The sequence below is a fragment of the Haemophilus sp. SZY H53 genome, assembly GCF_054332375.1.
On sequence record NZ_JBTGNV010000001.1, the window covers coordinates 169,325 to 400,010 of the forward strand.

Genomic DNA, 230,686 nt, shown 5'->3' on the forward strand with positions numbered 1-230,686 from the left:
GTCTTGCTGCTTGTTTTATGGACTCACTGGCAACGTTAGCGATTCCAGCAATGGGGTACGGTATTCGCTATGAATACGGTATGTTCCGTCAAAAAATTGAAAATGGCCAACAAGTTGAGCGCCCTGATGATTGGTTAGAAAAAGGCGCACCTTGGGAATTTATGCGTCCATCAAAACGTTTCAGTATTGATTTTGGTGGTCATATTTATTTTGAAGGCAAAAAATGTATTTGGAATCCGGCTGAAAAAGTGACCGCACTTGCATACGACCAAATGATTCCTGGCTATAAAAATGATTCAGCATCAACGTTGCGTTTATGGTCTGCTCATGGTGGTGAGGTGTTTGATTTAGCCGAGTTTAACCGTGGTGATCACTTAGCAGCAGTTGCAACGCGTTCAGCTAACCAAAACCTTTCTCGTGTCCTTTATCCGGATGATTCTACTTGGAATGGCCGTGAGTTGCGTTTACGTCAAGAGTACTTCTTAGTATCAGCGTCTTTACAAGATATTCTCCGTCGTCATTTAAGAACCCATGGTACATTGGATAATCTTGCTGATAAAGTGGCGATTCACTTGAATGATACCCATCCTGCATTAGCCATTCCTGAGTTAATGCGTATTTTAATCGATTTACACGGTTACTCATGGCAACATGCTTGGGATAAGACTCGTCGCATTTTCTCTTACACTTGCCATACTTTAATGTCAGAAGCATTAGAAACCTGGCCGGTAGAAATGATGGCGAAAATCTTGCCTCGTCACTTACAAATGATTTTTGAAATCAATGATCATTTCCTTGAGTATGTAAAAACTTATGTTACCACCGATATGGACTTTATCCGTCGTGTTTCACTTATCGAAGAAGGATATCAACGTAAAGTACGCATGGGATGGTTGTCTGTTGTAGGTTCTCATAAAGTGAACGGTGTTGCGGCAATTCACTCAGATCTTATGGTGACATCAACCTTTGCTGATTTTGCGCGTATCTATCCAGAACGTTTCACCAATGTGACAAACGGTATTACACCACGTCGTTGGCTTGCGGTAGCAAATCCGAAATTAGCGGCTTTATTTGATCAATATATTGGTTCTGAATGGCGTTGCGATTTAAGCCAAATTGAAAAACTTAAAGCGTTTGCAGATAAAGGTGAATTTAAGCGTGCTGTCGCAGATATCAAATACGATAACAAAGTGAAATTAGCAGAATATGTGAAGAAAACACTTAACATCGATTTAGATCCGCATGCATTATTTGACGTTCAAGTAAAACGTATTCACGAATACAAACGTCAAATGCTTAATGTGTTACACATTATTGCTCGTTATAACGAAATGTTGGCACACACAGAAAAAGATTGGCAGCCACGCGTATTTATTTTAGCGGGTAAAGCGGCTTCGGCTTACTATGCGGCAAAGCAAACCATTCGTTTAATTAACGATGTCGCGAATGTCATCAATAACGATGAGCGCTTAAAAGGTCGTTTAAAAGTTGTATTTATCCCGAACTACAGCGTGAGTCTTGCACAATTAATCATTCCAGCATCAGATATTTCTGAGCAAATCTCTCTTGCAGGAACAGAAGCATCAGGTACCAGTAACATGAAATTTGCCTTAAATGGTGCGTTAACATTGGGTACACTTGATGGTGCGAACGTTGAGATTTTAGATAACGTTGGTAAGGATCATATCTTTATCTTTGGTAATACGGTTGAACAAGTTGAAGCATTACGTCGCGAAGGTTATCGTCCGTTTGATTATTATCAAAATGACGAGCAGTTACGTGAAGTCATTGATCAAATCATTCGTGGTTATTTCTCACCAGAAGAACCGAACCGTTATCACTCTCTCATTCAAGGTTTACAATACCACGATTATTATCAATCCTTTGCTGATTTTCGCAGTTATATGGAAGCGCAAAAAGCGGTAGATAAAAAATATCAAGATCGTGATGTATGGATTGCAAGTACCATTCAAAATATGGTGAATATGGGCTTCTTCTCATCAGACCGTACGATTCTTGAATATGCGAAAAATATTTGGAAAATTGAGCCGTTAAAACTCGAGAAGTAAGTTCTTTTCCACTCATAGAAAACCCTGTCGGATTATTTCCACAGGGTTTCTTTTTATGCTAAAATCCACCGTCAAATTTATTGTTCATTCAGATTAGGAAAAAGTATGAAAGTTTTAGAAGGTGCGGTAGCTGCGCCAAATGCTAAAATCGCAGTGGTGATTGCTCGTTTTAACAGTTTTATTAATGAAAGTTTATTAGAAGGTGCGGTAGATGCATTAAAACGTATCGGCCAAGTGAAAGATGAGAATATTACAATCGTTCGAGCACCAGGTGCGTATGAACTTCCATTAGTAGCACGTCGTTTAGCTGAAAGCAAAAAATTTGATGCGATTGTAGCATTGGGTACAGTAATCCGTGGTGGTACAGCTCACTTTGAATATGTGGCTGGCGAAGCAAGCAGCGGTTTAGGTCAAGTAGCAATGCAAGCTGAAATCCCAGTAGCATTCGGTGTTTTAACCACTGAAAATATTGAACAAGCTATCGAGCGTGCAGGTACTAAAGCAGGTAACAAAGGTGCAGAAGCAGCATTAACTGCACTTGAAATGGTGAACCTTTTACAACAAATTGATGCGGCATAATTCAAATGACAGAGAAAAAAGAACCTGTAAAAAAAGTATCACCACGTCGTAGAGCGAGAGAATGTGCGGTTCAAGCATTATATTCTTGGGCGCTGTCTGGTAACGCACCAGAACAAGTGGAACTCACTTTCGTTATAGATCAAGATTTAAAAGGTGTGGATAAACCTTATTTTAGCCGCCTTTTCCGTCAAACTGTTGCGAATGTAGAAGCTGTTGATTTTTCAATGAGCCATTATTTAGATCGCGCATTGGATGAATTAGATCCTATTGAAAAAGCGATTTTACGTTTAGCGGTTTACGAACTTCAATTTGAGCCAGATGTACCGTATAAAGTGGCGATTAATGAGGCAATTGAAGTGGCGAAAGTGTTTGGTGCAGATGAAAGCCATAAGTACATTAACGGTGTATTGGATAAAGTCGCTCCTGCATTAGGTCGCAAATAATTATTCAAATGTAGGGTAGACAAATGTCTGCCCTTTGTTTTTTGGTGTGCAGATAAAATGAGTACAGGTGAATTTGATCTTATAGGACTATATTTCTCAATACAAAAAGGCAATCAACACTTTGTTGATTTCAGTATTGGGGATGATTGTGCGATCACTCATATTCCAGAAGGCTATCAGCTTGCGATCACCACCGATACAATGGTCGAGGGTACGCATTTTTTATCTTCTATTTTCCCCCAAGATTTAGCCTATAAAGCTATCGCGACAAATCTAAGTGATTTAGCTGCTATGGGCGCTAAACCTGCTTGGATTTCTCTTGCACTGACATTATCTGAAGTTGATGAAAACTGGCTAAGCCAATTTAGTCAAAGTCTGTTTGATACATTAAATCAATATGATGTGACGTTAATTGGTGGCGATACAACAAAAGGCCCACTTTCTGTCACCATTACGGCACAAGGGGTTGTACCAAAAGGAAAGGCATTATTCCGACATAATGCGAAGGTTGGCGATTTAATTTATGTATCGGGCACGTTAGGTGATAGCGCGGCGGGTTTAAATTGGATCTTACAAGGTAAAAGTGCGGTCGATTTTGATAGTGAATTTTTAGTAAAACGTCATTTTCATCCAACGCCACGCGTTGAATTAGGTCAAGCCTTAGTGGATGTAGCGCATTCATGCATTGATATTTCAGATGGTCTTGTCGCTGATTTAGGACATATTTTAACGAGAAGCCAATGTTCTGCGGAGATTGATTTATCCTTCTTACCTTTATCTACATCACTCAAAAAAACATATCGCTTAGAAAAAGCAGAAGCGTTTGCATTAAGTGGTGGGGAAGATTATGAGCTTTGCTTTACGATTCCCGCAAATAAAAAATCTGAGATTGAGAAGTTATCTCAAGCGTTGAATGTACCTTGTACCTGTATCGGAAAAATTGTTCCGCAAAATAACAATCAGATTACTTTTTTAAAAGATGGACGTGTCATCAATTATCAAGCGTCGTCTGGTTTCGATCATTTTAAGGATAAATAATGAATAGTTCACCACTTGATAGAGTTAGCTTAAAAAATCCAGTTCATTTACTTGCATTAGGTTTTGGTTCTGGATTAATTCGTCCAGCACCGGGTACATGGGGAAGTTTAGTTGGAACGATTTTAGGCTCCGCATTATTAGCTTGTGTAGGACTAAAAATCTTCTTAATTTTGACCGCACTTTGCTTTGCGCTTGGCTGTTATCTATGTCAAAAAACCGCAGATGATATGGGCGTTCATGATCACGGTTCCATTGTTTGGGATGAATTTGTTGGGGTATTTATTGTGCTAGCTGCAATTCCAACTTTATCCTTGCCTTGGATTGTTATTGCCTTTGTACTGTTCCGTTTCTTCGATATCTTAAAACCTTATCCCATCCGTTATTTTGACCAAAAACTGGAAAGTGGTTTTGGGATTATGGTGGATGATGTTTTAGCAGCAATCTATGCTGTTATCGTGATTGTGATATTACGTATTGTAGGCTTGCCATGCTAAATTTAATGATTATTCATCTTGTTGGTTTACTTTCGCCTGGTCCAGATTTTTTCTATGTCAGCCGAATTTCTGCCATGAGATCTCGTCGAGAAGCTATTAGTGGCGTGATTGGAATTACCATAGGCGTATTAATTTGGGCAACGGCTGCCGTTTTAGGACTCGCGATTATTTTTACCACGATGCCAATTATTCAAGGCATTGTGATGATGCTTGGCGGATCGTATTTAGTTTATCTCGGCATTAAAATGGCAAAAGTGAAAACCAATGCGGTTTTTGATGAAAAACAGAATGCAAATGTGCCAAATCAATCGATTTTAAAAAGCATTATGAAAGGCTTATTGGTCAATTTGTCTAATGCTAAAGTGGTGATTTATTTCAGCAGTGTGATGTCATTGGTTTTAGTAAATATTACCGAAACATCACAAATTTTGACCGCACTTGCCGTGATTACCGTCGAAACCTTTTTATATTTCTACATCATTTCAGTGCTTTTCTCGCGTTCTGTTGCAAAACAGTTTTATAGCCAATATAGTCGCTATATTGATAATGCAGCAGGGCTGATTTTTATTTTCTTCGGAATCTATTTAATTTATAGTAGCGTTCAACACGCTTTAATTTGATAAAAAAAGGACAAAATATGACATTAAAAATTGCGATCGCTGGCGCAGGCGGAAGAATGGGACGTCAATTAATTCAAGCCGTACATAATGCAGAAGGGGCAGAATTAGGTGCTGCTTTTGAGCGTAAAGGTTCTTCTTTAGTTGGCGCAGATGCGGGTGAACTAGCGGGTATTGGTGCATTAGGTATCAAAGTATCAGATGATTTAAATGCAGAAAAAGATAACTTTGATTTACTAATTGATTTCACGCGTCTGGAAGGCACGCTTGAGCATATCGCATTTTGTGTCGCTCATAACAAAAAAATGGTGATTGGTACCACGGGGTTTGATGATGCAGGCAAAGCCGCAATTCAAGCCGCATCGGAAAAAATTGCCATTGTATTTGCATCCAACTTCAGCGTAGGCGTGAATTTGGTGTTTAAACTATTAGAAAAAGCCGCCAAAGTGATGGGCGATTATTGCGATATCGAAATCATTGAAGCGCACCACCGCCACAAAGTGGATGCCCCATCAGGTACCGCGCTTTCCATGGGCGAACACATTGCGAAAACTCTTGGACGTGATTTGAAAACGCATGGCGTATTTTGTCGCGAAGGCATTACAGGCGAACGTAAACGTGATGAAATTGGTTTCTCTACCATTCGTGCCTCTGATGTCGTGGGTGAACATAGTGTCTGGTTTGCGGATATTGGTGAGCGCGTTGAAATTGCTCACAAAGCATCAAGCCGTATGACCTTTGCTAATGGCGCAGTGCGTGCAGGTAAATGGCTAGAAAAACAATCTCACGGATTGTTTGATATGACTGATGTGTTGGATTTGAATAATTTATAATTCTATTTCTAAATCACTTTCCACCCGACAACAACACAGTAGAATCTCATCCGGTTGAATAAATGCAAGGGGCGCATCGGCGTAAGATACCTTACCTTTTTTGATCTTCACGCGGCAAGAACCACAATAACCTGAACGACATTGATATTCATGGTAAATTTGATGTTGTTCTAAAAAGTTAAGCAGAGAAGTTTGGTTATCGAAATTTAAGGTGATTTGGCGCTGAATAAGATAGATTTTCATGAAACAAAATAAAACAAAATTTTGCTCATTATAGAAGAAAGAGAAGTAAAACTCACGGCTCTTTTGTTGTAATATAGCGAGCTAATAGTCATCATAAGGGAAGAACATGCGAACCTTTCTAAAATTAACGTGGATTTCAACCGCACTTTTATTAACGGCTTGTAGCTCCATTTCAAAAGAGCCGGTTAAGCATATTGATATGTATGTAAAGCCTTATTACGATGCCAGAGATGGACGACTTGAACAGATTAATGTTAACAAAGATATTGATGTGTTATTGCTGAAAAATACACAAAAAGATTTTGAAAGTGCGGTCAATATTATTGAGAAAAAAGTGGATTTTGTTTCTCCGATGACAATGTTTGCACTTTCTGCTCGTGCTTATGATTTTGGCTTACGTGATGAAGCGGTAAAATGGTTTTATCGTGGGCAAAACCGTTTAATCACCGCGTTATATGTGTTGGATTTAGATAAATTAACAGTATCGAATAACACAGCATTTGGGCAATTAGTGGGACAGCATGTTAATCCGTATGCGTTCTGTGATTTGAACAAACAACACAAGGCGGCGCAAGATGCCATTGACTGGGCGAAAAATCACCCGTATCAGACTGTATTTTTACCTCAATTACCGAGCAAGCATCCAGATAGAAAACAAGCATTAAAAGAAGCTGAAGCAAAACTTGATGCGCGTTTAGTTGAGCAAGAACGCTATTTTGCTAATCCTGAAAATAAAGCAAAATGGGAAAAAGAACGCCAAGATAACTGGGTGAATGAGCGATTTTGTTGGTGATTTTAAAAAAATTTAAAAATCTTAAGGTTGCTTAAGATTTTATTAAGATTTGTTGTGTTTAATAAGCATCAACAAGGCGGCAATGAGGATAATCCTTCGCTTTGAAACATGATTAATTTATGCTTAATTCTATTTAGGAGAACATGATGAAAAAATTTGCTTTAGCAACCCTTTTAGCTTTATCTACTTCAGCTGCATTTGCTGGTTTTAATGGCAACACTGCACAAGGTGGCTTCCAAGGTGGTAACCAAGGTCAACAACTGACTGTTAAACAAGCATTATCTGCGAAAGATGACTCAATGATTAGCTTAGTTGGTAAAATCACTCAACAAGTTGATGGTGATGAATATCTTTTCACTGATGGTACTGGCCAAATCAAATTAGAAATTAAAAACCGTGTTTGGAATGGCTTAAATGTAGGCCCTCAGGATAAAATTCGCGTTTACGGTAAATTAGATAATGAAGCTTTTGATAAAGCAGAGCTTGAAGTCATTAGCGTTGAAAAAGCGCAATAACTCAATATAATTTAAAGTGGTGGGCAAAAGCCCGCCATTTTTTCGTTTTGAGAAAGATAAAAGTGCGGTCAATATTATGCGAGTTTTATTAGTAGAAGACGATCCGTTAATCGGTAATGGGTTACAAATTGGTTTGTCAAAATCTGGTTTTGTCGTGGACTGGTTTACCGATGGTCAAACTGGATTAAATGCCTTAATCGGTGCACCTTATGATGCGGTAGTGTTGGATTTGACTCTGCCTAAGTTAGATGGGTTGGATGTATTAAAACAATGGCGTTCAAATAATCAAGATGTGCCTGTATTGATCTTAACTGCACGTGATACGTTGGATGAACGCATTAAAGGCATTCAACAAGGTGCGGATGATTATCTTTGCAAACCCTTTGCCTTGGCTGAGGTGGTGGTGCGATTACAGGCATTGATTCGTCGTCGTTATGGGCAAGTTAAACCACAAATTGAGCATGGTAATGTCAAACTCGATCCTGCTCAACATAAGGCTTGGTTGAATGAGGATGAAATTACATTAACCGGGCGTGAATATAAATTGCTTGAGCTTTTCATGCTAAATAAGGAGAGGGTACTTTCACGAACAACCATTGAAGAAAAATTGTCAAATTGGGATGAAGAATTAAGTAGTGGTGCATTGGATGTGCATATTTATAATTTGCGTCAAAAACTGGGTAAACAATTTATTCGTACTGTACATGGCGTAGGCTATGCTTTAGGACAAGTTAATGAAAAATAAACGACTGAGTTTTCGTCTCTTAATCGGTTTAAGTTTGACCGCACTTTGCGTGTGGTGCATTGCCACAGCTGTTGCATGGACGATCGTCAAAAAAGAAGCTAAAGATGTGTTTAATGCACAACAAGTGCTTTTTGCTGAGCGTTTGGCAACATCTGATTTAAAAAATGTATTGTTGGACGAAAATGCGAATTTTCCACGTGGTGGATTTAAACCGCAGAAACGTCATTACGATAATGACGCTCTAGCTTTTGCTATATTTTCTAACAAAGGCGAAAGACTATTAACCGATGGCGATAATGGCGACAAATTTATTTTTCAAAATAAAACGGGTTTTAGCAAAGAACATATTTTAGATGACGACGATGAATGGCTGATTTATTGGCAACCTGTCGGTAAAGGCGAACTTGTCATTGCGGTGGGACAAGAATTAGAATACCGCGAAGAGTTGGTCAATAAAATGGTCTTCAGCCAAACAGGGATTTGGTTTGCAGGATTACCAGTATTATTATTGGTTGCGTTTATTGTGATTTATCGTGCATTAAAACCAATTAATCGATTGAGTCGAAACATACAAGCTCGCCGACCAGGTGATGTGTCGTTATTAGAAACTGATGATGTGCCAACAGAGATTCTACCGTTAGTCCAAAACTTAAATCAATTTTTCACACGTACCAGTGAGCAGTTGGAACGAGAGCGACGTTTTGTTTCCGATGCGGCTCATGAATTGCGTAGTCCATTGGCTGCATTGCGTATTCAAACAGAAGTTGCCCAATTAGCTGGTGATGATACAAAAACTCGTGAAATAGCATTAATACATTTAACTCAAGGCATCGATCGTGCTAATCAATTAATTGAACAGCTCCTTACACTTTCTCGCTTGGATAATCTTAATGAATTAGATGAGCAAGCTCTAATTGATTGGTCAGAAATTATTACTTCATTGGTTAGCGAATTATATTTTAATGCCTTGAATCATCAAATTGATTTGAGCTTTGATTATCAGCATTCGCCTCCGATTAAACAGGGGCAACCACTCTTATTGTCACAAATGTTACGCAATTTACTTGATAATGCTATTAAATATTGCCCCAAAGGAACAGAAGTTCGAGTCATTTTGCAACGAACCAAAATATTAATCGAAGATAATGGTGGAGGCGTTGAACCTGAAGAGTTAGCGAAATTAGGCCAACGTTTTTATCGACCAGCAGGACAAAATGAAAAAGGAAGTGGATTAGGACTATCGATTGTTGCAAGAATTGCAGAATTGCATCACTATCGTTTTTATTTAGAAAATATTGAATACCAAGGTAAAATCCAAGGTTTACGGGCTGTGATTGAGTTATAGTTAAGGGCGTTTTTGAACGCCCTTATTACGATTGTTAAAATATCCCACCAATTAAGTCAATATGCCCTTTTTCTACCTTAATATCTCGAGCAAATTTTTTTATAATCATTTGTTTCATATCTGTTTCATCTAAGGTGTAAACAGGTATCTCGCCGAGTAAGGTGGCGATCCCTCTGCTTAATAATGGCATCACACTTTGTAGTTGCTCCATCACATTATTAGGTTCACCTGACCAGCGCAAAATCCGTAGTTGTTTTAAATACAGAGCGCCTTCTTGTGGGTTATATTCTGGAATGGCATCAAAAGTTAGATGCAATTTTGCTACATAAGTTTTATCAGATAAGCGAATAAACATATCAGCTAAACCACTCATTTCTACACGACTATCATTATTTTGGCCGATACGTGTTATTAAATCTTTCAGAGAATAATCAACAGAAAATAAGCCTGGAATACGAAGACTATCATTAATAGTTACTGTTTTATTCAAATAATGATTCATTTCTTGTTCATTAATACTAAAAGGGGTGGCTTGAACGGTTGGCGTAAATAGACTAAAAATCAGCATGCCCAATATGATTTTAAAAGTTTTCATTATGTTTCCTTTATTGAAAAAAAGTGAAAGTTTCGTACAATACATCCCTGATTTTTCACTATACACTAAAAAAAATGGGTAATAAAGTATGGTCTTATCCTTTAAAGCTTATGTGCAAACATTGCTAAAAAAACATAATGAAGAAAGGGTTTTTCGTTTTGAATATTTGGGCAAATATTATTGGCTGAAACAACCTGAGCGTTTAAAAGGTATCTGGCGAATCTTAAAACCTTACCCTAAGAAACATTTTAAAGAAGAATGCTACATTCTACAAAAATTAAATAGTATTGGCGCACCAGTACCTAAATTATGTGACTTTAGTGATGACCATTTGGTTCTTGAAGATGTTGGTCCAACATTAAATTGTTGGTTAGATAATAATGAAATAAATTGGGCACAGAAAGAAAATATTTTGCAGACAGCGATACGAGCGTTAATTCAATTACATCAAAAAGGTATTATTCATGGGCGTCCCGCTATTCGTGATATAGCTTGGCAATCAGGAAAGGTGAGGTTTATGGATTTTGAATCTCATTCTAAAAGTTATAATAAACAGTGGCTGATCGCTCGTGATATGTTGGCATTTTTAAATAGTTTGTGCCGAGTAAAAAATTTAAATGATAAAAAACTAAGAGCACTATTTGATTATTATAAATTGCATTGTCCTTCAGATTATTGGATTGCTATGGTTAGATATGTAAAAAAAATGCGTTGGCTTTACTATGTTTTACTTCCATTTAAGCCTATTGCACGGACAGATTTATTGGCTATTTATCGCTTATTCGAACATTTAAAATAGGAAATTAATGAAAAAATTATTTTTAGTTATGTTATTAAGTCTTGTTGTGAGCGCATGTTCTGTCGGAGTGGGGGCTAAAGGTGGGAGTAACGGCGTAGGTATTGGACTTGGTACTGGTTTTGGATTCTAAATTGTACTTTTCATGAAAATGAGCAGAAATCACTTGATCTTTCCGTGTTGAAATACTATAATACACCGCATATTTCGGACGCGGGGTGGAGCAGTTTGGTAGCTCGTCGGGCTCATAACCCGAAGGCCGTCGGTTCAAATCCGGCCCCCGCAACCAATAACAAGTTCAGTAAAAAGAACCCCAAGTTTGGGGTTTTTTTGTACGAGAAATTTAGAAACTGGGCTTAGGTTCATTGACGAACCTAACCCTTTTTTTATGTCTGAATTTTAAGATTAGGAGCAAAAATTGGCAACATTAGAACAAAACTTGCAAGCGATGCTTCAAGGTGCCGTAGAAGATCTAGGCTGCGAACTTTGGGGGATTGAATGCCAACGTGCAGGTCGTTTTATGACCGTACGTTTATTCATTGATAAACAAGGTGGCGTAGGCGTTGATGATTGTGCTGATGTAAGTCGTCAAGTGAGCGCAATTTTAGACGTGGAAGATCCGATTGCGGATAAGTATAACCTAGAAGTATCATCACCAGGTCTCGATCGTCCATTATTTACGCTTGAACAATTCCAACGTTATGTGGGCGAGGATATTGCTGTGCATTTACGTATTCCTGTTTTAGATCGTCGTAAATGGCAAGGTAAATTAGAAAAAATTGAAAATGACATGTTGACACTTATTGTTGATGGTCAGGAACACGTTCTTATTTTTGGCAACATTCAAAAAGCCAATGTAATCGCAAAGTTTTAAAGGAGAAAAAGGAAAATGAGTAAAGAGATTTTGTTAGCTGCTGAAGCAGTATCTAACGAGAAGTTATTACCACGTGAAAAGATTTTTGAAGCGTTAGAGAGTGCGATCGCACTTTCAACGAAGAAAAAATATGACTATGAAACCGATATTCGTGTATCTATCAATCCTAAAACGGGTGAATTTGATACATTCCGTCGCTGGTTGGTGGTTGATGAAGTCAAAGTGCCAACCAAAGAAATGACATTAGAAGCAGCACAATTTGAAGATGCGAATATTCAACTTGGTGATTATGTCGAAGATCAAATTGAGTCTATCGCATTTGACCGTATTGCAATGCAAACTGCTCGCCAAGTTATCAGTACAAAGATTCGTGAAGCAGAGCGTGCAAAAGTAGTTGAGCAATTCCGTTCTGAAGAAGGCAAGATTGTTACGGGTACGGTGAAAAAAGTAAATCGTGAAAGCATCATTTTAGATTTAGGCAATAAAGCTGAAGCCGTGATTATGCGTGAAGATATGCTTCCACGTGAAAATTTCCGTCCAGGTGATCGTGTTCGTGGTGTGCTTTATAAAGTGAATCCAGAAAGCAAAACGGCACAATTATTTGTGACTCGCGCAAAACCTGAAATGTTAATCGAGTTATTCCGTATTGAAGTACCAGAAATTGGCGAAGAAATGCTTGAAATTCGTGGTGCTGCACGTGATCCAGGTTCTCGTGCGAAAATTGCGGTGAAATCCAATGATAAACGTATTGACCCTGTTGGTGCATGTGTGGGTATGCGGGGTGCCCGCGTTCAAGCGATTACCAATGAGTTAGGTGGTGAACGTGTGGATATCGTACTTTGGGATGATAATCCGGCACAATACGTAATTAATGCGATGGCGCCGGCTGATGTGACTTCAATTATCGTGGATGAAGATAATCACTCAATGGATATTGCCGTTAATGCAGATAACTTAGCACAAGCAATCGGCCGTAACGGTCAAAATGTTCGTTTAGCCACCCAATTAACAGGATGGACATTAAATGTGATGACTACTGAACAGCTAAATGAAAGACATCAAGCTGAAGATACTAAAGTATTAAACTTATTTATGGATAAATTAGGGCTTGATGAAGAGTTTGCTCAAATCTTAGTGGATGAAGGTTTCATTTCATTAGAAGAAGTGGCTTATGTCCCCGTGAGTGAACTGACTGCAATTGATGGTTTAGAAGATGAAGACTTGATTGAAGAATTACAAGGTCGAGCAAAAGAGGCGATTACCGCTGAAGCTGTCGCTGAAGAAGAAGCGTTGAAAAAAGCGAATATTGAAGATCGTTTATTAAATCTTGAAGGTATGAATCGTCACATTGCCTTTAAATTAGCTGAAAAACAAATTACTACACTTGAAGAACTTGCAGAGCAGGGAGTAGATGATTTAGCTGATATCGAAGAATTAACCGCAGAGCAAGCCGCTGATTTTATTATGGCTGCTCGAAATATTTGCTGGTTCAGCGAAGAGTAAGGAGTTTATAATTATGACTGAAGATGTAAAAAATATAGATGCAAATGCACCCAAAAAACTAAGTATTCAACGCAGAACGAAGACAACTGTAAGTGGTACGACCGCAGGTGGTAAAGCAAAGGCCGTACAAGTTGAAGTTCGTAAAAAACGGACGGTACCAACTAATGCTGCACAGAAAGCAGCAGAAGCTGCAAAATTAAAAGCACAGCAAGAGGCGGAGGCAGCAGAAAAGAAAGCGGCAGAAGAAAAAGCGCGTTTAGCCGCTGAAAAAGCTGCAGCTGAAAAAACAAAAGCTGAACAAGTCAAATCTGAAGCAGAAAAATCAGTGAAACCAGCACAAAGTGTGGTGGAAAATAAACCTAAATCGACTGATCCTGAAAAAGAAAAGCTAAAAGCAGAAGAAGCCGAACTTCGTCGTAAAGCGGACGAATTGGCTCGTCAGAAAGCTGAGAAACAAGCGCGTAAAGCTGCTGAAGAAGCAAGACGTTACGCTGAAGCTGATAACTCGGCAACGGAGTCTTCATCTGAAGATTATGCGGATTACAACTTAAGTTCTCGTTATGCACTAGAAGCAGAAAATGAAGAAGAACGTCGTAACGAAAATCGAGGTCGTGGCAAAAATAAAGTGGCCAAAGCGAAAAAAGAACGTGATGACGTGAAAGGCAGCAAAAATGAGCGCGAATCCAACCGTAAAAATCAAAAAGACGGAAAATTCGGTAAAGGTAAACATGGTAAGAAAGGTGCAGCATTACAACAAGCCTTCACAAAACCTGTTCAGGTTGTAAAACAGGATGTTGTTATTGGTGAAACCATTACTGTTGCAGAATTAGCAAATAAAATGGCAACCAAAGCGACTGAAATCATCAAAGCAATGATGAAGATGGGCGAAATGGTAACCATTAACCAAGTGCTTGACCAAGAAACAGCGCAATTAGTGGCTGAAGAATTAGGTCACAAAGTGATTCTTCGCAATGAAAATGAACTTGAAGAAGAAGTATTAGGCGACCGTGATGTTAACGCAGAAAAAGTGACTCGAGCACCAGTTGTAACGATTATGGGTCACGTTGACCATGGTAAAACCTCATTACTTGATTACATTCGTAAAGCGAAAGTTGCAGCAGGCGAGGCGGGTGGTATTACTCAGCACATCGGTGCATACCACGTAGAAATGGATGACGGAAAAATGATCACCTTCTTAGATACGCCGGGACACGCTGCATTTACCTCAATGCGTGCACGTGGTGCGAAAGCAACGGATATCGTCGTTCTTGTGGTGGCGGCAGATGATGGTGTGATGCCTCAAACTATTGAAGCGATTCAACACGCGAAAGCAGCGGGTGCGCCTTTAGTGGTTGCGGTGAATAAAATTGATAAACCAGAAGCCAACCCAGATCGCGTAGAACAAGAATTACTTCAACACGAAGTGATTTCTGAGAAATTCGGTGGTGATGTACAATTCGTGCCTGTTTCTGCGAAGAAAGGTACTGGTGTTGATGACTTATTAGATGCCATCTTGCTTCAATCAGAAGTACTTGAATTAACGGCTGTAAAAGACGGTATGGCAAGTGGTGTGGTGATTGAATCTTACCTTGATAAAGGTCGTGGTCCGGTTGCGACGATTCTTGTTCAATCAGGTACTTTACGTAAAGGTGATATCGTACTTTGTGGTTTTGAATACGGTCGTGTTCGTGCAATGCGCGATGAAAATGGTCAAGAAATCGATGAAGCCGGTCCATCTATTCCTGTTGAGGTGTTAGGTCTTTCTGGCGTACCTGCAGCGGGTGATGAAGCAACCGTAGTGCGTGATGAGAAAAAAGCACGTGAAGTAGCATTACACCGTCAAGGTAAGTTCCGTGAAGTGAAACTTGCTCGTCAGCAAAAAGCGAAACTTGAAAATATGTTTAGCAATATGACGGAAGGTGATGTGGCTGAACTGAATATTATTGTGAAAGCAGACGTGCAGGGTTCTGTGGAAGCGATTATTCAATCATTACAAGATCTTTCTACTGATGAAGTGAAAGTGAAAGTAGTGGGTTCTGGTGTAGGTGGTATTTCTGAAACTGATGCAACCTTAGCGGCGGCTTCTAATGCGATTATGGTTGGCTTTAACGTACGTGCGGATGCTTCTGCTCGTCGTATTATCGAAGCAGAAAATATTGATCTTCGTTATTACTCTATCATTTATGAACTATTAAATGATGTGAAAGCCGCGATGAGTGGTATGCTACAACCTGAATTCAAACAAGAAATCATCGGCTTGGCTGAAGTGCGTGAGGTGTTTAAACATCCTAAATTCGGCGCCATCGCGGGTTGTATGGTGACTGAAGGTGTAGTAAAACGTAATAATCCAATCCGCGTATTACGTGACAACGTGGTAATCTTTGAAGGTGAATTGGAATCTCTCCGTCGCTTTAAAGATGACGTTTCTGAAGTCCGTAATGGTATGGAATGTGGTATCGGCGTTAAAAACTACAATGACGTAAAAGTTGGCGACCAAATTGAGGTGTTTGAAGTGGTTGAGATTAAACGTTCAATCTAACTTTTAACAACATAAAGGGCGGTTAAAAATCATGGTGTTTTTAATCGCCCTTTTGTTATTAAATAAACCGCATCAAAATTATAAACCAGTTAAATCCTCAGCAATTTCTTCAGCTTGTTTAATCACATAAGTTACCGCTTCTTCCTGTTTATCAGGTGGATATTTGTAGCGTTGTAGGGCGCGTTTAACGAGAATGCGCATTTTGGCGCGAACGCCTTCTTTGTATTGCCAGTCGATGGTAACTGAGCGTCTTAAAGTATCGGTAATTTCTTTGGCTAGTTTGGAAAGCACTTCATCGCCCATCAGTTCACGGGCGCTTTGGTTTTGGGCGAGGGCTTCGTAGAAGGCGAGTTCTTCTTTTTTCAGCCCCAGCTTTTCACCTAAAGCTAAGCGTTCTTGGAAGTCTTGGCTCATTTTGAAGAGCTCATCCAAAATTTCTACCACGCTTAAATTGTGGTTGTGGTATTGATTTAGGGCTTCTTTCAAACGTTGCTCGAAGTCTTTTTGCAAGGTGAGGTTCGCGCCTGATTTGGCTTTGATTTCGCTTGCCAAATAACGCTCCATCGCGCTAACCCATAAATTTTTAGTTGGGCTATTTTTAACTGTTTGTAAAAATTCCTCGGAAAGCAAACTGATTTGTGGTTGTGGTTTTTCTAGCAGATCAAATAAATCAATCACGCCTTCAGAATACACAGTTTGATTAACCAGTTTTTTTAATAAAATCTGTCTTTCATTTGTGCCTGTGCCTTTTTGTTCACGTTTAGTTAAAATTGCCCGTACGGCATCATAAAAGGCGATTTCTTGGTTATATGGCTCAACTTCAGCCAATGCGCCGCACAGCATATAGCCTTTTTTCACCAAACCCGCCGCTTTCAAAAAGGCTTTTTTGCGTGGCTCGGTTTCTTTTTTATCAAACCAATGTTGCTCGTGCGCTTTGCCATCAAACGGTAATTGATCGAGGCTTAAAATATGGTTGGCGGCAAACCGAATAGCCATCAAAAGATCATGTGGATTATCTTTTTTTAGGGCCGTCTGAACATCAAAGGTTTTCCCTTCAACCGGCGTTGCAAACAGGCTGCGGACGAACTCTAAATGCTCTTTCATTTTAAAGAACACATCAATCACGCTATCCGTCAGCTTGCCCTTGCCTTGCGAATTGGTGTATTGCTGGGTTGCTTCTTTGAGTTTTTCGGCAATGCCAACATAATCCACAATCAAACCGCCATTTTCTCGACTTTTATTGCGGAATACACGGTTAACCCGCGCAATCGCCTGCATCAGGTTGTGCCCTTGCATCGGCTTGTCGATATACATCGTATTACAGCAAGGCGCATCAAATCCCGTCAGCCACATATCGCGCACAATCACAACCTTCAGCGGATCGTTCGGGTCTTTAAAGCGGCGTTCCAGCGTTTGTTTTTCCTGTTTACTGTAAACGTGTTTCTGCATTTCCGGCGCATCGGAAGCCGAACCCGTCATCACAATTTTAATCGCCCCTTCGTTAATATTATCCGAATGCCATTCAGGACGCAGTTTGATGATTTCATTGTATAAGTCCACGCAAATCTGACGGCTGGAAACCACCATTATCGCTTTGCTGTCCACCACTTCATTGCGTTTGGCAAAATGCTGCACAAAATCTGCGGCTAAATCGGCCAGACGGGCTTGCGAACCCAGCAATTTTTCCTGTAAACGCAGGGCAGGGGATTGCTCCTCTTCCAGCAAATCATCAATTTCTTTGAATAGCTCATCGTGTTCTTTTTCGTTTAAGCGGATTTGGCGTGCTTCATACACAATCGGCACGGTTGCGCCATCTTCCACCGCATCTTGTAAATCATAAATCGACACATAACGCCCGAACACATCTTGCGTGTCCTTATCTTCTAGGCTAATCGGCGTACCAGTAAAACCGATAAACGAAGCATTAGGCAGCGCATCGCGCAAATGGCGGGCGTAGCCTGCCTGAAACTTGCCGTTATGCAGCTTTTGCGTAAAACCATATTGACTGCGGTGTGCTTCATCGCTGATTACAATAATATTGCTGCGCTCATTTAAAACAGGGAAGCGGCTTTCTTCCTCATTTAAGGCGAATTTCTGAATCGTAGTAAAAAACACACCGCCCACTTCATTTTGTGCGAGCAGTTGGCGTAGTTGATCGCGGTCTTCCACTTGTTGCGGTGTTTGCTTGATTAAATCTTTGCCTGAAGAAAAGGTTTGGAAAAGTTGGCCGTCCAAATCGTTGCGGTCGGTCACCACCACAATCGTCGGATTTTTCAATTCAGGCTGTGCAAGCAGTTTGCCGGCATAAAACAACATAGAAATCGACTTACCCGAACCCTGCGTATGCCACATCACGCCAATGCGGCGGTCGCCTTTTTCTGAAGTCGCCCAAATGGTGGAATCTACCGCTTCATTTACGCCGTAATATTGATGGTACGCCGCGATTTTTTTAATGGTTTTACCACTGGAATCCCGCTCAAATAAGATGAAATAGCGGATATAGTCCAATAAATCCTCAGGCTGCATTAAGCCATTGAGCAGGCTTTGCAATTCATCGTCAAAATATAAGCGCGCGCTTTTATTTTTTTCATCAACGACTTTCCACGGCGTAAAGCGTTGGAAATCTGCCGAAAGCGAGCCTAAACGGGCAGCAATACCGTCTGAAATAATCAAGGCTTGGTTGTAAACAAACAGCTCGGCAATTTCATCTTTATAGGTTTCAAATTGATTAAACGCCTGCAATAAATCCGCCGATTCACGCAGCGGATTTTTCAGCTCAAATACCACTAAGGGCAGACCATTTACAAAGCCGATAATATCAGGAATCCGCTTGCCCCCTTTACGGCTGCGGATTTCTAGCTGATTGACGGCAACAAAGCGATTGTTTCCCCAATGGTCGAAATCTACCAAGCGCGCCATCTCGATTTTTTGTTCACCATTTAACGTATATTCTACCCGCACGCCATCACGCAACAGTTTATAAAACGCCTGATTACGCACCACCAAGTCGCCAATATCACTTTTCGTCGCCGATTTCACCACAGAATCAACCGCACTTTCAGGCAGCTGCGGATTAAGCTTGCGCACCGCCGCACGCAATTGCTCAACAAAGATTACGCCGCTCAAATCGCCACGGGCAAACTCGCCTTCATGAACAGGCAAGTCTTTACCATAGCGATATTCCCAACTGAGGGATTGCAGGCGTTGAAGAGTGAGTTGTTCGATGTCGTTTTCGTTGAGCATGATTGGTTCCTTAGAGTGTGGTTTAAATCTCCCCTAACCCCTCTTTACGAAAGAGGGGAATGGTATCGAGCGTAGTGTTAGTTTAAGTGTTTTTCATGAATAATTTTTCTGTTAATCCGACCGCTTGCAGCTAACAAACCTTCCAAATCTCCCCTAACCCCTCTTTACGAAAGAGGGGAATGGTATTGAGCGTAATTTTAGTTTAGGTGTTTTTCATGAGTAATTTTTCTGCTAATCCGACCGCTTGCAGTCAACAAACCTCCCAAATAGTCCCCCTCTTTAGCAAAGAGGGGATAGGGGAGATTTGGCTGAAGTGAAATTATCGTTATAAATGATTAGTCATTTTTAGACATAAGGTATTCGATATAAGCTTCTCGCTCATAATCTCGATCCGCTTCTAGTTCATATCCACAAGAAAAACATACGCCATTAATAACATTCATGTCGTAACATTCAGGACACGAATATCTATAATCACCACCATCTAGAATATCTCTATGAGTTAATTCCAACACATCATATACATCTAAGTTATCATTGAGACAGTATTTGCAGATAAGCTCGATATGTTCATCATCTTGACCTTTGCATTCAATTAAATTACTTTTACAACTAGGACACTTTTGATTGTCTAGAAGTACCTCTTTTACTTCATCACTAGGAAAAATAATATTATCGAAACTGTTTCTACAATGTTCTAATTTATCAGTATAAATTTGCTTGTTATTAAGGATTTTCTGATATACAGGAATAGTGATAAATTCTTCAAATCGCCCATGCAGCTCTACCAAATATTTATCATAAAAGCTTTCTATTAAATAATAAATTTTGACTAATAATTGTAATATATCTACCTCATTAACTTGATAAAAGTGTTCAATTTGATTTCTAGTATCAATTATTTCATCTAAAAAGGAAATGTTAGGTAAATTCAAATCAAGAGAATTGAAGTTATCTTTTATCTCTTTTACAGTTGCAGTTTGTCTAGGAAGTTCTTGTATATTTCCATTATAATTTTTCTTTCTAATGTACTTGAACTTATCTTCTTCAAATTGACTTTCTAGTAGTAATTTATATTTATAAAGTAGTAATAATCCTGCGACAGAATTACGAATAGATGAGATTTTTCTATTTTTATCATTTTCTGCTAGATCAAAGTCCTCGATGCCAAGTTGAATTGATGATTTAGCATTATTTAATAAGTTTTCTTTTACCTCTTTCATTTTTGGCATCTTAAATTTCTCCATTTAATAATTTAGGTAATAACAAATCTCTAGTATCTTTCAATACATCAATTTCAGAAAGAAGCTGTTTTCTTTTTTCAAATAAAGAAGAAGCATATTTCTGATGTAATTCAAGTAATTTGAAATCAGGCACTAATAGAGATATTTGTTTCAAATGTGTAGGTCCAAAGTTACGCTGGGCAGAACCTGAAGCTCGGATTTCCAATTCATGTTGTAATTGATTCTCAACAAAACCAGCAATGAAGCCTAATGTGCTTTTATTTTTAATAGGACGGAAACGGATAACACTTGTATTGAGTGATAAAGGCAGATGTTCCTTCCTAACAAAAGCAAATCGTCCTAATGTTCCAGATGTTGAAACAACAATATCGTCTTCTTCAAGTTGGAAGTGTTTATATTTTCCAAAAGCTTCTTCCTTCGTGATTTTATTTGCGGTTGTTAATGTCAAGTCCCCATTCTGGATGCAGCGGATATTGATAAACTTGATACCATCTTCTTCATCTGTATATTGCCAATTACGAATGCCTGGTCCTTCAAGGAAGTCAATGATTTCAGGTAGTGGTTTAACCTCCCACCCCTTCGGCACTTCAAACCCATCAACTTCCACCATCTCACACGGAAACGCTTTGGCGGTTTCAGCTAATTCGGCGTAGCGTTCAGGCTGTGTTTGTGAAAGTGCGGTCAGTTCTTCGGGTGTTTTTCCGCTGATTGCCTGCATGGCTGCCAGTTCCGCTTGTTCAAGGCTAAGGCCGTTTGAAAGGGCTTGGACTTTGGCACGCACGGGATCAAAATCGACAAACCAGCTTTTAAACAGGGCTTGGGCGATTTGTTCCAAGGTTTGGTTGATTTGGGTGTTGAGTTGGATTTTATTATTTATATGTTGAAAAAAATCTGCAATTTTATTTTGTGTTTGTAGATCTGGTATAGGTATTTCAAATGTTCCTAAAATCTTTGCATTAGCTCCAGCTTGAGCAGAACCACTTTTGGCTCCTGATACAAATCCCCACCAATTAGAAGATCTTAAATTTAACCAAATATAATATGGGTTTGCTATTTCTTTATTTACTCTATATCTAATTAGGTATGAGGCAAAAACAGCATTATTTTTACCTTGAAAAATAAAATTTTCACCTGTGCTATTGCCAGTTCTAGCTATTACAATGTCTCCTTCTATTAACTGATATTTTGTTATATCTTTACTTTCAATTTCACAAAAAGGAACTTTGTCCCAATCAACGTATCCACCTTGAATGTCTGTTATTCTCAAAAATTTGCAACCTGTATTATTTTCTGTTGCACTTGCTGTGTATCCATATGAAATTTCTACACATAGATCACTTAATTTCATATTAGTAAAGATCATACCCCAATCCCTCTAAATTCTTCTTAATCTCCGCTTCCAACTCCGCACTTTTCGCAAACTGTTCTTTCAAAAGAGCGGTCAGATTTTGCATTTTTTCTGTAAATGGTACGCCATCATCTTCTTGTTCTGCGGTGCCGACATAGCGTCCCGGTGTGAGGACGAAATTGTAGCCCGCAATGTTTTCTAAAGTCGCGGATTTGCAGAAAGCGGCTTGGTCTTCGTAGCCGTATGATTGTTGCCAGGCGTGGAGGGTGTTGGCAATTTTGGCGATGTCGTCAGCAGTGAAATCGCGCAATACGCGGTCTTTCATGTAGCCGACTTGGCGAGCGTCGATAAACAATACTTCGCCTTTGCGCTTTTTGTTGCGGTTTAAGAACCAAATACAGGCGGGGATTTGGGTGTTGGTGAAGAGCTGGCCGGGTAGGGCGACCATACATTCCACCAAGTCGGCATTGATGATGGCTTTGCGGATTTCGCCTTCGTTGTTGGTTTGGCTGCTCATGGAGCCGTTGGCCAGCAATAATGCCATTTTGCCGTTGGGCGAGAGGTGGTAAATCATGTGTTGCAGCCAAGCGAAGTTGGCGTTGCCTTTGGGCGGCGTGCCGTATGCCCAACGTGGGTCGTCGGCCAGGGATTCGCTCCACCAATCACTGATGTTGAAGGGTGGATTTGCCATAATGAAATCCATCTTTTTGTCGATGTGTTGCGGCTGTGTGAAGCTGTCGGCGTTGTGTTTGCCGAAGTCGTAATCAATGCCGCGGATGGCCATGTTCATGGCGGCGAGTTTCCAGGTGGTCGGGTTGAATTCTTGCCCGTAGATGGAAACGTTGTTGATGTTGCCTTGATGGGCGGTGATAAAGCGTTCGGTTTGCACGAAAAAGCCGCCGCTGCCCATAGCCGGGTCATAGACGCGGCCGGAGTATGGCTCGAGCATTTCGACAATCAGGGAAACAATGGATTTCGGCGTGAAATATTGCCCGCCGCGTTTGCCTTCGGCTTGGGCAAAGCGACCGAGGAAGTATTCGTAAACGTGGCCGAGAATGTCTTTTGCGCCTAAATGCACGGGCTCGCCGTTGTAAGTCGGACGGGTAAAGTGAGTATCGGAGAAGAGGATAATCAGCCCGCGCAGGGTGTCTTCGTTTACGGCATAGCCGCTGATGCGTTGGAGGACGCCTTTGAGTTTTTCGTTGTCTTTTTCAATGGCGTCGAAGGCATCGTCAATCAGTTTGGCCACACCGGAAAATTTCCCTCCCCAGGGCAGCTCTGCGCCGATGTTTAAGATGGAAACGGCTTTAATCTCGTCCCAACGGGCTTGCTGCGGCACCCAGAACACATTGTCGGCGGTGTAGTAGTCGCGGTTTTCCAGTTCGACGGTTAAGGCTTCTTGATATTCTTCGTCCGTATCGTAGAAAGTGCGGTCAAGATAGAGTGGATTTTCGGAGTCGCTAAGCTCTGCCTGAATTTTTTCCTGCTGATGAGTGAAGCTGTCGGAGATGTATTTAAGGAAAATTAAGCCGAGTACGATGTGTTTGTAATTGGCGGCATCAAGCTGCTGGCGCAGTTTATCGGCAGATGACCAAAGTTTTTCGTCTAATTCATTTAAAAATGCTTGTTGTAATGTGTGATTTTCATCGACAATCTTGGTCGTCTCGTCTCGTCTCGTCTCGTCTCGTCTCGTCTCGTCTCGTCTCGTCTCGTCTCGTCTCGTCTCGTCTCGCTTGCATAAATTATGCCCTCTGTAGAGTGATTTTTATCGGAAGTTTGAATATTCAAACAAATTATCAGGCGTCATTTTATCGAAAACAGTATCGGGTTAAAAGGGATTTTTGCGTGCTAAATCCAATGATTTCCAGTAGAATGAGGGCTTTTATAAATAAGGAATGACTATGACAAGAGAATTTAAACGCAGCGATCGTGTTGCACAAGAATTACAAAAAGAAATCGCTATCATTTTACAACGGGAAGTAAAAGATCCCCGTATTGGCATGGTAACCGTGTCAGATGTGGAAGTATCAAGCGACTTAGCTTATGCAAAAGTGTTTGTCACATTTTTATTCGATCACGATGAAACGGCAATTGAGCAAGGCATGAAAGGGTTAGAAAAAGCGGCACCTTATATTCGTTCATTAGTGGGTAAAGCAATGCGCTTACGCATTGTGCCAGAAATTCGTTTCTTCTACGATCAATCCTTAGTTGAAGGGATGCGTATGTCTAATTTAGTGACAAACGTGGTACGTGAAGACGAGAAAAAACACGTTGAGGAAAATGACTAATGTCGAGACCTCGTAAGCGTGGGCGTGATATTGATGGTGTATTTTTATTAGATAAGCCACAAGGCATGTCATCTAATGACATTATGCAAAAAGTTAAACGTGTATTCCAAGCGAATAAAGCAGGGCATACTGGTGCGCTCGATCCATTAGCAACCGGTATGCTGCCCATTTGTTTAGGTGAAGCCACAAAGTTTTCACAATTTTTGTTAGATGCGGATAAACGCTATGTGGTCACAGCAAAATTAGGTGAACGTACGGATACCTCTGATGCTGAAGGACAAGTGGTAGAAACGCGCCCTGTCAATGTGGAAACATCACAAATTTTGACTGCACTTGAACAATTTCGTGGTGATATTTTACAAATACCGACCATGTTTTCTGCATTAAAGCACAATGGAAAACCGTTGTATGAGTATGCTCGCGCAGGCATTACCGTAGAACGTGAAGCCCGTCCTATCAGGATTTTTGAGCTAAATTTTATCGAGTATCAAGCACCTTTTCTAACTTTAGAAGTGCATTGTTCGAAAGGAACTTATATCCGTACATTAGTGGATGATTTAGGTGAAGTGTTAGGTTGTGGCGCTCATGTGACAGTGTTACGTCGAACTGCGGTTGCAGATTATCCAACAGAAAAGATGATGACATGGGATGCTTTGCAGGCGCTTGCAGAGCAAGGAGATCTTGCACCACTTGATCAACATCTTTTACCGACAGATACAGCGGTCAGTAAATTACCCGCATTACAGCTAAATGCCGAGCAAAGTAAAGGTATCGGCTTTGGACAACGCGTTAAATTTGCTAATGAAGCAAAATTACATGGTCAAGTGCGGTTATTTTCTGACGAGAATATCTTTTTAGGTGTAGCACTTGTCGATGATAACAATGTGATTCGTCCACAACGCTTGATTACGCAATCTCTCTAACTATTTGTCTTTCTTTTTTAATTCCAGTAATCTCACCTGTAACCTTTTAATTGCAATCATGTAAATAAGATATTACAGGTGAATTATGGATGCCCTTAACCATTTACGTCAGGAAATTAATGCGCTCGATCGTGAACTGATTCAACTTTTTGCTAAACGTCTCGAATTAGTAAGCCAAGTAGGCGAAGTAAAGCACGAAAAAGGTTTACCGATTTATTCACCAGATCGTGAATTAGCCATGTTACAAGCACGCCGAGAAGAAGCGGCTAAAGTAGGAATCTCTCCACAGCTTATTGAAGATGTGCTACGTCGCTTTATGCGTGAATCTTATTCCAATGAAAATCAATTTGGTTTTAAAACCCTGAATCCAGCCATTAATAAAATTGTTATTGTCGGTGGTTACGGAAAAATGGGGCAGTTATTTGCCCGTTATTTGCGTGCTTCCGGTTATCCTATTTCTATTTTAGACCGAGATGATTGGGATGTAGCAGAACGCATTTTAACGAATGCGGATGTTGTTATTGTCTCAGTGCCGATTGATCACACATTAGAAACAATAGAACGTTTAAAACCCTATTTAACGGAAAATATGCTACTGGCAGATCTCACCTCTGTGAAACGTGTTCCATTAGCTAAAATGTTAGACGTGCATAAAGGGGCAGTGGTTGGGCTGCATCCAATGTTTGGTCCCGATATTGCTAGCATGGCAAAACAAGTGGTTGTGCGTTGTGATGGGCGCTTTAGTGAGCGTTATGAATGGTTGTTAGAGCAAATTCAAATATGGGGTGCAAAAATTTATCAAATTGATGCTGCAGAGCATGACCACAATATGACATACATTCAAGCATTACGTCACTTTTCTACCTTCGCGAATGGTCTGCATCTTTCCAAACAACCAGTCAATTTAAGCAATTTATTGGCATTATCTTCCCCGATTTATTGTTTGGAATTAGCCATGATTGGTCGTCTATTTGCCCAGGATGCGGCACTTTATGCCGATATTATTATGGATAAGCCAGAAAATTTAGACGTGATTGAAAGCTTGAAGCAAACGTATGAAGAAGCGTTACAATTTTTTGAAAAAAGCGATCGCCAAGGGTTTATTGATGCTTTCCATCAGGTGAGGGAATGGTTTGGCGAGTATTCCGATCAATTCTTGCAGGAAAGTCGTCAGTTATTACAACAAGCTCACGATTTGCGTCACGTATAAAGCCCAAAGTGCGGTTGATTTTCACCGCACTTTTGTTTTGTGATTTATTGTCTTGCCAAGCGTAAATTTTGCGGAATTTCCTCAAAGTTAGAACGGAATGGATTAATATCCAATCCACCACGACGCGTATAACGCGCATAGACGGTGAGTTTTTCTGGTTTAGCGTAATGCATCAAGTCACAGAAAATACGCTCGACACATTGCTCGTGAAACTCATTATGTTGACGGAAAGACACAATGTAGCGGAGAAGTTTTTCGCGATCGATTTGTTTACCTACATAATGAATTTGCACGGTTCCCCAATCGGGCTGACTGGTGATCAGACAGTTAGATTTCAATAAATGGCTTACTAAGATTTCTTCCGCCACATTATCGGACGTACAATTTTGCAAAATGTTTGCATTAAATTCGTAGCTGTGGATTTCGATATCCTGATCATCAATGCAATCGCCCGTGAAAGTATCAATACTTTGTCCTTGATAGTGGGATAATGGATGTAAACGTACTTTGACTTCGCCTTGAGCGCAAGCACTGAGATCTTCTCGCATCGTGCGCTCTACGCTAGCAAAATCAGCAAATTGACTTTGGTTAAAGCTGTTTAAATAGAGTTTAAAGCTTTTTGATTCAATTAAATTTTCACTGCGATAATCAATTTCCACATCAGCAATGGCGACTTGCGGCAAACCTTTTGGATTTAACCAAGAAATTTCATAGGCTGTCCAAATATCAGCGCCTTGAGTAAAAGGCTGTTGTTCGGTAATGCCTAAGCCATCACGATTGAGTTTACGAGGCACGGGTTGTAACAAAGTGCGGTCATAATTCGCCGCATATTCTGTTGCTTGACCGAGTTTTAAAGATTGAAGACTTTTATCTTGATAATTCATTTGTTTTCCTAAATGACGAAAGCGTTATAAAAAGTTCCACGACACATTCGAGACTAATCGACATTGGTCGCATTTAAAGTAAATCACATCAAATAGCGGCGCGTTTAATGCCCAATCTCCACCACATTGCGGGCAACAGCGTTGCTGTTCCGATTTTAAAGAATGGCCTCCGACACGGTATAAATAATAATAGGTCGGTATGCCGCTTTCTTTTTCAATTTCAGTAGCAAGGTAGCGTCCATGTTTGCTGAGCGTGCTATTAACCTCGGCGATTTCGTTTAACGATTCTTTTTCTAAAACCGAACCATTCATTTGCAGCTGATCGCAAGCCTGCCAATTTTCCTGCCATTTAATCAAATCTTGGCTTAAATGAGGTTGATTTTTTAGCTGTTTATAGAGCGGAATTGGAGAAAAATCATCTCCACTATGCAAGGGGGAGCTAGATTGCAAATGTGTAGTATAGAGAATCTGCCATGCTGGTTGGCTACATTCTGCGGTGCTGTCTGCATTTAAATCATCGGCAATAATTTGGAAACCTTGAAAATGTAGACCGCACTTTTCAGCATTTTCCATCGCCAGATTCACAGTTTGGTTATTATTCTCGGGTAAAAGGCTATCTTGCTCAGGGCAAATGACGCGCATCGCAAAACCTTGTTCTCCCTCTTCTTCTGTTAAATAAAGCGGGATTTCACGGCCGATAATTTGTCCGTTATAACGCCATTGGTCGATGACTGCATTGAGCAAACGGCTTTGTTGGCCGATATCATTTTCTAAGGCGCCTAATTTAAAAAAGGGTTCGATCAGATACATAATTACAGATTGTGCAATATTTCTTCGATTTGTTTTAAACCATTCAAGCGAGTTTCACTTAAGCGAGAGGCAATACCGAACTCATCAAAAAATTGACGAATATTAAATTGTTGTAGTTGATTATTGGTTTGTCCATTGATGTTTTGTAACAACAACCATAACAAACCATTCATAATGCGCGCTTCGCTGTAAGCTTGAAATTGAAACGTGCCGTCATTTTGTGGAATGGTCTTAAACCAAAGCCCTGCTTCGCAGCCTTGAATCGATTGCATTTGAGCTAATTCATCTGGAGAGGGTTGAGGAAGATGCTTACCGGCTTGAATAATGAAACGGTAACGATCTTCCCAATTTTTTGCCTGTTTAATGTTTTCTAGCATGCTAATAACTCTAAGGATTTATCTAATGCCGCAAAAAAAGCATCCACATCTTGCGGGCTATTGTAAGGCGCAAAAGAAAGTCTTAATGTAGTACGCTCACCAAGACGGGCTAAGTAAGGTTGGGCGCAATGTTCGCCAACTCGCAACGCAATTTTTTGTTCGCTCAGGAGCGTAGCAAGATCGGATGCCGCAATCCCATCAAAAACAAAACAAACTACTGAACTCGGTTGTGGTGAATTGAATAAACGACAATTTGGATAGTTTTTCAACCGCACTTTACTTTGCTCGGCAAGCTCAATAGCATGCGCCTCGGCAGCCTGAAAATCCCATTTTTTGAGCCAATCTAGCACTGTACCAAAGCCAATCACGCCCGCAATATTTGGTGTACCGGCTTCTAATCGATAAGGTAAATCGGCAAAGGTAATACATTCATGGGATACGCGGTCAATCATTTTTCCACCGTAAAAAAGTGGTTGTAGCAGGGAAAGCGAGCTTAATTTTCCGCTTAATACACCAATGCCGTTTGGTCCATAAATTTTGTGTGCAGAAAAGGCAATAAAATCCGCATCTAATGCCTGTAAATCAATCTGTATATGGCTAATAGCCTGAGCGGCATCTACTAAAACGAGCGCATTGCTATGTTGGCGGATTAGTTGAATTAAATGCTGGATATGTTGTTCCGTTCCCGTTACGTTGGAGACAAAATTGAGTGCTACTAACTTAGTTTTTTCATTCAATGCTGCAATCAAGGCATTTTCATCAATTAACCAATTATCCGAAATGTGCAGCACTTCAATTTTCGCTCCGCATTTTTTCGCTGTTTCATGCCAAGTAACATAATTAGCATGATGGTCTGCTTGGCTAATTAAGATTTCATCTCCCGCATGTAAAGAGGGGAGTAAACCGTTGGCAACCAAATTAATGCTATGAGTTGTTCCAGACGTCCAAATTACCGCTTTTTCATCTTCTGCATTAATTAAGGTTTTAACTAGGTGACGAGCATTTTCATATTGTGCTGTCTGTGCCGCTTCGTACTGACTACGATGTACGGAGCCTGCCGATTGATAAAATGTAGTCGTTGCATCAATGAGTGCTTGAGGTTTTAATGCCGTCGCTGCATTATCCAAATAAATCACGGCATTTGGCGATTTAAAATAAGGGAATTCATTTTTAAATGATTGATAATCAAAAGCCATGGTTATCTCCGTGTTTGAGTGTTTTTTTCTGTTTACGCCATTCATAAGGGGCAATAGGGGTGGGATCTCGCCATAAGCCGATTTTTTGTTGTTGGGCAAAATCTTGTGCCTGAAAGTAGATTGGATTTTTAGCATATTGCGGATAAACCCACGCCATACCATTTTTCACCATTTCTAAGTTAATGTTTTGTTCTTGTAGATAAACCGTTGCCAAAATACGTTGGTAGCGATCATAACCAGAAACTGACAACGTCACATTTTGTTTGAAAACAAGCTGTGAAAGATATTGTTTGGCTTTCTTACCAAATGCCTGACCTTTCTCAGGGGCATCAATTTCTTGTAATCGTACTTTGAATTGTTTTTTAGTGGGTAAGAGACAAGTTAGAGTATCGCCATCACTGACACCCACCACCCAACACGCCATTTGGCGTTCCGCAGAGACTGAAAATTGACCCCAAAGTGCGGTCAAAATTATGGTTAAAAATAATAAGAATTTCTTAATCATTTTGAATTTCTTTGATCTATATCGCAAAATTTAACTAAAAAGAGGGGGTAATTCTAACAAAAAAAGCGTAAAATAAATTTGAATTATTGTTAAATAAGTTGAAAGAGGAAATATGTTACTCCAAAAAGGCGTTCAACTTGTTCGCTCACTCGTGATTTTATACATTATGTTGCTACTCGGCAATTTGATTTCGCACTATGTACCCGTTGGAATTCCTGGCAGCATCTGGGGATTATTGATACTTTTTATCGGATTAACCACTCGTATCATTCGCTTGGAATGGATTTATTTGGGTTCTAGTCTATTGATTCGTTACATGGCAGTACTTTTTGTGCCGGTGAGTGTAGGCATTATTAAATATTATGATTTACTTGTTGCTCAATGGAAAATTTTACTTATTCCAAATATTCTTAGTACTTTTCTGACGCTCTTCATTATCGCATTTCTTGGGAATTATTTGTTTTACAAACAATCCTTTACCCATAAACGTCAAAAAGTATTAGAAAAACGTAATATTCAAGCAGAGTAAGGTTTCATTATGCAATATGCAATTTATCTTTATACCGGTTTAACGATTTTCGGATTTTGGCTCGCATTGCAAATTAGTAAACGTTGGAAATCTATGATTTTCAATACCTTCGTCCTAACGGTATCAATTCTCGTGCTGATTTTAGAAATTGGGGATATTTCTTATGATGATTACATGGCGGGGAATACACCAATTAATAATTTGCTTGGTTTAAGTATTGTGGCGCTTGCCTTGCCATTGTATGAGCAGCTTCAACAAATCGCGAGACAGTGGAAAATCATTCTTTCTGTGGTGATATTAGCTTCTTTGCTTTCTATGTTTACTGGCGCTATTTTGGCAATTATTTTAGGAGCGAGTCCTGAAATGGTGGCGACCGTATTACCCAAATCAATTACCACGCCAATTGCGATGGAAGTGTCTTCTCATTTAGGCGGTATTCCAGCCGTTACAGCCGTAGGCGTGATTGTTGCAGGTTTGCAAGGTTCGGTTTTTGGTTATCTCATCTTGAAAAAACTCGGTATCAAACAACAAGAAGCGGTGGGGTTATCTGTTGGTGCAGTTTCTCACGCACTCGGCACAGTAAGCTGTATGGAAGCTGATCCGAAAGCGGGGAGTTATAGTTCGATTTCTTTGGTACTTTGCGGTATTATGAGCTCAATTTTAGCCCCCTTAGTATTCCATGTTATTCGTTTATTTTTATGAGAACCCAATTAGCTGATTTTTGGACTGAACGTTTCCTTCCTGATCCGCCTCGCGAAAAAGATCACCGACCACCATTTCGTCGTGATCGCGGGCGGATTTTACATTCTGCTGCTTTCCGTTGTTTACAAGCCAAAACACAGATTCACGCGGTGGGTGAAAATGATTTTTATCGTACTCGTTTAACTCATTCCCTTGAAGTGGCACAAATCGGTAGCAGCCTGGTTTCCCAATTAAAATTTGCGGAAAGTTATGTTGCTATTTCAGACCAGCTTCATATCGAAAAAAGTGAATTACAGAAACAACTCAAGCCTTTATTACCAAGCAATGATTTAATTGAAAGTTTGTGCTTTGCACATGATATTGGTCATCCACCGTTTGGTCATGGTGGGGAAGTGGCGCTCAATTATATGATGCGTAATCATGGCGGCTTTGAAGGCAATGCGCAGACATTTCGTATTATTACTAAACTCGAGCCTTATACTGAAACAGCAGGGATGAATTTAACGCGTCGTGCTATTTTAGGTGTGGTGAAATATCCGAATATTTTAGACTTATCTTCCCCGCAATATGCCCAGTTGCCGCATACTGAAAACGCTGATCCGCGTTATGTCAAAATTAGCGATTGGAAGCCTGGAAAAGGGTTATTCCGTGATGACGTCACAATGTTTACTTGGTTGTTGCAAAACCTTTCTGAAAATGACCGCACTTTGTTTGGTTCATTTCAAAAAGTGCGGTCAAATCCTGCTGAGTTTTTAAAAACACAATTTAAATCATTAGATTGCAGCATTATGGAATTGGCGGATGATATTGCGTATGGGGTACATGATTTAGAAGATGCGATTGTGACTGGTGTAGTAAATCAACATCAGTGGCAAGAAGCATTGGCTGAACTTAAAACAATTCCTTCAGATTGGTTGGCAAAAAATATAGAGCAAGTTAGCCAACGATTGTTCTCCAATCATCATTTTGAACGTAAAAATGCCATTGGGGCATTAGTGAATTTCTTTATCACCCATGTGCGTTGGAAAGTCACCGGCAATTTTGATGAACCTTTGTTACGTTATAACGCAGAATTACCACAAGATGTGATTGCGGCATTAAATGTGTTCAAAAAGTTTGTGTGGAAATATGTAATTCGCCATGTGGAAACGCAACGTATTGAATATAAAGGACAACGTATTCTCACAGAAATGTTCCAGATTTTTGAGTCTGACCCAGAACGTTTATTGCCAACGAATACCGCTAATCGTTGGAGAAATGCACCGGAGCAGGGTAAAAAACGTATTATTTGTGATTATATCGCGGGCATGTCAGATGCCTATGCCTTAAAGGTTTATCACCAGCTCTAAAGTGCGGTTATTTTTATTGATATTTTGAATTTATAGGACAATTTTGTGGCATTAATTAGTTTAACTAACGCTTATCTTTCTTTTAGTGATCATCCTTTACTTGATCATGCTGAACTTCATATTGAACCCAATGAGCGCGTGTGTTTAGTGGGGCGCAACGGTGCAGGTAAATCGACTTTATTAAAAATTATTGCACAGCAAGTCACCATGGATGACGGCAAAGTGCAGTATGAAAAAGATTTAGTGGTTTCACGTTTAGAACAAGACCCGCCTCGCCATGCTGAAGGAAATGTATTTGATTATGTGGCAGAAGGCATTGAGCATTTAGCGGACTTGTTAAAGGAATACCATCATATTTCGCAAGAGTTGACACAAAATTATAGTGAACAAACTCTTAACCAACTGGCACAAGTGCAAGCAAAATTAGAGCATGCCAACGGCTGGCAGTTTGAAAATAAAATCAATGAAGTATTGCAAAAACTCGAGTTAAATCCTGATACTAAATTAGCCGATTTATCGGGTGGTTGGTTGCGTAAAGCCGCTCTTGCTCGTGCATTGGTGTGTAACCCCGATGTCTTGTTATTAGATGAACCAACCAACCACTTGGATGTGGATGCAATCGAATGGTTAGAAAACTTCTTATTAGAATTTACCGGAAGTATTGTATTTATTTCCCACGATCGTTCTTTTATCCGCAAAATGGCGACCCGTATTGTGGATTTAGATCGCGGGAAATTAGTGTCTTATCCAGGTAACTATGATTTATACCTCACCGCTAAAGAGGAAAGCTTACGTGTCGAAGCATTGCAAAATGACCTTTTTGATAAGCGTTTAGCGCAAGAAGAAGTTTGGATTCGTCAAGGGATTAAAGCGCGCCGTACGCGTAATGAAGGCCGTGTGCGAGCTTTAAAAGCTATGCGTGAAGAACGTCGCCAACGTCGTGAAGTGATGGGCGCCGCCAAGTTACAATTAGATAACTCAAGTCGTTCTGGCAAAATCGTATTTGAAATGGAAAATGTGAGCTATGAGATTGAAGGCAAACAGCTGCTCAAAGATTTCAGCACGACCATTTTACGTGGCGATAAAATTGCATTGGTTGGTCCAAATGGCTGCGGAAAAACCACCTTTATTAAACTTTTATTAGGTGAAATCAAGCCAACGAGTGGCAGCATTCATTGTGGTACAAAATTAGACATTGCTTATTTTGACCAATATCGTGCCGATCTCGATCCAGAAAAAACGGTGATGGATAACGTTGCCGATGGCAAGCAGGATATTGAAGTCAATGGCATAAAACGTCATGTCTTGGGCTATTTGCAGGATTTCTTATTTCCCCCCAAACGAGCTATGACACCCGTAAAAGCGCTTTCAGGTGGTGAACGTAACCGTTTGTTATTGGCTAAATTATTACTGAAACCTAATAATCTATTGATTCTCGATGAACCAACCAATGACTTGGATGTAGAAACCTTAGAATTATTAGAGGAAATTCTCACGGATTATCAAGGCACCTTATTGATTGTCAGCCATGATCGTCAGTTTATTGATAACGTCGCAACGGAGTGTTATTTCTTTGAAGGTGACGGCGTATTGAATAAATACGTAGGCGGTTTCTTTGATGCAAAAGGACAACAAGCTAATTACTTTGCTATGAAAGCAGAGCAAGAGACCCAAAAATCCAAAAAAGAAGCACCAAAAGCACAGGAAAGTGCGGTTAAAAATGACGCTGTTTCTCAAAAGCCAAAATCCGTTAAACTTTCTTACAAAGAACAACGTGAGTTAGAACAGCTACCGCAATTGTTGGAAGAATTGGAAGAGAAAATTACTGCACTTCAAGCTGAAATTGGTGATCCTCACTTTTTCCAACAAGCCCATGATGTAACAGATGCTAAGCTTAAGGAATTATCGGACACTGAAGCGGAGCTTGAAACGGCTTTTCTTCGTTGGGAAGAACTTGAAGAGAAAAAAACTCAAGCTGAAGCAAAATAGAGGATAGATAAAAAGAAACCGAGCTAAATAGCTCGGTTTTTTTATTAAATATTACTGATAAAAATCACCAAAATAATCACTGGAACCACAAATTTAACATAGTTAAACCAAATTGTGGTGAAGCGTGAATTTGGTGTTGGAGAGAGCTCTTTTTTTGCATCGTCTTTTAACACGAAACCAACGAAAATGGCACAGCCAAGTGCGGTCAGCATAAAGAGAATATTTCCGCTAACAAAATCGAAGGCATCGAAAATGCTTTTACCGAATATGGTGAAATCTTTCCAAAGGTTATCACCTAGAATAGATGGCACGTTACCTAATAAGAAAATCCCCATTAAGGTAACAAAAATTGCTTTGCCTCGGCGCATTCTGAGTTTTTCTTGTAACGCGGTGATGATGACTTCGTAAATCGTAATTGACGTGGTTAATGCTGCAATAAGCAATAAACCGAAGAACACGATAGCAAAGAATTTACCCGCCCATAAATGTGAGAATACAATTGGTAAACTTTGGAAAACCAAGGTTGGCCCTGCGTTAGGTTCAATGCCGAATGTGAATAATGATGGGAAGATCATAAAACCACATAACACGGCGATAATGGTGTTAGTAAAACCCGTAATAACGGCTGTTTGAATAAGGTTTTCTTCCTTGTTCAAATAGCTGGAGAGGGTAATCAATACACCGAAACCAAGGCTTAAAGCGAAGAATACTTGCCCTAATACGAAGATGAATAATTTAGGTGTGATTTTGCTGAAATCAGGCTTTAAGTAGAAAGTCACACCTTCCATTGCGCCAGGTAAGGTGAGGTTACGAATTACCATGCCAATTAGGAAGATAAAGAGCAATGGCATTAAGTATTTCACGGAACGTTCAATCCCACCAATGATACCTTTCGCTAAAATGATGTAATTCACCGCCACAAACAGGAAGGTATAAAGCATGATTTCCCATGGACTGTTGCTGATATGTAAATCGTAGAAATCTTTGGCTACTTCTTTTGTTATTGGTGCAGAAATATCAAGGGTGTTATTAATTAGGCTGATGATATAAGACATCACCCAACCACCAAGCACCATATAATAGGCCATGATACCAAATGCGCCGAGAAGCCCCATGTAGCCGAGAATCTTCCAATATTTGGAGATGTTTTTACCTTTATCTTGGATTTTATCGCCAAAAGCATCAATGGAATTCACACGCAAACGGCGTCCGATAACGTTTTCCACTAAAATCATCGGGATACCAATCACAATCATCGCAATACAAAAGAGGAGTACATAGGCACCACCGCCATTTTCACCCACTAAATAAGGAAAGCGCCATGTTGCCCCAAAGCCAACTGTCGCACCCGCTACGGTGAGCACATAAGTTAGTCGACTAGACCACGTTTGGCGAGATTGATTGTTTGTTGTCATAATATATTCCGTTTGATTTTATTCGTTTAATATTCTGTTTTTTCTTTGTATTCGCAGAGATCTTCAATAATGCAAGCACCGCAGCGAGGTTTTCGTGCGGTACAAGTATAGCGCCCGTGTAAAATAAGCCAGTGGTGTACATCTACTTTAAATTCTTTAGGCACAACTTTGAGCAGTTTTTCTTCTACTTTTACCACATCTTTACCAGGGGCAAAATTCGTGCGGTTGCATACGCGAAAAATATGGGTATCCACTGCAATAGTCGGGTGGCCGAAAGCGGTATTTAATACCACATTTGCTGTTTTTCTACCGACACCCGCAAGGGCTTCTAAGGCTTCACGGCTTTCAGGTACTTCGCCGTTGTGTTTCTCAACTAAATCACGGCAGGTTTTAATAATATTTTCTGCTTTGCTGTTATAAAGCCCGATGGTTTTAATGTATTCTTTTAACCCCTCTAAGCCAAGATCTAAAATGGCTTGTGGAGTATTTGCTACAGGGAATAATTTTGCCGTCGCTTTATTGACACCTTTATCGGTGGCTTGGGCCGATAAGATCACGGCGATGAGTAATTCGAAAGGCGAATTATACTCTAATTCCGTGGTGGGACGCGGGTTTTGCTCCCTAAGTCGAGTGAGAATTTCAATTCGTTTAGCTTGGTTCATTTTTTCATATCAATTCGGTTTTTAATCGCCAATAGGATGCCTAATCCAATAAAGGCACCTGGCGGAAGAATAAAGAGTAAAAAGCTACTGTCAGCGTGATAAATATGTAATGTAAGGAATTTCGCACCTTGACCAAATAAGTTTTCAATCCCTTCGAAAAGGGTACCTTGACCTAAGATTTCACGTAATGCACCTAATACGGTGATACTTAATGCCATGCCTAACCCCATTGAAAAACCATCCCAGGCAGCATGTGCTACGCTATTTTTAGAGGCAAAGGCTTCTGCACGGCCAATCACAATACAATTGGTGACGATTAAAGGAATAAAAATCCCGAGAGCTTGATAGAGTGTATAGGTATAAGCATTCATTAATAATTGCACCACCGTTACGGTAGTCGCAATAATCATCACATAAATCGGAATACGGATTTCATGAGGTATTTGCTTACGAAAGAGTGAAACAATTGTATTGGTGCAAGTTAAAACCAACATAGTTGCAAGCCCTAAACCTAAGGCATTTGTTGCCGTACTCGAAACAGCTAAGAGCGGACAGAGTCCTAATAATTGCACGAGAGTTGAGTTGTTTTTCCACACACCCTGAATAAAGATTTCTTTCCAAACAGAAGGCGTTTGCGTTATTTCTTCTGAATTTTCAAGCGCACTTTGCTTATCAAGTGCGGTCGTTTTTTCGGTTAAATCAGTCATAATAAATATCCTATTGCGCGTATTTTTTTGCCATCTCGTTGAGTAATGCTTCATTTTCAAGCATCACGAGAGCAGAGCGTTTTACTTGATTCACAATCGCGCGCGGCGTAATAGTTGCGCCAGAAAATTGATCAAATTTACCACCATCTTTTTTGACCGCCCAATCTTTTAGGCTTTCTGGTACGATAACTTGGTTTGTAAAACTTAAAATCCAGTCAGAAATGCGAAGTTCGATTTTATCGCCTAATCCTGGGGTTTCATGGTGTTCAATCACACGCACACCTAAAACTTCACCTTTTGGTGTAATCCCTACTAATAAACGGATATTTCCCGAATAGCCATCTGGCGCTGTCGTTTCATAAGCATAGGCTGTTAGCACATGATCTTTGATCGCAAAATAGACTTTTTGAATACCTTTGAGTTTATCTTGCTCAGGTATTTCAACGCTTTCAAGCAAGTTATTATTGAAATACGCTTGAGGGATGACTTGAAGCAATAACGCTTTTTGTTGTTCAGCCATGGCTTCATCAATTTTATCTTTTGTTAGCATATAAATGCCCGCAGAAACTGCTGTACAAAGCAATGCGATGAAACCTAATAAAAGACCAAAACGGGAGGTGACTTTTAAAATACCCATTATTTTCTCCCTTTTGTAAAGTGCCCAGCTACGCGAGGACGGGTGTAGTAGTCGATAAGTGGCACACAAATATTACTTAATAAAATCGCAAATGCCACGCCGTCAGGGTAGTTTCCAAAGTAACGAATGAGGTAAACCAATAGTCCAACTAATGCACCAAATACAAGCTTACCACGAGGTGTAATAGAAGCGGTGACAGGGTCAGTCGCAATAAAGAATGCGCCGAACATCATGGCACCGCTAAAGAGTTGGCTAATCATACTTAAATGATGATGACCTGACATCGCAGTGATTGTTGCTAAGGTTACAAAGGTCACGAGCATTGAAACGGGAATTTGCCAGTGAATTTTTTTCTTTAAGATTAATACAATCCCACCAAGCATGAATGCCAGATTAACCTGCCACCAACCTTCAGCGAAGTCAGTCCCGTTTTGTAATAAAATCGGTAATTTTACAAAATCATGGAATACGCTTTCATCGCCTTGATGTAAGTTATAGAAGATTTTTGCGCTGTCTAATGGTGTCGCTTGTGTAATTCCATCAATGGAATGGACGAGTTGGCTTAAGCTAAAACCATCAGTGGTTAAGCCTGTGAAAATTAAAGAAAGCGAATCTGCAAATGTTGGGGGTTCATTTAATAATGAAATCGGTGGCATCCAACTAGTCATTGGTAGTGGGAAAGAAATCAATAGCACCACATACCCCACCATAGCCGGATTAAATGGGTTTTGTCCTAAACCACCATAAACATGTTTACCTAGAATAACAGCAGAAAGCGTACCAATTAAAATTACCCAATAAGGTGCATAAGGCGGAATCGCCATCGCTAAAATTAAGGCAGTAAGCACCACACTAAAATCTGAAATATAGACAAGATTTGGCTTATTGCGCAATTTGGTCACAATAAACTCAAGCAATAATGCGAAAGAAATAGCCAAAGCGGATTGCACCAAAACACCCATTCCAAAATAATAAATTTGTGTGAGCAGAGCAGGCAACATGGCTGCAATCACCCATAACATAATACGGGCGGTTAATTTGCCTGAATGGGTATGAGGCGAACTCACCATTTTCTTAAACATAATCTTTTCCTGCGTTATTCTATTTCTTTGGCAGCTTCAGCCGCCGCTTTTTTTGCTTTAGCTCTTGCTATGGCTGTTGCGATAGCGGCTTTTTTCGGATCAAGCGCGGTTGAGTTTTCATCTGTTTTTTCGACCGCACTTTCAGTTTCATTTATTGTAACTGCTTCACTTTGAGCGGCAACTTTCTTAGCTTTAGCTCTCGCAATGGCTGCAGCTACCGCGGCTTTTTTCGGATCAAGCGCGGTTGAGTTTTCATCTGTTTTTTCGACCGCAATTTCAGTTTCATTTATTGTAACTGCTTCACTTTGAGCGGCAACTTTCTTAGCCTTAGCTCTCGCAATGGCCGCAGCTACTGCCGCTTTTTTCGGATCAAGTGCGGTTGGGTTTTCATCCGTTTTTTCGACCGCACTTTCTGTTTCATTTGTTGTAACTGCTTCACTTTGAGCAGCAGCTTTCTTCGCTTTGGCTCTTGCAATGGCTGCAGCTACAGCCGCTTTTTTCGGATCAAATATGGTTGGATTTTCATCTGTTTTTTTGACCGCACTTTCAATTTCATTTGTTGTAACTGCTTCATTTTGAGCGGCAGCTTTCTTCGCTTTGGCTCTCGCAATGGCCGCAGCTACTGCAGCTTTTTTCGTATCAAGTGCGGTTGGATTTTCATCTGTTTTTTCGACTGCGCTTTCAGTTGCATTTGTTGTAGCAGTTTCACCTTGAGCAGCTGCTTTTTTTGCTTTTGCTCTTGCTAGAGCTGCAGCAACAGCTGCTTTCTTCGCCTCTTTTTCGTCAGTTTGTGACGTTGTTGCTTCTGTCACAGTGCCTGTATCTGCTTGTGCTTGTTGTTTAGCTAGGCGACGGGCTTTACGTTGCTCCATGAGCTCATGGTTATCCGGTAAGATTTCACCTTTCTCAGATACAATAGTTTTTGTTTCTTTATTTGCTGCTGAACCCGCTTGTTTTGCTTTCAAGCGTTCTAACGCCGCTTTAACCGGGTCTTCACCTTTTTGTTTTGCAAGCTCTTCACGGCGAGCTTCTGCCGCACGTTGTGAACGTGCTTTACGCTCTTGTTCTTCACGCTCCATACGAGCTTGTTTGGCTTCAAAACGGATTTTAGCCTCTTCAGCTTTTTTTGCTTTTTCTTTAATTTCCCAAATTTTGGCTTTTTCCTGACGGAAATATTGGATAAGTGGAATATGGCTTGGACAAACATAAGCACACACACCACATTCAATACAATCTTTTAAGCTGTATTCTTCAGATTTTTGATGATCTTCACTGCGAGCATACCAATAAAGTTGCTGTGGCATTAAATTGACTGGGCAAGCATCAGAACAAGCAGAGCAGCGGATACAAGATTGTTCCGGTTCGGGTTCACCATATTCAAAATGATCAGGTGCCAATAGACAGTTACTTAATTTGGTGACGGGGGCATTGAGATCTGAAAGTTGCAAGCCCATCATTGGCCCACCTGCAAAAACAGGGAAGCGTTCGTCATATTGATAGCCAACTTGTGCCAATAAGTGGTCAACTGGTGTACCTAAGCGAACCCAGTAGTTGCCTTTCTCGGAAATTTTATCACCAGTCAGCGTGACGACACGCTCAATTAACGGTTCGTCATTAATGACCGCTCTTTTTATCGCAAAAGCCGTGCCGACATTATGCATTAATACGCCAATATCGTAAGAGCGTCCACCGCTTGGCACTTCTATACCGGTAAGTAAATAAATCAGTTGTTTGGCTGCACCTGATGGATATTTAGTCGGAATAACGCGCAATTCAATGTCATTTGCACCCTGTAGTGATTGTTGAATAGCCTGAATCGCTTCAGGTTTATTGTCTTCAACCGCAATCACCACTTTTTCAGGGCGTAAGATATAACGTAAGATGCGAATCCCTTCGATCATTTCATCGGTGTAATCACGCATTAAGCGGTCATCACAGGTAATATAGGGTTCACATTCTGCACCGTTAATAATTAAGAGTTTAACTTTCTTTTCAGCCGATTGGATTTTGGCTGCAGTCGGGAATACCGCACCACCTAAGCCGGCAATGCCAGCTTGGTAAATACGATCAATAAGTTGCTCTACCGGTTGTGTAAAAAATTCTTCAAGTGGAAATTGCTCACGCCATTTATCCAAACCATCCGCTTGAATATGAATCATGTCTTCGGTTAAACCAGAAGGATGAGGCGCAACATGTTTTCCGATAAATTTTACAGTACCAGAAGTTGGCGCATGAACAGGCAAGGTTCTTAAGCCATCGCCTTGTGTTAAAGGCTGGCCTTTAAGGACATAATCGCCTTCTTTAACTAATATATTTCCTGCAGTGCCAGCATGTTGTTTAATCGGCACATAAAAATCATGAGCAAGTTTTGATTGCTGAATAGGGGATTGGTTTGATTGAGATTTCATTTCCGGAGGATGAATTCCGCCTTTAAAATCCCAAATTTTGCCGGAGTTAAATCTTGTTAATACATCAGCCATGTGATTCCTACTCCCCAACCACTAATTTTTTCTCGATTTCTGTGGTATTTACGACTGGAATGACTAATTTAGGATCAAACTTCCAGTTCCAATTATCAATATCTTTTTTCACTTTAATCATGGAGATGCAATCTGTTGGGCAAGGTGCAACACAAAGTTCACAGCCAGTACAGAGATCAGGAATAATAGTATGCATGGCTTTGTTTGTGCCGATAATCGCATCAACAGGGCAGGCTTGAATACATTTGGTACAGCCAATACACATATTTTCATCAATAAAGGCAACCATTTCTTCTGGTTCTGCCACATCATCCATTGCGGGTACATCAACGCCCATGATTTCGGCTATTTTTACTACCGTTGGTCGACCACCCGGCACACATTTTGTGATAACGTCACCATTGGCAATCGCTTCGGCATAAGGCTTGCAACCAGGATAGCCGCATTGCCCACATTGGCTTTGCGGTAAGATGGCATCAATTTTTTCAACGATAGGATCAGCTTCGACTTTTAATTTAATCGAAGCAACGCCTAAAATCGCACCAAAAATTAAAGCGAGAACGGTTACTGAAATTAAGATAAACATTATTTTTTAGTGTTATTCCAAAATAAGCCGAGAAAAATCACTGTTACAGTAATAAACATCAAGAGATAAATCATTTTACTAATCCGGCGAAGCCCATAAAGGCGAGAGACATCAAACCGGCCGTAATTAATGCGATAGACGAGCCACGAAACGTAATAGGTACATCTGCAGCAACAAGGCGTTCACGCAATGCTGCAAATAAAACTAAAACCAGCGCAAAACCTAAAGAGGCGCCAAAACCATAAATGACAGACTCGGTTAAATTGTGTGCCAAATTGACATTTAATAATGCCACACCGAGAACTGCACAGTTTGTGGTAATCAGTGGCAAGAAAATCCCTAATAAGCGATAAAGTGATGGACTCGTTTTATTGATCACCATTTCAGTAAATTGAACCACAACGGCAATCACTAAAATGAAGACTAACGTGCGCAAAAATGTGGCGTTTAGCGGCATTAAAATATAATTATCGACTAAATAAGAACACAGTGATGCTACAGTTAATACGAATGTCGTAGCAAGCCCCATACCAATCGCCGTTTCAATCTTTTTGGATACGCCCATAAATGGACAAAGTCCTAAGAATTTGACCAAAACGAAGTTATTGATTAATGCAGTACTGATAACGAGTAGAATATAATGTGTCATTGCGTCTAAATTTATTTTATATAAGTGAGGTATTATCCCTGTTTATCGCCTTGAGAACAATAAAAAATTCGGGGTAGTGCGGTCAGTTTTTCCTTTGTTTTTTATTTGTTCATTGGTTCTACCTGGCTATGTTGGAAATAGCGATATAGCTGAGGTAGCAATTGAGAAATCAAATTAAGTTGCTGGTATGGCAAAGCAAAGACCGCATTGTTTTTGGCTTGGGTTTCATCCCACTGAATTTTTTTAAGGCTTTGTTCAATACTATTTTGGAGCTTTTCAAAAATTTCAGGACGAAGTTTTTCGATATTTTCCAGTGTATATAAAACCTTTTTCGCAATAGGATAAAAGTCTGACAAAAACTCGGTAGTTTGTTGTAATTGCGCCATTTTATTGCGATATGCCCCTAAAGCAGAAATATAGCTTAATAGGGAATAATTCATTTTTAACAAGTCAAAACCTTCCTGCAAATAGGCCTGATATTTCTTCGGCTCATTATTCATATTGGAAAGCGTTGTGCTTAATGCTGCCGCATATTGATGAGCGTTACGGCGTGCAATACGGTATTTTAAATTATCGCTTTTACCAAATTGCAGTTGGCTAATAATGTGTAAGAAATACTGCGCATCACTTTGCATCGCTCGGCGACTCACTTTATCGAGTTGCAGATATTTCCAATCCGGCCATAAATAAGAAACCGCAAACCATGCAATGGCTGAACCTAAGACTGTATCAATGAGGCGAGGGAAGAGCGCCGATTGTGTGTCAAATCCCATCACATCGAAACTGATCAATACCTGTAAGGTAATAAAGAACGTTGAGAAACTGTAATTATTACTGCGGAAGAAGAAAAACAGCGTACTGGTGACCACCATTAAACCCAGTTTCATCTCTAATGTGGGGTTGAGATAGGGCAATAAGGAGCCAATAATTACCCCTAAAATCGTCCCAATAATACGCTGACGTAACCGCACTTTGGTTGCGGAATAGTTTGGTTGACAAACAAAGACCGCTGTAAGCAAAATCCAGTAACCCAAATTAAATTGGAAGAATTCAACAATAGCACAACACAAAAACACCACGATAGACAAACGCACGGCATGACGGAAAAGTGGTGACTCAAAGGTAAAATTACTTCTGATAACTGAAAGAATATTTTTTAATCCCGTAATTTGTTCGGTATGGATTTGTGCAGTTTGCTCATTTTCAGTGGTTTCTTGCTCAAGCTGACGTAACTGCCAGTTAATGCTTTGTAGGTTATCGATAAGTGTTTGAAGGGCAAGTAAAACATTGTTTTGATTGGTATGTTCTTTGCTATAAAGCTCAAGAGATTGAATAGTGCCCACCAAGGCTTTTTCTACGCGAATATTATAGTGATAAGGCGTATTTTGACGGAGACAAGCCGTAATATCATGACAGGCTTGTGCTTGCAGTTCGAGCAAGCGCTGAATGCGAAAAATTAAATCTGTATTTTTGAGTTGTTCAGCAATTTGTTGATAATCAAAATGTGTGGAATTTGCACGCTCATGAATGTCTTGCGCTGCAAAATAATAGCGAATCATACGTTGTGTGCGAGCATGTCGATGTTGTCCACGAATACGATAGAAAAGTGCTGTTCTAGCTTGGTTAAAGGCATCCACCACATTGGTATTTTTCATCGCGAAATTGAGGTGTTTTTTCTCGATTTCATCAATTTCATCAGGAGCAAAAAATTCTGATTTGGCATCTAAATAATTACCTAATGCACAAAAAGCTTTCGCGACACTTTCTTGGACAGGACGGTTTGGGAAAAAGAGATAGACGATGATGGTCACAATACTGTAGAGCAAAGTGCCTAATAAAATCATTACAGGATTAATAAACCAACTTGCAGAATTATCTGGTGTATAAGTGAGGGTGGTATAAATGGCTACCACCAGCGTACCGAATGCAATGGTGCGATAACGTTCACCTACGGCGCCAACCATCGTAAATAAAAAGGTGATGATGGTCATCAACAATACATATTGGATGGGTTGACCAATATTAAGCTGAACGATAAAGGTTGAAATGGCAAAGGCAATTAATGTGTAAAAAATATTTTTTAATCGTCCAGTCAAACGATTATCTAAATCCACTAAACCACCTGCAATAATGCCCAAAATTAACGGCATGGATTGCGTAGAAATATCAAATAACCAAACACCAAATGCGGCGATATTCACTGCAATAAAAATAGGTATTGAAGCGATTACTTTTGCATTAAGCCATTGATTCATATTTGTATTCTCGAATATTTCGTCGTTAAATATTAAATAGAAAAGAAGTGAGAGGAAGGCTCACTTCTTTTTTCTAATGTATGGTTAAAAACACTTATTTTTGTTTTTTCGCCCAGTTTAAGAAACGAGTTTGGGTTTCTTTATCGGCTTGTTGGAACCAGTATTGTAACTGTTGTTCAGCAACATTTTCACCTTGTACAACCACTTTGCCTTTCGCAGCTTTTCCTGACGCTGCAGGCATCATTCCAACTGCAGGTGCAGCTAAAGCTGAAACCGCCGCTGGCGCATTTGAAGCATTATATTCAGCTAAATCGTTAACAATATTAGCCGCTGGGAATAAACCTTCTTGTTTTAAAGTATCGATTTTAGCATCAATCACATTACCTGATTTCGTTTTAACAGTAATTTGTGGTTGGGCATTGAATTTTTCACCCTCTTCTTTGGAGCGAATTTTTTCTGCAGATACCACAACATCATTAGCAGGGCTTTGGAAAGTCACAATAATTGGGTTAGATTCAAAAAGCGCTTGGCTAGAGCCTGAGCCTACGATTTCGCCTAAACGAACAACAACTTGTTGTGTTTGGTTTGCTTCAGCGTTGAATGATTTTTTTTCTTTTAGAAGGGATTTGCTGGCTTTTTGGCCGTTGATAGCAAGAAACTCAAGATTTGATGAGGCTGTGACCATGCCGGCTAAGCTGCTCGCGCTGACTGCAAGGGCAACAACCCCTAAAGCAAACTTACATAATTTCATAATTACTCCTTTTATTTTTTGAATGAAATTAGATGGTTGTAATGCTATGCTAAATTTAAAAAAATGGGAATAGGAAAGTGCGGTTAATTTTTAAAAAGTTTTTGTAATAAAGGAGCAAATCATGGCAAAACGATTTGTGGTATATGGCCGAGTTCAAGGGGTAGGATTTCGCTATTTTACTTGGAAAGAAGCGGAGAGAATTGGCATTAAAGGCACCGTAAGAAATTGTGTTGATGGAAGCGTGGAAATTGTTGCCGAAGGCAATAACGATCAACTACAGGATTTTTATAATTGGTTAAAAGTCGGCCCAAGAACTGCAAATGTTGAACGAGTTTTAGAGGATAATATTGAAAATAAACACTATCCTGACTTTTCTATTATTCACCGTTAAAACTGACCGCACTTTACAGCGTTACTTGATGCTCGTAGAATACGCCGCTTATTTATAAATAGGAAAAATTATGCGTAATCAAACAAAACTTCACCTTCAACAATTACAGTTTGCTATGCAAAAGCTTGATTTATGGCAAGTCACGCCTCCTGCACAAGACGCTTTTTTAAGCCAGGAGCCTTTTGCGATTGATACCATGTCGCCAGAAGAGTGGTTGCAATGGATTTTCATCCCAAGAATGTTCGCCTTACTTGAAAGCGGGGCAGATTTACCTTCACAAATTGCGGTATCCCCTTATTTAGAGGAAGCATTTAAAGAAGCAGAAGAAGATTTTTTAGTGGAATTATTAACACCGTTACGTGAATTAGAAGACTTATTACAAAATCAATAAATGTTAGAAATTTTATACCAAGATGAATATATTGTCGCCGTCAATAAACCAGCAGGCATGTTGGTGCATCGTAGTTGGCTTGATACGCATGAAACGCAATTTGTGATGCAAACCTTGCGCGATCAAATCGGGCAGCATGTTTTTCCTATTCATCGATTAGATCGCCCTACATCAGGTGTATTGCTATTTGCCTTAAATAGTGAAATAGCAAATTTAATGTGTCAGCAATTTGAACAGAAAACGGTGCAAAAATCTTATTTAGCGATTGTGCGAGGGTATTTGCAAGGGGAAGGACGGATTGATTATCCCCTTAAAATCCAATTAGATAAGATTGCGGATAAATTTGCGCAAGAAGATAAAGCGCCTCAAGAGGCGGTGACGGATTATGAAGGCTTAAAAATTGTGGAAATGTCTTATGCGGTAGGGCGTTATCAAACCGCGAGATATTCATTGGTGAGGTTAGTTCCTCAAACGGGCAGAAAACACCAGTTACGACGTCACATGAAGCATATCTTTCACCCTATTTTAGGTGATACACAATATGGTGATTTACATCAAAATCGTGCTTTAACAGAATATTCTGGCTGTCAGCGTTTATTTTTACACGCAGATACACTTATTTTTGAGCATCCTATTCATTTTACCAAAATAGAAATTAAGGCTGGTATAGATGAACAATGGAAGCGTGTGATGGAATTATTTAATTGGTCAATTTAACGAGAAGAAATCATGTTAGACATTAATTTAACCCATGAACAACAACAAAAAGCCGTAGAACAAATTCAGGAATTAATGGCACAAGGAATGAGTAGCGGCGAAGCCATTCAAATTGTGGCAAAAGCATTACGTGAAATTCATCAAAAAGATGAGAAATCGATTTCTGAGAGTAAATAAATAAAATTTTTGTGATCAATGTATCATTTTTTAAGTTTCCTTGTTGCATAAAAAAATAAAATGTTTGAATATATTTCCAATTTAGGTGATAAGGCATGAGTCTTATTGTTTTTAGGTATTAATGGCGAAGCCTATAGAGGTCTACTATGGAAATTGGTGTAGTAAAATGGTTTAACAACGCAAAAGGATTTGGGTTTATTTCTGCAGAAGGCGTGGATACAGACATCTTTGCACATTATTCAGCGATTGAGATGGATGGTTACCGTTCATTGAAAGCAGGGCAGCGTGTGCAGTTTGAGGTGATTCACGGCGACAAAGGATCTCACGCTACAAAAATTATTCCGATTGTGGAATAGATGGAACGCTAAAACGTTTCAAAATTTTCTCTATTTAGCATAATCAAAAGCCAAGGTTTCGACTTTGGCTTTTTTTCATCTTATTTATTGAGCAAATTTTTTAAACCGGCTTTCATTGCCGTCATTTGGCTTTCATATAATGCTTTGCTTTCACGTTCATCAATCATATAAGTGATAGTTTCAGAAAGTGTCATTTTCATTTTGCGTGAATATTTAGATAAACGAAGCCAAACACCATATTCTAAATCAATAGATTTTTTCTTCGTTGATTGTTTTTCAGCATTAAAAAAGCGTTTACGTCTTGCACGAATAGCCTGGTCAAGTTTAATAGGTAAATCAAGAGAAAGGTGATTTTTAATCCATTCCTCTATTTTTTCAGGATAATTCTGACATTCTATTAATTCTTGAACTTTGCTTTCTTCTAAGCTTTTTTCTTCATAACGGGTAATTTTTTCCCCTTCGCGATATTTGCGAATGAGATAAATCCATTTCCAGTTTGCTTCTTGGTTTTCTAATTTCTGATATTTCATCGTTTTATTATGCTTTTTAGTGACGTGGTAACCTCATAAATATACGCGCTTTAAACAAAATTTTCCAGTAGATTTTTATAACGGATTTTCACTTAGGATGAAGTGTGCGATAATACCGCCAATTTAATTAAAGCGAGATATGTCGTGACTTCAACATCTTCGGAACAAGCCTTAAATTGGCGAGCCTTACAACCAGAATTATCGATTACTGAACTTTCAGCTGAAAAGGCTGATTTTTGGTCATTACAAAAACATGCCACAAAAGCGATTTCTTTATTTTTAAAACAGCCTCGTCGCTCTCTATTGGTTTTAAAAGCCGATGATCAAGCAGAATATGCAGATTTATTAGCGGAACTTATTCGCCAAGAACAGCCAAAAGAGCGGTCAGTTTTTGGGGTGAATTATGTAGTTGAGCAGGGAGATTCTTTTTCTTTCCCTCGTATTTATACTGAGCCTGCCCAATCTCTCGCTGATAATTTTGCTGCACAAGGTGATGTACTGAAGGCATTACATGCCGATCAATTTAGTCTTTTTGGTAGTGTGCGAGTTCACCCAAGTTCGCAAGATATTTTGCTTACACCAGGTTTAGTGCATCAAGCCAATGGGGGCGTTTTGATTTTAAGTGCAGCAACGATGCTAAGCCAATTTGATTTATGGCAACGCTTAAAACATATTTTACAAACGCAAACTTTTGATTGGTATTCAGCCCATCCATTTAAAACCTTGCCTTGTGATATTCCAAGTTATCCACTTAATTTAAAAGTGGTGATTTTAGGCAATCGCACTGAAATTGCGACCTTAGGTGAGTTAGAAGAAGATCTTTACAGCTTGGCTGATTATGCTGAAATTGAAAGTTATTATTCTGTTGCACAACCTAAAGCACAAGAAAATTGGGCTAATTATGTGTTGGCATTAGCCTCAAAATATGAGCTCGATTTAGATTTAACCGCATTAAATAAACTCTATCAGTTATTGGTGCGTGAGAGTGAAGATCGCTTTTTAATTAACATTTCACCGTTAAAAATAACAGAAATGTTGCTTAATGCCGCGACGTTGTCACAAAAACAAACCTTAAGTGCGGTTGATTTTGAACAAGCTTTTAAACAAAAGAACGAACAGCACGGTTTTTTACGTGAACGTACTTATGCGGATATTCTCAATGAGCAAATTTATGTGGAAACCAACGGCGAAATTGTTGGGCAGATTAATGGCTTGTCTGTGATTGAATATCCTGGTACCCCCGTTTGTTTCGGTGAACCTTCTCGTATCAGTTGCTTAGTGCAGTTTGGTGATGGTGAAGTTGTGGATGTGGAGCGTAAAAATGAATTAGCGGGCAACCTCCACGGAAAAGGCATGATGATTTCTGAAGCGTGCTTGGCAAGTATCTTAGAGTTGCCATCACAGTTACCATTTTCTGCTTCTTTAGTATTTGAGCAGTCTTATGGTGAAATTGATGGTGACAGTGCGTCTTTAGCTATTTTCTCCGTATTGGTCAGTGCGTTATCTGATTTGCCGTTGCCACAAAATATTGCCATTACCGGTACCATTGACCAATTTGGTTTGGTGCATGCGGTAGGTGGTGTGAATGATAAAATTGAAGGCTTTTTCACTATTTGCCAACGTCGTGGTTTGACGGGTAAACAAGGGGTGATTATTCCTGCAACAACAATTCAGCAATTAAGTTTATCTGATGAAGTGGTTGAGGCGGTGAAAAATGAGCAGTTCTTTATCTATCAAGTCGAAGATATTTATCAAACAGCCAAAATCCTATTTGACCGCGATTTATTGGAAGAGAAAGAAGAATATGCGAAGGGCAAAGAGCCTATTGCGCGTTTAATTCAAAATCGAATTGCTTTCCGCTCGGAAACGCCGAAAAAAAGCTGGTTAGATTTCTTTAAATCTTAATTTTCTTAAAAGCGAGCCTTGTGTTCGCTTTTCTTTTATCTTAATTTCACTGACTGATCCGACAAGTTGAGCTAACAAGTGTTCGCTGTTTACATTTCTTATAAATCCCCATAAAATCCTTACTTATTGGTTGTAACCAAGTAAAACTATGTATACAAGGAAATAAAAAATGGAAAACACCTGTACACCAAATATTAAAAGCAGCTATACCTATGAAGATTTATTAGCTTCTGGGCGTGGTGAATTATTTGGTAAAGAAGGCCCGCAACTTCCAGCACCAACGATGTTGATGATGGATCGTATTGTAAAAATGACCGAAGACGGTGGTGCGTTTGGTAAAGGGTATATTGAAGCAGAATTAGATATTCATCCAGATTTACCGTTTTTTGGTTGTCACTTCATTGGTGACCCAGTCATGCCAGGCTGCTTAGGCTTAGATGCGATGTGGCAATTGGTCGGTTTCTTCCTTGGCTGGGTAGGCGGTAAAGGTAAAGGCCGTGCATTAGGCGTTGGTGAAGTGAAATTTACCGGACAAATCTTACCAAGCGCGAAAAAAGTGGTTTATCGCATCAATATGAAACGCGTAATTAATCGCAAATTAGTGATGGGAATGGCTGATGGTGAAGTGGAAGTAGATGGTCGTGTTATCTACACTGCAACTGATTTAAAAGTTGGCTTATTCCAAGATACATCAAGTTTCTAATTTAAATAAACACAACATCATAAAAAAGATAGCCCGATTTACTCGGGCTTTTCTTTTCCTATTCTTCGTCAATGATATCGACAAATTCGGCATTCAGTAATTTAGCTAAATCTTGTGGGGCCAATTCGACGCTTAATCCGCGTTTACCACCTGAAACAAAAATCGTATCAAACTCAAGTGCGGTCGAATTTATCACTGTTTTTACACGTTTCTTTTGACCTAATGGACTAATGCCACCGACTAAATATCCCGTGCTTTTTTGTGCCGCATCTTTATCGGCCATTTCCACTTTTTTGACACCAATGGATTTTGCCGCTTTCTTTAAACTCAACATATTTGCCGTGGAAAGTACAAAACACGCTAATTTTTTCTGATCACCATTTTCAGCGACTAAAAGTGTTTTAAAGGATTGGTGCGGATCAAGCCCAAGTTTTTCAGCGGCTTCATCGCCAAAATGCGTATTGTTAGGGTCATGATCATAGGTATGGAGAGTAAAAGGAATTTTATTTTTCTTTAGTAAATCAATTGCCGGTGTCATCTGATTTCCTTATGTATTTATTAGTCTTTTTTCTGTAGAATGAATCGGTTCAGAACATTTTACAGCGGAGAGAAAAATGGACGCAAGCCTAAATATTGCTATTGCAGCAGAATTTGATCTATGTGAAAAAATTGCCGAAGCCCTTGAACAAAGTGAGCTAGATGTTGGCAAGGTTTCAATTGTAGAAATTTATCCTTTTGAAGAAGAGCAAGCAGTACGTTTTCGCAATAAAGCCGTTGCTCAATTAGCCACCGATGAGATTGAGTGGGATAGCATTAATTATCTTTTCTTCGCTGGCCAAATTGACCAAGCCCCCTTATTAGCTCAAGCCGCAGAAAGTGGCTGTGTGGTGATTGATTTAAAAGGGATTTGTGCTGCATTGTCTGATGTACCCGTCGTGGTCCCTACAATCAATGAAGAAAATCTGACTGAGTTAAGACAACGTAACATTGTGAGTTTGCCCGATCCGCAAGTGAGTCAATTAGCTTTATCTTTATTACCAATCGTTCAACAAACAAATTTAACTCAAGTTTTTGCAACGTCACTTTTACCGGCTTCTTATACGGATGGTGAAACCGTGAATAAACTTGCTGGACAAACCGCTCGTTTACTGAATGGTATGCCATTAGAAGAAGGTGAAACTCGTTTTGCCTTTGATGTGTTTCCACAACAAGCGGCAAATTTAAATCTGCAATTACAAAAAATCTTTCCACAGTTAGGCAATGTAATTTTCCACCAAATTCAAGTGCCAGTCTTCTACGGCATGGCACAAAAAGTGACCGCACTTTCAGATTATGAATTTGATTACCAGCCACAACAAAGCGAATTGGTTGAATTACACGATAGCCTTATTACGCCTGTGATTAACGGTGAAAATGAAAATGGTGAAGACAGCGTAAAATTGCATATTAGCCAACAAAGTGCGGTTGAAAATGGCATCGAATTTTGGACGGTTGCAGATGAGCAACGTTTCAATATTGCCTTATTAGGTGTGAAATTACTTGAGTCGATTTATCACCAAGGTTATTAATTTAAGTTAAGGGGAAGACAATGCAACAATCTTTACTTGAACGCCTTTTTTCCATTAAAGAAAAGGGCAGTACGACCAAAACCGAAATTATTGCCGGTATTACCACCTTCTTTACCATGGTGTACATCGTGTTTGTGAACCCATCCGTATTAGGTGATGCGGGAATGGATAAGCAAGTTGTTTTCGTGACTACCTGTTTAATTGCCGCACTCGGCACCATTGCGATGGGATTATTCAGTAATTTACCTATCGCCCTTGCACCTGCCATGGGGCTCAATGCGTTCTTTGCTTATGTAGTTGTTGGCAAGCTTGGTTATTCTTGGGAAGTGGGCATGGGCACCATTTTCTGGGGCTCAATTGGTTTATTTGTTCTCACCTTATTCCAAATCCGTTATTGGTTAATGGCTTCCATTCCGCTTTCACTACGCGTGGGAATTGGTGCGGGTATCGGCTTTTTTATTGCGTTAATTGGCTTTAAAAATATGGGATTGGTTGTAGCGAATCCTGCAACCTTAGTGGCATTAGGCAATTTACATGATCCGAAAATTCTGCTTGGCGTATTAGGTTTCTTTATTATCGTAGTTTTAGCTGCACGTAATATTTTCTCTGGTGTTTTAATTTCTATCGCAGTAGTCACTGGTTTAGCCCTTTTTATTGATGATCAAGTGACTTTCCACGGCATTGTTTCTATGCCTCCAAGCTTAGGTACGGTTGTGGGTAAAGTGGATATTGCAGGTGCTTTAGATACCGCTTTGCTCGGCATCATTTTCTCTTTCCTTTTAGTAAACCTATTTGACTCATCAGGCACGTTATTAGGTGTGACTGATAAAGCAGGTTTCAGCGATGAAAAAGGTCGTTTCCCGAAAATGAAACAAGCCCTTTATGTAGATAGTATGAGTGCGGTAGTGGGTTCTTATATCGGCACATCCGCTATCAGTACCTATATTGAAAGTGGTGCAGGAGTTTCTGTCGGTGGTAGAACTGGCTTAACAGCGGTGACAGTCGGTGTTTTATTCTTACTTACCATTTTCTTCTCGCCACTAGCTAGTGTGGTACCGGCTTATGCAACCGCAGGGGCGTTAGTCTATGTAGGGATTTTAATGGCATCTAGTCTTATTCGTGTACACTGGGATGATTTAACCGAAGCCACGCCTGCTTTTATCACTGCAGCGATGATGCCATTTACTTATTCAATTACTGAAGGTATCGCATTTGGCTTTATTAGTTATTGCGTTATGAAAGTTGGAACAGGTAGAATCAAAGAAGTAAATGCGCCTGTTTGGGTTGTATCTTTATTATTTATCGCTAAATTCATTTGGGTTGGCTAAATAAAGGGGAAGCAATATTTCTTCTCCTATTTTAATCACAGTTTTTACAACAAGGAGTACGTTATGCAAAATATTCTTTTTATCGTCAATGATTCCCCATATAGCGGAGAAAAAACATTCAACGCTGTTCGTTTCGCTATCAATATGAAAGAAGAGTACAGCAAGGATGTGAATATTAAATTATTCTGCTTTTCTGATGCGATTTTATGCGGTATTGCTGGGCAAAATCCAAACGAAGGTTTCAATATCCAACAACTTATCGATATTTTAGCGGCACAAGGTGCTGAAATTAAATTATGCACCAGCTGCGTAAAAGCACGTGGTTTATTAGACGCTAAATTAATTGATGGCGTGACCCTTGGTACCTTAGATGATGTATCCGAGTGGACATTATGGGCGGATAAAGTTTTAACGTTCTAATTTCTGATATAACTGACAAAATAAAAAGGTGCAATCAATAGATTGCACCTTTTTAATTCTATATAGTTGGTTTAAGTTTTCAAACCTCGCCACCAATCCCAACAAACTTCTCAACAAAGGCAACGATCTTTTGGAAAATGCTTTGTTTTTTCGTGAGATATTGCGGATTAAGCGGACTCATTTTCGGTAGGGCATCATTTAAATCCGTACCTTGTTCACTAGCATATCCGCGTTTTAAGGATACGTTAATATAACGCTTCGCGGCATCAATATTCAGCCCTTCACTGCTAATTAATTCGTCAGCTTCTTTCTGTTGCTCTTTTTGGGCAAATTGGAAGAAAGATTCAATAATACCGGCTTTATCAACTATGCTATCTAAGTCCGTTTGATTGATAAAATCTACGATTAAACTTTCTTTGGCTCGATTACCTAGACTCGCTCGGATTGTGGTTCGAATTTCATCAATCAGCTCAGATTTATTTTTCATTTTCTTGTTGTGTTCAAAAATCAATTCTAAGATGTAATCTAGATTGATTTCTTGGGATTTTAATAAATCCACTTCAAACACCACATCGTCCCAATCAATGGTCGATTTTGCTTTTTCCTCACCATCTTTTTGACGACGGAGCCAATCCCGAATATCGTTGTAAGTTGAACGGTAATTCTGAATGCTACGTTCGCTTGGCATATCAATAGGTTGCATTTCAGCAAAAGCTTCGTCCGTTAAATAATATTTTTCTTTAAAGTCTTCAACGGCTTTTGCATCGCTGGTATCGAGTGATTGAAATACTTGTAAAGCAGCGAACTCATCATAGTTTTGCAGAATGTTTTCAACCCGCAAATATTCACCAAATAATTTCACAAAGTCTTTTTTGTCTTTTTCCGTTTGAATTACATCTGGATCTGGGAAGCGTTCTTGCAATTCAGCAATAACCTCTAAATAACCACGACGGGCAACACCCGCATCGGTGAAGCCTTCCATATATTCTTGGTAACTTTTTTCCAAAACGACATTGCGCGTATTGGATTTACCGAAAAGGGTAATCGCATCAATGGTATCTTGTTCCAAGTCGCGGAAAGTGACGATATTGCCGAAACTTTTGGTGCTGTTGTAAATACGGTTTGTACGAGAATAAGCTTGAATCAAACCATGATAACGCAAGTTTTTATCTACAAATAACGTATTTAAGGTTGGGGCATCAAAACCAGTTAAAAACATTCCAACGACAATCAGTAAATCCACTTCTTTGTTTTTGACGCGTTTGGCGAGATCACGATAGTAGTTTTGGAACGATTTTGCATCCACATCATAATTGGTGGCAAAATAGCCGTTGTAATCATCAATGGCAGATTTTAAAAATTCCTTAGCAGAAGAGTTCATTGCCTCTACTTCAAAACTTTCATCAACAATATCGCCAATCGCATCTTGTTCTTCATTCGAGGCAAACGAAAAGATTGTTGCAATTTTAAGTGGATTTTTGACCGCACTTTGTAACTGTTTAAACGTTTGATAATAAGCTTTAGCAGCATCTACGCTACTTACCGCAAACATCGCATTAAAGCCATTGTTACCCGCATTAAAGCGATGTGTCTTTTGTTTGAAATTATCTAAAACATATTGGGCTATTTGCTCGATGCGTTTAGGCTGTAAAAAGGCTTGTTTCTTCTCAAGTGCGGTCAGTTTTTCAAGATTTTTTTCGGTTTCAATGCTCTTGAATTGTGGTCGTACATCATTGTAATCCACTTTAAATTTCAACACTTTTTCATCACGAATCGCATCGGTGATAATGTAAGAGTGGAGTTCGATGCCAAAAACACTGGCTGTAGTTTCGGCACCTAATGCGTTAGTTGGAAAAATAGGCGTGCCGGTAAAACCAAATTGATAGTATTTTTTAAATTTTCTCGTTAGATTTTTTTGCGCTTCACCAAATTGAGAACGATGGCATTCATCAAAGATAAAAACGACCTGTTTATCGTAAATCGGTAATTTATCTTCCGATTTCATCAGGTTGTTGAGTTTTTGAATGGTGGTAACAATGATTTTATTGTCGTCTTTTTCGATATTGCGTTTTAGCCCAGCCGTACTTTCCGAGCCATTCACGCTATCCGGTGAAAAGCGCTGGTATTCTTTCATAGTTTGATAGTCCAAATCTTTTCTATCTACTACGAAGAATACTTTTTCAATAAAGTCTAATTCTGTTGCAAGACGTGCGGCTTTAAAGCTGGTGAGCGTTTTGCCTGAACCTGTGGTATGCCAAATATAGCCACCACTTTCTTTATTGCTCCAGCTTTTTGCTAAATAAGAACTTTTGATTTTCCATAAAATACGCTCGGTGGCGGCAATTTGATAGGGGCGCATAATTAATAGGGTGTCGGAAACATCAAACACGCAGTAATTCACCAACACATTGAGCAGGGTATGTTTTTGTAGGAATGTCGCCGTAAAATCCTTTAAATCTTTAATCAGAGTATTTTTTGCCGTTGCCCAATTCATTGTGAAGTCGTAGCTGTTCTTATCTCGCTTGGTGGTATTGGCAAAATATCGGGTATCTGTGCCATTAGAAATGACAAAAATCTGAATATATTTAAAGAGAGAATTTTCTTTATTGAAACTTTCTTTGCTGTAGCGGTGAATTTGATTAAAGGCTTCACGAATCGCCACGCCACGTTTTTTTAGTTCGATATGCACAAGCGGTAAACCATTGATCAAAATCGTCACATCATAACGATTATCATAGCTACCGCTTTGCTCAAATTGATTGATGACTTGCAGAGTGTTATTGGTAAGATTTCTCTTATCTAGCAAATAGATATTCTGAATGCGTCCATTATCAAACACAAAATCATAAATATAGTCATCATGAATTTTACGGGTTTTTTCAATCAGACTATCGCTCGATTTATCCAAATATTCCTCTAAAAAACGTCGCCATTCCGCATCAGAGAAAACCACGTTATTTAAGCGTTGTAATTGTGCCCGTAAGTTTTTAATCAACGCATCATGACCATTGATTTCTTGTAAATACTCATAGCCTTGCGCCTGTAAATCACGAATAAACTCACGCTCAAGGCTACCTTCCGTTTGATAACCGGCATTAGGTTCTTCAACAAACTTATTATATTGATCTAAAACGATAAAATTATTAGATTCAGCGATAGTTTTGTATTGGGTCATAAGTAGTTCCTTAATGCTTTTGCTTTTTAGTTTTTGTAGGGTGGGCTTTAGCCCACCGTTTTATTTATGATTGTTAATTGGTGGGCTAAAGCCCACCCTACAGTATTGTTATATATCACCTTTAATTTTCAAATCTGGGTTGCCTCCCCAATCTTCAGGATAAATCTCTGCTTTCACATCACGATGGAAGGAAGAATACGGCCAATCTTTTACTACCTCAACATAGCCGTGTTTCACAGGATTGTAATAAATATAATCTAAATGATTCGCTAAATCTTTATCATCACGAATTAAATGCTCCCAAAATCGGCGTTGCCAAATACCTGATTCTCGATATTTTTGTCTATTTTTATTAAATTGTCGGCATTCTTTTGGAAGTTGTCGTGTAAATTGTGTTTTTAAATATGCGATGCGTATTGCGTAATTATCATCATTTTCAGGTAATTGCATCAGTAAATGAATATGATCGGGCAAAATACAAATTGCTACTGTTTCGAATGGATAATGTTCACAAGTTTGTTTATATGCAGATCTAAATTCATTGATATAGTCAGTTAGATAAGATTTTGTTCTATCTTGTAAAACAATTGTGAAAAAATATAATCCACCTTTAGTAAAATTGCGACGATAATTAGACATATATTATTCCAAATTGTCGTTCGTAGGGTGGGCTTTAGCCCACCGTTTGTTGTGATTAATTGGTGGGCTGAAGCCCACCCTACGGGTTACGAGAAATTTAATAGCAATTCTCGGTAATATTCATACCGCTTTTGGCTTTGTTCAATCGCTAAAGGCAAGCCTTCGGTGATGGAATTAGTTAAGGTTTCAAATTTATCGAGGATTGAAACGATGCGGTGTTGTTCTTCGAGTGGGGGAACATCAAACTCATATTGCAAAATTGCAGTTTTATCCCCTCGAGGCATTTTTGCACCTTTTGAATATTTAACGTTATATTCAAAGAAATGTTCATTTGCCAATATATGATAAAGATAATGTGAAATAATGTTTTCATCTGTCAATCGTATAACTAACACATCACCATTTGTTCCACCTGTTTTATCTGCTAACCAGATTTTTCTTAAATAGGGACGAATGTTTCCAATTAAAATATCATTAGGAAGATATTCAATAAATGAGCCTTCAGTTGGTACATAATTGGAACTTGTTTTACCCAGTTTATTTTGAAGTAAATTTTCTACCCCTATATAATTTTCTTTATCCAATTTATCAGTCGAGATGCGTGATTTTGCATAAATAGCCACATCAATAAGTTTCTTCTTCCCCCCCCCCGAATTTAATTGTTCTAAACTATCAAAAGATAACAATTTTTCCCGATAGTATTCATATTGTTTCTGGCGTAGTATAAGCTCGCTGGTAAGCTCGCTGGTAAGCTCGCTGGTAAGGGCTGTCAATGCGTCCAAAATTTTTACGATTTCGGTTTGGACCGAGAGTGGGGGGATGGGGACTAAATATTTATCTGTATCAGGTGTTGCAATCTGAGGCATTTGCATCTTTGAACCTAAATTTTGGAAATAGGGTTCCTGATTTTTCAAAACATAATAAATGTATTTAATATTAATATTTTTATCATTTGAATAATAAGACCACATTTCATTTTTATGAGAAAAAGGCTTATCGTAATATTCAAATTCAATAATTCCTCGAGACTTTACAATAATTGAAGGATTTTTATTGATGTCTTTTTCAGGGATATCTTCAAAATTTACTAATGCAAATGTTTTCCCGCCAGCAAAAATTTTTAGTGGTGCATTGTCTTTATGCAATACTTTCATTTCAGCAGCTGTAATTTTTGTGCCTTTAGTTCTGATTAGAATGTCTTTTAGAGGCTTCCACTCAACCTTAGCCCCATCCAATAATTTTTCTAAAAAAGTGCGGTTGTTTTTCATTGTATTTTTGTTGCTTCTCGTAGGGTGGGCTTCAGCCCACCGCAAGTTATCGTAAATTGGTGGGCTGAAGCCCACCCTACGGTTTGCTGTTATTTTTTAATCTTATTGGTGGGCTAAAGCCCACCCTACATTTTATCCCTCAATTTCTGCCACAATCTTGTCAATCTCGGCACGCAAGCAGTCAATATTGGCAACAGTTTCACGAATTTGCGCATTGAGCTCATCGATATCAATGACTTCGCGGGTGTCTTTTTGCTCCACATAAGAACTCACCGCAAGGTTGTAGTCATTTTTAACGATTTCTTCAAAGGAGACTGATTTTGCCAAATGCGGTACATTCTCTTTATCGGCAAACAGTTTGAGCATTTGCTCAATATGTTCTTCTTCTAAAATGTTGTTATTGGTGGCGGATTTAAATAAACCGCTGGCATCGATAAATTGGGTTTGAGTATCGGGTTTATGTTTGGAAAGCACCAAAATATTCACCGCAATACTGGTGCCGAAAAAGAGATTTGGAGCAAGCGCAATCACGGTTTCCACATAGTTATTATCCACCAAATATTGACGAATTTTTTGTTCCGCACCGCCACGGTAAAAAATGCCGGGGAAGGAGACAATCGCCGCACGGCCTTTTGCTGAAAGATAACTTAACGCATGTAAAATAAAGGCAAAGTCCGCTTTGGATTTTGGTGCAAGCACGCCAGCAGGGGCAAAGCGTTCATCGTTAATTAGCGTTGGATCGTCTGAGCCAATCCATTTCACGGAGTAAGGTGGGTTAGAAACAATGGCATCAAAGGGCTTATCCTCGCCAAATTGCGGATGCATTAAAGTGTTGCCAAGGGCGATATCAAACTTGTCGTAGTTGATGTTATGCAAAAACATATTCATACGAGCAAGGTTATAAGTGGTGTGATTGATTTCTTGCCCAAAGAATCCTTCTTCAATGATGTGTTCATCAAATTGTTTTTTCGCTTGCAATAATAAAGAACCTGAACCGGCCGCAGGGTCGTAAATTTTATTGACCTTCTCTTGTCCATATAAAGCCAGTCGAGCAATCAGCTTGGAAACGCATTGTGGCGTAAAGAACTCGCCACCCGATTTACCGGCATTAGCAGCATAGTTGGAAATTAAAAATTCGTAAGCATCACCGAATAAATCAATATGATTATCTTCAAAGTCACCAAAATCTAACTCGGCAACGCCTTTTAATACGGCAGCGAGACGGCTGTTTTTATCGGCAACGGTATTGCCCAAGCGGTTGCTGGTGGTATCAAAATCAGCAAATAAGCCTTTGATATCCTGTTCGGAAGGGTAGCCAGTAGCGGAGTTTTCGATAGCTGTAAAAATGTTTTTTAGGTCTGTATTTAAATTCGGATTAGTGTTGGCTGTTGCCACGACATTTTTAAATAATTGGCTTGGGTAAATAAAATAGCCCTTGGTTTTTATCGCATCTGTTTTAATTTCTGGCGTGATGATGTCATCAGATAAACCGGCATAGTTCACACTTTTATCACCACCTTCAATATAATTAGCAAAGTTTTCGCTAATAAAGCGATAGAAAAGTGAGCCCAAAACGTATTGTTTAAAATCCCAACCATCGACAGAACCGCGTACATCATTAGCAATTTGCCAAATACGGCGTTGAAGTTCGGCGCGTTGTTGAATTGCTGCTGCCATAAAATCCTCAGAATATTTTGTGTCATTATTAATGATATAAATGCTCCAAATTATACAAGAAATAAATAATAACTAAATGAATTTCTATGGAAATTCCTCTACAATAAGAACACACTAATGTTTCCAAAAAAATAAAAAATGAGCCAAAAATCAACCGCACTTAATGCTATTTCGTTGCCCTTAAATCAAGTCAATTTAATTGAAGCCTCTGCAGGTACAGGGAAAACCTATACCATTGGTTCTATCTATCTTCGTTTACTTTTACAGGCTGGTGAGAATTGTTTTCCTCGTCCGTTGAATGTGGAAGAGATTTTGGTGGTAACCTTTACTGAAATGGCGACAGAAGATTTAAAACGCAAAATTCGGGAACGTTTAACGGCGGCAATTTCGGTTTTTTCTGAATATTATGAAAAGCAAGACAAGGCGATTTTTACTGGAGAACATCAATTTTTAGCGGAATTGTTGCCTTATTTAGGGGATATTCCGACTGCACTTCGCCGCTTAAAGCTGGCCGAACAAAATTTAGATTTAGCCTCCATTTATACCATTCACGGTTTTTGTCGCCGAATGCTGATGCAACATGCTTTCAATTCAGGCGTGCATTTCAATTTAAAACTTCTCAAAGATCAGTCTGATTTACTCAAACAATTTGCAAATGAATTTTGGCGGGAGCATTTTTATGATTTGCCTTTTCATTTAGCTGCATTTATCTCAAAAGAATTAAAGTCGCCAGAAGATGTATTGAATGATTTAGGCTCAAACATTGGGAATGATTTTTCTATACAACTGAATAAACCAGAACTATTAGAACTGTCATTAAAAGAATTTTTGCAAAAAGATATCACTAAAAATGCGGAAATTATTGAAAAGATTAAAGATACTTGGTTAGAAAGTGCGGTTGAAATACGAAACCTTTTTGATGAAGAAGTCGTGAAAAAAGAGAAATCTTGTTTAAATGGAAAAACACATTCAAGTAAAACAATTTTATCTCTTGTCGATGAAGTCACCTCATGGGCAAAAAATAGAGCAGATATCACCTTAAATGAAACGCTAGTAAAAAAATTTACGCAATCGGCTTTAGATAACGCGGTCAACGCACCTTTCAAGAAAAAAGGAGTGAGAATAACACATCCAGCCTTTGAAGAGATTGAGGCTTTAATTGAAGAAATTCAACCAAGTGATTTATTTAAAAAAATCATTCTCTATCACTATCGTCAAGGTATTCAAAAGAAACTCCTTGAATACAAAGCGAATCATCCTGAAAAATCCTTTGATGATTTATTACGCTTATTGAAAGAAGCACTATATGGTGAGGGCGGAGAACAGTTAGCGGAATTAATTCGTTTTCAATATCCCTTTGCCATGATTGACGAATTCCAAGATACGGATGCGTTACAGTATCAAATTTTCTCGAAAATTTATCACAATGAAAGCGCGTCTGGTAATGTTGGCTTTATGATGATCGGGGATCCAAAACAGGCGATTTATCGTTTCCGTGGTGCCGATATTTTCACTTATCTAAAAGCAGCAAAAGAAGCGAACGAGCGTTTTAACTTAGGCACAAACTACCGTTCATCCCAACCTTTAGTGGAAGGGGTAAATCGGTTATTTGATTTTGAAAATGATCCCTTTATTTATGAAAACATCGAATTTTTAAATGTCGGTGCAGCCAAGAAAAATCTTGTTTTTCAGTTGAATAATCAACCTGAACCAGCCTTCCGTTTTTATATTAACGATAAAGACAAATCCACCCAGCAAGATTATGCGAAAGCTTGTGCGACATCGATTCAGCAATGGTTAAAAAGTACGGCTGAAAATCCGGTTGTTTTTCCGAATGAAAGCAAAGCAGAAAATCAAACATTGCGAGCAGAAAATATTGCTGTTTTGGTGCGTGGTTATACTGAAGCAGATCTGGTGAAAAAAGAATTGCAATCACTCGGTATTGCTTCGGTTTACCTTTCGGATAGGGGAAATGTCTTTGAGAGTAATACAGCAAAAGAACTGGCCTTGATTTTGCAAGCTTGTTTGAGTGTGACGGAACGCCCAATTTTGAATGCAATTGCGACCGCACTTTTCGGCTTAAATGCAGCTGAAATTCACCAAATTCACCAGGATGAAATTCAGTGGCAACGTTGGGCAGAAAAATTTGCAGAGTATCAACAAATTTGGCAACGCCAAGGCGTATTGCCGATGTTGCACCATTTACTTTTAGCTGAAAATATCACAGAAAAACTCTTATCTCGGCCTGATGGCGAACGAAAACTGACGGATTTATTACATTTAGCTGAAATTTTACAGCAAGCAGCCGCATTAAATGAAAGTGAAGCGGCATTATTGCGCTGGTTTGAAAAGCAAATTCAAGATAATGGCCGTCAAGAAGCACAAATTCGTTTAGAAAGCGAACGTCAGTTAGTGAAGATTGTGACTATCCATAAATCCAAAGGATTGGAATATGATTTGGTTTGGTTGCCATTTTTAGGTAATGAAGCAAAAGACCCAACAAAATCAGGTAAGCAGAAGAAACTGTTTAATTTATATTACAACAGTGATGAAGAGAAAACCTTGTGGGATATGCAAGATCAACACTTGGATGATTTAACAGAAGAAGTTTTTGCGGAAGAATTGCGTTTGCTTTATGTAGCATTGACTCGAGCAAAATATCAAATGGCCTTTGTGTTACCGAAAGCCTTTGATAAAAAATGGAATGCTTTATTGTATGTTTTAACGCAAGGTGAAATTGGTCGAAAACTCGATTTGCCAAATAATTGGGATACTCAACCATTATTGGAAAAATTTAAGCAACTTTTACCTAATGATGTAGAGATTGAATCAACCGATGTGTTACAAGCCAGTGAACCACTTACTTTAAATGTTTCTCAAGAAAATTTAAGTGCAGAAATTTTCCAAGGTGAAATTGAACAAGATTGGCGAGTGACGAGCTTTAGTGGCATAGAACAAACCCATCAACGCAAAGCTTATTTGAATGAAAGTGCGGTGAAAAAATCGCTCATTTTTGATGACGCGAAAGATTATGATGCCTCGATTTCAACAGAAAATATCCCTGAAAATCTGACCGCACTTGCTCATGATAACGATGAAATGGTTTTAGATTTCCCACGGGGAACACAAATCGGTACGTTATTGCATCGTTATTTTGAAAAGGTGCCTTTTGCTCAACTAGCTGAGAAAGAAAATATTGAAAAATTATGTCAGGATTTGAATCTTGCAGAAGAGCAATTTGTAGCAGTTCAATACTGGTTTGCACAAATACTCAGCACGCCAATTTTGCCAAACGATGATTTTACCCTTGCACAAATTAACGAAAAACAATGCTTAAAAGAGTTGGCATTTTATCTCAATATCACAAGCCATTTTGATGTCACAGGTTTTAATCGAGCGTTATCAACCTTACATCATTTGCCGTCAGAACCGTTACAGTTTGATGATATTCAAGGCATGGTGCGAGGCACAATGGACTTAGTTTTCTGTCATCAAGATAAATATTATTTGCTTGATTACAAATCGAATTTCTTAGGTGATACATTAAAGGATTACGATCAAGCTGCATTGAAAAAAGCCATGTTAGAGCATCATTATGATTGGCAATACTTGTTGTATGTGGTGGCATTACACCGTTATTTAAAAACACGTTTGCCTCACTACGATTACAACCGAGATTTTGGTGGTGTGGTCTATGCATTTTTACGAGGAATGAATGGTTCGCCGCAATCGGGCATCTTTTTTGATAAACCAGATTGGCAATTAATCCAACAATTAGAGGAATTATTTTAATGTTAAGCCTATTAAAATCCTTGCAAGAACAAGGTGTGATTACTCAAGGCGATTATTATTTTGCTCAATTAATTGCTGATAAACAAAAAGATAAAGGCTATGCAGAGACCGTACAAAATTTAGCGATTTTATTAGCCGCACTTTGCAACTGGAGCTATACGCAAGGCAATACTTGTTGTGTGTTAGATCGTTTCTTAGAACGTAATTTATTCGGCTTGGCTTATCGTCATACTGAAACGGATTTTTTGTCACTGATCAATGAAAAGATTGGTTCGCTTCCTGTATCAAAATGGCAATCAGCCTTAGCGGGACATATTGCTTTTACACAAGATCCTGAAAATCAGATTGCGCCTCTCGCATTTCAATTTGGGGCGATTTATTTCTATCGAGCTTGGCAAGATGAATTCCGCGTTGCGCAATATATTAAAAACGCCTTGAAAAATGACCGCACTTTATCGGTAGAGCCGCAACAAATTCGGCCATTATTAGATCGTTATTTCCCTCAACAACAAGCGCAAGTTGATTGGCAAAAAGTAGCTGTCACAACGGCGGTAAAAAGTCCATTTTCTGTGATTACAGGTGGACCGGGAACAGGGAAAACCACGACAGTCACTCGCTTGTTATGTGTATTACAGGAATTATTTGGTGGCAAACTTCACATTAAATTGGTCGCACCAACAGGAAAAGCCGCAGCTCGTTTAACGGAATCTATCGAAAACGCTTTGGCACAAATGCCGATTTCAGATGAGTTACGCGCATCCATTCCTAAAACAGCAGAAACGTTGCATCGTTTACTAGGCGTTCGACCTTTTACCGATAGCGTGAAATATCATGCGCATAATCCACTGCAAATCGATGTGCTAGTAGTGGATGAAACCTCGATGATTGATTTGCCGATGATGGCGAAACTGGTGCAAGCGTTGAAACCCGAAACGCGTTTGATTTTATTGGGTGACCAAGCTCAATTAGCTTCAGTGGAAGCGGGAGCGGTATTAGGGGAAATAGCACAGTTTTTAACGCAAGATTATAGCCCAGCTCAAGCTGATTATATTCATGCAACAACAGGCTATACCGTTCCAACTTCAGATGAACATAGTCCGTTGCGTGATGCCATTTGCCATTTAACCTTTAGTCGCCGTTTCCGAGATGATTCGGGCATTAAACAACTTGCTGAGCAAATTCAACAAGGAAAAGGTGAGGGCAGTGTGGCGACTTTTGCGGAATACCCAGAAGAATTGCATTTCCATCATTTTGATGAAGAACAAGATATTAAAGAATCGGTTCGCCAAGTGGTGAAAAGTGCGGTCGAAAATTACCGTGTTTATTTAACCCAGCTTCAAACTTATTTTGCTCAGAAGAAAGATCTTAATGCAAAATTTATAGATGAAAAGGGCAATGAGAAAACTTATGCAGAAGCGATTTTAGACCGTTTTAATTCGGTGAGATTTTTGACCGCACTTCGTGCTTCGGCATTAGGTGTAGAAGAGTTAAATCGAGAAATTGCTTTGGTATTGCGTGCTGAGAAATTACTTTGGTTCCGTCAAGAGGACGATTGGTATATTGGTAAACCAATTATGATTACGGAAAATGATCATAATGTGAAACTGTATAACGGTGATATTGGCTTGTGTTTAGCTAAAGGCAAAGTGTGGTTCGGCAATCGAGAAGTTTCGACCAGTCGTATTCCCGCTCACGAGCCTGCGTTTATGATGACGATTCATAAATCCCAAGGTTCGGAGTTTGAACATACCGTCATGGTGTTACCAACAGAACCTAATCCAGTGCTTTCACGAGAGCTGGTATTTACCGGTGTTACCCGTGCAAAAAATCAGCTTTCTGTATTTGCCAATGAAAAAATTTGGCAAAGTGCGGTCAGAAATACCGTGAAACGACAAAGTGGATTAGGCAAGTTATTACAGGAAAAAGAGGAGTAAAAAATGAAATTATATGTTTACGATCATTGCCCATTTTGTGTGCGAGCTCGCATGATTTTCGGTTTAAAAAATTTGTCGGTAGAGCTTGTAGTGCTCGCGAATGATGATGAAGCAACGCCAATCGGTTTAGTGGGGAAAAAGGTTGTACCAATTCTTGTCAAAGAAGATGGTGCAGCGATGCCAGAAAGTTTAGATATTGTGCATTATGTCGATGAACATTTTGGTGAAAAAATCTTATCTGAACACGTTCGTCCTGAAATTGAAGCGTGGTTAAAAGAAGTCGGCAGTTATTATGGTCATCTTACGACTGCACGCTTCACGCAAATTGGCTTAGCAGAATTTGAAACCCAAAGTGCGGTCGATTATTTCACTAAAAAGAAAACGGAATTTATTGGGGATTTTGCTGAAAATATTGCGAAGACTGAAACCTATCTTACTCGCTTAAAAGGGGATTTAAAGAAATTAGCTGTATTAATTCAATCTGAAAATGCCTTAAACGGCCAACTTTCTCTTGAAGATATTATCGTTTTCCCTGTATTACGAAATCTAACTTGTGTGAAAGGCATCGAATTTCCACCAGCAGTTTTAGCTTATATCACGAATATGGCTAAGTTAAGCAATGTGCCGCTATATTTTGATAAAGCCATTTAATCACTGCTGATTCATAGGCATTGGAAATACTGAAGTTTTGACTTGGATCATAGGTGCGGTCATTTTTTCAGTATTTTTTATTCATCGATCTATAATCTCTACGTTTACTTTAATAAGAGCGTAGAGATATGGATCAGGAATACCAACGAGCGGTTACCCGCATTTGTGTGGAAACCGCTTTGTTATTGTTACAGCATGGAGCAGAAAGTGCTGTTGTCGTACAAATGGCACAGCGATTAGGTGTAGCTTTAGGCATTGAAAGCGTGGAGTGTGCTTTAACGGCAAATGCCGTCTTATTGACCACACTTTCTAAACAACATTGCATTACCACAGTGCGTAAGAATGTCGATAAAGGCATTAATATGCAAATCGTTACGGATGTTCAGCACATTGTGGTTGCCGTAGAGCATCATTTGTATGATTTGTCTATGGCACAAAAGAAATTGGATAAGTTAAAACCACTAAAATATAACCGTTATTTGGTGGTGTTTATGATTGGTTTATCTTGTGCCTCTTTTGCTCACCTTTCTGGCGGAGATATGACAATTTGTGCGATCACCTTTATTGCTTCTGCCATTGCCATGTTTATTCGACAAGAAATTTCTAAACGTCATTACAATCCACTCATCGTTTTTGCCATTACCGCGTTTGTTGCTTCACTTATTTCAGGTATGAGTTTGAAATATAGTTTAGGCAACGATCCCCATATCGCATTAGCGTCTAGCGTTTTATTACTCGTTCCAGGATTCCCATTAATTAATTCACTTGCGGATATTTTAAAAGGGTATGTCAATATGGGAATAGGACGCTGGACCATCGCTACGGTTCTCACTTTTGGTGCTTGTTTAGGTATTGTCTTTGCGTTAAATCTTTTAAATATTGTTTCTTGGGTGGGGTAATAAGATGTTTTTACTGAATTTACTCGATGATATGCTTTTTGCTGCCATCCCCGCAGTAGGATTTGCTTTAGTATTTAATGTTCCGCCTAAAGCCTTAAAGTATTGTGCGATTTTAGGTGCACTTGGACATGTCACACGAACTTTATTACTACACTTTGGTGTCCCAATTGTTTTTGCCACTTTTTTCGCCACTTGTGTAATTGGTTTTATTGGGGTGCATTTATCTCATCGTTATTTAGCCCATCCGAAAGTCTTTACTGTTGCGGCAATTATTCCAATGATTCCAGGTGTTCATGCTTATAAAGCGATGATTGCTATCGTACAAATTCACCATTATGGCTTTTCCGATAAATTATTTGAGCAAATGATCAGCTCTTTTATCAATACCAGCTTTATTTTGGGCGCTCTTGTTTTGGGCTTAGCCTTACCAGGACTATTGTTCTATCGACAAAAACCGGTCGTGTAGAAAATAAAAAAGCCGACATGAATCGGCTTTCGCATTTAATCAATATTTAATTAACCATGGCAAGTTTGGCAAGCGGCTTGGAACATCCAAACAAGTTTTTCTTGTTCTTTGATGTAGTCGCTCATTTGAGAAGCGGTACCTTCATCATCAGACTCACCCGCTAATTCAAGGATTTCACGTTGTTGTTCAAGTAGTACTTTTAATCCTTCTAATGTGCCTTTTAAGCAAGATTGCGCATCACTTACCCCTAACTCTTCTTTAATACGTGAGTGTTGGAAGTATTGTGAATAACCGTTATGCGGTGTGTAACCTAAAGTTAAGATACGTTCTGCCACTTCATCTATTTTTACTACTAAATCTGTGTAGATTTCTTCAAATTTTGCGTGTAATTCAAAGAAGTTTACCCCTTTAATGTTCCAGTGGTAACCGCGCACGTTGGTATAGAATACTTGATAGGTTGCTAATAATTCATTTAATTTTGCTGCTAATTTTTCAGATGCTTTTTTATCTAAACCGATTGATGTTTTTGACATAGTATTTTCCTCTTTATTGTTAATTAAAATATTGTTCCCTTGCTTAGGAAGTGTGGTCATTATAAGCATCATTTTTTCTGATAGCTATTTCATATTATCTAGTGATTTAATAGTTAAAACCTATTTATAAAAATTATACATAGTTAAAAGTTTTTATTTTAAGGTGCGGAAAAAAACTCTGTGAAGTAGATCACACATTCAATATTTCCCCTTTGACAGAATGAAGCGAAGATGACTATGATTGATGCAAATCATTTTGTTCTAAGATTTGATTGCTTTACTTCATTTTCGAATGAAATGTTTGGCTAGGTTTAAAAACCCAAAATATGATTTTATTACTCATCAGGAGTTTAGTATGACAAAGCATTTTTCCTTTGAAACGAATGAATCTCGTCGTCATTTTATGAAACTTATGGCTGGCGTGGGGGCGGGTCTTGCATTTAGTGGTACATTAGGCACATTTGCACCAAAAGCCTTTGCTGCAGAAATTAAAGGTAAAACTATTGAAGCGGGGATTGCTTATCCGCTTTCTACCGGTTTTGACCCAATGACATCAAGTGGCGCTTCACCTTATGCAGCAAACTTGCACATTTTTGAAGGTTTAGTGGATTTGCATCCTGCAACTCGTGAACCTTATCTTGCTTTAGCAGGAAAAGAGCCAGAACAAGTTGATGAAACAACATGGCGCATTACTTTACGTGAAGGCGCAACCTTCCATGATGGCGCACCAGTCACCACTGAAGACGTTGTGTATTCTTTCAATCGTATTATGGATCCAGCCAATAAATCTTTATTTGTGATGTTTATTGATTTCATTGAAAGTGTGAAAGCTGTGGATGATAAAGTGGTGGAATTTAAATTGAAATATCCATTTGCTTTATTTGCTAACCGTTTAACTTGTGTGAAAATTGTACCGAAACATGTAATCGACAAAGTCGGTCAATCTGCATTTGATGCGCACCCAGTTGGTTCTGGTCCATTCAAATTTGTTTCAGCTGTGAAAGATGACAAAATCGTCTTTGAAGCGTATGAACCTTACAATGGTAAATATCCAGCGCAAGTTGAAAAAATGTCTTGGTTATTACTTTCTGATGCCGCAGCTCGTGTGACTGCACAAGAGTCTAAACGTACTCAAGCAATGGAAAGCGTGCCTTATTTAGACATTAGTCGCTTGAAAAACAAAAAACAACAAGTGCAATCCGTTCAATCTTTCGGCTTGCTATTCTTAATGTTTAACTGTGAAAAAGCACCGTTTAATAATCCAAAAGTACGTCAAGCGTTACACTATGGTTTAAACACTGACAAACTGGTTGATATTGTATTTGATGGTAATGCAGAAGCTGCAACATCATACTTACAAACGACTCACCCAGATTATATTAAGGCATCAACTCAATATCCTTATGATCAGGAAAAAGCCGCGGCATTATTAAAAGAAGCCGGTGTAACTGAGCTTAAATTTGAATTGCTCGCAACCGACCATGACTGGGTGAAAGAATCTGCACCGTTAATTTTAGAGTCTTGGAATAAGATTCCAGGTGTGAAAGTGACTTTACAACACTTACAATCTGGTGCGTTATACAGCAACAACGTAGATCCAGGTGTATATGAAGTGGCAATCGCACCGGGTGACCCATCAGTGTTCGGTAATGACTTAGACTTGCTTTTAAGCTGGTGGTATCGTGGTGATGTATGGCCGAAACGTCGTTTCCGTTGGAGTAATACCCCTGAATTTGCGAAAGTGACTGAATTACTCAATGCAGCAGTGAGAGCAAAAGATCACGCTGAAGCGAAAAAATCATGGGAAGAGGCGATTAACATTATTGCGGCTGAAGTACCACTTTATCCGATTGTTCATCGTAAACTTCCTTCAGCATGGGATGATAGTAGCCTTGAAGGCTATCAACCATTGGCAACAACCGGTTTATCTTTCCTCGGTGTGGGCCGTAAATAAAAGTGCTTTTTAATTTAATGTTTTGGCTGTTGAGCAATCAACAGCCTTTTTTCTTTCCTTTTTATCTCAAAGTGCGGTCATTTTTCTCTCTGTTTTTCAATCATTTTTTCTCTCAATTTCATTTCAAAAAAATCTTTGTGAAGCCGATCACAGATTTGAATTTTGCTCTATGTACTTGGATTGACAGGGCTTGAGCTGAACACTATGATTACTGTAATTCATTTTGTTTTTGAATTTGATTGTTTTGCTTCATTTTTGAAGCGAACGAATTTCTCAAGCTAGAACAGGAGAAGTTAGATGGATATGATACTTCGATTATTGTTACGTCGATTGATGGCTTTGCCAGTCATGATTCTAGGTGTAACAGCACTCGTTTTTGTGGTGCTTCAATTTACACCAGGTGATCCCGCTACGGTGGCACTAGGCGAAAGTGCGAGTGAAGCAGCAAAACAACTTTACCGCGAATCACACGGCTTAAATGATCCACTCTTTGTTCAATATTTTCGTTTCTTAGGTCATTTACTTGTATTGGATTTTGGTGTGACTATGCCACCAGAATTACCAATCAGTAGCATGCTAGCGAAATCTTTCCCAATCACGTTACAACTTACCCTAATTGGTGTGGTGTTTGCGGCAGTAGTCTCTTTTTCATTAGGTGTACTGGCCGCGCTTTATCGTGATAGCTGGGTAGACCAAGTGATTCGTTTAATCTCTGTTGCAGCGGTTGCGACCCCCTCATTCTGGTTAGGTATCTTACTTATTCAATGGTTCTCTTTGGAGTTAGATTGGTTGCCTTCAGGTGGTTTTGTGCCATTCAGCGAAAGCCCGATGGGGTATATCAATTCCATGATTTTGCCATCTCTTGCACTTGCCGTGCCGGTATGTGCGTCATTAATTCGTGTGGTGCGTACAACCATGGTAGAAGAAATGGATAAAGATTATGTGAGAACGGCGATTGGTAACGGTGTGCCTTATGCAACTGTTATTCGTCACAACGTATTACGTAATGCATTAATCACACCAGTAACAGTATTAGGTTTACGCGTAGGCTACTTACTTGGTGGTGCGGTAGTTATCGAACAAATCTTTGACTTACCGGGCATGGGTAAATTGATTTTTAACGGTATCGTCAATCATGACTTACACTTAGTACAAGGGGTGGTTCTGACAATCGCCTTTACCTTCGTTTTAGTGAATATTATCGTTGATATTCTCTATGTGTTGATTAACCCTAAAATTCGGAGTCTATAATGTTTCGTCAAGGTTTAGCAGATCGATTAGCTGCAAGCGGTGCGAGATTCCGAGCACTTTCCACCGCATCAAAAATTTCATTATTATTCTTAGTTTTCGTTGCTTTAGTGGCGGTATTTGCCCCTTGGGTAGCAACACATGATCCATTAGAAGTGATCGCACGTATGCGTGCTCCAAGTGCGGAATATTGGTTTGGGACTGATCGACTTGGTCGTGATATTTTCTCTCGTATTGTTTATGGTGCCCAAACGTCCTTATTTATCGGTTTAGGTGCGGTAGCTTGCGCCATTATTTTCGGTAGTGTTTTAGGTGCAACTGCAGCCACATCCGAGAAATGGGGCAATGAAATTATCATGCGCTTAATGGATATTTTAATGGCCTTCCCAGGTATCGCATTAGCGGCAGTGTTATTAGCAACCTTTGGTAACTCAGTGCCGGTCATTATCATCACCATTGCCGTGGTTTATACCCCGCAACTTGCTCGTGTAGTTCGTGCGAATGTGGTATCACAATGGGATGAAGACTATGTGCGTGCTGAACGTGTTATTGGTGGTAGCCGTACTTATATTCTTCTCAAACACGTTGTACGCAATACCGCGGCACCGGTTTTAGTCTTCGCGACCGTAATGGTGGCAGATGCTATTGTGTTTGAAGCCTCGCTTTCTTTCTTAGGCGCAGGTGTACAACCTCCACATCCTTCATGGGGTAACATCCTTTCTGAAGGTCGTAACATCGTATTAAACGGTGCATGGTGGGCGACAACCTTTGCGGGTGTGATGATTCTTTTAACCGTATTAGCCTTAAATATCTTAGCGGAAGGGCTTACCGATGCCTTGGTTAACCCGCGCTTGAAAGGCGGTAAAAAACCAGAAGGTAAATCAGATGAACGTCTTTCTACTGACGTACAAGAAGCGCTTTCTGAAGGTCTTGCATTAAAACGTTACTTGCTCAAATTACATGAAAAAGAAATCACCCGTACGAATCGTATGCAATTAGATCCAAATGCAAAACCGATTTTACAAGTGAAAAACTTATCAATCCGTTTCCCGAATCGTTATGGTGAAATTCCATTGGTTGATAACATCAGCTTCACCGTAAATGAAGGGGAAACCATGGGGTTAGTAGGAGAGTCCGGTTGTGGTAAATCTATTACAGCATTCTCTATCATGGGCTTGTTACCAAAAACAGCTAAAATTACTGGGGAAGTGCTTTTCACAGACCGTAGCGGAAAACAACACAGTTTGCTTAACGCTAACAATCTAAGTGAATTGCGTGGTTCTGAAATTGCGATGATTTACCAAGACTCTTTAAGTGCATTAAACCCATCAATGCGTATCAAAGATCAAATGGCACAGCTCATCAAACGTGGTAGCCACCATACCGCAGAAAAATTGCTGGAATGGGTACACCTCGCTCCAGAAAAAGTGTTGAACCGTTATCCGCATGAACTTTCTGGTGGTCAACGTCAACGTGTGGTGATTGCAATGGCATTAACTCGTGAGCCGAAATTATTAATCGCCGATGAACCAACAACCGCATTAGACGTAACCGTTCAAGCTGAAGTGGTGAAATTATTGAATGAATTACGTGAAAAACTGGGTTTTGCTATGGTATTTGTCAGCCACGATTTAGCATTAGTTGCACAATTAGCTCACCACATTACGGTAATGTATGCAGGTCAAGTGGTTGAAATGGCACCAACATCCTTATTGCTTGCTAATCCAACACACGAATATACCCGTGGCTTATTGGGTTCTGTCCTTTCAACCGAAGTCCGTGCGAAACGTTTATATCAAATTCCGGGCAGCGTACCATCACCTTACGATTTTGCTGCCGGCGACCGTTTTGCAAGTCGTTCATTGCGACCAGATGCTAATCCGGATCAAAAATTGATATTAACCGCCGTGGAAGGTGAGCCGTCTCACTTGTGGGCTTCTCATTTAGCTGAGCCTGTAACGGAAGCGAAAGGAGCATAATATGAGCAGTAGTATTAAAGTCATTAAAGAACAAAACATCATCGATTTAGAAAATATCGTGGTGCAATTTCCTTCTCGCGACGGTTCATTGTTTGGACGTAAAAAATTCACAGCGGTGAATAATGTGAGTCTTGGCATTAAAGCGGGGGAAACCATTGGTTTAGTAGGGGAGTCTGGCTGCGGGAAATCTACCCTAGCCAATGTAATAATTGGACTTCTTAAACCAACATCTGGTTTAGTGAAATTCAACGGTTTACAAATGCAATATGGCAGCTCAGAAGCGAGAAAACAATTCGGTCGCCAAGTATCGGTCATTTTCCAAGACCCAGCAACCGCACTGAATCCTCGTATGAAAGTGTTGGATATTTTGCGTGACCCAATGGATATTCACAATGTGTTACAACCTCATGAACGGGAAAAACGTGTGTATGACTTGCTTTCTCGCGTCGGTTTACCACGTTCTGCAGCACAAGTTGAGCCAACTCGTTTATCTGGCGGGCAAAAACAACGTGTGGCGATTGCACGTGCTTTAGCGCTGAATCCAAAACTGATTGTTGCGGATGAACCGACTTCTGCGTTAGACGTATCCGTTCGTGCTCAGGTATTAAACTTATTGGCGGACTTGAAAAAAGAACTCAATCTTGCCATGGTGTTTATCTCTCACGATATTCAAACCGTACGCCAAGTATCTGACCGTATTGTCGTGATGTACGGCGGTCAAATTTTGGAGACCGGTAGCACTGAAGATATTTTCAACCACCCAACCGTGGATTACACCCGAAAATTACTTGGTGTTGCCCCGTCATTGTTATAAAACGAGTGAATAAAACATCTTAATTTATGACCGCACTTTAAAAGTGCGGTTATTTTTTTGAGCATTTTTTGTTTTAAGGTGTTGATAAATTTTAGAAACATATTCCGAAAGTCTTTTAGAGTTTAGTTTTTTTTCTCAAATAGCGTAGAATGGGCATATAAAAATGAGGAGATTTAACATGCAACAAAAAATTCAACAAGCATTAGCAAACTCGCCACTTTCAAATGCAATTCTTTCTGCGTTAGAAGAACAAGAATGGAAAGGCTTTTTACCGGCTGAAAAAGTGCGGTCAATTTGTGATGAATTTAAGCTTACGCCTGTTCAACTAGGGTTGGCACTTTTGCCCGTAGCGGCTTGTTATAGCCATACACCCATTTCAGAATTTCATGTTGGCGCGATTGCGATTGGTGAAAGTGGTGATTTTTACTTTGGTGCGAATCAAGAGTTTCAGGGTAGTAGCATGGCTCAAACCATCCATGCTGAACAAAGTGCGATTAGCCATGCATGGTTACGTAATGAACCTCGAATCACTGATATTGTAGTGAATTACACGCCTTGTGGTCACTGCCGTCAATTTATGAATGAGCTTTATCAAGCGCAAGATTTAAAAATTCATTTACCACACAGCCAAAATAATCCACTTCCTCAATATTTACCCGATAGCTTTGGCCCGAAAGCTTTAGGCGTTGATTTGCTTCTATTAAACAAAGAAGAACAAGGTTTTACTTTGACGACGGAAGATGAAGTGGCAAATAAAGCGATTTTAGGGGCAAACCGAGCTCATTCACCTTATTCTAAAAGCCCTCACGGTGTAGGCATTTTATTTAAAAATGGGGAAATGATTTGTGGTCGATATGCAGAAAATGCAGCATTTAACCCAAGCTTACCGGCTATGCAAACAGCGATTAATTTTGCCTACTTAAATCAATTGGATGTATCGAAAATTGAGCGAGTAGTATTTGCAGAGAAACCGTTGCGTTTAAGTCACCGCAAGATGGCAGAGCAGTTATTGAAGAGCCTCTGCAAGGTGAAAATGGAATATATTAGCCTGTAAGCACGGTCAAAAATGAATTAGTTTTTGAACGAAAAGAAAGAGGCGAACAGAGATAATCTTTCATGTTCGCCTTTCTTTTTACTGATTTTATGCTAATTCAGCACGTAATTTTTTCGTGACATCAACCATCACTTTTAGTGCAGCAATCGTTTCTGGCCAACCGCGAGTTTTTAATCCACAGTCTGGGTTCACCCATAAACGTTCTTTCGGCACCACTTGTAATGCTTTACGAAGGAGGTGTTCAATTTCTTCTGCTGTAGGTACGCGTGGACTATGAATGTCATATACGCCAGGACCAATATCATTCGGGTATTTGAAATCACCAAATGCGGTGAGTAATTCCATGTCAGAACGCGAGGTTTCGATAGTAATGACATCGGCATCTAAGGCCGCAATAGCCGGTAGAATGTCGTTAAATTCGGAATAACACATGTGCGTATGAATTTGGGTATCATCTTTGCAACCCATTGAGCTTAAACGGAAGGCTTCGCCCGCCCATTTCAAATAAGCATCCCAATCTGCACGTTTTAACGGTAAACCTTCACGAATAGCCGGCTCATCAATTTGAATCACTTTGATACCTGCTTTTTCTAAATCTAATACTTCATCAGAAAGCGCTACCGCAATTTGTTTGCAGACTGTTTCACGAGAAATATCGTTACGCACGAAAGACCATTGTAAGATCGTGACCGGACCAGTCAGCATGCCTTTCATCACTTTATTGGTAAGGCTTTGGGCATATTGTGACCAACGTACCGTCATGGGTTCTGGACGAGTAACATCACCGTAAATCACAGGCGGTTTTACGCAACGTGAACCATAACTTTGTACCCAACCAAATTTGGTGAACGCAAAACCATCGAGTAATTCACCGAAATATTCCACCATGTCGTTACGTTCTGCTTCGCCATGTACCAATACATCTAAGTCTAATTTTTCTTGCTCACGTACAACGAATTCAATTTCTTTTTTCATTGCAGTTTCGTAATCAGTTAAGCTGAGTTCGCCTTTTTTGAAGGCAGCACGAGCATGACGAATGGCTGTCGTTTGTGGGAAGGAACCAATATTCGTCGTTGGCAGAAGTGGTAAATTTAACCATGCATTTTGTAATTTAATGCGTTCCGCAAATGGCGATTTACGTTGGTCAGCATTTTCCGGTAAGTTTGCTAAACGTTCAGCTACACAAGTGCGGTGAATTTCACGCGAGTTTTTACGAGCATCCGCAGCTGCTTGAGATGCAGCTAATTCCGCTTGAACGGCTTCACGACCTTGTTCTAGAGCGGTCTTAATAATGCGTAATTCTTGAATTTTTTGTAACGTGAAAGCCAACCATTGATAAAGCTCAGGCTTATTTGCTTGGAGTTGCGTTTCAACTTCTAAATCATAAGGTGTATGGAGGAGAGAGCAGCTTGGCGCAATCCACAAACGATCACCTAATTTCGCTTTTAATGGTTCAACCACATCTAACACTTGATTCAAGTTTGCACGCCAAATATTACGGCCATCAATGATGCCTACAGATAAGATTTTGTCATAATCCGCGAAGGCAGCAAGTTGTTCTGGTGCGCGCACTAAATCGATATGTAAACCTGCTACAGGTAAGGCTTTTAACAAATCAGCGTGTTCTGCCACAGAGCCGAAATAAGTCGCAAGCAATAATTTCGCTTTCACTTGTTCAGCAAAAGTGGCGTAAACCGCTTTATAAGCAGAAATCCATTCTGCCGGTAAATCTAAAGTGAGAGCAGGTTCATCAATTTGAATGTATTCAACACCTTCTGCAGCTAATGCATTTAAGATTTCAACATAAACCGGCACGAGTTGTGTTAATAAATCAAAGCGATTAAATGCTGCACCTTTTTCTTTCCCTAACCAAAGGAAAGTGAGTGGACCAACGATAGTTGGTTTAACATCATACCCAAGCGCTTTAGCTTCACGGATTTGTGTCACATAATGAGTTGGATTTGCTTTAAATTGCGTTTCTTTATGGAATTCAGGAACAAGATAATGGTAGTTGGTATCGAACCATTTTGTCATTTCAATCGCAAATTGAGTTTTATTACCACGCGCTAATTGGAAATATTGATCGAGTGTTAAATTTTGGCTATCGAAACCAAAGCGAGTAGGAATCGCACCTGTTGCCACTTGTAAATCTAAAATATGATCGTAAAGTGTAAAATCAGCCACTGCGATAAAATCAGCATTTGCCTTGGCTTGGTGCTGCCAATTTAGTTCACGTAATCTTTTTGCAATATCTAATAAATCCGCTTCCTCAATTTCGCCACGCCAGTAACGCTCTTGAGCAAATTTAAGTTCACGCTTTGCGCCTACGCGCGGAAATCCTGCTAAATGAAATGTTGTCATAATTAATCCTTCTATTGTTTAGTTTAGACGTCTAAACGTCTTTTCATGTATAGAATGCAATAAAATAAAAGATTATACAACTTCATAATTTTCAGGTTTTATATGAATAAAATTAATAATTAAGATTTGCTGTTTGATTATTTTCTTTTTCCTTCTCCAAATAGTAGTAACTCTCCATCGTTTTTCTGCATTTTATGATGAAATTTCTCATAACTCATATTTGTTATTTACATATTTATATAACGATGTAATATGAGGCCTTTATATCTTTTTTTATATAATGATATTTAAGGATAACCCAATGAAAAAACAACATAAATTAAGTCTGTTAGCGATATTAGTGATTTCGAGTACAGCGTATGCTGAAGAAAAACTTGAAGCTATTAATGTCACAGCAGAAGAGCAAGTTAAACAATCTCTCGGTGTTTCGGTGATTTCACAAAAAGATTTAGAGCGAGATCCAATTGAAAATGATGCCTCTGAAATTATTGCTAAACAACCAGGGGTCACATTAAGTACAAATGCGCCTGGCGGTGCCCGCGGTAATAAACGTCAGGTTGATATCCGCGCAATGGGGCCGGAAAATACGCTGATTTTAGTAGATGGAAAACCTGTAAAATCTCGTAATTCAGAACGTTATGGACGTAATGGCACACGCAATACACGTGGTGATACAAACTGGGTGCCGGCAGACGCAATCGACTCTATCGAAGTACTACGAGGTCCCGCTGCTGCACGTTACGGTTCTGGTGCAATGGGTGGTGTGGTTAATATCAAAACCAAATCACCAACAAGCGAATACCATGGTAGTTTGAATTTATTTACAGAACAACCAGAAGACAGCAAAGAAGGTTACACTAATCGTCTCGGTTTTAATTTCAGCGGTCCACTAGTTAAAGATGTATTGGGCTTCCGTTTATACGGCAACATTGCTAAAACACAGGCGGATGCGCTAGATATTAACTCGGGAGAGGATTCTAGTACAAATAATAATGCAGCAACGCAAGATAATACACGCTATGCAAGTCGTGAAGGGGTTCGTAACCGCGATATTGCAGGACAGTTAGTTTGGAACTCCGGATCAAAAGTTAACCTTTGATGCAACATATAGCAGACAGGGTAATATTTATAATGGTGATACTCAAAATAGTTCTGTTTTACTGACTCAAGCGATGAAAACGAGTCGTGATCTTGCTTTACAAAAAGCAGAAACGTCAACACTTTATCGCCAAAGTTACGGCTTAACGCATGAAGGAAAATGGGGGGCTTTCGATAACCGCACTTATTTTACCTTTGACCAAACCCGCAACTATCATTATCCAGAAGGTTTATTAGGTAGTACGGAAGGCGCTTATAACGGTTTAGAAAAATCGGTTGGTTTGTTGCGAAATTATCGCTTTAGTAATGAGCTTTATATTCCGTTTATGACCGGTCGTACTGGACATATGTTAACCGTTGGTTTAGAAGGCTCTCGTTCAGAATTAAACGACGCGGCCTCTATGACGCAAACCATGCAAGTTTACGCACTTGTACCTTGGTTAGCTGATAAAGGCCGTAGCGGTAAAGTGGCACAAAATGAATGGGCAGCGTTCTTAGAAGACAATATTATATTGCCGAATGAGAAAACTATTTTAACCCCAGGTATTCGTTTTGATTCTAGTACGAACTCTAAATCAAATTGGAGTCCCTCTCTGAACTTCTCCCATCAAGTTAGCGATAACTGGAAAATCAAAGGTGGGGTAGCTCGAGCTTACAAAGCACCAAATCTTTACCAATCTTCACCAAATTATTTGTTAATTAATGCAAGTAATGGTTGCCCGATTGATAGTGCTAATAACTGGAATAATCCGAATGCATTAACCTCAACAGGTAGTATTGTTAAGACAGATGCAAAAGGTAAACAATATACCGTTCTTCAAAATAGCAATGCAAAAGGCTTTGATTGGGGACGAGCTTGTTACTTCTTAGGTAATGAAAATATTAAGCCAGAAACAAGCTGGAACAAAGAGATTGGTGTGGAATATGAGAAAGATGGTAAGTTATTCTCTTTAGCTTATTTCCATAATGATTACCGTAATAAAATTGTGTCTAACGGTGAATTCTTGACAACGATTGATGCACCAGCTGGTGGTTATGATCGTGAAATTCGCCCAAGCAATACACCAAATGGAAAAGCAATTTACCGCAACTACACAGCAACTAACGTTTATCGTTGGGGAAATACACCAAGAGCAATCATTGAAGGGTTGGAAGGAAATATTACATTACCATTCTTAGATGATGCGCTAGTATTCAGTACCAATTTCACGTATATGCTCAAAAATGAAAACAAGAAAACCGGTAATCCGATCTCACTTGTACCGAAATATACAGTGAACAGTAATCTTAACTGGAAAATCAATGACCATTGGGATGTGAATACCTCGTACACCCGTTATGGCAGACAAAAAACGGTAGAAAATGCTGAAAACTTCATGCAAGTGATTTACACCACGGGTGAAAGCCTTGTTACGCAATATCAACTTGGTAGCTATGGTATTTGGGGAGCTAACGTGGGATATAAATTCAATGATAGTTTAAGCCTACGAGTTGGTGTGAATAACATTTTAGATAAACGTATTTATCGTAATGCAGGTACAGCTCGTACTTATAATGAACGTGGTCGTTCTTACTTTGCTAATTTAAAATACAGTTTCTAAGCTTTCTTTTCTCTATCATCGTTAAACAAAGTGCGGTCAATTTGACCGCCTTTTTTATATTTTAGACAAAAAATAACCGCACTTTTAAAGCGCGGTTATAGAGAATTCTGAACAGTTTAGTTGAGATTATTCAACACCAACCATTACAGAAGTTGCTTTGATAATCGCATATGCTTCTTTACCAACTGCTAAACCTAATTCTTTTACTGCATCGATAGAGATAGTAGAAGAAATTACATTACCGTTACCGATATCAATGTGTACGATTGCGTTCACAGAACCAGTTTCGATTGATTTTACAGTACCTTTAAGTTGGTTTCTTGCACTAATTTTCATCAAGTATTTCCTTATGTTTGAGTTAAAAAAAAGAGCGCGCATTATAACGATAAATGCTTCAAATGAAAATACTACTTAAGAGGTGCTAGGCCTTTCAAGATTTGTTCAGCATTTTCTTTGCTTAATGTATAACCGTAATATTTTTTATAGAAACCTTGCGTTTTTTCCACCATATTTAAGTCTTTAAATTGCTCTGGGTGGAAGAGTTGAGCCGCCCAAAGAATTTGTAAGGCTTCTTCTGCACTGTAGCGGTCCCATGGGAATGTGCCGGTTGGATTCGCATAAATACGATTATTTTTGACCGCACTTATAGACTGCCATGCTGGATCAGCTTTGATTTTTTCGATTGCGGCTTGCGCCTTATTACCACTGCTACCGATGATAATAACATCTGGATTCGCTTGTAAGATAGCTTCCATTGTAACTGTCACCATATTCGCTTCATCCGGTAATACGCTCTTACCGCCGGCTAATTTAATCCATTCACCAATCATCGATTTTCCGCCGTCAATCATCATTAGATCAGAACCTTTAGTGATGTGTAATACGGTTGGGCGTTGTTCATCTTTAAGACCTTTAAGACGTTCTTCAACAAATTTAATGTTACCGTCTAATTCTTTGATATAGCTTTCTGCGATTTCAGGCGCTTTATCACCTAAAACTTCAGCGGTAATCCGTACGGTTTTCTTCAAACCATCAAAATCTTGGAAACTTACACGCACGCCTTTTAATCCCGCTTGTTCCACTTCAGTTAACATGGATTTTTTCGAGAGCAATACGGCATCTGGCTTATGGCTCAACAATTCTTCTGTTTGAATGGTTTCGCCATTGGTTAATACTGGTACGTTTTTGATATTTGGATACACTTCGCTATACCAAGGATTGGCCGCGATAGATGTGGTCGTGCCAACCAGTTTATTGGCACCGCCTAATAGTAAGACAATTTGGTTATTAGCATGCCAAAGATCGGCTACACGTTGTACGTTATCTGGTAATTCAACTTTGTTTCCTTCAACGTCGGTTATGATCTTAGCTTGTAGTGGCATAGCAAAACAAGCGGCAAGAGAGAGGGCGATTAGGCCTTTTTTTAGAGAATGTTTCAACATATGAATGTCCTTCTAGTGGGTTATAAATGAGTAATTGCACAAATTTGTCGTTGTAGTGCAGGCACATCTACTAAACGCAAATCTGTTTGATAAAGCGCTTTTAAGTTGGCTTCAGTAATAATTTCCGGCGCTGTACCGGTTTGTAATCTGCCTTGCTCGTTTAAGATGCTTACACGGCTGTGGGGCAGTGCGCTGTGTAACAACATGGGATGATCGGGATTATGTGTTGTCATCACAATGGTAAAGCCTTGCAGTGAGAGCTCTTTTATTAGGCTTAAGGTTTTAAACACATTGCCGTAATCTAATGCCGAGGTAGGTTCATCAAATAAAATCAGTTGCGGTTGTTGCACCAAAATACGCGCAAGATTGACCAGTTGCTTTTCACCGCCGCTCATTTGCATATAAATTCGGTCTGCAAAATGACTGATGCCAAGTTTATTTAAAGCCTCATCGACTAATGCAAAATCAGCTTCACTTGGCTTATCAAAAACACCTAAATGCGCAGCACGGCCGAGTACCACATAATCACGCACGCGATATTGATAGGTTTGTGGACTGTGTTGCGAGACATAAGCAATTTTTTGCGCAATTTGCTTGCTGCTCATTTCGCTTAATTTGCAATTATCCAGCAAAATCTGACCGCTCTTTGGTTTCAAAAGCCCCGCAATGCAGTTTAATAACGTTGATTTACCACGACCGTTTGCACCAAGAATAGTCAGCAATTCACCTTTTTGTAGGATTAAATCAATGCCATTGAGTAACGAATGTTCAACGTTGTGCCAGTAATAAAGATCGTTGATTTGCAACATTAGTCCACCACCTTTTGTTTAATCAGCACCCAAGCAAAGAATGGCGCGCCAATAAAGCCGGTGAGAATGCCGAGAGGAATTTCTTGAATGTATAAATTGCGAGCGAGAGTGTCGATAACGAGCAAGAAAATCGCACCGATAAGTCCGGCAAGCGGTAAACTTTTGACATTGTTATCACCAATGAAAAGTCGAGCTAAATGCGGAATCACTAAACCAAGCCAACCAATTGTCCCGCTTAAACAAACCGATGATGCCGTCAGCAATGTGGCACAAACCACCATTAATCCACGTTCTAATCGAATATTGGCACCGATTAATTTTGCTTCACGATCCCCCAATGAAAGCACATTTATACGCCAACGCATTAAAAATAAGCCAAGGGTAGTAAGCAAAATAATAGGAGAAAGGATGAGCAAGTTGTCGTAGTTGGATTTGGTTAGGCTACCTAATTGCCAATACACAATATCGGCCAGCTGGGTTTCGGGATCGGCGAGATACTTTAGCAAGCCTAGTGTCGCCATCATAAAGCCCGAAACGATAATGCCGGAAAGGACTAATACAATGGTGGAGTCACGTTGAATTAAACGCGGTAAATTCATGGTGAGCAAGACGGCAATCAAACCACCGACAAAGGCAAGAGCTTGAATACCCAGCATCCCCGAACCGAGTAAAATCGCCAATGCAGCACCGACACAAGCGCCATTAGACACGCCTAAAATATCAGGTGAAACCAATGGATTACGAAAAATACCTTGATACACAACACCCGCAATAGCCAATGAGGCACCGACAAGTATGGCTGCAATCACACGAGGTAAACGAAGATTAAAAATAATGTTGTTTTGCACATCATTGATATTATTGCCAATCAGACTTTGCACTACATCCTCAAGCGGAATCGCAAAACGCCCCCAAGAGAGCGAACATAAAATGAGCCCAATAAGCAAGCACAGTAAAAGGGGAAAGGTAAGGGAGGATTTGTTCATATACTTAGACTTCGTTGTTTTTATAAGCATATAGCGATTATATTTTTTTGTATATAGCGAAATTTGGGTAAAAAAATAACCGCACTTTATCGTGCGGTTACGTTATTTTATAAGCATTTAGCTGGTTTTGGTAGCCCCGCTAGTTTGGTTGCTTGCTTAGCTGGTCCGTCAGGGAAGAGTCGTTGCAAATAGCGGCTATTGCCTTTATCTGCACCTAATTTTTCTGACATTGCTTTTACCAGCATTCTAATTGCAGGGGAGGTGTTATATTCTTGGTAAAAATCACGCACAAAATAAATCACTTCCCAGTGAGCTTCGGTCAGTTCTACATCTTCTAGCTGAGCGATATGTTTTGCTACATCTTCATTCCAATCAGCAATATTAAGTAAATAGCCAAAGGCGTCGGTTTTGATTTGTTTTCCTTGCACGGTAATCATATTAATTCACTTCTTTAAAGCTGATCATTTCGTTATCGGAGTAATCAGACGTATCTTCATCATCAAATTTTATTGGTTCGATACGTTCTTCATCAAATGCGGTATCCCCTTCAATGCCATCAAGTGATTGGCCATGTTTAATGCCTTTGAAATCGAAGAGTTTTGGATCACATAAGTGTGACAACGTAATGTTTTGTATCGCACTAAACATGGTTTCTAAGCGACCTGGATATTGACGGTCCCAAGTATTTAACATTTCTTTTACTACTTGACGTTGTAAATTAGGTTGAGAACCACATAAATTACAAGGGATAATTGGAAATTCTTTGGCTACGGCATATTTTTCAATATCTTTTTCTTTACAATAAGCCAATGGACGAATCACGATTTGCTTGCCGTCATCTGAAATTAATTTCGGTGGCATCGATTTTAATTTTCCACCGTAGAACATATTCAGGAACAGGGTAGCCAACATATCATCACGATGATGACCAAGTGCGATTTTTGTTGCACCAAGTTCTGTTGCTGTACGGTATAAAATACCACGGCGTAGACGAGAGCAGAGAGAGCAAGTTGTTTTGCCTTCTGGAATTTTCTCTTTCACGATGCCATAAGTATTTTCTTCAACGATTTTATAATCCACACCAATACTTTGCAGATATTCAGGTAAAACATGCTCCGGAAAACCAGGCTGTTTTTGGTCTAAATTGACTGCAACGATATCAAATTTAATCGGAGCGCTTTGTTGTAAATTCAACAAAATATCAAGCAGTGTATAGCTGTCTTTACCACCAGAAAGACAAACCATTACTTTATCACCATCTTCAATCATGCCAAAATCAGCAATTGCATTGCCTACATTACGACGAAGGCGTTTTTGCAATTTATTGAAATTATAAGTCTGTTTTTTATCTTGGTTTTGTTCTGTCATATTGATTAACTTTAGCTAATAAAAAAGCCCTGAATCAACTTCAGAGCTTATAAATTCTGTGGTGCCTAGGGTCGGAGTCGAACCGACACGGTTATTCACCGGCGGATTTTGAATCCGCTGCGTCTACCAATTTCGCCACCCAGGCATTTGGGTTGTTTTGAATTATACGTTTATCTGACTTCGTTGCAAGTAAAATTTCATTAAAAACGTGTGGTTGTTTTAAATTTCATCAACTTGTATTCAAAGATAAAAAGGAAGTTTAAAAATAATTTGATACATTGTCACAATTTATGAGTAAAATAAAAGCTTAGTATTTCTACTAAGCTTTATGATTATCTAATTAAGCGGTTTGACCAGCAAGGTTACCTAAATCTTTATCAATTAAGAATAAGCCTTTGCCATCTTCGCCAAGAAGATTTAATTTGTCTAAAATACCGCTGAATAATTTCTCTTCTTCGTGTTGTTCTGCAACATACCATTGTAAGAAATTGAATGCAGAGTAGTCTTTTTCTTCAAAAGTTTTACCCACTAATTCATTGATTTTACTTGTGATCAATTTTTCGTGTTTATAAGTTAATTCAATGATTTCTTTTAATGATTTGTACTCATGCGCAGGTGCTTCAATTGCAGTGATTACCGCTAAAGCACCAGTTTCATTCAAATACGTGAATAATTTACGCATGTGTTGCATTTCTTCTGCAGCGTGTTCTGATAAGAATTTAGCTGCACCTTCAAAACCATTTTGTTCGCACCATGCACTCATTTGTAAGTAAAGATTTGAAGAGTAGAACTCAAGGTTCATTTGATCATTTAATAATTTGATTACGTTTGCTGATAACATTTTGTATTCTCCTTCTAAAATTATAATGTTGCTAAATCACGATCGATAAAGTAAAGCGAACGACCGTCTTCACCCAACAAGTTAAATTTATCAATAATGCTATTGAATAATTTTTCTTCTTCGTGTTGTTCTGCAACGTACCATTGTAAGAAGTTAAAAGTAGAATAGTCTTTGTTTGCAAAAGTCACTTCAACTAATTCATTAATTTTAGAAGTAACGAGTTTTTCATGTTCAAGTGTGGTTTCAAATACTTCTTTAAGTGATTTATAGTCATTTTTAGGTGCATCAATTTTACCTAAAAGTGGCATACCACTAGTTTCATTTACGTATTGGAATAATTTTTGCATATGCTCTAATTCTTCATCAGCATGACGAAGTAAAAATGCTGCAGCACCTTCGTAACCGTGTTTACTACACCAAGAACTCATTTGTAAATAAACATTAGAAGAGTAGAACTCTAAATTGATCTGCTCATTTAACTTATCTGCGATTGCTTTATTAAGCATAACCAACTCCTTTCCTTATTAAGTAGAGATTAAAAATAAAAACAAGACTGCTTAACTTGTCATCGGTGTGCATTCTAATTCCACAAATGAGAATAATCAAGCATTTTTTTTAAAATTATTTTTATAAGCCACTAATAATAAAAGAAAAATCAACGTTAATTATTCTCATTTATGTAAAATGTATAAAATAAATTCTCATTATCAGATCAAAAATGATGAAATCTGCAGAATTGATGTACGCAATTGTATTCAGAATTCACGTAGCGTTATCTCAAAATTTCATTCTAATTTAATTATTCCATCACAAAGACATCCATTTATTTCTTTTATATCCATAACCGCAAATCACCTTATTTTGACCAGAGCATGAAAGTAGGATAGTTATCTATTTTGATTTGTAACATATTTACATGTTCGATTTAACATAATATACATTATGCGAAATTAGTTATCAGGTTAGCGGAAACTACGGGTTAAATAAATCACAGGGTTATACACAAGGTGCGAATATCACTCAAACGATGCAAAATCTAGCTTCACAATACCTTGCAATAAGATTAAATAATGATTTATACACTCTAAAATTGTTATGTAAGGAAAAAATAAAGAAGTTTATATATATCAAATAATGACAACGCTACGTGAATTCTGCGTTATTTTATGAGGTGAATATCATCAGATTTGAAAAAGAAAAACGTAAATCTTAGGGAATAAGATTTACGTTTTTGATGAATAGTATTCGTGTGACTATGTCACGATATGTATAAGATTAAGATAACAGTTTTGCTCCGTATTCATAAATCTGTTGCAGTAAATTTAGCTTAATTGGATTATCCGAATATTCCTCTACTAACCGTTGTAAACTTTCTTCAAATTTAACCGCACTTTGTTCTAATTTACGTTGGCGGTATTTTTGCCATTTGATTTGCTCTGCACGATTTAGAGTTTTATAAAAATGTCTTGAGCGATAATGGAACAACAATTCAGGAATCCGTTTATCTTCAAATGCTAAACCATGATCAGCTAATTTTTCAGGTGGTAAATCACGTAAAATAGCCATATTGTTTTTATCGGCATTGCTAAAGAAACCGTTATAAAGTTCCGTTTCTACATTATCACTCGGCTCAAATTCGCGTTCTTCTGAGAAGATTTCAATAACTTTCTCACGAATATCTAAGGATTGGCGCAATTTTGCTAAATTAACTAAGCAATGTTGTCTGTCTATCCCTAAACGAGCTGCATTTTCCGGCAGTAACGTTTTTGCAGGCGCCAAAATTGGACATTTATTAATATGAACCAATTTTAATGGAACTGATGAAACTCCCCTTTCTTCTAGCTCGCTTTTCTTGGTATATAAATCTTGTCGCAAATCAACCGCACTTTTATTGAGTAAATTATCAATATCACCTGATAAATCACAGACGATTACAGCATTTTGATTAGTTGGATGCCATGCTAATGGTGCTACCCAAGCACAATTGCCACGATAATTCCCCAGCATGCCAGAAACGTGCACTAATGGTGTCATTTCAGCTGTGTCAATCAATTTCTCAATTTCCTTTTTACCTCTATGCTCAAAGAAGAATTGAAATAATTTAGGCTGCTTTTCTTTGATTAATTTAGCCATAGCGATGGTTGCATACACATCCGCCATCGCATCATGGGCATTTTCATGCTCAATACCATTTGCTTTGGTTAGCTTTTCTAAGCGAAAGCTTGGCATACCATCATCGTCATAAGCCCAATTTATCCCTTCTGGACGCAGTGCATAGCAAGCTCGGACCAAATCCAGTAAATCCCAACGAGAATTACCATTTTTCCAGCTATATTCATAGGGATCAATGAAGTTACGGTAAAAGGTATAACGAGTCATTTCATCGTCATAACGAATGTTGTTATAACCCATCACACAAGTATTAGGTTGTGAAAACTCAGCTAAAATTTTTGCGGCAAATTCAGGTTCAGGAATCCCCTTTTCATTACATTCTTGTGGCGTAATTCCTGTGACCATTACGGCTTCCGGGGCGGGCAAATAATCATTGGTTTGCTTGCAATACAACATAATAGGCTCACCAATGATATTTAAATCTGCATCGGTACGAATACCAGCAAATTGAGCTGGACGATCACTTGCCGGATTGATACCAAAACTTTCGTAATCGTAGATAAAAAAACTAAAATTGTTTATCATAATTAAGCCAAAATTTTATCTAAATAATATAAGCAGAAAATTGCTGAAAGGCTGATAAGCACACCAAACCAGTTGATTTTGCTGATTTTTTCTTTGAAAAAAAATGCGCCGGTGATGGTGCCTAAACAAATCACACCAATATTCATTCCCGCAAAAACTAAGGTTGGGTTTTGTCCAAAACTTTGGTGTGCTTTAATGTAAAACAGGATATTGAAAAAATTCAATACACCTAAAATGATTCCACCAATAAAGCTTGGCACTGTCCACTGAGTGCGTTTTAGGAATAAATACAGGAACATGACACAAGCGGCTAATGAGAAAGCAATGAATAATGTGGTTGGGAATGCTCCCCCGCTTTTGGCCACTTGTTTGAATAAGATATCAATGGTGCCATAACCAAACCAAACACCGATTAAGCCTAAAATACCTTTAAAAGTGACCGCACTTTGTTCATTTGATTTGTTCAAAATACAGAATAAACCGATGAATGCCAAAATAATACCAACAATTTTAGGCTGACTTAATGTTTCATGGAAAATAATAAAAGAGGCAACAATCGGTAGAAATAATGATAAGCGTTGTGCAGCATCAGAACGCACGATGCCAGCAAATTCAACCGCTTTAGACATAATGATAAATACGGTTGGTAATAAAATCCCTAACGCCAGGAAAATAGGTGTGCTATCACTTTGTGCTAGATATTCAGTAAATTCTAATCCTTTAAAATCAAGTTTGAGTAAGAAATAGCTTAATGAAATGGCGACAATATAGTTGAACGCTATTGCTTGTTCAATAATGATGTTTTTCTTGCGGGCAACTTTGAGTAACACCGATACGGCAACACTACATAAAATAGCAAAAATGAGGTTGTGCATAATTTGTCCTAAATTCTCATAAAAATAACAATGAAAAAAGCGGCCAATTGCGTTGGCCGCTTTAAAAAACTACTCTGCGCCAAAGCCACGCAAACCCACCACATGAACTTGCTCTTGGTTGCCGGCGATTTTACGCACGAGTTTATAGGTTGTCCCTTTTTCAGGGCTGATATTCTCTGGCGCTGCGATAAGTAATTGCATATCCAAACGTTTGCAAAGTTCGAACAAGGTGGAAATAGATTTACCATCTAAACGCGCCGCTTCATCTAAGAAGAGTAAACGACATGGTACGATGTCTTTACCGCGAATACGTCGGCTTTCCTCTTCCCAGCTTTGTACAACCATTAATAGGATTGACATACCCGTACCAATTGCTTCACCAGTCGATAATGCGCCACTTTCAGCACGTAACCAACCATCTGCACCACGGAATACTTCAACTTCTAACTCAAGGTAATTACGGTAATCCAATAATTCTTCACCGATAGTTTGTGCTGTGCGTTGCCCCATATCAATATGCGGGTTAATGCGTTGATAAAGTTTCGCAATGGCTTCAGAGAAAGTAATACGATTATCGCTGAATAAATCTTGATATTCTTCCTGTTTACCTGACAGCGCATCAAGCAACATCGCATGTGTATCGCGAATATTGACCACTAAACGTACCGATTTCACCTGACCGAAAGCAATATTTTGTAGGCCTTGGTTCAACATGCGAATACGGTTTTGTTCACGTTGAATGGTTTTACGCATAATATTCGCCACACTTTCAGAACTGATCGCCAATTTTTTCTCACGGCCAGTCAATTCTTCTGTTAAGCGATTAAGCTCAATTTCCATTTGCTCAATTGCATCAATCGGATCATCTGTTTTAATAATATCCTGACGAATACGTTCACGAAGATGTTGATAGACAGCAATAAAGAAGCGGACTTTATTTTCTGGTTTACGGCTATCTTCAGAAATACGCAATGCATCGCGTAGATACTCATTATCTGCCACCGCAGTACGTAACGCACCTAAGGCTTTATCCGACATTGAACGTAACTCATCAGCAGATAAATAAGCTAACTCACGACGATTGAGTCGTTTTTCCACATCGGAATTACGAGATAATCGGAGAACCACGCACCAGCTGGCTTTCGCTGCCACAACTAATTCACGTTGAGTTTTATAATCACGTTCCGCTTTGCGAATACGTTTATTTAAGTTCTCCGCTTCGCTTTCAATAAGTGTTAATTGTTTTTCAACATAAGAACGACGTTGACGACTGGTTGAAAGTTGTTGATACAACTCATCACGGCGATTTCTCGCACGTTCCTCTGCCCCTTCATCAACTCGCACACCCAATTCACCAATCTCAGCAATTAATTCTTTTAACAATTGATTTTTACTATCATAAGAACTTTGCAAGTGGATAAATACTTGATTGTATTGTGCAAATTGGCTTTGTTTTTGACGTAATTGTTCACGTTGAGTATCACGTTGTGACTGCAATTGTTCCAAACGTTGACGAAGTTGCTCATTAAGCTCTGACGTTTCTGCTTGACCTGCATCTTCATAGCTGAAGTGATTTTTACGTTGTACTACATCCGCTAAAGCAAATACACGTTGTTGTACTTGTTTTTGACGTTCAACCGCTTGAGTTAAATCAGCTTTTAAGCGTTCATAGTTTTCTGGATCACTTTGTAAGGTATTGGCAATCGGTTCTAATTGTGACAACGCAACGCCATGTTGACGAATAAAGCTTTCATCTTGCTCTGCGATGTCTAATTGTTCGCGGCACTCTTCAATGCGATCAAGTAATTCTTCATCAGCGAGCAAGTTAAGCTGTGGCATTAACTTATTCAACAATTGCATTTTTTCTTTGGCATTATCCAATTTAATGCGAATTTGTTGTTCGGTGCTTGAGAATTGATTGAGCTCGCGATCAATTTCATTGCGTTCTTGATTGATTTCCGCCATCACCTCTTCTGGGTTTGGTTGGAACGCAAGGGCTAGATGTAAGCCAACAAACTGACTAAAGTGTTCGTGTAAACGTTGACATTTTTGTACGTCAAAGGCGATTTGTGCGTATTCTTCCGCAATTTCATCACGTTTAGCTTGTAATTCTTCTAAATGTTTTTCACGTGCTGCACGGCCGAATAATGGAATTTGCGGGAATTTTGAATAGCGCAATTCACGATCAGAAACTTGCACCACAACGCCCATTTCAAGCTCTTGAGCTGAAAGAACACTGTCATCAAAGGCATTTGGGTCACCTTCGATTAAATATAAATCGTCTGGACAGTCTTCTAAATTAGCTAATTGTTCGCGTACCGTGTTGAGATCATGAACGACAATAGCATGACGTGCAGGACCATAAAGTGCCGAGAAATAAGGTGCATCTTCAATTGGTACATCATCATATAATTCAGAAAGCAACACACCGCCAAAACGTTCTGCAAGCACATTCAAGCGAGCATCTTCTGAACCATCTGGCTGGCTTAAACGAGAAATTTGCTCATCTAATTGTTGACGTTGCTTCTCTAAATTGTCACGTTGAATAGTCAGCTCACGTTCTTTCACCAATTGTGATTGCATAAAATGCATCACATCTTGGCTATGCTCGAAGGTTTCCCCACTTTGCTCTTGTAAGCGTTCTAAAGCGGCTTGAGCAGTTAACCAAGCCGGTGCTTTACGAGCATTTTCTTCGTAAAGTGCGGTCAAACTTTCACGTTTTTGACGTAAGGTTGAACGGTGTTCTACTTGCTCAGCAAGTTCTTCATTCAAACTTTCAATGAGTTCTTCTTGTTCAGCGTGGTATGCTTCGAGTTCATCAGCGGTTTCTAAAGATAAATCAGCTCGTTGGTTAAAATCAGCCAATAATTTAGCCGCACTTTGTTGTTGAGCATAGCGCTGCTCTAACTCATGTAATTTCGCGCGTAATTGCGGGGTTTGTTGGGCTTGAATTTTTTGTGTTGGATATTCACGCAATAATTCTTTAGCGCTTTCCCAAGCACTTGAACGCGGCATATCACCAGCAATTTTGCACACCAACTGATAGGCTTTATCAAATTGTGATTTAGCCGCTTCAGAAATTGACATTTTATGTTCTAACTCAAGCACTTGCTCGGTAAGGCTTTCAGCATGAGCAGCAAATTCCGCTTGATAATCTTCCGCATTTTTCACGCTTAAATCTGCTAAACCACATAAGGTTTTCGCTTTTTCAAGTGCGGCAATCGCTTGTTGATATTGCAATGCACGGGTTTGTTGTGCATCTAATGCTTGTTGATAATCCGCAAGTTGCGCACGTACTTGGTCAATTTCAAGTTCCGTTTGCTCAAATTGTGCTTGGCTTTCTTCAAGCTGTTCGGTTGCGGTTTCCACAACCATTTTTTGTTCTTCTAATTTTTCTGTAAGCTCAGCCACATCTTCTTGATAGCGCGATACTTTTTCTTGATGACGTAACGCATTTAATACCAAGTTCAAGTGGTCTGCCGCACTTTGGTGATCGACTTCTAAAGTACGTTCATTTTCTGCCAATTCTGCAGCTTCACGGCTTAAGTCAATTAAGCGATGTTGTGATAACGCTTGCTCAGCTTTTGCTTTATACCAATCATGACGGAAACCTAGAGCCGCTTCGATATTACCGCGGCGTTCATTGGCATTACGCATATAATCTGATGCCACATAATTAGTGGTTTCAGTGATTAAATGTTTGAATAAATCACGGTCAGATTGGGTAACTTTAATTGCTTCAAGGGTCATACGGTTTTCACGTAATGCACTTTCCATATCTTGGAAGGCTTTACGCACACCAAGGTTTTCCGGTAATAAGTAATCACGTAAAGAACGGGTAATAGCGCTGGAAATACCACCGTATAAAGAAGCTTCGATTAATTTATAGAATTTGCTACGGTCTGAGGCACTACGTAAGCGTTTTGGAATAATACCCAAATCAAACATCATGCCGTGATAATCGGTGATGGAATGATATTGCTTGAATTGCGCACCAAGATTTTCAATTTTGTCTTTTAATTCATTTAAATTAAGTACGCGCGCTTGACGTTCACCGACTGTTTCGGTGAAAAGTGCGGTCGGATTTAAGGATAATTCTACACCTTGAATCGAGAACGTTTTTAAATCCACTTTCTTATCACGACCGGCGATTTGTTGCAGACGCACACCCACGAGAATTCGTTGGTGACGAGAGTTGATGGTATCTAATACTGCGTAACAAACGCCTGGACGTAATTTACCGTGTAACCCTTTATCACGCGATCCGCCTGTCGAGCCAGCTTCTGTGGTATTTCGAAAATGTAATAAGGTTAAGTCTGGAATTAATGCTGTGACAAAACCTGCCATGGTTGTGGATTTACCAGCACCGTTACCACCGGAAAGTGTGGTCACCAATTCATCCAAATCAAAGGTGCGGGCAAAGAAACCATTCCAGTTAATTAAGGTTAATGAACGAAATTTACCTCGTTCTACTCCACTATGTTGGTTTAATACAGGAGCAATAAATTCTTCTTCAACCTGTTCAGTTGATTGCTCAGGTTCGTCTTGATAGATTTCGTTTTCAAGTTCTAATACATCAGACATTATTCTTGTTCTCCTGCATCATCAAATTCTTCATCAATTTCGACCGCACTTTCTTCATCATCAAGCTCATCAGCATGACTTGCCGCTTTTGCTTGTTTTTCCAATTCGAGGGATTGCGGTGTTGCTGCTTCCCCATCACGAATTAAGCGAGCTTGTGCTTCTAACGGGTCATCACCAGAACGGACTTCAGCCCCAAAACGGAAAACTGATTCTGAAATCGTAAATTTACCGCTATGCTGTTCACCTACGGTATGAATCATGCCTAAACGGCGTAAACGACCGATCGCCGCGCGTACTTTTTCAGATAATTTTTGCTTATCTAAATCCGAACCACTAGAGCGTTGATTGACGGCTTTCAATAATTTGCCCTCGTCTGCTAAATTCAGTAATTCATCATAGACTTCTTGTGTACTGAAGATACCTTGCTGTGCCAAACGTTCTGGGCTTAAATACAAATAGCAAAGCACCTTCCCTACTAACATTTCTAATTCGGAAAGCACTGAACGGGCAATTAATGTCGTCGCTTTTGGACGTAAATAGAAAAAGCCTTCCGGTGCACGAATTAATTCCACGTTGTAACGGCGATAAAAGCCATCCAACTCATTTTGGAAATCCATCAAAAAAGCATGATTATCTAATTGATCAGTGCTGATATGGCGACCTGAACGCAATAAGCTGTCCACTGTCGGGAAAATAGGATTAGCAATGGCATTTGCCAATTTCGGGGAAATTACATCTTGAATATCTGTCATGGTTAATTTCTCATTTTATGAATTCGTTTTTGGGTAAGCCACGAAATTAATATTTATCAATCACATGCGCTTGCACTTCTGCGCCGTAATCGTTAATTTCCTGCCATTGCGGATAAATACCGGCTAAATCATCATTTGCCATACCTAAACGCACAGCTTGATCCACTATAATACGAGCCACATCAAAATGACGAGAAAGTGGATAAGCTTCTAATTGTTCTTTTAAGACTAAACTTAAATCAATTGGACGATTATTTTCACGGTATTGAATGAGTAAGCCTTGCATATGTTCGACGATTTGATCATGTAAATCAGCCAAAGATTCATATTGCAACTCTTCAGGTAATTCACCTAATGCATCATCTTCACGTAATACCATTTCTTCATCACGCAGATCGACCAAACGTTCCGCTTGAGCTGTCCATAAGAACCAAGGATGATCGAAATAACTGTGAATAGAGTTACGTAAGCGTTGTGAAAATACGCGGTTTTTATCCATATCAATGGCGGTACGGATAAATTTATGCACGTGACGGTCATAACCAATCCATAAATCGATGGCTTGTTGTCCCCAGCTAATAATGCGGTCGAGCTTAGATTGTAAATCGGTGATTAATTGTTCAATAAAATAAAGCTCATCATGGCCAATCACACAATCTTGAATACGTAATAATTGAGCCTGTAATTTATCACCTGCTGCATTTAAGGTGTCTTGTAACTCACGTAAATTGCCTGAGGTTTCATCCAATAAACGTTCACAGCTAGAAATGGCTGCCTGCCAATCTTTGGTAAGTAAATTTGCAATTTCTTCTTTAATGCTTTGTTGATTTTCATCCATCACACGTTGTGATAAATCAATGCTATCGAAAATCTCTGCTACAGAATATTTTAATGGTGCAAATACATTACGACGCCAAAAATGCTCATTTTCCCCTTTTGCAGTCCCTTCCTCTGCTGCATCGGATGCACGCTGAATTTCATCTGCCACAATAGAGAGCTGTACAGAAAGACGCAATGCAGAAAATTCACGCTGACGAATATAATAATCTGATACGCCAACACCTAATGGGGTGAGACGATAAATGGAAAGCCCTTCAGTAAATTCGCTACTGAAACGGTTAACAAAACGCTGTTTTACCAATTCATTAATAGCATTATTGGCTCGGGTAGCAATTGCGTCTGTTGATTGGTCAAAAGCATTGACGGTATGGCGGAAAATATCCACTAAATCTGCTTCTAGCATTTCACCGTCTAAACGTTCGTTGTTGTAGATGGCAATAGCCAATAAAAATACTAAGCGCTCTGTCGGCAGATTTAACGAAAATTTCCGCTCTTTCGCCCATGAGACGAGTTCAGGAATGGTTTGTGAGGTTTCGATCATTCGGTTAAAAAGCTTGAAATTGAACAAAAAATTTCTGAGATTATACAGGATTTTTTATCGATCTTAAAAATCTTCTTATAGATCGACCGCACTTTTTATGTATAGATATTATGTACAATTCATTAAGAATTCTACTCTTTATACAGTGAGGTATGATTATTCAAAAAGAAAAACAGTTTAAATCGTTCTTTGATTTATTCGCTTAAAAACATTAAAACTTGTCACATTTATCACAATACATATCGCCACACAAATGCACTAACTAAAATAATTAGCGTAATCACAATTTGTATTAAACGTTTTTTGGTTAATTTTTCTGCTGCCATACCTATTTACTCTTAGATAACTTCTTTAATTGACTATTTAGTGGTAGAATAATTGAGTTAGATCAATTTTACACTATATTTATCGATTTGAGGAACTAATGAAAACTTTTGTTTCAGAAACCAAATCAGGGCGCAGAGTTCAATCCGGCGGTTGTGCGATTCATTGCCAAGATTGCAGTATTAGTCAGCTTTGTATTCCTTTCACTTTAAATGAGCACGAGCTTGATCAGCTTGATAATATCATCGAGCGTAAAAAACCGATTCAAAAATCACAAGTTCTTTTTAAAGCGGGCGATACACTTAATTCTATTTATGCCATTCGTTCCGGCACGATCAAAACCTACACTATTAGTGAAACCGGTGAAGAACAAATAACGTCTTTTCATTTGCCTGGTGATTTAGTGGGCTTTGATGCCATCACCAATATGCGCCATCCAAGTTTTGCTCAAGCGTTGGAAACTGCTATGGTATGTGAGATTCCATTTGATATTTTAGATGATTTATCTGGGAAAATGCCTAAGCTTCGCCAGCAAATTATGCGTTTAATGAGCAGTGAAATCAAAAGTGATCAAGAAATGATTTTATTACTTTCTAAAATGAATGCGGAAGAACGTTTAGCGGCCTTTATTCACAATCTATCAAAACGTTACTCCGCTCGCGGTTTCTCTGCTAAAGAATTCCGTTTAACCATGACCCGTAGTGATATCGGTAACTATCTCGGTTTAACTGTTGAAACCATCAGCCGTTTACTTGGACGTTTCCAAAAACTCGGTGTCCTCTCTGTTCAAGGTAAATACATTACTATTAATGATATTAATGCATTGATTGATTTAACCGGTGTACATAAAACCAAAATCCAATTAGCAGAATAAATTAAAAGCGTGAGTTTTCACGCTTTTTAAACATTTGAAACAAAAAAACTTGCACGAGATCACTTTTTTGATAATCGGTTCTTGTCATCGTTTAAAATCTTTTCTATCCTATTGATATCTCATCTCTTGGAGGTTTTATGAAATTTAATAATATTCTTGTTGTTCTTAATCCTGATAATGAAAAACAATACGCACTTGCTCGAGCTGTTCGTTTGGCGAAAGAGCAGCAAAGTGAAAAAAAAGTGAAAATTACTGCGCTATTAAGTGTCTATGATTTATCTTATGAGATGTCTGCTCTTCTTTCTTCGGAAGAACGAAGTGAAATGCATAAAACTGCCATTGAGCAACAACGTCAAGCTGTACAATTTTATTTAGATAAATATGCTGATCCTGAAATTGAATTTGAATCTCATATTGTATGGAACAGTAATGAAGCCGATGCAATAAATGAAGAAGTTGAAAAAAATCAATATGACCTTGTTGTGAAATACACTAAGGATGAAGAAAGTTTTACCTCATTGATTTTCACACCGGTAGATTGGCAATTGTTACGTAAATGTCCAATCCCAGTATTGATGGTACGTGATGGTGATTGGAAACACCAACGCCGTATTTTAGTTGCGGTTAATGTGTCGGGTGAACAAGAATATCAAGATGAATTTAACCAAGAGTTAGTTTCAACAGGGATGAGTTTAGCAGAGAACTTAAACCGTGGTAACGTACATTTAGTGGCAGCCTACCCTGTTGCGCCAATTAATATGGCGATTGATTTACCTGAATTTAATACTTCAGGTTATGAAAATGGTATTCGTGGTCAACACCTTATCAATATGAAAGCCTTACGTCAAAAATTTGGTATTGATGAGGATCATACCCATGTACGCGAAGGTTTCCCTGAAGAAGTAATCCCTGAAGTGGCGAAAGAAATTGAAGCTGAATTAGTGATTCTAGGCACTGTGGGAAGAACAGGTTTATCGGCAGCGTTACTAGGTAATACAGCTGAACATGTGATTAGTAAATTAAGCTGCAATTTATTAGCCATTAAACCGTCTAAAAAATAAGCCTATTTAGCTTTTTATTTAAAACAAGTGCGGTCAGAAAAACAATCGTTTTATTGACAGCACTTTTTTGTTAAAAAAATGTGAAGTTCCTCACAAAATCAACTTTTTCTATTCGTCTCATCATTTCTTTTTCGTTATACTCGTCCGCCCTATCGAAGACTTTCTATAAATTGATTTATTGATTAAAAAAAGGAAAGACAATGAAAAAAACATTAATTGCTGCACTACTTGGCTTCTCTGCGCTCGCGCAAGCCCATGAAGTTTGGGTTGCAACCCCAGCACAACTGACTTCTAATAGCGTTTTAAAAGCTGATTTAGCTTATGGTGACTACCCTTACGTTGAAAAAATTCCTGAAAAACGTCTCGCCATTTTCCCACCGATGGAACTCATCAATCAAGATGGTGAAATGCAAACATTAGTACAAAAAGGTGAAAACTACCAATATCAATCAGAAAAACCGTTAAAAGATGGTTCATATTGGGTAACAGCGACTTATAAACCAACTTTCTGGTCACAAAATAATGAAGGTTGGAAAATGGATAACTTACAAGGCACACCAAATGCATTCTATTGCGAACAAACTCAAATGTTTGGTAAAGCCTTTACTGTAGTGGGCAAAAAAACATTAAATGCAGATATGGCAATGACACGCCTCGGTTTACCACTTGAAATCGTGCCACTTAAAGATCCGAAAACAATTAAAGCGGGTGAAGCTTTCCCTGTTCAGATTTTCTATAAAGACCAACCACTTGCAGGCGAAACGATTATCGCAACCTCTGATACATTTGTTGTAAAAGATATGGAAGCGGCAACATCTCACCGTGAGCCACAAGCCTTTTCTGGTAAAACAGACAAAGAAGGTAAAGTTAACTTTATTCCATTAATTGAAGGTGTTTGGAAACTTAAAGTGATTCATAAAGAACCATTTGAAGATCAAAAAGTTTGTCAACAATCAGCAAATTATGCGACGTTAATTCTCCCTGTTGGTAAAGCTAGAGCTAAACTCCCACCAAAACCAGAACATCATCATTAATCATAAAAAAGTGCGGTCAAATTTAACCGCACTTTTTTAATATGTTCTTAACGCTGGAGGTTGGTAATGTTCAATAAAGGTTTCGATTTCTTGAAGATTATTCGAGAATAAAATCTTCTCAAAATCACCTTGAGTAAAGAAGCCTTCTTTCACCATATGGCTAAAAAAGGACTTTAGTGAATCAAAATACCCCTTTTCATTAAACAGAATACAAGGATTATTATTTTTTCCAATTCGCGCCCAAGAAATCACTTCAGCAATCTCTTCTAAAGTGCCAGGTCCACCAGGCAAAGCAATATAAGCATCGCCAAGCTCAATCATTTTATTTTTTCGCTCAGACATGCTTTCAACAATTACGGTCTTAGTTAAATTAGGATGTGAAACTTCTCTGTCTTGTAAAAATTGAGGGATAATGCCAATTACTTTACCTTGATGAGCAAGTACAGTATCTGCAACTACGCCCATTAATCCCAATTTTCCGCCACCATAAACTAAAGTATGTTGAACATCAGCAATCCATTTTCCTAATTTTTTTGCGACAGACTGATAGGCTGAATCATTACCTAAACTTGCTCCGCAATAAACCGTGATATTCATCCTACTTTTTCCGTTCTACCCACTTTCCATCAATATAATCCACAATCCATTTTGTGGCTTTGCCATTCTTTTCAGATGTCACATATTGATGTTTTTCTTTACGGCTAAAGCGGATAATGGCTTCATTACCCTCAGGGTCTTTTTGTGGCGCATCGGCTAAATAACGTAATTTTTCTGGTAAACGATCACGATAAAGCGCTAATTCCGCCACTTTTGCTGGTCGAGTTTCACGTGATTTCGGGAAGTTATGTGCTGACATAAACACGCCACTTGCACCATCACGTAATACAAAATACGCATCAGATTTTTCACATTTCAATTCAGGGAAATGAACCGGTTCTTCTTTTGGCGGTGCAACTTCGCCATTTTTCAAAATCTTACGGGTATTATCACAGCTGGTACAGCCCATATATTTACCAAAACGACCGAGTTTTAAGTGCATATCTGAACCACACTTATCACATTCTACAATCGGACCATCATAGCCTTTAATTTTGAATTGGCCTTGTTCAACCAAATAACCATCACAATTCGGATTGTTACCACAAATATGCAATTTACGATGTGGGTCGATGATATAGCTATCCATCGCCGTACCACATTTTGGGCAACGTTTACGATCCATTAAGGCTTTGGTTTCAGAGGCCTCATCCAATACATTGAGTAATTCTGCTTCTGGAATGAGATTAATCGTTGTTTTACAACGCTCTTTTGGTGGTAATGCATAACCAGAACAACCAAGGAAGACACCAGTACTTGCTGTGCGAATCGCCATTTTGCGGCCACAAGTTGGGCAATCAATATCGGTGAGCACAAGGCTATTCGGCTTCATTCCACCTTCTAGCTCATCTAATTCAGCCGTAGAAAGTTGGGTAGAAAAATCTTTGAAGAATTGATTTAACTCAGCTTTCCAATTTTTTTCACCGGATGCAATTTGGTCTAGTACATTTTCCATGTTTGCAGTGAAATCGTAACTCATCAAATCAGTAAAAGATTGATTTAAGCGATCAGTAACGATTTCGCCCATTTTCTCTGCATAGAAACGGCGATTTTCAATGCGCACATAACCACGTTCTTGAATAGTCGAAATAATTGCCGCATAAGTCGAAGGACGACCAATACCACGTTTCTCCAATTCTTTCACCAATGCTGCTTCAGTAAAACGAGCGGGTGGTTTGGTAAAGTGTTGGCTTGGCGAAACCGTTTTTAGTGCTAATGTTTCGTTTAAACTCACAGTCGGTAAAATTTGGTCTTCTGGATTTTTACCTAATTGTGGCAAGACTTTTGTCCAACCATCAAAGCGTAAAATACGGCCTTTGGCTTTCAATTCATAATCGCCAGCCATTACAGTGACGGTTGTACTGTCATATTGTGCAGCCGGCATTTGACAAGCCACAAATTGACGCCAGATTAAATCATACAAGCGTACTGCATCTTTATCTATGCCACTTAAATGATCTGCGAGCATTTTCACATCAGAAGGACGAATGGCTTCGTGTGCTTCTTGTGCGTTTTCTTTACTCGAATAGAAATTCGGTTTAGCGGGCAAATAATCTTTGCCAAAATGGCTTTCGATATAAGCACGTGCCATATTTAATGCATCTTGGCTCAAGTTGGTAGAGTCAGTACGCATATAAGTGATATAACCAGCTTCATATAAACGTTGTGCCAACATCATGGTTTTCTTTACTCCAAAACCTAAACGCGTGCTTGCAGTTTGTTGTAAGGTTGAAGTAATAAATGGTGCTCTTGGTTTAGAACCTGTTGGTTTTGTTTCTAAATCTGTGACAACGTAGTGTGATTTATTTAAAAAATCGACCGCACTTTGAGCTTCTTTTTCATTTTTCGGCTCAAATTTCTTGCCTTTATATTGCACCACATCCAAACGCAAGCCTTCTTTCTTAGTCGTTTGGGTTAGCGCTTCAATTTCCCAAAACTCTTCCGGTTGGAATGCTTTGATTTCACGCTCACGTTCTACCACCAATTTTACGGCAACAGATTGTACTCGTCCTGCAGATAACCCACGTGCCACTTTCTTCCATAATAATGGTGACACCATAAAGCCTACTACGCGGTCTAAGAAACGACGGGTTTGCTGAGCATTAACCTGGTCCATATTAATGTGAGCAGGATGCTGGAACGCTTTTTCAATCGCTTTTTTAGTAATCTCATTAAATACAACGCGACTAAAACGACTATCATCGCCACCGATCACTTCACGTAAATGCCATGCGATAGCCTCTCCTTCTCTATCCAAGTCGGTTGCGAGATAAATATGATCGGATTTTTTAGCAAGGGATTTTAATTCGGCGACCACTTTTTCTTTGCCAGGTAGAATTTGGTAATTAGCTTTCCAATCGTGATAAGGATCAATCCCCATACGTTTAACTAAAGCGGAACGCTCTTTCTCTGCTTTAATTTTTGCTTTTTCTTCTGTACTTAATCCTTTTGTCGAAACTGGCTTAGCCTTTTCGCCAGTACTACTTCCTGATGTCGGCAAATCACAAATATGCCCTACGCTGGATTTCACCACATACTGGCTACCTAAATATTTATTGATGGTTTTCGCTTTGGCTGGCGACTCCACAATCACTAAAGATTTGCTCATTTGCTTACCTAAAATATAACTAGAATTCTCTAAAATAGCCGATATACTGCAAACTTACGCCGATAAAATCAAGCTTTTTTTCAAAAAGGATTTATAAATGGATAAACTCAATGCAATTTCGGTTTTCTGCAAAGTGATCGAAACGCAAAGTTTTACACAAGCCGCAAACCAACAGAATATTTCTGTGGCAATGGCGAGTAAATTAGTTTCACAATTAGAAGAACATTTAAAAACACGATTATTACAACGTACAACACGAAAAATTATGCCAACTGAAGCCGGTATGCTTTATTACCAACGTTGCCAAGCCATTCTATTAGATTTAAGTGAGGCAGACTCTAGCATCAGTAATATGGCAACGAGCTTACAAGGTAATTTATTAATCTCTATGCCACGTGATTTTGGCTTACTTTATATTTCACCTAACTTGCCTAAATTTATTGAGCTTCATCCCAATTTACACGTAGAAATTGAATTTGAAGACAAGCGTGTTGATCTCGTTGCGGAAGGCTATGACTTAGCATTACGTATCGGTTATATGCAAGACAGCTCACTTGTTGCGCGTAAAATTAGTAGCTCCCTTATGCATTTTGTTGCTTCTCCAAGTTATTTAGAAGCGCGAGGCACACCGCTTACACCTGACGATTTAGAATATCACCAAGGTTTACTTTATAAATCATCGTTAAATCAAGTGCATTGGCAATCAACAAAAGCCAATCAAATTCAACGTTATAAAATTCAATCTAAAGTGGTTTCTAATAATGGTATGGCGTTGTTAGAAATGACAAAAGCGGGTTTAGGCATCAGTAATGCACCGAATTTCTTTGTAAAAGATGCGCTTGCTTCAGGTGAATTAGTTGAAATTTTGTCTGAATATAAACAAAAACCTTTAGATATTTATGTGCTTTACCCAAATCGTCGTCATTTACCGGCTAAAGTTCGCGCATTTATTGAATTTCTCGCAAGCCTCGGTTTGTGTGAGAACAGTCAAATATAAAAAAACAGGGGCGGATTAACCGCCCTTTATTATTCAAATAATGTCCAAATCGGTTTTACCTCTTCAGGTAAAAACAAATTCTTTCCTAATTCAATCCATCCGCAAGGAAAATGAAAGTCTGACCCTAAAGAGGCGGCTAAGTCATATTCATTGGCTAAACGCGCAAGATATTGACGTTGCTCTTTGGTCTGTCCACTATCTGCCACTTCCATGCCATCACCGCCCCATTGTTTGAAATCAACAATTAATCGACCAATCCATTTTCCTGTCATGTTATAACGCATAGGATGAGCAATGACGGCAACGCCACCTGCCGCATGAATCGTCTCAATCGCCGTTGGAATATCGACCCATTCAGCTTTGACAAAACACGATTTTCCACCGCCTAGATAACGCTTAAAGGCTTGCCCATCATTTGAAACTTTGCCGATTTGCACTAAATAACGCGCATAATGCGCACGAGTTACTTCCCCATTGGCTAACGCTTTTGCGCCCTCATAGGCATTGGGGACGCCTGCTTTTTCTAATTTATGGCCAATTTCGACCGCTCTTTTTTCTCTCAGTGATTTTTGTTCGGCTAAAAGTGCGGTCATTTTAGGATGCGTTTTATCAAAATTTAATCCGACAATATGGATACCACGACCTTCCCAATTCGTTGAAATTTCCACGCCATTAATTAGCTCAATACCTAATTTATCTGCTTCAATTTTAGCTTCATCAATGCCCATCACGGTGTCGTGATCACATAAAGCAAGCACATTGATACCTAGCTCATGAGCTCGTTGCACAAGCTCTGTAGGCGTTAAAACACCATCTGAAGCCGTACTATGGCAATGTAAATCATATTTTTTTGTCATTTATTTAATCGCTTTCACTAATTCTTTAACTAAGCTTGGACCGTGATAAATCAAACCCGAATAAACTTGTAACAATTCAGCACCTGCTTCAATCTTCTCTTGTGCATTTTGTACACCATCAATGCCACCACTCCCAATAATCGGAATTTGACCTTTCAGCTCTTGATGCAATCTTCGAATAATTTCTGTACTTTTCTGCTGTAACGGTTTTCCACTTAAGCCACCTTGTTGTTCCGCATTTTTCAAACCTGTGACGTTGTCGCGTGAAATCGTTGTATTAGTGGCAATTACCCCATCCATTTGATGACGAAGTAACGTATCAGCAATTTGAACGAGTTCAGTCTCGGATAAATCAGGTGCAATTTTTACAGCAATCGGTACATATTTATTATATTGCTCAGCTAAAGTTTTTTGACGTTGTTTAATACTTTGTAATAAATCATCAAAATAATCACCATACTGCAATTGACGCAAATCTGGAGTGTTCGGTGATGAAATATTTACCGTAATATAATCCGCATAGTTATAGGCTTTATTTAAGCAAAATAAGTAATCATCTTTCCCCTTTTCAAGTGGCGTGACTTTATTTTTGCCAATATTAATCCCAATTACACCATCAAATTTTGCCTTTTTAACATTCTCGACCACGTAATCAATGCCATAATTATTGAATCCATTACGGTTAATAATCCCCTCAGCTTCCACTAAACGGAATTGACGGGGTTTCGCATTTCCCTCTTGTGCCAAAGGCGTAACCGTACCCACTTCAATAAAACCAAATCCCATCGCACCAAATCCATCAATCGCTTCGGCATTTTTATCTGCGCCCGCGGCTAACCCAATAGGATTTTTAAACATAATGCCCATTACTTGCTTAGGCAAACCTTGTGGACAAGCCAAAAGCTGCTTTAATAAAAATTGGCAAGGTGATTTACCCGCTAAATGCAATGATTTAATCACTAAATCATGGGCGGTTTCAGGATCAAGGGAAAAGATAGCTTTACGGATCAAAGAATACATACTCGTTTATCTCTCAGGATAGTTCACTGTAAATGGAAAATGCGGTTAAAATTAACCGCACTATTGGATTATTGCAAGGCTTTCTCTATTTTCTCAAATAGATCTTTTGAGAGATCTTCAACAGCGCTTAATCGCTCCAAGGCGCGTTTCATTAAGGTTTGACGCTGTTCATCGAAACGAGAGAAACGAATCAGTGGCTCAATTAAACGTGCTGCAACTTGTGGATTACTATCATTTAAACGAATTAAAACATCTGTCAAAAAACGATAACCAGATCCACTAATATGGTGGAAGGCTTTTAAATTATAATTTATAAAGTTTCCAACTAATGAGCGTAAACGGTTTGGATTGTTAAAATTAAAGCTTGGGTGATCCATTAATACTTGTACAATTTCCAATACGTTTTCATCAGGGCGAGTTGCTTGTAACGCAAACCATTTATCCATTACCAAGCCATCATGTTGCCATTTTTGTTCAAAATCCGCCAACAAGGCATCACGACAAGGTAACGCTGCTTTGGTTGCCATATTTAATGCCGCTAAAGTATCCGTCATATTATTAGCATTATTGTAATGTTTTTGTACCACATTATTACCTAGGTTACTGTAGGCCAAATAACTTAAACAAACATTGCGCATTGCTCGTAAAGCAATATCTTTCTGAGTCACTTGATAAACATCAAGACGAATATGCGTGTAAATCCTCAATAAATCATTTTTTAAGTATTCGGCTATTTGCACCAACATAAATTCTCTTGCTGCAGTAATACCATCAGGATCAATTGTTTTGAAACTTTCTGCAAACTCAATTTCTTTTGGAAAAGTCAAAATCAATGTAGCTAATTCAATATCTTGTTCATAATTTTCCAACACATGAGCGAGTGCAATCAAAATGTCAGGTGAGATCTCTAATCGCTCTCCTTGCTGATAATTCGCCACATTACGGCGTAATTCTTGAGTCAATAGCGTTTGTGCCGCATCCCATCGAACAAACTGATTATTAGAAAATTTAAGTAGGCTAAGTAATTGTGTAGTCGTATAATCATAATCCAGTTTAACTGGTGCAGAAAAATCACACAATAATGCAGGAATAGGTCGACAATAGAGATTATGAAATTCAAATGTTTGATCTTTTTCCGTAACATTGAGTACATCATTTGATAATTTTCCATTGTACTGTAATGTTTGCTTGTTACCGTTAGCATCATAAAGCGCAATTTTCAATGGAATATGTAAGTTTACTTTTTCCATTTGATCCGCTGTTGGCGGCGTAGATTGTGAAACGGTTAAACGATAAGTATGAGTTTGTTCATCATAGGCATCACTAATCAATAATTCTGGCGTACCAGATTGGCTATACCAACGACGGAATTGAGCTAAATCAACGTCATTCGCACGTTCCATTGCAGACACAAAATCTTCGCAGGTTGCCGCTTTACCATCGTTTTCAGCAATATAAAGTTGCATGCCTTTTTGGAAACCTTGTTCACCTAATAAAGTGTGCAACATACGAATCACTTCTGCCCCTTTTTCATATACAGTCACGGTATAGAAGTTATTCATTTCAATGACTTTTTCAGGGCGAATTGGGTGTGACATTGGGCTTGCATCTTCGGCAAACTGTACCGTACGTAAGAATTTCACGTTATTAATACGATTGACTGCTCGAGAACCTGTGTCAGATGAAAATTCTTGATCACGGAAAACCGTTAAACCTTCTTTCAAACTTAACTGGAACCAATCACGGCAAGTTACACGGTTTCCCGTCCAGTTATGAAAATATTCGTGTGCAATTACGCTTTCAATGGCGAGATAATCATCATCGGTTGCAGTTTGTGGATTTGCCAACACAAATTTAGCGTTAAAAATATTCAACCCTTTATTTTCCATGGCACCCATATTGAAGAAGTCCACAGCAACAATCATGTAAATATCTAAGTCGTATTCTAAATTAAAACGGTCTTCATCCCATTTCATCGCTTTTTTCAGGCTTTCCATTGCCCACGAAGCGCGATCAAGATTGCCACGGTCAACATAAAGCTCTAAGGCTACTTTACGACCACTTTTTGTCGTAAAGGTATCTTGTAATAAATCAAAATCACCTGCCACTAAAGCGAATAAATAGCTCGGTTTCGGGAATGGGTCATTCCATTCAACCCAATGACGACCATCCTCTAATTCACCATTTGCAATGCGGTTACCATTAGAAAGTAAGTAAGGATATTTAGTTTTATCTGCGGTAATTTTGGTTGTATAGCGAGCTAATACATCTGGACGGTCAAGCATATAGGTAATTTGACGAAAACCTTCTGCTTCACATTGTGTACAAATACCCTCACCTGATTGATAAAGCCCTTGTAAAGAGGTGTTTTGTGCAGGCTCTAGATTCGTCACAATTTCAAGTTCAAAATTAATCGCACTTTGATTGGTTAAATCTAACGTTAAACTTTCGTGGTCTTGATGATAATGTTTAAAATCTTCGCCATTGAATTTAATGGAGGCAAATTGGAAACCATGACCATCTAATCGTAGATGGGTTGCTTCATCATTTAAACGTTGGAAGGTTGTTTTTGCAGTGACAACGGTATGCTTAGGATCTAATTGAAAATCAAGGAAAATATCCGTAACCGTAAAATCAGGTTGTTTGTAATCTTTTCTATATTTCGCTTTAGCTAACATAATCTGCTCTATTTCTAAGAAAAAAACTCGTATTAGGATAAGATTTTATGACCAAACTTGCAATGGAATTTTCAGCTTTCACCGCATAGCAAACGTTTGCTTAAAAGTGAACAAATATGCTATTCTACGTATCGTTTTTTTATCAGATAATTTTTTAAAAATATGTCAAATACCGCACAAATTGCTATTGTGATGGGCTCAAAAAGCGACTGGGCAACCATGCAAGAAGCCACTCAAATTTTAGATGAACTCAATGTGACATATCATATTGAAGTCGTTTCCGCACATCGAACCCCCGATAAGCTGTTTGAATTTGCCGAAAATGCACAAAAAAATGGTTACAAAGTGATTATTGCAGGTGCGGGTGGCGCTGCTCATTTACCCGGTATGATTGCGGCTAAAACGCTTGTACCTGTATTGGGTGTCCCTGTTAAAAGTTCTATGTTAAGCGGTGTTGATAGTCTCTATTCTATCGTGCAAATGCCGAAAGGCATTCCTGTCGGTACGTTAGCGATTGGCCCTGCTGGTGCTTCTAATGCAGGATTACTCGCTGCACAAATTCTTGCAGGTTGGGATGATGCGTTATTCGCTCGCCTACAAGTATTCCGCGAAAATCAAACCAATATGGTATTGGATAATCCTGATCCACGTACATAAAACACCTTTTAATTTGACCGCACTTTTTAAAGTGCGGTTGTTTTTTTAGCTAGATTTGATGAGAAATTTTATGCAAAACTCTACCCTATATCCTACCGTTTATGTGCTTGGGAATGGCCAACTCGGCAGAATGTTACGTTACGCTGGCGCGCCATTAGACATTAATGTTCAACCACTTGAGTTCAATGCCCCCGTATTTGATTTACCTAAAAATGCCATCATCACCGCAGAGATTGAACGTTGGGAAAAAACACCGTTAACTGAATTATTAGGCCATCATAAGAATTTCGTTAATCAGAATGTTTTTGGCTTATTGGCTGATCGTTTTACCCAAAAATCTTTACTGGATGAACTCAATCTCTCTACCTCACCATGGTGTTTATTAGAAGATAAAACGCAATGGACTGAAGTATTTACAAACGTAGGCGAAAAAGTCGTGGTAAAACGTCGTACCGGTGGTTATGACGGTCGAGGTCAATGGATTATCACTGAAAATAATCAACGTGATATTACGGACGATTTATTCGGTGAAGTTATTGCAGAAAAATTTATTCCTTTTGATTACGAAGTGTCTATCGTAGGCGCAAGATTTAAAAATGGTGAAAAACGTTTCTATCCTGTAACACATAACCTACAGCAAAATGGCATTTTACGTTACAGTGTGACAGATATTTCATTCCCTCAACAACAAAACCAACAAATTCAGGCTGAATCTATGCTTGGAAAAATCATGGATAAACTTGAATATGTGGGTGTAATGGCGATGGAATGCTTTGTAGTGGGGGATAAATTATTAATTAATGAACTTGCCCCTCGTGTGCATAATAGCGGACATTGGACACAATTAGGCTGTGCTATTAGTCAATTTGAATTGCATCTACGTGCTTTATTAGATTTACCTACACCGTCATTACAACCTATTGCACCAAGTGTCATGGTTAATTTAATTGGTACAGAACATAGTCCACAATGGTTGAACACGCCCTTTTCCCAATTACATTGGTATGGTAAGGAAGTTCGTCCGGGTAGAAAATTAGGTCATATCAATATTACGCATCCTGATAAAACAATCATTATTCAACAGCTTGAAAAACTTCGTCACGAACTTCCTGAAGACTATCAATCCGGTTTAAATTGGGCGATTGAGAAATTAAAATAATCCAAAAAACAACCGCACTTTTTGATGAATATCTAAAAACATCAAAGTGCGGTTGATTTTTATCAGGTTCTTCTTGATAAAATCTATCGGCTGAAGTATAAAATTACTTATCTCACAACACATACATAAGGAAAAGCTATGTTTGAACATATCAAAGCGGCTCCGGCCGATCCTATCTTAGGCTTAGGCGAAGCATTCAAATCTGAAACCCGTGAAAATAAAATCAATTTAGGTATTGGCGTTTATAAAGATGCACAAGGTACAACACCGATTATGCGTGCAGTGAAAGAAGCAGAAAAACGCTTATTTGATAACGAAAAAACGAAAAACTATCTGACTATCGATGGTATTGCCGATTATAACGAACGCACAAAAGAGCTCCTTTTTGGTAAAGATTCTGATGTAATTAAAGCAAACCGTGCAAGAACTGCGCAAAGTTTAGGTGGCACAGGTGCATTACGCATTGCGGCAGAATTCATTAAACGCCAAACCAAAGCTCAAAATGTATGGATTAGTACACCAACATGGCCTAACCACAATGCAATTTTCAATGCGGTAGGCATGACGATTCGTGAATATCGTTATTATGATGCTGAACGCAAAGCCCTTGACTGGGAACATTTACTTGAAGATTTAAGCCAAGCAAGCGAAGGCGATGTTGTGCTTTTACACGGTTGCTGCCACAATCCAACTGGTATTGATCCAACCCCAGAACAATGGCAAGAATTAGCCGCACTTTCAGCAAAAAATGGCTGGTTACCACTCTTTGACTTTGCTTATCAAGGTTTAGCCAATGGCTTAGACCAAGATGCTTACGGTTTACGTGCTTTTGCGGCAAATCATAAAGAATTATTAGTGGCGAGTTCATTCTCTAAAAACTTTGGTTTATACAATGAGCGCGTAGGTGCCTTTACGCTTGTCGCTGAAAATGCAGAAATTGCTTCAACTGCATTAACACAGGTGAAATCAATTATTCGCACTCTCTACTCTAACCCAGCATCTCATGGTGGGGCGACCGTAGCCACGGTGTTAAATGATCCACAACTTCGCCAAGAGTGGGAAAATGAATTGACTGAAATGCGTGAACGCATCAAAAAAATGCGTCATTTATTCGTTCAGTTATTAAAAGAATATGGTGCAGAACAAGATTTCAGCTTTATCATAGAACAAAACGGTATGTTCTCTTTCAGTGGCTTATCGCCTGAACAAGTCGATCGCTTAAAAGAAGAATTTGCGATTTACGCTGTTCGTTCTGGTCGTATCAATGTGGCCGGTATCACTGAAGACAATATTCGTTATTTGTGTGAAAGCATTGTTAAAGTGCTTTAATTAACGCGATCAGACAGCCAATATTGGCTGTCTGATATTTTTTACACATTTTCAGTTAATTCATCTATACTTTGTACAACCCGATATTCCAAATCATCGTAATCTCTATGGAGATGTTCAAAATTCTTTCTGGCATAAGCAATTTTCATTTGTTCTGAAGGATCCAACTTACTTTCATCCACACCACGCTGAATACCTTTACCGGTATTTTTGGTTTCCGCCACAAAGTAAACTTTATTCTGCCCTTTAAATACCACCGCCCAGTCGGGATTATAATTCCCCAATGGCGTTGGAATTTTAAAATTTTTCGGTAACTTAAAATAAAACTCGACATCTTCACAGCTTTCACAATGGCGGGCAAACGTATTTTCCGTGTTGGAATCTAGGGCAATATAACTCTCATAAATGGTTTTTGATTGATTACTCACAGAAAAACTGTATTGATTAAGATAAAACTCAAAATCCTTAAATAACGTCATTTCATAGGTGCGATCCGCAATGCGGTGATATTCCACACCATCCGCCATAATTTGACTTAACGCTTCATTAATTTTTTCTGCAACCAAATCAATAAAACGTTGTGGATTATGATAAATCTCAGCCAATCGTTTTGATTTTTGCAAAATACGGCAAATGGTTTGACGGGTTAGCCCGGTTTTCTTCTGTAATTCACCCAACACATCGGGAACACCTTGCACTAAAGTTCCTGTATAAGCTCTGTTAGTAAGCATTTTGGAAATAGTACCTTTATTCCACTGCGGCTCACCATCCTGTCTATAAATTCTACCTGTTTTGTAATAGACCATTCCCGTAGCATAACCCATAGTATTAAAGTGCTTTGCAACCTTATATTGGCTTTTTCCTTCAAGTGTTAGTCGGAACATTTCTTCAACAATGAATCGAACATTCTCATCAACTTCTAACTTCTGTCCCTCTTTTAATTTCACTACCTTATATCCATAGGGCGGAACAGAACCAATAAAATATCCATTTCTTGCCCTATTATGTTTACTTGTCTTTATCTTTACAGAAATGTCTTTAGCATACATATCATTGACGATATTCTTAAGAGTTACTTCAAATGACTTCTTAGAGCCTAAATCCTTAACGGTATCAACCTTATCATTAACAGAAATAAACCTTACTCCCAAGAACGGAAATACCTTATCTATAAGTCTTCCCATCTCGAGATATTCTCTTCCAAGTCTTGATAAGTCCCTTATGATAATACAATTAATTCTTCTTTCACGAATATCTTGCATCATCTTCTGAAACTGTGGTCTTTCAAAATTTGTCCCACTATATTCATAATCTGTGTAAATATTTACGACTTTAATATTTTCTTTTAAAGCATACTCTTTACAACAAAGCACCTGTGTTTCGATAGACGATTATTTCTCACGCCATTCTTCTTTTCTTTCACTGGATAATCTTGCATAGATACCAGCTTTATAAAATACTTTTTGTGCTTGTTCTTCGTTTTTTCTTATATATCTTTTGGAAGTCCTTGCCATTAACAAACACCTCCAACTGCAAGCTTAGGTTCAACCCTTTCTAAATGCTCAACAAACAGCTTGCCCATTGATATTAGTCTTGCCTTATGTGTATCCTTAGCTTCGACCTTATCACTATCTACAATCGCTTGAAGCAGATTCACTGTTTCAATATTGTTGAAGACAAAGTTAATTGCATTATCCTCTCCAATCTCAATACGGTCTATAAAAGATACCAAGCATAATCTATTTAATTCATCACTTTCAAGATTAGGAACTATCTCAGAAACGAAACTACCTTTATCGTTTATCTTCATTTTTAATTCTTCTACGATATTTTGCTTTGTAATAATTTGTTTCTCAATTTCCCTAATCTTAATAAGATAATTTTTTCTAAATCGTTCAAATTCTTCAGTCGTTATAAGCTCTTCTTCTAAATCCATATAAAGAGATTGTCTAAGTCTTTCATATTTTCTTTTTTCTGCATTTAAAGACTCAAAATCAACTTTCACAGTAAATTTTGAAACATCTATTTTGCTAACTTTCTTAAGTAGCTCATTGTACTTAGATAGATAGTCATTTAGTGCGTGAATTGTTGCACCTATAACATAATCTTCTTTGATGCTATGCCTTGAACAGTCACCTGAATTGTTATACTCGGAGCAAATATAGAAAACTGTATTTCTTACCTTTCGCCTAATCATAGGACTTCCACAATCTTTGCAGTAAAGCATTCCAGATAGGATTTGTGGCTTATCTTTAGACTGTTTCACATCACGAAGTAGCATTTTGTTTGCAAGTGAAAAGATGGATTTTGATACTATGCTTTCATGAGCATTTTCTATTGCTATCCAGTCTTCTTTGGAAACATCGACTTCATGCTTTGATTTATAATTTAACTTTGTGGTTTTTCCTTGTTCCAAGACACCGATATAAACCTTATTTGAAATAATACGGTTTACCATCTTAGCATCCCATTTTGCTTTTTTCACAACAAAACCAGTATTAAAGTTATCACCATTATTTTCTTTATGCTTTGATGGTGTAACTGTTCCAATACTGTTTAGAAAGTCTGCAATAGCCTTTGAGGAATAACCTTCTATTTTCATATTAAATATTCGCTCAATAATATGAGTGACTTCTGTATCAACTACAAGCTTATGTTTGTTCTTATCATCTTTCTTATATTCAAACCATTATTAGTATTACCTACTTCTATATTCCTATGAGTTTCTTTAGAAGCAGTATTTTCAAAAACTCTATAAGCATCTGAATTAACTTCTATACTTTGGTTTTTCTCTGGAGACTCTACAATAGGCTTCATTCCACTATCAGTTTCAAAACTGTTACTTTGAAGATTTCTTTTTATAGCATTTTTGCTCTTGTTACTTGTTTTTATTTCACTATTAATATCAGCCCTTTTACTTATCTTCTCGTGAATCTTATCTTGAAACCTATTTTCTTCTTTAACAACCTTGTCTCTATAATCATCTCTAGTTTTTCTTTTGTAATCCAAAACATCATCTGTTTCAGCCTTTGTGATTATTTTTTCTTCTCTTGCCCTTAACTTTTCATTCAAATCTCGCTTTCTTTTTTTACTCATAAGACGCTACCTCACTTCTTCAGGTTTTGTAGTCATCTTTTGATATAGGATTGTGTCTTTAGGGAAGTTATCTACAAATGGGACAATGGTATTTCCAAAGAAAATCAGACCTTCACCAGCTCTTGAATTGGTGACGAATTTTTCCTGATCCTTTGAAATTTTAAGCTTTACAACAAGCCAGTCTCTATCACCTGTTGCTTGATTAAGCATTAGAATAAAATCCGTATTGTCGAAAATATTTTCAATTTCTTTACTTGCAAGTAGGTCTTTAACATTCTGTGTAATTCCTGTTGGAATACCTCCCCATTTTCTAAATCTCTTCCAGATTTCCACCGAATACTGTGAAGTCTGTTCATCCTTTAAAAGCAAGTGAAACTCGTCAATGTAATACCTTGTACTTTTGCCGGTATTTCTGTTTTGAGAAACCTTATTCCAAACCTGGTCTTGAATAACAAGCATACCTATCTTCTTAAGCTGTGTTCCAAGTTCTTTAATGTCAAAACAAATAAGCTGCTTATTTAAGTCCACATTTGACTGATGATTAAAGACATTAAGACTTCCTGAAACATAGATTTCCATTTCTGTTGCAAGTTTCTTTCCTACCTTTTCTTCTTGCCCTTTTAACATATTGTAAAGGTCTTGAAGTATAGGCATATTTTCTGGTATTGGATTTTCAAAATACTTCTCATAAATTCTTGGTAAGCACCTATCTATAACAGATTTTTCTTCTGCCGTAATGCTATTCTTACAACCGATGATGATGTCATTATCTGTGATCCAGAAGGAGAGTATGGAAACCTTGTAAAACAGTTTAAGGGAGAAGTTATTAAGGTTAGTGCAAAGAGCAAAGACTATCTAAATCCACTAGATATAAATATGAACTATGGAGATGGAGACGCACCACTTAAGGATAAGGCAAATTTTATTATGTCTATGCTTGAACTTGTTGTAGGCGGTAGTGGTCTTTGCCATTTCACGCTTGGCAGAAAAGGACTTACCAGAACCAGGCGTACCTAGAATCAATCCATTTGGATTTTTAAGCATTTTTCTATCCGCCATAATAAGATTATGGCTTATCCTTTAGCTTAACTTGATTTCCTTTATTCTTTAGATAAGCATCTAAGTCTCCACCTATTTTTTCTGCTTCTTTAAGTAATTTTTTTAGTAGTTTTACTATTTCTCTTGCTGTTAGCTTTGCAAGTCGTATTTCAAGGTTAATTGCCTTGCTTGAAACTTCTTCGTTAATCATTTTCGCTCACCCACTCCAAGTAGCCTTTCCCTATTTCTCTCCAATTTTCTTTTTTGAACTTTCTTTCTAAAGTCTTCTCCTGTAACTTTAATTGGAATGCACATCTCCATAATCCTCGAATAAATTCTTTCGTATTCAACTCCATCATCTGAATTTTTAATTTGTTCTATGGGAATGTTTGTTGTAAAGATGGTTGGTTTATTTTTTAGATACCTGCTATTTACGATGTTATATACTTGCTCCTTTGCATAGCTTGTATCTCTTTCAATTCCTAAATCATCTAAGATAAGTACCGGTACACTTACAATGGATTCAATGTATTCATTTTTATCAAAATCAAATCCACCTTTTTGTAAATCGTTAATGATTTGTGCAAAGTTTCTAATCTTCACTCGAATTTGATATTCTTCAATTAGTGCATTGGCTATTGCACAAGCAAGGTAGTTTTTTCCACTACCGACTGTTCCAAAGAATAGAAGTCCGATATTCTCTTTTTTCATCGTTTCATATTCTTTTACAAAATTTTTAGCAACAGTAAAGCATTGCTCTTTTCCGCCTTGATAGTTATCAAAAGTATATGCCCATTGGTTCATAGAATTAAAGCATCTCTTTTTTAGATCTTCAATTTCTTGCCGTTTTTTTCTCTCAGCTTCTTTTTTTAGCCTATTTCTATCACACTCACACTGCCTTTTGAATATCTTCTTGCTTCCAAAGATGTCCATTACTTCTCCGTCTTTTCTTTCGTTGCAAACTTTACAATAGGCGTGTCCGTCTTTGATGTATTCTGTATCAGGATCGTAATTGTATTTTGCTCCGTCAATAAGAAGCTCTTTTAGTTCATTCATCATAAATATTCTCCAATCTCATAATCTTCTAAGCTATAGCTTTTATTTTTAGTATTTTTCTTTTGGTTTTGATTTCCTTGATCTTTGTAAAACCAAGAAAGGATAGTTGCCTTATGGTCTTTGTAGGTCTTTCCTGTGCTTTTTATATATGTGGATAAGCGTTCGATATAGTTATCGAATTGATTCATTAGTATTTCTTTTAGGTCAACTACTTCATCGTCCGTCAAAAAGACATTTTGGAATGTTCCATACTCGCCTTTACAATTACTATAATCAGTATTACTATAATTAAGATTATTATTATAAGTATTACTTCTGTGTAGATTCTTCACTTCTTGAAGTGTACTTTCTACATTTCTTAAGTGTAAATTCTTCACTTCTGAAGTGTAATTATTACACTCAGACTTAAAGATACTCATAAAGTCTTTTACATAGATGATGTTGGGCTTTCCAAGACCTTGTCTTTTGCGTTCAATAAGTCCTATACCACCTGTATTACTATCAAGTTCATTTAGAATTTTGACAGCTGTTTTATTTGATTTATTTAGCATTGTCATAATTTCTTCTACAGTGAAAATGATATATACTCTTTTTTCATCATCAATCCATTTATTTTTATATGACAGGTTTGTTCGCTCCAAAAGGCAAGAGTACAGTATTTTGGCATCTGATGATAACCCCTTAAAGGCTTCATCCGTTACTAAAACTTTAGGTAGCATAAAAAAGCTAAACCTATCCCCATCTCTGTTATAAAAATAGTCAAAATTCACACCCACACCTCCTCTCAAATTATTTTGGGGCAAAAGAAAAGACGATAGATTTTTTTATTTTTCTATCGTCCAAGTCATTAATTATTTAGTTTTTTGTCTTTATCAATCTAACCTTATCCTCGTCTAAACCAAGGGATGATTCTATTTACTTTTTATTTTACATCTTGCAAATCCCTTGTTTTAAAATCTGGTATTTCTTATAGCAATTCCTACAACTGTTAAAATAAAGCAACAAATAACATAAGCAGGACCTACTCCGAAAACAGGTAATTTTTTATTTTCCAATATATCACGCTCCCATACACTTAAAATCTGTAATTCATTTCCATATAAAAACAACAATTACTGCCTGAATTGCCGATATGATTGGTATTAGTAAAAAAGGTACAAGTAAGAAATGTTCGTAAATCGCCAAATGTTTCATCCAATTCTTGAATTCATAATACTTGTGTCCCTCTGTACCGGGAATAACAATTTTCTCTTTATATTTGCCTTGAAACAATAGACAGTCTAACAACAAAAAATCCCCTGCATTCAATATACTCCACTGAATATATCCCACCCAAAATATGTTCCAAAAACCAACGACTCCTGAATGTAAAAGGCTTATTGTTGAATAAACAAAACAAATTCCAACAACGATGATAGTGAGTATCGTATTTATCTTTTTCTCTTGTTTTGTCATCTGCTTAGGAGCTGATTTCTGAACAGACTTTGGATAGGAATCAAAAAATAATCTTGGATTTATAAGTACCAAACTAGCCACTATTCCATTAAAAATAGCTGCTATAGCAATTCCATCAAAAATTGCTCGTATGAAATCCATAAAACCAACTCCTTTTCAAATTTTACCTTTAATGACATCATTCAAAATTTATAGTACTATCTTTTTCCATTTCCTAATTTTTGTTCTAAATGTTCCAAATGGGGCAACAGTATTCACATGAATAAACTTATATACTTCCCATACTGCTGTTTTAGTTGCTTCATCAGCCCATTTTCTCATGTGAGGTTTAAATAATTCTTCCTCACTTAATGTATCAATCATTTCATAAATAGAGTCGATGTTTTCATTTAATTTTACTTTCAACTCATTTAGAGATAAATGAGCATAGGTATCCGTGAACCACTGATATAATTCACCCAATTGATTCCATTTAAAGTTCTCTGATGGTGTCTTTACTTTTAGTCCATTTCTTTCATTTTCTTCCCATTGAAGAACTAAGGTAGTCCACCCTAATTGATAAGCAAGATTTTCAGCCGGTGTTCTATCAACTTCGATTATTCTCTTATCTTTTAAATTTTCTGGAATATCATCAAATTCAGAAATATATTTTTCAAAGCTTTTATTTATCTCATTTTTCAATTCCTCTTTATCCTTGTATGTTCTCAAAATATCTCCTCCACAAGTTTCTAATTTGCTCTTCATATAGCCCTAATCTTACAATTTACCGTTTCAATTAAAGCAATGCAAAATGCTCCTATCATCGGTAAGCCATATGGACTTACTAAAAAAGCTATTACTAATGCTTGTATTCCTGTTACAGTATCATGATAGATAAAACTTGCTATTGATCCTATTATACAAAATGACATTAGAAAATATAATATCGTTGTTCCAATACCTAACAAGAATGTTAGAAAAGCTGTTAAAATTGACAGTACCAGTGAAACAGGAAAAAGTATAATTTTTAATATTATTCTCATCGTCCCTCCTCCTAGCTGGTGTACTGTTTACAACACTTATTTTTGTAATAAATGCTCTAAACAGCACACCAACCACTTAATTTTTTAGTTTTTAACTTTGGTAGAAGTTCTAAAACCCTTGTATTTACTTGACTATTTGCCTGTGTCATTATTATGACACGAAACCCGCTAAAAAAATCTAAAATAATATCTTCATCTTCGGTAAACCATTGAATAAAATCCTTCAACATTGGTAATGGTTTAGGGTTATTAAATACTGTACCACCCATAAGGTTATTTAAATTCTCTGTATGCAAGCTACTCATGCCATATTTAGGTAATAAGGTGGGGGGTGTTATTGAAGCCCTCTCTTTTCTACACTTAAGCTTTCCAGTTGATGAAAAATAGAACTCAATGACTTTTTGTCCCTTAGTATCATAAACTTCGTTTCCTGCAAAAAATTCTGTCATTTGTTTCTTTTGTGTCCACCCTGCAGATAGAGTAACTTCTTCTACAGTCTTACCATCTTTTGCTTCAAGGATTCCTCTAACAACTGTAACTTTTTCACTATCACCAAATACTCCCGTCAATTTTATTCCATTTTTTGCTTCAAATTTCACTCCGGCAGGAAATGTAAATTCACTCTCTGGATTAGATTTTGATATTTTCTTTATTGCTCCTGCATCAATAATTCCCATTCCACCTTTTATATTTTTATGATTTTCTATATTTTTAGCATAAAGTAATACATATTCATGATACTTTTTAAACAATCCTTGCTGTTGTGAATGTTGTTTATCCCAAATAAGCTCTGCAACAAAATTCTCCTCCCCAAACACCTCATCACACAATAACTTCAACTGAGCTTGTTCATTGTCATCAATGGAAATAAAAATGACACCGTCATCTTTCAGCAAATTCTTTGCCAAATGTAAACGGGGGAGCATCATATTTAACCATTTGCTGTGGAAGTGCCCGTTTTCCTTGCTGTTTTTCTTGAAAGCCAGTTTGAGTTTGCCTTCCTCATCCAATTCTCCGCTTTGTTCCTGGTAATCTTTAAGATCCTGCTTGAAATTGTCATTATAAACAAAATCATTACCCGTGTTATAAGGCGGATCGATATAAATCATTTTGATGCTATTGAAATAGGATTTTTGTAACACTTTCAACACATCCAGATTTTCACCTTCAATAAATATATTTTCAGTGGAATCAAAATTGACACTTTCCGCAGGTCGCGGTGTGAGGGTTTTGCTAGTTTGTGCTTGTAATATGCGATAGGCTTCCGATTTCCCTGCCCAGTTCAACATATAACGCTCGGGCTCGGAAGTAATGTGGTCAGAAAAAAGTTGTTGGAATTTTTGAAAATCAATTTGTTCTTCGCAAAAAATTTCAGGTAGAAGTAATTTGAGTTGCATTAATTTAATGGATAGGTTATCCAAGTGCTGTGCTGTGCTGTGCTGTGCTGTGCTGTGCTGTGCTGTGCTGTGCTGTGCTGTGCTGTGCTGTGCTGTGCTGTCAAGCATGGTAATTGGTCCTTTCTTGTAAATCAATAAAAATTTATTTTATAGTGGTTAATTTACCACTTCTCTAACGCTTCTTTATCGCTCTCTCTTGCTTCAATCCAACGTTCGCCTTGATTGGTTTGTTCTTTTTTCCAGAACGGGGCTTTGGATTTTAAGAAGTCCATAATAAATTCGTTGGCATGATAGGCATCACCTCGGTGAGCAGAACTAATGCCGACTAAAACAATTTCATCTCCAGTATGCAAAAGGCCTACGCGATGAATCACAGACACTCGCTGAATATCCCAACGCGCTTTCGCCTGTTCTACAATTTCACGTAAGGCTTTTTCTGTCATTGCGGGATAATGTTCTAAATATAAACTGGATACCTCATCGCCTAAATTAAGATCGCGTACTTTACCCACAAAAATAACCGTTGCGCCAACTGAATGTTGTTCAGAAAGCCATTGGTAAACGGCATTTTGATCGAAAGGCTGTTCTTGTACTGAAATTTGAATATCAGCCATTTAGCCTCCTGTTACCGGTGGGAAAAATGCGATTTCATCACCATTTTTGACCGCACTTTCTAATGGCATCAAGGTTTGATTGATAGCGACTAAAAGCTTCCCTTTTTCTAATGCTAACGCCCATCTATCACCTTTTTGAGCAAGATATTCACGCACCGCTTCTGCTGTCGCAAAATCACCTTCAAGCTGAATAGAATCTTCACCAATTAATTCACGAGTTTGAGCAAAAAATAAAACATTTAACATCTTATTTTTCCTCCGCAATAAAAAGACCTGATTTTCCACCGCTCTTTTCTAACAGGCGAACGTACTCAATTACCATGTCTTTTTGTACGGCTTTACACATATCGTAAATGGTTAAGGCAGCCACACTTGCAGCGGTTAATGCTTCCATTTCTACGCCGGTTTTTCCGGTTAATTTGCAAAGAGATTGAATACGAACTTGGTTTGTTTCAAGTAACGGTTCTAAATTCACTTCTACTTTAGAAAGTAATAAGGGATGGCAAAGTGGGATAAGTTCCCAAGTACGTTTTGCCGCTTGAATACCCGCAATACGTGCAGTAGCAAATACATCGCCTTTGTGGTGTTTGCCTTCCACGATCATGGAAAGGGTTTCTTTTGACATGGTTACAATGGCTTCAGCACGAGCTTCGCGAACAGTCTCTGCTTTTGCAGAAACATCCACCATATTGGCTTCGCCTTGAGAATTGATATGCGTAAATGTAGTCATAATAAAATAAAGTGAGGTTAAAATATTGAATGTTTTACATGTGTGACAAAAGCAAAATAAGTGAATAGCAAATTCACCTATTTTCTTTTAGCCACCGATAGAGGCTAAATGATTTCTTACGCCACTATCGCCGACATGCAAGTAATGATGTTCACGTTTGCCTTGCAGTGCGGCAAAAATACGTGCTTGCAAAATATCTTGCTGTTCATGAGATTGCAATAAGTCACGTAATTCAATGCCTTCTTCGCCGAATAAACAGAGATGAAGTTTGCCCTTCGCTGATACCCTGAGACGATTACAGCTTGCGCAGAAATTCTTCTCATAAGGCATAATTAAGCCAATTTCGCCTGCATAATCAGGATGTGTGAAGACTTTAGCTGGGCCATCTGTATGGGATTTATGCTGTAATGTCCAACCATTTTTCAGCAATTTATCAGCTAAGACTTGTCCAGAAAGATGGTGTTTATCAAAGAAACTGTCCATTTCACCGGTTTGCATCAGTTCGATAAAGCGCATTTGAATTGGGCGATCTTTCACCCAAACAAGGAATTGCTCAAACTCTTTGTCATTCAAATTTTTCATCAAAACTGAATTGACTTTAACTTTGTTGTAACCCACTTCAAATGCACGATCGATACCACGCATCACGTCATCAAATTTATTGATACCTGTAATTTGATGGAACATTTTTGGATCTAAGCTATCAACACTGACGTTAATAGACGTAATTCCTGCTTTCTTCCAATCAGCCACATCTTTTGCCATGCGATAGCCATTTGTCGTGACGGCTAATTGACGAATGCCATCAATGTTAGCGATGCTTTCAGCAATAGAAATAAAATCTTTACGTAAAGTCGGTTCGCCACCCGTTAAACGGATTTTCTCTGTGCCCATTTCAGCAAACGCTTGAGCAAGATGGGTGATTTCTTTTAAGGTTAAGAAACTTGGTTTGTTAGCTTCGGGTTGATAACCATCAGGTAAACAATAGGTACAACGAAAGTTACACTGATCGGTAATCGACAGTCGTAGATAGTAATATTGGCGTTGGAAAGGATCGACTAAGCGAGACTCTCCTACGTTTTTAATAGGAATGGATTGCATTTTACACCTTTCTAAATATGGAGAGGATAAACCGTTTCCAGCGTATCCCTGAATAACGTACCGCGTTATTGGCTTGCCACCGTATTTCTTGTGAAACTTAGGCTAAACAAGCTCGGAGTTATGCGTTAAAAATAAATTGTGTTGATATTGTAATAAAAGCAAGCGGTTAATAGCAATAATTTGGTAGAATAACCCGACTATATTGATAAAAATAACAGCATTAACTTATATAAAAAAATATATAGCATTATTTTTTATAATAATTTATAGGTAAAAAAGGAATAAAAATGTCTGATTTATCTCGTCACAGCCGTCATGAACATTTAGACGAAATCAAACATATTGTTGCTATTGGTGGTGGCCATGGATTAGGACGTGTATTATCGGCGCTCAGTTTTATGAAAGAGCGCTTAACCGGTATTGTCACCACCACAGATAACGGCGGTTCAACGGGTCGCATTCGGCTGGCTCAAGGTGGCATTGCATGGGGCGATCTACGTAATTGCTTAAACCAAATCATCATTGAGCCAAGCACGGCCTCCGCATTATTTGAATACCGCTTTACTGGCGAAGGTGAACTTTCTGGGCATAATTTAGGCAATTTAATGCTCAAAGCCTTAGAAGATATGCATATTCGCCCCATTGAAGCCATTAACTTAATTCGTGAATTACTCAAAGTAAAATCTCACATTATTCCCATGTCAGAAGAACCTGTTCATCTTGCCGCGAGTTTAGGTTCAGGATCCAGTATTGTCGGTGAAGTGAGCATTGATAATTTAACAGAATTACCCCAATCACTTTTCTTAGTGCCTATGGTTAAAGCCGCACAAGAAGCCATCCAAGCATTGGAGCAAGCGGAAGTCATTTTACTTGGTCCAGGGAGTTTTATGACAAGCATTATGCCCCCGCTATTGCTACCTGAATTATCTACTGCCCTGCGTAATAGCAAAGCGAAAGTCATTTTTATTGATAATTTAGGGATAGAAATTGGCGCCGCCTCTCATCTATCGTTGGCTGATCGTATTCAGAAAATAAATGAAATCGTCGGTGACCCCGTTATTGATGGGGCTATAACCCCTTATCGTGAACAAAGTGCGGTCGATTTGTCTGCGATTTCTTCCGTTAAAATCTTAGCTAAACGCCTGAATGCAGATGATATCAGCTATCGTCATGACCGAACGTTACTTGCCAAAGCTATCGATGAATTAGTGGGTGAATTAGATTACGAATAAAAAACCGCACGTTAAAGTGCGGTCATTTTTTTGCTTATTTTTTCCCGAAAACTCTCACATTCGTGAAACCATTTTCTTTTAAATAAAGTGCTTGCAGTTTACTCATTACGCCTCGTTCACAGTAAAGCACATAGTTTTTACTTTGATCTAATGAACCGAATTGTGAAGATAATTTGTAAAACGGCAATTGCATCACTTGATGCTCGTCTGATTCAAATGGATTTTCATCTGTCTCTTCTGGGCTACGAATATCTAAAATAATATCGTTTTCACCAAGCACTGAAATGGTATCCACTTCCACCACTTCTTTCTCCGTTTCTTCTGCAATTTGGCGAATATCTAAATATTGTGCATTTTCAACCGCACTTTCCAACACGCCAAAATCAAAGTGATTTTCTTCTTCAAGAATTTTTTCACGTACCGCTTTAATCGTTGGATTTTTAGAAATTACCCCGCAGAATTCCGGCATTGATTTAGCAATATCATCCGTACCGATCTCTTTCGCCATCGCGATAATTTGTTCTTTATCATGAGTAATGAGTGGACGTAATACTAATGCATCGGATGCTTCATCAATTAAGCGCAAATTGGTTAAAGTTTGGCTCGAAACTTGTCCGAGTGCCTCACCAGTAACGATAGCTTGAATATCAAAACGTTGTGCAACTTTACTTGCAGCACGCACCATCATTCGTTTTAACACGACGCCCATTTGGCCGTTATCGACTTTCTCTAAAATCTCGCCCACTACGCCTTCAAAAGAAATGGCAATAAAACGGACTTTATGGGATGAACTATAACGATTCCAAATATGGTAAGCCATTTGTTTCACGCCAATTTCATGGGCTGCACCACCCAAATTGAAGAAACAGTAATGCACACGTGAACCACGACGAATAAGCATATAACTGGATACGCCAGAGTCAAAGCCACCTGAAATCAATGAAAGCACATCTTCTTGTGTCCCAATTGGATAACCGCCAAGGCCAACATGACGAGCTCTCACCAGCATCATTTTGTCATCTTCAATATCAATACGAACGGTTACATCAGGATTTTTTAAACGTACTTTTGTGCTTGCAATATGCTGATTTAAACCACCACCGATATAACGTTCTGCTTCAATGGAACTGAAATCATGTTTCCCTTTACGTTTTACACGTACACAAAAGGTTTTGTTTTCAAGTTGATCAGCGACATCTGCTAAGGTCAACTCAAAGATATGATGTAGATCGGTAAACGGTTTTTCTTCTACTTCTAAAAAATGATGAATCCCTGGAATACGTTGCAAAAGCGCAATCAACTCTTCACGATTGGCTTCATTTTTTGAGCGCACTTCGATGTAATCCCAATGACGAACAACCGCCGTTTCTTCATCATATTTCTGTAAAATATTGCGGATATTAGAGGTCAAAATTTTTGCGAAACGCTTACGCACGGTTTCGCTTTTAATCATAATTTCAGGAAAAAGTTTAACGATAAATTTCATAATAATCTGTGAATAATAAAAAATGGCCGTATTGTACGCTAAATTCCACATCCCACAAAGTTCAAATTCTCACGAAAAACTGACTGCACTTTGAAATAAGTTTTTAACATCCCTATAAAAATCAAGTACAATACGGAGCAATTTATTCATCTGAAAAGGATAATTTAATGGCGCGTAAACCAGCAAATGCTGAACCTGATTTTGAAACAACACTTGCACAATTGGAAACGATTGTGACAAAGCTTGAAAGCGGTGAATTGCCATTGGAAGATGCGCTGAAAGAATTTGAGAACGGCATTAAATTGGCTCAACTTGGTCAAGAGCGCTTGCAACAAGCAGAACAACGTATTCAAATTTTGTTACAAAAAAGCGAAACCGCCCCTTTAAGTGATTATCAAGGGGACGAGTAATCCATGAGTTATCAATTCGGCACTGAACTCAAACAAGTTCAAGATCGCATTAATCAGTTTTTAGCCAATCAATTTGAAGAAATTGACGCTTATAATGCCCCTTTGCGTGATGCCATGAAATATGGCTTATTGCTAGGCGGTAAACGTGTTCGTCCTTTCCTTGTCTATGCAACGGGTAAAATGCTGGGAGCTGAAATGCCAGCTTTAGATTACGCGGCGGCAGCTATTGAATCTATTCACGCTTATTCTTTAATCCATGACGATTTGCCTGCCATGGACAACGATGAACTTCGTCGCGGTCAACCAACTTGTCATATTGCTTTTGATGAAGCGACGGCCATTTTAGCTGGCGATGCATTACAAGCTTTTGCCTTTGAAATTCTTACGCAAGCCCCTTCTCTTTCTGCAGAACAAAAATTGCAATTAGTGAAAGTCTTAGCTCAAGCATCTGGCGTACAAGGCATGTGTTTGGGTCAAAGTTTAGATTTAATTTCTGAGCATAAACAAATTAATTTAACCGAATTAGAGCTTATTCATCGCAACAAAACTGGTGCATTGCTAACGGCCGCATTAAAAATGGGTTTTATCTGTTCACCTCACTTTGAAAACAAAGAATTAGAACAACAACTAGAACGTTATTCACAAGCCATTGGTCTGGCTTTCCAAGTACAAGATGACATTTTAGATATTGAAGGTGACAGTGCGGAAATCGGTAAACCAGTGGGATCTGATTTAGATTTAGATAAAAGCACTTATCCAAAGCTGTTAGGGTTAGAGGGCGCAAAACAAAAAGCGCAAGAACTCTATCAAACCGCCTTACATGAATTAGACAATTTACCTTTTGATACCACTGCATTGCGTGCATTAGCTGAATTTATTGTCAATCGTAAAAGTTAATGGTGACAGCACTGACTTTGATTTTTCAAAGTGCGGTCACTTTTTTCACATTTTAGGACTAACGAATATATGAACAACTATCCTCTTTTATCCTTAATTAATTCGCCGGAAGATTTGCGTCTTTTGAATAAAGATCAGCTTCCGCAACTTTGTCAGGAATTACGGAGTTATCTGTTGGAATCCGTTAGTCAAAGCAGTGGTCATTTAGCATCTGGTCTTGGTACCGTTGAATTAACGGTTGCACTGCACTACATTTTCAAAACCCCTTTTGATCAATTAATTTGGGATGTGGGCCATCAAGCTTACCCACACAAAATTTTGACGGGGCGTCGTGATCAAATGTCCACCATTCGCCAAAAAGGCGGTATTCATCCTTTCCCTTGGCGTGAAGAAAGTGAGTTTGATGTATTAAGTGTTGGACACTCTTCCACTTCAATCAGTGCAGGACTAGGTATTGCTGTTGCCGCAGAACGTGAAAATGCGGGTCGTAAAACCGTTTGTGTGATTGGTGACGGTGCTATCACTGCGGGGATGGCATTTGAAGCCTTAAACCATGCAGGTTCTTTGCATACTGATATGTTGGTCATTTTAAATGACAATGAAATGTCTATTTCTGAAAATGTGGGGGCATTGAATAATCACCTTGCTCGCATTTTCTCTGGTTCACTATATTCAACAGTTCGTGATGGCAGTAAAAAAATCTTAGATAAAGTACCGACCGTTAAAAACTTTATGAAGAAAACCGAAGAGCACATGAAGGGTGTGATGTTCTCGCCAGAAAGTACGCTCTTTGAAGAACTCGGTTTTAACTATATTGGACCTATTGACGGGCATAATATTGATGAATTAATTGCTACCTTAAGCAATATGCGCGATCTTAAAGGCCCACAATTTTTACACATCAAAACCAAAAAAGGGAAAGGTTACGAGCCCGCTGAAAAAGACCCAATTGGTTTCCATGGCGTACCAAAATTTGACCCAACAAGCGGCCAACTTCCTAAATCAAATGCCAAACCAACCTATTCAAAAATCTTTGGCGATTGGTTATGTGAGATGGCGGAACAAGACGATAAATTAGTCGGTATTACACCTGCAATGCGTGAAGGTTCTGGCATGGTAGAATTTTCAGAACGATTCCCACAACAATATTTTGATGTTGCTATTGCAGAGCAACATGCTGTCACCTTTGCGGCAGGTCTTGCAATTGGTGGTTATAAACCTGTTGTAGCCATTTATTCTACCTTCTTACAACGTGCTTATGATCAGCTTATTCATGATGTTGCTATTCAAAACTTGCCTGTTCTCTTTGCCATCGATCGTGCGGGTATCGTAGGTGCCGATGGTCAAACTCACCAAGGTGCTTTTGATTTAAGTTTTATGCGATGCATTCCGAATATGATCATTATGACACCAAGTGATGAAAATGAATGTCGCCAAATGCTTTACACTGGTTATAAATATGGTAAGCCTGCTGCGGTACGTTATCCGCGTGGAAATGCAATCGGCGTAGAATTAACCCCACTTGCAGAATTAGAAATTGGTCGTTCAAAAATGATTCGTCAAGGTAAAAAAATCGCGATTCTGAATTTTGGTACTCTCTTACCTGCTGCTTTATCTGTGGCAGAAAAACTCAATGCGACTGTTGTCGATATGCGCTTTGTGAAACCAATTGATGAAGCTCGTATTCTAGAAGTGGCGAATACACATGACGTCATTGTAACATTGGAAGAAAATGCGATTCAAGGTGGTGCAGGTTCTGCTGTTTCAGAAGTGCTAAATTCTCATGGAAAAACAACCGCACTTTTACAACTTGGTTTACCTGATATTTTTATTCCGCAAGGCACACAACAAGAAGCACTTGCTGAAATTAAATTAGATGAAAAAGGGATTGAAGAACAAATTATCGCCTTTATAAAGGGCTAAATTCATTCATTTTGGTTTAATTTTTATATTTTTAAAAAAATTTTCAAAAATATCGAACTATTTCAAAAACACACAGTCTGATACATTGCTAGTGCACTGTATATTGCAGTTATCTTTTTGAAGTTTCTTATAAATTAAGACCTCCCCGCTATTCAAGTTTTGAGTAGCGGTTTTTTCTTTTGGGAGGTAATAAAAAAGGACGCTTTTCAGCGTCCTAATTTTTGATCTAAACTTTAAAAAATTAAAGTGCAGATTTTGCTTTTTCAACTAATGCAGCGAACGCCACTTTGTCGAATACAGCGATATCAGCAAGGATCTTACGGTCGATTTCAACAGACGCTTTTTTTAAGCCGTTGATGAATTTGCTGTAAGATAAACCATTTTGACGAGCCGCAGCGTTGATACGTGCAATCCATAATTGACGGAATTGACGTTTACGTTGACGACGGTCACGATATGCGTATTGACCAGCTTTGATCACCGCTTGGAAAGCAACGCGATACACGCGTGAACGTGCACCATAATAACCTTTAGCAGCCTTAAGAACTTTCTTATGGCGTGCTCTTGCAATAACACCACGTTTTACACGAGCCATTATTTAATCTCCTATGTAATATTTTTAACTAATTTAACTAATCGTACGTTTTGCTTAAATAACGGCTTATGCGTATGGTAAGCAAGCTACTACTAAAACTTGGTCTGCTTTCGCAACCATTGATTTATGACGTAAATGACGTTTACGTTTAGTTGTCTTTTTAGTCAAAATATGACGTAAGTGAGATTGTTTACGTTTGAAACCGCCAGAAGCTGTTTTTTTGAAACGCTTAGCAGCACCACGTACTGTTTTAATTTTAGGCATTGTTAAAAAACTCCGCATTTTAAGTTAAACACATAATTAGGCGAATCCGAAGATTACTTGTAGGCACTAATTATTCCAATATAGCAAATTGAATTGCCCTTCTCCAAAAGCAATTAGGCTGCGTAGTTTGCCTAATGTGCAATTGTATCCTCACCGAAGTGAAAATTAGATTATCTAGATTAGATCTAAATAAAAAATTATTTTTTCTTAGGTGCTAACACCATTACCGCTTGGCGACCTTCTAGTTTACCCGGTGCAGATTCCACTACTGAAATGTCAGCCAAATCGTTTTTAACGCGTTCTAATACGCCTAAACCAATATCTTGGTGAGCCATTTCACGACCACGAAAACGTACGGTAATTTTCGCTTTATCGCCATCTTCTAAGAAACGGATTAAGCTACGTAATTTAACTTGGTAGTCACCTTCATCAGTACCTGGACGGAATTTAATTTCCTTTACTTGTACAACTTTTTGTTTTTTCTTCTGTTCTTTTGCGGTTTTGCTCTTTTCATAGAGGAACTTGCCGTAGTTCATAATACGACAAACCGGTGGTTCGGCATTCGGACTGATCTCAACTAAATCAAGCGCTGCTTGTTCTGCCATTTCTAAGGCCTGTTGAATTGATACAATCCCCGCTTGTTCACCATCTTGGTCAATCAAACGAACTTCTTTTACTCGAATTTCATCGTTAATGCGATTCGGGCGGTTAGCTGCCGGCGCTTTTTTTACGGTTTTGATAATGTTATTCCTTCTATTTATTTAAGAAAAAATCGACTGCATTCAAACAGAAGATCTATTAAATCATTTGCTATAAAAACAAACAAAAAACGAGCCAGATTTTATAGTATTTGCCACGTTTATGCAACAAGGATTTCTATTCCTTTAAATATCAGCAGGTAAAGCACTTATTTCAGCTGAAATGCTCTCTCCAAATTGAAGTAGTTTCTCTAATCTTGCGGTTTCAATACACACCATATTTTTATATCCATCTGCTTTCATTGCACTAGGTGTTTTCTCCCAAGGATTCCATAGCACAATTGAATCTACATAATGATGGGTAATTTGAATACGTCGATTAAATGCTTTATCCACCAACAATGTTTTATCTTTCTCTAACGTATAAATACAATCTACACCTTGTTCTATTCTGCGTGTTGAAGGAACATCAGTATGTTTACCTTGTAATGAGTCATAACAACGGCTTGGTAAATTTTGGACTTCAATTTGTGAAATATCACCGATATTAAAATAGCTGTGTAATGCTGCTTGAGCTGGCTCTTGTCCCAAATGCGTTAAAGTCATTGTGCATTTATCGGTAAATTCCATTTTCATTTTGGCTTCAATCACACCATATTCAGAAAACAGTGAAAATTCTAACCGCACTTCATTCGCTTGCAGATCATAATCACTTAATTGCCATAAACGTAAACGCGCTGTACCGTGTGAAGGTTGTTTAACACCGCCAAACCAAGGGTAACAAATCGGTACACCACCACGAATCGCAACACCTTGTGTAAAAGATTCAATCTCACTTAACCAAAAAATATCCTGCTCTGCCCCTTTAGGCTGCCAATTTAATAGCTGTGCCCCTTGTAGTGCAATTCGAGCCGATCCTACTGGGTGATTTAAGATTAAAACAGGAATTTCATTGATATATTCTAAAGTTAATTCTGGTGTTAATTGTTGAGTTTGAGCTGTCATATTCGCCTCCTTGTGATAAGGTTATTATATAGAAGAAAGAGAGACTTGAGTTTATTTTTATACCGTGAATATAAAAAAGCCGCACATCAAAGTGCGGTCATTTTTAATTAAGATTTTAAAAAATTAATTACTCTTCACCCAACAATTTCAACTCACGTTGTCTTACTTGGGATTTTAAGATTTCAGCAAACTCTTCAATCGTGAAAGTACCTAAATCAGCACCTTTACGGGTACGTACTGCCACTTTGCCTTCGGCGATTTCTTTATCACCGCAAACAAGCATATAAGGCACGCGACGTAAGGTGTGTTCGCGAATCTTGAAGCCGACTTTTTCATTACGTAAATCAGCTTTAACACGTAATCCAGCATCAGAAAGTTGTTTCACCACTTTTTGCACGTAATCAGCTTGACTATCAGTAATATTCATCACAATCGCTTGAACTGGCGCTAACCATGCTGGGAAGAAACCCGCATACTCTTCAGTAATAATACCGATGAAACGTTCAATCGAACCTAAAATCGCACGGTGAATCATCACTGGTGTACGGCGATCATTATCTTCTGCCACATAAGACGCATTTAGACGGCCTGGTAATGCAAAGTCTAATTGGATAGTACCGCATTGCCATTCACGATCTAAGCAGTCACGTAATGCAAACTCAATTTTCGGACCATAGAATGCACCTTCACCTTCTTGAATTTCATATTCAAGGCCGTTATGTGCTAATGCTGCTGCAAGACCTGCTTCTGCACGATCCCACATATCATCTGCACCGATACGTTTTTCAGGACGAGTGGATAATTTCACCTGAATATTTTGGAAACCGAACGTGCTGTAAATGTCGTAAACCATTTTGATACAACTGGTTACTTCACTTTCAATTTGGTCTTCAGTACAGAAAATATGTGCATCATCTTGAGTAAAGCCACGTACACGCATTAAACCGTGTAAAGAACCTGATGGTTCGTTACGGTGACAAGAACCAAATTCCGCCATACGGATTGGTAAATCACGGTAAGATTTTAAACCTTGGTTAAAGATTTGAACGTGTCCCGGGCAGTTCATTGGTTTAATCGCATATTCACGGTTTTCTGATTGTGTAGTAAACATCAAATCGCCGTAGTTTTGCCAGTGACCTGTTTTTTCCCATAACACACGGTCCATCATGAACGGACCTTTCACTTCTTGATAATCGTATTCTTTTAATTTAGTACGTACGAAGGTTTCCAATTCACGGAAAATTGTCCAACCATCGTTATGCCAGAACACCATACCCGGTGCTTCTTCTTGCATATGATATAAATCTAACGCTTTACCGATTTTACGGTGGTCACGTTTTGCCGCTTCTTCTAAGCGAGTTAAGTATTCTGCTAATTGTTTTTTATCTGCCCAAGCCGTACCGTAGATACGTTGTAACATTTTATTTTTGCTATCACCGCGCCAGTATGCACCGGCTACTTTCATTAATTTGAAGTGATGGCAGAAACGCATATTCGGCACATGCGGCCCACGACACATATCAATGTATTCTTCGTGATGATAAAGCGCAGGCGTTGCGGTACGTTCGATGTTTTCATCTAAAATAGCCATTTTGTATGGCTCACCGCGTTTTTCAAAAGTATCTCTTGCTTCTTGCCAGCTTACCGGAGTTTTGATCACGTCATAATTGGTTTTCGCCAATTCCAGCATACGTTTTTCGATAGCATCAATGTCTTCTTGCGTTAAAGAACGGTCTAAATCCACGTCATAATAGAAGCCATTTTCAATCGTTGGACCGATTGCCATTTTGACATCTGGGAATAATTGTTTGATAGCGTGACCAAGCAAGTGTGCGCAAGAGTGACGAATAATTTCTAAACCGTCTTCATCTTTTGCCGTAATAATTTCAAGGTTGGCATCTTCATTGATGATGTCACACGCATCACGACGTTCACCGTTTACACGGCCAGCGATGGTTGCTTTGGCAAGACCGGCTCCGATATCTTGAGCCACTTCTAACACAGAAACTGGACGATCAAATTCACGTTTAGAACCGTCCGGTAAAGTAATAATAGGCATAATTTTTCCTTATACAGTGGTCGCCCATACGAAAGGCAACATGCAAATAATGATTAAAAACAAACCGCACTTTCATTCACTCCCACTATCGAGCAAACCAAGTGCGGCGGAGAATTTTAGCACTTTCCACCACACTTGTTAATATCTCGCTGAATTCTTTCCAATGAGTAAATAATGATTTTCCTGATAGCTACTTTATCTATTCAAAATTTCCGATAAAATGACCGCACTTTTGATAAACACCAATTAAAGGAAACTCTATGAACGTATTAGTATTGAAATCAAGCATCCTTGCAGATAACTCTCAAAGTAATAAATTAGCCGATTACACCATTGAAAAATTAAAAGACCACAACATTGTGGTACGTGATTTAGCGGCGCAACAACTTCCCCATTTTGATGCAACGGCGGCAACTGCGGTACGTGGCGAACCTAAAACTGCAGAAGAAAATGCACTTTTAGCCTTATCTGATGAGTTAGTGGCTGAATTAAAAGCCGCTGATATTATTGTAATTGGTGCACCTATGTATAACTTAGGCATCCCAACACAACTTAAATCTTATTTTGATTTTATTGCGCGTCCTCGTGTGACTTTCCAATACACCGCAAATGGCCCTGAAGGTTTACTTCAAGGTAAAAAAGCGGTTGTATTAGCAAGTTTTGGTGGCATGTATGATGACAACAACAATGTGACAACTTACTTAAAAGCGATTTTAGGTTTTGTTGGCATTACCGATGTTCAGTTTGCTTATGCAAAAGGCATCGGATTAGGTGCTGAAGCGATTGAAAAAGCACAACGTTCAGCAAGAAATAAAATTGATGAGATTGTTGCATCTCTCTAATTACTAAAATCCCCAGATAAGCCATTTTGAGATATGCCTCAAAATGGCTTTTTTCTAATCAACTTTCTCTATTTTTAATATCTTTGGTTAAAAATTAAAAAAATATTGTAAAATCACGCCAATTTTTTGATTATTTTCTTGACTTATGCATTGTGTACTAGTTTAATAGTGCAAAAGTTCAAAATACAGGATTGATTATGAAAAATACCCCTTTTATTGCGGTGACCTCTCAACCGGTTCCCTATCATGCCGACACCACCGCAATTTTTAATACGCTTTGCCAACAGAACTCAAATTCTCTTCTACTCGACTCTGCCGAAATTGGTAGTAAAAATAGCTTACAGAGCCTTATTCTAATTAATGCTGCCGTTAAAATTACTTGTTTAGGCAATCAGGTGACCTTTAGAGCATTGAATGCGAACGGAAAACAAGTGTTAAACGAAATTCATCCTGTATTAAGCCAACTTGGTACCGTAAGTGTGGTTAATTTTGAGAATGAATTTTCTGTACAATTTGCGCAGCTCGACAATCAATTAGATGAAGACAGCAAATTACAAGCTGCAACCATTTTTGATGGACTTCGTGTAATTTCTAACCATTATCAACATAGCAGCACACCTGTCTTTTTAGGTGGTTTATTTGCTTATGATTTGGTGGCAAATTTTATTCCAATGCAAGGTGTTGAATTAAAAGATGATGGCATTAACTGCCCGGATTACAGTTTTTATCTCGCAGAAAATTTAATCACCATCGATCACCAAAGCCAACAAGCCACATTAAAAAGCTTTTGTTTTAGTCAAGAAGAACAAGTGGAAGTCGCGAAAACGGCACTTTCTATTGCTCAAAAATTAAAAAATATTGATGGTGTATTTTCCATTAAAGCAGCAAGTGATGAGGTCAACACTAACTTTGAAGATCCTGAATTCATCGGCATTGTAAAAGCATTAAAACATCATATTAATATTGGTGATGTGTTCCAAATCGTGCCATCCCGCCGTTTTTCATTGGCTTGCCCGAATACCCTTGCGAGCTATGCACAATTAAAACATAACAATCCAAGCCCTTATATGTTCTACATGAACGATGAGGATTTCATTTTATTCGGAGCATCACCAGAAAGTGCGTTGAAATATGCACCGGACAATCGCCAATTAGAAATTTATCCAATTGCAGGTTCTCGCCCACGTGGTTTTGATGCCCATGGTAATATTGATCCAGAATTAGATGCACGTTTGGAATTAGAATTACGTCTTGATCATAAAGAGCAAGCTGAACATTTAATGTTAGTGGATTTAGCCCGTAATGATATTGCTCGTGTTTGCCAAAGTGGTACACGTAAAGTCGCCGAATTAATGCAAGTGGATCGCTATTCGCACATCATGCATTTGGTTTCTCGCGTAGTGGGTAAACTTCGTCCTGAACTTGATGCCTTACACGCTTATCAAGCTTGTATGAATATGGGGACATTAACTGGTGCGCCTAAAATCAAAGCGATGCAGTTAATCTATCAATTTGAACAGCAAAAACGTCACAGCTACGGTGGTGCGGTCGGTTATCTCACGTCTGATGGTCATTTCGATACCTGTATCGTCATTCGTTCTGCTTTTGTACAAAATGGCATTGCCCATATTCAAGCGGGTTGTGGCGAAGTATTGGATTCTGATCCACAAATGGAAGCGGATGAAACTCGCCATAAAGCGGCTGCAGTGCTTAAAGCAATCAAACAAATCAATACCCAAGCAAAATAAGGACGATAAATTATGGCTAATATTCTCTTTTTAGATAATTTTGATTCATTCACTTATAACTTAGTGGATCAATTCCGAGTGCTTGGGCATAACGTAAAAATTTATCGTAATGACACTAATTTAGAACAAGTGGTACAAGAAGCATTAAATACACCGGATACGATTCTTGCACTCTCTCCAGGACCAGGTACCCCGGCAGAAGCAGGCATCTTACTCCCACTTATTGAACGTTTAAAAAATGATGTGCCAATTATTGGTATTTGCTTAGGCCATCAAGCGCTTATTCAAGCTTTTGGTGGAGAGGTTGTACATGCAGGCGAAGTATTACATGGTAAAGTATCGCGCATTCAACACGATAACCAAGCCATGTTTAAAGATATTGCTAACCCAATGCCTGTGGCACGCTATCACTCTTTAATGGGTAAAAATCTGCCTGACGAATTTATTGTCAATGCCGATTACAATGGTATCGTGATGGCGATTCGTCATAAAACCTTGCCAATTTGTGCTTTCCAATTCCATCCAGAAAGCATCCTTACTGTGCAAGGTCCCAAATTATTACAACAATCTGTGGAATGGTTATTAAACAGAGATTAAGGAAGAAAAATGATTACCGTATATGGATTAAAAGAAGTGCTTGCACCTCGTCGTCAAGATATTGCTGAAGTAATTTATAACTGTTTAAACCTTGGTTTAGACATTCCTCGTGGAAAGCATGCAATTCGTTTTTTATGTTTAGATAAAGAAGATTTCCTTTATCCTATCGATCGTAACGATGATTACACCGTTATTGAAATTAACCTCATGCAAGGTCGTATGGAAGGCACGAAAAAACGTTTAATCAAAATGCTTTTCAGCGAACTGGAATACAAAATTGGGATTAAATCTCACAACGTTGAAATTACGATTAAAGAACAACCTGCGCATTGTTGGGGTTTCCGTGGTATGACTGGCGATGAAGCACGCGATTTAGATTACGATATTTACGTATAAAGGACGAGATTATGCAAACGGCTCAATTATTAGAACAACTTTACAGTGGAAAAACACTTAATAAAGAAGAAAGTGCGGTCATTTTTAATGCCATTATGCAAGGCGAACTGAATAACGAACAAATCGCTGCCATGCTGATTGCGTTAAAAGTACGTGGTGCCGCCATTGAGGAATTAAGTGGTGCGGTATCAGCATCCTTGAACAATGCCAAATCATTCCCTCGTCCTGATTACCCTTTTGCGGATATTGTAGGAACGGGTGGCGATGGTCAAAACACAATTAATATTTCTACGGCGAGTGCCATTGTTGCAGCCTCTATGGGTGCCAAAGTAGCAAAACACGGTAACCGAAGCGTATCAAGCAAATCAGGTGCCAGTGATGTATTAACCGCACTTGGTGTAAATGTGAATGTCACGTCAGAACAAGCTCGTCAAGCACTTGATGATATTGGCGTATGCTTCTTATTTGCTCAACAATATCACAGTGGGTTTAAACATGTCGCTCCTGTTCGTGCAGCATTAAAAACACGTACGCTTTTTAACATTTTGGGGCCATTAATCAATCCAGCTCGCCCAACTTATCATTTGCTTGGTGTGTATGCTCCTGAATTAGTGAAAACCTATGCTGAAACAGCTGTTGCATTAGGCCATCAACATACTTTTGTGGTTCATGGTGCGGGTCTTGATGAAGTCGCCGTACATGGTGAAACGCAAGTCGCTGAAATTAAAAACGGCAAAATTGACTACTTCACCTTAACGCCAGAAGATTTTGGTTTAAAAACACAATCTTTAGAAAGTTTACGTGGTGGCGAACCGCAAGAAAACGCCCAATATCTGACCGCACTTTTACAAGGTAAAGGCAAAGCAGAGCATGCTAATGCGGTAGCCGCAAATGTGGCATTATTGCTGAAATTATTTGGTCATGATGACTTAAAACAAAATGTTCAAAATGTGTTGGCTCACCTTGCTTCAGGCAAAGCGTTTGAGACACTACAACATTTGACAAAATATTAAGATAAAGGCTGATTTGATAAGCCACAATAAGAAGAAAAATTATGATCACGCAAGATTTCACCAAACCAATTGACTCTGCTACGGTGCTACAAAAAATCGTCTTAGACAAAGCACTATGGGTTAAAGCAAAGGAAACTGAATTTCCGCTTTCACAATTTAAAGAAAACATTCAAAAATCTGACCGCTCTTTTTATGATGCGTTGGGTAAAGGCACCCATCAAAAGCCGGCTTATATTTTAGAATGTAAGAAAGCGTCCCCTTCTAAAGGATTAATTCGTGGTGAATTTAATTTAGATGAAATCGCCAATGTGTATAAACATTATGCGTCAGCGGTTTCAGTGCTAACGGATGAGAAATACTTCCAAGGTAAATTTGACTATTTGCCGCAAGTACGTGACGTTGTCTCACAACCTGTATTGTGCAAAGATTTTATGATCAGCGAATATCAGGTTTATCTTGCGCGTTACTATCAAGCTGATGCTATTTTATTGATGCTTTCAGTGGTGAATGATGAAACCTATCGCGTATTGGCTGATCTTGCACATTCTCTCGGCATGGGGGTATTGACAGAAACCAGCAATGAAGAAGAATTTGAGCGAGCCCTTGCTCTAGGTGCAAAAATTATCGGTGTTAACAATCGTAATCTTCACGATCTCACTGTTGATTTAAACCGCGTAGTAGAACTCACACAAAAATATGCCGATCGTATCCCCGCGGATGCACGTATTATCAGCGAATCAGGGATTTATAATCACAGTCAAATTCGTGATTTGCAAAAAGTGGCACATGGCTTTTTGATCGGCAGCAGCCTAATGGGCAGTGCAGATTTAAATAATGCTGTGCGTGAAGTGATTTTTGGCGAAAATAAAGTATGCGGTTTAACTCGCACGCAAGACGTCAAAGAGGTTTACGCAAACGGGGCATTATACGGCGGCTTAATTTTCGTCGATCATTCAAAACGCTGTGTGAGCCTACGTCAAGCACAAGAATTAGTGACAGCATCACCACTTCATTTTGTTGGCGTGTTCCAGAATCAAGAAATTGATTTTATTGTAAAAATCGCTAAACAATTGCAGCTTTATGCCGTTCAGCTACACGGTTCAGAAACCACTGAATTTATTACTGCACTTCGCCATCAACTACCTGAGGATACTCAAATTTGGAAAGCTATTTCAGTCGATACTGAAGCACAAAGTGCAGTTGATTTTACTGATGATTTAAATATTGCTCGCTATATTTTCGATAGCCAATCCGCTAATCAGCAAGGTGGCACAGGAAAAACCTTTAATTGGTCACTCATTCCTGAAAACTTGAAACACAAAATTATTTTGGCGGGTGGTATTTCACCCGACAATATTGAACAAGCCATTAAGCAAGGTTGCCTAGGGGTTGATCTCAATTCTGGTGTAGAAACTGCCGCAGGCGTAAAAGACAGCGAAAAAGTGCGGTCAGTTTTTAAGACGATTTTGTCAAATTAATCTGATTGCTAAGGGGAAGCATTATGCAAAGAACAGCGTTAGTAACCGGCGCAACTGCCGGATTTGGTGCGGCAATTTGTCGCACATTTATTGAAAATGGTTATCGTGTAATTGGCACAGGGCGCCGCGTAGCTCGTTTAGAACAATTACAACAAGAATTAGGTGAGAACTTCCATTTTCTTGCCTTTGATATTTCAGATCGCCAAGCAACAGAAGATGCTTTCCATTCCCTTCCCGCTACTTGGCAATCCATTGATTTATTGGTGAATAATGCAGGTTTAGGATTAGGCTTAGAAAGTGCAGATAAAGCGAGTTTAGACGATTGGATGCAAATGATTGATACCAATATTAAAGGTCTCGTCACCATCACTCGTCTTGTGTTACCACAAATGGTTGAACGCAATTCAGGTCATATTATTAATTTAGGCTCAATTGCAGGTACTTATCCTTATCCAGGTGGCAATGTATACGGTGGCACTAAAGCTTTTATAAAACAATTTAGTTTAAATCTTCGAGCCGATCTTGCTGGTACACAAATTCGCGTGTCCAATGTTGAACCCGGTCTTTGTGGTGGAACTGAATTTTCTAATATCCGCTTTAAAGGTGATGATGCCCGAGCAAAAAAACTCTATGAAAATGTGGAATATGTCAGCCCACAAGATATAGCTAATATTGTGTTATGGCTCAATCAACAACCTGAACATGTCAATATTAATCGCATTGAAGTGATGCCAACTGCACAAACCTTTGCACCACTTAATGTTGCAAGAATTCAAAAATAACAAGGAAATATTATGTCAGAAACCCTTTTAAATCCTTATTTCGGTGAATTTGGCGGAATGTATGTACCGGAAATTCTCGTACCGGTATTACAACAGCTAGAAAAAGCCTTTGTGGAAGCAAAAGACGATCCTGAATTCCAACGTGAATTTCAAGATTTACTTAAAAATTATGCGGGCAGACCAACCGCACTTACCCTTTGCCGTAATTTAACCAAAGGGACAAAAGCAAAAATTTATTTAAAACGTGAAGATTTACTTCACGGCGGTGCCCATAAAACCAACCAAGTATTAGGTCAAATTTTATTAGCAAAACGCATGGGTAAAACACGTATTATCGCAGAAACTGGTGCAGGACAACATGGCGTAGCAACAGCCCTTGCTTGTGCGATGTTAGATATGCCTTGCCGTGTTTATATGGGGGCAAAAGACGTGGAACGTCAATCACCAAACGTCTTCCGTATGCGTTTGATGGGCGCAGAAGTGATTCCTGTACAAAAAGGTTCTTGCTCATTGAAAGATGCGTGCTGTGAAGCGATGCGTGATTGGTCAGCCAACTATGAAAACACCCATTATTTATTGGGTACCGCAGCAGGTCCTCATCCATTCCCGACGATTGTACGTGAATTCCAAAAAATGATTGGTGAAGAAACTAAACGTCAAATTTTAGAAAAAGAAGGCCGTTTACCGGATGCTGTCATCGCGGCAGTTGGTGGTGGTTCCAATGCGATTGGTATGTTTGCCGATTTTATTGATGAAAAAGATGTACGTTTAATTGGTATAGAACCTGCAGGTCACGGCATTGAAAGTGGTGAACATGGTGCGCCATTAGGCCATGCAAAAGTGGGTATTTATTTCGGCATGAAATCACCTTTAATGCAAACTGAAGATGGTCAAGTGGAAGAATCCTACTCTATTTCTGCTGGATTAGACTTCCCTTCTGTTGGGCCTCAACATGCTTACTTGCAAAGTATTGGTCGTGCCGAATACCCAAGCATTACAGATGATGAAGCATTAAACGCTTTCCAAGCATTAGCAAAACATGAAGGGATTATTCCTGCATTGGAAAGTTCTCATGCATTAGCTCATGCACTAAAAATGATTCATCAAGAACCGAATAAAGAACAAATTTTAGTGGTGAATCTTTCTGGTCGTGGGGATAAAGATATTTTCACCGTTGATAAAATTTTAAAAGAAAAAGGAATGCAATAATGAGCCGTTTTGAAACTAAATTTGCAGAACTTGCAGCGAAAAAAGAAGGGGCTTTTGTACCTTTCGTTACATTATGCGATCCAACATTTGATCGCTCTTTTGAGATTATTTGTACTTTAGTTGAAAATGGCGCAGATGCGTTGGAATTAGGCTTTCCATTTTCTGATCCGCTATTAGACGGTCCCGTAATCCAGGCAGCTAATAACCGTGCGCTAAATGCGGGCCATAGCACTGAAGACAGCTTTAAATTACTCGCTAAAGTACGGTCAAAATATCCAGAAATTCCGATTAGCTTACTCCTTTGTGCAAATTTGATTTTTGCTAAAGGATTAGATAATTTCTATCAACGTTGTACAGAAGTCGGCGTGGATGCGGTTTTAGTAGCAGATATTCCACTATTGGCAAAAGAAGACTATGTTCAAGCTGCTAAAAAGTATGGCATTCAACCTGTCTTTATTTGCCCACCAAATGCTGATGCCAAAACGGTACAAGGTGTTGCTGAAAACAGCGAAGGCTATACCTATTTAGTTTCTCGTGCAGGTGTAACAAGTGCAGAGAATCAAGCTCATGCTGCAAACTTAGATACACTTGTAGAACAACTTAAAGCTCATAAGGCTCCACCAATTCTACAAGGTTTTGGTATTGCTCAACCTGCTCAAGTAAAAGAGGCTCTTCAACTTGGTGCTGCGGGAGCTATTTCAGGCTCTGCAACGGTAAAAATCATTGAGCGAAATTTAGATAATCAAGCTCAATGTTTAACTGAACTTGCTGAGTTTGTTCGCAATATGAAAGCAGCAACAAAATAATTGACAAAAGATGCAGATCAATGTCGATCTGCATCTTTCTTTATACATCCACTAAAATGAGTATCGCTGCTTCTCCACCCCATTCTTTGGGTGCTTGGTGTAACGCCCGGACTTTAGGGTGCTGAACTAACCAACGTGGAATTTGTTTTTTCAACGTAAAGGTTCCATAGCCGGTCATGATGCTCGCGCAATAAACATGCTGATCTTCACAAGCTAGCAACAATGCCGCTAATTCCATTTTGGCTTGCTCACGGGTTAAACCATGTAAATCCAAAAATAATTCGGGTGAAAAATCGCCACGACGAAGTTGTTTCAATAAATGGCTATCTTCCCCTTCGCGTAAATATTTGATGACACCATCATGTTCATTTAGCAATGGTTCATATTCATCGGAAAAATAGAAAAGCGTATCTTCTTTTTCTCGAATATCACGTAAATCGGATTTTTTTTGACCGCTCTTTTGACGCGGCGCCACAAAAGTATCTTGCTTGATGGGTTTGATCCCTTTTGTTTCCGCCCGAAAAAGATCGAAATCATCTTGTTCTGTCATTATTTTTCTCAATTTGTTATTTTGCTTAATGATAGCACATCTATTCTATGGTATAACTAGCCAAATTTTTTATTGAGGCACAAAATGGAAACCTTACACAATCAAGAACTTGTTGCGACAATTTTAGAAGATAATGTGGCAAGTGAATTAACAACCATTCAAGATTTTTTACGCTGGACATACAGCACATTTAACCGTTCTGATATTTATTACGGACAAGGCCATGACAATGCGTGGGATGAAAGTCTTCAATTAGTCCTTGCGGGACTTCAATTACCGCTCGATTTACCGCAAGATTTATTTAGCAGCAAACTCACTCACTCAGAAAAAGAAACCTTAGTACAATTAGTCTTAAGCCGTATTGAGCAACGTATGCCTGTCGCCTATTTAACAAATAGTGCGTGGTTCTGCGGATTAGAATTCTATGTAGATGAGCGGACGATTATTCCTCGCTCGCCAATTAGTGCATTAATCCAAGATAAATTTGCTCCGCTTTTAAAATCTGAACCAAAACGTATTTTAGATCTTTGTACCGGCAGTGGTTGTATCGCGATTGCTACTGCTGAAGCCTTTCCTGAGGCTGAAGTGGATGCAGTCGATCTTTCTGTGGATGCGTTAAATGTAGCGGAAATCAATATTGCACGCCACCAATTAGAACACCGTGTTTTCCCGATTCAATCATATTTATTCCAAAATCTCTTCGGTCAACAATATGATTTAATCGTGACCAACCCACCTTATGTAGATGAAGAAGATTTGGCAGATATGCCGGAAGAATTCCATTATGAGCCTGAATTAGCCTTAGGTTCCGGTGTTGATGGTTTAGAAATTACAAAACAAATTTTAAAACAAGTGCCGGATTATTTAACACCAAATGGCGTGCTCGTTTGCGAAGTAGGCAACAGTATGGTAAGTCTCATTGAACAATATCCAGATGTGCCATTTGAATGGGTTGAACTAAAAAATGGCGGTCTAGGTGTATTTGCCATTAGCCGCGAAGATTTAGTGAAATATCACGATTCATTTTAATCTCAAGTGCGGTTAAAAATCGTCGTGAATTTTGACCGCACTTAACCAATTACTGGCGCGCGTTCTTAACGCGTGCTTTTCTTTTTTTAATAACACAATGAATTTACAAAAACTTTTACTGACTCGCCGTTTCTTTTCTACCCTTGCATTCTTTTCCATGCAAACGGTATTTTTCATCTATTTACAAGGAAAAGGCTTAAGTAACAGTGAAATTGCCTTTTCACTCTCGTTGCTTTTCTTCTGCAACCAAGCATTAGCCATTTTAGCCGGTATTTGGGGCGATCGATTTGGACTGGCCAAAATGATGTTGCTTGGGTGCTTTTTAGATGTGATCGCCTACATTTTCTTTCTCTCTGCAGACAATTACCTTCTGCTTTTAATTGCCACCACCTGTTTTGGCTTAGGCAGTTGTTTGTTTGGTACCAATGCGAAAGCCTGCCTACTTGTACTCGCAGGCGAAGAATACAAAGAGAAAACTCGATTACAGGGAAAATATTTAAAAGTCACCTCCATGTCGTCTATGTTTGCGCCTTTGTTAGTGATTCCATTTATCAAATACAATCACATTGAGTCGCTGATTTGGGTCTGCTTTGCGATGGAAGCGGTTCTCTTTGCCTTAATGGTAAAACCGTTTTATCAAATCCAAACCTTACAGACCTTAGTGAAGTTTCGCATTGCTCAAATTAAAGAAATCATCACCAAAGAATTTTTATTTGTGCATTTGATGCTATTTATTCCTCTTTCCATTGCAACGTCATTCTTTGTGATCTTCCCATTTCTTTTCGATAATAAATTAGGGATGACAGAACACTCCCCGATGGCACTTTTTGTAAATGGTTTGTTGACTGTATCATTACAAAGTTATTTTTCTCGAAAAATTAATTTAACGATTAAACAAACCTTATGGGTGGCACCAATCTTGGCTGTGGGCATTATCTTGCCTTGGTTTATTACGTTGAAATATATTTCTGTGGTTTCCGCTTATATTTACTTAGTCATCTTCACGGTAATTGAAGTCTATGCCTTAACGGCGATGGCAAATTTATTAGTAAAATTTGATAACGGCACCAACCGAGGTTTTATCTTTGGCTCATCACGATTATTGCTTTCTATCGCGACCGTTATCGTCATGAATTTAGTGCCTCATTTGTTTTTATTGTAAAAAAGCGTATTGAGTCAATGTCTCAATACACTTTTGTAAAACTATATGACAAATATTATACTTTAAATTTTTCTTCAATTTCTCTTAATACCTGAATTGGATCTAAATTAAGTCCTTTGCAATATTCGATGAATTCAAATACATCTAAACGACGATCTCCTGTCTCGACTTTTCCAATAAACGAATGTACAACGCCCAATTTTTCTCCAAATGCGCGTTGTGATAAACCCAGCTCTTTTCTTCGATTAAGCAATAATTCTCTTAACCAAATATATTCATCGGAATGAATAGATAATCTTAATTTTCTCATTGCACCTATTTTAGGTGCAAGTCATACTTGTACCCGTTTTAGGTTCAATTATAAGGAGATGTTATGTCATTTTTATCTAAGACTCTTGGTGGCTTATCAAAAGATTACTATATTCGTCAATTTTTATTCGGGTCAATCTTTTTTACATTTATGGCTGTTATAGGATATAACAACTACAGTCATACTGGTAACTCATCTATATTTCTTACTAATATAATCCTTGGATTAATTTGTTTATTCTTATATCCCTATTCTCGATTTGTTTATGAAAGTATTATTGAATATATTTTAGGAAATAATGTTTTCTTTGTTAATGCTCTATTCATGCTTATAATCAAATTCATAACCATGATGCTGTGTTTTGTGTTCGCAGTATTTATCGCACCAATTGGTTTAACATACCTCTATTTTTATCATTCAAAACAAGAGAAACTTCAGAATCAAAATGAAAAACAATAGCAAAAAAGGACGCTATAACGTGTCCTTTCTTCTATAAAAAAGTTTAATTTTTAACTGCTATTTTACTTCACATCTAATTCGACATTATCAAACAATTTCTTCACGGCATTGTTATCACGCAATCTCTCGGCTTTTTCAACCATTGGACGTGTTAAGTGCGGTGAGAAAAATTCGATAAAATCATACATATAGTTGCGTAAGAATGTGCTGTGTTTAAAGGCTATTTGCGTTATACTCGGACGAAATAAATTTCCCGCATCAATCGCCACTAAATCCGTATCGGAAGGTGTATGTGCTATAGACGCCATAATGCCCACGCCCAATCCTAAACGCACGTAGGTTTTTATCACGTCAGCATCCGTTGCAGTAAACACAATATTCGGCAAAATACCAGCTCGGTTAAACGCATAATCTAAATCAGATACACCAGTAAAGCCGAAAGTATAAGTGACTAACGGATATTTACCTAAGTCTTCAACGGTAAGCTCTTTCACTTTTGCTAAAGGATGATCAGGTTTAACAATCACCGAACGATTCCATAAATAGCAAGGCAGTTGAATTAAATCATCGAAAAGATACGGTGCCTCTGTCGTGATCGCTAAATCCACTTCGCCAGAAATCAACGCATCATGAATTTGAGTCGGTGAACCTTGATGAATATGTAAACTCACATCCGGATATTGTTTAGAGAAACGTTCCACCACGGTTGGCAGCATATAACGCGCTTGTGTATTGGTTGTCGCAATGCGTAACACCCCATGATTCGGACAGGTATATTCATTGGCAACCGATTTAATGCTTTGTGCTTTAACCAAAAGCTCACGAGCAATAGCCACGATCTTTTTACCCGCAGGTGTAATGGATTTAATGTGTTTACCATTACGCTCAAAAATCTCTAAACCGAGTTCATCTTCTAACAAGCGAACCTGTTTACTGATACCAGGTTGAGAGGTATAAAGTGCGTTAGCCGCTTCTGTCACGTTTAAATTTTGGTTTACAATCTCAACAATATAGCGAAGTTGCTGCATTTTCATCGCTAATACCACCTATTATTTTTTATAGCGTTTACTTAACTCAGTATAACGTTTTACTGCTTTACGAATTTGACCTGATTTTGGTCGGCGACGAGGTTTTGTTACATCTAATTTGGTTTCGGTTTCTGGTGGTAAGCCTACTAACTCACGTAGATAGTTGACGTTTTCCAGATCCATTTCTTCCCAGCCACCACGCGGTAAGCCTTTCATTAGCTTAATGTTGCCGTAACGAATGCGAATTAAGCGACTCACCTGAATACCTTGTGATTCCCATAAACGTCGCACTTCACGATTACGACCTTCCATTAGAGTCACGTCGTACCATTGGTTAATCCCAACACCGCCAGCAAATTTGATTTCTTTGAAATTGGCTGGACCATCTTCCAACTGCACACCTTTACGTAAACGTGCTAACATCGCATCGTCCACTTGACCAAATACGCGCACAGAATATTCACGTTCAACTTCACGACTTGGGTGCATTAAACGGTTAGCTAATTCACCATCAGTTGTGAAAAGTAATAAGCCCGAAGTATTAATATCTAAACGACCGACTGCAATCCATCTTGCACCATTTAAGCGTGGTAAACGGTCGAATACAGTTGCACGACCTTCTGGATCACTACGGGTACAAAGTTCGCCTTCCGGTTTGTAATACATTAATACACGACATACTTCTTTTTGTGCTTGTTGAAGGTTGATGATTCGACCATCAATACGCACTTTTACACCAGAATGTACATCGATACGATCACCAAGAGTCGCCATTTTGCCATCAACACTCACACGGTTTTCAGCAATCATCGCTTCAATTTCACGACGAGAGCCTTGTCCCGCACGCGCAAGCACTTTCTGTAATTTTTCACCTTCTACAGTAGATTGACGAGAGGGTCTAGCTACCTTAGCTTTAGGGGTTGATTTGATGTCAGAATTGACCGCACTTTTACGTTCTTTACGCTCAAAGTGCGGTTGCTTTCCCGCTTGTTTTTCACGTTCTTGTCTGACTGTTTTTTGAATAGGTTTCATCTGTTTTCCTTTGTCGCTTTCCCAAGCGTCTAAAATAAGTTAAATGAAAGGATCGGTACTACCACTTCCTTCACGTAAAATCACTGGCGATTCTTCCGTTAAATCTACCACCGTTGTTGGCTCTTGACCTAAATAGCCACCATGAATAATTAAATCCACTTGACGTTCTAAACATTCACGAATCTCTTCTGGATCGGAATAAGTCATATGTTCATTATCAGGCAACATCAGTGAGCAAGATAGAATTGGCTCACCTAATGCACTCAATAAATCCAAAGCAATTTGGTTATCTGGCACACGCAATCCAATGGTCTTGCGTTTTGAGGTCATTAATCGACGTGGAAGTTCTTTCGTCGCCGTCAAAATAAAAGTATAACGCCCCGGCGTATTGTTTTTAATTAAACGGTAAGCCGAATTACTCACCGTTGCGTAGGTTGAAAGCTCGGATAAATCGCTACATACCAACGTAAAATTATGCCCTTCTGGCAATTTACGAATTGCAACAATACGCTCCATCGCATGTTTATCACCTATCATACAGCCTAAGGCATAGCCCGAATCTGTCGGGTACACAATGACACCACCTTGACGCAAGATTTCTACCGCTTGATTAATCAAACGCGCTTGTGGGTTTTCAGGATGGATATAGAAAAATTGGCTCATAATTTTGTCCTTAAAAAACTGACGAGATTATACACCGATTTAGATGCAGGTTATAAGAATTTGTTATAAAAAACGACCGCACTTTGAAAACGAATCCAAAGTGCGGTCCATTTTTTAAGTATTTTATTTCAATAATTCACGGAGGGCTGAACCGATTTCAGCAAGACTTCTCACCGTTTTCACGCCAGCTGCTTCAAGTGCAGCAATTTTATCTTCTGCCGTTCCTTTTCCACCACTGATAATCGCGCCTGCGTGTCCCATACGCTTGCCTTTTGGCGCTGTCACACCTGCAATATAAGCCACCACAGGTTTTGTTACATGAGATTTAATGAATGATGCCGCCTCTTCTTCCGCAGAGCCACCGATTTCACCAATCATCACGATAGCTTCAGTTTCAGGATCTTCTTGGAAACGTTTGAGAATATCAATGAAGTTAGATCCTGGAATAGGATCGCCGCCGATCCCTACGCAAGTAGATTGACCAAAACCCTCATCTGTCGTTTGTTGTACCGCCTCATAGGTTAAAGTACCCGAACGAGAAACTATCCCTACTCTACCTTTTTTATGGATATTGCCCGGCATAATCCCAATCTTGCATTCATCTGGTGTAATCACGCCTGGGCAATTCGGGCCGATCATCACCACACCTGTTTCATTTAACTTTTGTTTTACCAACAGCATATCCAATGTTGGGATGCCTTCTGTAATACAGACCACTAATTGAATACCTGCATCAATGGCTTCTAAAATGGCATCTTTGCAAAATGGTGCTGGCACATAAATCATAGTTGCCGTAGCCCCTGTAGTTTGCACCGCTTCACGCACTGTATTAAATACCGGCAAACCTAAGTGCGTTGTTCCGCCTTTATTCGGTGAAACGCCACCCACTAACTTTGTGCCATAAGCCAATGCCTGTTCGCTGTGAAATGTCCCTTGCGCACCGGTGAAACCTTGGCAAATTACTTTTGTCTCTTTATTAATTAAAATCGCCATGAATTATTCTCCTTTTGCCGCTTTCACTGCCGCTTGCGCGGCTTCTTGTAAACTATGTGCTGCAATTAAATTCACTCCACTTTCGGCTAAAATTGCTCTGCCTTGTGGAGCATTGGTTCCTTCTAACCGAACCACAACGGGCACTTTCACACCGACTTCTTGAATTGCTGAAATGACCCCTTCAGCAATAAGATCGCAACGTACAATTCCACCAAAAATATTCACTAAGACAGATTTCACATTTTTATCTGTGAGAATAATTTTGAAGGCTTCAGCTACACGCTCTTTCGTTGCACCGCCACCAACATCAAGGAAGTTTGCAGGATTACCTCCATATAACTTCACAATATCCATGGTTCCCATGGCTAGTCCGGCGCCATTAACCATACAGCCGATATCTCCTTCTAAGGCGACATAATTGAGCTGATATTTTTCTGCTTCTGCTTCACGAGAATCACTTTGACTTAAATCGCGTAAGGCTAACAAATCAGGATGACGATAAAGTGAGTTATCATCAATGCCTACTTTCGCATCGAGACAAATTAAATGACCTTCTTTTGTCACCACGAGTGGATTCACTTCAACTAAAGAAAAATCTTTTTCGATAAAAAGCTGCGATAATTTCACAAAAATAGCAGCAAATTGTTTATTTTGCTCGCCACTTAAGCCAAGTTTAAAGGCTAATTCTCGGCCTTGATATGGCATTCCACCAACCAACGGATCAATGGCGACTTTATGGATTAGCTCAGGTGTTTCTCTTGCCACATCTTCAATATTCATGCCTCCCGCTGAAGACGCCATAAAAACGACTTTCTGTGAAGCACGATCAATCACCGCCCCTAAGTAAAGTTCTTTATCAATCTGGCAGGTTTCTTCAATATAAATGCGATTAACGAGTTGGCCTTTTTTATCAGTTTGGAAGGTCACTAAATGTTGTCCAAGCCATTTATCTGCGAAAGCACGTGCTTCTTCGGTATTATGTACGAGTTTCACCCCACCAGCTTTTCCGCGTCCCCCTGCGTGAACTTGACATTTCGCTATCCAAACATCGCCATTCAGCTGAAAGAGCGCCATTTCAGCTTCGTCTGCCGTTTGGCACACGACACCCTCACTCACTGGCAGAGCATATTGCTTAAAAAGCTGCTTAGCTTGGTACTCATGTAAATTCATATTTCCTTCCTATTTTGATATTGTTTAGCGAAACAAACAAAAATTTGACCGCACTTTGTTTTATTTTAAATTCTAGGCTTGCCCTTTCTATATTGAGTTATATACTGAGCCAGAATAACCACAATCCATTTTAAGGATAACAACATGCAAACAAAAAAATCAAGCAATCTTGCGATTGCGCTCATTTGGTTTACTGCTGCTATTTCAATGGCAGAAATTCTCACCGGTACTTGGTTTGCGCCACTAGGGTGGCAACAAGGTTTAATTGCCATCGTCGTTGGACACTTTATTGGTGGTTCGATGTTTTTCTGTGCAGGTTACATTGGTGCAAAAACCCAAAAAAGTGCCATGCAAACGGTACAAATTTCATTTGGTGAAAAAGGCTCTGCGCTTTTCTCTTTACTTAATGCCATGCAATTAATGGGATGGACTGCAGTAATGATTTATATGGGGGCTGACGTCATTTCCATCTTAAATCAAACACCTGATGCTTCACTCTTCCCATTTCTTACACTTGGTTTAGGCATACTCATCATACTTTGGCTACTACTCGGCTTCACTAAATTAGGTATCTTCAAAAGCCTCTCACTTGTCACCATGTTTTTACTGATGCTGTGGCTAAGTATTCAAGTAGCTAATAAACCATTTATTGCCATGGACGTTGCACAAAATATTAAATTTGGTACTGCTGTAGAAATTGCTACCGTCATGCCACTTTCTTGGTTACCAGTAGTATCTGACCACACGAAGAACAGCGAAACACCATTTAAAACGACCGCACTTTCAACGCTAACTTATACCGCGACCAGCTGCTGGATGTATGCTCTCGGCTTAGGTGCAGCATTAGTGACCGGTAAATCTGAAATCTCACAAATTCTTTCCCTTGCTGGTGTAAGTGTTATTGGTGTATTAATTGTCATCGCCTCTACCATGATTAACACTGCACTTCCCGCTTATTCTACCGGTATGAGTTTAAACAACATTTTCCCTCAATTAAAAGTCACGCCAATCTCCGTACTTACCGTGATTGTAGGCATTATATTAGCCTCAACCTTACCAGTGACAGAATACGAACATTTCTTGTTCTTTATTGGTTCAGTATTCGCGCCAATGATCGCTGTGCTTATCGCTGATTTCTTTGTGCTTAAACAGCATGATGTTAAAAAATCTGTTGATAGTATCGGACTCGGCGTTTGGTTTGTCGGCTTCGTACTCTATCGTTTCCTTATGACAAAAGGTTGGGAAACCGATTTAGGTCTAACTTTCCCTGTTATCATCATTACCTTTATCTTAGCAATCTTAGTACGCAAAATAACTAAATAAAGATCGGATTTTAACTATAGAAAGGCAGGCATTGTTCCCGCCCTTTTATTCACATCAATGTAAAAAAGGCTTTTCCCCTCAAAAGAGAAAAGCCCATGTGCTTAGATTTCTAATAATAAACGAGTTGGATCTTCTAATAAGTCTCTAATCGCCACTAAGAAGCCGACGGATTCACGACCATCAATTAAACGGTGGTCATAAGATAATGCCAAATACATCATTGGGCGAATCACGACTTGACCATCTACCGCAACCGGACGTTCTTTGATGGCATGCATACCTAAAATTGCACTTTGTGGTGGATTGATAATTGGTGTAGACATTAAAGAACCAAATACACCACCATTGGTAATGGTGAAGTTACCGCCTGTTAAATCTTCAACCGTTAATTTACCATCACGGCCTTTTTCTGCTAGTGCTTTAATTTGTTTTTCAATATCCGCCATGCTGAGTTTATCGCAGTTGCGTAATACAGGTGTTACTAAACCACGCGGCGTTGAAACAGCAATGCTAATATCAAAATAGTTGTGATACACAATGTCATCACCGTCAATTGAGGCATTCACTTCTGGATAACGTTTTAACGCTTCAACTACAGCCTTAATGTAGAAAGACATAAAGCCTAAACGGACACCATGTTGTTTCTCAAATTTCTCGCCGTATGTTTTACGTAATTTCATAATCGGCTGCATATCCACTTCATTGAATGTAGTGAGCATTGCGGTGGTATTTTTCGCTTCCAATAAACGTTCCGCAATACGTTTACGTAAACGGGTCATTGGTACGCGTTTTTCTGAACGAGAGCTATATGCCACGGTGCTAATAGTATTCTGCTCTGTCGCCACATCTTGTTTCGCTTTTTGAGCATCACGTTTTGCCACTTCACGCACAATATCTTCACGGGTAATACGACCACCCACACCAGAACCTTGAATTTTCTCTGCATCTAAATCGTGTTCAGCTAATAAACGACGAATAGCTGGACCTTGATCCGCTGAATTGTTATGGCTATTTTCAATGGCGGCTCTTTGACGATCGGCTGGTGTTGGCTCATTGTCTTTCACTGTTTCAGTTGAAATATCGCCCGCTTGTTGGGTTGAAAGTTTACCTAAAAGCTGTTTACTTACTACCGTTGCACCTTCTTCTTGAAGAATTTCAGCCACTACGCCATCGTTTAATGCGGGCACTTCAAGTACCACTTTATCTGTTTCGATTTCCACTAATACTTCGTCACGTTTTACCGTCTCACCAACTTTTTTATGCCATGTTGCAACAGTTGCATCCGCAACGGATTCCGGTAAATCTGGAACAAGAATTTCGATTGTCATTTTATTTTCCTTTAAATTATTCTTTCTTTAAAAATTACTGAAATTTCGACCGCACTTTTACAGTGTCAGCGCGTCTTCTACCAATTGTTTTTGCTGTTTGGTGTGTAAAGACATGTAACCTACCGCTGGTGAAGCAGAGGCAGGACGACCTGCATATTTTAACTTCACATGCTCTGGAAGCGAGCTATCAAAGTTATGCTTACTACAATACCAAGCGCCTTGGTTTAATGGCTCTTCTTGACACCATACATAATCCGTCACATGAGCATAAGGCTCTAATGCTTTCTTCACATCTTCATGTGGATATGGGTAAAGCTGTTCAATTCGAATAATCGCCACATCTGTTTGGTTATTCGCTCGACGTTGTTCCAAGAGATCGTAATACACTTTACCTGAGCATAGGACTACGCGTTTAACTTGTTTCGGATCGATGTTATCAATTTCACCAATGACTGTTTGGAATGTGCCATTTACTAATTCATCTAAACTTGACACGGCAAGTGGATGACGTAATAAAGATTTTGGTGAAATACCAATTAATGGACGACGCATTTTACGGATCGCTTGACGACGTAACATGTGGTAAACCTGTGCTGGTGTAGATGGAATACACACTTGCATATTCTGTTCTGCACAAAGTTGTAAATAACGTTCTAAACGAGCGGATGAGTGTTCTGGACCTTGGCCTTCATAACCATGTGGTAATAACATCACCAAGCCACACATTCTGCCCCATTTTTGTTCGCCAGAACTAATAAATTGGTCAATCACGATTTGTGCGCCGTTTGCGAAGTCACCAAATTGCGCTTCCCAAATGGTTAATGTTTTTGGATCTGTTGTCGCATAGCCATATTCAAAAGCCAATACGGCTTCTTCGGATAATACTGAATCCCACACCTCAAAACGACCTTGGTTGGCGTGCAAATGAGTTAATGGCACATAGCCTGTCCCGTCATTTTGATTATGCACAACTGCATGGCGATGGAAGAACGTACCACGTCCTGCATCTTCACCCGATAAACGAACATTAGCACCTTCATCTAATAAGGTTGCGTATGCCATAGTCTCTGCCATACCCCAATCGAACAATTTCTCGCCTTTTGCCATTTCACGGCGATCAGCATAGATTTTTTCGACACGAGGATGAGCACGTAAGGTTTCTGGATATTCACTGACACGCTCCGCTAAAGTTTGGAAACGCTCTCGTGGGAATTTACTTTCGTAAGGGGACGTCCAGTCATAGTTGAGATATTGCAACCAATCCATTTGGGCAGTATCCATTTCTCGCCATTCTTTCACTACACGATCGCCGTTATCTAAAGCATCACGATAGAGATTCATCATTTCAGTGGCTTCTTCTTCGGTAATCACCCCTTCAGCAATTAAACGATCTGCATAGACTTTACGTGGCGTTGGATGTTTTTTAATGATGCTATACATCATTGGTTGAGTGGCTAATGGTTCATCTGCTTCATTATGACCATGACGACGATAAGAAATGAGATCAATGAAAATATCGCGTTTGAATAAATTGCGATATTCCACCGCCATTCTCGCGGCAAAAGCGACTGCTTCAGGATCATCACCATTAACATGAATAATCGGTGCCTGAATCATTTTCGCGATGTCAGTACAGTATTCTGTTGAACGGGTGTCATTTGGGTTAGAGGTGGTAAAACCAATTTGGTTATTGATCACAATACGGATTGTTCCACCAACGGTATAACCACGTGCATTAGACATATTCAAGGTTTCTTGTACCACACCTTGTCCCGCTACCGCGGAGTCCCCATGAACCGTAACGGCTAATACTTGATTACGCTCTGTATCGTTCTTTTTCGTTTGACGAGAGCGTACCGCACCAATCACTACTGGGCTAACAATTTCTAAATGGGATGGGTTAAATGCAAGGGTTAAATGCACACGACGATCATCTACAGCAAAGTTAGAAGAGAAACCTTGGTGGTATTTCACATCACCTGTACGCTCGCCTGAATGTTTACCCGCAAACTCATCAAAAAGATCTTCGGGTTTCTTACCTAGCACGTTTACTAACATGTTTAAACGACCACGGTGTGCCATACCAAACATCACATCTTGTACACCTTGTTTGCTCGCATGACGAATAATTTCTTTCATTAGTGGAATAAAGGCATCACTTCCCTCTAAAGAGAAACGTTTTGCCCCCGGGAATTTTGCACCGAGATAGCGTTCTAAGCCATCTGCAGCGGTCAATTCACTTAATAAATTAATTTTTTCTTCTTTGGTAAAGAGCGGTTTATTTAATTGGCTTTCTAATTTGCTTTGTAACCAACTTTTTTGCTCCATATCCTGAACATGCATAAACTCAAGACCAATTGAGCCACAATAGGTCTCTTTCAGCATTTCAGCTAAATCACCTAACTTGATGTTATCGCGATGATAGACATAGTGATTAATATTGAAGGTTTCATTGAGATCCTGTTCGGTAAAACCGTGATAACGGTAATCCAACTCAGGTACGGTGGAGACTTTCCAGCGATAATAATTGATTGGGTCTAGTTTCGCTTCTAAATGACCACGGAAGCGATAAGCATTGATAAATTGAAGAACTTTGACTAATTTTGCACTGGCTTCTGGATCGATAACCGTCACGGCTTCTGTTGTATTTTCTCTCGCTAAACGACGGAAATAATCACGGACTGGTGAATGTGGTTGCTCTACTGCGGTTGTTTTCGGCAATGCATCAAATGTGGCACGCCAGCTTTCATCGACTGAAGATGGATCTTCTAAATAACGTTCATATAACTCCTCAATATACGATTGATTAGAACCACCCAAAGCGGTTGAAGCCAACCATTCATCAAAGGCACTGTAATGCTGCATATCTACCCCTTGTATTACATGATGTTGTCCACCCATTATACATAGGATAAAAAAAGAAATAATCCTCAAATCACACTTTGTTACAATTTTGTGATCTACTTCAACAAAAAAACCGCACATAAAGTGCGGTCTGTTTTATCTGAGTTTTCTTAGAAACTTAAGAATGGCGTGATTTTTTCAATTGTAGCTTCACCGATACCATCAATATTAGAAAGCTCGGCAGCACTTTTGATTTTGCCCACTTTGTTACGGTAATCAATAATCGCTTGTGCTTTTTTCTCACCGATACCAGAAAGTTTTTGTAATGTTTCTGCATCCGCTTTATTGATGTTTACTTTTGCTGAAGAGGCCACTTTGTCTTTTGCTGACTCTTTTGTAGAAGTCGCTTTATCTTTCACTGCATCTTTCGCGGAAGTCGCTTTTTCTTTAGCGGTATTAACTTTATCCAATGCGTTTGATTTCGTTGAGCTCGCACTATCCGTCATTGATTTAAGCTTATCATTTGCCGCATTTTTCACATCAGCTTTTGTACTTTCAACCATTGATTTTGAATTAGTTACGACTGATTCTTTTGTTGGTAATACAGATGTATTCGTTGCCAATGCAGAACCAGATACGGCTAATGCAAGTGATGTTAATGTTAAAAGTGATTTTAAAGATTTCATAAAAACTCCTATTTAGTTATTAATAGGCACGACAAGCGAACCTGTATGCTAAGACTTATCTTAAGAAAATTAGTTCAAAACAAAAAAACGCCCCTAATCAGGAGCGTCTTTAAATTTAATACTGACTAATCATCACTTGAGAAGATAGAAAGTAATCTTAATAAGCTAATAAATAAGTTGTAAATTGACACATAAATACTCACTGTTGCACGAATATAGTTTGTTTCGCCACCGTGAATAATATTGCTGGTTTCATAAAGGATTGTCATTGTTGAGAACACCACAAACAATGCACTGATCCCTACCGCTAGTGCCGGAATTTGGAAGAAGAAACTTGCCGCAATCCCTAACAATAACACGATAAATAATGAGAAAATCGCGGTAGAAAGGAAAGACATATCTTTCTTCGTTGTTAGCACATAAGCTGAACAAGCAAAGAAGACGATGGCTGTACCTGCGAATGCAAGCATAATTAAATCTTCCATTCCTCTCGCCACATACATGTTTAAAATTGGCCCGATGGTATAACCCATAAACCCAGTGAATGCGAATGCAGCTAAGATTCCCCATGCACTATTTGCTAAACGGTTTGTGACAAAAAGTAAACCGTAAAAACCTACAAGTAACACGATAAGATTTGGATAAGGCAAGTTTAAGCTCATCGAAATATAAGCAACAACTGCCGAAAATGCCATCGTTAATCCCAATAAGAAATAGGTATTACGTAGCACTTTGTGTGTGCTAAGTAGTGATTCTTCCTGTGAATTAACCACAATGCGAGATTGCATAAAAGCTCCTTATTTTACAGAGAATAAAGTTGATGAAATATCAATCTGTAAAGTAAGGGCTATAGGTCAAAAAGTCAATGGTAAATTAAGAATTTGTTTTAATTTTTAAATTTAAGAAGGTAAAAGTGATCTACCCTAAAACCTGGAGACCTAATTTGAGATGCAGATTATGTCCTACCCTTATCAATTTCGTTTGAAAATTATCAAACTCGTCACTGAACAGGATTATGGTATCCGTGAGGTGGCTAAACTTCATCAAATTTCCCACGCTCTCGTCATTTATTGGCTAAAAGCATTTCGGGAAAGAGGGCTTGATGGCGTAAAATCGCCTTATTGTATGGCACGGCGTAATGGGTAAAGATGTTGGAGGGTAAAAGCGGTTCAAAGTATGAGTCGCCGAGGAAATTGTTACGATAATGCGGTGATTGAAAGTTTTTCTGCGATACTAAAATCAGAGTGTTTTTACTCACGAACTTATCATTCAATCGCTGAATTACAGGCTTAAATTGAAGAATATTTAGTGTATTACAACCAAAAACGAATTAAACTTGGTTTAAAAGGATTGAGCCCGGTGCAATACCGAGCTCAATATTTAAGTTAACTAACCTGTCCAACTTTTGGGGGGCAGATCAAAGTGCGGTCAATTTCATCATTAAATTCGACCGCACTTTCTTTTCAAAAGGAATAAACTATGCAACTCCCTACCCTACAATCTGCAAAATTAATTCGTCGTTATAAACGTTTTTTGACTGATATTGAATTACCAAATGGTGAAGTGCTCACGATTCATTGTGCAAATACTGGTGCAATGACTGGCTGTGGTGAAAAAGGTGATATCGTTTGGTACTCTCATTCTGATAGCCAAACTCGCAAATATCCACACAGTTGGGAATTAACGCAATTAGCAAATGGCCAACTTGTTTGCATTAACACACACAGATCCAACCAGCTAGTCTTTGAAGCCTTGCAAAATAAACAAATCAAAGAACTCGCTATGTATGATGAAATTTATCCTGAAGTGAAATATGGTGAAGAAAATAGCCGTATCGACTTTTTACTGAAAGGTGAAGGCTTGCCTGATTGCTATGTTGAAGTGAAATCCATCACCTTCGTAAAAGGTACATTAGGAATGTTTCCCGATGCGGTGACTACTCGTGGACAGAAACATGTTCGTGAGCTTTTAGCCATGAAAAAACAAGGACATCGCGCCGTTGTTCTCTTTGCCGGATTACATGATGGCTTCGATCGTTTTAAAATCGCTGAGTTTGTAGATCCTGAATATGATCGCCTCTTAAAAGACGCAAAATCTCAGGGCGTTGAAGCTTATGCTTATGCGGGAAAATTTGACATTTCAGATGGCATTCCGACCGCACTTTCTCTCACAGAAAGTGTACCTTACATCGATTAAAAAATAATTGAGAATTATTTGCATTTTGTTGTTGACAAGGTATTTGATAATAGTTATCATCTAGCCATTCCAAAAACAAACAGATAATCACTCCAACTTCACGCCTATTTCCCCACAAATAGGCGTTTTTTTTCATCTCAATCTTTTCATTTCAGCCATATTCTCTATAATGTAGCCTTTAATATTAAAATAACATTAGGAAATAGAATGACTGATATTAATACCGTTCTCGCAGAACTAAAACGCGGTACTGATGAGATTCTTTCTGAAGCAGATTTAATCGAAAAACTAAAAGAAAATCGCCCACTTAAAATTAAACTTGGTGCAGACCCTACTGCTCCGGATATTCACTTAGGGCATACCGTGGTATTAAACAAACTCCGTCAATTCCAACAATTAGGCCACGAAGTCTATTTCTTAATCGGTGATTTCACGGGGATGGTCGGTGACCCATCTGGTAAAAATACCACTCGCCCACCGCTTAGCCGCGAAGATGTGCTTCGCAATGCGGAAACCTATAAAGAACAGATTTACAAAATTCTAGACCCACAAAAAACGAAAATCGTATTCAACTCTGAATGGTTGGGTAAATTGGGTACTGAAGGGATGATCCGTTTAGCAAGTAACTATACCGTAGCGCGTATGCTAGAACGTGATGATTTCAAAAAACGTTTTGGTAACAACCAACCTATCGCAATTCACGAATTTATTTATCCTTTATTACAAGGTCATGACTCTGTTGCATTAGAAGCTGACGTGGAACTTGGTGGTACAGACCAAAAATTTAACTTACTTGTTGGTCGTGAATTACAAAAATCAGCTGGTCAGAAACCACAAGTAGCGATTACGCTTCCATTACTTGTTGGTTTAGACGGTGAGAAGAAAATGTCTAAATCATTAGGTAACTACATCGGCGTGACAGATGCACCAAGCGATATGTTCGGTAAAATCATGTCGATCTCGGATGAATTAATGTGGGATTGGTACAACTTACTTTCTTTCCGTCCACTCACTGAAATTGCTGAATTAAAAGCAGAAGTAGCAAATGGTAAAAACCCACGTGATGTGAAGATTTTATTAGCCAAAGAAATCATTGCACGTTTCCATGATGAAGCAGCGGCAGAGGCGGCTGAACAAGAATTTATTAACCGTTTCCAAAAAGGTGCAATGCCAGATGAAATGCCTGAATTCACCTTTGAAGGCGAAATTGGTTTAGCAACCTTATTAAAAGAAGCGGGACTGGTTCCTTCTACTTCTGAAGCGATTCGCTCAGCGAAGCAAGGTGGTGTGAAAATCAATGGCGAAAAAGTCGAAGACATGAAAGCCAATGCACCAAAAGGCACGAATGTTTACCAAGTCGGTAAACGTAAGTTTGCACGCGTAACCATCGCATAAAACACCTATGAAAATGACCGCTCTTTTTAAGTGCGGTTATTTTTTAACTGATATCCACAATAGAGGGAAAATAATATGAGCCAAAAAATCTGGGTAACCGGCGATGCGGTTGTTGATCTTATTCCTGACGGTGAAAATCATTATTTACGCTGTGCCGGTGGTGCGCCTGCCAATGTGGCTGTTGGCGTAGCACGCTTAGGCAGCCCGAGTGCCTTTATTGGTCGCATAGGTAACGATCCGCTTGGCCAATTTATGCAAGATACCTTAAATGCGGAAAATGTGAATACGCAACATATGATTTTAGATCCGCAACATCGAACCTCTACGGTTGTGGTTGGTTTAGATAATGGCGAACGCAGCTTTACCTTTATGGTAAATCCAAGTGCAGATCAGTTCTTACAAGCGAGCGATTTACCGCCTTTCCAACAAGGTGAATGGCTACATTGCTGCTCTATCGCGCTGATTAATAATCCATCTCGCGAAGCGACTTTCGAAGCTATTCGCCGTATTAAAGCTGCTGGCGGTTTCTTCTCTTTTGACCCAAATTTACGTGAATCACTTTGGTCTAGCCTAGAAGAAATGAAAACCGTGGTAATGGAAGCCGTTGCATTAGCTGACGTATTAAAATTCTCTGAAGAAGAATTAACGCTTTTAACCAATACTGATAGCCTTGAAAAAGCCTTTGAAAAAGTGACGGCACTTTATCCTGAAAAATTGATTATCGTGACCTTAGGTAAAGATGGCGCGCTCTATCACTTAGAAGGTAAGAAAGATGTAATTGCCGGAAAAGCCTTACAACCGGTTGATACAACAGGTGCAGGCGATGCCTTCGTTGGCGGCCTGCTTGCAGGACTTTCACAACATCCAAATTGGAAAGAAAATGATGTGCTTGTGCAAATTATCCGTCAAGCCAATGCTTGTGGCGCCCTTGCTACGACAGCAAAAGGGGCGATGTCTGCGCTACCAAATAAAGCACAATTAGCAGCGTTCCTAGCCAACTAAGAATTAAAGATGCAAATTATTGCACCTTTTACTTACCCGATCACATTAACGAGGCACGATCACGATGATTATTTTCAATAATGGCAAATACAAAAGTATCCTAGCTGCAGAAAAAGGCGAACTTGCGGAAATTGCTCAAACTGTGCAAAAAGACAAGGATTTCCGACCGCACTTTCATATTGCCCCACCAACTGGCTTGATGAATGATCCGAATGGTTTGATCTTCGATGGAGAGAAATATCATCTGTTCTATCAATGGTTTCCATTCGATGCAATTCACGGGATGAAACATTGGAAGCATTTAATCACGAAAGACTTCCAACATTACCAATCAGCGGATGATCTGATTCCTTGTGAACTTTTTGAGTCTCACGGCTGTTATTCGGGTGGTGCTTTAAAAGTCGGTGATAAATTGGCCATGTTCTACACTGGCAATACTCGTCGTCCAAGTGATAATCAACGCGTGCCTTATCAAAATTTAGCGATTTTCGATCTTAACGGGAAGTTGCTTAGCAAACGTCCGTTAATTGAAAATGCGCCAGAAGGTTATACAGAGCATGTTCGCGATCCTAAACCGTATTTAACTAAAGACGGCAAAATCCGTTTTATCTGCGGTGCACAGCGAGAAAACCTCACGGGAACAGCCATTATTTTTGAAATGGACAATCTTGAAGATACGCCTCGTTTATTAGGCGAGCTTTCCTTACCAGCTTTTGACAATACAAACGTGTTTATGTGGGAATGCCCTGACCTATTGAAGTTCGGTGATAAAGATGTCTTTATTTGGTCGCCACAAGGTAAAGTTCGAGAAGCGCATCAATTCCAAAATAATTATCATGCGACTTATGCTGTGGGTAAATTAACGGATTTAACCTTTGAAGCAGAATATATTAGTGAGTTGGATCAAGGCTTTGATTTCTATGCCCCACAAACATTTGCTGGCTTAGATAACCAAACTCATGCCGTGCTTTTCGGTTGGATTGGTTTGCCAGATTTAACTTATCCAACAGACAAATTTAAATGGCACTCAGCTTTAACCTTACCAAGAGAATTGCGTTTAGAAGGTTCGAAAATTTATCAATGCCCGATTGATAAAATATACAAAAATCTTACCGCACGTTCTGCGCTTCATCTCAATGAAAAAGCGGATATTGCTAATTTAGATCGTGCGTATATTAAATTTGAGGCAAATAACCAAGCCTTTGACTTAACCTTCTTCCAAAATGAAAAAGGACAATCATTACGACTTTCTTATGAAAATGGCTTGGTTTGCTTAGATCGCAGTCAAAGCGAACAAACCGAATTAATGGAAAAATTCGATACCAAACGCTTCTGCGAAGTTGAAAATCTACAAACTGTCGAAATTTTCTTTGATCGTTCAATTATTGAAATTTTCTTTAATCAGGGTGAAAAAGCGATGACATCAAGATTTTTCATTGAGAACAGAGAAAATACAATAAGCTGTAGCCGTCCATTGGATTTAATGATTGGTTATTTACCAGCAATTCAATATGACAAATAATCAACTCAAGTGCGGTTAAAATTAACCGCACTTTTATTTCCAACCATGTTCTCTTATTAAGTAATGACTATGTTTGTTCAACAACAAAACGCAACACCATCTAATCTTGTGGCGTTCAATTTTCTATTGATTGCCTTTTTAACGGGGATTGCCTCTGCGTTTCAGACGCCGACCTTGAGTTTATATCTGTCGCAAGAGATTCAGGTTTCACCTTTTTTTGTGGGCTTGTTCTATTCCGTCAATGCCATTATTGGCATTATCTTGAGCCAAATTCTGGCGAAATATTCTGATAAGCAAGATGATCGTCGCAAAGTGATGATTGTTTGCTGTTTGATTGCTGTGCTTGGATGCCTGATTTTTGCTTATAGCCGAAATTATTATGTGTTGATTATTATCGGTACAACATTGTTAGGATTAGGCTCATCCGCTAATCCGCAATCTTTTGCTTTAGCAAGAGAATATGCTGAAAGCAGCCATCGTGAAGCGGTGATGTTCACCACAATTATGCGAACTCAAATCTCTCTCGCCTGGATTGTGGGGCCGCCACTTTCTTTTTTCATTGCGCTAAACTGGGGCTTTGATTATATGTATTTGGTGGCGGGTTCTGCCTTTTTACTTTGTGCAGGCGTCAGCAAATTATTGCCGAAAATTCCTCGTCAAAGTGCGGTTAAAAATCAAGAGATTTTAGACAATACGCCACCAAGAAAAAGTGTGATTTACTTGTTCATCGCTAACCTATTGCTTTGGACCTGTAACAGCACGTATCTCATCAATATGCCATTATTTGTGATTAATGAGTTACATTTAGGCAAAGAATTAGCAGGAACATTAATGGGAACTGCTGCGGGATTGGAAATCCCCGTGATGATATTAGCGGGTTACCTCACCAAATACTTCAGTAAAAAACGCTTGATGATGATTGCTTTAGTTTCAGGTCTCGCCTTCTACTCAAGCTTATTATTTGCTGAGCAAACTTGGCAGCTTATCGGATTACAAATGCTTAATGCGATTTTTATTGGTATTACCGCTACGATTGGCATGGTGTATTTCCAAGATTTAATGCCGACTAAAATGGGCACGGCTACAACTCTATTCAGTAATGCAGCAAAAAGTAGTTGGATTATTGGTGGACCGATTGCAGGTATTATTGCGGAAATCTGGCATTACAATTCTGTTTTTTATGTCGCTGTGGCATTAATTATTATCAGCGTAGCCTGTATGTGGAAAGTCAAATCTGTTTAATGCGAAATAAAAAAGTGCGGTCAATTTTAACCGCACTTTTACTTTACATTATCTTAGCGCCACGCTTTAAATTGATTAATCAATCCATTGGTTGAGCTATCATGGCTTGAAACATTCTCTTTGTCTGCCAATTCAGGAAGAATTCGGTTCGCTAATTGTTTACCTAATTCCACGCCCCATTGGTCGAAACTGAAGATATTGAAAATCATACCTTGTGTAAAAATTTTGTGTTCATACATCGCAATTAATGCGCCAAGAACAAATGGTGTAATTTTTTGCACTAAAATAGAGTTGGTCGGTTTGTTACCCGTAAAGACTTTGAATGGCACAATGTCTTTTACCTCATCCAACGATTTACCCGCTTTCACAAATTCTGCTTCGACTTCTTCTTTGGTTTTACCAAAAGCAAGTGCCTCAGTTTGCGCAAAGAAGTTTGATAATAATTTGCTGTGGTGATCACCTAATGGATTATGACTTTGTGCTGGCGCGATAAAGTCACAAGGGATTAACATCGTACCTTGGTGAATCAATTGATAGAATGCATGCTGACCGTTTGTACCTGGTTCTCCCCAAATAATTGGGCCGGTTTGATAATCATGGATAACATCGCCATTACGATCGACATATTTACCGTTTGATTCCATATTGCCTTGTTGGAAATAAGCGGCAAAACGGTGTAAATATTGGTCATAAGGTAAAATCGCTTCGGTTTGTGCACCAAGGAAGTTGGTATTCCATAAACCGACTAATGCTAATGTTGCAGGGATATTTTTTTCTAATGGCGCGGTACGGAAATGTTTATCCATTTCATGCGCACCACTTAATAACGCTTCAAAATTATCAAAGCCGATTGAAAGTGCGATAGAAAGACCGATTGCAGACCATAAAGAATAACGGCCACCAACCCAATCCCAGAACTCAAACATATTATTAGTATCAATACCGAATTCTGCTACCGCTTTACCATTGGTAGAAAGTGCGGCGAAGTGTTTTGCCACCGCGCTGTTATCTTTCGCTGCCGCTAATAACCAATCGCGTGCAGAATTCGCATTGGTCATAGTTTCTTGGGTGGTGAAGGTTTTAGAAGCCACTAAGAAAAGTGTCGTTTCAGGATTCACTTTTTTCAACGTTTCAGCGATATGGGTTCCATCCACGTTTGAAACGAAGTGCATATTCAAGTGATTTTTATAAGGACGAAGTGCTTCAGTCACCATGTAAGGACCTAAGTCCGAACCACCGATACCAATATTCACCACATCAGTAATCGCTTTTCCCGTATAACCTTTCCATTCACCTGAAATCACACGAGCACAGAACGCGCTCATTTTCGCTAATACGGCATTCACTTCCGGCATCACATCTTTGCCATCTACATAGACAGGTGTATTTGAACGGTTACGAAGTGCGGTATGTAATACTGCTCGATTTTCTGTACGATTAATTTTCTCGCCTGTAAACATGGCATTGATCGCTTCATCTAATGCAGACTCTTTGGCTAATTGACGAAGTAATTTGAGGGTTTCTTGATTAATTTTATTTTTTGAAAAATCTACTAAGATTTGATTTTCAAAAGTGAAAGAATAATCATTAAAACGATTTTCTTCTTGCTTAAACAAATCAGCAATCGTGGTATGAGCCAGTTGAGATTGGTGAGCCTCAAGCGCTTTCCACGCTTGTGTATTGGTTGGATTGATGTTTTTCATGAATATTTCCTTTTAAAAATTGAATTCTTTACATTTTTGCTTTCTTACAAAAACAATTAATCGACATATTCTGTTATAACACGCGGGGTTAATTTTGTAATCAATTCATAGCTTAAAATACCACTGTATTTAGCTACTGTTTCAATTGGTAATTCCTTACCCCATAAAATCACTTCATCACCTACTTTATCTTGGCTATCTGCGCCTAAGTCTACCGTTAGCATATCCATTGAGACGCGACCGACAATAGGAACAATTCGACCATTTAGATAAACTGGCGTGCCTTCTGGCACATCACGCGGATATCCATCACCGTATCCAATAGCGACAACACCAATTTTGGTATCTTTAGGACTGGTCCAAATGCCACCATAGCCAACAGGTTCACCTTTTTTATGTTCTCGCACCGCAAGTAATGAAGAAGTTAAGTTCATCACGGGGATTAAACCAAATTCAGCCCCAACAGTATCCGTTGGTGAAATGCCATACATAATAATCCCTGGACGAATACAATCTAAATGAGCCTCAGGCCAGAATAAAATCCCGCCAGATGCCGCAATGGTTCTTTCTCCACCTTTATCTTTTGTCGCGTGAAGGAAACGATCAAGCTGAACTTGAGTATAATCAGAATCTAGTTCATCAGCACGGCTAAAATGGCTGACAAAACCTAAGTGCGGTTGAATTTGAGGGAGTTTTTTCAGCTCTTGATAAAAATAATCCACTTCATCAAGTGACACACCTAAACGGTGCATACCGGTATCAATCTTCAACCAGACTTTGATTGGACTTGGTACCACAGCTCGTTTTAATGCTTCAAGCTGTTCACGGTTATGTACCACCGTTTCGATGTTATTTACCGCAATAATGGGTAAATCTTTTTCATCAAAAAAACCTTCTAGCAATAAGATCGGTTTAATAATACCGTTAGAGCGTAACGATAACGCCTCTTCTAAACGTGCCACTGCAAAGCAATCTACCATGCTTTCTAAAGCAGAGGAAACAAATACCACACCATGACCATATGCATTTGCTTTTACTACCGCAATAATTTTGCTATGTGGCGCTTTTTCTTTAATAACTTGTAAATTATGTTTTAAGGCAAGCGAACTGATTTTCGCTGTTGCCGGTTTTACGTTCATTTTTCTAATCCGTTCTATCTTGCCTAATAATCATCTCTGTATTCACGCTGTTCGGCAAGGTTATCAAAGCGTGAGAATTGACCGTTAAATGCTAAACGTACACGACCAATCGGACCGTTACGTTGTTTACCAATAATGATTTCAGCAACACCTTTATCTTCAGAATTATCGTTATACACTTCGTCACGATAAATAAACATAATCAGGTCAGCATCCTGCTCGATAGAGCCTGATTCACGCAAGTCTGAGTTTACTGGACGTTTATCTGCACGTTGTTCTAAAGTACGGTTAAGCTGGGAAAGTGCAATAACAGGGACTTCTAATTCTTTCGCTAATGCTTTTAAAGAACGAGAAATCTCGGCGATCTCTAAGGTACGGTTATCTGAAAATGCGGGCGCGCGCATTAATTGAAGATAATCCACCATAATCATACTCAAGCCACCATTTTCTCGATACACACGACGTGCGCGAGAACGCAATTCTGTTGGAGTTAAACCCGATGAATCATCGATATAAAGATTATTTTTTTGCTTAAACATCCCAAACACGCTGGCAATTTTGCTCCATTCCGCTTCTTCCAAGTTTTGGCCAGTACGAATTTTGGTTTGGTCCACGCGAGCGAGAGAGGCAATCATACGCATCATAATTTGCTCAGCAGGCATCTCTAAACTGAATACCAATACAGGCTTATCACTTGCCATGGCCGCATTTTCACAAAGGTTCATTGCAAACGTGGTTTTACCCATGGAAGGACGTGCAGCCACAATGATGAGATCGGAAGGCTGTAAACCAGCTGTTTTCTTATCTAACTCAACAAAGCCTGTTGTGACCCCTGTCACACCGTTATGATTTTCAAGCTTACCTAAGGTTTCAATTCGAGCAATGGTGCTTTCCAATACGCTAAGCACATTTTGAGGTCCTTCTGTTGAAGAACTTCGTTTTTCAGCGATCGCAAACACTTCTCTTTCGGCTTCATCCAACACCATCTTGATGTCTTTGCCTTTGGGCGAATAACTGTTTTCTGCAATACGATTCCCTACGGCAATAAGCTCACGCAAAATCGCTTTTTCACGTACGATCTCTGCATAAGCCAAAATATTAATGGCATTTGGGGTGTTATTAGAAAGATCCGCTAAATAAGCAAAACCGCCTACGGAATCACTGATACCTTTGGCTTTAAGGGCTTGATCGAGGATAATCAAATCAATTGGCGTTTGGTTACGCATTAATTCTTCCATAGTTTGGAAGATTGCTTTATGTGCAAAAGTATAAAAATCCTCAGCAATAACTCTTTCCGCAATGCCATCCCAATGCTGATTACTCAACATAATACCGCCTAGAACGGCTTGTTCAGCTTCAGTGGAATGAGGCGGGATACTAACTTGTTCAGTTTTCTGATCGGAAGATTGGATTTGTCGTTGTGATGCCATAAGGATTTCAATTTAAACTAAAAAACTGTGCTTATGATACCGCAAATACGAGGTGGTTTTAAGAAAAAAGTGCGGTCAATATTTTCAATATTTTAGACATAAAAAAACGGTGGAAAAATCCACCGCTCTTTTTCATTCAGGCATGTTGATTATTCAACAGTTAAAGTACGACAAACGTTAGTTGTACCTTCTGATTCATCACCTTGTGTTAATAAAACAAGATCACCTGAAACTAAATAACCTTTTTCTTTTAATAGGTTAATCGCTGCTTTTGCACCTGCAGCGCTACGAGATTCACCATCAAAATGAACTGGTGTTACACCACGGTATAATGCGCAACGGTTTAAGGTTTCTTGAACACGAGAAAGTGCAAAGATTGGTAAACCTGAGCTAATACGTGACATTAATAATGGTGTACGACCAGAGTGGCTTAATGTAATGATTGCTGCAATACCGCTTAAGTGGTTTGCTGCGTACATTGCTGACATCGCTACAGATTCTTCAATATCTCTGAATTCACGATCTAAACGGTGTTTAGAAATATTGATGCTTGGCATTTTTTCTGCACCTAAACATACGCGAGCCATTGTCGCCACAGTTTCAGCTGGATATTGACCTGCAGCAGTTTCTGCTGAAAGCATTACCGCGTCAGTACCATCTAATACCGCATTTGCCACGTCCATCACTTCTGCACGAGTTGGCATTGGGTTGCTGATCATTGACTCCATCATTTGAGTTGCAGTAATAACCGCACGATTTAATTGACGTGAACGACGAATTAATTTTTTCTGTACGCCAACCAATTCTGGGTCACCAATTTCAACACCTAAGTCACCACGCGCAACCATAATTACATCAGAAGCGAGGATGATATCATCCATTGCTGCTTCATCAACGACTGTTTCAGCACGTTCAACTTTAGCAACGATTTTCGCGTCTAAACCTGCTTGTTTTGCTAATTCACGCGCATAGTTTAAATCTGCACTTGAACGAGGGAAAGATACCGCTAAGTAATCTACACCAATACGTGCAGCTGTGATGATATCTGCTTTATCTTTTTCAGTTAATGCGTCTGCAGATAAACCACCACCTAATTTGTTGATCCCTTTATTGTTTGATAACGGACCACCAACTGTCACTTCAGTAAATACTTTTGCACCGTCAGTAGAAAGGACTTTTAATTGAACACGGCCGTCATCTAATAAAAGAATATCGCCAGGTACAACATCTTGTGGAAGTGTTTTATAGTCTAAACCAACGGCTTCTTGATTACCTTCACCTTTTGGTAATTCCGCATCAAGAATAAATTTATCACCAACATTTAAGAAAATTTTGCCGTCTTTAAAAGTAGAAACACGAATTTTAGGACCTTGTAAGTCACCTAAAATTGCCACGGTTTTACCTAATTTTTTCGCGATCGCACGAACACGCTCAGCACGCTCAATATGATCATCTGGTGTACCGTGAGAAAAGTTCATACGTACAACATTAGCGCCTGCTGCGATAATTTTTTCAAGATTGTTATCGCGGTCTGTAGCTGGACCCATTGTACATACAATCTTCGTTCTTCTTAATTTTCTAGACATTATCTAAACTCCACAAATAGTTACAATTTAAAAAAGCTTTTTTAATTTCGGCCCATCCGAGATAAAAACCGTCGCGCATTATACGCTTAAACCAGCGCAAAATCAAAACAAGCACTGAGAGTTTTTGCAACAAATTTTGGTTATTTTTTTAGCAGCTAAATTTAACTTAAAACAAATCCCCTTGTTTTCATCCTTAAAACTGTTTATCATCTGCTACATCTTTTACGCGACTATAGCTCAGTTGGTTAGAGCACCACCTTGACATGGTGGGGGTCACTGGTTCGAGTCCAGCTAGTCGCACCATTTACCCTAAACACAGCCCCGCGAAACCACTCGCGGGGCTGTGTTTTTCCTAGTGTTTTCAAGGCTTTTCAGCCCTTTTACTTATCGCAACTAATCAGATTTAATTGTCTTTAACCGCGTTTTTTAGTAACAAGTTTAGTAACAAGGTGATAAACTTCGAAAAATCTTGTTACTAAAACTAAGGAAAAATGATGCCTCGTGTTACTAAACCGCTCACAAATACCGAAGTAGATAAAGCGAAAACAAAGGATAAAGAATACAATCTAAGTGATGGTAACGGTCTTTTTTTACGCATTAAGCCTACTGGTGCTAAGGCTTGGATTTTTAATTATTATCACCCAGTAACAAATAAGCGCACATCTTTTACTATTGGAACTTATCCAGCTATAACACTTGCGCAAGCTCGTCAAAAACGTGAAGAATATCGCGCCCTACTTGCTCAAAGCATCGATCCGCAAGAATACATAAAAGAACAAGAACTAATTAAAAACGGCCAGAACGAAAATACTTTCTATAAAGTCGCTTTACTTTGGAAAGAAAAAAGAAGTAAAGAAATTGAGCCTATGACAATGGAAAAGAATTGGGCAAGATTAGAAAATTATCTATTCCCTACTCTTGGAAATTATCCTATTGATGAGATCTCTTCCCCTTTACTGATTAAAACTGTTCGCCAATTAAATGAAAAAGGTTTCAATGATACGCTGCACCGTTTATTAAACCTCGCTAATCAGATTTTAAATTATGCGGTAACAATAGGATTGATTTCGTTTAATTCTTGCTTGAAAGCATCTGATGCTTACCATAAAGAGCCTCAAAAACATCACCCGGCAATCAAACCGGAAGAACTACCGAAACTATTACAAGACTTCAAAAATTCAAGTAGAGATCATCTAACAAAGGTTTTATTCCGATGGCAATTACTTTCAATGGTTCGTCCGGCTGAGGCGGTTTCTGTTGAATGGTCTGAAATTGATTTTGATAAAAAGTTATGGACTATCCCAGCCGAAAAAATGAAAAAAACAAGACAAGGGGCATTTCCGCACATTGTTCCGCTTTCATCTTTAATGATGGATATTCTGAAAGAATTGAAACCTATAACAGGTGATGACAAATTCGTATTTTCTCACTATCACAAACCTAACCAATCAGCTAGTAAAGAACTAATAGCTAACGCATTGAGAAAAATAGGTTACAAAGGGATTCAAGATGCTCACGGATTGAGATCGATAGCTAGAACGTTTTTAGAAGATCAGCAAGTTGATTTCCGTATTGCTGAAAGTTGTCTTGCTCATAGCATTGGGAATAAAACAAGTCAGGCATATAACCGTTACGATTATGTAGAACTCCGACGCCCTGTGATGCAATTATGGAGTGATTTTGTGGAGCGATGCGAAAAAGAAAGCGTGTGAATTAGCGGCGTGTAAAAAATATTATAAAAATTGGTTCACCTGTTCACCTTGCCAATTTAACCTTTTATTTCATATAGTTACGGGTGAATAGGTGAACATTATTGTTCACCCTAATTGTTCACCTTTTAAGAGAAAAGCATAAAAAAGGGGCTTTGCCCCTCTTTCCTAGTTTATGAATCGAACTCACTTTGGAACTCATCATAGTTTTTGAAGTGAACATTGGAGCGATATCCAAATTTTCCTTTAACTTTGAAGAACTCAAATTTATTTTTATGCTGCGCAAATCCTTGCTTTAATGAATTTGAGAAGTTTCTCAAAGTAAGAGTATTTGAAATTCCACTTGCAGCCGTAAATGCTAAGTATGCCGGATAGAGGTGTGTTCTTGCCTTACCACCTAGATTAGCATTTCCTATATACAAACCGTCATTCTGTGCCGTAGTATAAAAGTAGCCGCAAAATTCGGTGATATGGTCAGATTCGCTTTTTATTTCTAAAGCCTCATCACTTGTTTGTTGCTCTTTTAAAGCGGCCTTAGCGGTTTCAGGCTGTTCAAAGGTATGTATTAGTTTGTAAATTATACCCCCTATTTCCCTCTCAATCTTATCCATGAAATTAGGGTCTCGCTCGTTTTCAGGTACTACTTTGTCAAAGTGAAAGATTACCCTTCTTCGCTCAATCCCACCGCTACGCTCTGTAAATCTAGTCGCCTCGTTATTAACGATTAAGACTACTGCGGGAATAACCGCTTTAAATTTACTGCGGTGTTTTGGGTCAATATTTACAGGATCACCACCTGTGATACTTTTCAATCCACCACCATCACCACCATAACGCGATTGTTCAGGGCAAATTAGCAAAGTCTTACCTACAAAACTTTCCCGTCCGCGTGGTTCATCTAAATCTACTAACCGCCCGCTTTCTGTGTTCTGCTCACCAGCTAATAACGTGGCAATATTAGCAAAAACAGATTTACCACTACCGCCATCACCTGTTACTTCAAAGAATAATTGCCAGTCGTTGCGATTAGTTAAAACTGCGTATAAAGCCGCTAGAATAGCGTTCTTTTTGCTTTCTTTACCACCGCTTACAAACTCTAACCATTTATCAAAATATGGCGTATTTTGCGCTGAATTTAGATATTCATGCGGAATATACGATGTTAGCCAGTTTTCCCTATAATGGGGCAAGAACTCTAACGTAGTGCGGTTTAAAGTTCCATTATTGAAAGCGATCAATTCTTGTGTCTGTACTCCCATTTTGGGAACTTGAATTTTTATCGTATCAATAGTACCTTCTATAGAACGTGCGCTATATCCAAAGTCCTGTTCTTCAAAGAAAGCAACTACTTTATCCAAGAACTCATATTTCTCCACCATTTGCCAGCCTATGCCGTCATAGTTATAAAGCTCCCGATTTCTTGGGTTTAATGCCAAATCCATTTCTAACGACTTAGTCAAAGCTCGCGCTTTCTTATTGACTCCGTCATTTTCTTTTACTTTTTCAGGCAGTGCTAATTGCGTTGCTAAATCAGCGGTCTTTTTATCGGTTCGCAAGAGTTGAATGTAAGAGCTTAAATCCTCTTTTAATTGCGCGGCTGCATCAATGAGTTTCACTTCTCTAGCCGAAGTGTTTTTTGCTAAATTCTGACAAATTGCGGTAATTTCTTCCTGTTTTAATTCGCCATATTGAGCAATCTTCACTAACTGCTGATCTTCCTTAGCTATACGTGTTGAAGAAATATTATCAAGTTGATTTTCACCTAGAATAACTGGTTTCTGATTACTTTCTAGACCATCCACCAACGAACACAATAAAAGCCATTCTTCCCCTTTACCTTTTCCCCATGCTTGCCATGCTTTAGAGCCAGCTAACACAAATAAATCGGAATAAGGTTCATGCGGTTGATCCGCAAGATGCGGAGCATTAATTAATCGAGCCATTGTTCACCCCTTTAAGTACTCCGTTTTCAATATCATTGATGCGGTCAGCGACTACTTTTTGGAAGTATGTAAGAGTTTCAACTAAAGAAATGACTATGCTATTTTTCAGCAATCCATCAATAATTTCATCGTTAGTTAAACTTGCGACTATTTCTTCCGGATTAAGTGAAGGCGGATTAGGTGCTAGTTGTAATAAATGTTTATTAGCCGCTAACAGTTCATCGTGTAGATTTCGTAACACATACAGTTTTTCAGACGGATAACTTTCAAAAATTTCTGCTAACGTTACGATTGTTTCACCCAGATAAGGTAAAGGTAAATAAAGAGCATCCCCCTCTTTCTTTTCACAATTTATCTGGCAAAGCATAATCGCTTTCAATTCGACCGCACTTAAATTTGAGTAGTCTAATTTTTCATTCATATTCATCTTACTTACTCCCCTTTTGTTGTTCAGCTCGTTCAGAGTTTAAAGCGCCTATCTGTTCCACCACCTCGCTAAACTTATAGAGCAGATATTTATTAGCTTGATTGAAATATTTCAATTTGGCCGTATCTTCTCGGGATAGATTGCCGTCTTTGGCCAATGCGTTAAGCAAATTTCCACCACCAGCCAATTTATTCATTAAATCCACTATTTCATCACGAAACTTGATCTTGTGATGAAAATCACCTGGATAAACTTCAAGACATCGTTTGTTGCTATCCTGTATTAGTTGGAATTGACGTGAAATTTGGGAATACTTCAAAGCCAATGGATTAAAAAACAGCTTACCTTTTCTTTTTTCAACTTTCTGTTCTTCATTACCAGTGGCACTTTTCGCCACCGGTGGCGCTTTTTGTAACTGGTGGCGTTTTTCGCCACTGCTTACTAAATTTTTATCACTTGCCGCTTTCCATTGTTTTAGCTGTTCCATAGGATTATTTGGTTTCATTTCTTGCCGCCTTTCTAATTGTTGCTGCTTTCTTAATTTGCTCGATCGATGCTGCTAGTCCTTTATAGTGTCCTGTGTGTAGATAATCTTCAGCGAAGGCTAATAATTGTTTAATACGTTTACAGGCTTTCTCTAACTGCTCTGGTGTCGGTACGTATGGCTCTTTAAATGATTTGATTTTTTTAGTTCTCATTTTCTTCCCCTTTTGTGAAATAAAAATCTACTGTTGAGGATTGCTCCGCTTGCTCTAAATAATCATCAATCGCAGATAAGGCGGCTCGGATAATTTCTTCGCTTGTATAAAAGCCTTCTAAATCCATATCCGCCCCATCGTTCCGAATTAATGCCAAAATTGCTTTCGCTCTGCGGATAGAACTATGAAGTTTGCCCACTTTGGCCATCTGAATGGCGCAATGTGTAGGAGTTTTGTTAGTCATGAGCCACCTCCGCGAAAGAGATTGAAGGGAAAGTATTTGCTGATAAAGTGCGGTCTGATTGAAGATTGATTCTTCCAGCAAGCACTAAGACGAACTCACGGGCAAGCTTAGCGCGTGCGTTGCGTTCGCTATCAGCGGTAATACGGATTTTTTGAAGGTGATTTGATAAATCAGTACGGCGAATAGCCGCGAAGATGAATTGATACATTTGCGTAAGTTCCAAAGTTAGATTTTCAGGAACTACTGCTAGACTTTCCACGGTCGGGCGGTAGAACGTAACAAGGTGGAAAACTGCCAACTTTGGAAGACAGCCCGTCATAGACGGCTTATTACGCTCTACCATTGAGAGAATGATCGGATTTATATGTAAAACAAAATCCGCATATTCTTTTGGTGTGCGAATGTTACGAACAAAAAAAGCACGGTCTAATGGCGTGCTGTCGTTCGCCAAAGTTAGATAGTTCAGCTTTCCACGGCTGGCAATCACTTTTTCTGATTGCGTGTTCATGATGCCAAAATTAACTGTGGTTTGTAAAGCGATTTTAATCAAAAACAACTTGAAAAATATTTCATATTGATTAAATATTTATGATTTAAATTCATGGTGATTATTTCCATATTTTTAAATGACCTTAACATATTGATAAAAATTACCTTTAGAAGGTTTAAACGCCGCATTGGATAGCCTTGCGGCGTTTTTCTTTCCTATTCAAACCGTGAATAGGCTTGCTTTTCTTCAACCGCTGAAAGTTCGCCCCCTTTAGCTTTGTAAATTGCAACCACTTCTTTTAATTGTTTAGCATTTGCAACTTCATAACGGTAATATTGACCTGCTCCATCCGAGGTCTTTTCTGTTGTACGCTTTAATTTTTCGCTTAAATATTCTCGCTCTAGCTCACTTATATAATTACGTGCGGAAGTCATCCCCATTTCGTAACCATCAATTCCGCTAATACTTGAATTTATTAAGCGATGAAGAACTTTTAAAAATTGAGTTGGTTTTCTTATTTCACCCATCTTCCACCACCTTAAGCCCGTGCGGCTTTTTGCTCTTCAATCCATTGATTTACTTCTTCTACATCCCATAAAACAAAGGTTTGTGAAAGCCGAATAGGTTGTGGAAATTTTTTTTCTTTAACCAAACAATTTAGTTTTGTGCGCTGGAAGCCAACAATGCGGCAAACGGTTTTACCAGGAATTAATTTTTGTGATTGGATTTGAGATTGTTCCATAAAAAATACCTCACGTTAGTTTAACCATGTGGAATAGCGTTCTATTCCGTTGAGTTGTTCGAACGGGAGGTATTAGAAAGGATTTTTTAGGGTGGCAAAATCTATATAGATCCAAAACGAATCTATATAGATCTCTTGAAGGGTTATTTGATTTTATTTGCTTTGCTGAATTTATCTCGTAAATTAGCTTCACTTAATCCAGTATAACCTTGATATTGTTCACTAATATAAACTATTAATTCTTCTTGGTTACCAAAGCTATTTTCAGACAAACAAAGTTCTTTTAAGGCTTGTATAAGATTTAAGTAAGAAGTTTCAGATTTTCCAGAAATTTCTCTACTGCTTTCCCCTATCTTTTTTTGGAATTCTTCAATTTGTTTATTTTTATCACTAATTTGATTTTTAAGTTTCTGAATTTCTTCTTGCTGTTCATAACTTTCATCAATTACGGAAAATAATTTCAAAAATGAGATCATATCCTCGTGAATAATATAAATATCATCTAAATAAAGCTCTGTTCTGTTTTCGTAAATAGGCAAATGAAGATAAAGCCCAGAAAAGGTGTTTACATAAATATCAGGGAATTCCTCTATATAACCACGCTCTATTAGCTCTAGGGTATTGTATGGTTCGAATACTTCCTTAGAGAGAGGAAAATAACCATTAAAAACAAGATTTCTAAAACGGTCTAGTTCTCCGGTATAAAGCTTTATTTCATCATTTTTAGAAAAGTAGTCAGGGAGGTAGTAGGCATCATTTAATATAACATCAATACTAAAATAAATATTATTTAGTTTTATTCTGTAAATTTCAAAGTTTTCGTTGTGTTCTATTTCTGGCTTTGTTTCCCTTTGGCTAAATTGTAAAAATATTTCTTCATTTCTAATATTTAGCGTTTTATTATGTGGAATTTCCCGTTTATTTACGCTATCTATCTTATTAATTCGCCCTTCAAGATGAATTGAAGCTTGTAAATCACCTGATTGAATATATTCTAATAAATCGTATTCTGAAATATTAATATTGTAGTTTAATGAGATATATTTTACCGCATCAGTGATTGAATATGCCTTTTTAGGCAAGAACTTTTGATTCGACATAAACGCCCCTTTCGCATTTGTCCTTATTGGTAGGAGCGCACCAACAAGATAAGGTTTCTTGCTTTCGGGGATCAGCCTAGATGCGCTTTATTTGGTTATTCAGCTATTGTAATAGATTCAATTTCCCATCTATTGCCTTTATAATTTTTTTGCAGAAATTTTACAGCTTTCGTTCTAGCGTCTGTTTTATCTACCGCATTTATAGAGATGGTATCGCTATCTACTTCATTTCCCATACTATCTATTACAAAAAAACTAAGTATATACTCTTTATTTTCCATATCTGGCCTTATTTTTCATACTCACGGAGATATTAGTTAGCATAGTTTCTTTATTGCGATTGCTACTACTAATTATTGTTCCGGGAATGAATGATTTACTTTCTTATTGTTTTTTTCAAAAGTTGTTGAATGATTGGGCGCTGTAACTCTTGTTTAGACCATTCAGCTAATTTTGTCGTTTGTTCTATACGTTTTTGTTCTGCTCTTAATTTATAAAGTTGATAACAAAAATATGTAATAGCTAATATTGCACCGATCAATATAGGTAATTTTAAGATTGGCCAAAAAAAGTAACCTAACAGGATTACAAAAAGGCATATTGCTAAAAAGAGTAAAAAATCTAAAGCAGAAAACACAAAGGAATCAAATGCAGCGAAGACAGATTTAATCATATTAACCCCTTTTAATATTTTGATTGTTTATTGTTCTATTTTATCAAAGTTTAAATGCGGTAAGCTACGTTTATTTCTTATTTTTACGCTTAGATTATAATAACTTCGCTACAAAATTGTAGTACGTACCCTAAAGCCTTTTTTAGGGAAAATTTTAAAAATTAGCAATTTGATAATATGTTCGTGCGATGTAGTCACGTATAAAAAATCCCCACGTTGTGAAACGTAGGGATTTATTTTATCTTCTTTTCGCAATTCTTCTTTCGGCCCTCTTCATATCTTCAAGATTTTTGTGCGCAATATGGTAAATTGTTTCTAACACTTCCATATTAGGGCTATTCTGTCTGCTATCTATTTCACGTTTTGCTGCATTACATTTACACTTTAAAACATAAATAACCTCTTCTATTGGATAAGGTTCATTGTCATCATATAAGCTAATAAAAGTGAAAAGTGCGGTAGATTTCTTATAGTGTTTCACTGCCGCTATTAGTAAGTTCTGTTTTGCCTCTTTACATCTAATCATATATCCAATCCGTTAAATTCTTCTAGTGCCTGTTTGTGTTCGTCTGATAGTTCGAAAATTAAATCACCGTATTCAAGTTGATAAGTGCCGAAAGACATCAGGAAGGCGACTGCTGGGTCTATCTTGTTTGCGGCTTTCTTCTTGTTCGGTTTAATATTGGCGTTCGCGTCTGTTTCCATAACTACATTTGATAAAGCCCACGCAAGCACCGGATCGCCGTTGTGTTCTATCATCTGTCTGTTTATTAAAACTTCCGCACTTTTTGCCACTGGGCTAAATCGTTGGTATGTTTGCGGGAATGGCTCTACTTCAAGCCCCGCCGCTTGTAATTGTGTTCGTAAATGGGTTGCGTTCCATACGTCAAAGCCTGTCATTTTGATATTGAAACGTTCAGCATCTTTCAGAATATCATCTCTGATTTTATCGTAGTCGATACAGTCGCCCTCTGTGGCAATTAGCCAACCACTGCGCACCCAGTTTCGATACATTGCGCGGTTTTTATTTGCCACGTTGTTAAGTTGGAATTCGGGAATGTAGTGCCGTGTAAACAATCTAACTTTGTTTCCGTGTGGGAATGTATAACAAAGGCTTGTTAAGTCGTTGGTACTTGATAAATCTAGCCCTAAATAGCAATCTTGATGAAGTAAATCGCTTTCAGTGTACTTCCGTTCGCATTGCGCCCAGTTTCCATCACCTAGCCACGGCGTAGAGCCTTGACACCATACATTAAAGCGCTTAGTTAGCATTTCTACCCATTCGGACGGAATACCCCTAGCCTTCTTGATAGTGTTCTCAAAATCAAGGTAAGGAATGGATTTACCTATATTCGGATTTGCTTTTATCCAGTTCTCTTGATTGTCGATTTCGCTTTCTTCGTCTAACTCAAAAATCAACACAAATAGGCTTTCATTCAGCTCATTTCCTTCAAGGATCTGAGCGCAATAATCATAATGCTGTTTACAGGCTGAAATAACGTTACTTCCCGCTGTTGTAATAGCAAAGAGTAAACCTTCAGGGCGTGCGCCTTGCCCTAGCTCTAACGCACTATATACGCTGTTGTCCGTGTGTAGGTGATATTCATCAACAATCGCTAAACTAGGGTTAGTTCCTTCAATGGTTGAAGATTTTGCGGCAAGCGGCCGCATAATGCTATTGTTCTTTGGATTGATTAGCTTGTGTTGCTGAATGTTAAGGCGTTTTTTCAATGGAGTTGAAAGTAAGCACATTTGACGAGCATCATCAAATACGATTCTCGCCTGATCTCGGCTTACGGCTGCAGTATAAATATCTTGTTGCCCACCTTCTACCAATAAAAACCAATTAGCCAGTACTGCCGCTACTGTCGATTTAGCATTTTTTCGTGCCACTTGAACATAAGCAGAACGATATTTTCTCAATCCAGTATCTTTCCGTTTAAAGCCTAATAGGTTAGCAAATAGAAACACTTGCCAATCAGAAAGAATAATAGGTTCACCGCGCAAATGCCCTTTAACGTGTGGGCATAATTTAGAGAAAGCCAAAAACTTATTTACCACACCTTCATCAAAGAAATAAGCGGGGTTTGCTAAATCATTAAAATAGCGTGCTACAGCTTGTTTTATTTTTTTACAAGCTACTATTTCTCCAGATTGAACTTTTCCCGCATACTCATGCCAAATCACCATTTTCACCTACATTGTAAGCACTTGATCAAACATATCTGTAGTTTCAACTTCAACCGGATTTTTTCTGCGACTTACTGGGTCAAAGCCTAAAAGCGAGGACATTTTCACCATCACTTTTTCAGCATCTGCTTTCGCTGACAGTGCGGGGTTTCTTGATTGCGTACCTTGGCTATTTACTATTGAAAAGCCGTTTTTATGAATATCCTCAACTGCAGCACGGAAAAGAGAGTAATTCACGCAATATAATTCCAGGTGAATTAAGTCCGCATCTTGAATATCACCACGTTCAAGAAGTTGTGGAATTCGTTCTTTCCATACTGCTTTAGCGATTGGATCTAAAAAACTCGGTGGATTATGCGTTTTTTTCTTGTTTTTTGTTGTCATTGTATTTCCTTATTTTCAAAAAAATTGCCTTGCGTAAAAATTTGTATAGGGGGGCGGTTCTGACGGCTTGAGCCTTTCTTTTTTAAACTGCCCCCACCCATCTAATCATTATTTTTTCGCTCCATATCCGCGTTGGTCTATTACTCGTGTTTTGTAACTGTGACAATTTCGGCATAAAGCTTGATGATTAGATTCAACCCAGAATAGAGGGTCTGCCTGTCCATTCTCTACTGGCTTTATATGATCTATCACCGTTGCGGGTGTGTAGATTCCTTTCTCTAAACACATTACACAAAGCGGGTGAAAGCGTAAGTATTGCGCGCGGTACTTGCTCCACTTATGGTCATATCCTCGCGCGCTACTGCTTGCTCTTGTGTCTTTTGGCTTATGTTCTTCGCATCTACCGGACTTTACTTTGTTTTTACAGTTAGGATAGCTGCATCGTCTTAGTGGTTGATAAGGCATATCGATTACTAAATTCTTAGTAAGCGCACGGCTCACGGTAAACATCCCATAGAGATTTAACAGTCATGGGGATAAGCGTTTGAGGGGCATCCGTTGTTATTTCTCGGTTACTGTATAAATGCCCGATATACATTAAGCAGCCCACTTTTATAGCTGGGGTAAAAGGAACGGTGTTTTCTGTTTCTTCATTACCGAAGGTTTTGCCTATATGCTTTTGGCATACTTCAAAGGCTGCTACCTTATAGCTTTCGATTAAGTCATCATCTAAATCATGATCTACGTTTAAATGCTGCTTAATTTCTTCAAGCGTTAAATCAGTTTTTTCCATTGCTTACCTCTTTACAAATAAGTTGTAATTCCCTGTGTGATTCCTTGCTATCAATGATGCTGGTTATTTCTAAGTTGCGATTACCGTATTTCACGCGCATTGTGTTATCCACATTCGTTCCGTATCTAATACGGATTCGCACAATGTTTTCATTGGTTATGCTTGCGCTAGCAAAGAACTCTCTACCCTGTAACGGTTCAACTGCTGCGCGTATATTCGCAACGGTTTTCCACTTACTTATAAATCCGCCATAATCATTAGTTTCGTTTACTTGTTTTTGTAAACTTATCGCCTTGTTATATTTACCGGCTCTAATCATTCTAGGCATCGTTCACCTCGTTTTCGTTTACGCTATCATTGCGTTTAACTTCTACGGTTTGTTTCCATGCTTGACTAAATTCATCACCGCCAGCATAAGGCGGCAAGCCTTCACGTCTGCGTACTTCGTTAGGTGACATTACGCCCGCTTTAATCGCCACATCGTAACTATTGAAACGTTCGTTTTGACTGGTGCGGAGTAAGTCGCTTGTGTCAAACTCGATTAAGTGCCGTTTCTTGCTACTGCTCGTTAAGTCAATCATTAAGGCATCTTTAAGCTGTTGTTCAAAGTTAGTCAGCCATGGGCGTAAGGTTTGTGATAAGAACGCTCTGCTGGCCTCACTGAAATTCGCATAGCTACTATTGGAATAATCTTGTAGGAAAATCGGGCTTATATTGTAGATTCGAGCTATATCGGAAATTGTGAAGGTTCGACTTTGTAACCATTCGGCATCTTGGTTTGTCATGCCTAATTGTTTGTATTCCATTGAGCCTTCAAGGATTGGTGTTTTCCCCGCGTTCTTCGCGCCTTTGTAACGCTCTAAGGCTTTCACTGCTTTCTGTGCTTTCGCATCGTCTAACCATTCAGCCGTTGAAATTAGTCCACTTGCCATCAATCCGTTTTTCATGATTGCTGCACCGTGTCGTTGTTGTGCTAAACCTAGCCCGATAGTTTCACGGCAAACTGTCACAGGTGAACGCCCCATAAATCCATCAAGGGAACTATGGCGTAGGTGTAACATTTCATCTTGAAGATAGTTTCTAGTTACTCCGTTTAAGTCCGTTACTTGGTAAATATGTTCGCCTGTTACTTTACGGAAGATATTTACTGCGCTCGGCTGGTAAGGTGTAAGGCTTACAGGTTCGCCCTTGTTATTCCACTCAATCACCGCATAAGCATTACCAGTTAGCAAACAATGGCGCATCATCGTATATTTAAACTGGTAAGGCGTTTGATTTCGGTTAGGCATTTCATTTAAAAGATATTCAACCGGATGACGGTAGATTCTTTCTCGCCCATCTTCTTTCAGTGCGTACAGATAACAAGGCATAGATGCTACTGCCTCGGCAATCACTGTTACGGCGTTCATAACCGCTGGTAGAGCCTCTGCCGTTTGCGGGCTGACATATTCACCCGCGCCAGTATTATTTACGCCCATGTAAGATAGGAATTCATCAATAGTGATTGGTTCGCTGCGTTGCTCTTTTCGTCTAAAAGGATTCCACATATTACGCCCCCATTACATCAACCCACTTGCTTAAAAGTGCGGTAGATTTATCTTGCGTTTTTTCTTTAGCGGCCACCATCGAACGCTTAGCGATTTCTACACTACTTTCCGGATAGGCTGGAACGCTTGTTACTGTAACCTCAAAGAGATCTGCTTTAATTACGTTTCTTTGGTAAGGCTCTACATCAAATTTCCATTCTTCTTCAATAGCTCTGAATCCGAAAGACATCCCTGTAATATCACCGCGAGAAACGCTAACTAATAAATCTTTTCCGATTGTTGTATCGGGCGGAGTTAGTTCAAAGCGTAAGCCGATTGAATCTTCTTCTAGCTTTAATGTTCCCGCACTTGTTCGACCTAGTAACTTGGTGTAGTCATGTTCAAAGAGTGCGCGCACATCTTCGCCACTTGCTAGGCTGTCACTGAAAGCTTTAGGCGCAAAGGATTCCACAAAATCACAGCAAAGCACTTGTGAAGGGCTATTCCATTTCACCGCATAACCGATTAGCTTTTGATTTTCTTCATCGGCTGAAAGTGTTGCGGAGCGGATTTCAAATTCTTTATTCATATTTCACCTATTAAGCAAAAAAAGGGGCTTTCGCCCCTCTATGATTTATGCTGTTGTTTCAATCACTTTGATTGCGTTTGAATCTACTACGCCACCGCCTAAATATTTATCGGTGTGTACTTTATAGAATCCAGGTTCGGTTAAGTTGTCCGGACGGGTTCGCACGCCTGTTTCGTGGTCGATAATGAAATATCCGCGCTTGAAGTCACCGAAGGCAATTACTGCTTTGTTTGCTCCGCCTGTCGGCATTGTTTCTAAGAAGTGGACTGGGCGACCTAATAATGTTGCTGGGGCATCGGTTGTTAAACCATCGCGCCAGATATAATCGCCGTTTTTGTTTTTAAGTTTTTGTAATGCTGCTGCAATCGTTGATGACATCACCCAAACCGCATTTTTACGGTATTTGCTATGAAGTGTATAGAACGCATCGATTAAAGTATCTGCATCAATCTTCGCTACGCCTGCTACTTCAATTTTTTGAAGTTTGCCAAATTGGCGTACTTTGTCATCTTCGGTTGTGCGTTGGTAGGTTAAGAAGCCTTTTGATTTTTTGTTACCATCACCGGAAGTTAAATCGGTTTCTTCTGTTTCTGTGAAGGTTTCAGAAATTTCATCAGTTAGCCAACCTAAAACATCAATGCTTGAGAAGTCTAAGATTTCTTGTGTAGTCTTAGGATAAGCATAGATTGAATTTAAAGCGATTGTTACTTCATGAAGTTTCGGGGTTGCTGTGCCGTTGCGTGCTGTGCCTTCTGTGCCGTGTTCTACTGCTGCACCACCAGCCGATACTAATTTCTTGTATTCTTTCGCTCCAACCGGTAAGCGTACTACGTTACAAAGTTGGCGCATTACGCTATCGTCTGTTAAGCGTTTCATTACATCTTTGTCTAACTGTGGGATAACTGAATAGCCGCCATCTTCACCGTTAGCCGTAGTTAAATTGCGAAGTTCACCAGTTTTAACATAATGGCGTAACTCATCATTTGAAAGTTGTTTCATGTTGCGTTGTTCTACCTGTTTAGTTTGAGCATCTAGGCTACGTTCTTCATCTGCTACGGTTTCGTACTTGCTGATTTCATCTGTCATCTGTTTGACTAAATCTTTCAGCTTTTCAAAATCTACTGATTCAGATTCATTCAATGAACGATTTTCTTTTTCTGCTTTTTCAAGCATTGAACGCATTTCTGCGACTTTTTCCGCCTTTTGTTGGCGTAACTCAATTAGTTTTTTAAACATATTCATCTATTCCTTATGAGATTTCTTAGTCTAAATTTAGACGACTTTCATTAAGTCAAAATATAATATATAGTGTTTTTATTATTAAATAAACACATTATTTTTCAATAGTTTAGTTGCGTTTAGATACGGTAAGTTAAGGTTGTTTGATTGCTTAAATTTTGAACAGATAGAGAGTAAATATTCTGTATTGAGATATCTTTTTTTGATTGGTGAACAAAGGTGAACAATGGTGAACAGTTGGTGAACAATAAAAAAGAATATAACTATATAATAAATAAAGAGTTTTAAGGGTTGGTGAACAAGGTGAACAGTTTTTCTATAAAATTTTTAACACACGGCTTATTAGTGGTATTATGGCATCAGAAACTATTATTGATTTGTGGTGAATTTGAATTTTAGTAACAAGCTTAGTAACAAGATTTTAGACTTTAAAAAATAAACATTAAAAATCAATATACTACAAGTGAATTCGGGTTCAGCTAGTGCACCATCTTGCAATCCCAAGCTTTTTAGCTTGGGATTTTTTCTTTTTATCCCCTACTTAATTTGAATGGATACTTTCTAAATGAATCACTCATACAAATGAAAATAATTTTCATTGATTAACGAAAACGTTTTCGCTATACTTGCGCCTCTTTTATTATCTATCGGGATAGCGATTATGAATTTTAAATTAAGCCTCATTTCAACCGCACTTTTAACCAGTTTTTCAGTTTCAGCATTTGCGGAAACTGAACAACCAGTAAAAGCAAACACTGAAACGCTTGAACAAATTAATGTTCAAGATACAGGTATTAAACAAAATGGTTATCAAACGACAGGGACATCCGTCGTATCAAAAGCTGAAGTGCCTGTATTCGATACGCCAAATACTGTCAATATCCTTTCGACTAAATTATTAGAAGATCGTAAACCTGAATCACTCATTGATGCGCTTTATAACGTCAGTGGTGTAAGCCAAGCCAATACGCTAGGAGGTATGTTTGATGCCATCCAAAAACGTGGTTTTGGTGGAAACCGTGACAACTCAATTATGCGTAACGGTTTACAAGCTGGCCCAGCAAAAAACTTTAGTGCGACAACTGAAACCGTTGAAGTGTTAAAAGGGCCTGCATCTGTACTTTATGGTATTCAAGATCCAGGTGGTGTGGTTAATATCATTACTAAAAAACCACAACAAACACCACGCCATGTTATCGGAGGAACTTTAGGTAATCATAGCCTGTGGGGAACACAATTAGATTTCACTGGCGGTTTAGGAAATGGTTTTGCTTACCGCTTTATCTATGACAAACAAGAAAAAAACTACTGGCGTAATTTTGGCAAATTAAAAAATACGACTTATGCGCCATCACTTTCTTGGGAAAATGATAAAACTAAAGTGCTTCTTTCTTATGAACATAAAGATATTCTTGAGCCATTTGATCGTGGCACAAACCTTTTAACGGCGACGAATGCCTTACCGGACATTCCTGTATCGCGTCGTTTAGATGAACCAAATAACGAAACAACCGCAAAAACCGATAATATCGATTTCAAAATTGAACACAAATTAAGTGACGGTTGGAAATTAAATGCGGGTTACAGCTATGCTCGTTATAAATATTTCTATAACCAAGCACGTATTACAAATATCAATGTTAAAGATGTTGCGATCCCTGCTATTAAAAATAAAAAGGGCGAGATTACCTCTCCAGAATTAAGCGCTCGTCATGTACGCCGAGCTATTGAGCAACAACAAGGCGATCAACGTGTTCATAGTGGCACATTAAATATCGTCGGTGAATTTGGTATTGGTGATATTGCTAACCGTTTTGTAGCCGGTGTGGATGTTATGCGTAATATCCGCGATATTGGACCTATTTATAACCAAGGTATCATGAGTTCTGATATCAATATCGATCATCCAAATTATACCAATCCGGTTGCTAAACATAAAAACGGTAACGGCAACGCTTACCAATATAACCATCTCAAAACTGTTGGTGTTTATATTCAAGATACCGCTTACTTTACAGATAACTTTATCATGACAGGTGGTTTACGTTATGAGTACTTTGATCAATTTGCGGGACGTCATTGTTTAAATGCTGCAAACTGTAAAAAAGGCCAAAATCTAACAAGAACAGGAAATACTGATCAGCACGATGGTAAATTATTGTATCAATTAGGTGCCGTATATAAATTTACGCCACATATTGCGACATTTGCTAACTACGCTGAGTCTTTCCGTCCACAAATGAGTGTTGCAACACCTGTTAGCGGCGATTTAAAACCAGAACAAGGTAAATCTTTTGAAATTGGTGCAAAATACGAAAACTCTGGCTTCAATGCGACACTTGCATTATTCAATATCACCAAACGTAATGTGGCTGAAGCCGTTGGTTCGGGTTCAAGTGCGCAACTAAATATTGTGGGCAAACAACGTTCTCGCGGTGTAGAATTCGATCTTAATGGTCAAGTTACTGATAACCTAAGTGTAGCGGCTAACTATACCTACACCAAGGTAAAATCACTTGAAAATGAGCGCTATCCTGATGCGGTAAATCAACAACTTTCAGGTGTACCAAAACATCAAGCTTCTCTATTCTTAGCTTATAACGTAGGTGAATTTGATTTTGGTAACATCCGTGTTGGTGGTGGTGCTCGTTATTTAGGTTCTTGGCATGCTTATAACAGTGATTACACCAAAGCATACAAATTACCTCATGCCGTGGTATATGATGCCTTTATTGCTTACGATACCAAAATCTCTGGCAAAAAAGTGTCTTTCCAACTTAACGGTAAAAACTTAACAGATAAAACTTACTATCCATCTACCTCTGGTAACGCAACAAACACGTTAATCCCTGTTGCATTAGGTTATGGACGTGAATTTATCTTCAACACGAAAGTTGAGTTTTAATTGAGCGCACAATACGAGGGCGAATCATTTCGCCCTTTTTTCGTTTTTTACTTTATGGATAATCAATGAATTGGCAAACTGAACTTAACTCAAGTTTAAGCTGGATTTTGACTGCACTTTTCTGGGTGATTGTATGCTTTAGCGTGACGACACTCGCACTCAAACAAACCACATTTGGTCAAAAGTTTTGGCATATTGCATCCCCTTCGATTAATCGTCGTAACAGCATCAAAATCATCCTTATGCTACTGGTATTGTTTACGATGATTTTGCTAGAAGTGCGCTTCAGCGTGCTCAACTCTTTTTTCTATAATGGGCTTTATAGCTCCATGCAGGAATTAGATGCGGATAAGTTTTGGTTCTTTGCAAAACTAAATGCCCTCTTAGTATTGGTACAAGTTATCCACTCTATCGCCGATTATTTCTTGCAACAAGTATTTGAAATTCGTTGGTTGGAAAGCCTAAATAAAGTCCTGGTTAAACGATGGTTAGAAAATAAAAAATACTATCGTCTTAAATACGAAAAAGAGCTACCCGATAATATTGACCAACGTATTGAACAAGATGCTCGTGAATTCATCAGTAGCACTGTCACTATTGTACGTGGCATGATTAATTCTGTTCTGACCACCATTGAATTTACTATCATCCTTTGGTCTCTCTCAGGCGTATTAAGTCTTTTTGGATTAAATATCGAAAAAGGTGTTGTCTTCTTTATTTACGCCTTTATTATCCTGGCAACATTAATGTCTGTATGGATTGGTCACCCTTTGATCAAGTTGAACTTTAACAAAGAAAAACTCAATGGTGACTACCGTTATTCTTTGATTCGAGTGCGGGATAATGCGGAAAGTATCGCTTTCTATCAAGGCGAACTGCAAGAACAACACTTATTGAAAAACAAATTTGCTCAAATCATTCATAACCGTTGGGCAATTGTATTGAGAATGTTGGGATTAGACGGCTTTAATGGAAGTGTCACGCGCGTTGCAAAACTCTTACCGTTAATGCTGCAAGCACCTCGTTTTTTCACTGGACAAATCAAACTGGGCGATATGCACCAAACTGTGCAAGCATTTAACCGATTAATGACCGCCCTTTCCTTCTTCCGTTTGTTCTATGAAGAGTTTACGCTCTATCAAGCGCGTTTAAATCGTCTTTATGGTTTTATGACAAAGTTGGATGAATTAGATCATTTAGAGGTTCATCAACCCATGAAATGTTCTAACCGTGTTGCATTATCAAATTTTGGTATTAAAGATGACCAAGGCAGATTGTTGCTTAATAACTTAAATATTGAATTAAAAAATGGGGATGCTTTATTAATTCAAGGTCCATCTGGCACAGGGAAAACATCGCTATTAAAAGCGATGGCGGGAATTTATCCTTTTGAGACTGTTGGTTTGGTGGAACATCCTTGTGTGACCAGTTTATTCTTACCGCAGCGTCCTTATATGCCACAAGGTACGTTACGTGAAGCGATTTGCTATCCGGATATTGATCCTTATCATCCTGAATTGGAAAAAACACTGGCTGACTGTTGTTTGGATAAATATCTTCATAGCTTAGATGTAGATAACGATTGGCAGGCAATTTTGTCGCCAGGTGAATTACAGCGCGTGGCATTTATTCGGATTTTACTGACGAAACCTGAAGTGGTCTTTTTAGATGAAACCACATCAGCACTTGATGAGCCAACCGAGTACCTCCTTTATAAAACAATTAAAGAGCGGTTACCCAATATGATCATTATGAGTGTGGGTCATCGTGGCACATTGCATCAGTTCCATAATAAGCAACTAGATTTGGCAGTCTGCATCGTCTAAATAATAAAAGGCTAAATTTATATTTAGCCTTTTCTTTTTTTTACTAAATACGATTGAACTTAGAAGAAGTCTCTCAAGGCTTGCTACACATCCCAATCCCCCCTATAATTCCCCCAATTTTTCTAATTTCATTCTCACAATGTCAAATAAAACCATTGCCAAAAATACGCTATTTCTTTACATCCGAATGCTCTTCAACATGGGGGCGATGCTGTATATCTCTCGTGTGGTATTGCAGGTATTGGGTGTGGAAGATTTTGGTATCTACAACATTGTGATGGGTGTGGTGGTCTTATTTTCCTTTTTTAATGGCACAATGACGGCCACCACTCAGCGTTTTATTAACGTAGAAAAAGCCTCGAATGACATTCAACGTGTCAATAAAGTCTTTAATATTAGCATCTTAAATCACCTACTCATTATTTTTATCGTATTCGTGTTAGCCGAAACCGTCGGTTTATGGTTTTTAAATCACAAATTGGTGATCCCCGCTGAACGCTTGCAAGCCGCAAATATCGTTTACCAATTAGCATTAATTATTGCTCTTGTTGAAATCATCAAAGTGCCATTCAATGCCATGATTGTTGCCCATGAGAAAATGGGATTCTATGCTTGGTTGGGATTAGGTGAAACCATCTTAAAACTGACTTCTGTCTTTATCTTAAGTCATATCACACATTACGATAAGTTGGTTACTTATAGCTGCTTATTGCTTTCAGTCAGCTTAATTGTGCTCTCTCTTTATGTGTTATTCACTAAATATTATTTCAAAGAGGCTGCTCGTTTCCGCTTATATAAAGATTTAAGCAAAACTAAAGAAATGGTGAGTTTTTCCGGTTGGATGCTCATGGGGCAAGTTGCCTATGTGGGTTCGACCCAAGGCTTGAATATGGTGTCTAACTTATTCTTTGGTGTCGCAGTCAATGCAGCTGTCGCTATTGCGACTCAGGTAGAAGGTGCCGTTTACAGCTTTGTAAATAATTTCCAAATGGCCGCTAATCCACAGTTGGTTCAGTCTTATGCAGCAAAAGATTATGATCGCAATCGCCAATTAATTCTTGGTATTTCAAAATATTCACTTTATTTAATGGCGATTCTCTCGGCACCTGTATTGTATTTCACCCATACCTTACTGACATTTTGGCTAGGCGATCATCTTCCGCAATATACTGAACAACTTGTACAAGCTATTATTGCTTGCTTACTAATCAGTGCAATGGCTGGCGCATTTTGGATGAGCGCATTAGCCATTGGCACATCCACCGTAAAACAATACAATATCATCGTCGCGTTAATTGATCTTTGTACGGTACCATTGGCTTATTATTTGTTTACTCTAGGTTATAATCCAGTATTTGCCTTTGTGGGTAAATTTAGTACGATGATCATCTCACAAATCTATCGATTATATTTTATTAATAAAAAAATTAAATTTAACCAAAAAGAATTTGTCTCATATTTAGTGAATGTCGGCGTGGTGTTTGGTCTGCTATTAGGTATCATCTATATATCCGATACCACCCGCAGTTATTCTTTATTGGAATTTATTGGACAATCCATCATCTTAGAAATGGTATTAATCTGTGTCATCTTAATCTTCGGATTAAACACAGCAGAAAAAAATTTCTTGTTTAGCTATTTAAAGAAAAGAGTAAAAAAATGAATCAACTCCTTATTGATTTAAAAAACAAACTGAATCCTATTGTTGAACTGATCAAAGATAAAAACGACGTATTTTATTTTGACTACCCGCTTCATTTGAATGTGGGCGATTTATTGATTTATCACGGAACCGAGCAATTTTTTAAAGATCACCACATTAATGTGACCTTAAAACGCTGTGAATACGATTTAGATCTTGAAGAAGTCAAAGCAAAAATCACACCGAACACCACCATCCTTTTACATGGTGGCGGCAACTTTGGCGATCTTTATCCACAGCATCAAAAGATCCGTGAAGAAATGGTAACGCATTTCCCAAATAATCGTATTATTGTGCTTCCACAAACTGCTTATTTTAAGCACGAAGAAAATCTGCAAAAATCAGCCGCACTTTTCCGTAACCACGGTGATTGCCATTTACTGGCGCGTGACGAAAGAACAGCGAATTTATTTGCACAATTTTCTGATCATGTTTATTTATCGCCCGATATGGCGCATCAGCTTTATGGCACGATGGAAACCAAGCAAGGCACAACGGGTGAACAACTTTATTTCTTGCGTAAAGACATTGAAGCAAGTGATGTAGAAAAAAATATCTTAGCGCAACTGCCCGCTAACAGTAATGTAAAAGACTGGGAAGACATTCTTTCAACCGAAGATGATGTTGTTTTAGCATTAAGCTGGCGAATCAGTAAAATAGCGAACAAATTTGGCTTAGGTTGGTTGAAAAATCTTTGCCATCAATTCTGGTATGCCTATACTCAACGCATTGTAAAACGTGTTGCGCAAGTATTCTTAGCAAACGACAAAGTGACCACGACTCGCTTGCATGGCCATATTTTCTCTTGCCTATTAGAAATCCCAAATCGTGTTTGCGATAACTCTTATGGTAAAAATAGCAGCTATGCAAAATTGTGGACCAAAGCGTTGGATTTTGTTGAATTGGATAAATGATGTTTGAATTGAAAAAACTCATTACCGCTATGATTCTTCCCCCATTTAATATTTTAATTTTGTGGGGGCTGTCTCTTATTCTAGCTAAATTCAATTTCAAAAAATTAAGCCGAATTTCGACCGCACTTAGTTTCTCACTACTCTATCTTTTAAGTATCCCTTACACGGCACAAGTACTTAAAGATAGTCTTATCACTGAAGATCATTTAACGCTGCAAGATTACCAACAAGCTCAAGCGATCGTTTTACTTGGCGGTGGCTTGCGTGATAGCAAAGAACTTTATGCGCCATTAGCTTCAACCGCTATTCAACTTGAACGCTTACGCTATGCAGCATTCTTGCAAAAAGAAACGCACTTGCCATTATTGATTACAGGGGCGAGTCCAACTGGCGCCATTGAGGCAAAAATCGCCGCTGAAGAACTCCAAAACTTCTTTAATGTGCCAACCAAATGGATTGAACCTAAAGCACTTACTACTAAAGAAAATGCGCTTTTCACCAAGCAGATATTGGAAAAAGAAGGTATTCATAAAATTATTTTAGTCACTAATGAATGGCATATGCAACGTGCAAAATTATTATTCCAACAACAAGGCTTTGATGTGTTACCTGCAAGTGTAGGTGAAGGCATTACGCCCGACAGTTACGGACTCAATATGATGCATTTTATTCCGCAAGGTGGCGCAATTACGAAAAATATGCAATTACTCAAAGAGTGGATTGGATATTGGAAAGAGCGCTAAAGTGCGGTCAAAAGATTACAAATTAGATAATGTAAAGAGGAAAAAACATGAATCAAATTACACGCGAACAAATGCTTCAAGTATTCGAAAATCGCTGTTCAACACGTTATTACGATCCGAATAAAAAAATTAGCCAAGAAGATTTCGCAGCAATTTTAGAATTTGCTCGTTTATCACCAAGCTCCGTTGGTTCTGAGCCATGGCAATTCTTAGTGATTCAAAATAAAGCATTACGCGATAAGCTCAAACCTTTTAGCTGGGGCATGCAATATCAATTAGATGATTGCAGCCATTTAGTCGTCATTCTTGCGAAGAAAAATGCGCGATATGACACGCCTTTCTTTCGTGATGTTGCGGTGCGGAGAGGTTTACAAGGCGAGCAATTAGAAAAAGCCTTGGAAAAATATAAAGGCTTACAAGAGGTTGAAATGAAAACCGCAGAAAGCGAGCGTGCATTATTTGACTGGACAAGCAAACAAACCTACATTGCATTAGCCAATATGCTAACGGGTGCTGCCGCTATCGGTGTAGATTCTTGCCCTATTGAAGGCTTTAACTATGATAAAATGAATGAAGTTTTAGCCGCTGAAGGTCTCTTTGATCCAAATGAATGGGGTGTATCCGTGGCCGCAACATTTGGTTATCGTGCGAGAGACATTACCAAAAAATCTCGTCGACCAATTGAGGAAATCGTCACTTGGGTTGAATAATCTATTTTCAAAGAAAGGGGGCCGCAAACGCTGCCCTTTTCTTTATCCACCAAATAAGACTGCCCCACCTGTTACAGCCCTCATCGTGCCATATAACAAGCTTAGTGCAAAAAAGATCATCATTACGCCCGCAATACATTTGATCATGGCTTCGCCTTTTTGATTAGAACCCGCTAAACCATACCAATGGCCTAAGCGAGTCGCGACATTTCTCGCATAGCGAACTAACGCTGCAAAAAGCGAAAGCATTAATCCTGTCCCCAAAGACATGGCAAAAGTAGCTAAAATTCCCCACCAATAAAGATCCAGCATATAAGCGAGAAAAAGCACAAAAATGGCGCCACTACACGGTCGCATACCAATAGTTAAAATCACTAAGAGTTGAGATTTTAAATCACCCGATTGCTTAAGCTGTTGATGATTGGGTAGATGTTGATGTCCACAACTACATTGCGCTTGGCTTGCTTTTCCTGGCTCATATCTAAATGGCGAAGCTGCTCCAATCTGTTTCGGTAATGATTGAATCGATGTGATACGAAAAGATTGTTTTTTCTTCAAGCCTTTCAAACCTTGAGCAATCCAATAAAGCCCTAACAACAATAATAAAATCAGAGCGCTACGCTCCAGCCATAGCTGACTAAGTTTAAAATATTTTGAGGAAAGATTAAGTATCACCACCACAATAGAGGTTGCTGCGACTGCGACAAAACCTTGCATGAGAGAGGAAAGTAAACTTAAGCGTACGCTGGTTTTAAGTTGGCTTTCGTGAGTGGAAAGATAACTAGCGATAATAAATTTCCCATGCCCAGGGCCTAATGCATGTAATACACCATAAGAAAAGGCGGCAAAAATTAACCACAATCCTGCAGTAGATGAATGTGCTTGAATTTGGTGCAGATTTTCAGAAATCAGCTGATTAAAGGCTTTTTGCCAATCGGCTACTTGCACAAAAAGCCAAGGTAACAAGGCGAAAATAATCGCCAATAAGCCAATAAAAAGTGCGGTCAGTTTTAACTTCATTTTTTTATTCACATTTAATTTTTACTTTCTGTGCAAACAATACACCAAGAGAGTTATCTTCATTTTTTTGAGATTTATCCAATGATGAAGCGTAGGATTTAATTTTTTCATCCACATTAGCTTCGAGCACTTCCCCTTTGCAGTTTGCAGGAAGTGCTGAAAAATCAACCGCTCTTTTTTCTGTTTCTACATAACGCATTGCCACATAATAGGTTCGGTCATAAGTCATCAGCGTAAATTCATTATTTTGCAAAGGCTGTGGTTGTGCCAAAAGAAAATCAAAATAATATTCCACCTCATTCCCTTTAACACGCATGCCATAATTTTCAGGCTGTTTTTTATATTTAATTTTATGATTTTCTTTGTCAAAGACATAACTAAAGTAATGCTCATTTACAACATTTGCCATTACTTCATCAATGAGTTTTTGTTTAGCTGCTTTATCCCCTTTCGTCTGCATCACATCATACAATACGGCTGAAGAGCTAGCTTCATCCAGTAGCCATTGGGTTGAAAAACCAATAAGTTGATTATCTTTCACTAAGGGTTTGGTTTGCATATCAATAAAGGCGTGAGGATGAGCAAAAACTGAAAAAGGAGAAATTAGTGATAATCCAAAGAGTAATTTTTTAAACATAAATAAGAATAAAGTGGGCTAAATAATTGAATAGACAGATTTTATCACAAGTAGTTCCTAATCAAAATCGAATAAAAATCGTTCTAAACGTAAAAAATTCTGTGATTTTCTTGATTTGCATCAACAAATTATTCATTCGCATTTCCATTATAACTGAAATTTATGTACTATTTGCCTCGTCAAGTGATTGCTTGATATTCATAAAGTTCCTAAATAAAATAATCATAAATATAGCTAAACTACTTTCCTACCACCCTGCATGGGTGGTTTTTTTTACCTTTCAAATAGCTTATTCCCGAAACATCAAGTAAAATAACCGTACTTTTATTCACAACATAGAGAAAATAATGTCAACGCAATTTGTATATACGATGCATCGTGTCGGTAAAGTGGTGCCACCGAAGCGCCATATTTTGAAAGATATTTCTTTAAGCTTCTTCCCTGGTGCAAAAATCGGGGTGCTCGGCTTAAATGGTGCAGGTAAATCAACCCTCTTACGCATTATGGCGGGCGTGGATAAAGAGTTCGAAGGTGAAGCTCGTCCACAACCAGGTATCAAAATTGGTTACCTTCCACAAGAACCGAAACTTGATCCACAACAAACTGTACGTGAAGCGGTAGAAGAAGCCGTTTCTGAAGTAAAAAATGCACTGACCCGTTTAGATGAAGTCTATGCACTTTATGCTGATCCTGATTCAGATTTCGATAAGTTAGCCGCTGAGCAAGCAAACCTTGAAGCGATTATTCAAGCGCATGATGGACATAATTTAGATAACCAACTAGAACGTGCAGCAGATGCATTACGTTTACCGGATTGGGATGCAAAAATTGAGCATTTATCAGGGGGCGAACGTCGTCGTGTCGCACTTTGTCGACTATTGCTTGAAAAACCAGACATGCTCTTATTAGACGAGCCAACCAACCACTTAGATGCAGAATCTGTAGCATGGTTAGAGCGTTTCTTACATGACTACGAAGGTACCGTTGTGGCGATTACCCACGACCGTTACTTCTTAGATAACGTTGCTGGTTGGATCTTAGAGCTTGACCGTGGTGAAGGTATTCCTTGGGAGGGCAATTACTCTTCTTGGTTAGAGCAAAAAGAGAAACGTTTAGAACAAGAACAAGCCACTGAAAACGCACGTCAAAAATCGATTGCAAAAGAATTAGAGTGGGTTCGTCAAAATCCTAAAGGCCGTCAAGCGAAAAGCAAAGCGCGTATGGCGCGTTTTGATGAGTTGAACTCTGGCGAATACCAAAAACGTAACGAGACTAACGAACTCTTTATCCCACCTGGTCCACGTTTAGGTGATAAAGTGATTGAGGTAGAACATCTCACTAAATCCTACGGCGATCGCACTTTAATTGATGATTTATCATTCAGCATTCCAAAAGGTGCTATTGTGGGTATTATTGGGGCGAATGGTGCGGGTAAATCGACCCTATTCCGTATGCTTTCAGGTCAAGAACAACCAGATAGCGGCTCAGTGACAATGGGTGAAACGGTAGTACTTGCCTCTGTCGATCAGTTCCGTGACTCAATGGATGATAAGAAAACCGTATGGGAAGAAGTGTCTAACGGACAAGATATTCTCACGATTGGTAACTTTGAAATTCCAAGCCGTGCCTATGTTGGCCGATTTAACTTCAAAGGCGTGGATCAACAAAAACGTGTGGGCGAATTATCAGGTGGTGAACGTGGACGTTTACACTTGGCTAAACTTCTACAACGTGGTGGTAACGTACTGTTATTGGATGAACCGACCAATGACTTAGACGTTGAAACTTTACGTGCGTTAGAAAATGCGATCCTAGAATTCCCTGGCTGTGCAATGGTGATTTCCCATGACCGCTGGTTCTTAGACCGTATTGCGACTCATATTTTAGATTACGGTGATGAAGGTAAAGTAACGTTCTACGAAGGTAACTTCTCAGACTACGAAGAGTGGAAAAAGAAAACCTTAGGTGAAGCCGCAACACAACCACATCGTATTAAATATAAGCGTATTGCAAAATAAGCAATTAAAGTGCGGTCACTTTTGACCGCACTTTCCTTTTACATCTGGAGTGATTATGTTAGTTTATTTGCACATTGTTTGTGCATTTTTAAGTTTAGGATTATTAATTATCCGTGGGGGAATGCAATTAAGTGGGAAAGATTGGCGAGCGATTAAACTGCTAAAAATTTTACCGCACTTAGTTGATACACTTTTAATTGCCAGTGGCTTAACGATTTTCTTCTTGGTCGGTTATCAGTTACAAAGCTGGCTCATCATGAAAATCATCATGCTTGTGCTTTATATCTTCTTCTCGGCTAAATATTTTAGTCGCAAAGCTACAAATCCAAATAATGCATTTCTGGCATTTGCTGTATTAAGTTTCTTGGGCGCAATTTTCTTTGCTTACCAACCAGACTTCATGGTAAGTTAATCATAAAAAAATCCATCTTCAAGTGAAGATGGATTTTTTGTTTTATCTTAGCTACCCGCTAATTTTACTTTAAACCCTTTTTGTTCTAAAAGTTGTTTAAGTAAATCACGTTTTTCGCCTTGAATCTCAATATTGCCGTCTTTAACTGAACCACCACAACCACAACGCTTTTTAAGTTCAGCCGCTAACTTTTTCAATTCATCATCTGATAAATCTAGCCCAGTAATCACTGAGACGCCTGAGCCTTTTCGACCACTGGTTTGTTTTTGTATGCGAACCACTCCATCACCTTTAGGGCGTTGTACCGGCTGCTTTTGCGCTTTAATTCGACCAACTTCGGTAGAATAAACTAAAGTACTCTCTGTCATATTACAAAAGTGATGCATTAATTGAACGAAGCACTTCTGCTGGATTTTCAGCTTGAGTAATTGGGCGACCAATCACCAAATAATCAGAACCAGAACGAATAGCCGCAGCAGGAGTCATGACGCGACGTTGATCACCAAAATCACTTCCAATTGGACGAATCCCCGGTGTGATTAATTTAAAATCAGGACCACAAGTATTACGTAAAATCTCTACTTCTTGTGGTGAACAAACGACGCCATCTAATCCTGCTCGCTGTGTTAAATGCGCAAGACGTAAAACATGTTCAAGCGGTGAAGAATTAATACCGATTTGTAATAAATCCAAATCTTCCATACTGGTCAATACGGTTACTGCAATTAATAAAGGCGCATCTTTTCCATAAGGCTCGAGAATTTTCTTCGCCTCTTCCATCATTTTTAAACCACCGCTAGCATGGACATCCACCATCCATACGCCTAAATCAGCCGCAGAACGCACGGCTCTTGCCACAGTATTCGGAATATCATGAAATTTTAGGTCGAGGAAAACATCAAATTGACGCTCGTGTAATTGTTTAACGAAACTGGTTCCCAGTGTGGTAAACATCTCTTTACCTACTTTTAAACGGCATAAGCTTGGATCAATTTGATCCACGAGGGATAGCGCTTGTGCTTCCGTTTCGTAATCCAATGCAACGATTACTTTACTATTCATAATTTTACCTCACTGTGTCAATTAATTATGTTCAGGTTTAATGGACTCCCACTCTTTACAAGAAGGACAATTCCACATCAATTTGTGAGTTTGGTAACCGCAATTTGCACAACGATAACCAAAATCTTGTCTAATCCTCTCACCAACCATCTTATGTAGCAAAATTAGGCTTTCTTTGCCTCGACCTTGCTCAGCATCATCAATTTGAAATTGGATAAAACGATGGAAAATAGATATACTTGGGTGCTTTGTTAATTGTTGATAAAGTTTTGATTGTGCTGCACTTTTACCATCTTTCTCTTCAATCACACTTGCTAACATTAAATCGACTTTAGTATTGTTAGCCTGCTGGCTAGCTCGAATCAAGAATAACTCAAAGTTATCTCTCTCCCCTAATTCATCATAACAATATTTGAGCGTTTTCAGCACTTCACCAATATAAATTGGATTTTGATTAAGAATATTCTCTAAAAACTGAATAGCTTGGCGATAGTTTTTATTGGCCATTTCTAAATCAGCAAGTAGCATTGATGTTCTCACACTGGTTGGAGATACATTCAGCGCTTTTTGTAGAATACTGCGTTTTTCGACCGCACTTTCAAGTTCACCGCTTAAGGCATATTCACAATAACATTGTGCTAATTCCACATTATTTTCTGTAGGTGAAATCTTGGCAAGCTTCTCTGCGATATTAACCGCTTTTTTCCATTCTTTTACTTTTTGATAAATCACCAAAAGCTGTTGCAGTGCATTTTCAGCAAACTCTGGTTCATCCACCATAATGATGTAAAGCGCTTCAGCACGGTCATAAAAACCTACCGCCATGAAATCCTTGGCAAGTTGCTGTTTAGCTAATAATTTTTGTTCGAAAGAATAATTAGGACTACGATCGAGGGCTTGATGGATCCGCAAAGCACGATCCACTTCGCCTCGAGAACGGAAAAGATTACCGAGCGTTAGCTCTGCTTCAAACTGTGAGTTGCTTTCAATTTCATTTTCTGTTTCTTGTTTTTGCAGCATATCAAGAAACAAATCAACAGCTTTATCCGTTTGATTAGAAAGCAAAAAATTCACCCCCGTGACATAATCACGGGAGAGTTTATTAGTCATATCTTCCTGATCTTTCTTGGCACTCCGATGCCCCATATACCAACCGTAAGCGGCGGCTATTGGCAGAAGCAGAAAGAGTAATTCAAGCATTATACTGCCTTATCGCGAGTAGTCGTTAATTCGTTAATTTGTGATGTTTGACGTTTAACTTGACGCGCTAACGACATATTTTTGAATTTTAATTTTAAGTAGAAGAATCCAGTAATTAACCAACCTAGAATCAATCCAATGCCAAATAAAATTGCAACCAATGTTGAAAGTTGTAATTGACTTTCGGCAACAATATAATTAAAAGTAATGACTTGATCATTATTTGCCCCAATAGTTATCGCAACTAATACGATAGCAAACACAATAATAAGTCCAAGAATATATTTAATCATCACAATCTCCTTATTAAGAATAGTTTCATTATGCCAAAATTTATAATAAAAAACGACACCTAAGTGTCGTTTTATTGATATCAATATGCTTAAGCAAAAACATTTACACGATCTTTTAATTCTTTACCTGCTTTAAAGTGCGGTACGGATTTAGCATCCAATTTTACAGAATCACCCGTTTTAGGATTACGGCCAACTCGCGGTTGACGATGGTGTAAAGAGAAACTACCAAAACCACGTACTTCAATACGATTACCCTCTTCTAAAGATTGTGCAATGAGTTCAAGAATATCTTTTACAATACCTTCGACTTCTTTTGCGGATAAAGTTGGGTGCTTTGTTGATAGATTTTCAATTAGTTCAGATTTCGTCATCGTCAACTCTCCTTTAAATTTATACTTAAACTTGTTATTAAGATTTACAGGTAATGTATTAGTTCATAATAAATTACCGCTAAATCCTTGTTAATTATAGTGGGTAGTAATAAGGCTGAGTCAATGACCCAGCCTTATTGATGTGAATTAATTATTCACCTTTAGCCGCTTTGAAAGCTTCAGCCATTGCGTTTGGAATAGCAACTTCTTCTTGTTTGTTATTCACACTTGCAACTGCAGCAGCTTCTTCAGCTTGATCTTTCGCTTTTACAGATAAGTGAACGATACGAGCTTTACGATCAACACCTGTATATTTCGCTTCAACTACATCACCTGCTGCAACTTCGTTTGTTAAGTCTGCTGCACGGATATAACCTTCAACGCCACCTGCTAATTCAACTTTAGCACCTTTAGCATCAGCTTCAACAACAGTTGCAGAAATTACAGCACCTTTTTTGTTGATTGCTACGAAGTTGTTGAATGGATCATCTTCAAGTTGCTTGATACCTAAAGAAATACGTTCTTTCACTGCATCTACTGCTAATACTACTGCAGAAACTTCGTCACCTTTTTTGTAGTTACGAACTGCTTCTTCACCTGCAACATTCCAAGAAATGTCAGATAAGTGAACTAAACCATCGATACCACCTTCAAGACCGATGAAGATACCGAAATCAGTGATTGATTTGATCTTACCAGTAACTTTGTCGCCTTTGTTGTGAGTTTCAGCGAATTGAGTCCATGGGTTAGCTTTACATTGTTTTAAGCCTAAAGAAATACGACGACGTTCTTCGTCAACTTCTAACACCATTACTTCAACTGTATCACCAAGGCTTACAACTTTAGATGGGTGGATGTTTTTGTTAGTCCAATCCATTTCAGAAACGTGAACTAAACCTTCAACACCGTCTAAGATTTCAACAAAACAACCGTAGTCTGTTAAGTTAGTTACTTTACCAGTTAATTTGCTGTTTACTGGGTGGTTTTCAGCGATAGCAATCCAAGGATCTTGACCTAATTGTTTTAAGCCTAAAGATACGCGAGTACGATCTTTATCAAATTTCAATACTTTAACTGTAACTTCATCACCTACATTCACGATTTCGCTTGGGTGTTTAACACGTTTCCAAGCCATATCAGTGATGTGTAATAAACCGTCAACGCCACCTAAATCTACGAATGCACCGTAGTCAGTTAAGTTTTTAACGATACCTTTAACTTCTGAACCTTCAGCTAGGTTCTCAAGGATTTGTTCACGTTCTTGGCTGTTTTCAGATTCGATCACTGCACGACGAGAAACAACAACGTTGTTACGTTTTTGATCTAATTTGATTACTTTGAATTCTAATTCTTTACCAAGTAGGTGATCAGCTTCACGTGCTGGACGTGTATCAACTAATGAACCTGGTAAGAATGCACGAACACCGTTTAACTCAACTGTGAAACCGCCTTTCACTTTACCGTTGATTAAACCGATAACGGTCGCTTTTTCTTCGTAAGCTTTTTCTAATTCAATCCAAGATTCGTGACGAACTGCTTTCTCACGAGAAAGTTTAGTTTCGCCGTAACCATCTTCAACTGCATCTAAAGCTACGTTTACTGTGTCGCCAACTTTAACTTCAAGTTCACCTTGAGCGTTTTGGAATTCAGCAACAGGAATTGCAGATTCAGATTTTAAGCCTGCATCAACAAGTACAAAGCCTTTTTGAATAGCAACAACAGTACCGCTAACGATTGAACCTTGACGGGTTTCAAGGCCTTTTAATGATTCTTCAAAGAGTTGAGCAAAAGATTCTGACATATAAATAATCTTCTTAATTTAAGTTAATAACATCCACATTAAGATCCATAAAATGCGGGGTTGAGGTAAATGTCTATTCTTCCTTGAATAAACAGTTAAATCGAAATTGACGCTTTTTGTTGAATATAAGCTAACGCTTGAACAATGACTTCATCAATACTCAATGTTGTACTATCTAACAATAAAGCATCATAGGCCGGTTTCAATGGCGCAACCTCACGATTTCTATCGCGAAAATCGCGCTCTTGTATCTCGGCTAAAATCTGTGCAAAGTTACCATTAATTCCCTTATTTTGCAACTGTTTATAGCGTCTTTTTGCACGTTCCTCCGCACTCGCGTCTAAAAATAGTTTCACTTGTGCATTTGGGAAAACCACCGTTCCCATATCTCGCCCATCCGCAATCAGACCGTCATTTTTACCAAAATCCTGCTGAAGTTGCAGTAAAGCTGACCGCACTTTGGGGAAAACCGCCACTTTTGAAGCAGCTTCCGCCACTTCTTGCGTACGGATTAAATGGCTTACATTCATCCCACCAAGAAGCACATTGACTTCGCCATTCTTTGGAATGAACTGAATATCTAAATGACGAGCTAACTCCGCTAATCTTTCTTCATCGGTTAAGTCAGCATGACGTTTCAACGCAGCCAATGCCGTCACGCGATAAATGGCACCACTATCCAACAAGGTAAAACCCAACTTTTCAGCCAAGGCGTAACAAAGTGTTCCTTTCCCTGCTCCGCTTGGACCATCAACGGTGATAATTATCCCCATCATCTCTATCCTTTTACTTTTCAAAAACCGATATATTATAGACACAAATAATTTATTTCACTAAAGATTCTTTTGCCAAATGTTAAAAATAATCACCTATCACAATTCTAAATAAACATTGATAATTCATATAAAATTTAAAGAAAAAATATCAGCTCTTAATCCTCTCCTATAATGTCAAGGCAAACGCCACCGATAAAAAGAAAAACCTCAATAATCGTTATTATGTTTTCAACAAAAAAAGAAGAATTAAAAATTTCATCATATATAACATGAAAATTATTCTTTAATTCTTATATAAATTTCATGATCTCATCCCTTGAATTCTCTCACACCAAAGAGGATAATGAGAATCTTTCTCAAAAAATAAGGAGATAACAAATGAAGAAAGAAATAAAATTAAACTTAGTTACATTTTGCCTAATAAATGCAGTGAATATTAATATTGCTGAAGCTCAAACAGAAGAAATACTCGATCAAATAAATGTGGTCGAAAAAAATGTGGCTAATGATAAAAAACCTTTTACGGAAGCGAAAGCAAAAAGCACCCGAGAGCATATTTTTAAAGAAACCCAAACTATCGATCAAGTTATTCGAAGTATCCCAGGTGCTTTTACTCAACAAGATAAAGGCTCTGGCGTAGTTTCTGTGAATATTCGTGGCGAAAATGGGTTAGGTCGAGTCAATACTATGGTTGATGGCGTAACGCAAACTTTTTATTCTACCTCAATGGATTCAGGTCAATCAGGCGGTAACTCTCAATTTGGTGCCGCGATAGATCCTAATTTCATTGCTGGTGTCGATATCAATAAAAGCAATTTCTCAGGTTCCAGCGGTATAAACACATTGTCTGGTAGTGCTAATTTTAGAACATTGGGGGTTAACGATATTATCACGGATGATAGACCTTTTGGTTTAGTTGTTAAAGGTATGGCTGGTAGCAATGAAACTAAGTCGAATTTTATGACCACAGCTGCAGGCAGAAAATGGCTTGATAATGGAGGGTATGTCGGTGTGGCATATGGCTATAGTCAACGTGAAGTCTCACAAGATTATCGTATCGGTGGAGGAGAACGATTAGCTACACTTGGGCAAGATATTCTTGCCAAAGAAAAAGAAGCTTATTTCCATAATGCCGGTTATACTTTAAATTCTACAGGACAATGGACTCCCGATTTAAACAAAAATCATTGGTCTTGCAATGCGCCAACCCCAACATTTAACGGAAATACAGATCCAATTACAACTACAGATGAATTGACTGGAGTGACTGAAACAAGAACACCAGGATGTATTACTCGAGTAGAAAGAAAAGAAGAAAATTATGATTATATTAGTGAAGAAGATACGCCTAACGAACCTCGTTACAATACATCTAGCTATCAACTTAATACTTATAAAAATGAAACTAGAAAAAAAATTCTGAGAGAATTAGAAAATGGTGTGCCTCCCAAAGATATCCCCGAATTACAAAATGATGTGGATTCAACAAATAACTCATTTGAACGTAATAAGGATCAATACAGTGTTGCCCCTATTGAGCCTGGCAGTTTGCAATCTCGTTCTCGTAGCCATTTATTAAAATTTGAATATGGTGATGATCGCCATAATTTAGGTGCACAAATTCGTACTCTCGATAATAAAATTGGTTCTCGAAAAATTGAAAATCGTAATTATCAATTAAATTATAATTTTAATAATAATCGCTATCTTGATCTCAATTTGATGGTAGCACACAACTTGGGTAAAACCATTTATCCTAAAGGTGCATTCTTTTCTGGTTGGCAAGTAGAAGATAAATTAATTACGAAGAATGTGGCAAATATTATTGATATTAACAATAGCTATACTTTTTTATTGCCAAAAGAAATCGATTTAAAAACCACATTGGGCTTTAACTACTTTATTAATGAGTATAGTAAAAACCGTTTTCCAGAAGAATTAAGTTTGTTTTATAACAATGAATCACACTCCCAAGGAAACTATAGTTATTTAGGTCGCTTCCAAGGAAGCAAAAGCGGATTACCACAACGTTCAGTGATCTTGCAACCTTCTGGTAAACAACAATTTAAAACTGTTTATTTTGATACCGCACTTTCTAAAGGAATTTACCATTTAGACTATAGTGTCAATTTTACGCATTATGCATTTAACGGTGAGTATGTAGGTTATGAAAATACACCAACACAAATTAATGAACCGATTTTGCATAAATCAGGACATAAAACAGCGATAAACCACTCAGCAACGCTTAGCGCGGATATCAATGATTATTTTATGCCGTTTTTCACCTATTCGCGCACACATAGAATGCCAAATATTCAAGAAATGTTCTTCTCTCAAGTATCTGATGTTGGCGTAAATACGGCATTAAAACCTGAGCGAGCAGAAACTTATCAACTAGGGTTTAACACCTATAAAAAAGCTGTTTTTACAGAAGAAGATGTTCTAGGTTTAAAACTAGTGGGATATCGTAGTTTCATCAAAAATTATATTCATAATGTATATGGTGTATGGTGGAGAGATGGCGTTGTTCCTGACTGGGCTGCTGATAATGGATTTAGATTTACCATTGCTCATCAAAATTATAAGCCTATTGTGAAAAAGAGCGGCGTCGAGTTAGAAATTAACTATGACATGGGACGTTTCTTTGCAAATCTGTCTTATGCATACCAACGAACAAATCAACCAACCAATTATGCAGATGCAAGTCCACGTCCTAACAACGCATCAAAAGATGACATTCTAAAACAAGGTTATGGTCTATCTCGTATCTCAATGTTACCTAAAGATTATGGAAGATTAGAACTTGGCTCTCGCTGGTTTGATCAAAAATTAACTGTTGGTATCGCAGCTCGTTACTATGGGAAAAGCAAACGAGCAACCATTCAAGAAGAATATATTAACGGCTCTGAATTTGAATTAAATACTAGTCATGAAAGAACTTATTATGCAATTAAGAAAACAGAAGAAATTAATAAACAACCAATTATTTTAGATTTGCATATAAGTTACGAACCTATCAAAGATTTGATTATCAAAGCTGAAGTACAAAACCTACTAGATAAACGTTATGTTGATCCTTTAGATTCTGGCAACGATGCGGCATCTCAACGCTATTATTCAAGCTTAAATGATTCCATTTGTAGCAAAAATGATACTTGCGATAACGGAATAAAAGATAAATCTGTGCTTTACAATTTTGCACGAGGAAGAACTTATATTTTTAGTTTAAACTATAAATTCTAATGGGTTTATATAAAAAGGCATAGTTAATTGACTATGCCTTTTTAAATAATGTTTATGATTCAATTTTAGAATTTATTATCTTATTAAAAGATTATTACTACAGTCTGTCTATCATCCCTAATACTAATGCCGAAGACTGTTTTGCAGCTAACGGTAAGAACTCTTCAAAAGACATACTCGCTTCGCCATCACCTGCATCCGAAATTGCCCGAACGACCACAAAAGGTACGTTAAAGGCATGACAAACTTGCGCAACCGCGGTTGCTTCCATTTCTACTGCAGTCACATTGGGAAAATTCACTTTAATTTGAGCAATTTTTTCTTCGCTATTAATAAAACTATCACCAGAACAAATTAAACCGCGTTTTACATTTTGTCCTTGTGACTGTGCAATTTCATCAGCTAAATCGGCTAATTCTTTATCTGAAAGAAAAGCCGCTGGATTGGCGGGTAATTGACCTTTTTCATAGCCAAATGCCGTCACATCTGCATCGTGATAGCGTGTTTCATCCGAAATAACGATATCTCCTACTTTTAAACCTTTTGCAACACCGCCTGCTGAGCCCGTATTTAAAACCACATCCGGTTTTGTCAATTGTAATAAAGCGGTAGTACCAATAGCGGCTGCAACTTTACCAATTCCTGATTGTAATAACGCGATCTCTTTGCCATTAATTTTGCCTTCAAAAATGACCGCACTTGCCACTTTTGTTTCTCTTTTATCTATCATTAACTGAGATAAAATCTCCACTTCTTGTGCCATTGCACCAACAATCCCGATTTTCATTATTGTTTCCTTTCTTGTTCTATTTTATTCACTAAAAAATCTAATACCGCTACACTGTAATCATCATTATATAGTGTGCTTGCTGTAAGCACATATTTTCCATCTACAACCACATAAGGAAAAGTAAAAACACCATATTCTTCAGTTAAATCAATAGCATTATTCACATCCTCTTTCACTCCAATAGAAGATGCTACCTCCTCAAATTCAGACTGATTAATTCCTTGCAAAGCAGCCCATTCACTCATTTTATCTAATGACGATAACTCGGTATAACGAGCTTTTTCTGAGGTTTCAAATAATAACGCATCAGACAACTCGCTCGCATTTAAGCGCTGCAATGTATAAAATATTATTGCTGAAAATTTATCCTCATTCGTTGCAACAGGATATTCCTTGAAAATGAGCTTATTTGGGCGAATTTGACTATAAAGCTGTAAGATATCTTGAGCTGAAGAGCAAACTCGGCAGTCATAGTCAAAGAAAAATTGAATGGGGATTTTACGATCGTTTCTTTTAGCTTGTACAATTGGTTCTTGATATGAAAAATAATCACGCCCATCTTCAAACTGTATGATATTTGCTGATGGTAAATGCGGTGAATTTTGGACAGAAAAACTCTTTGCATTAACTTCACTAAATGCGATATCCATCACGCTTAGCAATATCATTGCAAAGGATCCTTTTGATATATTCTGCCAAACTTTTTTCATAACTTAACCAATTGGTTCAATATAATCGACTAATAATTGGAGGTTTCGATTTCCTCGAAACTCATTAATTTCTAACTTATATGCAAATTTTGCCTGCTTAATCGACAAATCGGGATAATACCGAGTATCGATATTAAACGCAATGGCATCTAGTAATGGACCACCATTTTTAGGCTCAACAAGCATTTTTAAATGATTTTGATTTTGCCCGATAGCTCGTTGCTCAAAAATTTTAAATTCTCCATCAAACACCGGTTCAGGGAATGCTTGCCCCCAAGGTCCGCCAGATTTTATCACTTCTGCTGTTTGAATATTAAATTCATTTGCTTGAAGTTCGCCATCCGTCCAAATCACACCTTGTAATTGATCTTCATTTAACCAATCTTGCACCGTTTGATTAAAAATCTTTTGAAACTCAGGGAAAAAGCTTTCTTTAATGCTTAATCCTGCCGCCATAGCATGGCCGCCAAATTTTAAAATCATATCAGGATGTTGGGAATGAATACGCTCTAATACATCGCGCATATGCAGGCCCTCAATTGAACGTGCAGAACCTTTTAAAATGCCCTCTTGATCTTGAGCAAAAGCAATAACGGGTCGATGATATTGATCTTTGATTCGAGAAGCCACAATACCTAATACACCTTGATGCCAATCTGGCTGGAATAAGGCGATTCCCATTGGGAATTCATCCGAAAGAGCGGTGAGATTTCGGCAAATTTCTAAGGCTTCCAACTTCATGCATTGCTCAATTTCTTTTCGAGCTTGATTTAAACTGTCTAAATCTAAGGCTTGGGCTCTTGCCTCTTGCATGCTTTCTGCCAGTAATAACTCCACACCGACAGACATATTATCTAATCGGCCCGCAGCATTTAAACGGGGTGCAATCGCAAAGCCCAAATCAGCTGAACAAAGTTTTTCAACTTCTCGATTAGCCACTTCTGTTAATGCTATTATTCCAGGGCGACAACGTTTCGCACGAATTCGCATCAAACCTTGATGAGCTAAAATACGATTATTTTGATCAAGGGGAACGACATCCGCAATTGTGCCGAGCGCGACTAAATCGAGTAATTCAGTAAAATTAGGCTGTGTTTCAGCCGTAAAAATGCCCAACTTGCGAAATTTGGCTCGTAAAGCGAGCATTAAATAGAATGCTACGCCTACGCCGGCTAAACATTTTGAAGGGAAATCACATTGTTGCAAATTTGGATTAACAATGGCATCAGCATTCGGCAGTATTTCTGGTGGCAAGTGATGATCGGTAATCAATACTTTCACACCCTGCTCTTTTAAATACGCCACACCCTCAAAAGACGATACCCCGTTATCCACCGTCATCAATAACTGCACGCCTTTTTCCATTGCCATCTCAGCAACAGGTACACTCAACCCATAGCCTTGCTCAAAACGATTTGGCACCAGATATTCCACATCAGTAAAGCCCAGCATACGCAAAGCTAATACTGAAAGCGCCGTACTGGTTGCCCCATCTGCATCAAAATCACCGACGATAACAATCTTTTGTTGCTGTTGATAAGCATCAACCAATAAATCTACGGCGTGTTGAATACCGTGTAATTGATTGGGATTCAGCATTGATTGCAAAGTGCGGTCTAATTCTTGGCTATTTTTAATATGGCGAGAACGATAGAGACGATCGAGTAATGCATTATCTGAAACAGAATTTCCGGCAGGAATTTCACGACGTTTGATGAGTTTTTTCACGGTATTTTGTTATTTAAAATTATCATCCAAAGAAATTACAATATGCACTTTGATGATATAAATATTTAATATTTAAAGGGCGTATACAATACGCCCTCACTACTAAAAATTATTGTGCTGATTCCTTCAAGGCAGCTAATAAATCTTTGGGTTTTAAATATCCCCCAATCAATTCACCTGTTGAAGTCACAATACTTGGTGTACCTTGCACACCGAGTTGTACACCTAAATCATAGTGTCTTTTCACAATGTTAGGTGTTTTTAATTCTTTCGGTAAGTTACCTTCTTCTGCTTCGTTCAATGCAAATACAGGATCTTTCGATGTCCAAATTGCTTCCATTTGGCGAGCGGTTTCATTCATTCCAGCACGTGGGAATGCAAGATAACGAACAGTAATACCTAAATCATTATATTCTTTCAGTTGTTGATGAAGAATATGGCAATAATGACAAGTGATATCCATGAATACAGTCACAACATATTTTTCATTTTTTGCAGGATAAATGATCATTTCGCTTTTTAATGCATTCACTTTATCCGCTAAAAACTTACCCGCTACATCAACCGGGCCTTTATTTGTTAATTCATACATTTTGCCTTGCAAAACATATTGACCATTTTCGCTCACGTATAAAATGCCCTGATCAGTCACGGCTGTTTTAAGGCCTTTTACTGGTGAATCTTTCACCTCAATATTTTTCGCACCTAATGCCTGTAACTTCGATTTAATCTCAGCATCACTCGCCATAGCAGTAGCTGAAGCAGAGATTAAAAGTGCGGTTAATAATTTCTTCATTTTTATTCCTAAATATATCTAAACAACGAAGATTAGAATTATAAATGGATCGATAATTTGTGCAAGCCAAACTACCCAAAAAACTGAAAATGACTTATACTTCTGCCGCTTATAGAGGTTTATTTATTATGTTTGAAATTAATCCAATCAAAAACAAAATCGCCGACCTTTCCGAACGCACTTCTGTGCTTCGGGGGTATCTTTGACTTCGACGCAAAAGTTGAGCGTTTAGAAGAAGTTAACGCCGAATTAGAACAACCCGATGTGTGGAACGAACCTGAAAAAGCCCAAGCGCTTGGAAAAGAACGCGTTTCACTTGAACAAGTAGTTGATACCATCAAGAATTTAGAACAAGGTTTAGAGGATGTTGAAGGGCTGCTTGAATTAGCCATTGAAGCGGAAGATGAAGAGACCTTCAATGAAGCCGTTGCTGAATTAGATGAGCTTGAACAACAACTCGCAAAACTCGAATTCCGACGCATGTTTAGCGGTGAGCACGATGCGTGTGATTGTTATGTCGATTTACAAGCAGGTTCTGGTGGTACAGAAGCGCAAGACTGGACGGAAATGTTACTTCGTATGTACCTTCGTTGGGCTGAAAGCAAAGGCTTTAAAACAGAGTTAATGGAAGTCTCTGATGGCGATGTGGCGGGCTTAAAATCAGCGACGATTCGTGTCAGTGGTGAATACGCTTTCGGTTGGTTACGTACGGAAACCGGTATTCATCGTTTAGTGCGTAAAAGTCCATTCGACTCTAATAATCGACGTCATACATCGTTCGCAGCCGCTTTCGTTTATCCTGAAATTGATGACGACATTGATATTGAAATTAATCCAGCAGATTTACGTATTGATGTTTATCGTGCATCAGGTGCGGGTGGTCAGCACGTCAATAAAACTGAAAGTGCGGTGCGTATTACTCACATGCCAAGTGGGATTGTTGTACAATGTCAAAACGATCGTTCTCAACACAAAAATAAAGATCAAGCTATGAAGCAGTTAAAAGCGAAATTGTATGAGCTTGAGTTACAAAAGAAAAATGCGGATAAACAAGCGATGGAAGATAATAAATCTGATATCGGTTGGGGCAGCCAAATTCGTTCTTATGTGTTAGATGATGCGCGTATTAAGGACCTCCGCACAGGCGTTGAAAATCGGAATACTCAAGCTGTATTGGATGGCGATCTTGATCGCTTTATTGAAGCCAGTTTGAAAGCTGGGCTTTAATCATAATTTTTTATATAAACTAAGTGAGGTCATTTTTTCTGACCTCCTGAAGACACCACTAAAGTTAAGGGCTAGTGATAATGTCATATCGCACTTAGTCCTTTTAATTTCAGTTAAATTTTGCCATTTTTGTCACACAATTTTGAACGAGGCACTTACCATCAGAGAATATTAAGATGGTTGACTGCAATCGGATCTATCGCTCATCCATAGAGCCTATTTCGTATTTAGTCTGACCTCAATTGTCTATTTATCACTATACTCGCCTAATTTGCCAAAAGGCTTTCTTCCAATAAGGGCTATTCATCGAAGAATAAATCACACCACCTTTGGTTGAAGCATGTAAAAATTTATCTTCTTTTACATAAATCCCAACATGATAGCCATTTGGTCCGCGCCCTGTCTTAAAGAAAATTAAATCGCCAGTTTGGATATCTTCTTTACGAACAAGTTTTCCATAACCCGCTTGATCTTTTGTTGTACGAGGCAGGCGAATGTTAAAACGGTCAATAAAGGTCTTTTGCACAAAACCAGAACAATCAATACCACCACGAGATTGCCCGCCTAAAACATATGGTGTACCCGCCCATTCATATTGTTGTTCACTTAACATGGTAATGGCCATAATCGGATCCCCAATCTGACCTTTATAGTTCATTGCATAATCTTCACGAACACCACTTGAACAAGCAAAAAGTAAAAAACTTCCTGCGACTAAAAAAGCACATTTAATCTTATTCATGTTCAATCCTGACAAAAGTGCGGTCAAAAACGACCGCACTTTTCTTACTATTGTTTTGGCTTGGTATTTTCTACACGAGCTCGTAATTTTTGTCCTGGCTTGAATGCCACTACACGGCGCGCAGAAACAGGAATACTTTCACCTGTTTTTGGATTACGCCCTGGACGGGATGCTTTATTACGAAGTTCAAAATTACCAAAACCGGATAATTTTACTTCTCCACCAGATTCTAACGATAAACGAATTTCCTCAAAAAAGTCTTCCACTAATGCTTTAGCTTCAGCTTTTTGTAATTGATACTTATCTAATAAGTATTCAGTAATATCAATTTTTGTAATCGTTGCCATGTTAGTCTCCTGTTTAGTCTCTAAGCTCCGCATTAAAGCGTTGTTTAACTTCGTTTAATACAGCAGAGATTACCGCATTAATCTCATCATCTTCAAGCGTTTTTTCATTATCTTGAATAGTTAAACTGATTGCTAAGCTCTTATGTCCGCTAGCAACGCCAATGCCTTGATATACGTCGAATAAATTGACTTGTGTTAATTTTTCTCCGCCAGCTTGCTTACATGCTTCGATAATATCGCCTGCTGGTACATTATCGCCAACAACTAAAGCTAAGTCACGACGGTTTGCCGGGAATTTTGAAATCTCTTTAGCTTGAACCACACGACGATTTGCAATGGCATCCCATAAAATTTCAAAAACAACCGCTTTACCATTTAATCCTAATTTTTGAGCAATAAGTGGATGAATAGTTCCAATAAAACCAATTTCTTTTCCATCTAATTCAATTGAAGCAGATTGTCCTGGATGCAATGCACTATATGCTTTTGCCACAAACTTAACACGATTCCCCACTTCAGTGAGAGAAAGAATGCTTTCTAAATCACCTTTAAGATCAAAGAAATCAACATTTTCGGCCTTACCCGTCCAAGATTCAGATTTAGCCGTACCTGTAATCACACCTGCAAGAACAAATTCTTGGCGCACACCAAATTCTGCATTGGCATCCGGAACAAAGCGTAATCCTGTTTCAAATAAACGTACACGGTTTTGCTGACGATTTTGGTTGTATAGTACTGCACCGAGTAATCCACTTAATAATGAAACACGCATTGCTGACATTTCAACTGAAATTGGATTTGGCAATACAAGTGCATCAATTTCTGGATGAAGTAAAGTCTGTATTTTGGGATCAACGAAGCTATAAGTAATCGCTTCTTGATAATCTGCATCCACAAGTGCGGTCTTAATTCGACTTAACTCTAAATCAGCTTCTTTATGCTCACGCATACGAAGATGCGCTAATGGTGCATTATTTGGAATGCTATTATAGCCATAAATACGGGCTACTTCTTCAATGAGATCTTCTTCGATTTCAATATCAAAACGCCAGCTTGCAGAAGTCACGGTCCAAACATCATTCGTATATTTCACGGCAAAGCCTAAACGCTTAAAAATCTCGGTCACGGTTTCAGTTTCGATATGATGACCTAATAAGCTATCTAATTTTTCACGACGTAAAATGACTTCATTGATTTTTGGTAAATATTGCTCGCTCACGACTTCACAAATTTCGCCTGCTTCACCACCGCAGATGTCAAGTAACAATGCTGTTGCACGTTCCATTGCGTGACGTTGTAGCGTAAAATCAACACCACGTTCAAAGCGGTGTGAGGAATCTGTGTGTAAACCATATTGTCTTGCACGTCCCGCAATCGCTAATGGTGCGAAGAATGCCGCTTCTAAAATCACATCTTTTGTTGTTTCAGCATCAACACCACTAGCTTGACCACCAAAGATACCTGCCATTGCTAATGGACCAGTTTGGTCTGCAATCACTAAAGTATTCGGTTGTAATTTTGCCGTTGTGCCATCTAATAAAACAAGTTCTTCACCGCTATTGGCTAAACGCACTTGAACAGGTTGAGCTACTTTTGATGCATCAAAAGCATGCATTGGTTGACCTAATTCAAGTAAAACATAGTTGGTAATATCCACAATCGGATCGATAGAACGAATACCACAACGACGTAATTTTTCTTGTAACCAAATTGGTGACTGCGATTTAACATTCACATTTTTTACCACGCGCAATAAATAACGTGGACATGCTTCTGACGCGTTTAATTCAATTTGAACTTTATCTGAAATCGTTGCTGGCACAGCATCAAAGTGCGGTTGATTAACAACTTGTTTATTAACCACACCAACTTCACGTGCAACACCAGCAATACTTAAACAATCTGCACGGTTTGGCGTTAAGCTAATTTCAATGGCTTTATCATCTAAATCTAAATATTCACGTAGATTTGTCCCTACTGGTGCATCTAATGGTAATTCAATGATGCCCTCTGCATCTACATCAATGCCTAATTCAGAGAATGAGCAAAGCATCCCTTCTGAAGGTTGACCACGTAATTTAGTTTTCTTAATTTTAAAATCACTGGGTAATACAGCGCCTTCAGTTGCACATGCTACTTTTAAACCTTGACGGCAATTTGGTGCACCACAAACGATATCTAATAAACGGTCGCCACCAACATTTACTTTAGTGACTCGTAATTTGTCTGCATCTGGGTGTTGCGCACATTCAACAACTTCACCCACAACAACACCTGTAAAGTCGCCAGCTACTTTTTCAACACCATCAACTTCTAAACCAAGCATTGTGATTTGATCACATAACTGCTCTGTTGAAATTGATGGATTAACCCATTCTCTCACCCAATTTTCGCTAAATTTCATTATCTCTGTATCCTTTATTGATGAACGTGCTACGTTCTAAATTAATCATTATCGTCAATTTAACCTTACGGTTAACTACTTAAATTGTTTTAAAAAACGTAAGTCGTTTTCAAAGAATGAACGTAAATCTGTGACGTTGTAGCGTAACATAGTTAAACGCTCAACCCCCATGCCTACTGCAAAGCCAGAATATTCATTTGGATCAATACCTACGTTACGTAACACATTAGGATGCACCATACCACAACCTAATACTTCTAACCATTTACCGTTTTTACCCATTACATCGACTTCTGCAGAAGGTTCAGTAAATGGGAAATAGGAAGGACGGAAACGAACTTGTAAATCTTCTTCAAAAAATGCACGTAAGAAATCGTGTAATAAGCCTTTTAATTCGGTGAAGTTTGCTTTTTTATCTACATAAAGCAATTCAATTTGATGGAACATCGGTGTGTGTGTTTGATCATAGTCGTTACGATATACACGACCTGGCGCCATAATACGAATAGGCGGCTGCATTTTTTCCATGGTGCGAATTTGCACACCAGAGGTTTGTGTACGCAGTAATAATTCGGGATTAAACCAGAAAGTATCATGATCAGCACGAGCTGGGTGATGTTTAGGGATATTCAATGCATCGAAATTGTAATAATCACTTTCAATTTCGGGACCGGTTTCCACAGAAAAACCTAGCTCTGAAAAGAATTTTGTTACGCGATTAATGGTAATGGTCACTGGGTGTAACCCACCCGTTTCTGTTTTACGACCTGGAAGACTCACATCAATACGCTCTTTTTCCAATTTCGCATTGAGTTCAGCTTGTTCCCACTCTGCTTTTTTAGCATTTAAAAAATCTAATGCTGTTTGTTTTGCCTCATTGATTTTAGCCCCCATTGCTGGACGCTCTTCTGCTGCAACATTACGCAATTCCTGCATAAGTTGGGTAAAATGACCTTTTTTACCAAAATATTCCACACGAATTTCATCTAATGTGGCCAAACTTTTATTTTCGATTTGTTCAATCGCTGATTTTGCTTTCTCAACAAGATCTTTCAGATGTTGCATGGTTTCCCCTGATTATCTTTTCTAACTAAAAATACGCTTAATGATAATACTAACTTATTAAAAAATCACGTATTTATTGAGGAATTGACATTTCGAATGAAAAAATAACAAAATTTTTTACTATTTTTTGAGATCTATCACAGTAATTTTTAATACTTTAGTTAGAATACTAGACAATCGACCATGTCTAGGAGGTGTAATATGTGGAAATCAATTTCTCAAGTCTTAGCTGATCAATTTGGTGCTTACTATAACATCAAAGAAAAAAACAAAACACCTGGAGGGGAGGTAAATGAAACTTGGCTTATTACGGATGGAATCCAACCAGTCTTTGTTAAAGTAAATGAACGGTCTTATCGTTCAATGTTTCGTGCTGAGGCTGACCAATTAAATCTACTAGGCAAGACGAATACAATCAGACTTCCACAAGTGTATGGCGTAGGCTGTTCTCAAAATCATAGTTTCTTACTGCTAGAATCACTTCCTATTACTAAACAAACTGATGCGACAGCACATTTTGGCGAAGAGTTAGCAAAACTTCATCAAATATCTGGTACTAAAAACTATGGTTTAGATTTTGATACTTGGCTTGGTCCTGAGTATCAACCTAACAAATGGAATGGGAGCTGGGCGAAATTCTTTGCAGAACAACGTATTGGATGGCAATTACAACTTTGCAAAGATAAAGGATTGGATTTTGGCGATCTTGATTTAATAACTGAAAAAGTAAAACAAAAGCTCGCAAAACATAATCCGAAACCCTCTTTGTTACATGGTAATTTATGGGTTGAAAATACGGCTATAGTAGGTAATCAAACCTTTACTTATGATCCTGCTTGCTACTGGGGGGATAGAGAATGTGATTTGGCATTTAGTGAGCTTTTCCAACCGTTCTCAGCTGAATTCTATGAAATTTATGACCGCACTTTACCTCTTGATAAAGACGGCTTTGAAGAAAGAAAACACCTTTACCAGCTCTATTATTTACTAAATTTTAGCCATCGTTTTAATGGGAGTTATATCAACTTAACCACTAAATTGATTGAAGAACTTCTACTTGAATAATTTCTTAAACATCAGATAAAAAAAGAGCGTAATTTTCATTACGCTCTTTCTATCTTCTCTATCTATTATTTTTGATAAAGAGGTGCTGGACCTTGAGTTCCACCGTTAACTTGACCACCTTCTTGTAATTTTAATACAGAACCAGAAGTAGTGATCTCAACGCGACGATTAGGGCGTAAACAATCTTTTAATGCTTGACCATGTGGAATACCATCACAAGCTTTTACTTGAGGTTTTTTACCGTAACCAACAGCGGTAATTTGAGTATTCACACCATCTTCAATTAAACGTGCTTTAACACGATCAGCACGACGTTGTGAAAGATTTAAGTTATAAGCATCAGAACCTAAACGGTCTGTGTAACCCGCAACTTTAACATCTTTAGCACCAGTAGATTTTAATTGAGATGCTACGCTATCAACAACTTGTTTACCACGTGGAGTTAAAGTATCTTTATCGAAGTCGAATAAGAAGTCACCACTTAAAGTAAATGCTGAGTTTCCGTTACAACCGTTTGGATACCAGAAGAAACTTTGAGCATTGTGGTTTTTGTCAAATAATACTTTGTATTGACAAATTTTATGAACACCATTCTCACGATAGTTGAATACATAATCCCATTCTTCAACACCAAATAATCCTTCAGAGAAGTGTGGTCGACCGATTAGGTTATATAATTGGTCTTTGTTCATACCACGTTCGATCATACGAACGTTGTCCCAATTTGGCCATGAACCAAATTGACTACCGTCATGATTAAAAGTTGACTTATCAATTTTTGGCCATACCAATTGTGGTACTTGTTGACCATCAACTTCTTTATATTCTGGTGTACCAGCTTCTGTAACTTTGCTTAAGTTACCACAAGCAACAACTGTTGCTACTGCAACTGCAGATAATAAAATACGAGATAATTTCATTTCTTTACCTTTTTTCTGTTAAGGTGCAATCCTTGCAAGAAGAACCCACACAACTAAACTTTATAAAGTTTACAAATAAAACTATAAAAAGTTCCGTTGCGTGATAGTAGTCATAATTCTTTAATTTGTAAATAAAAAAACATTAAAAAATGATTTTTTATGAAACTTTTTTTGTAAAGTTGTGTAAAGAGTTGTCAAATAAGTAAAAATTTTTCTCATTGAATAAAATCTTGCCCATTTTTTGTTAAATTTCGGTGGATAATTCCCTCAATACTCTCTTCTGCTTGTTTACCTATTTTTTGTAACAGTGGCTTTTTCACTTTGTATTTCACTGAGATCACTGACTTATCTTTCATCTTTTCAAGAATAATATCATCACTGGTTGCTAACTCATCGACTAGCAGAAGCTCTAAAGCTTGCTGACCAAACCAATGCGCACCTGTTGCGACTTTATCTACATCTAAGTGCGGTCTATTTTGGACCACAAATTGTTTAAATAATTGATGGGTTTCTTCAAGTTCTGCTTGGAATTTCTGTTTCCCTTTTTCAGTATTTTCACCTAACACCGTGACGGTGCGTTTAAATTCTCCGGCTGTCATCACATCAACATCGACATCATGTTTTTTTAATAAACGATGAATATTAGGGATTTGCGCAACCACACCAATAGAACCGATAATCGCAAAAGGCGCAGAAACAATTTTATCTGCCACACAAGCCATCATGTATCCACCACTTGCTGCAACCTTATCTACAGCAACCGTTAATTTAATGCCTTTTTGTTTTAAGCGGGCTAACTGTGAGGCAGCCAAGCCATAACCATGAACAACACCGCCTGGGCTTTCTAAACGTAGTAAGACTTCATCATCGGTTTTTGCCACATTAATAATTGCCGAAATTTCCTCACGAAGTGCGGTTGTTTCTGATGCAGAAATATCCCCCTTAAAATCGAGCACGTAAACGCAAGGTTTAGGTGCTGCTTTCTCACCATTTTTTAATTTTGCTTTTAAAGCCTTTGCTTCTTGTTTTTTGGTTTTCTTCTCTGTTTTCTCGGCTTGTTTTAGCTCTTCTTCTGAAAGTTGGAAATCACGTAAATGCTTAACTGTTTCCTTAAATTCTTCAGAAAGATCTGTCACAACTAATTCACCATGATGTGCCAGATTACGTTGCTTTGCAGAAATAATCATTGCCACGATAGCGGCGATTACAAGTAAAATCGTTAAAATCTCTAAAATAAAAATGCCATAGCCGGTCAAAATATCAGACCACATAGTTTTTCTCCTAAATAAAGTGAAGGAATTATTTTACTGTGCAAGCCTGATTTACACTAACTTTTTATGGAAAATTTTGCGATTTAAGGTAAACTACCACAGTTTTATTGCCTAATTTATAATGAATTACAGAGGTTTATATGTCTAAAGTTGCATCTATTGTTGATGTGTTACAAGGTAAAATCGCTATAGGCGAAAAAGTTACTGTACGCGGATGGGTCCGTACCCGTCGTGATTCTAAAGCGGGTCTTTCTTTCCTTGCAGTTTATGATGGCTCTTGCTTTGATTCTATTCAAGCGATTGTTAATAATGATATTGAAAATTATGAGAGCGAAGTCTTACGCTTAACAACGGGTTGCTCTGTGATCGTAACCGGTACTATTGTTGAGTCACCTGCTGAAGGTCAAAGTGTTGAACTTCAAGCTGAAAAAGTAGAAGTGACAGGGTTTGTAGAAGATCCTGACACTTATCCAATGGCAGCAAAACGCCACTCAATTGAATACTTACGTGAAGTGGCTCACTTACGTCCTCGTACCAATATTATCGGTGCCGTCGCACGTGTTCGTCACTGCTTAGCTCAAGCTATTCATCGCTTCTTCCATGAACAAGGTTTCTATTGGGTCGCTACCCCATTAATTACTGCATCAGATACTGAAGGTGCGGGTGAAATGTTCCGTGTTTCAACACTTGATTTAGAAAACCTTCCTCGTGGCGAAGATGGTAAAGTTGATTTCAGCCAAGACTTCTTCGGAAAAGAATCATTTTTAACGGTTTCAGGCCAATTAAATGGCGAGACTTATGCTTGTGCATTAAGCAAAATCTATACTTTTGGCCCAACATTCCGTGCTGAAAATTCAAATACAACTCGTCACCTTGCAGAATTCTGGATGGTTGAACCTGAAGTTGCGTTTGCAACACTTGCTGACAATGCTAAATTAGCAGAAGACATGTTGAAATATGTGTTCCGCGCAGTGCTTGCTGAGCGCAAAGATGACTTAAAATTCTTTGAAAAACATGTAGATAAAGATGTTATTACTCGTTTAGAAAACTTTGTAAACTCTGATTTTGCTCAAATCGACTATACTGATGCGATCGATGTATTATTAAAATCAGGTAAAAAATTCGAGTTCCCTGTATCTTGGGGAATTGATTTGTCTTCTGAACATGAACGTTTCTTAGCAGAAGAATATTTCAAATCACCGGTTGTCGTGAAAAACTATCCGAAAGATATCAAAGCCTTCTACATGCGTTTAAATGACGATGGTAAAACCGTTGCGGCAATGGATGTTCTCGCCCCAGGAATTGGTGAAATCATCGGTGGTTCTCAACGTGAAGAACGTTTAGACGTATTAGATAAACGTATGGAAGAAATGGGCTTAAATCCTGAAGATTACTGGTGGTATCGTGATCTTCGTAAATATGGTACCGTACCACATTCAGGCTTTGGTCTTGGTTTTGAACGCTTAATTGTTTATGTAACAGGCGTACAAAATATTCGCGATGTGATTCCATTCCCTCGTGCACCAAGAAATGCAAATTTCTAAAAATATTGATTAAATTGACCGCACTTTATTTAAAGTGCGGTCATTATTTTAGGCGATAATTTATCCCCTATTTCATTTATTGTACTTAAAACAATCTTTCAGTACATCGAATTAAGGAAAGTAAAAATGGACAAAATTAAACAACTCTTTGCCAACAATTACAGTTGGGCGCAAAGAATGAAGGAAGAAAATTCCACTTATTTTAAAGAACTTGCAGACCACCAAACCCCTCACTATCTCTGGATTGGTTGCTCTGATAGCCGCGTTCCAGCCGAAAAATTAACAAATCTTGAACCCGGCGAATTATTTGTTCATCGTAATGTAGCCAATCAAGTTATTCATACCGATTTTAACTGCCTTTCAGTTGTGCAATATGCCGTTGATGTACTCAAAATTGAACATATTATTATTTGCGGCCACACAAATTGTGGTGGTATTAAAGCGGCTATGCAAGATAAAGATCTTGGATTGATCAATAACTGGTTGCTCCATATTCGTGATATTTGGTTCAAGCATGGGCACCTATTGGGTAACCTTTCTGCAGAAAAACGTGCAGACATGCTCACCAAATTAAATGTAGCAGAACAAGTTTATAACCTAGGTCGTACTTCTATCGTAAAAAGTGCTTGGGAACGAGGACAAAAGCTTTCGCTACACGGTTGGGTGTATGACGTAAATGATGGATTCTTAGTGGATCAAGGTGTTATTGCAACCAGTCGAGAAAGCCTTGAAATTTCTTATCGTAATGCCATTGCTCGTTTATCTAGTTTGGCAGAAAATGATATTCTGAAAAAAGAATATTCAGAAAATGAAGAATAAAAACAATGAGGTTAAAATTTAAAAAATTTTAACCTCACTCCACATTTAAAACTGCTATTTAACTAATTCTGTTTGCATGTACATTAAATGATCAATATCCGTTAAATAATGCCCTAACTCCTGAATTTCTGGTTTGTGAATATAAGGAATTTTTCCAAGCAACGGTGCATCAATTTGTGATTCTAGGACACCTATAATTTCTTTATAATGACCTAAGCCTGGATTAATACGATTAGCAACCCAACCTAATAAAGGGACGCCAAGCTGTTTAATCACTCTTGCTGTAAGTAATGCGTGGTTTATACATCCTTCTTTAATTCCAACAACTAATACAACTGGCATTTTATGTGTAACAATCCAATCTGCAAAACTTTTATTTTCAGCCATTGGTGTGAGTAAGCCAAATGAACCTTCAACTACAACAGATTGATATTTTTTGATTAATTTTGTTAACGCCTGATCTATCTTGCTTAATTTAATACGTGATTTATCTTGTGTTAACATAGGTAAAGAATGTAAAAAAGTATAACTATTCACCTCTTGATAAGATACTGGTTCATTTGTTGCATCCATCAAAGCTAACACATCTGAATTATTTTCAGCATCATAATCTGTTTGACTCTCATCAGACTGATTTTCAGTCAGATATATATTTTCCTCACAGCCACAAGCAATCGGCTTATAACCTACAATTCTCACACCTTTTGCTTGTAATGCTTGAATAATGGCACGACAAGCTGTAGTTTTTCCTACATTTGTATCTGTGCCAACCACAAAAAAACTACTCATTTTCACTCTCCTTTTTAAATCGGATTGAATTTTAAAGGCATTTTAAATAAAAAATATTGAGATAGCACAAACTTTAATAATTTTACTAAAAAATAACAATTTTATTTGATCTCACTCAAACTATAAAATAAACCATCATTCTGTTTTGGCATTTGAAGATAAAATCCTTGCTGAGTGATTTTTTCCATTACCTCGCTTTTATCAGCATGAACAAGCAGCTTGCTTCCTTTCAAATTAAATAGCATAAGAAACTGAGGCTTACCAAAACTTTGCATCAATACGTCTGGTACAGCTGAAAAATCATCTCGTTTCGAAATATAGAGATAGCAGCCTGGCTTACGTAAACTTTTATAAATTGCACATAACATTTTATTGCTCCAAAAGAAAAAACCTACCAGATAATCTCTGATAGGTTTTCATTTTACAAAAGTTTAATTATTTAGTCACAGCATCTTTCGTTTCAGCTGCTTTATCTGCTGCTGCATCTTTTGCTTCTACTGCTTTATTTGCCGCTGCATCTTTTACTTTTACAGCTTTATCAGCTACTGCATCTTTTGTTTCAGAAGCTGAATCTTTTGCTGCTTCCATTTTAGCAGACATTGCATCCTTTGCTTCAGCCGTTTTATCTGCTGCCGCATCTTTCATTTTAGAAGCTGAATCTTTTGCCGCTTCCATTTTAGAAGACATCGCATCTTTTGCTTCAGCCATTTTATCTGCTGCTGCATCTTTCATTTTAGAAGCTGAATCTTTTGCCGCTTCCATTTTAGAAGACATCGCATCTTTTGCTTCAGCTGCTTTATCAGCAACCGCATCTTTTACTTCAACAGCTTTATCAGCAACCCCATTTTTTACTTCAACGGCTTTATCTACTACTGCATCTTTAGCTTGTGTTGCCGCATCTTTTGTCGCTTCAACTTTTTGTTGTGCTTCTTCTTTATCGAAACAGCCTGTTACGGCTAAAGATGAACCTAATACTAATGCGGCTAATACTGATTTTTTCATTGTTATTCTCCATTTCATGGTTAAGGATTAATCCAAAGCTACATGCTTTGCGCTGATTAGTCTACACAAAAAAACTCAAAATAGAATATCTTCAAAAAAAATTTACATTTCTAAAGATATAGTTTTTTATAAAAATAACTATAACTCTATGAATTTAAAAAACTTATACACAAGTTCATTATAAAAATTTTATTTTTTGTAAAGATAAAAAATTACTTTTTTGTGTTTTTTTTAAACAGACAGGCTCAGTTAATTTGAATAATCCTTAATCATTGTTTTTACTTTTCAGTTACTTTGTTTACGTCTGCAGATTGATCTTTTGTTTCAGAATCTAGTTTTTACTTCCTCTGCTTTAGAGCATATGGCATCTTTTACTTCAGTCATTTTTCGGCAACATGTTTAACATGCTTAGCTACGACAATGACAGAATCTTAACTTGTACTACCGTGCTTACTATTACATCTTTTACAGCGTAAACTTTAGTAGACACCATATTTTTTGCCTATGAAACCTAATCTTTTACTTTAGCAGCTTTATCTTCTACAGCTTCTTTTACTTCTGATACTTTGTCTTTAGCTTCATCTTTTAGCTCTGTTGCTTTATCAGCCGCGCCATCTTTTGCTTCAAAAACCGCATTCTTTACTTCTGCAACTTTATCTGCAAATGCATCTTTTAATTTAGCGACCTTGTCTAGCACTGTATCTTTTGCTTCAGAAACGTCCTCTTTTGCTTCTGATACTTTGTCTTCAGCTGCATCTTTTAGCTCTGCTACTTTATCTGTCGCTTCATCCTTTGCCTCTGAAGCTGCTTTTTTTACTTCTGATGCTTTATCTTCAGCCGCATCTTTCACTTCAGCAGCTTTATCTTCCACTGCTTCTTTTGCTTCTAATACTTTATCTTCAGCTTCATCTTTTAGCGCTGCTGCTTTATCAGCTGCGCCATCTTTTGCTTCAAAAACCGCATTCTTTACTTCTGCAACTTTATCTGCAAATGCATCTTTTAATTTAGCGACCTTGTCTAGCACTGTATCTTTTGCTTCAGAAACGTCCTCTTTTGCTTCTGATACTTTGTCTTCAGCTGCATCTTTTAGCTCTGCTACTTTATCTGTCGCTTCATCTTTTGCCTCTGAGACTGCTTTTTTTACTTCTGATGCTCTATCTTCAGCCACATCTTTCACTTCAGTTGCTTTATCTTCAGCCACATCTTTCACTTCAGCAGCTTTATCTTCCACTGCTTCTTTTGCTTCTGATGCTTTGTCTTTAGCTTCATCTTTTAGCTCTGTTGCTTTATCAGCTGCGCCATCTTTTGCTTCAAAAACCGCATTCTTTACTTCTGCAACTTTATCTGCAAATGCATCTTTTAATTTAGCGACCTTGTCTAGCACTGTATCTTTTGCTTCAGAAACGTCCTCTTTTGCTTCTGATACTTTGTCTTCAGCTGCATCTTTTAGCTCTGCTACTTTATCTGTCGCTTCATCCTTTGCCTCTGAAGCTGCTTTTTTTACTTCTGATGCTTTATCTTCAGCCGCATCTTTCACTTCAGCAGCTTTATCTTCCACTGCTTCTTTTGCTTCTGATGCGTTATTTGTCACAGTATCTTTTACATAGTTAGCTGCTGCAACTAATACATCTTTAACTTGTGTCGCAGCATTAACTGTCGTCTCTTTTACTTCAGTTACCGTATCTTCAATTTTATTATTCATAACTACTCTCCTAGCATGATTATAGTGGTTAATATAAAGCTATTCAAATATAGCTCCCCTCCAGTCTATCAAAAAAGAAAAAAGAATACACCCCAAAAACACATCTCTAGTAATTGAATTTTTTGCATTTATTAAAAAGCGAATCAAATAAAACGTATTTACCCTGCTCTCTTTAATCACTTTTAACCATGTTCTTTATAAGAATTGCAGGCTTCAATAATACCTTTTTCACCATTCCAGTCAATTTGAACAATCGTTGAAGGGTAAAAACTGATTGGATTTCGCTTGCCATAAAGCTCCGAAACAATACTGCCCACTAAAGGTAAATGAGAAACAAGCAAAATACTTTTAACACCTTGTTCCTGTAAAACAGATAAATAATCTGCTACTAGCGTCGCATTCCCGTAAGGTGTGATCCCACTCCAAGTTTCAACATCATTAAGAATATTGTCTAACGCTGAATTGACGAGCTCAAAGGTTTCTTGAGTACGAACATAAGGACTGACAATCACTTTCTGAACTGAAAGTGCGGTTGAATTTAGATGTGTTTTAAGCCATTGACCTTGTGATATTGATTGTTTGCGTCCATACTCGGTTAAATGCCGAGCCTCATCTGATGCAGCAATAACTTCAGCTTCCCCATGACGCATAATAAAAATTTTCATGTCTTTACTTTCCTAAAAATAATAAAAGATAAATTTTATAGATCAAAAATGGGGGCAAGCCCCCACTTTATTAATTTGCTTTAACTGCTTCTGCAATTTCTTCTGCACATTGTTTTGCAAGTGTGCCGTCTTCACATTCCACCATTACGCGAATAAGTGGCTCTGTACCTGACTTACGCAGTAAAATTCGACCTTTGCCTTCTAAACGTTTTTCCACATCTGTAGCTACTGCTTTTACCGCTTCACTTTCTAGTGGGTTATCACCACCAGTAAAACGAACATTAATAAGTACTTGAGGGAATAATTTCACCGCACTTGCAAGCTCGTTTAATGATAAACGATGTTGAACCATTGCACTTAAGACTGCTAGAGACGCAATAATACCATCACCTGTCGTATTTTTATCAGCAATAATGATATGGCCTGAGTTTTCTCCACCTAATGTCCAGCCATGCTCTACCATTTTTTCTAATACATAACGGTCACCAACGTTAGCGCGTACGAAAGGCACACCTAACATTTTTAAGGCAATTTCTAGGCTCATATTACTCATTAATGTGCCTACTACTCCACCTTTTAATTGGCCTGAACGTAGTGCTTCGCGAGCAATAATGAAAAGGATTTGGTCGCCATCCACTTTATTACCTAAGTGATCTACCATCATAATACGGTCACCATCACCATCGTAAGCAAGACCGACATCCGCTTTGGTTTCAAGCACTTTTTCCTGTAATGCTTTTACGTCGGTTGCACCGCATTTTTCATTGATATTGATTCCATTTGGATCTGTACCAATTTCAATCACTTCCGCACCCAACTCACGTAATACATTTGGTGCAATGTGATAGGTTGCACCATTTGCGCAATCCACCACGATTTTATAACCATCTAAACCAAGGTGAGCAGGGAAAGTACTTTTACAAAATTCAATATAACGTCCTGCGGCATCACTGATACGGCTTGCTTTACCTAAATCAGCTGACTCCACGCAATCCATTGGCTGATCAAGCATGGCTTCAATTGCTTCTTCAATATCATCTGGTAATTTTGTGCCTTGTGAAGAGAAGAATTTAATCCCGTTATCATAGTAAGGGTTATGAGATGCCGAAATGACAATACCCGCTTCTAAACGGAAAGTACGGGTTAAATACGCCACGGCTGGTGTCGGCATAGGACCAGTAAATGCGGCAGTTAAACCCGCTGCAGCCAAACCTGCCTCAAGTGCAGATTCCAGCATATAACCTGAAATACGAGTATCTTTCCCGATTAATACCGTACGAGAACCTTGGGAAGCTAAAACCTTACCTGCTGCCCAACCTAATTTCAATGCGAAATCAGGTGTGATTGGATATGTACCCACTTTTCCACGGACACCATCAGTACCAAAATATTTACGATTTGCCATATTTATTCCTTAATTAAATTTGAATAATGATGTTACAAAAATCATTTATTCCACAACATATAAAATCTGTTAGTTGCTTACGCTTCTTGTGTAGCTTGCCATACTTTTAAGGCATCAGCTGTTGCAGCCACATCATGCACACGTAAAATAGTCGCACCATTTTGTGCAGCAATTAATGCCCCGGCTACACTTCCTACAACGCGTTCAGTCACGGGCTTATCTAATACAGCACCAATCATCGATTTACGTGAAAGCCCTGCTAAAACAGGATATCCACTTTCACAAAAGTGAGCTAACTGCTGTAAAAGCTTATAATTATGCTGTACAGTCTTACCAAAACCAAAGCCCATATCCCAAATAATATTTTCTTTGGCTATTCCCGCTGCTAAACAAGCTTGAGTTCTATCGTTTAAAAATTGATAAACATCTTGGACTACATCATCATAATGCGGATTAGTCTGCATTGTGCGCGGCTGTCCTTGCATATGCATGATACAAGTCGGTAAATTCAACTGTCCTGCTATTTCGAGTGCGCCAGGTTCACGTAGAGCACGAATATCATTGATTAAATCCATGCCGACCTTAGCTGCTTCTTGCATCACAATTGCTTTAGAGGTATCCACTGAAATCCAACAATCAAAACGTTTTTGCACGGCTTCAACAAGAGGTATCACTCGTTGCAACTCTTCAGTTTCAGGCACTTCTTCTGCCATTGATCGAGTTGATTCCCCGCCAATATCAATAATTGTTGCACCTTCTTTGAGCATTTTTTCAACTTGAAATAATGCTTTGTCTAGACTAAAAAACTGTCCGCTATCTGAAAATGAATCGGGCGTGAAATTCAAAATTCCCATAATTTGAGGGAATGATAAATCTAGACATTTGTTATTAGCGTAAAGTTTCATAAAGTGCGGTCAATTTTTAAATCAAATTTTAAAGGCTAGATTATAACGGAATATAGTGATTAATAGAATGACATTATAAATAAAAAAAGCCTTCCTAATTAGGAAGGCTTTATTCTTACTCTTCAGAATCTTCTGAATGATTAACCGCACTTTCAGTTGCGTCTTCTTGCGGCTTAGCTTTCGGGCTCGTATCTTTGTTATCTTCCCAACCAGATGGTGGTGTAACAGGTTCACGATTCATTAGCTGTTTAATTTGTTCTTCTTCAATGGTTTCATATTTCACTAACGCATCTTTCATGGCGTGAAGAATATCCATATTGTCGATCAGAATCTGTCTTGCTCTCGCATAGTTACGATTTACAATCGCACGAACTTCTTCATCAATCGCATGCGCCGTTTCATCTGACATATGTTTTGCTTTCGCCATTGAGCGACCTAAGAATACTTCGCCTTCATCTTCGGTATAAAGAATCGGACCGAGTTTATCTGAGAAGCCCCATTGGGTCACCATATTACGTGCAATATTGGTTGCCACTTTAATATCGTTAGATGCACCAGTCGAAATATTTTCTTCACCGTAAATCAAATCTTCTGCTAAACGTCCTGCATAAAGTGTTGAAAGTTTACTTTCTAATTGTTTTTGGCTGATACTAATTTGATCACCTTCAGGCAAGAAGAAAGTCACACCTAATGCGCGGCCACGAGGAATAATCGTGACTTTATGTACAGGATCATGCTCAGGTACTAAGTAACCCACAATGGCATGACCTGCTTCATGGTACGCTGTCGATTCTTTTTGTTTATCCGTCATGATCATGGTACGGCGTTCAGGTCCCATATTGATCTTATCTTTTGCTTTTTCAAACTCAAGCATCGATACAGTACGTTTATTGCTACGCGCAGCAAATAATGCCGCTTCATTAACCAAGTTCGCTAAATCCGCACCTGAATAACCTGGTGTACCACGAGCAAGTGTCATCGCATCTACATCATCAGCAACAGGCACTTTACGCATGTGTACTTTTAAAATTTGCTCACGACCTTTCACATCCGGTAAACCCACAACAACTTGACGGTCAAAACGGCCTGGACGAGTTAATGCTGGGTCAAGTACATCTGGACGGTTCGTTGCGGCAATAACGATTACGCCTTCGTTACCACCGAAACCATCCATTTCAACTAACATCTGGTTAAGGGTTTGTTCACGCTCATCGTGTCCACCACCTAAACCAGCACCACGTTGGCGACCTACCGCATCGATT

214 protein-coding genes, 3 tRNA genes, 7 pseudogenes and 1 riboswitch (2 of these 225 cut by a window edge) are annotated in these 230,686 nt (G+C 38.6%); of the genes and pseudogenes, 91 read left to right on the plus strand and 133 right to left on the minus strand.

Annotation, left to right across the window (positions count from 1 at the left end; all coding sequences use genetic code 11):
- The 7 genes from ACXVWB_RS00890 to dapB form a co-directional block, all read left to right on the plus strand.
- Positions 1-2,069, plus strand: the 3' portion of a protein-coding gene (locus ACXVWB_RS00890) for a glycogen/starch/alpha-glucan phosphorylase (RefSeq protein WP_297568133.1). It extends 397 nt beyond the left edge of the window; the window shows 2,069 of its 2,466 coding nt (coding positions 398-2,466); its start codon lies beyond the left edge, outside the window; the stop codon is at positions 2,067-2,069.
- Between the two features lie 105 nt (positions 2,070-2,174).
- A complete protein-coding gene (gene ribH, locus ACXVWB_RS00895; protein WP_005695997.1) occupies positions 2,175-2,648 on the plus strand; it encodes a 6,7-dimethyl-8-ribityllumazine synthase in 474 nt (157 codons plus the stop codon).
- Between the two features lie 5 nt (positions 2,649-2,653).
- The gene (gene nusB, locus ACXVWB_RS00900; RefSeq protein ID WP_289901716.1) at positions 2,654-3,091 is read left to right on the plus strand and encodes a transcription antitermination factor NusB; all 438 of its coding nucleotides are present in this window, start codon (positions 2,654-2,656) and stop codon (positions 3,089-3,091) included.
- 57 nt (positions 3,092-3,148) lie between these two features.
- Entirely contained in the window at positions 3,149-4,129 is a 981-nt protein-coding gene (gene thiL / locus ACXVWB_RS00905; protein ID WP_289901717.1) for a thiamine-phosphate kinase, read from the plus strand.
- The gene (locus ACXVWB_RS00910; RefSeq protein WP_369866504.1) at positions 4,129-4,623 is read left to right on the plus strand and encodes a phosphatidylglycerophosphatase A family protein; all 495 of its coding nucleotides are present in this window, start codon (positions 4,129-4,131) and stop codon (positions 4,621-4,623) included. Before thiL ends, ACXVWB_RS00910 begins: the two co-directional genes overlap by 1 nt.
- A complete protein-coding gene (locus ACXVWB_RS00915) occupies positions 4,617-5,243 on the plus strand; it encodes a LysE family transporter (RefSeq protein ID WP_289901718.1) in 627 nt (208 codons plus the stop codon). Before ACXVWB_RS00910 ends, ACXVWB_RS00915 begins: the two co-directional genes overlap by 7 nt.
- Positions 5,244-5,260: 17 nt before the next feature.
- Complete coding sequence (gene dapB, locus ACXVWB_RS00920; protein ID WP_289901719.1) at positions 5,261-6,073, plus strand: 4-hydroxy-tetrahydrodipicolinate reductase; 813 nt, start codon at positions 5,261-5,263, stop codon at positions 6,071-6,073.
- Here the strand turns inward: dapB and yfaE are convergent.
- The gene (gene yfaE, locus ACXVWB_RS00925) at positions 6,068-6,316 is read right to left on the minus strand and encodes a class I ribonucleotide reductase maintenance protein YfaE (protein WP_289901720.1); all 249 of its coding nucleotides are present in this window, start codon (positions 6,314-6,316) and stop codon (positions 6,068-6,070) included. The genes dapB and yfaE overlap by 6 nt on opposite strands.
- Positions 6,317-6,422: 106 nt before the next feature.
- Here yfaE and ACXVWB_RS00930 point away from each other — a divergent pair, with 106 nt between their 5' ends.
- The 4 genes from ACXVWB_RS00930 (at position 6,423) to qseC (ending at position 9,714) form a co-directional block, all read left to right on the plus strand.
- Entirely contained in the window at positions 6,423-7,109 is a 687-nt protein-coding gene (locus ACXVWB_RS00930; protein ID WP_289901721.1) for a hypothetical protein, read from the plus strand.
- Between the two features lie 146 nt (positions 7,110-7,255).
- Entirely contained in the window at positions 7,256-7,624 is a 369-nt protein-coding gene (locus tag ACXVWB_RS00935; protein WP_289901790.1) for a NirD/YgiW/YdeI family stress tolerance protein, read from the plus strand.
- A 76-nt stretch (positions 7,625-7,700) separates the two neighbouring features.
- A complete protein-coding gene (locus ACXVWB_RS00940) occupies positions 7,701-8,369 on the plus strand; it encodes a response regulator (RefSeq protein ID WP_289901722.1) in 669 nt (222 codons plus the stop codon).
- Positions 8,359-9,714 (plus strand): quorum sensing histidine kinase QseC, encoded by a 1,356-nt coding sequence (gene qseC / locus ACXVWB_RS00945; RefSeq protein WP_297568127.1) that lies wholly within the window; start codon positions 8,359-8,361, stop codon positions 9,712-9,714. The genes ACXVWB_RS00940 and qseC overlap by 11 nt, the downstream gene beginning before the upstream one ends.
- 34 nt (positions 9,715-9,748) lie before the next feature.
- On the opposite strand, the gene ACXVWB_RS00950 is transcribed toward qseC, so the two are convergent.
- Positions 9,749-10,309, minus strand: a complete 561-nt coding sequence (locus tag ACXVWB_RS00950) for a DUF1439 domain-containing protein (protein ID WP_049355679.1) — start codon at positions 10,307-10,309, stop codon at positions 9,749-9,751.
- Between the two features lie 88 nt (positions 10,310-10,397).
- Between ACXVWB_RS00950 and ACXVWB_RS00955 the strand changes: the two genes are divergently transcribed.
- From ACXVWB_RS00955 to infB, 6 genes are all read left to right on the plus strand, one after another.
- Positions 10,398-11,108, plus strand: a complete 711-nt coding sequence (locus tag ACXVWB_RS00955; RefSeq protein WP_458485187.1) for an RIO1 family regulatory kinase/ATPase domain-containing protein — start codon at positions 10,398-10,400, stop codon at positions 11,106-11,108.
- Between the two features lie 7 nt (positions 11,109-11,115).
- Positions 11,116-11,238, plus strand: coding sequence for a hypothetical protein (locus ACXVWB_RS00960; RefSeq protein ID WP_263970175.1), 123 nt, complete (start codon positions 11,116-11,118; stop codon positions 11,236-11,238).
- A gap of 79 nt (positions 11,239-11,317) precedes the next feature.
- Positions 11,318-11,394, plus strand: a tRNA-Met gene (locus ACXVWB_RS00965).
- Between the two features lie 129 nt (positions 11,395-11,523).
- A complete protein-coding gene (gene rimP / locus ACXVWB_RS00970) occupies positions 11,524-11,979 on the plus strand; it encodes a ribosome maturation factor RimP (RefSeq protein ID WP_289901727.1) in 456 nt (151 codons plus the stop codon).
- A gap of 15 nt (positions 11,980-11,994) precedes the next feature.
- Positions 11,995-13,482, plus strand: coding sequence for a transcription termination factor NusA (gene nusA / locus ACXVWB_RS00975; RefSeq protein WP_049355682.1), 1,488 nt, complete (start codon positions 11,995-11,997; stop codon positions 13,480-13,482).
- Between the two features lie 13 nt (positions 13,483-13,495).
- On the plus strand, positions 13,496-16,021 hold the full coding sequence (infB, locus tag ACXVWB_RS00980) for a translation initiation factor IF-2 (RefSeq protein ID WP_458485188.1): 2,526 nt from the start codon (positions 13,496-13,498) through the stop codon (positions 16,019-16,021).
- A gap of 78 nt (positions 16,022-16,099) precedes the next feature.
- Here the strand turns inward: infB and ACXVWB_RS00985 are convergent, their stop codons facing one another.
- From ACXVWB_RS00985 to ACXVWB_RS01000, 4 genes are all read right to left on the minus strand, one after another.
- Positions 16,100-19,264, minus strand: coding sequence for a type I restriction endonuclease subunit R (locus ACXVWB_RS00985; RefSeq protein WP_289901729.1), 3,165 nt, complete (start codon positions 19,262-19,264; stop codon positions 16,100-16,102).
- A gap of 335 nt (positions 19,265-19,599) precedes the next feature.
- On the minus strand, positions 19,600-20,496 hold the full coding sequence (locus tag ACXVWB_RS00990) for a hypothetical protein (protein ID WP_049366546.1): 897 nt from the start codon (positions 20,494-20,496) through the stop codon (positions 19,600-19,602).
- Position 20,497: 1 nt separating this feature from the next.
- Positions 20,498-21,871 (minus strand): restriction endonuclease subunit S, encoded by a 1,374-nt coding sequence (locus ACXVWB_RS00995; RefSeq protein WP_289901730.1) that lies wholly within the window; start codon positions 21,869-21,871, stop codon positions 20,498-20,500.
- Positions 21,858-23,510 carry a class I SAM-dependent DNA methyltransferase gene (locus ACXVWB_RS01000; RefSeq protein ID WP_458485203.1) on the minus strand — a complete coding sequence of 551 codons (1,653 nt, stop codon included), beginning with the start codon at positions 23,508-23,510 and terminating at the stop codon, positions 21,858-21,860. The genes ACXVWB_RS00995 and ACXVWB_RS01000 overlap by 14 nt, the downstream gene beginning before the upstream one ends.
- 247 nt (positions 23,511-23,757) lie before the next feature.
- Between ACXVWB_RS01000 and rbfA the strand changes: the two genes are divergently transcribed.
- From rbfA to tyrA, 3 genes are all read left to right on the plus strand, one after another.
- The gene (gene rbfA / locus ACXVWB_RS01005; RefSeq protein WP_289901732.1) at positions 23,758-24,144 is read left to right on the plus strand and encodes a 30S ribosome-binding factor RbfA; all 387 of its coding nucleotides are present in this window, start codon (positions 23,758-23,760) and stop codon (positions 24,142-24,144) included.
- A complete protein-coding gene (gene truB / locus ACXVWB_RS01010; protein WP_289901733.1) occupies positions 24,144-25,067 on the plus strand; it encodes a tRNA pseudouridine(55) synthase TruB in 924 nt (307 codons plus the stop codon). Before rbfA ends, truB begins: the two co-directional genes overlap by 1 nt.
- Before the next feature lie 85 nt (positions 25,068-25,152).
- Complete coding sequence (tyrA, locus tag ACXVWB_RS01015) at positions 25,153-26,277, plus strand: bifunctional chorismate mutase/prephenate dehydrogenase (protein WP_289901734.1); 1,125 nt, start codon at positions 25,153-25,155, stop codon at positions 26,275-26,277.
- Between the two features lie 44 nt (positions 26,278-26,321).
- Here tyrA and queF read toward each other — a convergent pair whose 3' ends face one another.
- The 5 genes from queF to ACXVWB_RS01040 are packed head-to-tail and all read right to left on the minus strand — an operon-like array spanning position 26,322 to position 30,049.
- The gene (gene queF, locus ACXVWB_RS01020; protein ID WP_289901735.1) at positions 26,322-27,161 is read right to left on the minus strand and encodes an NADPH-dependent 7-cyano-7-deazaguanine reductase QueF; all 840 of its coding nucleotides are present in this window, start codon (positions 27,159-27,161) and stop codon (positions 26,322-26,324) included.
- A gap of 24 nt (positions 27,162-27,185) precedes the next feature.
- Positions 27,186-27,971: a Zn-ribbon-containing protein gene (locus tag ACXVWB_RS01025; RefSeq protein WP_289901736.1), complete on the minus strand. Its 786-nt coding sequence runs from the start codon at positions 27,969-27,971 to the stop codon at positions 27,186-27,188.
- A 2-nt stretch (positions 27,972-27,973) separates the two neighbouring features.
- On the minus strand, positions 27,974-28,348 hold the full coding sequence (locus tag ACXVWB_RS01030; protein WP_289901737.1) for a SufE family protein: 375 nt from the start codon (positions 28,346-28,348) through the stop codon (positions 27,974-27,976).
- Complete coding sequence (locus tag ACXVWB_RS01035; RefSeq protein WP_289901738.1) at positions 28,342-29,544, minus strand: cysteine desulfurase; 1,203 nt, start codon at positions 29,542-29,544, stop codon at positions 28,342-28,344. Before ACXVWB_RS01035 ends, ACXVWB_RS01030 begins: the two co-directional genes overlap by 7 nt.
- Positions 29,534-30,049, minus strand: a complete 516-nt coding sequence (locus ACXVWB_RS01040; protein WP_289901739.1) for a thermonuclease family protein — start codon at positions 30,047-30,049, stop codon at positions 29,534-29,536. The genes ACXVWB_RS01035 and ACXVWB_RS01040 overlap by 11 nt, the downstream gene beginning before the upstream one ends.
- Positions 30,050-30,161: 112 nt before the next feature.
- Between ACXVWB_RS01040 and ACXVWB_RS01045 the strand changes: the two genes are divergently transcribed.
- Genes ACXVWB_RS01045 through ACXVWB_RS01060 form a run of 4 tightly spaced genes read left to right on the plus strand, consistent with a single transcriptional unit; the run spans position 30,162 to position 34,618 of the window.
- Entirely contained in the window at positions 30,162-30,578 is a 417-nt protein-coding gene (locus tag ACXVWB_RS01045) for a CidA/LrgA family protein (RefSeq protein WP_289901740.1), read from the plus strand.
- Positions 30,579-30,584: 6 nt separating this feature from the next.
- On the plus strand, positions 30,585-31,280 hold the full coding sequence (locus ACXVWB_RS01050; RefSeq protein WP_289901791.1) for a CidB/LrgB family autolysis modulator: 696 nt from the start codon (positions 30,585-30,587) through the stop codon (positions 31,278-31,280).
- The gene (locus ACXVWB_RS01055) at positions 31,277-32,629 is read left to right on the plus strand and encodes an anti-phage deoxyguanosine triphosphatase (RefSeq protein ID WP_289901741.1); all 1,353 of its coding nucleotides are present in this window, start codon (positions 31,277-31,279) and stop codon (positions 32,627-32,629) included. Before ACXVWB_RS01050 ends, ACXVWB_RS01055 begins: the two co-directional genes overlap by 4 nt.
- Before the next feature lie 45 nt (positions 32,630-32,674).
- Complete coding sequence (locus tag ACXVWB_RS01060; RefSeq protein ID WP_289901742.1) at positions 32,675-34,618, plus strand: ABC transporter ATP-binding protein; 1,944 nt, start codon at positions 32,675-32,677, stop codon at positions 34,616-34,618.
- Positions 34,619-34,662: 44 nt separating this feature from the next.
- On the opposite strand, the gene ACXVWB_RS01065 is transcribed toward ACXVWB_RS01060, so the two are convergent.
- From ACXVWB_RS01065 to ACXVWB_RS01110, 10 genes are all read right to left on the minus strand, one after another.
- Positions 34,663-36,033: a sodium-dependent transporter gene (locus ACXVWB_RS01065; protein WP_049374534.1), complete on the minus strand. Its 1,371-nt coding sequence runs from the start codon at positions 36,031-36,033 to the stop codon at positions 34,663-34,665.
- A 26-nt stretch (positions 36,034-36,059) separates the two neighbouring features.
- Positions 36,060-36,695: an endonuclease III gene (gene nth, locus ACXVWB_RS01070; RefSeq protein ID WP_289901743.1), complete on the minus strand. Its 636-nt coding sequence runs from the start codon at positions 36,693-36,695 to the stop codon at positions 36,060-36,062.
- Entirely contained in the window at positions 36,692-37,402 is a 711-nt protein-coding gene (locus ACXVWB_RS01075) for an electron transport complex subunit E (RefSeq protein ID WP_289901744.1), read from the minus strand. The genes nth and ACXVWB_RS01075 overlap by 4 nt, the downstream gene beginning before the upstream one ends.
- 10 nt (positions 37,403-37,412) lie before the next feature.
- The gene (gene rsxG / locus ACXVWB_RS01080) at positions 37,413-38,039 is read right to left on the minus strand and encodes an electron transport complex subunit RsxG (protein WP_289901745.1); all 627 of its coding nucleotides are present in this window, start codon (positions 38,037-38,039) and stop codon (positions 37,413-37,415) included.
- Entirely contained in the window at positions 38,039-39,121 is a 1,083-nt protein-coding gene (gene rsxD / locus ACXVWB_RS01085; RefSeq protein ID WP_289901746.1) for an electron transport complex subunit RsxD, read from the minus strand. The genes rsxG and rsxD overlap by 1 nt, the downstream gene beginning before the upstream one ends.
- Positions 39,122-39,135: 14 nt before the next feature.
- Complete coding sequence (gene rsxC, locus ACXVWB_RS01090; protein ID WP_289901747.1) at positions 39,136-41,601, minus strand: electron transport complex subunit RsxC; 2,466 nt, start codon at positions 41,599-41,601, stop codon at positions 39,136-39,138.
- Positions 41,602-41,608: 7 nt separating this feature from the next.
- Positions 41,609-42,187: an electron transport complex subunit RsxB gene (gene rsxB / locus ACXVWB_RS01095; protein WP_369866522.1), complete on the minus strand. Its 579-nt coding sequence runs from the start codon at positions 42,185-42,187 to the stop codon at positions 41,609-41,611.
- Between the two features lie 70 nt (positions 42,188-42,257).
- A complete protein-coding gene (gene rsxA, locus ACXVWB_RS01100) occupies positions 42,258-42,836 on the minus strand; it encodes an electron transport complex subunit RsxA (protein ID WP_049363585.1) in 579 nt (192 codons plus the stop codon).
- A 101-nt stretch (positions 42,837-42,937) separates the two neighbouring features.
- Complete coding sequence (yccS, locus tag ACXVWB_RS01105) at positions 42,938-45,091, minus strand: YccS family putative transporter (RefSeq protein ID WP_289901748.1); 2,154 nt, start codon at positions 45,089-45,091, stop codon at positions 42,938-42,940.
- A gap of 94 nt (positions 45,092-45,185) precedes the next feature.
- Entirely contained in the window at positions 45,186-45,842 is a 657-nt protein-coding gene (locus ACXVWB_RS01110; protein ID WP_128787293.1) for a curli polymerization inhibitor CsgI-related protein, read from the minus strand.
- A 121-nt stretch (positions 45,843-45,963) separates the two neighbouring features.
- On the opposite strand from ACXVWB_RS01110, the gene ACXVWB_RS01115 reads away from it, so the two are divergent.
- From ACXVWB_RS01115 to cspD, 5 genes are all read left to right on the plus strand, one after another.
- Complete coding sequence (locus tag ACXVWB_RS01115) at positions 45,964-46,233, plus strand: acylphosphatase (protein WP_289901749.1); 270 nt, start codon at positions 45,964-45,966, stop codon at positions 46,231-46,233.
- Between the two features lie 70 nt (positions 46,234-46,303).
- On the plus strand, positions 46,304-46,624 hold the full coding sequence (locus ACXVWB_RS01120; RefSeq protein ID WP_289901750.1) for a YqcC family protein: 321 nt from the start codon (positions 46,304-46,306) through the stop codon (positions 46,622-46,624).
- A complete protein-coding gene (truC, locus tag ACXVWB_RS01125) occupies positions 46,625-47,341 on the plus strand; it encodes a tRNA pseudouridine(65) synthase TruC (RefSeq protein ID WP_289901751.1) in 717 nt (238 codons plus the stop codon).
- 12 nt (positions 47,342-47,353) lie between these two features.
- Complete coding sequence (locus tag ACXVWB_RS01130) at positions 47,354-47,518, plus strand: YoaH family protein (RefSeq protein WP_128787298.1); 165 nt, start codon at positions 47,354-47,356, stop codon at positions 47,516-47,518.
- A gap of 146 nt (positions 47,519-47,664) precedes the next feature.
- Positions 47,665-47,874, plus strand: coding sequence for a cold shock domain-containing protein CspD (cspD, locus tag ACXVWB_RS01135; protein ID WP_049358078.1), 210 nt, complete (start codon positions 47,665-47,667; stop codon positions 47,872-47,874).
- 80 nt (positions 47,875-47,954) lie between these two features.
- On the opposite strand, the gene matP is transcribed toward cspD, so the two are convergent.
- On the minus strand, positions 47,955-48,404 hold the full coding sequence (matP, locus tag ACXVWB_RS01140; RefSeq protein ID WP_126471477.1) for a macrodomain Ter protein MatP: 450 nt from the start codon (positions 48,402-48,404) through the stop codon (positions 47,955-47,957).
- 102 nt (positions 48,405-48,506) lie between these two features.
- Here matP and ACXVWB_RS01145 point away from each other — a divergent pair, with 102 nt between their 5' ends.
- Both ACXVWB_RS01145 and fabA read left to right on the plus strand, forming a co-directional pair.
- Complete coding sequence (locus ACXVWB_RS01145; protein ID WP_289901752.1) at positions 48,507-50,309, plus strand: Lon protease family protein; 1,803 nt, start codon at positions 48,507-48,509, stop codon at positions 50,307-50,309.
- Positions 50,310-50,478: 169 nt separating this feature from the next.
- Complete coding sequence (fabA, locus tag ACXVWB_RS01150; RefSeq protein WP_014065350.1) at positions 50,479-51,012, plus strand: bifunctional 3-hydroxydecanoyl-ACP dehydratase/trans-2-decenoyl-ACP isomerase; 534 nt, start codon at positions 50,479-50,481, stop codon at positions 51,010-51,012.
- A gap of 58 nt (positions 51,013-51,070) precedes the next feature.
- Here fabA and ybaK read toward each other — a convergent pair whose 3' ends face one another.
- Positions 51,071-51,550, minus strand: coding sequence for a Cys-tRNA(Pro) deacylase (ybaK, locus tag ACXVWB_RS01155; protein WP_005696054.1), 480 nt, complete (start codon positions 51,548-51,550; stop codon positions 51,071-51,073).
- Positions 51,551-51,626: 76 nt separating this feature from the next.
- Between ybaK and ACXVWB_RS01160 the strand changes: the two genes are divergently transcribed.
- From ACXVWB_RS01160 to ACXVWB_RS01170, 3 genes are all read left to right on the plus strand, one after another.
- Entirely contained in the window at positions 51,627-52,580 is a 954-nt protein-coding gene (locus ACXVWB_RS01160) for an oxidoreductase (protein ID WP_289901753.1), read from the plus strand.
- Between the two features lie 20 nt (positions 52,581-52,600).
- Positions 52,601-53,908, plus strand: coding sequence for an NCS2 family permease (locus ACXVWB_RS01165; protein WP_289901754.1), 1,308 nt, complete (start codon positions 52,601-52,603; stop codon positions 53,906-53,908).
- A gap of 63 nt (positions 53,909-53,971) precedes the next feature.
- Positions 53,972-54,328: a DsrE/DsrF/TusD sulfur relay family protein gene (locus ACXVWB_RS01170; protein WP_289901755.1), complete on the plus strand. Its 357-nt coding sequence runs from the start codon at positions 53,972-53,974 to the stop codon at positions 54,326-54,328.
- Positions 54,329-54,407: 79 nt separating this feature from the next.
- On the opposite strand, the gene ACXVWB_RS01175 is transcribed toward ACXVWB_RS01170, so the two are convergent.
- From ACXVWB_RS01175 to ACXVWB_RS01190, 4 genes are all read right to left on the minus strand, one after another.
- The gene (locus tag ACXVWB_RS01175) at positions 54,408-57,503 is read right to left on the minus strand and encodes a type I restriction endonuclease subunit R (protein ID WP_289901756.1); all 3,096 of its coding nucleotides are present in this window, start codon (positions 57,501-57,503) and stop codon (positions 54,408-54,410) included.
- Between the two features lie 108 nt (positions 57,504-57,611).
- Entirely contained in the window at positions 57,612-58,142 is a 531-nt protein-coding gene (locus tag ACXVWB_RS01180; RefSeq protein WP_071162753.1) for an REP-associated tyrosine transposase, read from the minus strand.
- Between the two features lie 86 nt (positions 58,143-58,228).
- The gene (locus ACXVWB_RS01185; protein ID WP_289901757.1) at positions 58,229-59,410 is read right to left on the minus strand and encodes a restriction endonuclease subunit S; all 1,182 of its coding nucleotides are present in this window, start codon (positions 59,408-59,410) and stop codon (positions 58,229-58,231) included.
- 132 nt (positions 59,411-59,542) lie between these two features.
- Positions 59,543-61,087, minus strand: coding sequence for a type I restriction-modification system subunit M (locus ACXVWB_RS01190; protein WP_289901758.1), 1,545 nt, complete (start codon positions 61,085-61,087; stop codon positions 59,543-59,545).
- A 138-nt stretch (positions 61,088-61,225) separates the two neighbouring features.
- Here ACXVWB_RS01190 and recB point away from each other — a divergent pair, with 138 nt between their 5' ends.
- The 5 genes from recB (at position 61,226) to ACXVWB_RS01215 (ending at position 68,829) form a co-directional block, all read left to right on the plus strand.
- The gene (gene recB, locus ACXVWB_RS01195) at positions 61,226-64,879 is read left to right on the plus strand and encodes an exodeoxyribonuclease V subunit beta (protein ID WP_289901759.1); all 3,654 of its coding nucleotides are present in this window, start codon (positions 61,226-61,228) and stop codon (positions 64,877-64,879) included.
- Positions 64,879-66,813, plus strand: coding sequence for an exodeoxyribonuclease V subunit alpha (recD, locus tag ACXVWB_RS01200; protein ID WP_289901760.1), 1,935 nt, complete (start codon positions 64,879-64,881; stop codon positions 66,811-66,813). Before recB ends, recD begins: the two co-directional genes overlap by 1 nt.
- A 3-nt stretch (positions 66,814-66,816) precedes the next feature.
- Positions 66,817-67,464 carry a glutaredoxin 2 gene (grxB, locus tag ACXVWB_RS01205; RefSeq protein WP_289901761.1) on the plus strand — a complete coding sequence of 216 codons (648 nt, stop codon included), beginning with the start codon at positions 66,817-66,819 and terminating at the stop codon, positions 67,462-67,464.
- Between the two features lie 128 nt (positions 67,465-67,592).
- A complete protein-coding gene (locus ACXVWB_RS01210; RefSeq protein ID WP_289901762.1) occupies positions 67,593-68,363 on the plus strand; it encodes a threonine/serine exporter family protein in 771 nt (256 codons plus the stop codon).
- 4 nt (positions 68,364-68,367) lie between these two features.
- Positions 68,368-68,829 carry a threonine/serine exporter family protein gene (locus tag ACXVWB_RS01215; protein WP_049363622.1) on the plus strand — a complete coding sequence of 154 codons (462 nt, stop codon included), beginning with the start codon at positions 68,368-68,370 and terminating at the stop codon, positions 68,827-68,829.
- A gap of 50 nt (positions 68,830-68,879) precedes the next feature.
- Here ACXVWB_RS01215 and ACXVWB_RS01220 read toward each other — a convergent pair whose 3' ends face one another.
- Positions 68,880-69,362, minus strand: coding sequence for a Dps family protein (locus ACXVWB_RS01220; RefSeq protein WP_289901763.1), 483 nt, complete (start codon positions 69,360-69,362; stop codon positions 68,880-68,882).
- Between the two features lie 355 nt (positions 69,363-69,717).
- Here ACXVWB_RS01220 and ACXVWB_RS01225 point away from each other — a divergent pair, with 355 nt between their 5' ends.
- The 5 genes from ACXVWB_RS01225 to cdd all read left to right on the plus strand — a co-directional run bounded on the left by ACXVWB_RS01225 (position 69,718) and on the right by cdd (position 76,411).
- Positions 69,718-71,316, plus strand: coding sequence for an ABC transporter substrate-binding protein (locus ACXVWB_RS01225; protein WP_289901764.1), 1,599 nt, complete (start codon positions 69,718-69,720; stop codon positions 71,314-71,316).
- Positions 71,317-71,613: 297 nt separating this feature from the next.
- Positions 71,614-72,567, plus strand: coding sequence for an ABC transporter permease (locus ACXVWB_RS01230; protein WP_049358061.1), 954 nt, complete (start codon positions 71,614-71,616; stop codon positions 72,565-72,567).
- Entirely contained in the window at positions 72,567-74,543 is a 1,977-nt protein-coding gene (locus ACXVWB_RS01235) for a dipeptide/oligopeptide/nickel ABC transporter permease/ATP-binding protein (protein WP_289901765.1), read from the plus strand. The genes ACXVWB_RS01230 and ACXVWB_RS01235 overlap by 1 nt, the downstream gene beginning before the upstream one ends.
- Before the next feature lies 1 nt (position 74,544).
- Positions 74,545-75,357, plus strand: coding sequence for an ABC transporter ATP-binding protein (locus tag ACXVWB_RS01240; RefSeq protein ID WP_005696082.1), 813 nt, complete (start codon positions 74,545-74,547; stop codon positions 75,355-75,357).
- A 178-nt stretch (positions 75,358-75,535) separates the two neighbouring features.
- Positions 75,536-76,411: a cytidine deaminase gene (gene cdd, locus ACXVWB_RS01245; RefSeq protein WP_289901766.1), complete on the plus strand. Its 876-nt coding sequence runs from the start codon at positions 75,536-75,538 to the stop codon at positions 76,409-76,411.
- 87 nt (positions 76,412-76,498) lie between these two features.
- On the opposite strand, the gene metE is transcribed toward cdd, so the two are convergent.
- Positions 76,499-78,772: a 5-methyltetrahydropteroyltriglutamate--homocysteine S-methyltransferase gene (gene metE / locus ACXVWB_RS01250; protein WP_289901767.1), complete on the minus strand. Its 2,274-nt coding sequence runs from the start codon at positions 78,770-78,772 to the stop codon at positions 76,499-76,501.
- Positions 78,773-79,073: 301 nt separating this feature from the next.
- On the opposite strand from metE, the pseudogene ACXVWB_RS01255 reads away from it, so the two are divergent.
- Positions 79,074-81,471, plus strand: a pseudogene (locus ACXVWB_RS01255) (FepA family TonB-dependent siderophore receptor).
- Between the two features lie 126 nt (positions 81,472-81,597).
- On the opposite strand, the gene ACXVWB_RS01260 reads toward ACXVWB_RS01255, so the two are convergent.
- From ACXVWB_RS01260 to mukF, 14 genes are all read right to left on the minus strand, one after another.
- Entirely contained in the window at positions 81,598-81,807 is a 210-nt protein-coding gene (locus ACXVWB_RS01260) for a TOBE domain-containing protein (protein ID WP_007525241.1), read from the minus strand.
- Positions 81,808-81,878: 71 nt separating this feature from the next.
- Positions 81,879-82,913 (minus strand): ABC transporter substrate-binding protein, encoded by a 1,035-nt coding sequence (locus tag ACXVWB_RS01265; RefSeq protein ID WP_369866540.1) that lies wholly within the window; start codon positions 82,911-82,913, stop codon positions 81,879-81,881.
- 20 nt (positions 82,914-82,933) lie between these two features.
- On the minus strand, positions 82,934-83,722 hold the full coding sequence (locus ACXVWB_RS01270) for an ABC transporter ATP-binding protein (protein ID WP_289901769.1): 789 nt from the start codon (positions 83,720-83,722) through the stop codon (positions 82,934-82,936).
- Positions 83,722-84,708: a FecCD family ABC transporter permease gene (locus ACXVWB_RS01275; RefSeq protein WP_289901770.1), complete on the minus strand. Its 987-nt coding sequence runs from the start codon at positions 84,706-84,708 to the stop codon at positions 83,722-83,724. The genes ACXVWB_RS01270 and ACXVWB_RS01275 overlap by 1 nt, the downstream gene beginning before the upstream one ends.
- Before the next feature lie 107 nt (positions 84,709-84,815).
- The gene (locus tag ACXVWB_RS01280; RefSeq protein WP_128787318.1) at positions 84,816-85,145 is read right to left on the minus strand and encodes a TusE/DsrC/DsvC family sulfur relay protein; all 330 of its coding nucleotides are present in this window, start codon (positions 85,143-85,145) and stop codon (positions 84,816-84,818) included.
- 1 nt (position 85,146) lies between these two features.
- Positions 85,147-86,076 (minus strand): tRNA 2-thiocytidine(32) synthetase TtcA, encoded by a 930-nt coding sequence (gene ttcA / locus ACXVWB_RS01285; RefSeq protein ID WP_128787319.1) that lies wholly within the window; start codon positions 86,074-86,076, stop codon positions 85,147-85,149.
- Positions 86,077-86,135: 59 nt separating this feature from the next.
- Positions 86,136-86,221, minus strand: a tRNA-Leu gene (locus ACXVWB_RS01290).
- Positions 86,222-86,416: 195 nt separating this feature from the next.
- Positions 86,417-86,917, minus strand: coding sequence for a non-heme ferritin (gene ftnA, locus ACXVWB_RS01295; protein WP_014065386.1), 501 nt, complete (start codon positions 86,915-86,917; stop codon positions 86,417-86,419).
- 20 nt (positions 86,918-86,937) lie between these two features.
- Positions 86,938-87,423, minus strand: a complete 486-nt coding sequence (gene ftnA / locus ACXVWB_RS01300; protein WP_049358051.1) for a non-heme ferritin — start codon at positions 87,421-87,423, stop codon at positions 86,938-86,940.
- A 769-nt stretch (positions 87,424-88,192) separates the two neighbouring features.
- On the minus strand, positions 88,193-89,614 hold the full coding sequence (sbcB, locus tag ACXVWB_RS01305; RefSeq protein WP_049358050.1) for an exodeoxyribonuclease I: 1,422 nt from the start codon (positions 89,612-89,614) through the stop codon (positions 88,193-88,195).
- 2 nt (positions 89,615-89,616) lie between these two features.
- Positions 89,617-90,489: a DMT family transporter gene (locus ACXVWB_RS01310; RefSeq protein ID WP_049358049.1), complete on the minus strand. Its 873-nt coding sequence runs from the start codon at positions 90,487-90,489 to the stop codon at positions 89,617-89,619.
- Between the two features lie 69 nt (positions 90,490-90,558).
- Positions 90,559-95,073, minus strand: coding sequence for a chromosome partition protein MukB (gene mukB / locus ACXVWB_RS01315; RefSeq protein ID WP_289901771.1), 4,515 nt, complete (start codon positions 95,071-95,073; stop codon positions 90,559-90,561).
- On the minus strand, positions 95,073-95,825 hold the full coding sequence (mukE, locus tag ACXVWB_RS01320; protein ID WP_049358047.1) for a chromosome partition protein MukE: 753 nt from the start codon (positions 95,823-95,825) through the stop codon (positions 95,073-95,075). The genes mukB and mukE overlap by 1 nt, the downstream gene beginning before the upstream one ends.
- A gap of 46 nt (positions 95,826-95,871) precedes the next feature.
- Positions 95,872-97,206 (minus strand): chromosome partition protein MukF, encoded by a 1,335-nt coding sequence (mukF, locus tag ACXVWB_RS01325; protein ID WP_126471346.1) that lies wholly within the window; start codon positions 97,204-97,206, stop codon positions 95,872-95,874.
- A 424-nt stretch (positions 97,207-97,630) separates the two neighbouring features.
- Between mukF and ACXVWB_RS01330 the strand changes: the two genes are divergently transcribed.
- The 3 genes from ACXVWB_RS01330 to ACXVWB_RS01340 all read left to right on the plus strand — a co-directional run bounded on the left by ACXVWB_RS01330 (position 97,631) and on the right by ACXVWB_RS01340 (position 100,499).
- Positions 97,631-98,404 carry an FNR family transcription factor gene (locus ACXVWB_RS01330; protein WP_049358045.1) on the plus strand — a complete coding sequence of 258 codons (774 nt, stop codon included), beginning with the start codon at positions 97,631-97,633 and terminating at the stop codon, positions 98,402-98,404.
- Between the two features lie 137 nt (positions 98,405-98,541).
- Complete coding sequence (gene uspE / locus ACXVWB_RS01335; RefSeq protein ID WP_289901773.1) at positions 98,542-99,465, plus strand: universal stress protein UspE; 924 nt, start codon at positions 98,542-98,544, stop codon at positions 99,463-99,465.
- Positions 99,466-99,665: 200 nt separating this feature from the next.
- Positions 99,666-100,499 carry a DUF4198 domain-containing protein gene (locus ACXVWB_RS01340; protein WP_458485189.1) on the plus strand — a complete coding sequence of 278 codons (834 nt, stop codon included), beginning with the start codon at positions 99,666-99,668 and terminating at the stop codon, positions 100,497-100,499.
- A 36-nt stretch (positions 100,500-100,535) separates the two neighbouring features.
- Here ACXVWB_RS01340 and ACXVWB_RS01345 read toward each other — a convergent pair whose 3' ends face one another.
- The gene (locus ACXVWB_RS01345; RefSeq protein WP_289901775.1) at positions 100,536-101,096 is read right to left on the minus strand and encodes an LOG family protein; all 561 of its coding nucleotides are present in this window, start codon (positions 101,094-101,096) and stop codon (positions 100,536-100,538) included.
- Between the two features lies 1 nt (position 101,097).
- On the minus strand, positions 101,098-103,704 hold the full coding sequence (gene topA, locus ACXVWB_RS01350) for a type I DNA topoisomerase (protein ID WP_289901776.1): 2,607 nt from the start codon (positions 103,702-103,704) through the stop codon (positions 101,098-101,100).
- A 97-nt stretch (positions 103,705-103,801) separates the two neighbouring features.
- Here topA and ACXVWB_RS01355 point away from each other — a divergent pair, with 97 nt between their 5' ends.
- Positions 103,802-104,701 carry a LysR family transcriptional regulator gene (locus ACXVWB_RS01355; RefSeq protein ID WP_289901777.1) on the plus strand — a complete coding sequence of 300 codons (900 nt, stop codon included), beginning with the start codon at positions 103,802-103,804 and terminating at the stop codon, positions 104,699-104,701.
- A 29-nt stretch (positions 104,702-104,730) separates the two neighbouring features.
- Here ACXVWB_RS01355 and rnm read toward each other — a convergent pair whose 3' ends face one another.
- From rnm to pepN, 3 genes are all read right to left on the minus strand, one after another.
- Positions 104,731-105,558 (minus strand): RNase RNM, encoded by an 828-nt coding sequence (rnm, locus tag ACXVWB_RS01360; protein WP_049355719.1) that lies wholly within the window; start codon positions 105,556-105,558, stop codon positions 104,731-104,733.
- The gene (pyrD, locus tag ACXVWB_RS01365) at positions 105,559-106,578 is read right to left on the minus strand and encodes a quinone-dependent dihydroorotate dehydrogenase (protein ID WP_289901778.1); all 1,020 of its coding nucleotides are present in this window, start codon (positions 106,576-106,578) and stop codon (positions 105,559-105,561) included.
- Between the two features lie 68 nt (positions 106,579-106,646).
- Positions 106,647-109,256: an aminopeptidase N gene (gene pepN, locus ACXVWB_RS01370; protein WP_289901779.1), complete on the minus strand. Its 2,610-nt coding sequence runs from the start codon at positions 109,254-109,256 to the stop codon at positions 106,647-106,649.
- Between the two features lie 162 nt (positions 109,257-109,418).
- On the opposite strand from pepN, the gene purE reads away from it, so the two are divergent.
- The 3 genes from purE (at position 109,419) to ACXVWB_RS01385 (ending at position 112,401) form a co-directional block, all read left to right on the plus strand.
- Positions 109,419-109,913 carry a 5-(carboxyamino)imidazole ribonucleotide mutase gene (purE, locus tag ACXVWB_RS01375; RefSeq protein ID WP_289901780.1) on the plus strand — a complete coding sequence of 165 codons (495 nt, stop codon included), beginning with the start codon at positions 109,419-109,421 and terminating at the stop codon, positions 109,911-109,913.
- Between the two features lie 70 nt (positions 109,914-109,983).
- Positions 109,984-111,072: a 5-(carboxyamino)imidazole ribonucleotide synthase gene (gene purK / locus ACXVWB_RS01380; RefSeq protein ID WP_289901781.1), complete on the plus strand. Its 1,089-nt coding sequence runs from the start codon at positions 109,984-109,986 to the stop codon at positions 111,070-111,072.
- A 138-nt stretch (positions 111,073-111,210) separates the two neighbouring features.
- Positions 111,211-112,401 (plus strand): amino acid aminotransferase, encoded by a 1,191-nt coding sequence (locus tag ACXVWB_RS01385; protein WP_289901782.1) that lies wholly within the window; start codon positions 111,211-111,213, stop codon positions 112,399-112,401.
- 41 nt (positions 112,402-112,442) lie between these two features.
- On the opposite strand, the pseudogene ACXVWB_RS01390 reads toward ACXVWB_RS01385, so the two are convergent.
- From ACXVWB_RS01390 to moaA, 17 genes and pseudogenes are all read right to left on the minus strand, one after another.
- Positions 112,443-113,090, minus strand: a pseudogene (locus ACXVWB_RS01390) (restriction endonuclease); the annotation flags it as partial.
- Between the two features lie 3 nt (positions 113,091-113,093).
- Positions 113,094-113,786 (minus strand): annotated as a pseudogene (locus tag ACXVWB_RS01395) (recombinase family protein); the annotation flags it as partial.
- Between the two features lie 6 nt (positions 113,787-113,792).
- On the minus strand, positions 113,793-113,915 hold the full coding sequence (locus tag ACXVWB_RS01400; protein WP_289901783.1) for a hypothetical protein: 123 nt from the start codon (positions 113,913-113,915) through the stop codon (positions 113,793-113,795).
- Positions 113,915-115,024 (minus strand): recombinase family protein, encoded by a 1,110-nt coding sequence (locus ACXVWB_RS01405; protein ID WP_289901796.1) that lies wholly within the window; start codon positions 115,022-115,024, stop codon positions 113,915-113,917. The genes ACXVWB_RS01400 and ACXVWB_RS01405 overlap by 1 nt, the downstream gene beginning before the upstream one ends.
- Before the next feature lie 20 nt (positions 115,025-115,044).
- Positions 115,045-115,497 carry a hypothetical protein gene (locus tag ACXVWB_RS01410; RefSeq protein WP_289901784.1) on the minus strand — a complete coding sequence of 151 codons (453 nt, stop codon included), beginning with the start codon at positions 115,495-115,497 and terminating at the stop codon, positions 115,045-115,047.
- 6 nt (positions 115,498-115,503) lie between these two features.
- Positions 115,504-116,352, minus strand: a complete 849-nt coding sequence (locus ACXVWB_RS01415) for a VirB4-like conjugal transfer ATPase, CD1110 family (protein WP_458472895.1) — start codon at positions 116,350-116,352, stop codon at positions 115,504-115,506.
- A 211-nt stretch (positions 116,353-116,563) separates the two neighbouring features.
- Positions 116,564-116,746: a hypothetical protein gene (locus tag ACXVWB_RS01420; RefSeq protein WP_289901785.1), complete on the minus strand. Its 183-nt coding sequence runs from the start codon at positions 116,744-116,746 to the stop codon at positions 116,564-116,566.
- Positions 116,743-117,594 carry an ATP-binding protein gene (locus ACXVWB_RS01425; protein ID WP_289901786.1) on the minus strand — a complete coding sequence of 284 codons (852 nt, stop codon included), beginning with the start codon at positions 117,592-117,594 and terminating at the stop codon, positions 116,743-116,745. The genes ACXVWB_RS01420 and ACXVWB_RS01425 overlap by 4 nt, the downstream gene beginning before the upstream one ends.
- Complete coding sequence (locus ACXVWB_RS01430; RefSeq protein WP_261083128.1) at positions 117,591-118,361, minus strand: replication initiator protein A; 771 nt, start codon at positions 118,359-118,361, stop codon at positions 117,591-117,593. The genes ACXVWB_RS01425 and ACXVWB_RS01430 overlap by 4 nt, the downstream gene beginning before the upstream one ends.
- 319 nt (positions 118,362-118,680) lie before the next feature.
- A complete protein-coding gene (locus tag ACXVWB_RS01435; RefSeq protein ID WP_261083130.1) occupies positions 118,681-119,187 on the minus strand; it encodes a hypothetical protein in 507 nt (168 codons plus the stop codon).
- A gap of 48 nt (positions 119,188-119,235) precedes the next feature.
- The gene (locus ACXVWB_RS01440; RefSeq protein WP_458472881.1) at positions 119,236-119,790 is read right to left on the minus strand and encodes a ClbS/DfsB family four-helix bundle protein; all 555 of its coding nucleotides are present in this window, start codon (positions 119,788-119,790) and stop codon (positions 119,236-119,238) included.
- Positions 119,787-120,068, minus strand: a complete 282-nt coding sequence (locus tag ACXVWB_RS01445; RefSeq protein WP_261083133.1) for a CD1845 family protein — start codon at positions 120,066-120,068, stop codon at positions 119,787-119,789. The genes ACXVWB_RS01440 and ACXVWB_RS01445 overlap by 4 nt, the downstream gene beginning before the upstream one ends.
- A 164-nt stretch (positions 120,069-120,232) precedes the next feature.
- Positions 120,233-121,465 (minus strand): annotated as a pseudogene (locus ACXVWB_RS01450) (site-specific DNA-methyltransferase); the annotation flags it as partial.
- A 161-nt stretch (positions 121,466-121,626) separates the two neighbouring features.
- A complete protein-coding gene (gene moaE / locus ACXVWB_RS01455; protein ID WP_065245695.1) occupies positions 121,627-122,079 on the minus strand; it encodes a molybdopterin synthase catalytic subunit MoaE in 453 nt (150 codons plus the stop codon).
- A complete protein-coding gene (gene moaD / locus ACXVWB_RS01460) occupies positions 122,080-122,325 on the minus strand; it encodes a molybdopterin synthase sulfur carrier subunit (RefSeq protein WP_197559405.1) in 246 nt (81 codons plus the stop codon).
- Position 122,326: 1 nt separating this feature from the next.
- On the minus strand, positions 122,327-122,809 hold the full coding sequence (gene moaC, locus ACXVWB_RS01465) for a cyclic pyranopterin monophosphate synthase MoaC (RefSeq protein WP_289902243.1): 483 nt from the start codon (positions 122,807-122,809) through the stop codon (positions 122,327-122,329).
- Positions 122,810-122,896: 87 nt separating this feature from the next.
- Positions 122,897-123,910: a GTP 3',8-cyclase MoaA gene (gene moaA / locus ACXVWB_RS01470; RefSeq protein ID WP_289902244.1), complete on the minus strand. Its 1,014-nt coding sequence runs from the start codon at positions 123,908-123,910 to the stop codon at positions 122,897-122,899.
- A riboswitch (molybdenum cofactor riboswitch) is annotated at positions 123,899-124,040 on the minus strand. (Overlaps the previous gene by 12 nt.)
- 157 nt (positions 124,041-124,197) lie before the next feature.
- Between moaA and ACXVWB_RS01475 the strand changes: the two genes are divergently transcribed.
- Positions 124,198-125,142 (plus strand): gluconeogenesis factor YvcK family protein, encoded by a 945-nt coding sequence (locus tag ACXVWB_RS01475; RefSeq protein WP_289902245.1) that lies wholly within the window; start codon positions 124,198-124,200, stop codon positions 125,140-125,142.
- A 34-nt stretch (positions 125,143-125,176) separates the two neighbouring features.
- Here the strand turns inward: ACXVWB_RS01475 and thiI are convergent, their stop codons facing one another.
- A complete protein-coding gene (thiI, locus tag ACXVWB_RS01480; protein WP_289902246.1) occupies positions 125,177-126,628 on the minus strand; it encodes a tRNA uracil 4-sulfurtransferase ThiI in 1,452 nt (483 codons plus the stop codon).
- 167 nt (positions 126,629-126,795) lie between these two features.
- On the opposite strand from thiI, the gene xseB reads away from it, so the two are divergent.
- The 3 genes from xseB (at position 126,796) to dxs (ending at position 129,858) form a co-directional block, all read left to right on the plus strand.
- A complete protein-coding gene (gene xseB, locus ACXVWB_RS01485) occupies positions 126,796-127,038 on the plus strand; it encodes an exodeoxyribonuclease VII small subunit (RefSeq protein ID WP_005696153.1) in 243 nt (80 codons plus the stop codon).
- Between the two features lie 3 nt (positions 127,039-127,041).
- Positions 127,042-127,935 (plus strand): (2E,6E)-farnesyl diphosphate synthase, encoded by an 894-nt coding sequence (gene ispA / locus ACXVWB_RS01490; protein ID WP_289902247.1) that lies wholly within the window; start codon positions 127,042-127,044, stop codon positions 127,933-127,935.
- Between the two features lie 69 nt (positions 127,936-128,004).
- Complete coding sequence (dxs, locus tag ACXVWB_RS01495; RefSeq protein WP_289902248.1) at positions 128,005-129,858, plus strand: 1-deoxy-D-xylulose-5-phosphate synthase; 1,854 nt, start codon at positions 128,005-128,007, stop codon at positions 129,856-129,858.
- Positions 129,859-130,099: 241 nt separating this feature from the next.
- Here dxs and rplT read toward each other — a convergent pair whose 3' ends face one another.
- The 5 genes from rplT to thrS all read right to left on the minus strand — a co-directional run bounded on the left by rplT (position 130,100) and on the right by thrS (position 134,479).
- Complete coding sequence (rplT, locus tag ACXVWB_RS01500; RefSeq protein WP_005596075.1) at positions 130,100-130,453, minus strand: 50S ribosomal protein L20; 354 nt, start codon at positions 130,451-130,453, stop codon at positions 130,100-130,102.
- A gap of 66 nt (positions 130,454-130,519) precedes the next feature.
- Positions 130,520-130,717 (minus strand): 50S ribosomal protein L35, encoded by a 198-nt coding sequence (gene rpmI, locus ACXVWB_RS01505; protein ID WP_005596065.1) that lies wholly within the window; start codon positions 130,715-130,717, stop codon positions 130,520-130,522.
- A gap of 197 nt (positions 130,718-130,914) precedes the next feature.
- The gene (infC, locus tag ACXVWB_RS01510) at positions 130,915-131,478 is read right to left on the minus strand and encodes a translation initiation factor IF-3 (protein WP_458485205.1); all 564 of its coding nucleotides are present in this window, start codon (positions 131,476-131,478) and stop codon (positions 130,915-130,917) included.
- A gap of 123 nt (positions 131,479-131,601) precedes the next feature.
- A complete protein-coding gene (locus tag ACXVWB_RS01515) occupies positions 131,602-132,420 on the minus strand; it encodes a D-hexose-6-phosphate mutarotase (protein ID WP_289902249.1) in 819 nt (272 codons plus the stop codon).
- Between the two features lie 127 nt (positions 132,421-132,547).
- Positions 132,548-134,479, minus strand: coding sequence for a threonine--tRNA ligase (gene thrS, locus ACXVWB_RS01520; protein ID WP_289902250.1), 1,932 nt, complete (start codon positions 134,477-134,479; stop codon positions 132,548-132,550).
- Between the two features lie 260 nt (positions 134,480-134,739).
- Here thrS and ACXVWB_RS01525 point away from each other — a divergent pair, with 260 nt between their 5' ends.
- From ACXVWB_RS01525 to trpA, 9 genes are all read left to right on the plus strand, one after another.
- Entirely contained in the window at positions 134,740-135,321 is a 582-nt protein-coding gene (locus ACXVWB_RS01525; RefSeq protein ID WP_289902251.1) for an FMN-dependent NADH-azoreductase, read from the plus strand.
- Between the two features lie 197 nt (positions 135,322-135,518).
- Positions 135,519-137,069 carry an anthranilate synthase component I gene (gene trpE / locus ACXVWB_RS01530; protein WP_289902252.1) on the plus strand — a complete coding sequence of 517 codons (1,551 nt, stop codon included), beginning with the start codon at positions 135,519-135,521 and terminating at the stop codon, positions 137,067-137,069.
- Positions 137,070-137,081: 12 nt separating this feature from the next.
- Entirely contained in the window at positions 137,082-137,666 is a 585-nt protein-coding gene (locus tag ACXVWB_RS01535; RefSeq protein WP_289902253.1) for an aminodeoxychorismate/anthranilate synthase component II, read from the plus strand.
- Between the two features lie 9 nt (positions 137,667-137,675).
- Positions 137,676-138,062: a tautomerase family protein gene (locus ACXVWB_RS01540; protein WP_005629316.1), complete on the plus strand. Its 387-nt coding sequence runs from the start codon at positions 137,676-137,678 to the stop codon at positions 138,060-138,062.
- Positions 138,063-138,073: 11 nt separating this feature from the next.
- A complete protein-coding gene (gene trpD / locus ACXVWB_RS01545) occupies positions 138,074-139,075 on the plus strand; it encodes an anthranilate phosphoribosyltransferase (protein ID WP_289902254.1) in 1,002 nt (333 codons plus the stop codon).
- Positions 139,076-139,116: 41 nt separating this feature from the next.
- The gene (gene trpCF, locus ACXVWB_RS01550; protein ID WP_289902255.1) at positions 139,117-140,553 is read left to right on the plus strand and encodes a bifunctional indole-3-glycerol-phosphate synthase TrpC/phosphoribosylanthranilate isomerase TrpF; all 1,437 of its coding nucleotides are present in this window, start codon (positions 139,117-139,119) and stop codon (positions 140,551-140,553) included.
- A 23-nt stretch (positions 140,554-140,576) separates the two neighbouring features.
- On the plus strand, positions 140,577-141,335 hold the full coding sequence (locus tag ACXVWB_RS01555; protein WP_289902256.1) for an SDR family oxidoreductase: 759 nt from the start codon (positions 140,577-140,579) through the stop codon (positions 141,333-141,335).
- Between the two features lie 12 nt (positions 141,336-141,347).
- On the plus strand, positions 141,348-142,544 hold the full coding sequence (gene trpB, locus ACXVWB_RS01560; protein ID WP_289902257.1) for a tryptophan synthase subunit beta: 1,197 nt from the start codon (positions 141,348-141,350) through the stop codon (positions 142,542-142,544).
- A complete protein-coding gene (gene trpA / locus ACXVWB_RS01565; protein WP_289902258.1) occupies positions 142,544-143,350 on the plus strand; it encodes a tryptophan synthase subunit alpha in 807 nt (268 codons plus the stop codon). Before trpB ends, trpA begins: the two co-directional genes overlap by 1 nt.
- A gap of 40 nt (positions 143,351-143,390) precedes the next feature.
- On the opposite strand, the gene smrB is transcribed toward trpA, so the two are convergent.
- On the minus strand, positions 143,391-143,900 hold the full coding sequence (gene smrB, locus ACXVWB_RS01570; RefSeq protein WP_049355742.1) for an endonuclease SmrB: 510 nt from the start codon (positions 143,898-143,900) through the stop codon (positions 143,391-143,393).
- A gap of 84 nt (positions 143,901-143,984) precedes the next feature.
- Between smrB and prmB the strand changes: the two genes are divergently transcribed.
- Positions 143,985-144,929 (plus strand): 50S ribosomal protein L3 N(5)-glutamine methyltransferase, encoded by a 945-nt coding sequence (gene prmB / locus ACXVWB_RS01575; protein WP_289902259.1) that lies wholly within the window; start codon positions 143,985-143,987, stop codon positions 144,927-144,929.
- Positions 144,930-145,026: 97 nt separating this feature from the next.
- Positions 145,027-146,091, plus strand: a complete 1,065-nt coding sequence (locus tag ACXVWB_RS01580) for an MFS transporter (RefSeq protein WP_289902260.1) — start codon at positions 145,027-145,029, stop codon at positions 146,089-146,091.
- A gap of 55 nt (positions 146,092-146,146) precedes the next feature.
- On the opposite strand, the gene ACXVWB_RS01585 is transcribed toward ACXVWB_RS01580, so the two are convergent.
- On the minus strand, positions 146,147-146,401 hold the full coding sequence (locus tag ACXVWB_RS01585) for a helix-turn-helix domain-containing protein (RefSeq protein ID WP_126471291.1): 255 nt from the start codon (positions 146,399-146,401) through the stop codon (positions 146,147-146,149).
- A 63-nt stretch (positions 146,402-146,464) separates the two neighbouring features.
- On the opposite strand from ACXVWB_RS01585, the gene ACXVWB_RS01590 reads away from it, so the two are divergent.
- Complete coding sequence (locus ACXVWB_RS01590) at positions 146,465-146,860, plus strand: hypothetical protein (RefSeq protein WP_289902261.1); 396 nt, start codon at positions 146,465-146,467, stop codon at positions 146,858-146,860.
- Between the two features lie 62 nt (positions 146,861-146,922).
- Here the strand turns inward: ACXVWB_RS01590 and cysB are convergent, their stop codons facing one another.
- From cysB to sucC, 5 genes and pseudogenes are all read right to left on the minus strand, one after another.
- A complete protein-coding gene (cysB, locus tag ACXVWB_RS01595; RefSeq protein ID WP_289902262.1) occupies positions 146,923-147,894 on the minus strand; it encodes an HTH-type transcriptional regulator CysB in 972 nt (323 codons plus the stop codon).
- Positions 147,895-147,909: 15 nt separating this feature from the next.
- Positions 147,910-148,842: pseudogene (rluB, locus tag ACXVWB_RS01600) on the minus strand (23S rRNA pseudouridine(2605) synthase RluB); the annotation flags it as partial.
- 117 nt (positions 148,843-148,959) lie between these two features.
- On the minus strand, positions 148,960-149,583 hold the full coding sequence (locus tag ACXVWB_RS01605) for an L-threonylcarbamoyladenylate synthase (protein WP_128787353.1): 624 nt from the start codon (positions 149,581-149,583) through the stop codon (positions 148,960-148,962).
- Positions 149,584-149,706: 123 nt separating this feature from the next.
- The gene (sucD, locus tag ACXVWB_RS01610; protein WP_289902263.1) at positions 149,707-150,576 is read right to left on the minus strand and encodes a succinate--CoA ligase subunit alpha; all 870 of its coding nucleotides are present in this window, start codon (positions 150,574-150,576) and stop codon (positions 149,707-149,709) included.
- 3 nt (positions 150,577-150,579) lie between these two features.
- Complete coding sequence (sucC, locus tag ACXVWB_RS01615) at positions 150,580-151,746, minus strand: ADP-forming succinate--CoA ligase subunit beta (protein ID WP_289902264.1); 1,167 nt, start codon at positions 151,744-151,746, stop codon at positions 150,580-150,582.
- 144 nt (positions 151,747-151,890) lie between these two features.
- Here sucC and cytX point away from each other — a divergent pair, with 144 nt between their 5' ends.
- Positions 151,891-153,069 carry a putative hydroxymethylpyrimidine transporter CytX gene (gene cytX / locus ACXVWB_RS01620; RefSeq protein ID WP_289902265.1) on the plus strand — a complete coding sequence of 393 codons (1,179 nt, stop codon included), beginning with the start codon at positions 151,891-151,893 and terminating at the stop codon, positions 153,067-153,069.
- Positions 153,070-153,170: 101 nt separating this feature from the next.
- Here cytX and odhB read toward each other — a convergent pair whose 3' ends face one another.
- The 4 genes from odhB to ACXVWB_RS01640 all read right to left on the minus strand — a co-directional run bounded on the left by odhB (position 153,171) and on the right by ACXVWB_RS01640 (position 158,715).
- On the minus strand, positions 153,171-154,397 hold the full coding sequence (odhB, locus tag ACXVWB_RS01625; RefSeq protein ID WP_289902266.1) for a 2-oxoglutarate dehydrogenase complex dihydrolipoyllysine-residue succinyltransferase: 1,227 nt from the start codon (positions 154,395-154,397) through the stop codon (positions 153,171-153,173).
- Between the two features lie 57 nt (positions 154,398-154,454).
- Entirely contained in the window at positions 154,455-157,262 is a 2,808-nt protein-coding gene (gene sucA, locus ACXVWB_RS01630; RefSeq protein WP_289902267.1) for a 2-oxoglutarate dehydrogenase E1 component, read from the minus strand.
- A gap of 149 nt (positions 157,263-157,411) precedes the next feature.
- Entirely contained in the window at positions 157,412-157,927 is a 516-nt protein-coding gene (locus ACXVWB_RS01635) for a ComEA family DNA-binding protein (protein WP_289902268.1), read from the minus strand.
- A 125-nt stretch (positions 157,928-158,052) separates the two neighbouring features.
- Entirely contained in the window at positions 158,053-158,715 is a 663-nt protein-coding gene (locus ACXVWB_RS01640) for a Bax inhibitor-1/YccA family protein (RefSeq protein ID WP_289902269.1), read from the minus strand.
- Positions 158,716-158,884: 169 nt separating this feature from the next.
- Here ACXVWB_RS01640 and ACXVWB_RS01645 point away from each other — a divergent pair.
- From ACXVWB_RS01645 to ACXVWB_RS01675, 7 genes and pseudogenes are all read left to right on the plus strand, one after another.
- Positions 158,885-159,064 (plus strand): annotated as a pseudogene (locus ACXVWB_RS01645) (transposase); the annotation flags it as partial.
- 33 nt (positions 159,065-159,097) lie between these two features.
- Positions 159,098-159,316 (plus strand): annotated as a pseudogene (locus ACXVWB_RS01650) (transposase); the annotation flags it as partial.
- Positions 159,317-159,406: 90 nt separating this feature from the next.
- Positions 159,407-160,123, plus strand: coding sequence for a DNA/RNA nuclease SfsA (gene sfsA, locus ACXVWB_RS01655; protein ID WP_289902270.1), 717 nt, complete (start codon positions 159,407-159,409; stop codon positions 160,121-160,123).
- A gap of 207 nt (positions 160,124-160,330) precedes the next feature.
- Positions 160,331-161,518, plus strand: a complete 1,188-nt coding sequence (gene tyrS / locus ACXVWB_RS01660; protein ID WP_005695949.1) for a tyrosine--tRNA ligase — start codon at positions 160,331-160,333, stop codon at positions 161,516-161,518.
- Positions 161,519-161,593: 75 nt separating this feature from the next.
- Positions 161,594-162,520: an aminoimidazole riboside kinase gene (locus tag ACXVWB_RS01665; protein WP_458485190.1), complete on the plus strand. Its 927-nt coding sequence runs from the start codon at positions 161,594-161,596 to the stop codon at positions 162,518-162,520.
- Positions 162,521-162,584: 64 nt separating this feature from the next.
- A complete protein-coding gene (locus tag ACXVWB_RS01670) occupies positions 162,585-164,042 on the plus strand; it encodes a glycoside hydrolase family 32 protein (protein WP_128787362.1) in 1,458 nt (485 codons plus the stop codon).
- Positions 164,043-164,111: 69 nt separating this feature from the next.
- On the plus strand, positions 164,112-165,284 hold the full coding sequence (locus ACXVWB_RS01675; RefSeq protein WP_128788011.1) for an MFS transporter: 1,173 nt from the start codon (positions 164,112-164,114) through the stop codon (positions 165,282-165,284).
- A gap of 53 nt (positions 165,285-165,337) precedes the next feature.
- Here ACXVWB_RS01675 and pgi read toward each other — a convergent pair whose 3' ends face one another.
- The 4 genes from pgi to pyk form a co-directional block, all read right to left on the minus strand.
- Entirely contained in the window at positions 165,338-166,987 is a 1,650-nt protein-coding gene (gene pgi / locus ACXVWB_RS01680) for a glucose-6-phosphate isomerase (RefSeq protein ID WP_289902272.1), read from the minus strand.
- 56 nt (positions 166,988-167,043) lie between these two features.
- Positions 167,044-168,126 carry an alanine racemase gene (gene alr, locus ACXVWB_RS01685; RefSeq protein WP_289902273.1) on the minus strand — a complete coding sequence of 361 codons (1,083 nt, stop codon included), beginning with the start codon at positions 168,124-168,126 and terminating at the stop codon, positions 167,044-167,046.
- Between the two features lie 23 nt (positions 168,127-168,149).
- Positions 168,150-169,556 (minus strand): replicative DNA helicase, encoded by a 1,407-nt coding sequence (locus tag ACXVWB_RS01690; protein WP_289902274.1) that lies wholly within the window; start codon positions 169,554-169,556, stop codon positions 168,150-168,152.
- Positions 169,557-169,705: 149 nt separating this feature from the next.
- Positions 169,706-171,142, minus strand: coding sequence for a pyruvate kinase (pyk, locus tag ACXVWB_RS01695; RefSeq protein ID WP_111304126.1), 1,437 nt, complete (start codon positions 171,140-171,142; stop codon positions 169,706-169,708).
- 226 nt (positions 171,143-171,368) lie between these two features.
- Between pyk and ACXVWB_RS01700 the strand changes: the two genes are divergently transcribed.
- Positions 171,369-171,445 (plus strand) — tRNA-Val (locus tag ACXVWB_RS01700).
- Between the two features lie 191 nt (positions 171,446-171,636).
- Complete coding sequence (locus tag ACXVWB_RS01705; protein WP_289902334.1) at positions 171,637-172,854, plus strand: tyrosine-type recombinase/integrase; 1,218 nt, start codon at positions 171,637-171,639, stop codon at positions 172,852-172,854.
- 170 nt (positions 172,855-173,024) lie between these two features.
- Here ACXVWB_RS01705 and ACXVWB_RS01710 read toward each other — a convergent pair whose 3' ends face one another.
- The 20 genes from ACXVWB_RS01710 to ACXVWB_RS01805 all read right to left on the minus strand — a co-directional run bounded on the left by ACXVWB_RS01710 (position 173,025) and on the right by ACXVWB_RS01805 (position 185,886).
- A complete protein-coding gene (locus ACXVWB_RS01710; protein ID WP_289902275.1) occupies positions 173,025-174,794 on the minus strand; it encodes a DNA primase family protein in 1,770 nt (589 codons plus the stop codon).
- Positions 174,778-175,221, minus strand: a complete 444-nt coding sequence (locus ACXVWB_RS01715; RefSeq protein WP_289902276.1) for a hypothetical protein — start codon at positions 175,219-175,221, stop codon at positions 174,778-174,780. The genes ACXVWB_RS01710 and ACXVWB_RS01715 overlap by 17 nt, the downstream gene beginning before the upstream one ends.
- A 1-nt stretch (position 175,222) precedes the next feature.
- Positions 175,223-175,726, minus strand: coding sequence for a hypothetical protein (locus ACXVWB_RS01720; RefSeq protein WP_289902277.1), 504 nt, complete (start codon positions 175,724-175,726; stop codon positions 175,223-175,225).
- A complete protein-coding gene (locus ACXVWB_RS01725) occupies positions 175,713-175,919 on the minus strand; it encodes a hypothetical protein (RefSeq protein ID WP_289902278.1) in 207 nt (68 codons plus the stop codon). The genes ACXVWB_RS01720 and ACXVWB_RS01725 overlap by 14 nt, the downstream gene beginning before the upstream one ends.
- Positions 175,909-176,163, minus strand: a complete 255-nt coding sequence (locus tag ACXVWB_RS01730) for a hypothetical protein (RefSeq protein ID WP_289902279.1) — start codon at positions 176,161-176,163, stop codon at positions 175,909-175,911. Before ACXVWB_RS01730 ends, ACXVWB_RS01725 begins: the two co-directional genes overlap by 11 nt.
- On the minus strand, positions 176,156-176,713 hold the full coding sequence (locus ACXVWB_RS01735) for a host cell division inhibitor Icd-like protein (protein WP_289902280.1): 558 nt from the start codon (positions 176,711-176,713) through the stop codon (positions 176,156-176,158). The genes ACXVWB_RS01730 and ACXVWB_RS01735 overlap by 8 nt, the downstream gene beginning before the upstream one ends.
- Positions 176,714-176,868: 155 nt before the next feature.
- Positions 176,869-177,180, minus strand: coding sequence for a hypothetical protein (locus ACXVWB_RS01740; RefSeq protein WP_289902281.1), 312 nt, complete (start codon positions 177,178-177,180; stop codon positions 176,869-176,871).
- Positions 177,181-177,191: 11 nt separating this feature from the next.
- Entirely contained in the window at positions 177,192-177,395 is a 204-nt protein-coding gene (locus ACXVWB_RS01745) for a helix-turn-helix transcriptional regulator (RefSeq protein ID WP_289902282.1), read from the minus strand.
- A 143-nt stretch (positions 177,396-177,538) separates the two neighbouring features.
- Positions 177,539-178,495, minus strand: a complete 957-nt coding sequence (locus tag ACXVWB_RS01750; protein ID WP_289902283.1) for a SlyX protein — start codon at positions 178,493-178,495, stop codon at positions 177,539-177,541.
- Between the two features lie 95 nt (positions 178,496-178,590).
- Positions 178,591-178,776, minus strand: coding sequence for a hypothetical protein (locus ACXVWB_RS01755; RefSeq protein WP_289902284.1), 186 nt, complete (start codon positions 178,774-178,776; stop codon positions 178,591-178,593).
- A 95-nt stretch (positions 178,777-178,871) separates the two neighbouring features.
- Complete coding sequence (locus ACXVWB_RS01760; RefSeq protein WP_289902285.1) at positions 178,872-179,168, minus strand: hypothetical protein; 297 nt, start codon at positions 179,166-179,168, stop codon at positions 178,872-178,874.
- Positions 179,169-179,406: 238 nt separating this feature from the next.
- Positions 179,407-179,694 carry a hypothetical protein gene (locus ACXVWB_RS01765; RefSeq protein ID WP_289902286.1) on the minus strand — a complete coding sequence of 96 codons (288 nt, stop codon included), beginning with the start codon at positions 179,692-179,694 and terminating at the stop codon, positions 179,407-179,409.
- Positions 179,691-181,358, minus strand: coding sequence for a terminase large subunit (locus ACXVWB_RS01770; protein ID WP_289902287.1), 1,668 nt, complete (start codon positions 181,356-181,358; stop codon positions 179,691-179,693). Before ACXVWB_RS01770 ends, ACXVWB_RS01765 begins: the two co-directional genes overlap by 4 nt.
- 6 nt (positions 181,359-181,364) lie before the next feature.
- Positions 181,365-181,742 (minus strand): phage terminase small subunit P27 family, encoded by a 378-nt coding sequence (locus ACXVWB_RS01775; RefSeq protein ID WP_197555701.1) that lies wholly within the window; start codon positions 181,740-181,742, stop codon positions 181,365-181,367.
- Between the two features lie 108 nt (positions 181,743-181,850).
- Positions 181,851-182,207, minus strand: a complete 357-nt coding sequence (locus ACXVWB_RS01780) for an HNH endonuclease signature motif containing protein (RefSeq protein ID WP_289902288.1) — start codon at positions 182,205-182,207, stop codon at positions 181,851-181,853.
- A gap of 16 nt (positions 182,208-182,223) precedes the next feature.
- Positions 182,224-182,535, minus strand: coding sequence for a head-tail connector protein (locus ACXVWB_RS01785; protein ID WP_065285338.1), 312 nt, complete (start codon positions 182,533-182,535; stop codon positions 182,224-182,226).
- A complete protein-coding gene (locus tag ACXVWB_RS01790) occupies positions 182,522-182,863 on the minus strand; it encodes a phage head closure protein (protein ID WP_289902289.1) in 342 nt (113 codons plus the stop codon). Before ACXVWB_RS01790 ends, ACXVWB_RS01785 begins: the two co-directional genes overlap by 14 nt.
- Positions 182,856-184,082, minus strand: coding sequence for a phage portal protein (locus tag ACXVWB_RS01795; RefSeq protein WP_289902290.1), 1,227 nt, complete (start codon positions 184,080-184,082; stop codon positions 182,856-182,858). Before ACXVWB_RS01795 ends, ACXVWB_RS01790 begins: the two co-directional genes overlap by 8 nt.
- A 1-nt stretch (position 184,083) precedes the next feature.
- A complete protein-coding gene (locus ACXVWB_RS01800; protein ID WP_289902291.1) occupies positions 184,084-184,650 on the minus strand; it encodes an HK97 family phage prohead protease in 567 nt (188 codons plus the stop codon).
- A 45-nt stretch (positions 184,651-184,695) separates the two neighbouring features.
- Positions 184,696-185,886: a phage major capsid protein gene (locus ACXVWB_RS01805; RefSeq protein ID WP_289902292.1), complete on the minus strand. Its 1,191-nt coding sequence runs from the start codon at positions 185,884-185,886 to the stop codon at positions 184,696-184,698.
- 664 nt (positions 185,887-186,550) lie between these two features.
- On the opposite strand from ACXVWB_RS01805, the gene ACXVWB_RS01810 reads away from it, so the two are divergent.
- The 6 genes from ACXVWB_RS01810 to ACXVWB_RS01835 all read left to right on the plus strand — a co-directional run bounded on the left by ACXVWB_RS01810 (position 186,551) and on the right by ACXVWB_RS01835 (position 194,689).
- A complete protein-coding gene (locus ACXVWB_RS01810) occupies positions 186,551-188,794 on the plus strand; it encodes a TonB-dependent siderophore receptor (protein ID WP_458485192.1) in 2,244 nt (747 codons plus the stop codon).
- 65 nt (positions 188,795-188,859) lie between these two features.
- Positions 188,860-190,620, plus strand: a complete 1,761-nt coding sequence (locus ACXVWB_RS01815) for an ABC transporter ATP-binding protein/permease (protein ID WP_458485193.1) — start codon at positions 188,860-188,862, stop codon at positions 190,618-190,620.
- 139 nt (positions 190,621-190,759) lie between these two features.
- Entirely contained in the window at positions 190,760-192,283 is a 1,524-nt protein-coding gene (locus ACXVWB_RS01820) for a lipopolysaccharide biosynthesis protein (protein ID WP_458485194.1), read from the plus strand.
- On the plus strand, positions 192,280-193,236 hold the full coding sequence (locus ACXVWB_RS01825) for a polysaccharide pyruvyl transferase family protein (protein WP_297569666.1): 957 nt from the start codon (positions 192,280-192,282) through the stop codon (positions 193,234-193,236). The genes ACXVWB_RS01820 and ACXVWB_RS01825 overlap by 4 nt, the downstream gene beginning before the upstream one ends.
- A complete protein-coding gene (locus tag ACXVWB_RS01830; RefSeq protein ID WP_049355771.1) occupies positions 193,236-193,979 on the plus strand; it encodes a YdcF family protein in 744 nt (247 codons plus the stop codon). Before ACXVWB_RS01825 ends, ACXVWB_RS01830 begins: the two co-directional genes overlap by 1 nt.
- A gap of 47 nt (positions 193,980-194,026) precedes the next feature.
- Entirely contained in the window at positions 194,027-194,689 is a 663-nt protein-coding gene (locus ACXVWB_RS01835; RefSeq protein WP_297569689.1) for an NAD(P)H-dependent oxidoreductase, read from the plus strand.
- 42 nt (positions 194,690-194,731) lie between these two features.
- Here the strand turns inward: ACXVWB_RS01835 and zevB are convergent, their stop codons facing one another.
- The gene (gene zevB, locus ACXVWB_RS01840; protein ID WP_297569663.1) at positions 194,732-195,709 is read right to left on the minus strand and encodes a zinc transporter permease subunit ZevB; all 978 of its coding nucleotides are present in this window, start codon (positions 195,707-195,709) and stop codon (positions 194,732-194,734) included.
- Positions 195,710-195,713: 4 nt separating this feature from the next.
- Positions 195,714-196,346 carry a zinc transporter binding subunit ZevA gene (zevA, locus tag ACXVWB_RS01845; protein ID WP_289902300.1) on the minus strand — a complete coding sequence of 211 codons (633 nt, stop codon included), beginning with the start codon at positions 196,344-196,346 and terminating at the stop codon, positions 195,714-195,716.
- 347 nt (positions 196,347-196,693) lie between these two features.
- Here zevA and ettA point away from each other — a divergent pair, with 347 nt between their 5' ends.
- Together ettA and ACXVWB_RS01855 are read left to right on the plus strand one after the other, a co-directional pair.
- Entirely contained in the window at positions 196,694-198,364 is a 1,671-nt protein-coding gene (gene ettA / locus ACXVWB_RS01850; protein WP_289902301.1) for an energy-dependent translational throttle protein EttA, read from the plus strand.
- Positions 198,365-198,419: 55 nt separating this feature from the next.
- Positions 198,420-198,776 (plus strand): SirB2 family protein, encoded by a 357-nt coding sequence (locus tag ACXVWB_RS01855; protein WP_289902302.1) that lies wholly within the window; start codon positions 198,420-198,422, stop codon positions 198,774-198,776.
- Between the two features lie 47 nt (positions 198,777-198,823).
- Here the strand turns inward: ACXVWB_RS01855 and yciH are convergent, their stop codons facing one another.
- The 7 genes from yciH to cmk all read right to left on the minus strand — a co-directional run bounded on the left by yciH (position 198,824) and on the right by cmk (position 204,279).
- Positions 198,824-199,144, minus strand: a complete 321-nt coding sequence (yciH, locus tag ACXVWB_RS01860) for a stress response translation initiation inhibitor YciH (RefSeq protein WP_289902303.1) — start codon at positions 199,142-199,144, stop codon at positions 198,824-198,826.
- Position 199,145: 1 nt separating this feature from the next.
- Positions 199,146-199,838: an orotidine-5'-phosphate decarboxylase gene (pyrF, locus tag ACXVWB_RS01865; protein ID WP_458485195.1), complete on the minus strand. Its 693-nt coding sequence runs from the start codon at positions 199,836-199,838 to the stop codon at positions 199,146-199,148.
- A gap of 21 nt (positions 199,839-199,859) precedes the next feature.
- Positions 199,860-201,038 carry a lipopolysaccharide assembly protein LapB gene (gene lapB, locus ACXVWB_RS01870; RefSeq protein ID WP_458485196.1) on the minus strand — a complete coding sequence of 393 codons (1,179 nt, stop codon included), beginning with the start codon at positions 201,036-201,038 and terminating at the stop codon, positions 199,860-199,862.
- Positions 201,038-201,331: a LapA family protein gene (locus ACXVWB_RS01875; protein ID WP_049355779.1), complete on the minus strand. Its 294-nt coding sequence runs from the start codon at positions 201,329-201,331 to the stop codon at positions 201,038-201,040. The genes lapB and ACXVWB_RS01875 overlap by 1 nt, the downstream gene beginning before the upstream one ends.
- Positions 201,332-201,420: 89 nt before the next feature.
- Positions 201,421-201,705: an integration host factor subunit beta gene (locus ACXVWB_RS01880; RefSeq protein ID WP_005695916.1), complete on the minus strand. Its 285-nt coding sequence runs from the start codon at positions 201,703-201,705 to the stop codon at positions 201,421-201,423.
- A 151-nt stretch (positions 201,706-201,856) separates the two neighbouring features.
- Positions 201,857-203,506 carry a 30S ribosomal protein S1 gene (gene rpsA, locus ACXVWB_RS01885; RefSeq protein WP_458485197.1) on the minus strand — a complete coding sequence of 550 codons (1,650 nt, stop codon included), beginning with the start codon at positions 203,504-203,506 and terminating at the stop codon, positions 201,857-201,859.
- 95 nt (positions 203,507-203,601) lie between these two features.
- A complete protein-coding gene (cmk, locus tag ACXVWB_RS01890) occupies positions 203,602-204,279 on the minus strand; it encodes a (d)CMP kinase (protein WP_049355782.1) in 678 nt (225 codons plus the stop codon).
- A gap of 381 nt (positions 204,280-204,660) precedes the next feature.
- Here cmk and ACXVWB_RS01895 point away from each other — a divergent pair, with 381 nt between their 5' ends.
- Positions 204,661-207,528, plus strand: a complete 2,868-nt coding sequence (locus ACXVWB_RS01895) for a TonB-dependent receptor domain-containing protein (RefSeq protein WP_458485198.1) — start codon at positions 204,661-204,663, stop codon at positions 207,526-207,528.
- A gap of 97 nt (positions 207,529-207,625) precedes the next feature.
- Here ACXVWB_RS01895 and ACXVWB_RS01900 read toward each other — a convergent pair whose 3' ends face one another.
- The 4 genes from ACXVWB_RS01900 to dsbC all read right to left on the minus strand — a co-directional run bounded on the left by ACXVWB_RS01900 (position 207,626) and on the right by dsbC (position 211,552).
- Positions 207,626-208,315, minus strand: coding sequence for a 5'-methylthioadenosine/adenosylhomocysteine nucleosidase (locus ACXVWB_RS01900; protein ID WP_458485199.1), 690 nt, complete (start codon positions 208,313-208,315; stop codon positions 207,626-207,628).
- On the minus strand, positions 208,315-209,028 hold the full coding sequence (locus ACXVWB_RS01905) for a thiol:disulfide interchange protein DsbA/DsbL (protein ID WP_458472853.1): 714 nt from the start codon (positions 209,026-209,028) through the stop codon (positions 208,315-208,317). The genes ACXVWB_RS01900 and ACXVWB_RS01905 overlap by 1 nt, the downstream gene beginning before the upstream one ends.
- Positions 209,029-209,031: 3 nt before the next feature.
- On the minus strand, positions 209,032-210,756 hold the full coding sequence (gene recJ / locus ACXVWB_RS01910) for a single-stranded-DNA-specific exonuclease RecJ (protein WP_458472854.1): 1,725 nt from the start codon (positions 210,754-210,756) through the stop codon (positions 209,032-209,034).
- Between the two features lie 109 nt (positions 210,757-210,865).
- Positions 210,866-211,552 carry a bifunctional protein-disulfide isomerase/oxidoreductase DsbC gene (gene dsbC, locus ACXVWB_RS01915; RefSeq protein ID WP_289902312.1) on the minus strand — a complete coding sequence of 229 codons (687 nt, stop codon included), beginning with the start codon at positions 211,550-211,552 and terminating at the stop codon, positions 210,866-210,868.
- A gap of 128 nt (positions 211,553-211,680) precedes the next feature.
- Between dsbC and prfB the strand changes: the two genes are divergently transcribed.
- A protein-coding gene (gene prfB / locus ACXVWB_RS01920) for a peptide chain release factor 2 (RefSeq protein ID WP_111327117.1) occupies positions 211,681-212,779 on the plus strand; the annotation gives its coding sequence in 2 pieces (ribosomal slippage) (positions 211,681-211,755 and positions 211,757-212,779; 1,098 coding nt in all).
- Positions 212,780-213,035: 256 nt separating this feature from the next.
- Here prfB and ACXVWB_RS01925 read toward each other — a convergent pair.
- From ACXVWB_RS01925 to pheS, 4 genes are all read right to left on the minus strand, one after another.
- Positions 213,036-213,521 (minus strand): C40 family peptidase, encoded by a 486-nt coding sequence (locus tag ACXVWB_RS01925; protein WP_126471216.1) that lies wholly within the window; start codon positions 213,519-213,521, stop codon positions 213,036-213,038.
- Between the two features lie 47 nt (positions 213,522-213,568).
- Positions 213,569-213,868, minus strand: a complete 300-nt coding sequence (locus ACXVWB_RS01930; protein WP_005697518.1) for an integration host factor subunit alpha — start codon at positions 213,866-213,868, stop codon at positions 213,569-213,571.
- A gap of 13 nt (positions 213,869-213,881) precedes the next feature.
- A complete protein-coding gene (pheT, locus tag ACXVWB_RS01935; protein ID WP_458485200.1) occupies positions 213,882-216,272 on the minus strand; it encodes a phenylalanine--tRNA ligase subunit beta in 2,391 nt (796 codons plus the stop codon).
- Between the two features lie 75 nt (positions 216,273-216,347).
- The gene (gene pheS / locus ACXVWB_RS01940; RefSeq protein ID WP_289902314.1) at positions 216,348-217,337 is read right to left on the minus strand and encodes a phenylalanine--tRNA ligase subunit alpha; all 990 of its coding nucleotides are present in this window, start codon (positions 217,335-217,337) and stop codon (positions 216,348-216,350) included.
- Positions 217,338-217,538: 201 nt separating this feature from the next.
- On the opposite strand from pheS, the gene ACXVWB_RS01945 reads away from it, so the two are divergent.
- Complete coding sequence (locus ACXVWB_RS01945; RefSeq protein ID WP_289902315.1) at positions 217,539-218,402, plus strand: fructosamine kinase family protein; 864 nt, start codon at positions 217,539-217,541, stop codon at positions 218,400-218,402.
- 65 nt (positions 218,403-218,467) lie between these two features.
- On the opposite strand, the gene ACXVWB_RS01950 is transcribed toward ACXVWB_RS01945, so the two are convergent.
- Together ACXVWB_RS01950 and sohB are read right to left on the minus strand one after the other, a co-directional pair.
- Positions 218,468-219,322: an OmpA family protein gene (locus tag ACXVWB_RS01950; protein ID WP_458485201.1), complete on the minus strand. Its 855-nt coding sequence runs from the start codon at positions 219,320-219,322 to the stop codon at positions 218,468-218,470.
- Positions 219,323-219,537: 215 nt separating this feature from the next.
- Positions 219,538-220,593: a protease SohB gene (gene sohB, locus ACXVWB_RS01955; RefSeq protein ID WP_289902317.1), complete on the minus strand. Its 1,056-nt coding sequence runs from the start codon at positions 220,591-220,593 to the stop codon at positions 219,538-219,540.
- A gap of 140 nt (positions 220,594-220,733) precedes the next feature.
- Here sohB and asnS point away from each other — a divergent pair, with 140 nt between their 5' ends.
- Together asnS and can are read left to right on the plus strand one after the other, a co-directional pair.
- Positions 220,734-222,137: an asparagine--tRNA ligase gene (gene asnS / locus ACXVWB_RS01960; RefSeq protein ID WP_289902318.1), complete on the plus strand. Its 1,404-nt coding sequence runs from the start codon at positions 220,734-220,736 to the stop codon at positions 222,135-222,137.
- 126 nt (positions 222,138-222,263) lie between these two features.
- Positions 222,264-222,956 (plus strand): carbonate dehydratase, encoded by a 693-nt coding sequence (gene can, locus ACXVWB_RS01965; protein WP_126471206.1) that lies wholly within the window; start codon positions 222,264-222,266, stop codon positions 222,954-222,956.
- 54 nt (positions 222,957-223,010) lie between these two features.
- Here the strand turns inward: can and bioD are convergent, their stop codons facing one another.
- The 8 genes from bioD to ftsH form a co-directional block, all read right to left on the minus strand.
- Entirely contained in the window at positions 223,011-223,745 is a 735-nt protein-coding gene (gene bioD / locus ACXVWB_RS01970) for a dethiobiotin synthase (protein ID WP_049355797.1), read from the minus strand.
- A 101-nt stretch (positions 223,746-223,846) separates the two neighbouring features.
- Positions 223,847-224,113 (minus strand): YcgL domain-containing protein, encoded by a 267-nt coding sequence (locus tag ACXVWB_RS01975; protein ID WP_126471202.1) that lies wholly within the window; start codon positions 224,111-224,113, stop codon positions 223,847-223,849.
- Between the two features lie 67 nt (positions 224,114-224,180).
- Positions 224,181-224,747, minus strand: a complete 567-nt coding sequence (locus tag ACXVWB_RS01980; RefSeq protein WP_289902319.1) for a histone — start codon at positions 224,745-224,747, stop codon at positions 224,181-224,183.
- A gap of 511 nt (positions 224,748-225,258) precedes the next feature.
- Positions 225,259-226,449 (minus strand): hypothetical protein, encoded by a 1,191-nt coding sequence (locus ACXVWB_RS01985; protein WP_458472858.1) that lies wholly within the window; start codon positions 226,447-226,449, stop codon positions 225,259-225,261.
- A gap of 182 nt (positions 226,450-226,631) precedes the next feature.
- Positions 226,632-227,114 carry a phosphohistidine phosphatase SixA gene (gene sixA / locus ACXVWB_RS01990; RefSeq protein ID WP_289902321.1) on the minus strand — a complete coding sequence of 161 codons (483 nt, stop codon included), beginning with the start codon at positions 227,112-227,114 and terminating at the stop codon, positions 226,632-226,634.
- 70 nt (positions 227,115-227,184) lie between these two features.
- Positions 227,185-228,519, minus strand: coding sequence for a phosphoglucosamine mutase (gene glmM / locus ACXVWB_RS01995; RefSeq protein ID WP_289902322.1), 1,335 nt, complete (start codon positions 228,517-228,519; stop codon positions 227,185-227,187).
- Positions 228,520-228,596: 77 nt separating this feature from the next.
- Positions 228,597-229,424 carry a dihydropteroate synthase gene (gene folP, locus ACXVWB_RS02000; protein WP_289902323.1) on the minus strand — a complete coding sequence of 276 codons (828 nt, stop codon included), beginning with the start codon at positions 229,422-229,424 and terminating at the stop codon, positions 228,597-228,599.
- 115 nt (positions 229,425-229,539) lie between these two features.
- Positions 229,540-230,686 carry the 3' portion of an ATP-dependent zinc metalloprotease FtsH gene (gene ftsH, locus ACXVWB_RS02005; RefSeq protein WP_289902324.1) on the minus strand. 752 nt of this gene lie beyond the right edge of the window, so only the last 1,147 of its 1,899 coding nucleotides appear in the window; its start codon lies off the right edge, out of view — the gene reads right to left on this strand; its stop codon occupies positions 229,540-229,542.

Excerpts from the sequence above, each read along its gene's own strand:
- ACXVWB_RS01175 (WP_289901756.1), bottom strand. The coding sequence starts at position 57,503 with ATGACCCAATACAAAACTATCGCTGAATCTAATAATTTTATCGTTTTA.
- ACXVWB_RS01705 (WP_289902334.1), top strand. The coding sequence starts at position 171,637 with ATGCCTCGTGTTACTAAACCGCTCACAAATACCGAAGTAGATAAAGCG.
- metE (WP_289901767.1), bottom strand. The coding sequence starts at position 78,772 with ATGACAACATTTCATTTAGCAGGATTTCCGCGCGTAGGCGCAAAGCGT.
- sbcB (WP_049358050.1), bottom strand. The coding sequence starts at position 89,614 with ATGATAAACAATTTTAGTTTTTTTATCTACGATTACGAAAGTTTTGGT.
- ACXVWB_RS01900 (WP_458485199.1), bottom strand. The coding sequence starts at position 208,315 with ATGAAAATCGGGATTGTTGGTGCAATGGCACAAGAAGTGGAGATTTTA.
- ftnA (WP_049358051.1), bottom strand. The coding sequence starts at position 87,423 with ATGCTTAATAAAGCAATCGCAGATAAGTTAAATGAGCAGATCAATTTA.
- lapB (WP_458485196.1), bottom strand. The coding sequence starts at position 201,038 with ATGCTTGAATTACTCTTTCTGCTTCTGCCAATAGCCGCCGCTTACGGT.
- ACXVWB_RS01310 (WP_049358049.1), bottom strand. The coding sequence starts at position 90,489 with ATGCACAACCTCATTTTTGCTATTTTATGTAGTGTTGCCGTATCGGTG.
- pepN (WP_289901779.1), bottom strand. The coding sequence starts at position 109,256 with ATGTTAGCTAAAGCGAAATATAGAAAAGATTACAAACAACCTGATTTT.
- ACXVWB_RS01410 (WP_289901784.1), bottom strand. The coding sequence starts at position 115,497 with ATGAGTAAAAAAAGAAAGCGAGATTTGAATGAAAAGTTAAGGGCAAGA.
- grxB (WP_289901761.1), top strand. The coding sequence starts at position 66,817 with ATGAAATTATATGTTTACGATCATTGCCCATTTTGTGTGCGAGCTCGC.
- ACXVWB_RS01345 (WP_289901775.1), bottom strand. The coding sequence starts at position 101,096 with ATGAATATCACGGTTTATTGCGGAGCAAGTTTAGGTAATGATTCAGCC.
- ACXVWB_RS01670 (WP_128787362.1), top strand. The coding sequence starts at position 162,585 with ATGATTATTTTCAATAATGGCAAATACAAAAGTATCCTAGCTGCAGAA.
- ACXVWB_RS00935 (WP_289901790.1), top strand. The coding sequence starts at position 7,256 with ATGAAAAAATTTGCTTTAGCAACCCTTTTAGCTTTATCTACTTCAGCT.
- sucC (WP_289902264.1), bottom strand. The coding sequence starts at position 151,746 with ATGAATTTACATGAGTACCAAGCTAAGCAGCTTTTTAAGCAATATGCT.
- ACXVWB_RS01750 (WP_289902283.1), bottom strand. The coding sequence starts at position 178,495 with ATGTCGAATCAAAAGTTCTTGCCTAAAAAGGCATATTCAATCACTGAT.
- rpsA (WP_458485197.1), bottom strand. The coding sequence starts at position 203,506 with ATGTCAGAATCTTTTGCTCAACTCTTTGAAGAATCATTAAAAGGCCTT.
- infB (WP_458485188.1), top strand. The coding sequence starts at position 13,496 with ATGACTGAAGATGTAAAAAATATAGATGCAAATGCACCCAAAAAACTA.
- ACXVWB_RS01790 (WP_289902289.1), bottom strand. The coding sequence starts at position 182,863 with ATGCCTAGAATGATTAGAGCCGGTAAATATAACAAGGCGATAAGTTTA.
- ACXVWB_RS01115 (WP_289901749.1), top strand. The coding sequence starts at position 45,964 with ATGGCAAAACGATTTGTGGTATATGGCCGAGTTCAAGGGGTAGGATTT.
- ACXVWB_RS01945 (WP_289902315.1), top strand. The coding sequence starts at position 217,539 with ATGTGGAAATCAATTTCTCAAGTCTTAGCTGATCAATTTGGTGCTTAC.
- recB (WP_289901759.1), top strand. The coding sequence starts at position 61,226 with ATGAGCCAAAAATCAACCGCACTTAATGCTATTTCGTTGCCCTTAAAT.
- moaC (WP_289902243.1), bottom strand. The coding sequence starts at position 122,809 with ATGACTACATTTACGCATATCAATTCTCAAGGCGAAGCCAATATGGTG.
- xseB (WP_005696153.1), top strand. The coding sequence starts at position 126,796 with ATGGCGCGTAAACCAGCAAATGCTGAACCTGATTTTGAAACAACACTT.
- ACXVWB_RS01780 (WP_289902288.1), bottom strand. The coding sequence starts at position 182,207 with ATGCCTTATCAACCACTAAGACGATGCAGCTATCCTAACTGTAAAAAC.
- rpmI (WP_005596065.1), bottom strand. The coding sequence starts at position 130,717 with ATGCCTAAAATTAAAACAGTACGTGGTGCTGCTAAGCGTTTCAAAAAA.
- ACXVWB_RS00930 (WP_289901721.1), top strand. The coding sequence starts at position 6,423 with ATGCGAACCTTTCTAAAATTAACGTGGATTTCAACCGCACTTTTATTA.
- ACXVWB_RS01830 (WP_049355771.1), top strand. The coding sequence starts at position 193,236 with ATGTTTGAATTGAAAAAACTCATTACCGCTATGATTCTTCCCCCATTT.
- sfsA (WP_289902270.1), top strand. The coding sequence starts at position 159,407 with ATGCAACTCCCTACCCTACAATCTGCAAAATTAATTCGTCGTTATAAA.
- ACXVWB_RS01555 (WP_289902256.1), top strand. The coding sequence starts at position 140,577 with ATGCAAAGAACAGCGTTAGTAACCGGCGCAACTGCCGGATTTGGTGCG.
- ACXVWB_RS01795 (WP_289902290.1), bottom strand. The coding sequence starts at position 184,082 with ATGTGGAATCCTTTTAGACGAAAAGAGCAACGCAGCGAACCAATCACT.
- dxs (WP_289902248.1), top strand. The coding sequence starts at position 128,005 with ATGAACAACTATCCTCTTTTATCCTTAATTAATTCGCCGGAAGATTTG.
- ACXVWB_RS01170 (WP_289901755.1), top strand. The coding sequence starts at position 53,972 with ATGCAAAATATTCTTTTTATCGTCAATGATTCCCCATATAGCGGAGAA.
- ACXVWB_RS01160 (WP_289901753.1), top strand. The coding sequence starts at position 51,627 with ATGGACGCAAGCCTAAATATTGCTATTGCAGCAGAATTTGATCTATGT.
- ACXVWB_RS01075 (WP_289901744.1), bottom strand. The coding sequence starts at position 37,402 with ATGACTGATTTAACCGAAAAAACGACCGCACTTGATAAGCAAAGTGCG.
- trpD (WP_289902254.1), top strand. The coding sequence starts at position 138,074 with ATGCAAACGGCTCAATTATTAGAACAACTTTACAGTGGAAAAACACTT.
- ACXVWB_RS01785 (WP_065285338.1), bottom strand. The coding sequence starts at position 182,535 with ATGGAAAAAACTGATTTAACGCTTGAAGAAATTAAGCAGCATTTAAAC.
- ftnA (WP_014065386.1), bottom strand. The coding sequence starts at position 86,917 with ATGTTATCAGCAAACGTAATCAAATTATTAAATGATCAAATGAACCTT.
- ACXVWB_RS01835 (WP_297569689.1), top strand. The coding sequence starts at position 194,027 with ATGAATCAAATTACACGCGAACAAATGCTTCAAGTATTCGAAAATCGC.
- yccS (WP_289901748.1), bottom strand. The coding sequence starts at position 45,091 with ATGAATCAATGGCTTAATGCAAAAGTAATCGCTTCAATACCTATTTTT.
- ACXVWB_RS00960 (WP_263970175.1), top strand. The coding sequence starts at position 11,116 with ATGAAAAAATTATTTTTAGTTATGTTATTAAGTCTTGTTGTGAGCGCA.
- purE (WP_289901780.1), top strand. The coding sequence starts at position 109,419 with ATGTCAAATACCGCACAAATTGCTATTGTGATGGGCTCAAAAAGCGAC.
- ACXVWB_RS01720 (WP_289902277.1), bottom strand. The coding sequence starts at position 175,726 with ATGAAACCAAATAATCCTATGGAACAGCTAAAACAATGGAAAGCGGCA.
- ACXVWB_RS01640 (WP_289902269.1), bottom strand. The coding sequence starts at position 158,715 with ATGCAATCTCGCATTGTGGTTAATTCACAGGAAGAATCACTACTTAGC.
- ACXVWB_RS01765 (WP_289902286.1), bottom strand. The coding sequence starts at position 179,694 with ATGATTAGATGTAAAGAGGCAAAACAGAACTTACTAATAGCGGCAGTG.
- prmB (WP_289902259.1), top strand. The coding sequence starts at position 143,985 with ATGGAAACCTTACACAATCAAGAACTTGTTGCGACAATTTTAGAAGAT.
- cdd (WP_289901766.1), top strand. The coding sequence starts at position 75,536 with ATGCAACAAAAAATTCAACAAGCATTAGCAAACTCGCCACTTTCAAAT.
- ACXVWB_RS01045 (WP_289901740.1), top strand. The coding sequence starts at position 30,162 with ATGTTACTCCAAAAAGGCGTTCAACTTGTTCGCTCACTCGTGATTTTA.
- ACXVWB_RS01675 (WP_128788011.1), top strand. The coding sequence starts at position 164,112 with ATGTTTGTTCAACAACAAAACGCAACACCATCTAATCTTGTGGCGTTC.
- ACXVWB_RS01540 (WP_005629316.1), top strand. The coding sequence starts at position 137,676 with ATGATTACCGTATATGGATTAAAAGAAGTGCTTGCACCTCGTCGTCAA.
- smrB (WP_049355742.1), bottom strand. The coding sequence starts at position 143,900 with ATGACAGAACAAGATGATTTCGATCTTTTTCGGGCGGAAACAAAAGGG.
- yfaE (WP_289901720.1), bottom strand. The coding sequence starts at position 6,316 with ATGAAAATCTATCTTATTCAGCGCCAAATCACCTTAAATTTCGATAAC.
- alr (WP_289902273.1), bottom strand. The coding sequence starts at position 168,126 with ATGAACGTAAAACCGGCAACAGCGAAAATCAGTTCGCTTGCCTTAAAA.
- ACXVWB_RS01820 (WP_458485194.1), top strand. The coding sequence starts at position 190,760 with ATGTCAAATAAAACCATTGCCAAAAATACGCTATTTCTTTACATCCGA.
- ACXVWB_RS01475 (WP_289902245.1), top strand. The coding sequence starts at position 124,198 with ATGTCTGATTTATCTCGTCACAGCCGTCATGAACATTTAGACGAAATC.
- ACXVWB_RS01180 (WP_071162753.1), bottom strand. The coding sequence starts at position 58,142 with ATGTCTAATTATCGTCGCAATTTTACTAAAGGTGGATTATATTTTTTC.
- ACXVWB_RS01800 (WP_289902291.1), bottom strand. The coding sequence starts at position 184,650 with ATGAATAAAGAATTTGAAATCCGCTCCGCAACACTTTCAGCCGATGAA.
- sixA (WP_289902321.1), bottom strand. The coding sequence starts at position 227,114 with ATGAAAATTTTTATTATGCGTCATGGGGAAGCTGAAGTTATTGCTGCA.
- thiI (WP_289902246.1), bottom strand. The coding sequence starts at position 126,628 with ATGAAATTTATCGTTAAACTTTTTCCTGAAATTATGATTAAAAGCGAA.
- ybaK (WP_005696054.1), bottom strand. The coding sequence starts at position 51,550 with ATGACACCGGCAATTGATTTACTAAAGAAAAATAAAATTCCTTTTACT.
- rplT (WP_005596075.1), bottom strand. The coding sequence starts at position 130,453 with ATGGCTCGTGTAAAACGTGGTGTTATTGCAAGAGCACGCCATAAGAAA.
- fabA (WP_014065350.1), top strand. The coding sequence starts at position 50,479 with ATGGAAAACACCTGTACACCAAATATTAAAAGCAGCTATACCTATGAA.
- ACXVWB_RS01425 (WP_289901786.1), bottom strand. The coding sequence starts at position 117,594 with ATGATGAATGAACTAAAAGAGCTTCTTATTGACGGAGCAAAATACAAT.
- ACXVWB_RS01385 (WP_289901782.1), top strand. The coding sequence starts at position 111,211 with ATGTTTGAACATATCAAAGCGGCTCCGGCCGATCCTATCTTAGGCTTA.
- ACXVWB_RS01775 (WP_197555701.1), bottom strand. The coding sequence starts at position 181,742 with ATGACAACAAAAAACAAGAAAAAAACGCATAATCCACCGAGTTTTTTA.
- purK (WP_289901781.1), top strand. The coding sequence starts at position 109,984 with ATGCAAAACTCTACCCTATATCCTACCGTTTATGTGCTTGGGAATGGC.
- ACXVWB_RS00985 (WP_289901729.1), bottom strand. The coding sequence starts at position 19,264 with ATGCTCAACGAAAACGACATCGAACAACTCACTCTTCAACGCCTGCAA.
- ACXVWB_RS01330 (WP_049358045.1), top strand. The coding sequence starts at position 97,631 with ATGAAAACTTTTGTTTCAGAAACCAAATCAGGGCGCAGAGTTCAATCC.
- ACXVWB_RS01265 (WP_369866540.1), bottom strand. The coding sequence starts at position 82,913 with ATGTTGAAACATTCTCTAAAAAAAGGCCTAATCGCCCTCTCTCTTGCC.
- mukB (WP_289901771.1), bottom strand. The coding sequence starts at position 95,073 with ATGTCTGATGTATTAGAACTTGAAAACGAAATCTATCAAGACGAACCT.
- thrS (WP_289902250.1), bottom strand. The coding sequence starts at position 134,479 with ATGCCTATTATTACTTTACCGGACGGTTCTAAACGTGAATTTGATCGT.
- dsbC (WP_289902312.1), bottom strand. The coding sequence starts at position 211,552 with ATGAAGAAATTATTAACCGCACTTTTAATCTCTGCTTCAGCTACTGCT.
- ACXVWB_RS01635 (WP_289902268.1), bottom strand. The coding sequence starts at position 157,927 with ATGAAATCTTTAAAATCACTTTTAACATTAACATCACTTGCATTAGCC.
- ACXVWB_RS01515 (WP_289902249.1), bottom strand. The coding sequence starts at position 132,420 with ATGACAGCTCAAACTCAACAATTAACACCAGAATTAACTTTAGAATAT.
- ACXVWB_RS00995 (WP_289901730.1), bottom strand. The coding sequence starts at position 21,871 with ATGATCTTTACTAATATGAAATTAAGTGATCTATGTGTAGAAATTTCA.
- pheS (WP_289902314.1), bottom strand. The coding sequence starts at position 217,337 with ATGCAACATCTGAAAGATCTTGTTGAGAAAGCAAAATCAGCGATTGAA.
- ACXVWB_RS01420 (WP_289901785.1), bottom strand. The coding sequence starts at position 116,746 with ATGATTAACGAAGAAGTTTCAAGCAAGGCAATTAACCTTGAAATACGA.
- ettA (WP_289902301.1), top strand. The coding sequence starts at position 196,694 with ATGTCAACGCAATTTGTATATACGATGCATCGTGTCGGTAAAGTGGTG.
- odhB (WP_289902266.1), bottom strand. The coding sequence starts at position 154,397 with ATGACAATCGAAATTCTTGTTCCAGATTTACCGGAATCCGTTGCGGAT.
- ACXVWB_RS01260 (WP_007525241.1), bottom strand. The coding sequence starts at position 81,807 with ATGAAAATTAGTGCAAGAAACCAACTTAAAGGTACTGTAAAATCAATC.
- pyrD (WP_289901778.1), bottom strand. The coding sequence starts at position 106,578 with ATGTATTCTTTGATCCGTAAAGCTATCTTTTCCCTTGATCCTGAAACC.
- ACXVWB_RS01585 (WP_126471291.1), bottom strand. The coding sequence starts at position 146,401 with ATGAGAAAATTAAGATTATCTATTCATTCCGATGAATATATTTGGTTA.
- thiL (WP_289901717.1), top strand. The coding sequence starts at position 3,149 with ATGAGTACAGGTGAATTTGATCTTATAGGACTATATTTCTCAATACAA.
- truC (WP_289901751.1), top strand. The coding sequence starts at position 46,625 with ATGTTAGAAATTTTATACCAAGATGAATATATTGTCGCCGTCAATAAA.
- recD (WP_289901760.1), top strand. The coding sequence starts at position 64,879 with ATGTTAAGCCTATTAAAATCCTTGCAAGAACAAGGTGTGATTACTCAA.
- trpE (WP_289902252.1), top strand. The coding sequence starts at position 135,519 with ATGAAAAATACCCCTTTTATTGCGGTGACCTCTCAACCGGTTCCCTAT.
- ACXVWB_RS01190 (WP_289901758.1), bottom strand. The coding sequence starts at position 61,087 with ATGGCAGCAGCAATTCAACAACGCGCCGAACTTCAACGCCGTATTTGG.
- asnS (WP_289902318.1), top strand. The coding sequence starts at position 220,734 with ATGTCTAAAGTTGCATCTATTGTTGATGTGTTACAAGGTAAAATCGCT.
- trpA (WP_289902258.1), top strand. The coding sequence starts at position 142,544 with ATGAGCCGTTTTGAAACTAAATTTGCAGAACTTGCAGCGAAAAAAGAA.
- folP (WP_289902323.1), bottom strand. The coding sequence starts at position 229,424 with ATGAAACTTTACGCTAATAACAAATGTCTAGATTTATCATTCCCTCAA.
- matP (WP_126471477.1), bottom strand. The coding sequence starts at position 48,404 with ATGAAATATCAGAAATTAGAAAACCAAGAAGCAAACTGGAAATGGATT.
- cspD (WP_049358078.1), top strand. The coding sequence starts at position 47,665 with ATGGAAATTGGTGTAGTAAAATGGTTTAACAACGCAAAAGGATTTGGG.
- ACXVWB_RS00990 (WP_049366546.1), bottom strand. The coding sequence starts at position 20,496 with ATGCCAAAAATGAAAGAGGTAAAAGAAAACTTATTAAATAATGCTAAA.
- ACXVWB_RS00940 (WP_289901722.1), top strand. The coding sequence starts at position 7,701 with ATGCGAGTTTTATTAGTAGAAGACGATCCGTTAATCGGTAATGGGTTA.
- ACXVWB_RS01400 (WP_289901783.1), bottom strand. The coding sequence starts at position 113,915 with ATGGCAAGGACTTCCAAAAGATATATAAGAAAAAACGAAGAACAAGCA.
- ACXVWB_RS01120 (WP_289901750.1), top strand. The coding sequence starts at position 46,304 with ATGCGTAATCAAACAAAACTTCACCTTCAACAATTACAGTTTGCTATG.
- pyrF (WP_458485195.1), bottom strand. The coding sequence starts at position 199,838 with ATGAATAGTAAAGTAATCGTTGCATTGGATTACGAAACGGAAGCACAA.
- can (WP_126471206.1), top strand. The coding sequence starts at position 222,264 with ATGGACAAAATTAAACAACTCTTTGCCAACAATTACAGTTGGGCGCAA.
- cytX (WP_289902265.1), top strand. The coding sequence starts at position 151,891 with ATGCAAACAAAAAAATCAAGCAATCTTGCGATTGCGCTCATTTGGTTT.
- moaD (WP_197559405.1), bottom strand. The coding sequence starts at position 122,325 with ATGTTAAATGTTTTATTTTTTGCTCAAACTCGTGAATTAATTGGTGAA.
- ACXVWB_RS01975 (WP_126471202.1), bottom strand. The coding sequence starts at position 224,113 with ATGTTATGTGCAATTTATAAAAGTTTACGTAAGCCAGGCTGCTATCTC.
- pgi (WP_289902272.1), bottom strand. The coding sequence starts at position 166,987 with ATGAAAAACATCAATCCAACCAATACACAAGCGTGGAAAGCGCTTGAG.
- ACXVWB_RS01925 (WP_126471216.1), bottom strand. The coding sequence starts at position 213,521 with ATGAATAAGATTAAATGTGCTTTTTTAGTCGCAGGAAGTTTTTTACTT.
- dapB (WP_289901719.1), top strand. The coding sequence starts at position 5,261 with ATGACATTAAAAATTGCGATCGCTGGCGCAGGCGGAAGAATGGGACGT.
- ACXVWB_RS00910 (WP_369866504.1), top strand. The coding sequence starts at position 4,129 with ATGAATAGTTCACCACTTGATAGAGTTAGCTTAAAAAATCCAGTTCAT.
- nth (WP_289901743.1), bottom strand. The coding sequence starts at position 36,695 with ATGAACCAAGCTAAACGAATTGAAATTCTCACTCGACTTAGGGAGCAA.
- ACXVWB_RS01235 (WP_289901765.1), top strand. The coding sequence starts at position 72,567 with ATGTTTCGTCAAGGTTTAGCAGATCGATTAGCTGCAAGCGGTGCGAGA.
- ACXVWB_RS01270 (WP_289901769.1), bottom strand. The coding sequence starts at position 83,722 with ATGTTGCAAATCAACGATCTTTATTACTGGCACAACGTTGAACATTCG.
- ACXVWB_RS01340 (WP_458485189.1), top strand. The coding sequence starts at position 99,666 with ATGAAAAAAACATTAATTGCTGCACTACTTGGCTTCTCTGCGCTCGCG.
- ACXVWB_RS01355 (WP_289901777.1), top strand. The coding sequence starts at position 103,802 with ATGGATAAACTCAATGCAATTTCGGTTTTCTGCAAAGTGATCGAAACG.
- mukE (WP_049358047.1), bottom strand. The coding sequence starts at position 95,825 with ATGACAGATATTCAAGATGTAATTTCCCCGAAATTGGCAAATGCCATT.
- ACXVWB_RS01725 (WP_289902278.1), bottom strand. The coding sequence starts at position 175,919 with ATGAGAACTAAAAAAATCAAATCATTTAAAGAGCCATACGTACCGACA.
- ACXVWB_RS00915 (WP_289901718.1), top strand. The coding sequence starts at position 4,617 with ATGCTAAATTTAATGATTATTCATCTTGTTGGTTTACTTTCGCCTGGT.
- ACXVWB_RS01230 (WP_049358061.1), top strand. The coding sequence starts at position 71,614 with ATGGATATGATACTTCGATTATTGTTACGTCGATTGATGGCTTTGCCA.
- ACXVWB_RS01445 (WP_261083133.1), bottom strand. The coding sequence starts at position 120,068 with ATGAGAATAATATTAAAAATTATACTTTTTCCTGTTTCACTGGTACTG.
- bioD (WP_049355797.1), bottom strand. The coding sequence starts at position 223,745 with ATGAGTAGTTTTTTTGTGGTTGGCACAGATACAAATGTAGGAAAAACT.
- ACXVWB_RS01605 (WP_128787353.1), bottom strand. The coding sequence starts at position 149,583 with ATGAGCCAATTTTTCTATATCCATCCTGAAAACCCACAAGCGCGTTTG.
- zevB (WP_297569663.1), bottom strand. The coding sequence starts at position 195,709 with ATGAAGTTAAAACTGACCGCACTTTTTATTGGCTTATTGGCGATTATT.
- glmM (WP_289902322.1), bottom strand. The coding sequence starts at position 228,519 with ATGGCAAATCGTAAATATTTTGGTACTGATGGTGTCCGTGGAAAAGTG.
- ACXVWB_RS01805 (WP_289902292.1), bottom strand. The coding sequence starts at position 185,886 with ATGTTTAAAAAACTAATTGAGTTACGCCAACAAAAGGCGGAAAAAGTC.
- ACXVWB_RS01185 (WP_289901757.1), bottom strand. The coding sequence starts at position 59,410 with ATGAAAAACAACCGCACTTTTTTAGAAAAATTATTGGATGGGGCTAAG.
- ACXVWB_RS01035 (WP_289901738.1), bottom strand. The coding sequence starts at position 29,544 with ATGGCTTTTGATTATCAATCATTTAAAAATGAATTCCCTTATTTTAAA.
- ACXVWB_RS01755 (WP_289902284.1), bottom strand. The coding sequence starts at position 178,776 with ATGGAAAATAAAGAGTATATACTTAGTTTTTTTGTAATAGATAGTATG.
- ACXVWB_RS01710 (WP_289902275.1), bottom strand. The coding sequence starts at position 174,794 with ATGGCTCGATTAATTAATGCTCCGCATCTTGCGGATCAACCGCATGAA.
- topA (WP_289901776.1), bottom strand. The coding sequence starts at position 103,704 with ATGAGCAAATCTTTAGTGATTGTGGAGTCGCCAGCCAAAGCGAAAACC.
- ACXVWB_RS01815 (WP_458485193.1), top strand. The coding sequence starts at position 188,860 with ATGAATTGGCAAACTGAACTTAACTCAAGTTTAAGCTGGATTTTGACT.
- ACXVWB_RS01985 (WP_458472858.1), bottom strand. The coding sequence starts at position 226,449 with ATGAATAATAAAATTGAAGATACGGTAACTGAAGTAAAAGAGACGACA.
- ACXVWB_RS01220 (WP_289901763.1), bottom strand. The coding sequence starts at position 69,362 with ATGTCAAAAACATCAATCGGTTTAGATAAAAAAGCATCTGAAAAATTA.
- ACXVWB_RS01715 (WP_289902276.1), bottom strand. The coding sequence starts at position 175,221 with ATGAATATGAATGAAAAATTAGACTACTCAAATTTAAGTGCGGTCGAA.
- rsxD (WP_289901746.1), bottom strand. The coding sequence starts at position 39,121 with ATGTTTAAGAAAATGGTGAGTTCGCCTCATACCCATTCAGGCAAATTA.
- ACXVWB_RS01730 (WP_289902279.1), bottom strand. The coding sequence starts at position 176,163 with ATGACTAACAAAACTCCTACACATTGCGCCATTCAGATGGCCAAAGTG.
- cmk (WP_049355782.1), bottom strand. The coding sequence starts at position 204,279 with ATGGGGATAATTATCACCGTTGATGGTCCAAGCGGAGCAGGGAAAGGA.
- ACXVWB_RS01950 (WP_458485201.1), bottom strand. The coding sequence starts at position 219,322 with ATGAAATTATCTCGTATTTTATTATCTGCAGTTGCAGTAGCAACAGTT.
- trpCF (WP_289902255.1), top strand. The coding sequence starts at position 139,117 with ATGATCACGCAAGATTTCACCAAACCAATTGACTCTGCTACGGTGCTA.
- ACXVWB_RS01215 (WP_049363622.1), top strand. The coding sequence starts at position 68,368 with ATGTTTTTACTGAATTTACTCGATGATATGCTTTTTGCTGCCATCCCC.
- ACXVWB_RS01055 (WP_289901741.1), top strand. The coding sequence starts at position 31,277 with ATGAGAACCCAATTAGCTGATTTTTGGACTGAACGTTTCCTTCCTGAT.
- ACXVWB_RS01040 (WP_289901739.1), bottom strand. The coding sequence starts at position 30,049 with ATGATTAAGAAATTCTTATTATTTTTAACCATAATTTTGACCGCACTT.
- ispA (WP_289902247.1), top strand. The coding sequence starts at position 127,042 with ATGAGTTATCAATTCGGCACTGAACTCAAACAAGTTCAAGATCGCATT.
- moaA (WP_289902244.1), bottom strand. The coding sequence starts at position 123,910 with ATGCAATCCATTCCTATTAAAAACGTAGGAGAGTCTCGCTTAGTCGAT.
- ribH (WP_005695997.1), top strand. The coding sequence starts at position 2,175 with ATGAAAGTTTTAGAAGGTGCGGTAGCTGCGCCAAATGCTAAAATCGCA.
- ACXVWB_RS01280 (WP_128787318.1), bottom strand. The coding sequence starts at position 85,145 with ATGATTACCGTGCAAGGAAAACAAATCAAAACCGACGCCTTTGGCTAT.
- ACXVWB_RS01875 (WP_049355779.1), bottom strand. The coding sequence starts at position 201,331 with ATGATTAAATATATTCTTGGACTTATTATTGTGTTTGCTATCGTATTA.
- ACXVWB_RS01435 (WP_261083130.1), bottom strand. The coding sequence starts at position 119,187 with ATGGATTTCATACGAGCAATTTTTGATGGAATTGCTATAGCAGCTATT.
- ACXVWB_RS01905 (WP_458472853.1), bottom strand. The coding sequence starts at position 209,028 with ATGAAAAAAGTTTGGCAGAATATATCAAAAGGATCCTTTGCAATGATA.
- ACXVWB_RS01980 (WP_289902319.1), bottom strand. The coding sequence starts at position 224,747 with ATGAAAAAATCAGTATTAGCCGCATTAGTATTAGGTTCATCTTTAGCC.
- sucA (WP_289902267.1), bottom strand. The coding sequence starts at position 157,262 with ATGCAGCATTACAGTGCCTTTGATGAATGGTTGGCTTCAACCGCTTTG.
- tyrA (WP_289901734.1), top strand. The coding sequence starts at position 25,153 with ATGGATGCCCTTAACCATTTACGTCAGGAAATTAATGCGCTCGATCGT.
- rsxB (WP_369866522.1), bottom strand. The coding sequence starts at position 42,187 with ATGTTTATCTTAATTTCAGTAACCGTTCTCGCTTTAATTTTTGGTGCG.
- rnm (WP_049355719.1), bottom strand. The coding sequence starts at position 105,558 with ATGACAAAAAAATATGATTTACATTGCCATAGTACGGCTTCAGATGGT.
- zevA (WP_289902300.1), bottom strand. The coding sequence starts at position 196,346 with ATGTTTAAAAAATTACTCTTTGGATTATCACTAATTTCTCCTTTTTCA.
- rsxA (WP_049363585.1), bottom strand. The coding sequence starts at position 42,836 with ATGACACATTATATTCTACTCGTTATCAGTACTGCATTAATCAATAAC.
- ACXVWB_RS01110 (WP_128787293.1), bottom strand. The coding sequence starts at position 45,842 with ATGAAATTATGTAAGTTTGCTTTAGGGGTTGTTGCCCTTGCAGTCAGC.
- ACXVWB_RS01275 (WP_289901770.1), bottom strand. The coding sequence starts at position 84,708 with ATGAACAAATCCTCCCTTACCTTTCCCCTTTTACTGTGCTTGCTTATT.
- trpB (WP_289902257.1), top strand. The coding sequence starts at position 141,348 with ATGTCAGAAACCCTTTTAAATCCTTATTTCGGTGAATTTGGCGGAATG.
- pyk (WP_111304126.1), bottom strand. The coding sequence starts at position 171,142 with ATGTCTAGAAAATTAAGAAGAACGAAGATTGTATGTACAATGGGTCCA.
- ttcA (WP_128787319.1), bottom strand. The coding sequence starts at position 86,076 with ATGACAGAACAAAACCAAGATAAAAAACAGACTTATAATTTCAATAAA.
- nusA (WP_049355682.1), top strand. The coding sequence starts at position 11,995 with ATGAGTAAAGAGATTTTGTTAGCTGCTGAAGCAGTATCTAACGAGAAG.
- ACXVWB_RS01225 (WP_289901764.1), top strand. The coding sequence starts at position 69,718 with ATGACAAAGCATTTTTCCTTTGAAACGAATGAATCTCGTCGTCATTTT.
- ACXVWB_RS01165 (WP_289901754.1), top strand. The coding sequence starts at position 52,601 with ATGCAACAATCTTTACTTGAACGCCTTTTTTCCATTAAAGAAAAGGGC.
- ACXVWB_RS01770 (WP_289902287.1), bottom strand. The coding sequence starts at position 181,358 with ATGGTGATTTGGCATGAGTATGCGGGAAAAGTTCAATCTGGAGAAATA.
- ACXVWB_RS01240 (WP_005696082.1), top strand. The coding sequence starts at position 74,545 with ATGAGCAGTAGTATTAAAGTCATTAAAGAACAAAACATCATCGATTTA.
- ACXVWB_RS01525 (WP_289902251.1), top strand. The coding sequence starts at position 134,740 with ATGAACGTATTAGTATTGAAATCAAGCATCCTTGCAGATAACTCTCAA.
- yciH (WP_289902303.1), bottom strand. The coding sequence starts at position 199,144 with ATGACAGAGAGTACTTTAGTTTATTCTACCGAAGTTGGTCGAATTAAA.
- ACXVWB_RS01810 (WP_458485192.1), top strand. The coding sequence starts at position 186,551 with ATGAATTTTAAATTAAGCCTCATTTCAACCGCACTTTTAACCAGTTTT.
- ACXVWB_RS01580 (WP_289902260.1), top strand. The coding sequence starts at position 145,027 with ATGAATTTACAAAAACTTTTACTGACTCGCCGTTTCTTTTCTACCCTT.
- ACXVWB_RS01025 (WP_289901736.1), bottom strand. The coding sequence starts at position 27,971 with ATGTATCTGATCGAACCCTTTTTTAAATTAGGCGCCTTAGAAAATGAT.
- ACXVWB_RS00950 (WP_049355679.1), bottom strand. The coding sequence starts at position 10,309 with ATGAAAACTTTTAAAATCATATTGGGCATGCTGATTTTTAGTCTATTT.
- ACXVWB_RS00955 (WP_458485187.1), top strand. The coding sequence starts at position 10,398 with ATGGTCTTATCCTTTAAAGCTTATGTGCAAACATTGCTAAAAAAACAT.
- tyrS (WP_005695949.1), top strand. The coding sequence starts at position 160,331 with ATGACTGATATTAATACCGTTCTCGCAGAACTAAAACGCGGTACTGAT.
- ACXVWB_RS01930 (WP_005697518.1), bottom strand. The coding sequence starts at position 213,868 with ATGGCAACGATTACAAAAATTGATATTACTGAATACTTATTAGATAAG.
- ACXVWB_RS01130 (WP_128787298.1), top strand. The coding sequence starts at position 47,354 with ATGTTAGACATTAATTTAACCCATGAACAACAACAAAAAGCCGTAGAA.
- ACXVWB_RS01030 (WP_289901737.1), bottom strand. The coding sequence starts at position 28,348 with ATGCTAGAAAACATTAAACAGGCAAAAAATTGGGAAGATCGTTACCGT.
- ACXVWB_RS01210 (WP_289901762.1), top strand. The coding sequence starts at position 67,593 with ATGGATCAGGAATACCAACGAGCGGTTACCCGCATTTGTGTGGAAACC.
- queF (WP_289901735.1), bottom strand. The coding sequence starts at position 27,161 with ATGAATTATCAAGATAAAAGTCTTCAATCTTTAAAACTCGGTCAAGCA.
- ACXVWB_RS01760 (WP_289902285.1), bottom strand. The coding sequence starts at position 179,168 with ATGATTAAATCTGTCTTCGCTGCATTTGATTCCTTTGTGTTTTCTGCT.
- uspE (WP_289901773.1), top strand. The coding sequence starts at position 98,542 with ATGAAATTTAATAATATTCTTGTTGTTCTTAATCCTGATAATGAAAAA.
- ACXVWB_RS01590 (WP_289902261.1), top strand. The coding sequence starts at position 146,465 with ATGTCATTTTTATCTAAGACTCTTGGTGGCTTATCAAAAGATTACTAT.
- rsxC (WP_289901747.1), bottom strand. The coding sequence starts at position 41,601 with ATGGCTGATGTATTAACAAGATTTAACTCCGGCAAAATTTGGGATTTT.
- rbfA (WP_289901732.1), top strand. The coding sequence starts at position 23,758 with ATGACAAGAGAATTTAAACGCAGCGATCGTGTTGCACAAGAATTACAA.
- ACXVWB_RS01880 (WP_005695916.1), bottom strand. The coding sequence starts at position 201,705 with ATGACGAAATCTGAACTAATTGAAAATCTATCAACAAAGCACCCAACT.
- ACXVWB_RS01065 (WP_049374534.1), bottom strand. The coding sequence starts at position 36,033 with ATGACAACAAACAATCAATCTCGCCAAACGTGGTCTAGTCGACTAACT.
- ACXVWB_RS01745 (WP_289902282.1), bottom strand. The coding sequence starts at position 177,395 with ATGGAACAATCTCAAATCCAATCACAAAAATTAATTCCTGGTAAAACC.
- ACXVWB_RS01740 (WP_289902281.1), bottom strand. The coding sequence starts at position 177,180 with ATGGGTGAAATAAGAAAACCAACTCAATTTTTAAAAGTTCTTCATCGC.
- ACXVWB_RS01825 (WP_297569666.1), top strand. The coding sequence starts at position 192,280 with ATGAATCAACTCCTTATTGATTTAAAAAACAAACTGAATCCTATTGTT.
- ACXVWB_RS01690 (WP_289902274.1), bottom strand. The coding sequence starts at position 169,556 with ATGGCATCACAACGACAAATCCAATCTTCCGATCAGAAAACTGAACAA.
- sohB (WP_289902317.1), bottom strand. The coding sequence starts at position 220,593 with ATGTGGTCTGATATTTTGACCGGCTATGGCATTTTTATTTTAGAGATT.
- ACXVWB_RS01895 (WP_458485198.1), top strand. The coding sequence starts at position 204,661 with ATGAAGAAAGAAATAAAATTAAACTTAGTTACATTTTGCCTAATAAAT.
- moaE (WP_065245695.1), bottom strand. The coding sequence starts at position 122,079 with ATGGCTGATATTCAAATTTCAGTACAAGAACAGCCTTTCGATCAAAAT.
- mukF (WP_126471346.1), bottom strand. The coding sequence starts at position 97,206 with ATGATCGAAACCTCACAAACCATTCCTGAACTCGTCTCATGGGCGAAA.
- ACXVWB_RS01665 (WP_458485190.1), top strand. The coding sequence starts at position 161,594 with ATGAGCCAAAAAATCTGGGTAACCGGCGATGCGGTTGTTGATCTTATT.
- truB (WP_289901733.1), top strand. The coding sequence starts at position 24,144 with ATGTCGAGACCTCGTAAGCGTGGGCGTGATATTGATGGTGTATTTTTA.
- rsxG (WP_289901745.1), bottom strand. The coding sequence starts at position 38,039 with ATGGGTATTTTAAAAGTCACCTCCCGTTTTGGTCTTTTATTAGGTTTC.
- cysB (WP_289902262.1), bottom strand. The coding sequence starts at position 147,894 with ATGAAAATGCAGCAACTTCGCTATATTGTTGAGATTGTAAACCAAAAT.
- ACXVWB_RS01535 (WP_289902253.1), top strand. The coding sequence starts at position 137,082 with ATGGCTAATATTCTCTTTTTAGATAATTTTGATTCATTCACTTATAAC.
- ACXVWB_RS01440 (WP_458472881.1), bottom strand. The coding sequence starts at position 119,790 with ATGAAGAGCAAATTAGAAACTTGTGGAGGAGATATTTTGAGAACATAC.
- qseC (WP_297568127.1), top strand. The coding sequence starts at position 8,359 with ATGAAAAATAAACGACTGAGTTTTCGTCTCTTAATCGGTTTAAGTTTG.
- ACXVWB_RS01855 (WP_289902302.1), top strand. The coding sequence starts at position 198,420 with ATGTTAGTTTATTTGCACATTGTTTGTGCATTTTTAAGTTTAGGATTA.
- pheT (WP_458485200.1), bottom strand. The coding sequence starts at position 216,272 with ATGAAATTTAGCGAAAATTGGGTGAGAGAATGGGTTAATCCATCAATT.
- nusB (WP_289901716.1), top strand. The coding sequence starts at position 2,654 with ATGACAGAGAAAAAAGAACCTGTAAAAAAAGTATCACCACGTCGTAGA.
- sucD (WP_289902263.1), bottom strand. The coding sequence starts at position 150,576 with ATGGCGATTTTAATTAATAAAGAGACAAAAGTAATTTGCCAAGGTTTC.